Genomic DNA, 228,091 nt, shown 5'->3' on the forward strand with positions numbered 1-228,091 from the left:
GTTCGGCCAGTGAGCCGATGATGTCATTGGGCTGGCGCGGCGCTGTTGCTATCCTTGCCTGATGATGACCTCCTCGCCCGCGCCCACCGGCGCCATCGGCCTGGTCGGTTTTGACGGTGACGACACGCTGTGGAAGAGCGAAGACTATTACCGCAAGGCCGAGCAGGATTACCTCGACATCCTGTCGCGCTACATCGACGTGCACGACACCCAGACCGCACGCCACCTGCTCGAAGTCCAGCAGCGCAATCTCGGCGTGTTCCGCTACGGGGTGAAGGGCATGACCCTGTCGATGGTCGAGGCGGCCATCGAGATCACCCAGCAGATGATCACCGCGCGCGACCTGCAGCAGATCCTGGACATCGGCCATGACACCCTGCGCCACCCGGTCGAGCTGATCGACGGCGTGCGCGAGTCGGTGACCGAGATCGCGCGCGACTACCCGGTAGTGCTGATCACCAAGGGCGACCTGTTCCACCAGGAGGCCAAGATCAAGCTGGCCAACCTGCGTGATCTGTTCCCGCGCATCGAGATCGTGTCCGAGAAAGACCCGGAAACCTACGCGCGCGTGCTGGAAGAATTCGATCTGCCGATCGAGCGCTTCTGCATGGTCGGCAACTCGCTGCGCTCGGACATCGAACCGGTGATCACCTTGGGCGGCTGGGGCATCCACACCCCGTACGCGGTGACTTGGGCGCATGAAACCCAGCACGGTGTGGCCGACGACGAGCCGCGCATGGTCGACGCCCCGACCGCCTTCGACTGGCCGCAGGCCCTGCGCGCCATCGAAGCCAAGGCCGCGCGGGCCTGACCGGCATGCAGCGCTGCGGCGGTGGTGTCCCATGACCCTGCGCACGTGGCTGGTGCTGCTGGTGCTGATGCTGCCGTGGGCGGCATTGGCGCAGCAGACCGCGGAGAAGTCAGAAGCCTATGTGGTCGACACCGGCGATGCCTGGGTGGACGCCCAGCTGCAGGACATCAACCACTACGCCGAACGCTACCCGGACAGTTTCCTGGACGAGGTGGCGCGCTATGCCGGCGTGTCGCGTGGCTACATCGCCGCGCTGATGTACACCCACGGCTGGCAGGCCGGTGACATCTACTTCGCCTGTTTCTGGGCCCATGCCATCGAGCGCGGGTGCCGCGACAGCGTGCAGGCCTGGAGCCGCGCGGTACCGGAAGAGGGCCAGCCCAAGCGCTGGGAGGACGTGGTGGCCGCGCTGCCGGTCACGCCGACCAACCTGCATTGGCGCGCGCTGCGCCACGCCATCGTAGCCAGCCACGACCACTGGGACCGCCCGATCACGCTGGACGCCACCCTGCAGCGCCAGCTCGGCGACCGCGCCCAGCGCCAGCGTGCGGCGAGCAACCCCACGCCGCCGGCGCGCTAGTTTTCTGCGCACGCCCCCATGGGGTGCTCTCCCCGCAACGCCCCTTTGTTGCTGTGCAGATCGCGGTAACCCCCGCCCTCGGCGACAATGCGCGCTTGCTGCACCTTCCCCCGTGATCCGTTGCCGAGTACGTAATGAGCGCCGACCGTTTCGTTTCACCCGACGATATCCGCAGCCTGTTCGCCCAGGCCATGTCCACCATGTACCGCACCGAGGTGCCGCTGTACGGCACGCTGGTGGACCTGGTGGCCGAGATCAACGATGCCGTGCTCACCGCCAACCCGGCACTGGCCGAGCAGTTGGACCGCACCGACGAACGCAGCCGCCTGGACCAGGAGCGCCACGGCGCCATCCGCGTGGGCACTGCCGAGGAACTGGCCACGCTGGGTCGCCTGTTCGCGGTGATGGGCATGCACCCGGTGGGCTATTACGACCTGTCGGTGGCCGGTGTGCCGGTGCATTCCACCGCGTTCCGCCCGCGCACCGCCAAGGCGCTGGCGCACAACCCGTTCCGGGTGTTCACCTCGCTGCTGCGGCTGGAGCTGATCGAAGACGCCGCGCTGCGCGAGGAATCGGCGCGCATCCTGGCCCGGCGCCGCATCTTCACCGACGCCGCACTGGCCCTGATCGACCAGGCCGAGCGCGACGGTGGCCTCAGCCAGGATGATGCCCGCCGCTTCGTCATCGAATCGCTGGAGACGTTCCGCTGGCACGGCGATGCCACCGTGTCGCTGGCCACCTACCACGCGCTGCACGATGCGCACCGCCTGATTGCCGACGTGGTCAGCTTCCGTGGCCCGCACATCAACCACCTCACCCCGCGCACGCTGGACATCGACGCCGCCCAGGCCGCCATGCTCGCGCGCGGCATCGACGCCAAGGCCGTGGTTGAAGGCCCGCCGCCGCGCCACTGCCCGATCCTGCTGCGCCAGACCAGCTTCAAGGCGCTGCAGGAAACCGTGCACTTTCCGTCGGGCGAGGCGGCCGATGCCGGCACCCATACCGCGCGGTTCGGCGAGATCGAACAGCGTGGCCTGGCACTGACGCCCAAGGGCCGCGCGCTGTACGACCAGCTGCTGGCCCAGGCACGTGACAGTGGCGGCGCCGGCAGCACCGGGCAGGATTACCCGACCCGCCTGGCCGCCGCGTTCACCGCGTTCCCGGACGATCACGCCACCCTGCGCCGCGAGGGCCTGGGCTACTACCGCTACGCCCTCACCGACGCCGGCCGCGCCGATCCGGCCGCCATCGGCGACCTGCCGGCCGAGGCCCTGATCGCCGCCGGTCTGGCCAGCGCCGACCCGATCGTCTACGAGGATTTCCTGCCGGTCAGTGCCGCAGGGATCTTCCAGTCCAACCTGGGCGGCGAAGAACAGCGCGCGTATGCCGCCCACGCCAACCGTGGAGCATTCGAGCAGGCGCTGGGCATGCAGGTGGAAGACGAATTTGCGATCTACGAACGCCTGCAGGCCGAATCGCTGGCGACGTTGCGCAACGCGTAATACCCGGGTCCCGTGCGCCACGACCAACGGTCGTGGCCTACCGCCGGTGGATCACGCCTTCATCGTGCCCGTGTCCAGCCACCGCTGGTGCCACGACAACGCTTCGGGCAGCAGATGCGGGGTGTGCTTGCCGTAACTGTCGCGGCTGGCGCGCTCGAAATAATCGTTGAGCTGGTCGCGGAAATCCGGATGCGCGCAGTTGTCGATCACCACCCGCGCGCGCTTGCGCGGGGTCAGCCCGCGCAGGTCGGCCAGGCCCTGCTCGGTCACGATCACCGACACGTCGTGCTCGGTGTGGTCCACGTGGCTCACCATCGGCACGATCGCCGAGATGCTGCCGTTCTTGGCCGTGGACGGGCTCAGGAACGCCGACAGGAACCCGTTGCGCGCGAAGTCGCCCGAGCCGCCAATGCCGTTCATGATCCGCGTGCCCATCACATGGGTGGAATTGACGTTGCCGTACAGGTCCACCTCGATCATCCCGTTCATGCCGATGCAGCCCAGGCGGCGCACCAGTTCGGGATGGTTCGAGATTTCCTGCGTGCGCATGATAATGCGCTCGCGATAGAAATCGATGTTCGCCTTGAACGTTTCATTGGCCTGCGGGCTCAGTGCAAACCCGGTGCACGAGGCATAGCTCAGCACCCCGTCGCGCAGCAGGTCGAGCATGCCGTCCTGGATGACCTCGGTGAACGCGGCCAGGTCGCGGAAGCCGCTCCTGGCCAGCCCGGCCAGCACCGCGTTGGGAATGTTGCCCACGCCGCTCTGCAGCGGCAGCAGGTTGGCCGGCAGCCGGCCCTTGGCCACTTCGTGCTTCAGGAAATCGATCAGGTGTTCGGCGATCTGCTCGCTGGTGGTGTCGATCGGGCTGAACGGGCTGTTGCGGTCCGGGCCGTTGGTGCGCACCACCGCCACGATCTTGTCCGGGTCGCAGCGCAGCGAGGTTTCGCCGATGCGGTCGTTGGCGTGCACCAGCGGAATCGGCTTGCGGTGCGGCGGTAGCGCCGTGCCGTAGTAGATGTCGTGCATGCCGTCCACGCCGGCCGGCTGCCATTCGTTGACCTCGATGATCACCTTCTTGGCCAGGTCCAGCCAGGTCTTGTTGTTGCCCACCGAGGTGGACGGCACCAGCGAGCCGTCCTCGCGAATGGCAGACACTTCCACCACGGCGGTGTCGATGTCGCCATAGAACCCGAACCACACGTGCTGGGCCACGTGGCTGAGGTGGATGTCGATGTAATCCAGCTTGCCCTCGTTGATGCGGTTGCGTGCATCCGGGTCGCTCTGGAACGGCATGCGCATGGCGATGCCGTCGGCCTTGGCCAGGGCACCGTCCAGCTCCGGGGCGGTGGACGCGCCGGTCATCAGGCTGATCTGGAAAGGCAGCCCCTGGGCATGCACCGCCTCGATGCGCTGGGCCAGCGCCACCGGCACCGCCTTGGGATAACCTGAACCGGTAAAGCCGCTCATGGCGACGGTTTCACCCGGCTGGATCAGGGCGGCGGCAGCTTCAGCGGATACAACGCGGTCACGCAGACGCGCGTTGGCAATGCGATCGACAGACATGACGACAACGTTTCTGGGGGGATCTGCATTATCGGCGATCCACGCCGAACGGGGTGTGCGACCAAGGTGGGATGGCGCTTCGGGCTATCGGCACCCCCTGTTCAGTTTTGCAATGACTTCTGTACCCGCAAGTATTGTTTTGCAGTGCAGCGTGCAACTTTTCCGAGGACCCTAGAAGATCGACCTGCATCCCGACGTGGGGGAGGGAGCAGAGCCCGCTGGCAGTTCGCTGCAAGCGGGCTTTTTATTGCCTGAAATTCGGCAATGGCGCCCCGTAGAGCCGGGCTCTGCCCGGCTGCTCTGCGCTCTAACGTCATGCACGCCCGACCCAAGCCGGGCAGAGCCCGGCTCTACGCACCATCTCGCGCTGGCGGGGCAGGGGCTCCATGGCCGCGGACACGTCCAGCGCCCACAAACCCACCCGGTAGGGTCGGATCCCCATCGACCGCCGCCCCAGCCCATCGCCGCGGCGAACGCATGACCTCGGCCGAAGAAAGACCGACGGCAGGTATCGCCACCCTCCCGCTTCGCGCACCCGGCAATACGTAGGCACCCCCAGCGCCCTGCATAATCCCTGCATGCCGATTCCCGCCGACGCTGTCCCCGCCGCCCTCGTTCCCCTCGTCGACCGCGCCCTGGCGCGCCTGGCCCTGTCGCTGGGCGACAGCGGCACCTGGCCGCCGCCGGCCCAGGTTCTGGACCAGGTACGCCTGCTGGCCATCACCAGCGATTTCGCCATCGATACCCTGTGCCGCCAACCGGCGCTGCTGGCCCACCTCATCCAGCCCGGCTGCCCCCCGCTGGCGCGCCCCGAGCTGGACCCCCAGCACCCCAGTGACTGGCCGCAGCGCCTGCGCCGCTATCGCACCGCCGCCTCCACCCGGCTGATCTGGCGCGACCTGGCCGGGCTCGACGACGTGCCCGCCACCCTGGCCGGCGCCACCGCCCTGGCCGAAGACTGCCTGGGCATCGGCCTGGCCGCGCTCGAGCAGGAATTTGCCACCCGGCATGGCGTGGTCCGCGCCGCCGACGGCAGCGCCCAGCAACTGGTGGTGTTCGGGCTGGGCAAGCTCGGCGGCGGCGAACTCAATTTCAGCTCCGATGTCGACCTGGTCTACGCCTACCCGCAAGGCGGTGAATCCGACGGCGCGCGCCCGCTGGCCGCCGAGGAATACTTCGCCCGGCTCGGCCAGCGCCTGGCGCGGCTGCTGGACGAAACCACCGTGGACGGCTTCAGCCACCGCGTCGACCTGCGCCTGCGTCCGTTCGGCAGTGCCGGCCGGGTGGCGCTGTCGTTTGCCGGCATGGACCAGTACTTCCAGCGCGAAGGCCGCGACTGGGAACGCTACGCCTGGCTCAAGGCGCGCGCGGTGGCCGGCGACATCGCCGCCGGTGAAGCGTGGCTGCAGACGCTGCGCCCGTTCGTGTACCGCCGCTACCTCGATTTCACCGCACTCGATGGCCTGCGCGAGATGAAGGCGGCGATCACCGCCGAAGTCTCGCGCCGGGAAATGTTCGACGACATCAAACGTGGCCCCGGCGGCATCCGCGAAATCGAATTCCTGTGCCAGGCCCTGCAGCTGATCCGCGGCGGTCGCGAAGCCAGCCTGCGCGAACGCCGCCTGCTGCATGCGCTGCCCGCGCTGGTGGCGTGTGGGCAGATGGCTGTGCAGGACGGTGACGACCTGCTGCATGCCTACGGCTTTCTGCGCCGGCTGGAAAACCGCCTGCAGATGCTGCGCGATGCGCAGACCCACGCGCTGCCGACCGACCCCACCGACCGCCTGCGCATCGCCACCGGCCTGGGCTACCCCGACTGGGACGCGCTGGTGGCCGCGCTGGAGGTGCAACGCACCCGGGTCAGTACCGAGTTCGGCGCGCTGCTGGCCCCGCGCAAGGGCCAGGCCGCGCCCAATGCGCTGTCCAACTACTGGCGCGGCCTGCCCGACAACGGCAGCGCCGAGATCCTCGCCGAGGCCGGCTTCCACGACCCGCACAGCGCCGACCAGTCGCTGCGCGATTTCGCGCAGTCGCTTGGCGTGAAGTCGCTGTCCGACAGCGCCCGCGCGCGACTGGACCGCGTGCTGCCGGCGCTGCTGCACGCCGCCACCCGGTCGCCCCAGCCCGACGCCGCGCTCAAGCGCGTGCTCGGCCTGCTGCAGGCCATCCTGCGCCGCACCAGCTACCTGGCGCTGCTGGACGAACAACCCAGCGCGCTGGCGCGGCTGGTGGACGTATTGGCGCGCAGCGCGCTGCTGGCCGAACGGCTGGCGGCCTACCCATTGCTGCTGGATGAGTTGCTGGATGTCCGTGTGTCCGGGCCGATGCCCGACGCGGACGCGATGCAGGCCGAGTGCGATGCCGCGCTGGCCGTGGACGATCCCGAAGCCGCGCTGCGCCTGCTCAACGAAACCCGCCTGGCGCTCAGCTTCCGCATGGCGCTGGCCACCCTCGACGGCCGCCAGCGCGCCGTGGACAGCACCCGGCAGCTGGCCGAACTGGCCCAGGCGGTAGTGGTGACCGTGCATGCGCTGGCTGCCGCCGACATGCAGCAGGCGCACGGCGTGATCCCCGGCGGACGCTTTGCGATCATCGGCTACGGCAGCCTGGGCGGGCTGGAATTGGGCTTCGGCTCGGACCTGGACCTGGTGTTCCTGCACGACCACCCGGCCGACCAGGACAGTAGCGACGGCAAGCGCCCGCTCGACCCGGGCCGCTGGTATGCACGCTTGGCACAGAAGGTGATGGCCCTGCTGGGCGCGGTCACCGCCGCCGGCCGCCTGTACGACATCGACGTGCGCCTGCGCCCGGACGGTGGCAAGGGCGCGCTGGTGTCCTCGCTGGCCAGCTACACCGAGTACCAGCGCGAGCGTGCGTGGACCTGGGAACACCAGGCGCTGGTACGCGCACGTGGCATCGCCGGCGACGCCACCCTGCTGGCCGATTTCGAACGCGTGCGCGCGCAGACGCTCGCCCGGCCCCGCGATACCGACGTGCTCTACGCAGACGTCATAAAAATGCGCGCACGCATGCGCACCGAACTGGACCGCAGCGACGCCGCGCGGCTGGACCTGAAGCAGGGCGCCGGTGGCATCGTCGACCTGGAATTCCTGCTGCAGATCGGCGTCCTCGACAGCGCCGGCGCGCATCCGCAGGTGTTGGAACCGCGCGACACGCCCGGCCTGATCGACGCCCTGGCCACCATCGCCTGGTTGCCTGGCGGCACCCGCCAGGGCCTGCATGACGCGCACGCCGCACTGCTGGACGTCGGCCTGGCCTGCACCCTCGACCGCCGCCCGCGCCTGGCCGCGCCCACGCCCGCGCTGGAAGAAGCCCGCGCGGTCATCAGCGCCGCCTGCGAAGCAGCCGGCCTCCCGTTCCAGACCCCGCACCCCGCGTAGCGCCGGGCGCTGCCCGGCTTGCATCAGGCCGTCATGACACAAGCCACCGCGTAGAGCCGGGCTCTGCCCGGCTTGCATCAGGCGGTCACGATGTCTGACCGGAAAGCAGCCGGGCAGCGCCCGGCGCTACGCCGCGCGTGCCAAACGTGGCACGGCGACCGCCATCGCGTTGCATCTGGAATTCGCTCGGGACACCCGCCCCCGTAGAGCCGGGCTCTGCCCGGCTGCACTTCGCCCGGCACCCCGCAGCCACCGCGCAGCCCCCATGGGGTGGCTCTACCCCCGCAACACGCGCTGCACCAAGGCCCGGTCGCGTTCACCACGGCGCAGGATGGCGCGGCGTTGCAGCGCGTCGCGCAGCTGGGGGGCGTCGGCCGCCAGGCCATTGCGCTGCGCGATGTACAGCACCGTCTGCAGCGGCCAGGCGTAGAACGCGCTGTGCGCCACCACGTCATCGATCAGCGCCACCGGCACCGTACGCCAGGCCAACGCGCGCGTCAGCGCGGCATCGGCCAGGCGGTCGACCAGCTGCTGCGCCAGTGCATCGGCATCGTGGGTGCCGGCCCGCACGATCACGCCACTGTGGCCGGCAAAGCCGGGCATGCCGCCGGCCGTGGACATCACCGCCAGCAGCATGTCCGGGTTGGGCAACGCCGAAGTGGTGCCGTCGGCCCACGTCCTGCAGAACGCCATTGCCGTGGGGCAGTGCACGGTCAACGTTGCCGCCCAGCCCCCTGCCGCACGCAGCGGGTACAGCCCGGCGCTGGCCAGTTCGGTCTTCCCCTCACGCACCACCCAGTCCAGACCGCGCGTACGCACGTCGGCGTGGGTGGCAGCAACGGCGGCCATGCGTACGCGCACCTGGCGCTCCACGGCAATCTTGTAGGTGGCATCGGTTTCCATCGCTACAGCCTGTTGCACCCACGTGCGCACTGTCCAGCCAGTGCACGGCCGCCGCAGGGTTTACGCCGCGCGCGGCGCCATCTTCCACAGCAACGCGCGGAACGGCGCCAGCAGAAACACACCGATGGTGAGCTTCACCGCCAGGTCGCCCGCGGCCCAGCTCACCCACGGCAAGCTGGAGCCGGCAAAGGCGATGCTCCAGAAGATCGTCGTGTCCAGCGTGGCGCTGCAGGTGGTGGCCACCATCGGCGCGCGCCACCAGTGCCCGCGGCGCAGCCGGTCGAACACGGTGATGTCCAGCAGCTGCGCGGCAATGAAGGCCAGGCACGAGGCCACCGCGATGCGCGGCGTGGCGATCCAGATCGACAACACCACCGCCAGCGCGAACCCCGCCCAGGCCACCTTGCGCGCGGCCTGCGGCCCGAAGCGCCGATTGATCAGGTTGCTCACCAGGAACGCCACCGGGTAGCTGAAGGCGCCCCAGGTCAGCCAGTCGTTGATCGGGTACTGCACCAGCACGTTGCTGCCCAGCACCACCGCGCCCATGGCCAGCACCGCCAGCAACAGCGCGCGCGGGGTCAACGGGGCAAAGGTGATCGAAGGACGCACAGACATGGCGCACCGGGGGAAGTCAGGGAAGCGGCGGATTATCCGGGCTTGGGCGGCGCGGGGCCACCCCGGGCCGGTTCATCTAGAAGCGTTCGCTCATGCTGGTGGCCGTCGCGGTGGTCGTCGGCAGGAACGCCAGCGCCGCGCCGTTGGCGTTGGCAACGGTCCAGCCGGCACCGGCCGGGGTCGGTTTGAAGTCCAGCACGTCGCCCGCCTTCACGCCGGTGGCGGGGTTGTCGGCACGGGCCGGCCATTCCACCACCGCCAGCTCGTCCGGCGCCTGCGGGTTGCGCAGGTCCACGCGGTAAGCGCCATCGGGCTGCTGGGCCACGCGTTCCACGGTCAGGGGCGGCAGCGGCCCGGCCTTCTTCGCCGCGGCCCGGGCAGCGCGGTTGTGCGGCATCGAGGCGTCATGCAGTTCGCTGACCCCCAGCGCGCTCAACCACACCGGTGCGGTGATCACCGCCAGGCTCACCACCGAGGTGGCCAGCACGCTGCTGGTCACCGGCGAGGCGCGGCTCAGGTCCTGCGCCGACGCGGGCAGGGCGGGGGCCAGCAGTGCCACCGCCAGCACAGAAAGCGCGAATGTCTTTGTCATGCGGCAGCGCCTTACCAGCGCGTACTCGGCTGCGCCGCGTCCGGGTCGGTGGGCAGGAACGCCAGCGTGGTGCCCTGCGCATTGGCCACGTTCCAGCCGGCGCCGCCCTCGGTGGGGGTGAAGGCCAGCACGTCGCCCACGGCCACGGCGGTTACCGGGCTGTCGGCCTGGGCCGGCCACTGCAGCACGGCCAGGTCATCGGGCGCCTGCGGGTTCTGCAGGGCCAGCTGGATGCCGCCATCGGCGGTGTGCTCCACCTTTTCCACGGTCAGCGGCGGCAGCGGCTGGGCCTTCTTCGCCTCGGCGCGTGCGCGGCTGCGCCGGGCCGAACCGTCGCTGGCCTTGCTCACCCCGGCCGAGACCATCCAGATCGGCGCGGTGATCACCACCACGCTCACGATCGAGGTCACGATGACGCTGCTGGCCACCGGGTGCTTGTTCCCGGTCAACATCTGCGCCGAGGCAGGCACGCTGGTGGCGCACAACGCAACGGCCAGCAGCGGCGAAACGGTAAGGCGGGCAATCCGTGTCATCAGCGTTTCCTTGGGGGCATCCGTATAAGGCCGGCAGTATGCCTGCAATCGTGCTGCCCGCAGCTGACTCACGGCTTGGGCGCGGTAATGCCGTCCACCGCCACGTGCGCGATCGGCAGTTCCATCTGCAGCCCCTTCTGCTGCTGCACGAAGTCGAACACCGATTCCACCGTCACCACCGAGTAATTGCCCGAAATGCGCTCGCCCGCCGGGTGGTCGGTAACGGCCGCATTGGGCACGAAGAAGCGTGCGCCCAAGCGCTTGGCCACGCCGATGTGCAGCGTGCTGGGCCGGTACTTATGCTGCTTCAACCAGGCCTGCGCCTGGGTGCGGTTGACGATGAGCGTGCCATCTTCATTCTGCGCCAACGCCGCCGCCAGCACTTCCAGTATCCATTGGTTGGAGTTCTGGTATTCGGTACTGAACGGGTAGGCCACCACGCTGTAGCGTGTTTCGTGCAGGGCGCGTGCCTGGATGGCGGGTTGGGTCAGCATCGTTTTCAACGTCGCCCGCAGCGCCGGCGTGGGCACGCCGATGCGCAGGTCGGTATGCGCCGAGGTTTCACCGATGAAGGTAGCCACGCCTTCGCGGAACAGGTGCGAATCGGCGGTCTTGCACGGGTTGAGCAGGTGCACCGCGCGCCACTGGCCGTCGTCCCCGCGCAGCAGGAACGCCACGTGGCTGTGGCGCAACCCGTACTTGCTCAGGTCCTGGCCGCCGCGTGCCACCAGCACCACGTCCACACCGTCCAGCGCATCCAGTGCGTCGGTGGTTGCCAGCGCCACATCGAACATCGACGCCAGCGCGGCCGGCGTCGGGTAGCGCTCCACGCACTGCGGTTCGGCGTGGGCGAGCGCGGCAGTGCCCAGCAGCAGCCCACACAGCAGCGCCTGGCGCAGGCGCGTGATCATCGCAGGGCGGCGGTCTTCCATGAGGCGTGTTCTCCCACGGCACGGTGCCGCCGGCGCATCATACCGGCAGCAGACGCGCCTGCACTTCGGCGGCGATGCGCGTGGTCTCGCGCAGCGGTTCGATGCGCCCGTCGGTGTGCCAGTCCAGCCAGCGCGCTTGCAACCGCCCGCGTTCGCGCAGCGCCTGTTGGAACTGCGCCAGCCGCGCCTGCGCCTGGTCGGCCAGCGCCACCGCCACCGGCATGCGCGTGGCGCACGCCTCGGACAGCAGGTTCACCGAATCGGGCGACACCACCACGCGGTTGGCCCAACCCAGCAGCCCCGCATACGGATTGACGCCGTCGCCGCCGTCACCCCAGATCACATGCGGAACATCGGCGAAGGCACTGCGCAGCGCGCCCACCAGTGCCGGCGGCGTGCGCCGCGAGGTGGTGGCCAGCAGACTGCCGCCCTCGGCACGCAGCTGTGCGGCCAACTGCTGGAACACCTGCACCATGTGCGGCTCGTGCCACGGCGCGTGCGGGGTAGGGCCACCCACCAGCAACGCAGTACGCGGGCCGGGCAGTGCACCGAAGGCGGCAAACGCCGCGCGCCCGCACGCCAGCCAGTCATCGTTGACCGGGTTCAGGCTGCCCAGCAGGGTCAGGACGTTGCTGCCGCGCAGGCGGTCGTGTTCGGGCACCACCACCAGGTCCCAGTGCCGCGCGCTGATCCGCGGGTCCAGAATCTGCACCACCTTGGTGCCGCCCCGGCGCAGTTCGCGCAGCGCCCCGGCGGCTTGCCGGCCACAGCCGATGGCCAGCTGCGGGTGTTCGGCGGCCAGCTGTTGGAAGGCCTCGCCGAATCCGCGGGCGGCGCCCGGCAGCCAGCGCGGCGCCAGCCAGCGCCACGGCGCGCGCGGGGTCAGCACCAGCGGTTGATGCGCGCCCCGTTTCAGTGCCGACGCCAGCGCCACCGCCTGCCGCACATTGCCGGCACGGCCGTCAGTGATCGTCCAGGGCGGACTCCATCGTTTCACGTATGGCATTAATTCGTTTCAGTCAGGCTGGGTGTTGCAACTGTCACGACACTCTACACTGCCAGCCTTCGCCCCTCCCACGGTCACCCCGACCAGCCGGCAGGCGACACCCGGTTTCTCCCCCTTTTCTGGAGGCTTCATGTCCCACGTGCTCAACGATGCTGCGCTTGACCAGCTGTTCCGTACCGCCCGCACCCAGAACGCCTTCCTCGACACCCCCGTCGAAGACAGCCAGCTGCAGGCGCTGTACGAGCTGCTGAAGTGGGGCCCGACCGCGGCCAACGGCAGCCCGGCGCGCTTCGTGTTCGTGAAGAGCCCCGAAGCCAAGGCCAAGCTTGCCCCGGCCCTGTCTGAAGGCAACCACGACAAGACCCTGGCCGCGCCGGTCACGGTGATCGTCGCCTTCGACGAAGACTTCCACGAAAAGCTGCCCTACCTGTTCCCGCACACCGACGCCAAGGCGTGGTTCGACGGCCCGCGTGAAGCCCGTACCGAAGGCGCCTTCCGCAACGGCAGCCTGCAGGGCGCCTACCTGATCCTGGCCGCCCGCGCGCTGGGTCTGGATGCCGGCCCGATGTCCGGCTTCGACAATGCCAAGGTCGACGAAGCCTTCTTCAAGGGCACCGCGATCAAGTCGAATTTCCTGGTCAACTTGGGGTACGGTGATTCTTCGGGCCTGTTCCCGCGGCTGCCCCGCCTGAGCTTCGACGAAGCAGCACGCATCGCATAAGCGTTTCCGCCAGACCCCGGCCCGTCTGAGCGGACGGGCTGTTTGTCTCACCTTTGTACTTTTCCCTTCGCATTCGAGAGAGACCTGACATGACCATGACCCGCAAACTGCTGTTGCCGCTGGCCCTCACCCTGGCCATCGCCGCCTGCTCCAAGCCGGCCGACGAAGCTGCTGCCCCGGCCGCCGACGCTGCTCCGGCCGCTGCCGCCACCACCCCGGCTGCCGACGCCGCTGCTGCTCCGGCCGCCCCGGCTGCCGAGGCCATCCAGATCGCTTCGGGCACCTACAAGCTCGACCCGACCCACACCGACGTGCTGGCGCAGTGGAGCCACTTCGGCTTCTCGCACCCGACCGCGCACTTCGGCGCGGCCGAAGGCACCCTGGTGTATGACGCGGCCGACGTGACCAAGTCCACCGTGGAAGTGAAGCTGCCGCTGACCGGCCTCAACAGCTTCACCGCCAAGTTCGACGAGCACCTGAAGAGCGCCGACTTCTTCGACGCCGCCAAGTTCCCGGCGGCTTCGTTCAAGAGCACCAAGGTGGAAGCCAACGGCACCAACAAGCTCACCGTCACCGGCGACCTGACCATCAAGGACATCACCAAGCCGGTGACCCTGGATGTGACGATCAACGGCGGTGGCGAGCACCCGATGGCCAAGGTGCCGGCTGCCGGCTTCGACGCCACCACCACCATCAAGCGCAGCGATTTCGGCGTGGGCGCGTATGCCCCGAACGTCAGCGATGAAGTGAACATCCGCATCACCACCGAAGCCACCGGCGAAAAGCCGGCTGCCTGATCGGTTGCTGATGTAGAAACAGCAGAAAGCCCGCCGAAAGGCGGGCTTTTTGTTTGGGTGGTGCAGGGGGGGCGTGGCGCACCGTTGTTTGCGTGACGCCCGTTGATTGCGTGGCCCCTCCCTTGTCCGTGTCGTCCCCCGGGGTAGAGCCGACCGTTGGTCGGCTGCCGTTGCATTTACGTCGTGCACCGATTGCCGCGACAGCCGACCAACGGTCGGCTCTACCGGGGTGGGCCATCGCCGCATCGCCTACACTCCCCCGCTTCACGCACAACAGGAGCACACCCGTGCAAGACGCACAGTATTGGATGATGGAATTCTGGACCGGCCTGAGCCTGCTCGACCTGGTCGGCGGCAGCCTGATCGGCACACTGGTCGGCCTGGGCCTGGGCATCGCCACCTGGCTCGCCATGCATCGCCGCCGCTGGTTCGCCCGGCGCAACCGCTGGCACCATTACACCCTGGCGACCTACGTGGTGCTGCTGCCGCTGCTGTTCGCCTTCACCGGCCTGCAGCTGGGCTTTGCCGCCGGCGCGCAGCGCGCGCTGTACAAACAGATCGACCATTTCCAGCCGCACCTGCAGACCCTGGTGGCCAGCTGGATGGTGGATTTCGAACAGTCCCTCGACGATCCCGCCCTCGCCACGTTGATGCGCAGCGATGCGACCGTGCACGACGCCACCCGCCAGGTGGTGGACGCCTACCTGGCCGATCACCCGTTGCCCGGGGCCAGCTACCTGCAGGGCGAAGGCACGCTCACACGCTGGACCCGCAGCGGCATTCAACACGTGCGCAGCGCGTTGATGTCGCAATGGGTGGAAGACAGCGTGTCCAAGGAAGTGGCCGGCTACAGCGGCGTGGACAAGAAGGTCTTCCGCGAAGCGCTGGGCATGCGCATGAACGAGTTGCTGCACACCAAAGGCGTCATCCGCCTGCTCAAGGCGCAGCTCACCAGCATGATGCCCGGCCTCTATTTCGGCCTGCTGCTGCCGCTGCTGATCATCATGGCGCTGGTACTGATCGAGGTAGGCCTGGCCAAGCGTTATGGCTGGCGGCGTGTGGCGGCGAACGTAACTGACGCATCATCCAAGTCGGCGGCCATGAACGCTTGACCCAAGCGACGTAGCGCCGGGCTCTGCCCGGCTGCCTTTCGTTCCGGCGTCGTGGATGTCGGACACAAGCCGGGCAGAGCCCGGCTCTACGCGGTTGCTGTCGTTACCAACGCTTGACCCAAGCGACGTAGCGCCGGGCTCTGCCCGGCTGCCTTTCGTTCCGGTGTCATGGCTGCCGGACACAAGCCGGGCAGAGCCCGGCTCTACGCGGTTGCGGTGCCCCATGCCCGCGCGCGGCGTTGCGCTTACTCCGCCGCTACCGCTGCGGCCACCTTGCCCAGCCACGCGGTGGCAAAGTCGGTGGGCAGCCGGCGTGCCGGTGCGGTCAACCCGCCGTCGCGCAGGAAGGCGTGCGTGGCCTGGGCGAAATTCTGCCGGGCAATCAGCGCGGCCTGCTTCACCGTGGCCTGCTGCTTGCGCAGCTGCACGATCTGCAGGCTCGGCTTACCGGGCGCGGCAAACTTCTGGTACCGGCGCAGCTCATCGGCCACCAGGCCGATATCCGCGTTGGCCTGCACCAGCGCCGTCAGCGCCTGTGCCAGCGGCACCATCGCCGCGCGCAGCGGCGCCACGTTGCCGCCCACCGACGGCGCCAGCGCGGTCAGCGCGGCATCCAGGGCGGGGTCGGCGCGCTCGGCGCGGGCGATCAGGTCGGCCAGCGCCGAAGAAGAAACTGCTTGCATGGAAAAGCACCGGCCCAAAACGCGATTGTCGCATTCGCAGCCGGTGCCCGTCGCGGTCTGACTACCGCCAACCGCCTCGGCGGGGTTCCCGCCGTCCTTCCACCACGCGGCGCTGCAGGCAGGCCGCAGTAACGGGCTTCCACCCGCGGTAGCCGCCCGGGCCCCGCTCGCACCAACGACAGCCCGCTGTCGCTACCGTGGCCCGGCACCCGCACACAGCACCGGGGAGGCAGCGCGGCTCAATCCCCGTCGTGCTCGTCGGCGTGGGCCTTCCAGTAACCGGTCGAGCGGATCCAGTCCTTGGGCACGCCCAGGTGGCCTTCGATGTATTTGCGCATCATCCGCGCCCGGCGCGACTCGGTGGCGATCCAGTAGAACGTGTCGCCCTCGGGCTCCTCGAAATCGGTCAGCACGTCTTCCAGCAGCGTGCTGCTGGCCGCATCGAAGCCGTTGCGCTCCAGCCACGACACCCGGATGCGGTCATCCTCCGGCAGTTCCTGGCGGTCGCCCGACTCGGGAATCTCGATATACACATCGGCCTGCGCGCCTTCCGGCAGCGTCTCCAGCCAGCGGCCAATCGCCGGCAGCGCGGTCTCATCGCCAATCAGCACGTAGGTGTCGTAGTCCGGTGCGGTCATGTGCGAGCCGCGCGGGCCGCCCACCGCGATCGCGTCGCCCGGCTGCGCGTTGGCGGCCCAGCTCGACGCGACGCCGTGACCATGCATGACGAAATCCAGCGCCAGCTCACCGGCCTCGAGGTCCCACCAGCGCGGGGTGTAGTCGCGGGCGGGCGAGGGCTGCTGGCCTTCCGGGTAGCGCGGGCCTTCCGGGGTCATCAACGGCACCACGAACTGCCCCTCGGCATTGGGGAAGAACAGCTTCACGTGGTCGTCGGGCGAGGGCGAATCGAAGCCCTCCAGCGCCGGCCCGCCCACGATCACCCGGCGCATGCACGGGCTGATCTCTTCGGTGCGCAGCACCTGCAGCGGACGGAACTTCACGGTATGACGCAGCAGTTTGTTTTCATGCACAGCCATGGGGAACACCTGTAATCAAATGCGCCGCAGCGCGGCGTAGGGGGAAGACCTGGCTGGCCGGGGCTGGCTGGGTCGAATACGTGGAAGGGGGCAACGGCATGCTCAGCGTCCTTGCCCGCGGATATGGGTGGCGGCGTCACGCAGGGCCTGCGCCACGCTGCTGGCGTTGGTCTCGTTCCAGCGGCCGTGGCACAGGCCCAGCGCGGTTTTCAGCTCGCGCAGGGCATCGCGCACGCTGGGCGGCAGGTTGGCCTTGGTGATCGTGCGCGCGCTGTCGCGCACCCGGCGCAGCGCCGCGTCCACATCTTCGCGCTGCGCGGCCAACTCGGCCACCCCCAGCGCGCTCAGCTGGTAGCGCTTGCGCCCGCCGTCCTCGATGGCGCCCACCCAGCCGGCCGCCTCGAACTGCGCCAGCACCGGGTAGATCGAGCCCGCGCTGGGCGTGTATACCCGCACGAACATATCGCTGATCAGCTGGATCAACTCGTAGCCATGGCGCGGCTGCTCGCCCAGCAGCGCCAGCATCAGCAGGCGCAGGTCGCCGCGGCTGAGCGGGCGTGCGGTCAGCGGGCGGGCAGGGCGGTCGACGTCGCGCGGAGCGGTCATTTCGATATATCGAATGCGATGGCGGAACGATATATCGAAATCTCGTCCGCCGCCAGCAACGGCGCGCGCACGGCAGGCATGCGTTCAGGTGCATCCCGCCTGCGACGGTGCGTAGCTGTGGTGGAACAATTCGCCCCCTCGCCGGGACCCGGTGGACCTACCCGAGGCGCGCACCAGCGCCGCACTTGGCAGCGCCAACCGCCCGCAGCGCCCGCGCCAGCTGCATCGGCTTGTCCAGCGCTGTCCTTCTGACCTGCCGGCGTCATCGCGCCCGCCCATGCTTAACGCGCGCGTGGAACCGTGGCGGCGGGGCAAAACCGTGGCCCAGGCTGTCCCCAAGGACACCGTCCCATCGTCCATACGCACCCGTAGCGAAGTAAGCAAACCCTAGGGTGCGCTACACTTTGCGGCTAGAAATCTAAAACAGTCGCGCGCGTGCGTGCGGTCATGGGAGCGCAAATGAACTGGTTGAACGAGGTGCTGAACAACGACCCGAATCCTGTGGAAACCCAGGAATGGATCGAGTCGCTGAAGGCCGTAATTGATGTCGAGGGCCCCGAGCGCGCGCATCAACTGTTGGAAGGCATGGTTGAACTCACCCGTCGTTCGGGCGCGTACCTGCCGTTCTCTCCCACCACCGAATACGTGAACACCATCGCGCCGACCCTGGAGGCCAAGAGCCCGGGCAACGCCGAACTGGAATGGCGCATTCGTTCCATCATCCGCTGGAACGCGATGGCCACCGTGGTGCGCGCCAACCGCAAGCCGGGCGACCTGGGCGGCCACATCGCCTCCTTCGCCTCCGGTGCCACGCTGTATGACGTGGGCTTCAACCACTTCTGGCGCGCCCCCAGCGACAACCACCCCGGCGACCTGCTCTTCATCCAGGGCCACAGCGCCCCGGGCATCTATGCGCGTTCCTTCCTGGAAGGCCGCATCGACGAAGCCCAGCTGGACAAGTTCCGCATGGAAGTGGACGGCGGTGGCCTCTCCAGCTACCCGCACCCGTGGCTGATGCCCGATTACTGGCAGACCCCCACCGTGTCGATGGGCCTGGGCCCGCTGGCCGCCATCTACCAGGCGCAGTTCCTGCGTTACCTGGAAAACCGTGGCCTGATCGAGAAGTCCGACCGCAAGGTGTGGTGCTTCATCGGCGACGGCGAGAGCGACGAGCCGGAAACCCTGGGCGCGATCGCCCTGGCCGGCCGCGAAGGCTTGGACAACCTGATCTTCGTGGTCAACTGCAACCTGCAGCGCCTTGACGGCCCGGTGCGTGGCAACGGCAAGATCATCCAGGAACTGGAAGGCGTCTTCCGTGGCGGCGGCTGGAATGTCATCAAGCTGCTGTGGGGCGGTTACTGGGATGCCCTGCTGGCCAAGGACACCAATGGCGTCCTGCGCAAGCTGATGATGGAAACCGTCGACGGCGAATACCAGAACTGCAAGGCCTTCGGCGGCGCGTATACCCGCGAGCATTTCTTCGGCAAGTACCCGGAAACCGCTGCGATGGTCGCCGGTCTGTCCGACGACGATATCTGGCGCCTCAACCGTGGTGGCCACGACCCGCACAAGGTGTATGCCGCGTACCACGAAGCGGTGAACACCAAGGGCATGCCCACCGTGATCCTGGCCAAGACGGTCAAGGGCTACGGCATGGGCAGCGCGGGTGAAGCACTGAACCCGACCCACCAGACCAAGAAGCTGGACGACGACGCCGTTCGCCACTTCCGCGACCGCTTCAACATCCCGGTGACCGACGCCCAGCTGGCCGACGGCCAGGTGCCGTTCTACCACCCGGGCCCGGATTCGCCGGAAGTGAAGTACCTGCAGGAACGCCGCGCCGCCCTGGGGGGTTACCTGCCGCAGCGCCGTCGCAAGGCCGAAAAGAGCTTCGTGGCGCCCAAGCTGGAAAGCTACGAGCGCCTGCTCAAGAGCAGCGGCGAGCGCAGCTACTCCACCACCATGGCCTTCGTGCAGAGCCTGAACATCACCCTGCGCGACAAGGAACTGGGTCCGCACATCGTGCCGATCGTGGCCGACGAAGCCCGTACCTTCGGCATGGAAGGCCTGTTCCGCCAGATCGGCATCTACGCGCCGTTTGGCCAGAAGTACAAGCCGGTCGATGCCGACCAGCTCATGTTCTACCGCGAAGACCAGAGCGGCCAGGTGCTGCAGCAGGGCATCAGCGAGCCGGGCGCCATCGCCTCGTGGATGGCCGCCGGTACCAGCTACTCGGTCAGCAACGTGCCGATGCTGCCGTTCTACATCTACTACAGCATGTTCGGCTTCCAGCGCGTGGGCGACCTTGCCTGGCAGGCCGCCGACATGCGTACCCGTGGCTTCCTGCTGGGCGGCACCGCCGGCCGCACCACGCTGAACGGTGAAGGCCTGCAGCACGAAGATGGCTTCAGCCATATCGTGGCCGGTGGCATCCCCAACGTCCGCAGCTATGACCCGACCTTCGGCTTCGAAGTGACGGTGATCCTGCAGCACGGCACGAAGGCCATGATGGAAGATCAGATTGATGAGTACTACTACATCACCCTGATGAACGAAAACTACACCCACCCGGAAATGCCGGAAGGCGCGGCCGACGGCATCGTCAAGGGCATGTACCTGCTCACCGACGCCGGCAAGCCGAAGAAGGGCGAGCTGCGCGTGCAGCTGCTGGGTTCGGGCACCATCCTGCGCGAAGCCATTGCCGCGGCCGAGCTGCTGGACAAGGACTTCGGCGTGACCGCCGACATCTGGAGCTGCCCGAGCTTCAACGAACTGCGCCGCGACGGCTTCGACGTGGAGCGTTACAACCGCTTCCACCCGGAAGGCGAGCAGCGCAAGGCGTTCGTGACCGAGCTGCTGGAAGGCCGCCAGGGCCCGGCCATTGCCGCCACCGACTACGTGCGTGCGTACGCGGACCAGATCCGCTCGTTCGTGCCGATGTCGTACACGGTGCTGGGTACGGATGGCTTTGGTCGTTCGGATACGCGTGCGAACCTGCGTCGCTTCTTCGAGGTTGACCGGTACTACATCGCGCATGCCGCGATTGCGGCGCTGGCGAAGGAAGGGAAGATGACGGCTAAGGATGTGGCAAGGGCTATCAAGCAGTACAAGATTGATCCTGAGAAGGCCAATCCTGTCGGGGTTTGAGCTTAGGATTTAAGAGTAATTGCAACAAGGGGGCGAACAGTTCGCCCCCATTTTTTTGTGTGATGTGTAATTTCCATTAATCACAAAAACTCAACCTCAAGGAATTGGTTGCTGTGAGAATTCTTCAGTTTGCCGCAAAAAGAGTTCACAATAGATATGATTATGATATGGAGTTCAATGAGGAAATTACATTTCTCGTTGGAATTAACGGGAGTGGTAAAACAACTTCTCTCCGTTTACTGCAGGCAATGCTCGCTTTCGATCTAACGACGCTGCTTTCCATAAAATTCAGCGAATTGCGAGTGGTAATTAATTCTGAGTCTAAATTCTTCGATTACAGAATTATTAGCGACAAAAAGAACCTGGTCTTTGTTATGAATGGCGAAGACTTGGGGCATAGAGTGGCGAGGTTGGACGATGAAAAGCTCGCAATGTACTCGAAGGTTGAGCGAATCGAAGGTTATGTAGAGGATCAGCGCGTCGATCTAATCCAGCGCATGAATCAGACATTTCCTGCGTTTATGCGATTGGGGCGGCCTTTATTCCTCGGCCTGGAGCGGCGCGCGGCCAGACTGGATATTGAGCCATTCTACTTTGACGAAGATGTTGGAGTAACTAGCTATTCCTCTAAACGGTCATGGGCGAGCAAGGGCATCGTTGAGGGTTTGGATAGTTCTCAGTTTCTTATCGAACGAGCCTTTAGAAAGTACAGAAAGGCCAGTGACAGCATCGGTGCGCGACTTACAAATACGGTCGTCGGTTCGATGTTTGATTACATTGAGTTCAATCCTGATGAGCTACAGGGCGGGGATAGGAATGCTGCTGATTTTCGCTCCCTGTATGACCGTAGGCGTGAGATTGAGGCACTCGCGGCTCGTCTCGGAGGGAGCGCGGGTGCTGAAAAGCAGATAAGTGAGTTCTTCTCAAAGATGCAGGCTGTGCTCGAGCAATCTCGAGGTGCTGCAAGTATTGAATGGCTTATGAATCGGTCACAGATCAAGAGGATTCATAAGCTGCTTGAGGAGATGGAACGTCAGAAGACTCAAGCCGAGCGGTTTTACGTTCCGATTGAGAATTTTCTCGACGGAATTAACAGTTTTCTCAGGGACTCAAGGAAAGTCGCGTCCGTTGATTCTATTGGGAAGCTTAAGGTAACGCAGGAAGGGGTTGACCTCCCCCTCTCAAGCCTTTCCTCTGGCGAGAAACAGCTTCTAATTATGCTCGCCCACGCTTGGTTTGGTCGGGGTAGCAAGGGTGTGTTGATTGTCGATGAGCCGGAGCTCTCGCTGCATTTGAGGTGGCAGGAGCGATTGGTTGATGAAATTTCCAAGGGTGCAAAAAGTCAAATGATCTTTGCAACGCACTCTCCAGAAATCATTGGATTTAAGAAAAATAACTGCGTATACGTCGGGTGATCGATGAACAGGGACTTGTCTGTCGGCCTTCCGGTCAGGGGGCTTGCTGCTCGCTATGCCGAAGCAGCTCTTTATCACAATTATAATGATATAGATGTTTACATTGAGGACACCGCTGAGGGCTATAGAAAGCTCTACGCGATAGTCCTAGCTAGGCTATTTTCGGCAGATGGAATTGCCTTGGACAGGGTGTTTCCTTTAGGTAGCCGTGGGCAAGTTCTGAAAGCTGCGAGAAAGGATGATGGTTGCGGTAGGAAGTCACTCTTCATTGTTGATGGTGATCTGTATCTGCTCGGTGGCGAGTATGAGGATATCCCTGAATCAGTATTTGTATTGCCTAGATACTGCATCGAGAATTTTCTAATCGACTCATCTGCAATTCTCAGAGTGCTCTATGAAGATGCGCCGGAGATGGATATGGATGAGCTTAAGATTAAGTGTGATTTTGAGGGTTGGTTCAGTTCGAGCCGGGAGAATCTAAAGGAGCTTTTTGTTTGGTTTGCTGTCTCGCATTCGCTCGCGGCTGGAATTCAAACCGTATCGATGCGATATCAAGCGATATGCAAGAATGGAGATGGTGATGTCGATTCACTCAAGGTGCGCCTAGTAGTTGACGAAATATCTCGCGATCTTTCTGTTCGTTTTGGTCAGGAGGCGGTCTCATCTGCTCTGGAATCTGTTCGACAAAAGGTTGACGAATCCTCTTGTTTTATAACTAACTACGTCTCCGCTAAGGATTTTGTTCTGCCGCTTTTGCTGATTAGGGGGCGGGCAGTGTCTGGGAGTAAAGCTGCAAACCTAAACCTTAAAGTAAGAGTGGCTCGAGTTTGTTCTTTACATGGCTTGGACCCCATCGTAGAGCGAGTTAGAAGACTTGCTGCCGCGTAGTGCGAAAAATTTTCCTCATCATTAATACGGTCTTGGCGGAGATGAAACCCCCGTCAAGATCGGTCTTCGTCCTCCGTCGTGTGAGAGCTTTGACATCAAGGCGAGATTGCACGGTCAGTGGTGGTGGTTTAGCTGGCTACCACTCGCACTGCGACCGATGCCATTCCAGCAGGTCCGCGCCGACTGCGTGCCGCCTTTCGGCCGGCTCCGCCAATCTCAAGCCATCTAGGTTTCCGTACTCGGTCGCAAGTAGGGAGGGCGCGGCCTGCAAAAGCCTCGATTTCGGCTCCACGCTGATGAGGTATAGATCGAAGAGAGTATGAACATCCGCCCGTAGTAGAAGGCCGTTTGAAAGGACGTTGGTAGCTGCGCCTCGATACGGATGGACGTGAGCCGCCTCAAGCACATCCACAACGCTCGACCGGGTCATAGCGCACCGGCCGCTGTACGCCTGGAGTAGGGCGCTCCGGAACGCGCCCTGGCCCTGGCGTCGAACAATGGTGGCAATAACCTTCTGCCTCTGGTCCTCGGCATCATATGTGGAGAATGCGAGCGACTCTTCAGCAATCCTTCTCTCTAATTGAAGTTGATTTCGAGTCGTCCCTGACGTTGCCGTGTATGAAGAAGGAGCTGGTGCCCCCGATAGGAGCTTCAGCAACCGACCAGTGACCTCGGGGCCAACATTCGCTGCCGGCCGCAGTCCGGCGAGCCAGGGCTGTTGGAGTTGATCGAGTACATGGGAAATGTTCTGCATCCGGTACTCCCAGGCTTTTGGGGTACGGCCGTGCAGTTCTGCAAGCTCTCGATAGATCAGGGCCTTATTGAAAGACCGACCATTTGCGGAGCGCAACTGCATCAGTCGGTAGGCATCAACCGCAGCCGCCAGCTGATCTTGAGTCCATTCGTCCACTTCCGCCCCTCTTCGCGCCTATGCGAATCGCCGATTCGATAGGTCCAAAGTATGCCGGACGCGTGGCCACGTGCCGCAACCAGCCTGTCAGCTGCTGAGAACTAGCCTATGCGGGGGCCAAAAAGTGTCCACTCGACAAAGCTCATAGTCCTCCCCAAACGCCAACGCAGCCTCCCTGGCCGGCAAGTCCGAGTAGCACTCCAACAGGTACTGATCCATGCCCGCATCCGCATGGTCGATAGCGAAGAAGCCCAACATGGCTTCGTCGAACGCCTCAAGCCAATCCCCGTCAATCCTGGTCATCTGTGGTCCTCCCGATAGGCCAGAGAGGATGCCGCCACCCCGTCCCAAGGCCTGCGACTGAACCGGGCCGATTGCGTCGCACCGTAGACGCCGCCAACCAACCCCCACCAGATCAACAGGAACAAGCGATTTCCCATCCTCAGCACCAACGCGCATGGTGTTCATCGGAGCGTAGAAACTCTTCTAGTAGCAGAATGTTGGACGTCTATTTGTCGGGAGGGTGGCTAATACAACACCCTCGTGGAAATACGCCCGCCGGTTGCTACTAGACGGTTTCTAACCTCCCGACACCCTTGCCATCCCGGCAAGGGCAAGCCCTGCAGGAGGTCCAACATGTTGACGCCGTGGGAAGACGAACCCGATGACGCGCGCCCCAAGCGCAAACCCTACGCCCGCCCCGCACGCAGCTACCGCGTAGGCGCGCTGACGTACCCGGACCGCGAAGAGTGCGGTCCCACCGAAATTGTTCCCTACCTCAAGCTGCGCGGCCGCTGGCTGGACAAGCTCGGCTTCGACGTAGGCGCCCGCCTGAAGGTGGAGGCCACGCACGGCATCATCACCCTTACGGTGGTGGAGCGGCCCGTGCCGGTGGTCAAGAAGATCCCCCGCAAGTTGCAGCGCCGCACCGGCTGAGCGCCCGCGCCCACCCGCCGGGTGGGCCGTTGCACGGCCAGTGTCCGCCAGCCCCTGCGGGCGGCCTGGCCGCACAGCCGCAGTGCATGCCCCGTTTCGGCAGCGCTGTGCTGTGGCAGGCGCAAACGCCAGCACGTCACTGCACGCCCGGTGCAGTGTGGATGTACAACCAGTTTCATAACCCAGCAGTGGGAGGAACGCATGAGCAAGAGTGTCTTCATGCAGTTGGAAATGGCCGCTGGCCTGCGCGCCAGCTTTCAGCACGCGGCGGCGCGCGAACACCGTCCCGCCGCACAGGTGCTCCAGCGGTTGATGCGGGAGTATGTGGTGCGGCAATCGTGTGTGGATGCCGAGCAAGAGGCGGGCCCCTTCGACGCGGTCGAGCGGGTGGCAGGCGCGGTGGCCCTGGAGGGGGCGAGGGTGGCCAGGTGTGAGCCGGAGGCGGCGCCGTGCTTCGAAGGCGGCGACCGGGATCTGGAGGCAATGGTGGCCCGGCAGCTTGGGTGGCGGTGTTCGCCGTTTGGGGTGGGGTGAGCGGGCTTGCTATGGGGAAGAGCTAGGCTTTCATCAAAGGTGAGCGCTAATGATGGAAGCTCAGCTCCGCCCCTTCAGTGGGATCAACGTCGGAAACCAATGCTCGTTAAGGCATTCATCGCGTAAGGGGGGAATGCGCCCGCCGGGCGCATACTCGGTTTCTAGCCTCCCGGCACCCTTTCGCCTGCCTAGGCGAAAGCCACTGCCGTCTGGGGCGGACACCATGCGCAACGTCACCACTCGCCAAACCACTTGCAGCCGAGCATCCGCCAATGTCTCGCATTGTTGCAGCGCGACACCCACTGGAGACCAAGCCATGACCCCGCCCGCCGGGCGCCTCGCCTTGTCAGAAGTGGTCGATCCCTTCCGCCGCGCCCGGAACTGTGCCGGCCCATCTGGCGCGCCTCGTTCGATGTCTGTTGCCTGGCGTGGGGCCTGATCCCAGTAAAGGTGTGGGGAGCGGCTAGTCAAGCTGACACGGCAGGAGGGCGCGGGTTGAGGAAAGGACAGCCCACCGGTCAACAGGCGGCGGGCTGCGCCGGTTGCAGCCACCGCCGCAGCATGTCATCCAACGCCGCTGCAGGTTGATCAAGCGCCAACACGTGCACGCCGGTGCGGTTCTCCGCATGAAAGGCAGGTACCTCCAGCCAGGGCGCGTCACCCCCCGCAGGCACCAGAAGCAGGGAGCAGTCCGGGCGCTGGCCGTCCCATCGCAGCGCATCCTGGTAGAGGTGCGCCGAGCGCATGGCCTGCAGGATGTTGTGCCGGCCAGTGCGGTACTTCGCATCCAGCACCAGCATCCGCCGGGCGCCCGCGATCTCCGTGGTCACCAGGATGTCTGGCTTCAACTGCAGCGAGATACTCCGCAGCCCCTTGGATGCACCCTCGGCAGTCACGAGCGTTCGCTGCAGCGAGGCTTCCACGCGTGTATGCCCGGCGGCTCCCACGTAGCGAATCACGTCCACCGAAGTTTGCGTCCCGCGTGCCCATGCCAGGCCCGGGAACAGCGTGCGCAGGCTGTCCAGAATGCGCACGTAGCACCAGCGTTCGTAGATCTCCCAGGTGGGGCTGAGCCACAGTTGCTCGTCGCGATCCGGCCCGGCCACGCCCGGCCGCAGCGTTGCCCACCCCAGGCGATACGCGCGCGCGTACTCCGGATGCGCGGAGATCGCGGTCAACCCTGCCGCACCCACCTCGCGGCGGCTCACGTTTGCGTAGGGGGATAGCTTTGCCAGTGACTGCAGGCGGCTTGCCTGTGCCTCCAGATACTCAAGCTTGCGGCCAATGCGGCAGGCCAGCGGCGTGCGTGCGCCTTCTTCTTTGTCCACGGCGGCCAACTTCGCCAGGCCGCTGGCCACGTGTGCGCAGCGTAACCGTACCTGTGACAGCGTTGCCGCCAATGCGCGGTTGGCTGGGTTATCCAGGTTCTCAGCCGATTGAACGACCTCCAACAAGGGCGTACTGCCTGCGGCGGAAGGCTGCCTGCGCAGCAGCCCCGCCGTTTCGGCCCGTGCCATCAGCCGCCGGGCCGAGGTAGCGTCAATTCGCCTCACCCGCTGGAAGGGAACCTGCCTGCGCTCGTGTTGCAGCCGGGTCAGGGGGCGCGCGGCCACCTGCTGCAGCGCTTTGATGAGCCCTTCCGAGTGTCGGCGCAGCCGGGCGTACTGAAGAAACAACGTGGTCACATCGCCGACAACGCCGATGTTGCCCTGCGCGGCTTCCGAACCCAACAGCAGGGCGGGGTCGAACGCCTGGATCTGCGCCATCATCTGCTGGTAGAGCGCAGCGCCCATCTTGCGCGCATCCGGTGCCACATCCAGACGATAGCTCGCCAACGGCCGGCCGAGGCTGTCCACCACCTCGGCCGATACCTCACCGGCATAGAAGCCCGCCTGCCAGCGCAGTACAGGCCCCGCCGCGGTGGATACCGGCTCCACCGCGGCTTCGTCGATGTACAACGTGGCGCCGTCCGGCAGCACCTGGAACTCGTAGACGCCCGTTTCTCGGAAGCCACTGCAGCAATCGCCCGGGGACACCTCAAAGCGGGTACGCGCCTGGTCATGGCAGATAAGAACGATCATCGGCTCAGCGCCAGAACCGCGCGCTACCCTGCTCGTGCAGGTCCACGGTGAGCTCCTTCACCTTGGTGGCCGATGTGTCCAACTGGTGCGCGGCAAGAACGGTGCTTACCGCCGCGAATGCCTCACGCAGCCGCCGGGTGTCCTCGCCGCGCAGTTTGGGCAGCACCTTGGCATACACAGAGAGATCCAACGCTTGGCGGGCGGTGAGCTCGCCACCGTCCACACCGGCCTCCACATAGCCCAGTACATCCCCGATGGTGCGCCAGCCAAAGTGCAGCCGCACCGCGCGCAGGGGGGCCATCAGTTCGGCCAGCACTGTCTTTACCAAGGTCAGGTCATCCGGTGCCAACGTGGTGGTGGTCCAACCCGGATACTGTTCCACTTGGATGTCCCAGAACTCGATGACCGTGCTGCGGTCGAGCACTTTGTCGCTCAGGCCGTGGGTGGTCTCATCCATGTTCACGGTGCCGATGATGACCAGGTTGGCGGGGTAGGGCAGGCGGCCGGGTACATCGCCCACCTCATCGCCCAATGCGTGGAGCTCGATGTCATCGCCGGTTTCCATCGCCGACAGCAGCGGCGCCAGATACTGCTCGGGGTGCGACAGGTTCATCTCATCCAGCAGCACAACGTAGGGCCGGTCGGGATCGGCGCTGGCGCGCAGCAGGAACTCCAGAAAGCCAGTGCGCATGTACACATCGGTGTCGATGGGGTTCACATAGCCCAGCAGGCTGCTCGGGTCATGCCAGCCCGGTTGAACCGCCACTACATGCCAGCCCTTCTGGTCGCCAGGTTCCTCATCGGCATGAGCCCACAGCGCCTTGGCGTACCCCATGGCCAACAGGGTCTTGCCGGCACCGCTCAGGCCAGTGAGCACGGCAAAATGACGGCGCGGGTGGCGCCGGTTCCACACGCCGGTGTGCAGCTGGGTAATCAGGCTCGGATCAAATGCCAGGTCCTTGCCAAATGAGGCTTTGATGGCCTGCACCGACGGAAGCTGCGACCACAGGTCATCCACCTCGGTCACTACCGAGGTGCTGGCAGTGTCTGCCGCTTCCTTGGCCCGTGCGGGTAGCTCGCCGGGCTTCCAATGGATACGTGAGGCCCACTCCCGGCCCCGCGGCGTAAGGTGCAGCACTTTGGCTGCATCCAACTCTGCCAGCTCCATGCCTTTGATCCAGTTGATCAGCACGGTAGGGGCGAAATTGCTGGTCCAGCCCGGGTTGACCCGCTGCAGCCGGCTGATGGCCTGTTTCTGCGGCAACGGCGCTTGGTCGAGCGCGTGCAGCAGGTTGTCAAAACCGAGAATCTGGGTAAGCAGCCAGTCCGATACGTCTTCAGCCTCACCAGATTCCAGCAATGCCTCGCCCCGGGGGGTGAGATACAGGTCGTCGCCCGTAGAGCGAAGCGCGCCCCACTCGGCGATGAGCGCGTTGAGGTTGGTGCCCAAGGAGTTGGTTGCCAGCTTTGGGTTAACCGAGCGGATGTGCTCCAGGAAGTCGGCGCGCTTGCAGCCATCTTTTGCGAAAGCCAGCATGGCCACCACGCTGGGCACCGAGCCGTTGATGGCCAGCATGCCGCGCCGCCGGCGCTCGGCTGGAAGAGGGTTGAGCTTCAGCTCGCTGGGTGATTCGCCGGGCACCTCGGTGGCGGCGTCGCTTTTCTCTTGCACAAAATGCACGAATAGCGCCCACGCCAGGGTCATGCGCTCTTCGCGGCTGGTGATCGCCACGCCCGCTTCATCAAAGCGCTGCAACACGCGCTGGTGAAGCTCGGTGCGGTGATCCAGACCCGTGCTCAGCCCCATCGCCTTGCCCAGCGCCCGCAGCTTCTGGTAATGGGCCACCGTGGTGAAGTGCGCCGGCCACAGGGAGGCGAACACGCGATACATCTTCAGCCGGGGGCGTTTGGGGACCAGTGCAAGCACGCTGTCGTCAAGGCGCTCCCATGCGGCGCCAAACCAGGCGATGCGCTCATCCTCGCTGGCGGGGAGCTCGGCCTGCTTGAGGTCCCAGAGCATCTCGGCAATGGCGTTGCTGGCGATCACGGCCGATACGTCGATGTGGCCCTGGCCGGTGGCCGCGATCGTGCGCTCTTCCCACAGCTCCCGCTGAAACGCTGCGCTTACGAACGTATCGTGGTCGGCGGCCTCAACCCGCGCCAGCCACGTGGAGAGCCGCAAGATCCAGCCATCCAGGTGATGCCACTTGCGGTGCTGCTCAAGCGCGGCATGGCAGGCATCGGCCAGCCCGGTATTGCTCATAAGATCGATGGTCACTACGAAATCCCTTTGTTGATGTCGCGATCACTGGCCAAAGCCGATGCGTAACAGGATAGAGGCGCTTCAGGGGCGTATCCACCGTTTGATGCGCGGGCAATAGTGCACTGAATACTGCTGCGGATACGCCATCAACATGGCGGCCAGCACCCCATACCACCATCGTAGCGAGTGGTCATCCGCTACCGTGGGGTGCCACCTTACTCGCCCATTGCGCCGCGCCTCGATCATCTGAACGGCTGACTGTAGAGTGTTGTACCCACTTGGCTCACAGCAAGCACTGCTGCGCAGCTGCCACCTCCGTCAGCAGCCGCAGAGGGTCTTAAGCAGATCATGGGAAACCAACAGCGCGAGCAGGAGATCGGCAATCTGTTGGCTGAAATAGCCCGCCAGCACTACCGACAGCGCCTTGAGCATCAAATCCATCGGCATGGTCAGCCGCCTGCAATACTCAAACTCATGGCAGATGATTCGATGCAGGCGGACGCCATACCGTGCTTCGGCGGCCAGTACGCCCTTCACGCCTGCTACCACCCGCGCTCTGAACTCACGGTAGTCGCCCCACTCCATGGCGTGAACTGGCAGGGTGCCGTCGATCACGTTCCGCCAGGTTTCCTTCTTGCTTGACAGCTCATAACGAACGCGATCGAGGCCCTCCCACTCTCTCAAGAGACTGAGTGAAAGTTCAAACTCATTCTTCCCCATGTTCTCTTCGATGCTCATCGCAATCCTTGTTTAGTTGAACGAACGTGCTACGTCGCTACGCTTTCCGCCATCTGCGCGCCCAGAGGGCAGCCATACCCGGCCACTGCCGCGCGCAGGTCCGCAGCAATTTCCTCACGCAGGTGCGCCGGTGCTTCCACCTGTACATGGCGACCAAACCCCATCAGCCACCAGCGCAGCGATTGATCATCTTCTACCGTGGCGTGCAGCCTTATCTGGTCATCGCCCAGGGGCTGGATTACCTGATCGGCTGACAGCGGCGTGTCGCGCAGATGCTCGGCCGCAGCCGTATGGAAGCGCACCACCAGTGCGATCTGCCCCCGGCCCTGGAACGCGGTGGCCACCGTGGATGCGTACTGCTGAAACTCGAAGCCCTCCGGCGCGTTGGCTGGCTCGTCCAGCACCTGCGTGCGCGAGAGGCGGTGCAGCGCCAGGTGCCGCACATCGGGGTAGTGGCGCAACGTGCAGACCAGGTACTGCGCGGGGCCTCGCACGATCAGCCCGAGTGGGTGCATCACCATTTCCTTGGGCTCATCGGTCCCCTTGCTGCGGTACCAGCCGGTGAGGCGTCGCTGCAGCAGGAGCGCCCGGTGCACATCCACCTGCACGGCCATGGCCACCTCCGGCGCCTTGAGCGCCATGCCCGTCGGCAGAATGGCGGTGCGCCGATGCCATTCGCTCCAGCCGGTGGCGGCAACTTCGCCCCGCGCCATGTCGAACACGGGCATCAGTTCATTCATGGCAGTGGCAGGCAGCAGGCTGCGAAGGTGCGCTTGTGAGAGCAGCAGCGCCACGCTCTGCGAGGTAGACAGGCGGGGCGTGAAGGCAAAATTGGCGTCCTTGCTCCAGCTCCAGCCAAAGGGCTTGTCGCTCTCATCCACGACCAGCTGGAACCGCGAGGACAGATTCTGCAGGTCCCGCTCGATGGTGCGGCTGGTGGTGGTGAAGCCCAACTCAATGAGCGCCTGACGAATCTGTTTGGCGGTGATGCGGCGCGGAGCGCGTGGGATCAGGCGCAGCATCTCCCATTGGCGCATGAGGGTGTCACTGGAACGGTCTTTCATCCGTGCAGCCTTTGGCACTGCTGTCGCCTTGGGGGGCGCTGCAGTGCAGAGAGTGGGAACAGGGGAAGCGGGCCGGCTACCCGACCGCTGTCGGGTAGCCGGAATGCACACTCAGGCAGCCGCCGGCGCAGCTTGCTCCTGCAGCTGGGCCAGCACGCCATCCACGTCGCGCACGGTCTTCTCGGTGGAGAGCACTAGTGCGCCATCCTTGTCCAGGATCGGCGTATCCACCATGAGCTTGATCAACTGTGCGATCTTGACCGCCCGGAAGATCTTCTCGCGCGTCTCCAGCGGGTAGGTGCTGAAGTCCTGGCCATGCGCCGCGATGGCGGCGCGGATGTCCGCAACGCCACGGCGCAGGGGCATGCCGAGCTTGGAGAAGGTCTTGTTGGCCAGTGTGGTGATCACCTGCACGGCGGCCAGGCGCTCGGCGGCCAGTACGGCCTCATCGTAGTGCGTGCGCGCCACTTCTTTGTTGCGCTTGGCGGTGGACAGCGCGGCGTCGGCCTTGGCGCCGACCACCAGGCCGAAGATCGCCAACGCCGGGCCGGCTACCAGTCCGCCCAGCACCATGGTGCCGCCGGCCATGCCAAAGCCACCGGCAGACAGCGCGCCACCACCCAACCATGCCAGGGTGGCATTGGTGGCCGCCGCACCGCTCAGCGTGGAGATGGCGGTGCCGGTGCTGGCGCTGGCCAGCAGGAAGGTGCCGTTGTACGCGCCAAACGCCAGCGCTGCGCCGCTGCCGAGGCCTGCGCCAACGCCCAGGCCGGAATCCATCAACAGCTGGTAGTCGCGGCGCAGCCCATCGAGGGAGACGACGGAGAAATCACCGTCAACCAACTTCTCCAGCTCCGGTGAGCTCACGCTGTCCACGTTCTTCAACTTGCCGAAGGCCTCGACGAAGTCTTTGATGGCACCGTTGAACGAGCGCAATTTGCGCGCGCCGTAGTCCTCCAGCACGGCGTTGGTTTTCTTACGCTGGTCATCCAACAGCTTGGTGCCACGGCTGATCAGCTGGTTGGCATCTGCGTTGGCGACGTTGGCGTCCTTGTGGTCAGACACCGCCTTGCCACCTTTGTACAGGCCGTAAATCGCACTGGCGGCCATGGCCGCGCCGACAAACACTGGAATCATGTTCTGCTCCGTTTACTCAAGGATGATGGCGATGGTGCGGCTGGCTTCGGCATTGATGCTCATGGCGCGCTCCAGCAGGTCGGCATAGGTGTAAGGGTCCACGCCGAATCTATCGGCCAGCCAGCGCAGCTGGGCTTCCTCCACGCTGGAGACTTCGCCGTCGGCCAAGGCCAGCAGCATCAACTCATACAGCATCACTTTCGGTGAGGAGGGCTGCATGGACTCGGTGAGTGTGTCGTCCACCAGGGTGCCAAGCAGGTCGCAGGCCACGCGAGCGCGCTCGTCCGGATCGGCCTGGCGCAGCAGGGGCAACTGCTTGAGGCGCGCGAGCAGGTCTTTGGTTACGCCATCGGCGCGGTATACCTTCCCGCACTCGCGTGCGAAGTTGTCGAAGATGGCGCGCTCGTGCTCGGATTCGGCCAGGCTCACATTGCTCAGGTCGGTATCACCGGTGAGCTCGTCGTGGGCTTTGCCATCCCACAGCAGGGTGTTGTCGCTAACGCTCATGAGGCGAGCAACCTTGAGGAAGGTCGCCTGCTCGGCGTCGGGCAGCAAGTACAGGAACATCGTCTCTCCGGAGGGTCAAGATGAGGCGCTGAATCAGCAACGGCGGCCAGCGCGCGCAGGGATTGGCCGCCTGAATAAAGCTCTGGTACGGCTAGAGCCGAAGCGGTTGATCGCTGGCCATGAACATCTCGAACTCGCCCATGCAGCCAAATTCCAGCGTGGCACCGAGCAGCGTGGCGTAGCTGTTGATCGCCGTGGCGAAGGCATCCACCTCCAGTGCAGCCGCGCTGGCATCCAGTGCAAGGAGCAGGTCGGTTGTGGCTGCGCGCATAGCAGGCAGTTCGGCCACCATGAACATCGCCAGTGCCTCACGCTGCCGCTGGATTTCTTCACGGGCGGCTTGATGCAGCTCGATGGCCTGGTCCAGTGCTTCCTTGGCCAGGGCGGCGTTCTTGCCGGCCAGCATCGCTTCGCGATAGAACATCGAGGACAACGTGCAGCCGATCATGCCGCCGATGGCAGCGCCCAGCACGGGAATGGGAATGGCCACTTGGCCCAGTGCGGCCATCATGCCCGACGCCAGCATGCCAGCGCCTTTCTCGCCGATCTCCTCCATGAACTGCAGGCCGTCTATCTCGCTGTTGGCGTAGCGCTTGATGCTCACCCCCATCGTGATGCACACGTTGACCACCATCGCCGGGGCAGCGGTGCGCGATAGCGTCTGCAGGCCCTGGCTGCTGGATTGCTGCATCACCGAGGTGAGCGTGGCGCCCGCTGCTGTGGAGGCATAGCCCAGCCCAGCGGCCTTGGCGGTGCCGATGGCCACCGCACCTACGGCTGCCTTCATCTGCTGGCGCTCGGTGGCCACCAGGAAGGCATTGGTGGCCAGGCTGATGGCGGCACCGACCATGGCGCCGCCTTTGGCGCCCTCCATGCCGGCACGGTGGGTGGTATGGGCGATGTCACGCAGCGTGGCGATACGGGGGTGGGTGCGATAGAAGAGCGCATCCTCGCTGGTCAGGCCGGCATCCTTTAGGTTACCGGCCAGTTGATCGTAGTTGTCGGCATGCTCGCGCAGGCGAGCGGCCACCTCCGGCTTGCCCAGTGCATCCACCGCATCGGCGTTGGCGCGCAGCTTGGCCGCTTCCGAGCGGCAGGTGGCCTCTGCGCCGGCCATCTGCTCGGAGGGCAGCTCCAGCTTGATGCCACGGTAGCGGGCAAACTCGCCATCGGGCTTGGCAATCTTGTTCAGCAGCGCGTCGCAGTTCTTGGCAGCGACAAACTTCATCTGCCCCTCGCTGCCCATGACCACTTGACCATCAAGCACCTGTAGCCGGTCAACGACGGGGTGGTTGCGCTTGTACTCGGGGTGATCATCGCTACGCACGGTGCGTACCGGCGAGCCGTTGATGATCGCCTCGGCATTATCGCGGCTGGTGGCGGCCACTTCAGCGGCATAGCCGGCCTGGCTGGCCAGCACCTTGGCGGCATGATCGGCCGGCACGCTGTAACCGGCGATGGTCTTCAGGCCCAGGGCAAACGTCTCGCCGGTGACGGCATCACGGCCGGTGTAGCCTTTGATGTACTCGGCACCGGCAGCGCCATAGCGCTGAACCACTTCGAGGGTAGATGCCGCCACGGCGGCGTCTACTGCTTCCCTGGTAACAGGCGCTGCGGCCTGATCCTTTGCATTTTGTTCCATGTGCCGTGTCCTCCGTGGAGCGTGGCGTGTAGCGGGAGTTCCATCTTCATCGTGCATAGCGACAGTGGATGTCGCAGCGCGCCGTACGCCCTGACATCGGCAGGGCGGGCCATATCTTTAGGGTCACTATTGTCGAGGCAATCGATATGGGCGCCATGCGACATGGTTTGTCGGAGCACGCATCAGGATCAACGGCGAAGGATCAATTCTGGGCACGGACGCTCGACTCTCTCGACACGCTGGAAGGACGATCATGTTCAAAATTATTGGCGCAGTGGTGGTGTACGGATTCGCCGTGTATGGACTTGGGCAGTGGATGGCGGACAAGGCGGCCGTTGAGGACGGTCGGCTCTGAGTTGGCCTGTGTACTTGTGCAGAAGCGTTATTTGCCCAGCCGGCCGCAGCCGGCTGGGCCCCCCTCACCGCGTATGACACACCGGCGAGCAGGTGGCGCAGCCATCGCTGTTGGCATGGAAGCGCTTGGCTTCCCGCACGGCGGACTGGCAGGTGGTGTGCTCGCCCAGTGCCGTCTTGGAAATGACAGCGCTCAACCAGCGGCAATCCTGGCGGTGCACTTCATGTTCGCCCGTGCGCTGGGCGTGGTTGTTGACATAGCACTGAGCCATCTATGGCCTCTTTGCATCCGCGCGATGTTGCGCGCTATCGACTATCCGCATTTGGGCCAGAATGTGTTGCGACGCGTGTCAATGCCCGCGCATGGCAGCGAATAGGAATTTGATGAAAAGCAGGGAAGTGGGAGATGTGTCCCGCGAGGATTGCGCACGGAAAGCGAGTCGCCAGAAAATCGCAACGTCGATTGGCCCACCCCCAAGCGGAATGGCACGTGCAGAGCCGGGAATGCTGGCGCTCAGTGCAGTAGGAAGACTCTCATTTTGTTCAAATAATGAAGCATGTCTCGTAAATGAGTACACATGGCAAGGAGAAACATGGATGACCGCTGCTAGCCTTTCAGCACATCAATAAAAGCCAAGGATATGGCGTGGGACGCACCGTAATAGTTGTGGGCGATCGCACCAGCAGCGGCGGCACCGTACTCACCGGTTCGCCCTTCACCGACATCAACGGCATGGCCATCGCCCGCATAGGCGACAAAGCCTTCTGCCCCAAACACAACGGCCCATTTCCCATCATCACGGGTGACACCACGTTTCTCGTGGATGGCCAGCCCTTGGCGTGTGAGGGTGACTACATCGCCTGCGGTTGCCAGTTGGTGGCGGTGAAGCAGAGCACGGTAACTGTGGAGTCGGGCGGTAGTGCGGCGCCCAGTGCCCGCAGTACCGCGGGCGCTGCAGCGGTGCCGCCCGCGGGTGGGTTTGTCGCGGCGGGTACCAAGGCCATGCCAGCGCAACGCGCGCCGGTCAAGCAGGACATCCTGCTGCACTACCACTACGGCGACCTCGACCGCACCCCGGTGCGCGGTGTGGCCTACCAGGTGATGCTGCCCGACGACAGCATCCGCACCGGCCACCTGGACGACGAGGGCCGCGCGCGTATACCCGAGGTCACCGTGGGCCCGGTACAGATGGTGCAGGTGCTGTTCCAGCCTGACGAGCCCGACGAAGACAACGCCCCCATCCTGGCCGCACGCGCGCGGCTGAAGGCGGCCCTGGACGCCATCGTAGTGCAGACCCGCACTGACATGGCGCCGGAATGGCAGCAGTGGGACCAGGCCGGCAACGCCATACGCTGGGGCCTGCAGCGCGGCAACCAGGCGCTGGGCATGGGGCAGGGCACGTGGGACTACGTGGCCGGCACCGTGGAAACAGCGGTGGACATGGCCGTGCTCATGTACAAGGCCGACCGCGAGCTCAAAGAGTGGACCCGCCTGCTGCTCACCGGCGACCGCGACGGCCTGGACCGCAAGATCGCCGCCCTGCGCGCCACCGGCGGCAAGGTCATGGACGCCGCCAGTGAGGCCAAGGAGCTGTTCAATCTGCTGATCGAGGACCCCGGCATCACCGAGATGCTGCCGTCCTTCGGCGTGGCCTGGTGGGAGGCGGTACCGCCCGACGAGCAGGAACGTATCGAGGCCCGCTTCAGCTCACAGATCATGGTGGACGTGGTGGTGTCCATCCTGCTGGCCGCCGTCACCGTGGAATTGGGCGGCGCCGGCGGCTTTGGCTATGCTGCGGCCAAGGCGGGCAACACGGCCGCCGGCGTGGGCAAGAAGCTGCTGCACCTGATGGAAGAGGTGGAGGACGCGTTCAAGGGCCTGGCCAAGGTGCTGAAGACGCGCAAGCGACGTCAGGCCGATGGCAACCGCACGCCGGATGGTGGCAGGAAGATCGAGACCAAGCGGTTGCCGAAGCGGATGCCGCGGAAGAAGTTGCCTTGTTTTAGCCCGCAAAAGCTACCTGCCTCGAAGTACCCGGAGATGGACCGGCAGTTGAAGGGTCAGGAGCAGGGACTGAACGATATGAGCGTTGAGGAGTACCTTGAAGCCCGGAAGGCATTCGATCCGAAGAACCGAGACCGAACCGTCTCGGTGGATGCCCGTGCTGAGTACAGGGCCAGTATCTATGACAAGCAGTACCGGCTGCTACGCAGGCAGCGCGTGTCTCCATCTGAAGCTCGTGAAGCAGCGGAGAAGCACGCCGATGACACAATGAAGGTGATGAACGCACTGCATAATCCTGATCTGGTTGCAGGTGGCACGGATAGGATTGATGACTTCGGAGACGGAGAGGTGAACCAGACAATTGGCCGTCAGTGGAAGCTCAAGAAGAAGGGAGAAACCGCTCGCATTGAAGAGTTGGACGCGGCGGCTGCCAAGCTTCCTGCAAGCGAGCGCGGAATGACCAAGATGAATGGCGGATTGGAGCGCTGCAGATGATTAGCATGCTGGATGACGATTTCGAGTACTTCTATCAACGTGCCGGCTTCGGTCCGTGCTTGGATGCGGTGAGCCCCAGTCAACATCAGATTGAAAGCTACCGGCGAAAGCTCCCCTCAAAGCTGCTTTCCTACTGGGATACCTACGGGTTCGCAGGGTATGGACAAGGACTGTTTTGGATGACTGATCCCGATGAGTACGCGGAAGTACTCAACGCCTGGATCTATGGCACCAGGTTCTACCGGCAGGACGAGTATTCCGTGGTGGGACGAACGGCGTTCGGAAGGCTGATGGTCTGGGGGAAGCGAACTGGATTCAGCCTTAACATTCATTGCCCACTTGGCATGATCTTTCCACACGAAGACTCGATTGAAATGAGTGACGAGGAAGCGGACTTTCAGGTCGAAACCTGGTTGAGTGGTATGCAAAAGAGCATGCTCGATCTACCGGACGTAGATGAGCGGCCGCTGTTCGAGCGGTGCTTGAGTCTTCTGGGTCCACTGGGGCGCGAAGAAATGTATGGCTTCGTTCCCGCGTTGGCTATGGGAGGATCCAAGCGATTGGATCGGTTGCAGAGAGTCAATGCAGTTGAACATTTGATGTTCCTGGCGCAGCTGACTGAGCCAACGGTAATGCTGGATATCAACAAGGAGGCGGGGCGCCTTGGGCTTTGAAGCCGTTTCTGACGTAGGTAAGACCCTAAAGGTCACCCGATTTTGGATCCGAAGCCCGAACACTCACCAACGCCTTCCTGAGCTCGAAGCCATGCAAGATGAAGACGAAGATTTCGAAGGCAAGTACTGGTACGGCAAAGTCGACTACACCCTGCGCCGTAGCCGCTGGGAACGGGAGCGCGGCGCACCTGAGGAAGAAGGCTTGGTCGCCTTCCTCGCGTCGGGTTGCTCGATCGAGGACAGTACCGAACGACTCTACTATGAGCTGCTGGCGAGGCATCTGGACATGGCTCCCGACGGCGAATACCAACTGGGCGCGCCCGCCGAAGCCGCCGCGGCCATAGGCCCGGAGCTGGCAGCATGCATGTTGCGATTGTGCGAAGCCGAACCCATTGCCTTTGGCCCATTCCCCTTCGACTAATTGCCGCCCCCAAGCACCCACCCCCACACCCTGCTACCATTCCCCGGCATTCCAGCCAGCCAGCCCACGCACACATGCGGGACCGGCCGTCACACGTACGGCCCAGCGAGCCAGGACACCCTCCCGTGCCCATTCAAGGACGCTCGCATGTACCCTCGTTCCCTTCTCCGTTCGGCCGCGCTGGCCCTCGCCGTCACCCTGTCCCTTGGCACCCCCTCGGCATTCGCCGTGGGCAAGGCCACCCCGGCTGCCGAAACCGCAGCCGCCGTGCTGCGCAAGCCCGTTGCCCAGGGCCTGTATGAGCTGGCCTACAGCCCCACGGTAGACGTGGTGTACGTGGCCTCGTCCGGTGGCTTCGGCGATGCCGCTGGCCCGGCGCAGCTGTTGCTGCTGGACCCCAACACCCTCGACCTTGAAGCGCAGATCCCGCTGGAGCGTAAAGCCTTCGGCCTGGTGCTGGACGACGCCAACCACCGCCTGTACATCGGCAACACCGTGGACACCTCGGTCACCGTGGTGGATACCAACACCCACAAGGTGGTGGGCATCGTGCAGCTGATGGAAAAGAAGGTGGGCAAGGACGGCAAGGCCGCCTACACCCATGACCTGCGCGAGCTGGTGGTCGATGGCGCGGCCAACCGCCTGTATGTCACCGGCCACTCCAGCGACGGCAGCGTGCTGTTCGTGGTGGACACGCAGTCGCTGAAGGTGCTCAACACTATTCCGGGCCTGGGCAACGCCAAGGCACCGGGCCTGGCGCTGGATGCCAAGGGCAAGCGCGTGTACACCTCCAACCTGCTGGCCGAAGTGGTCACCGTGGGCACCGACAGCGGCAAGGTGGAGCAGCGCTTCAAGGTGAGCGCCGAGCAGCCGATGAACATCGCGCTGGAGCCGTCGGGCAAGCGCCTGTACGTCACCGACCAGGGCTCGGAGATGATCCGCAAGTACCAGGCCAGCAGCTCGGGCTTCACCTCCACCCACCCGGGCCAGCGCGTACTGGTGCTGGATCGCACCACCGGCAAGGAACTGGCCAGCATCCCCACCGACGCGGGTCCGCTGGGCATCCTGCTGGATGCCAAGCGCAAGCGCCTGTACGTAACCAATCGTGAGGCGGGCACAGTGACGTCGTACAACAGCGATACGTACAAGCCGCTCAGGACCTACTCGGTGCCCACGCACCCGAACAGCCTGGCGCTGGATGCGAAGAAGAACGTGCTGTACGTGACCGTCAAGAACGGCGACAACGAGGCCAAGGGTAGCCGCGAGTCGGTGGCGCGGATTCAGCTGGACTGATGCGGTGATGCCGTGCCCATCCGCAGGCGCGGGTGGGCACGGTTTTGGCGAGGATGGGTCCGCAAGTAGATACTGACCTTGCTCCAAGCAGAAACCCAATAAGCTTCGTAAAGCATGGGCGTCATTCGCGCGAGTTAACTTATAGCTGAATTTCTACCGAATGATGCCGCTAGATCAGATAAGCGAAAGGGAGTTTTGACCAAGATGGACCTTGATGCATGGAAGACGATCTTCACCGGTGCCACCGTCCTGGTGAGCCTTGTACTGGCCGCTTGGAGTATTCGTAAAGACATTCATGCACGAAAGGGACTGCTCAGGGACGACTTCCGTTTTGCGTTGGAGCTTCACAAGGCCAAGCGGGAGACTGCGTTCACGCCTATGCTCTCAGAGCGCGGGTACTGGGCTCTCATCGGTCGAACGGACATCCCGTATCGCGAAATTGAACATCTGGCATCGTTTTCCGAGCCGGCTCTCGCATTGAAATTCTATCCGGCTGCCCGAAAGCGACTGCATTTCGACGCTGCGCGGAAGGGGCTTGCGCTTCAGTTCAAAGGCTGGAGCAGGCACAAAATCTGGCGCAAGTTCGTTTCGATCGCCAGTTGGCTGGGCTACATCGTATTCTACGTGGCGGCAACGTCTCCGCTGCTTTTTCACGCCGCGAAGGAGCTCACCGGAAGTCAGATGTTCTCACTCGTGGCACTGACTATTCCCACGTTTCTCCCGCTTTCGATACTGTCTCTCCGTTCGGGAGTCAGCGTGACTCGCGCAGAACGCTTGATTGAGCTACAGGAAAGAACGCGCGTACTTCACTTGGAAGATGCCGCGACGGACGAATCAGTCGACCCCGCTGGCAGTTGCTTGCCCATTCGGCTCGACGTCGCTGCGCCCGTTGAGTCTGTTAGGGTCTCCATTCAATCCGTTCTCGGTGTCGCTGCGGTAGCGGCGTTGACGTTGCTGTATTTGCGCCCTCGTAGGTAGTCGAGATCGCATGCGGGGCATGTGAGAAAGAGCCCCGCGTCGGTCAGGCCTTCAGGCATGAGGCCTGTATGGTGATGGAAGTCGCGCTTGTCCCTGCGCTCCGCGCCCCTGAAATCACAGCGTCGTTGCGACACCTAGGTGCGGCCGCAATGACAATGCTCCGTTGCGCGATAATCAACGGTCGCGTCCATCGTAGACGCACCGCTACCGAGATCACGGATGTCCCCACCTTCCCCGCGCACCCTCACCGCGATGCCCGCCGAACTCCGCTCCCGTTTGCAGGCCGACCTCACCCGCCAACGCGCCGCCGGCAATCTGTGGCTGTTGATTGCCGTCTGCCTGGCCGTTGCGATCACCGCCTACTTCGGTTGGCTGGGTCTGCACCGCGCGCATGCTGCGCCCACCTGGGTGCCGATGATTCTGGCAGCGGTGATGGGGTTGGCGGGCATCGTCGCGGCGGCGCTGGTGCGGCAGCGTCGCCTGGTGTGGTTGCGCGAGGCACTGGCATCTTCCGAGGTGGCGGTGATGGAGGGTGCGCTGCAGTCCGCCGAGATCCTGCCGCAGCAGGCACGCTTCGCGCGGGCGCCACGCAGCTACGTGCTGGGCGACTACCGCCACGTGGTGCTGGAGGAATCGCCAAGCACCGACGCGCTCTCCGGCTTCGTACCGCAGCATGTCGTAGGCCCCGCACCGGGCACGCCGCTGCGCCTGGTATGGAGCGCGGCGCATCCCGGTCACCTGCTCCAGGTGGACTACCCCGGCATGACGGCGGTGGCCGATGCGCCCGCAGCGATGAATGCGCAGGATTGGCGCGACCTCCGCGCGCGCCCGATGGCGGCGCTGCGCGCAGCAGCATGGCTGGGCGCGGCCATGGTGGCCGGACTGGCCGCCATGGCGCTCCTGCTGCCAACCGTGAGCCGCGGTTTCAGCGTGTGGCTGTGGGTCGGTCTGCTGGTGCTCACAGTGTGGCTGTTGGGCACGTGGGTGCCTGCCCTCCGCATGTGGCTGCAGCGCGACACGGTGCGCCGCCACACGATTGCCGGGCCGGTGCAGGAGGTGATGCAGGCGCGTCGCAATGACGGCCGCCAGGGCGTGGAGCACGCACTGTTCGCGCGGCTGGGCGGGGAGTGGCATCTGCTGCAGACCGCCGGCAGTGCCAGCGGGCTGCAGGCAACCGTGGCGCCGGGTATGCCGCTCAGTGTCTCCTACGCGGTGCTTGGCGCGCGCCGCGTGCAACTGCGGCATTCCGCCTCCGCAGACTGAGGGACCCATCAACGGCCGTGCGCGGCAGCTTGGTTGGCCGCCGCGCACGTCACTGTCACTTGCGCACGTAGTACGCGCGTGCCTCGCCATGCACCACGCTCAACGCGTTGACCTTGCCCCACGCATCGCGGTGGAACTCGATCTGCAGTCCGTCGATATCCGGTGACACGAAGCGGTTGGGGGCAAGCGGCAGTACGTGCCCGTCCTGCGGCCGCCCGGCAACGCCCACGCGCACCTGTCCGTCGGCCACCTTCACCTGCAATGCCGGAATGTCGAAGATGTCGGCCAGGGCGCGGCGGTGTGCCATGGGCACGCTGCGGTCCTGCTCGAACACGCCGGCGTAGTCGGCATAGGCGGGTGCGCGCAGGTCCAGCGCGATAGGGCGGACGGGCGGGTTCACACCACGGCCCAGTGCGTCGGACAGGGCATTGCGGATCTCGGTGGTGAGCTCGGCGCCGTTCTCGCCATTGGTGAGGATGACCAGGCCGTCGCCGCTGTCCAGATAGCCTTCGATCCAGGCGCGGTAGCTGTCGTTGGAGCCGCCGTGGTGGAAGATGCGGGTGGCGCCGCTGCCGTCCAGGCGCGGGCCCAGGCCATGCCAGCTCGGCGATACCTTGGTCATCATGTCGATGGCGATCGGCTGCGGCAGGAAGCCGCCTGGCGCGCGATAGCTGTTGGTCAGCGCCGCCACCAAGGCGGCCAGGTCATTGGCGCTGGTCCACAGGCCTGACGCGCCGGCTTCGGGGAACGTCTGCCAGCCGCGCGGCAGGGCGGTGGGGGCGCCGTCGCCGTCGTGGGCCTTGGCGATGTTGTCGAGGGTGTCCGGCGGGGTGGTGAAGCGGCTGCGCTGCATGTGCAGCGGTGCGAACACCTGCGTGCGGGCCAGTGCGTCCAGCGGCTGGCCGCTGGCATCTTCAAGCACCTGCTGTTCCACCATCACCCCGCCGCCGGAATAGTCGCCGCGCTCGCCGGGGGCGTGGATCAGGCGCACCGGTGTGTTCTTCGCCGGGGCGATGCCGTCCAGCGTTTGCAGCAGCGTGGGCAGTGGTTCGCCCGGCAGGTAGTCGGCAAAGCCGTGCACGCCCAGCCCGGCGGTGTGCGACATCAGCATGCGCAGGCTCACCTGCGGGGTCGGGGTGGTGGGCGTCGCCGGTATCTTCCAGCTGCGCAGGTAGCGGCTGATGTCCTGGTCCAGCGCGAGGCTGCCATCGGCTACGAGCCGCAGCGTGGTGGCCGCGGTGATGACCTTGCTGACCGAGCCCACCGAGAACAACGTGTCCGCGTTCACGGCATCGCGGCTACCGGCCTGGCGCAGGCCGTAGCCGGCGCTGTGCACCAGCTTGCCATCACGCAGCACCGCAATGGCGACACCGGGCACGTGGTAGTGAGCCATGCGCGCCTGCAGCGACCAGCGCGGCAGCGGGTCGCTGGCGGGCACCACGCTGGGGCGCAGGCCGGCGGTCAGTGCGCCGTCGATGGCGGTGTCGTGGCGGTCGGCGGCGAAGGCGGGCAGGGCCAGCAGCAGTGAAAGCGTGGTGGCCAGCGCGCCGCGCAGCAGGATATGGCGGTGCGGCAGGACGGTGGCGGCAGGGGAAGCGCGACGGATCGAAACCATGCGGAACCTCGGGGTGGGGTGTGCGGGCAGGAAAACCGGTGCGGCGTTGCCAAACGCAGGCCGCAGCCGGCCGGTGATGGCCGGGCGGCCACCACGTGGGGGTGCTGTTGCAGGGACGGGTTACGCGCGGTGTGCGCGTGGGCTCAGCGGCGGCCGGTGACGGCGCCGCGCTGGATCAGGTAGTCGCGCACGCGGCTGTTGCGCGCCTGGTTCAATGGCGAGCGCCACTGCCCGGCGTCGGCCACCACGCCCAGGTTGACGTCGGCACCGTGGTTGACCAGGTAAGCCACGGTGTCCACGTCGCCGGAGCGGGCGGCGTTGATCAGCGGGGTCTCGTCGTAGGCGACGATGCGGTTGACGTCGGCGCCGGCGTCTACCAGCCGTTCCACCACGGGCAGGTGGCCGCGGCGGGCGGCGGCGATCAGCGGGTTGCCGTCGCCACGCGAGGCCAGGTCCGGCGCGGCACCCAGGGCGAGCAGCGCGTCTACCGTGGCCAGGTGCCCGTGGCGCGCGGCGGCGATGAGCGCGGTGCCGTCACCGGGGAGTTGGGTATCCACCGCGACGCCGGCCTGCACCAGCTGCCGGACCTGGGGGAGGTCGCCGTCTGCGGCGGCGTCGAGCAGGCGCTCGGCCTGTGCCGATGCGGTGCGTATGGCGGTGTCGCTGTTGGGCGCCACCATGGTTGGCGTGCCCAGGCGCGGGGTGGCCGCGACGGTGACGCCCACGTGGGTGGCCAGCGCGGCCAGGCACAGTGCGCTCCACCGCACCCGGGTACGCCAGCTCACCTGCCCACGCTGCAACTGCAGCAGCCCGTCCACGCGCTGCGTCAGCCCACTGCGGCTACCCGACATGCCCACGGCCAAGGCGGCGCGCTGCGGGCGTTGCTGCACCATGCCGGCGATACCGCGCAGCAGCGAATCTGCGTAGTCGCGGCCACTGCTGGAGCGGTGTGCGGCGCGGGCATCGCAGGCCATTTCGCGGGCCAGCTCCAGCCGGTTGCCCAGCATGCGCAGGCACGGGCTCCACCAATACACCGCAAGCAGAGTGCGCTGCAGGGCGGTTACCCAGAGATCACGGCGCTGCACGTGCGCGGCTTCATGCAGCAACAGGTCGCGCAGCGCCGGGGGCGACAGCGTGCGGGCCAGATGCGGTGGGACCAGGATGCGCGGCGCGAACAGGCCCACCACCATCGGGCCGGCCACTGCATCGGAAAGTGCGACGCAGCTGCCGCGCGGCAGTGCCGGGCCGAGCAGGGCGTCCAGTGCGGGGGCAGTACGCGCGGCACGGTGCAGCCGGCGGGCCTGCCAGATGCCCTGCGCCAGGCGCAGCAGTCCCCACAGCGTGCCGAGCAGCCAGATCATCGCCAATGCCTGCAGCGCGGTGGATACGTAAGCGGACAGTGTTGCAGTGGGTGACGCTGGCGCGGCCGGCACAGCCGAGGCCGGTAGTGGGGTCGACTGTGCTGCAGTGGGCAGGGCCACCGCAGCCTCAGCTACGGTGACCGCTTCGCGGGGCAGCAGCACCAGCAGCGGCGACACCGCAGCCAGTGCGAAGGCCCCGCACAGCAGCCACGAGCGTGCCTCGGCGCTGAGGCGCGCGCGCTGCACTACCAGCAGCACCAGGGCCAGCAACAGCGCGGCATGCCACAGGTGCTGCACGGCCACGGTCAGCAGGGTGTGGGTGGCGGATGCGCTCATGACGATTTCCCCGGGGTGGCCGCGTCGTCAACACGCTTCTGCAGGGCGGCCAGTTCGTCGGCGTCCATGTTGTGTTCGTCGATGAGGTGCTGGGCCAGCACGCTGGGCGAGTCGTTGAAGAACGACTTGAGCAGGTTTTCCAGGGCCTGGCGGCGGGCCTCGCTGCGGCTGATGGCGGCGCTGTAGATGAACGCGCGGCCTTCGCTGCGGTAGGTCACCAAGCCTTTCTTTTCCAGCACTTTGAACATGGTCAGCACGGTGGTGTAGGCCACCGGCTTCTTCTTCGACAGCGCGTCGGTTACCTCGCGCACGGAGGCTTCCTTGGTCTTCCATAGCACTTCCAGGATGCGGCGCTCGGAGTCGGTCAGGGTGGGCGAGCTGGGGCGGGCCATGGGCTGTCTACTGGTTTTTTAGTTGATGATCGGATCGTGCGCCCGCCGCGCTTGGCATGTCAACTATGTAATTAGTAATGGGGCACCTCATGCGCCATGCGTGGATGCCTGATGGCGCATGACGGCGGGTCGGCTGGGCGGGTTCGAAACGCGCGCGCTCAGGCGCTGGCTACGCACGTTGTCTTGCTGCTCGTGCAGGCCGTGCTACGGACGGCCGGAGATGCGGCGCACCCCTGCGAACGCGGCGCGGCGGGGCAACATTGGCATGCCCCGGCTGGCGCGGTACTGCGCAATGCCCTGCGCAGCGCGGCGCGCGAGGCGGGGTGTGCGCCCACGCCGTGCAGCAGCAACGTGCGGGCCAGACCGCCGCAGGCAACGCGTGGCAGGGCCAGCACGGCGGGGGCGGTGGCGCGGGGATAAAGCGGGCGAAGGTCCATCTGTCCCGGTCTCTTTGGGGTGGTACGTGCTGCAGCATGCGGCGTGCCTGTCTCATCGATTGAGACAGGCACTGCCGCTACCCCGGCCCACACGTTGGAAGGTCAGTGGCCCCGCTGCTTGGCGGCGCTCAGCGCCTGGTCCGCGCGCAGGAACACGGCGGTGGTGGATTCGCCGCGATCGGTGGACGCCGCGCCCAGCAGCAAGGGCGTGCCGAGTCGTTGCAGGGTGTCATCCGCGACCGCCTCAAAGGCGGCGACGGTGTCCGGGGCATGGGCGCTGCCCAGCACTGCGATGAACTCGCCGCTGCCGGTGACCCGGTTGAGGCTGTCGCCGCGGTCCAGCTGCAGGCACTGCTCCAGCGCGACGTCCAGTTGCTGCAGGTGGCGGTCCAGCGTGCGCTCCCCCAGCTGCTGTGCCAGCGTGGCCAGATCCTGCAGTTCCAGGATCACCACGGTGTAGGCGCTGGCCGGGTCGGGCGACGTTTCCTCCGCTGGCACGGCGTGGTCGAGGATGGCGGCCACCTGTTGGTCGCGTTCGCGGCTGCGGCTTTCCATCAGGGTCATGGTCAGCCGGGCCAGCGCCTGCAACGCATCGCGCTGCACGGCATTGAGTTCGCGCGGGGTGACGTCCACCACGCACACGCTGCCCACCGCCGCGCCCTGTTCGGTGACCAGGGGCATGCCGGCGTAGAAACGTGCGCCGATGTCGTTCAGGACGGGGTTGTCGGCGAAGCGCGCGTCCTGCGCCAGGTCGCCGATTTCCATCAACCGGTCGGGCTGGCGGATGGCGTGGTCGCATACGGCCACATTGCGCTCGGTCTGCATCCCGTCCAGCCCGGTGCGCGCCTTGAACCACTGGCGGTCACGGTCGATCAGGGTGACCAGCGCCATCGGTGTTCCGCATACGGCGGCCGCCACCTTGACGATGTCGTCGTAGGCCGGCTCGGGCAGGCTGCCCACGATATGCAGGGCGTCCAGGGCGCGTTGGCGGTCGGCTTCGGTGGCGGGCGCAGGCGAGGGTGGGGTCATGCACTGTCCTGATGGCGTCGTCGATATCGCAAGCGTAGAGCACGTCGGTGCGTGGAAGGGTTAACCCGGGGTGGATGCCCCGCGCTGCGGTTGATGCCCGATTCATCCCCTACCTGCCGCACGGTGCGCCCGGCTGTGCAGGCGGCGTAGAGAGTGCGGCGGATTTTTTCACAGGCCGTGCGGTGCCGCCTGCCTAGCATCGGCACTCTCTTTCCGCCCACACACGGAGTTTCCATGACTGCTTCCCGCGTTCGCCTGCACGTTGAAGATACCGGCGGTACCGGCCGCCCGGTGGTGTTGATCCACGGCTGGCCGCTGTCTGCCGAATCCTGGAAGGCGCAGGTGCCGGTGCTGAAGGACGCCGGCTACCGCGTGGTGGCCTACGACCGCCGTGGCTTCGGGCGCTCGGACAAGCCGTCCGATAGCTACGAGTACGACACGCTGGCCGACGATCTGGCCGGGGTGATCAACGACCTCGGCCTGCAGGATGTCACGCTGGTGGGCTTCTCGATGGGCGGCGGCGAAGTGGCGCGCTACATCGCCCGCCATGGCGAGCAGCGCTTGCACAGCGTGGTGTTCGCCTCGGCCGTGCCGCCCTACATGCTCAAGACCGATGACAACCCCGAAGGTCCGTTGACCCAGGCCAAGGCCGATGAGATGAAGCAGGGTCTGGAACGCGATCGCGATACGTTCTTCGACGGCTTCACCAAGGACTTCTTCAGCGCCAACGGGGAGCTCAAGGTCAGCGAGAAAGAGCGCCAGGAGGCCATCGCCTTGTGCAAGCAGTCCGACCAGACCGCCGCGCTGGGCTGCATGAAGGCCTTCGGCACCACCGACTTCCGCGAGGACCTGAAGAAGGTCACCGTGCCCACCTTGGTGCTGCACGGCGACAGCGATGGCACGGTGCCGTACGAGGGTTCAGGCAAGCGTACCCACGCGGCCATTGCCGGCAGCGAGGCGGTGGTGTTGAAGGACGCCCCGCACGGCTGCAACGCCAGCCACGCCGAACAGTTCAACGCGGCGTTGGTCGCGTTCCTGGCCAAGTAACGGTGCGGTAGCATCTGCCCATGCGCCAGACCCGCACCCCGCCGTGGAAGAAGCCCAACCCCAAGAGCGGGGCCTCGCGCCCGTTGTCACCGGCACAGAAAGAAGCCGCACGGCAACGGGCTGAAGAAAACGGCCGGGCGTATCCAAACCTGGTGGACAACATGTGGGCGGCAAAGCTGCCGCGCGGGGAGTAACGCGCCCCGCTCACGCGCCGTCGCCCGGAAACGGGCGGCGACGTCAGCGGCGAACCGCGAGCACGCCGTCCATGGCCAGGTCGGCCTTGAAACCGGCCTTCTCCAGGCGCTTGGCCACTTCACGCGGCACATCGCGGCCGCTGGTGAGTTTGTTCGGCGCGCCGGTGTAGTGGAACATGCGCCCGCCCTTGCGTATCACCCGCGCCAACTGGTCGTAGAACACCTGCGAATACAGCTCGCCGGCAATGCCGAAACGCGGTGGGTCGTGCAGGATGGCGTCGACCGAACTGGATTCGAGCGCTTCAATGGCCTGTGACACGTCGGCATGGGTCAGCGACAGGCGCCCGCCGCTGCTGGCCGCCTCCGGGTCGGGCGACCATGGGTTGAGCATGCGCAGCCACAGGACGTCCGGGTTCTTCTCGAACGACTGGATGCGGGTGACGCCCCCTTCCAGGCAGCACGCCGCGAAGTAGCCGAGCCCGCCGCAGGTATCGAGCACGGTCTTGCCGGCCGGGGCAATCAGCGCCACCTTGCGCCGCGCGTCTTCAAACGGCGACACCTGCGCGCTGGGCAGCATCTTGATGCCGTCGATCTCGAAAGTGGGAGCATCCCACTCGGTGGGCACCAGTTTGATCAGCGCCGAGCCGAAGCGCGACACCGCCAGGAATTCTTCGCCATCCCAGTAATACAGGGTGCGGTCTTTGGTTTTGCCCGGGTAGTCGTAGCGCTCGCCCTTCCACAGCCAGTGGTCGGCAGCCAGCGTGGCGGTGCCGGTGGACAGGCCGAGGTCGAGCGAGCCGGTCCATTCGTTCGCGCCGCTGTCGCGGGCGCGGGTGAGGGCTTCGGCAAGCGGGCGGGTCAGCAGGGGGCCGGTGTAATGGGGCACGGGAGTGGGGGCGCCGGGGCTGCGGGGCAGCGTGGCGTCAGGTCAGCCAGGGGAAGGCATCGTACCTGAGACCGCGGCCGGAGGCAGGCTGCGGCCGGGCAGGAGGCTCTATAGTACCGGCGGCATACCGCGCTGCAGGGCCTTACAGGGAATCGACGTGGTCACACCGTTGGAATACATCCGCCGTTTGTCGCGCTGGGCGCGCGCGCTGATGATGCTGGGCGTCGTGTTGGTTACCGGCTGCAGCGCGCCGCATGGCCCGCCGGCAGGCGCCTTGCAGGACGTGCAGTCCATCGAGATCCGCTACCAGTACAGCGGCTGGGGCCGGGTGGACGAAGTGCATCGGTTGGAACCGGGCGCTGGCCGACGCACCTTCCAGCGCAGCTCGCAGCTGGACAGCCAGGAAGACCCGGATGCGGTGGTGACCGATGCGATCCCGGCGCAACGCGTTGCCGAGCTGCTGTGGGCGGTTTCTGCTCCACCGTGGCCGCGCGAGCGCGGCGTGGACGCGGTGGCGCGCCGGGTGCGGCCAGCGCGGATACTGGAGCAGGTGCTGTCGTACTATTCGACGCCGGAACGCGGTTGCACCCCGCGCGCGTTCGAGGCCAGGGCGCATGCGCTGCTGCAGCGCGACTCCCTGAAGGGACAGCTGGGCCGTTACTACGCCAACGGCATCTGGACCGACGATGACCCCGCCATGCGAGTGGTCATCCGCTACGAGCACCGACCAACGCAGGTGCTGGCCTCCAACGAGCGCACGTTGCTGATGCTGCCGTGGGTGCTGGGTGACCCCGGCGCAGGCGATGCCGCCGTGACCACCTGGTCGGTGCCGGTCAGTCAGGCGCTGCGCCGGCTGCTGCCCGAATCCTCCAAGGCGTTTGAACGGCTGGGCCGGCGCGAGGACGGGAGCCTGGTGGAGCGGATCGCCGCCACCGCGCGGGTGGCCTGCAAGGTGCAGCATCGCTGAGGAAGGTGCGCGTCAGGTGCCGTAGCGCGACAGCGTTCCGCGGCTGAACAACCACTGGCAGCGTTGCTTGCGCATCGCACGCACCTTGCCGCGTTCAATCACCACATGCGCCTCGTTCAGCGCATCGCCCTGGACGCGTGCACCGGCCTTGAAACGGAACACGCCACTCTGGCCGTCCGGGGTCAACAGGGCTTCTTCGATCTGGGCAAGTTCGCCGGCACTGAACAGGGCCGCGCGCTGTTCGTCGTCGGGGGGTGCAGGTGACCGCGCAGTGTAACGTCGCCACCCCGATGAGGGGATGTCTGACCCTCCCCGACTCGTTTGATGACAGCAGCATGCGCGGCTTTCCCAGCCAGCGGCGCTGCGTGTCCTGATCGTTGCGGCGCGGGCGGACACGGACACTGCGTGCATGACCTGCGATCACCTCCCTTGGCAGCCTGGCAACGCGTACTTCTTCAGTGCACACCTGCACCGTGCCCACACCGGGTTGCTGGTGGAGCACGCACAGGCATTACGGCTGGCGTTCCGGGTGGCGCAGCAGGCACGGCCGTTCCGCATCGACGCCATCGTGGTGCTGCCCGACCATCTGCATGGCGTGTGGACGCTGCCGGCGGGCGACGATGACGGGCACCGGCGCTGGACACAGATCCAGGCCATCTTCGACCGTCACCTGCCGGGCAAGCCGCCGCGCGCGGTGCTACGTCGCGATCGTTCCGCGCGGCCGCTGTGGCACAGCAGCTTCCGTGAGCATCGCATCCTGGACGAGGACGACTTCCATCGGCACGTGGCCTATGTGCACCAGAACCCGGTAAAGCACGGCCACGTGCGCGATGCAATGGAGTGGCCGTACAGCTCCATCCATCGCACGGGGCGGCAGGAGGAGGCACCATGCTGAGGTAATGCCCGTTGGCGCCAGGATCAGCCGCAGCGTACCTTGAACACCGGCCCGGCCCCGATCAGCACCAGGGCCATGTAGTCGCTGTTCTTGTCCTTGCCCTTGAGCGTGGCGCCCGGGTTGAAGTGGAAGATGCCGAACCCGCCGTTGGGCCGGACCAGCGCCTTGTCGATCTGGTCGGCATCGTCCTTGAAGTAGCGGGCGATGTCCGCGCGCGAGGACACCTGCAGTGCGGTGGGGTCGCGCTGCCATTGCTCGTCGCGGTTGAAGCTGACGAAGTACTGGCCCTGCTGCTGCTCGATGCGGAACTCGGCGGGTTTGCGTGCGTGGGTGGCGTAGCAGCCCAGCAGGGGATCGGCAGAGAACACGCCCGCGCCGTTGTCGTGGTTGCCGCAGGCGCCAAGCAGCAGTACCGGGGCAAGCAGAAGCAGTGAAACGGCGGGGCGCATGGCGGTGACCTCCTACGGCGATAGGCGCAGTCTAGGCAACCTCGTCCAACGACGCCGTGTAGAGAGCCCAGCGTGTACGCCACTGGCATGCGCCAGGGTGTACGTTGGTGGCAGTCCAGACGAGCAGCGCCCGTGCCCCCGCACCCCCGTCCGCCACCGGCGACATCGTTCCAACCACGGCAACCCGCAGCCCGGCCCCCGTTAATGGGCGTGTGCAGCTTCCTCGGGCTACCGCTGGGCGCTGCGGCCTACTGGCTGGCAGACATGGGCGGGCAGGGGGCTGCGGGTGTGGGCAGCAGCATCACGGGCGCCATCGGCGTGCTGGCGGCGGCAGGCGTGGGGATGGTGGCCAGCATCGCCTCGCGCGAGCGCCAGGAGCGCTGGCCGTGGTTGGGCGTTTCCGGTGCCCTGGTCAGCAAGGCGCCGCTGCTGCTTTTCATCGTGGCCTTCATCGTGCATCACTGAGGGCTCTGCGCCCAGACGCTGCAGCCACCTAATGCACTTCCACGGGGATGTGGCTCTGGGTGTACGGTGGAGGCATTCCAGACGAGTAGCGCCTGTGCCCCAGGACACCCTTTCGCCCGCACCAGCATCCGTGCCCGCACCACCGCGTGCCACGCGCGCACCCCTGTTAGGGCTGTGCAGTTTCCTTGGCCTGCCCGTGGGCGGTGCGGCCGGCTGGCTGGCCGGCGTGGCCAATCACGGCGTCATTGCCGGGGCCGGGACCACCGGGGTCGCCATCGGCGTGCTCGCGGCGGCGGCCGTGGGGCTGGTAGCCAGCATGGCCTCGCGGGTGCGCCAGGAACGCTGGCCGTGGCTGGGGATCGTCGGTGCGGTGGTCAGCACGGCACCATTGGCGCTGTTCCTCGTGTCGATGCTGCTGCACCGCTGAAGGTTTCAGGCGGCCGGTAGCGCATCTACCCGATGTACTTCCACCGTGACGTGCACCAGTTCGTCGTGGATCGACAGTGCTTCGCGAATACGGTCGGCATCCAGTTCCGCGGCCGTGACCACGCTGGCGACCACGGCGAACTTGCCGCGTCCAACCTGCCACACATGCAGGTCGGCCAGGCGCGCCGGCCACGGGCCCTGTTCGATCACTTCCCGCACTTCGGCCACTACCGGCGCGTCCATCTGCGCGTCCAGCAGCACGCGCCCGGTGTCGCGCAGCAGGCCGACTGCCCACACGGTTACCAGTACCGCGCCCACCAGGCCCATCACCGGGTCCAGCCAGGCCGCGCCCCATACCTTGCCGGCGATCAGGGCGACGATGGCCAGTACGGACGTGGCCGCATCCGCAATCACGTGCAGGTAAGCAGAGCGCAAGTTGAGATCCTGCGCCGGGTGATCGTGATCGTGCGCGTGCGGATGTGAGTGACCATGACCATGTGCGTGGCCGTGATGATGTGCATGATCGTGCCCATGACCATGCCCATGACCATCGCGCAGCCACCAGGCACAGAGCAGGTTCACCGCCAGGCCCGCCACGGCGATCGCGATGGCCTGGTCGTAATGAATGGCGCTGGGCGCGAACAGCCGTTGCGCGGACTGCACCGCCATCAGCAGTGCAACACCCAGCAGCGCGATGGCGCTGGTGTAGCCGGCCAGGATCTCGATCTTCCACGTACCGAAGGCAAAGCGGCCGTCATGCGCGTAGCGGCGGGCACAGGCATAGGCGAATGCCACCAAGCCCAGTGCCAGCGCGTGTGAGCTCATGTGCCAGCCATCGGCCAGCACGGCCATGGAGTTGAACCACCAGCCGCCGACGATTTCCACCAGCATCATCACCGTGGTCAGCCACAACGCGCGGCGCGTGCTGCGTTCGGCCAGGGGGTTGCCATCGTCGAAGTGATGGGTGTGGCGGCGGGCGTGGGCGGCGGCGGCGAGGGTCATGGCGAGGTCATGTGAATATACCCCCATAGGGTATATTATTCGGCCCATGTCACATGTCCAACAACGCCGAAAGGCGCTGCTCGCCCGGGTCCGCCGCATGGCCGGCCAGGTGGCCGCGCTGCAGAGTTCTCTGCAGTCCGAGCAGGCCGACTGCACCGATGTGCTGATGCAGGCCTCAGCCGTACGCGGTGCCGCCCACGGCCTGCTGATGGCCTTGCTGGACGAGCACCTTCAAGAGCACGTGGTGAGCCCGACCGATCCGGTCGAGCGCGCCGCCGAGGCCCAGGTACTGGTCAAGCTGCTGCGCGCCTACGGGAAGTAAGCGCCCAGCAATTTTTGCAGCTGCTCGTGGTACGCCCGCGTGCAGTTTGTCCGAGGGGGAATGCGTGGGCGCGGCTTACCGTACCGAAATGGTGCCGGTAGCATTGCCGCATTGCTTCGGTACGCAACCTTCCATGCCCGTGGTTACAAAACGCGGCTGGTGAACAATGCAGCTCACCTGCGCGATATGACTCCCAGTGAATGGATTTGCGAAATACTTCGAGAAGTAGGTGCTGCATCGACCGTCGACCTGCACGCCTCCCTGCATTGACCCAGCTTGAGAGCTCTGGAAGCGAACGTTACCGGTGGAGAGGAAGTTTGTCCCGGCCAGGGCGCTACCAGTGGGGGCGTTTGCAACAACAAAATCCACTGAGCGAGGCGGCAGGTCTGTGGAGCGTTCCCCGTCGGGTAGTTCTTCGTCCTGACCATGCTCGATAACGCTATTGCAATGCCAACCGGTGGCCTCGCCCACGAAGATGGCCGTGCCTCCGATCGCCGGTTCAAGTCCATCCACGTCACAGAGCGCGCGGTGGTACGCCTGGGTCGCACTGCTCTGGTCCTCAAACGTGTAATGCAGATTCCCGTCCTCGCCGACCCGAAGCTTCTGCTGAACCGCCATGTGCCCACCGCCAAAGTCGGACCATTCCCTGGTTTGCAGCACGATGCGTTGCCCCGATGCATCGAAGGTGACTGAATCCTGTGGTGGTTGTTGTCCATCGGCGTGGGCGTGAAGCGGCAGAAGGGCGAGCAAAGCAATGGAGAATTTCATTCTTAACAACCTCATGAAGAATCAGGATCTCCATGTTGGGCTGAGTCAACAGCGTGGAATGTGCCCCGGTTCCATCAACGCGTTGTCCGCAAATCTTCAATTGCATGGCAACGTCCACGTCAATTGATACGTGCAATGAGCACGTGGCCCGCTCAATGCCGATGCCGCCGCCATGCGTTCCACACATGCGTGGCCGCCAGCAGCAGGCTGCCGGCGACGGTCATCGGCGTTTCGCTGTCGTGACTGGGCCACTCGGCGGCGCCGGCCAGCAACAGCAGCAGGCCCAGCGCGGCGCTGGTGACGGCGGCCGCAGGCAGGCGCTGCTGGCGGTGCGCGCGCCACAGGGCGAAGCCGGTCAGCGGGGCGGCGATGCCCACGAACAGCACGTGCACCCACTCGGCCTGTGCCCACACCCCGAACAAGGGCAGGGTGGCGGCCAGGATCGGCAGTGCCAGGCAGTGCAGCAGGCACAGGCTGGACAGGGCGATGGCGCCGGCATCGAGCAGGGTTGAGGAACGCTTCATGGGGGTGGGGCCCGGATCAGTGAATGTTATATAGTAACATTTCATTCCACTGCGAACCCTGTCCCTCCATGAACGCCACTGCTGCCTCCACCGATGCCCGCCTGCCGGTAACCGTCTTGTCCGGTTTCCTTGGCGCCGGCAAGACCACGCTGCTCAACCAGCTGCTGCGCAACCGCGAGGGACGGCGGGTGGCGGTGATCGTCAACGACATGAGCGAGATCAACATCGACGCGCAGCTGGTGCGCGATGGCGGCGCGGCACTGCGGCGTACCGAAGAGACCCTGGTGGAGTTCAGCAATGGCTGCATCTGCTGCACTCTGCGCGACGATCTGCTGCAGGAGGTCAAGCGGTTGGCCGCCGAAGGCCGCTACGACTACCTGCTGATCGAATCGACCGGTATCGCCGAACCGATGCCGGTGGCGGCCACGTTCTCGGTACGCGATGAGGACGGCTTCTGCCTCAACGACATCGCACGGTTGGATACGATGGTGACGGTGGTGGATGGGCAGCAGTTCCTGCACGACTTCGGCTCGACCGACCGGCTTGCCGACCGTGGCCAGGAGGCCGGTGCCGATGACGTGCGTGGGGTGGTGAACCTGCTGGCCGAGCAGATCGAGTTTGCCGACGTGATCGTGGTGAGCAAGTGCGACCTGATCACCGACGACACGCTGCAGTCGACCCTGGCCGTGCTGCGCGCGATGAACCGCGAGGCGCGACTGGTGTTGTCCGAGCACGGCAACGTGCCGCTGCACGAGGTGCTGGACACGCACCGCTTCGACTACATCAAGGCGCAGCTGGCACCGGGCTGGATGCAGGCGCTGCGTGGTGTGCATACGCCGGAGACCGAGGAGTACGGCATCAGCAGCTTCCTGTACCGGGCGCGCCGGCCGTTCCACCCGCAGCGCTTCGCGCAGCTGCTGCAGCAGGGGCTGGGGCCGGTGATTCGCAGCAAGGGGTTCTTCTGGCTGGCCAACCGCATGGACTGGGTGGGCGAGCTGTCCAGCGTGGGCGCGGCTACCCGCACCGAGGCTGCCGGTTTTTGGTACGCCTCGCGCCAGCGGGTGGAGGCCGGGCTGGAAGACACCCCGCCACTGCTGCCACCGCCGCAGGTGCCGTACACCGACGTGGGCTGGGTGCGCCAACAGGCCGCCTGCTGGACCGCGCCCATGCCGGGCATGGACGAGGTGGGCGATGCCGGCGAGTACCAGGCCATGCGCCGGATGTGGCACCCGTGGTGGGGCGATCGCCGCCAGGAGCTGGCGGTGATCGGGGTGGAGATGGACGAGCGCGCGGTGCGTGCCGAGTTCGACGCCTGCCTGCTTACCGATACCGAGATGCGCGCCGGGCCGATGCTGTGGCAGCTGCTTCCCGACGCGTTCCCGGCGTGGTCGCGGCACTGACGGCGACGCTTATACCGCCGTCAACGACCAGCCTTCGGCGCCCGCGTCCATGTAGTGGGTGAGCCCCACGGCGTCGAGCAGCGCCGGGTCGTGCGAGACGAGCATCAGCGTGCCTCGGAACTGGCTGAGCATCTGCTCTAGCGCGGCCAGGGAAGGCAGGTCGAGGTGGTTGCCGGGTTCGTCGAGCAGCAGCAACTGCGGCGGCGCGTGCGCGTACAGTACGGCAGCGAGCGCGGCTTTCAGGCGCTCGCCGCCGCTCAGCGTGGACAGCGGGCGCAGGCTGCGTTCGGCGTCCAGCCCGAGCAGCGCGAGCCGGGTGCGCGCATCGGCGTCGCCGGCGTCGGGGTGGGCATCGCGCAGCAGCGAGAGCGCCGTTGCCTGCGCGGGGAGCGACGACAGGGATTGGTCGAGCAGCGCGGTGCGTGCGGCCACCGCGCAGGTGCCGGCGACGGCCTCACACTGGCCGGCCAGCAGTCGCAGCAACGTGGATTTGCCGCTGCCGTTCGGGCCGCGCACGCCGATGCGTTGGCCGCGCTGCACCTGCACGGTGAGGCGCTGCCACGGTGGCGACACCCACGGCAGCTGGACGTCGGTGAGCTCGGCCACGCGCTGCGGCCCGGGCTCTACCTGGCGGGGGGCCAGCAGGGCAATCCCGGTGGCATCGTCCAGCTGCGCAGCGGCTTCGCGCACGCGGGCGTCCACCACCGCGCTGCGCTCCAGCTGCTGGGCCTGCCAGCGCCCGGCACTGTGTTCGCTGCGGTTCTTCATGCCGCCGAGCAGGATCGGCGCCTGGTTGGCCGTACGCGCGGTGCGCTGCGCGCGTGACTGGCGGTGCTCAAGCCGTTCGCGTTGTTCGCGCGCGGCATCCTGCTGCTGGCGCCGTTCGCGCTTGCGCAGGGCGAGCAGTTCGGTGGCGGCGCTGTGCTCGTCGTGCTTCTGCGCGGCATACAGGTCGTAGTTGCCGCCGTAGCTGCGCAGCCCGCCCGGCGACAGTTCCACAATGCGCTGCATCGCGCGCAGCACGTGGCGGTCGTGGCTGATCACGATCAGGCCGCCGCGCCAGTGCGCCAGCGCATCCAGCAGCCGCGCGCGATGGCGGGCATCGAGGTGGTTGCTGGGCTCGTCGAGGATCAGGCCGTCGGCCTGCGACAGCAGCGCACCCCCCAGGGCCACCTGCATGGCCTGGCCGCCGCTGAGCGAGGCGGCCGGTTGCGCCGGGTCCAGCGGCGGCAAGCCCAATTGCTGCCACTGTGCCTGCAGCTCTTCGCGGATGTTCCAGCGCTCGCCTACCGCGCTGAAATCGGCGGGATCGACACTGCCGGCCTCGATGCGCGCCAACGCATCCAGCAGTGGGGCCACGCCGGCCAGGGCGGCGATGCTGCCCGGCGGGGCACCACTGTGCTGGGCCAGCAGGTGCACGCGGCCGCTGCGCTGCACCTGGCCGGCGCTGGGCGCGCGCTGGCCGGCCAACACACGGGCCAGCACGCTCTTGCCCACGCCATTGCGCCCGACCAGGCCGGTCGGGGTGGTGTCGAAGTGGGTGCTGATATCGGAAAACAGGACCCGCCCATCGGGCAGGGTGCAGGTCACGCGGTCGAGCGTGAGGGAAAATGCGGTCATGCGACCTCCAGGGATGCCGTGGGTTCCCTTCACGCACGGGGCGGGAAGGACACAGGCCGTCAAACAGACGGCGGGGCATCACTGGCGCATGCGGGCATACCTCATTACACAGGCGACTGGCTGTCGCGCCGCCAGTATAGGTTTGCGCCGCGCCAAGGGAGTGAATGCACGCTGTTCAACAGCTCACGCCGGTGAGCCGGGCGCTGACGAAATCGATGAATACCCGTAGCTTGGGCAGCACGTGGCGGCCTGACGGCCACAGCAGGTGGAAGGTGCCGCAGGCGTGGATCTGCTCGGGCAGCACGCGCACCAGGCGGCCATCGGCCAGCGCATCGCGTACCGAGTGCTCGGGGATATAGGCGATGCCGCGCCCGGCCAGCGCGAAGGCCAGGCGCGCCTCGATGGTGTTGGCCACCATCGACACCGGCAGCTCCAACGGCGGTTCCCCGGACGCGCGTGGCAGCGGCCACGGCTCCAGCTTGCCGCTGCTGGGGAAGCGATAGTGCAGGCAGTCGTGCTGGAGCAGCTCGTGCGGGGCCTGGGGCGTGCCGCGCCGTGCCAGATACTCCGGCGAGGCCACCAGGTAGCGGGGGAACACGCCCAGCCGGCGCGCGCTGAGCCGCGAGTCGGACGGCTCACCCACGCGCAGCACCGCGTCGAAGCCTTCTTCGACCACATCGACCAGGCGGTCGTCGAAATCCAGCTCCAGGCGGATGCCGGGGTAGGTGGCCATGAACGCGGACAGGATCGGCAGCGACAGGTCACCCACCAGCGGCAGGCTGAGCCGCAGCACGCCACACGGGGCGGCGACCTGCTGGGCCAGTTCGGTGCGGCCGGCGTCCAGCTCGTCGAGGATGCGCCGGCAGCGCAGCAGGAAGCGCTCGCCCTCGGCGGTCAGGGTCACGCTGCGCGTGCTGCGATGGAACAGGCGCACGCCCAAGGCCTGCTCCAGGCGGGTGATGGTCTTGCCGGTGGCCGAAGCCGACACGCCGAGCAGGCGCCCGGTGTCGACGAAGCTGCGGGTGTCGGCCACGTGCACGAAGGTCTGCAGGTTGCCGATGTTGTCCAAAGCCGACATGGCCGAACTCATGGGGAAAGGCGCCACTCTAGCGGCCCCGCGCGGCGGTGGCGCGGGGCCGGTGGGATGCAGCGGTGCGTGCCACGCTGGCATCGGCTGCATCCCTTGCTGGTACGGGGTCTGCGCCGATTGCGGAATGCAGTGTCCGGAATGTCTGGACCGCTGACTGGGTGTTTGGCGCGCCGTCGAACGCCGAGCATGGCGCTCCCCCTGTTGCTGGAATACCGCCATGTGCTCCGTGCTTGATGCGCCCCTCCTTACCCCGCTGCGGCTGGCCGCCGTTGATGCCGTACTGCCCGCCGCCCCCGCCTGCCGCGGCGGGGCACGGGCATGAGCGGCACAGGCATGAGTGGCGAGGCCGGCACGTGTGCGCTTGCCGCGGAGCCCACGGCGGCCGAGCGGTTGCCGTTGTCCGGGTTGCTGGCGCTGGCCTGCGCCGGCTTCATCACCATCCTCACCGAAGCCTTGCCAGCCGGGCTGCTGTCGCCGATGAGTGCCGATCTGGGCGTCAGCCGCGCGTTGGTGGGGCAGTTGGTGACCATCTATGCGTTCGGCTCGCTGGTGGCGGCGTTGCCGATGACCGCCCTCACCCAGCGGCTGCCGCGGCGACCGCTGCTGTTGGCCGCGATTGCCGGGTTCGTGGTGGTCAACACGGTGACCGCACTGACGCACCATTACGCGGTGATGCTGGTGGCGCGCTTCGTCGCCGGCATCAGCGCGGGCCTGTTGTGGTCGTTGGTGGCCGGCTATGCCAGCCGCATGGTGGCGCCGCGGTTGCAGGGGCGCGCCATTGCGGTGGCAATGGTGGGGACGCCGCTGGCGTTGTCGCTGGGCATTCCCGCCGGTACGCTGCTTGGGCAGACCATCGGCTGGCGCTGGGCGTTCGCGCTGATGTCGCTGCTGAGCGTAGGCCTGCTGGTGTGGGCGCGGCTGGCCCTGCCCGCGCTGTCGGCTCCGGGCGCGGGCGCGCGGCAGACGCTGGGTGCGGTATGGCGGCTGCCGGGCATGCGCGCGGCGCTGTTGACCATGTTCCTGTTCGTGCTGGCGCACAACGTGCTGTACACCTACATCGAACCGTTTGCGGCGTTGTCCGGCGCGGTGGCCTGGCTGGACCGGCTGCTGCTGGTGTTCGGCGTGGCCGCACTGGTGGGGATCTGGATCACCGGGTTGTGGGTGGACCGCTGGCTGCGCGTGCTGGTGCTGGCCAGCACGGTCGGGTTCGTGCTGGCGGCGTTGGCCTTCGCGCTGTGGCCCGCATCGGCCTGGGTGCTGGTGCTGGGCACGGTGGTGTGGGGCATGGCGTTCGGCGGCGTGCCCACGTTGTTCCAGACCGCCGTGGCGCGCCGCGCCGGGGTGGCCGGCGACATCGCACAGTCGTTCGTGGTCACCGGCTGGAACCTGGCCATCGCCATTGCCGGGGTGGTGGGTGGGGTGATGCTGGAAACGTGGGGCGAGCGGTGGCTGCCGGGGGTGGTGCTGGTACTGCTGGTTGCCACGGTACTGCTAGTGCTGCGCCGGCCGGGCGCGTGGGCGCCCACGTCAGGGACGTAGCGCCTGGCTCTGCCCGGCTGCTTTGCCGCAGGAATGCCGAACTGCCGGGCAGAGCCCGGCACTACGTGTTCTGGCGACGCACCACGTGTTCTGGTCAGGCACCACGTGTTCTGGCCCCGTATGACACTTGGTTTAAGGTGGCAGCACGGATCAGGAGGGTTGCGTGCGCCACATCGTACTGCGTTGGATGGGACTGGGATTGCTGGGACTTGCCGCGGCCGTGCAGGCCGCGCCGGACCAGCGCATTGCGTTGACCATCGACGACCTGCCCTGGCAGCGGCTGGATGAGCGCGACGATCCGGAGCTGGCACAACGCCACGCGCAGCTGCTTGCCGCGCTGAAGGCGGCGCAGGTGCCGGTGGTGGGCTTCGTCAACGAGATCAAGCTGGAGCGCGATGGCCAGGTGCAGCCGGCGCGTGTGCAGATGCTGCGCGACTGGCGCGATGCGGGGTTCGAACTGGGCAACCACACCCGTGGCCATGTGGACCTGCATGCGATCGGGCTGGAGGCCTACGAGCAGGACATCCTGCGTGGCGAGCAGACCCTGCGCCCGTTGCTGGCCGAACGCGGGCAAGCTCCGCGCTGGTTCCGCCACCCGTACTTGCGTGCCGGGGAGACCCCGGAGCAACGCGCTGCGCTGGCTGCCTTCCTGGACCAGCACGGGTATCGCATCGCGCCGGTCACGGTGGACAACAGCGAGTGGATCTGGGCCTTCGCCTACGACCATGTGCGTGACACCGAGGCCGACCCGGTAGTGCGCGAGGCGCGGCTGCGCCAGCTGCGACGTGGGTATGTGCCCTACATGCTGAACAAGCTGGACTACTACGAAGACCAGTCGCGGCAGCTGCTGGGCCGGTTGCCGGCGCAGGTGTGGTTGATGCATGCCAATGCGCTCAACGCGGCCAGTATCGACGAACTGATCGCCGCTACCCGTCGCCGGGGCTACACGTTCATTACCCTGGAGCAGGCGCTGCAGGACCCGGCCTATGCACACGCCGATGGCTACAACGGCGCCGGCGGCATCAGCTGGATCCACCGCTGGGCGATGGCAGAGGGCAGGCCGCGCAGCTTCTACGCCGGCGAGCCCAAGGTGCCGCGCTGGGTGCTGGAGTTGGCGGGTATTGCGGACGAGTAGGGCAGGTCCCCGGAACACGTGGTGCCGGGCTCTGCCCGGCAGTTCCGCATTACCGCATAACGGCAGCCGGGCAGAGCCCGGCTCTACGTGTGGCGGTGGGCCCCCGGCGCGTGGCGACGCGTTTTACCGCCACGGCGCCCCACTGGTCATGCGGCGCGGCAGAGCCCGCCGCTACTCCACCGCGCTGTTCGGGTTCTGGAAGTTCTCGCGGGCCTTGCCGTACTGCTGCAGGCGCTGGTGGTGGAAGGCGATGAAGGCCTCCGGGGGCAGCGCACGCGAGAACAGCCAGCCTTGCCCGAACTCCACCTGGCGGGCTTGCAGGTAGGCCAGCTGGGCGGGTGTTTCGATGCCCTCGGCCACGGTGAACAGGCCCAGCGTCTTGGCCATGTCGATGATGTGCGAGGTGACCGGGCTGGTGGCGCTGTCGGTGCCGATGGCATCGATGAACGACTTGTCGATCTTCAAGGCATCCAGCGGCAGCTGCTGCAGGTACTGCAGGCTGGAATAACCCACGCCGAAATCGTCGATGGCCACGCAGTGGCCGGTACGCCGGGCGATGGCCAACGTGTTGCGCGCACGCTGGATGTCGATGAAGCCGCGCTCGGTGGCCTCCAGCCAGATCTGCTGCGGATGGATGCCGGTGCCGGCCAGTTTGGCCGCCAGCACCTTGAGCGCGCGGCCGCTGCTGACATCGGCGGCCGACAGGTTGATGGCGATATGCGCGCTGCGGTCCTGGACCAGCAGTTCGCGCATGTCATCAATGACGCGCTCGATCACCTGGTCGGTCAGTGCGTCGATCAGGCCGTGTTCCTCGGCCAGCGGAATGAATAGGTCCGGGCGCACGTGGCTGCCGTCGGGCCGGGTCCAGCGCACCAGCGATTCGGCACCCACGCAGATACCGGTGTCCAGCTCGATGATGGGCTGGTAGTGCATGTGGAATTCGCGCCGTCGCACCGCCGTGACCAGTTCCCCGCGCAGCGACAACCGCCGCCGCGACAGCCACACCACCGCGCCGATCGCGGCCAGCGCGCCCAGAACGCCCAGCGGGATGAACTGCCGGAACTGCTCGCGGAAACTGGCCAGCAGGTCGGTACGCGGGGCGGTGGCGATGGCCAGCCATTCCTGGTCCTGCGCGGTGGCATACAGGGTGTGGCTGTCCATGCCGCTGTGCGGGTTGCGCAGCAGGCGTTGCAGCAGGGGCTGGTCGAGCAGGTCCTGCTGGGCCATCAGGCGCCCGTCGGGGCTGGCCACGGCCAGGCGCACGTTGGGATCGGCGATGACGTCCACGAAGCGGGACGGGTCCATCAGGATGTCGTAGCGGCCCAGGTGCAGCGCGATCAGCGGCGACCCATCCCCGGCAATCGGTCGCACCCCCAGGGTGATGCCGGCGCCGTCGGCGGTGATGTGGTCTGGCGTCGGCTCGGGTACGTGGGCCTCCATCATGCCCCAGGAGGTGCACCGCAGCCGGCCGTCCTCGAAGTAGCCCACCTGTTCGGCAGAGTGCGTGCTCAGGGTGAGCGCCCGCATCAGGTGCAGGTGGTCGGCAGAGCACGGTTCCAGCGGGCTCTGGTTGAGCCGGCGCAGGGCCAGCATCCCGGCCTCGTAGGCGCGGTTGGCGCGCAGCAGGGTGCGCTCGGCGGTCAGCTGGAGGCGGGCAGCCTCCGCTTCGTTGGCGCGGCTCCAAGTGAAGTACACCAGCGCGGCGATCGGCACGAAGGCGCCGAGCAGGGCGAACAGCACGGTGGCGGCGATGATCCTGGCGCGGTTCAAGCAGACCTCGATGCCGTGGGTGGGAAGCAGCGTGCGGCGCTCACGAACTGGATCCCCTGTGGGCCGCCGCGCTATCTCACCACCTGTCGGCCGGATTTGGAACCGGGATCGTCCGGCAGGCCCGTCAGGGCACTCCCCGCCCGGCCGTCAGGCGCTGCCGGGGAAGGCAAAACCGACATCAGCGGGCCATCGCTGCACGCAACAGTGGCGCGGCGGCCAGCGGTCTTCTATGTTCAGAGCCTTCGCCCTGCTGGCCCCGCCCATGACCGATCCCGCCGTGCCGCCGGAACACCTCCGGCGCAGCCTGTCCAACCGCCACCTGCAGCTGATCGCCATCGGGGGTGCCATCGGCACCGGCCTGTTCATGGGCTCGGGCAAGACCATCAGCCTGGCCGGCCCCTCCATCGTGCTGGTCTACCTGATCATCGGCGCGATGCTGTTCTTCGTGATGCGCGCGATGGGCGAGCTGCTGCTGTCCAACCTGGAGTACAAGTCGTTCATCGACTTTTCCACCGACCTGCTCGGGCCGTGGGCCGGCTTCTTCTGCGGATGGACCTACTGGTTCTGCTGGATCATCACCGCCATCGCCGATGTGATCGCCATCGCCGCCTATGCGCAGTTCTGGTTTCCAGAACTGGCGCCCTGGATACCGGCGCTGCTGTGCGTGATCCTGCTGCTCAGCCTGAACCTGGTCACGGTGAAGCTGTTCGGTGAAATGGAGTTCTGGTTTGCGCTCATCAAGATCATCGCCATCTGCGCGCTGATCATCACCGGCTTCGGGCTGGTGGCGTGGGGCTTCACCTCGCCGTCGGGCCACCAGGCCTCGTTCGCCAACCTGTACAACGACGGCGGCATGTTCCCGATGGGCATGGCCGGGTTCTTCGCCGGCTTCCAGATCGCGGTGTTCGCCTTCGTCGGCATCGAACTGGTCGGCACCACCGCCGCTGAAACCGCCGATCCCGAGCGCAACCTGCCCAAGGCGATCAACTCCATCCCGGTGCGCATCATCGTGTTCTACGTGCTGGCGCTGATCGCGATCATGGCCGTCACCCCCTGGCGCGAGGTGGTGCCGGGCAAGAGCCCGTTCGTGGAGCTGTTCGTGCTCGCCGGCATTCCGGCCGCGGCCAGCCTGATCAACTTCGTGGTGCTCACCTCGGCCACCTCGTCGGCCAACAGCGGCATCTTTTCCACCAGCCGCATGATGTACGGGCTGGCCGAAGAGCGGCACGCCCCGAGCTTCTTCGCGCGGTTGTCGCGGGCGGCGGTACCGGCGCGGGGCCTGCTGTTCTCGTGCATCTGCCTGCTTCTGGGCACCATGTTGATCTACCTGATCCCCAACCTGGTTACCGCCTTTACCCTGGTCACCACGCTGGCGGCCGTACTGTTCATGTTCGTGTGGTCGCTGATCCTGTGTTCGTACATCGTGTACCGCCGCCGTCGCCCGCAGTTGCACGCGGCGTCCAGGTTCAAGATGCCGGGCGGCGTCTTCATGTGCGGGGTCTGCCTGGCGTTCTTCGTGTTCGTGCTGGTGCTGCTGACCCTGCAGCCGGACACCCTGTACGCGCTGGCGATCAGCCCGCTGTGGTTCCTGCTGCTGGGCCTGGGCTATGCGGCCAAGCGCCTGATCGGCGGCAGCCGCTGACGCTGGTACCGGGCCTGCCGTGGTGGCCGGCCCGGTATTCACCTTCGGTTCGCAGCCGGGGCCGGATGATCGCGCCGCACCCTACCGTGCCCCGATCCGAGCCCATGAAACCGACCCTGCCTGCCGCGTTGGCCCTGTTGTCGATGCTGCTGCCGTGGTCGGCGTCGGCGCGCACGGTGTACCGTTGCGTGCGGGACAACACCGTGAGCCTGGCCACCGCGCCCGAGCCGGGCTCGACGTGCACGCCGCAGCAGATCGATGACAGCGCCGTGCAGACCCCCAACCTGTGGGGCAACATGGGCATCTTCAGCGGCACCCTGTACGAACGCGAGCAGGAGGGCGCGCTGGTGTATTCCACGCGCAACCTGCCGGGCTCACGGGTGTTCCTGAAGTTCACCGTGGCCACCCCGCCCGGCGAGCCGGCGCACGAGGGGCTGGGCAAGGTGGGCACGCCACAGCTCAACCGCCATGCCAAACAGTTCAAGGCGGCCGCCAAGGCCACCGGGGTGGACGATGCCTGGCTGCGTGCGATTGCCCATGCCGAAAGCGGCTTCGATGCCGGTGCGATATCGCCCAAGGGCGCGCAGGGCGTGATGCAGCTGATGCCCGACACCGCCACCGAATGGGGCGTAGCCGACCCGCTGTCGGCCGAGCAGTCCATCAACGGGGGCGCGCGCTACATGAAGGCGCTGCTGAAGCGCTACAAGGGCGACCGCACCCTGGCGGCGGCCGCCTACAACGCCGGTATCGGCGCGGTGACCCGCTACAAGGGTGTGCCGCCGTACGCCGAAACCCTGGCGTACGTGGAAAAGGTCAGCGCGTTGTACCAGCGCTACCGCGAGGCGATGGGGTTCAAGGTGGAAACGCCGGCGCGTTGACCGCGGCGTGCCGGTGGTCTCACCGCCAGGCGCCGCGGCCGTAGATGGGCAGGGTCTCGCGGCGGCCGACCCGTTCCAGCGCGGCGCGCACATCGGGGCGTTTCAACAGTGCTTCCCAGCGTGCGTCGTTGTCCACGTCGGCGGGCATCGGCGGCAGCATGCGGAAGTTCTGCATCAGCTGCAGCAGGTCCTGGCGGCGCCGGGGCGACTGCAGTTCGGCGATGACCCAGCGGGCCGCCTCGTCGGTGCGCTGCTCTGCCAGCAGCACGTCCACGTACACGCTGCGGCCCTCGTCCTGGTTGGCCTGCAACCACTGGCGGGCCTGCGCCGACCGCGCGGTATCCCCCTGCGACCGGTACGCGCTGAAGCGGATCCACTGGCGCAGGTACTCACCGAACATCGGTGCCTCATCCAGCCCGTCCAGGGTCTGCAGGGCGCGGGCCGGTTTGGCGCTGGCCAGGTACCAGCTGGCCAGGTAGAGCCGCTGCAGCGGGTTCACCGTGTCGCCCTCGTTGGTGAGCGTACTGGCCAGCTCCAGCGTTGCCTCCGTCTGGTCGTCCTGGCCCAGCCGGTGCTGGGCCACGGCGCGGTGCAGCAGCACCCACGCCGCATAGGCACCACCGGGAAAGCTGCGCGGGGCGCCGGCCTCGGTCAGGCGCGCATGGAGCGGGTCCGTAGCGGTCAGCACCTGCGCGTGCTCGCCCAGCAACAGCAGGGTGTCGGTAAGCGCGGCGAGGTCGCTGGCCTCTGGCTGCAACAAGGCCGACACGCGCAGGGCATCGGCATGGCGACGCGCCGATTGCAGCGGATCGAAGCGCGGATCGCGGCGGTCGACCACGGCATCGAAACGCTTGTCGCTGCGCAGCGCAACCACTTCGATCGGCGCATCGATGCGCGCCACGGTGGCGGCCAGGCGCTGCTGTTGCCCGGCATCGGCCTGCAGCGTGGCCAGCGTCAACCACACGGCCGTCGGCTCCAGGCCATCGACCTTCCACTGTCGGTCGAACAGCGCCTCCAGCAGCGCGCGGTAATCATCTGGCTGCTCCTGCAGCGCATCGCCCAGCCGGTACACCAGCGGGGCATCGATGTCGGCCAGGAACCGGTCCGATGCACGCAGCGAGCGGGTGATCAGGTCGGCGCCCTGCACCGGTTGGTCCTGCAGCAGCTTCAGGCGACCCAGCACATACAGCGCACGTGCGTCATCGGGCGCCTGCTTCAGCGCGGCGTCCAGGTAGCGCTGCGCCTCCTGCGGCTGGCGCGCGTTGAAGGCCGTGCGCCCGGCACTGACCAGCCCTTCCAGGCGCTGTACGGCATCCAGGGTGGCCACGTCCGGATCGTTGAACACGCGCTCGAAGCCGATCAGCGCACCCACGCTGTCGCCCTGCTCGGCCAATGCGATGGTGTCGACCAAGCGCTGCGCGAGCGCGTGTTCAGACGGTGCGGCCACCGGCGTCGCGGCGAGTGCTGGTGCGCCGGAGATCGCCAGCAGCAGGGACAGGGCGAGGCGATGGTGCGGGCGGTGCATGGCGCATCCTTGCGTGGGGTCTGCGGCGATTGAACCTGTAACCGCGCAGCCGCACAAGCGCATGGGGTGTGCAGATGCGCAGGCAGCGTTTAAGGTCTACGCCGGACAAGCACAGGGACGGCAATGAAACGTTGGCAGGTCATGATCGGCGGAGTGGTGGCGATCACCGCTGCGGCACTCGCATGGACGTCTTTCGACATGCCTGCACGGGCGCCGGTTGAACAGGGCCCGGTACCCACGCCGCTGGCGTGGCAGGCGCAGATGGAGGTGCTCGCCGGTGATGGGGTGGGTGGACTGCGTGATGGTGCCGGTGCGCAGGCGCGCTTCGCCGATCCGTATGCGCTGGCGGTTGATGCGCACGGCGTTGCCTACATCGCCGATGCCGGCGACAACAACCGTATCCGCCGGGTGTATCCCGATGGGCGCGTGGATACGTTGGCCGGCACCGGAGAGGGCTGGCGCGACGGGCCCGGTGCGCAGGCGCAGTTCCATACCCCATCCGGCATCGCGCTGGATGCCGCGGGCAACGTGTACGTGGCCGACACCGGCAACCACCGCATCCGCCGGATCGGCGCCGATGGCGTGGTGAGGACGCTCGCTGGCGACGGGGTGGCGGGCTTTGCCGATGGCCCGGCCGCGCAGGCGCGGTTCGATGCGCCGATGGGCGTGGCCGTGGATGCCAGCGGCCGCGTGTACGTGGCCGATACCTACAACGACCGCATCCGGGTGATCGAGCCCGATGGCACGGTGCGCACGGCAGCAGGCGGTGAGCAGCCGGGCAACGTCGATGGGTTCGGTGCCGAGACGCGGCTGGATACGCCGGTGGCCCTGGCGCTGGACTCGCACGGCAACCTGTTGATCGCCGACCTGTACAACAACGCCATCCGGCGGCTGTCGCCGGACGGCATGCTGCGCACCCAGGTGGCCGACGGCAGCGTGATGAGCGGTCCGTTGTCGGTGGCCGTTACGCATGATGATGTGCTGTACGTGGGCGACATCAACGGCAAGGTGGTGCAGGTGTCCACACAGGGCCACCAGGTGGCGTTGGCCGGTGTTTCACCGCAGCCGCGCTTTGCGCGGCCCAGCGGGCTGGCGCTGGATGCGCAGGGCGCTGTCTACCTGGCCGATGCCGCGGCGTACCGCGTGCACCGCTTGCGTCCGCTGGACATCGGTGCGGTGCCGGCACCGGCATTGACCGGTCCCGCTGCCGACGCCCCGCTGCCGGTGACGCGCGGGCGCTGGCCGCTGGCTCCCCAGGACGGGTGGCATGAAGTGGTGGGCACGCTGGGTGAGGTACGCGGCAACTTCAGCGGCGAGAGCCGCCACCACCTGCACGGCGGCTTCGATATCCGCGGCGATGTCGGCCAGCGCGTGCTGGCCATCTCCGATGGCAAGGTCGACAGCGCCTTTGCCAGCTGGTCGGTCGGCGGGCAGGCCGAAGGCATGGCGCTGGGTCGGCTCAAGTACATCCACATGCAGGTGGGGCGCGATCCGCGTGGCCAGCCGTTCGACGCCCGCTGGCAGCAGGTGCTGGGGGTGGATGGCAAACTGGAACGGGTACGCGTGCGCCGTGGCACGCGCTTCCATGTGGGCGAGCCGCTGGGCAGCATCAACCGCATGGCGCACGTGCACCTGAGCGTGGGCGCCAGCGGGTTCGAGCGCAACGCGGTGGCGCTGGGCTTTGTCGGCTACGCCGATGCGTTCGCACCGCGCATCACCTCGGTCGAAGTCCTGGACGACCAGGACCTGCCGATCAAGGCCGTGGGCACTGCGCCGCTGGTGGTGCCACGGCAGGGCCCCGGCGTGCAGATCGTGGTGGAAGCCTGGGACCAGGTGGATCGCAACCTGCCGCGGCGTCGCCTGGGTGCCTACCAGGTGGGCTACCAGATCCTGGATGCGCAGGGCCAGCCGCTGGCCGGGTACGAGCAGCCGCGCTTCAACATCGTGTTCAACCGCATGCCGCCCCAGGACAGTGCCACCGTGGTGGCCTATGCACCGGACAGTGGCATCACTGTGCACGGCAGTGCGGTTACGCGCTTCCGCTACCTGGTAACCAACACGGTACGCGACGGGCGGGTGGAAACAGGGCGCTGGCGGCCCGACGCGCTGCCCGCCGGCGACTACGTGATCCGGGCCAGCGTGCGCGACTACAGCGGCAACGAGGGCGTCGGCGCGCGCGACCTTGAAATCACGCTGTTGTAGCGCGGCTCAGGCGCCGACGCGTTCGCGCTCGGCGTCCATGTCGGCCAGCGGCCGCACTTCGATGCTGCCGAAGCGCGACCACGGGAACTGCCGGGCGATGCGCAGTGCATCGTCGTGGTCGCGCGCGTTGATCAGGTTGAAGCCGGCCAGCAGTTCGTGGGTTTCAGCGAACGGCCCGTCGGTGATGCGCTCCTTGCCCTGGCGGGTGCGCAGGGTACGGGCGCTGTGCACCGGTTCCAGTTTCTGCGCCAGTACCAGGGTGCCGTCGGCCTGCAGGGCATCGGCGTGCTGCAGGCAGTCGTGCATCAGGCGGTCGTAGTCCTCGCCGGGCAGGGCCTGCAACAGGCCGTCGTCGATGTAGATCAGCAGCAGGAATTGCATGGCCGGCAGGCTCCGGGGCAGGGGCGGCCATGATGCCGCAGCCGGCGCATCCGTGCTGTTGCAGCGCGGCACGCGGTGCCTGTTCAGGCGGAACCGGACGGTGGCGGAAATTATTCTTGCCGACGTGTCGATTTCCGGCACCCGGCTGCGTTGTATCCCTTGAAGGGCCCACCAACCGGGCCCGCCCTGAGGGAAACACCGATGAAAGTGATGGTACTGGTCAAGGCGACCCCGGAGACCGAGGCCGGTGAGATGCCGACCGAGCAGGAAATCCGCGCCATGGGCGCCTACAACGAACAGCTGGTGCAGGCCGGGATCATGCTGGCCGGCGAGGGCCTGCACCCCACCTCACGCGCGCGCCGCGTGGCCTTCGGGGCGCAGCCGCCGCGGGTGATCGATGGCCCCTTCGCCGAGACCCGCGAACTGGTCTGCGGGTTCTGGCTGTGGCAGGTGCGCTCGCTGGACGAAGCCACCGAGTGGCTCAAGCGCGCCCCGTTCGGCCCGGGCAGCGTGGTCGAGCTGCGTCCGATCTTGAGCGCCGAGGATTTCGGCGAGGCCTTCACCCCCGAATTACAGGCGCATGAACAGCGTCTGCGCGAACAGATCGGCGCCGCCGACTGACCCCCGACTTCCCTGGAGCACTCCCATGAAACTGATCCCGTTCCTTGGCTTCAACGGCAAGACCCACGAGGCCATGGCCTTCTACGCGCAGGCGCTGGGCGGCAAGGTCACCTCGGAAATGAGGTACCGCGACATGCCGCCGATGGAGAACACCGACGGCTGCGGCGAGATGCCGCCGGAAACGCTGGACCACGTGGCGCACAGCCAGCTGGAAGTGGGCAGCGCGATCCTGATGGCTGCCGATGGCCCGTCCAGTGGCGGGGAAAACAGCACCACCATCAACATCGACGTGGACACCGTGGAAGAGGCCGAGCGCGTGTTCAAGGCGCTGGCCGACGGCGGTGAGGTCAAGATGCCGATCGGCGAAACGTTCTGGGCCCACCGCTGGGGCTTCCTGATCGACCGCTACGGCAAGCCGTGGATGGTCAACTGCATGAAACAACCCTGATTCCCACACCCCTAAGGATGGCACCGTGAGCGATTCCCCGCAGATGATCTTCGTCAACCTGCCCGTGCGCGACCTGGAGGCGTCCAGGACGTTCTTCGCCGCGCTGGGCTACACCTTCAACCCGGCCTACACCGACGCCAACGCGGCCTGCATGATCATCAGCGACAGCATCTTCGTGATGCTGCTGGTGGAGTCGTTCTTCCGCGGCTTCACCACCCAGCCGATCAGCGACGCGCGCCAGCAGACCGAGGTGATCACCTGCCTGTCGGCGACCAGCCGCGCGGCGGTCGACGCGCTGGTGGACAAGGCCCTGAAGGCCGGTGCCAGCGAGCCGATGCCCGCGCGCGACTACGGCTTCATGTACCAGCGCGGCTTCCAGGACCTGGATGGCCACCTGTGGGAGATCGCGCACATGGACGGTGAGCCCGGCTGACCAGGACGCCGACTGCCCGGCGGCGGGCTTGTACCGGCCTGCCGCCAGTGCTTTGATCGCCCGCATGGAAAACCCCCTGTCGCACCGCTTGGACACCCTCTGGCGCATGGAGTCGCCGGCCCTGATCGCACGCCTGGCGCGGATGCTGCGCGGCGACGTGGGGCGTGCCGAAGAACTGGCCCAGGACACCTGGCTGGCCGCGCTGGAGCGTTGGCCGACGCAGGGGGTTCCGGACAACCCGGGAGCGTGGCTGATGACCACCGCGCGCAATCGCGCCATCGACGTGTTGCGCCAGCACCAGCGCGTGGCTGGCCAGCATGCGCTGTGGGGCAGCGAACTGGAGCCGCAGCCATTGCCGCTGCCCGACGACAGCGATGCGCTGCAGGACGACATCGGCGATGACCTGTTGCGCCTGATGTTCGTGGCCTGCCACCCGGTGCTGTCGGCCGATGCGCGGGTGGCGCTGACCTTGCGGCTGCTCGGCGGGCTGACCACCGACGAGATCGCGCGGGCGTTCCTGCAGCCCGAACCGACCATCGCCCAGCGCATCGTGCGCGCCAAGCGCACCCTGGCCAACAAGCAGGTGGCCTTCGAAGTGCCACGCCAGGCGGCGTTGCCCGAGCGGCTGGGGTCGGTGCTGGAGGTGGTCTATCTGGTGTTCAACGAGGGCTACACGGCCAGCATGGGCGACGACTGGATGCGCCCGGCACTGTGCGACGAAGCACTGCGGCTGGGGCGGGTGCTGGCCAGCCGGCTGCCGGCGTGGCCGCAGGTGCACGGGCTGCTGGCGCTGATGGAACTGCAGGCCTCGCGCGCCGCGGCACGGGTGGATGCGCACGGCACCCCGATCCTGCTGCCCGAACAGGACCGCGCGCGCTGGGACTGGCTGCAGATCGCGCGCGGGCAGGCCGCGCTGGCCCAGGCCATGGCGCTGGGCGGCAGCGACGATCCCTATGTGCTGCAGGCGGCAATCGCCGATTGCCACGCCCGCGCGCGCCGCGTGCAGGACACCGACTGGGCGGCGATGGCGGCGCTGTACCAACGGCTGGCCGTGCAGCAGCCATCGCCGGTAATCGAATTGAACCGGGCGGTCGCGGTGTCGCGCGCGCAGGGCGCGGCCGCGGCATGGCCACTGGTGGAACAGCTGGCGCAGGACCCGCGCCTGGACGGCTATGCCCCGCTGGCGGCGGTGCAGGGCGACCTGCTGCTGCAACTGGGGCGCGTCGATGAAGCCCGCGCCGCGTTCCTGCGCGCCGCCAGCCTCACCGCCAACGCCCGCGAACAAGCCGTGCTGCGGGCACGGGCGCAGGCCGTTCCGATCGCGTAACGCCTGCGGCCACACCGTCGGACGGCTGTTGCGTTGCTGCGGCACACCGTCCGAAGGCTGTTGCGGTGCTGCGGCACACCGTCCGAAGGCTGTTGCGGTGCTGCGGCCACACCGTCGTAGAGCCGGGCTCTGCCCGGCTGCCGTTGCGTTGCGCGGTGCGGTGCGGCCAAGGCAGCGGGGCAGAGCCCCGCTCTACGCGGCGGTTGTTGCGGGCCGAGGCCGCGGGGAAGAGCCCCGCTCTACCCTACACTTGGGCTTTCGTGGTCCAAGCTGTGGAGAGAGCGATGAAGCGAGTAGTACTGAGCGTGCTGGCCCTGTCGGTGTCCAGCGCCCTGATGGCGGCAACGCCCAAATTCGATGGCGCGCGGATCTCCGCGGACGTCAAGGAACTGGCCTCCGATGCCTACGAGGGCCGCTCCCCGGCCACCGCGGGCGAGGAGAAGACCGTGGCCTACCTGAGCAAGCAGTTCGCGGCGGCCGGGCTGCAGCCGGGCGGCGACCTCAAGGACGGCAAGCGCCTGTGGACCCAGGCGGTGCCGCTGCTCAAGGGCGATATCGTCGGTACGCCGAACCTGTCGCTGAGCAGCAAGGGTACGCCGCAGACCTTGAGCCAGGGCAAGGAAATCGCCGTGCGCGCCGCGATGAACGGTGCCAGCGCCGTGGACATCAAGAACGCGCCGCTGGTCTTTCTCGGCTATGGCGTCAAGGCCGGCGAGCGCAACTGGGACGACTTCAAGGGCGTAGATCTGAAGGGCAAGATCGCCGTGGTGCTGATCAACGACCCGGACTTTGAAACCGGCCAGGGCGACTTCGACGGCAAGGGCATGACCTACTACGGCCGCTGGACCTACAAGTACGAAGAAGGCGCGCGCCAGGGCGCCCTCGGCGTGCTGATCGTGCACGAGACCGCACCGGCATCGTACGGCTGGGCCACGGTCGCAGGCTCCAACACCAACACCATGTTCGACGTGGTCCGTGACAACCCGGCCGACGCACACCCGCTGCTGGAAGGCTGGATCCAGCGCGACCTGGCGGTGGACCTGTTCAAGCGCGCCGGGCTGGATTTCGAGGCGCTCAAGCGCCAGGCGCAGACCCGCGATTTCAAGCCGGTGGAACTGAAGGGCGAAACCTTCTCGGCCACGTATGCCGTCAAGACCGAGGTGATCACCTCGCACAACGTGGCCGCGCGCCTGGAAGGCAGCCAACATCCCGACGAGACCGTGGTGTACAGCGCGCACTGGGACCACATCGGCGTGGGCAAACCCGACGCCAACGGCGACACCATCTTCAACGGCGCGCTCGACAACGCCAGCGGCACCGCCTCGCTGATCGAACTGGCGCGTGGGTTTGCCAAGGGCAAGCGCCCGGAGCGGTCGGTGCTGTTCCTGGCCGTCACCGCCGAGGAAAAGGGCCTGCTGGGCTCGGAGTACTACGCCAGCCACCCGCTGTATCCGCTGAGCAAGACCGTGGCGGTGATCAACATGGACGGCATGGCGCCGTTCGGGCCGTCGCGTGATTTCGGCATCTACGGGTCGGCAAAGCTGGAACTGCTGGACCAGCTCAAGGACGTGGCCAAGGGCTGGGACATCCGCTACACCCCGGACCCGAAGCCGGAGGCCGGCCTGTTCTTCCGCTCGGATCACTTCCCGTTCGCCAAGCGCGGCGTGCCGGCGGTGTCCTACTCGGCCGGCCAGGACTGGGTGAACGGTGGCGTGGCGGCCGGCAAGGCCGCTTCGGACGACTACACCGCCAAGCGCTACCACCAGCAGGGCGATGAGTGGCAGCCGGACTGGACCTTCGCCGGGGCCTCGCGCGACCTGGAGGTGCTGTACACGCTGGGCAACCAGCTGGCCAATTCCCGCGCCTGGCCGAACTGGAGTGCCGATTCCCAGTTCCGCGCCCCGCGTGACGCCAGCGCCGCCGAGCGCAGGTGATTCCATCGTCCCCACCGGCACACAGCCGGTGGGGACACTCCAGCGCAACGTGATCGGTGCTTCATCCCCCCATTCCCGGCTTTCGTCGCATGCCGCTTGTTCCCACCGGTGGCAGGGCTATGCTCGCCTCACTCCCTATGTGAAGACGCCGCCGTGTTCGCCAGCCTCGCACTGATCCTCCGCATCCTGTTGGCCTGGGCCGCCGCCATCGTCGTGGCGGGCTTTGTCTGGAGTGGCATTTTCAGCGGCATGGACGACGGCCCCGGGTGGGTCTTCGGGCTGCTGGCCATGTTCCTGGCGGTCACCGCCATCGGCAGCTGCATTACCCATATCCGGCGGGTCTGGCTGATCGCCGGGCGCCTGGACGGCACCACCCTGTCCAGCCGCCAGCGCCGCCAGATCGAACTGCCGATGGATGCCGGCCCGGCCTTCGCGCTGCTGGAAAAGGCCATCGCCGAACTGCCCCGCGTGGAAGACATCGAAAGCGCCGCCGGCAGCCTGCAGGTGCGTGCCTACGTGCGCCGCGTGGATCCCTACAACGGCCGGCCGCCCTCGCGCTGGAACCTGCCGGCGCGGCTGGCGATCCGCCGCAACAGCGTGCTTGCCACGGTCACCCCGGGGCAGGGCACCAGCAGCGTCACCCTGCTGTTCGAACCCGATGCCGGGGTCTGGGCCGACCTGCTGGCCGTGGATGAGGGCAGCAACTTCGAAAATGCCGAAGCGGTAACCCGGGCCATCACCCGGCGGGTGTCCGAGCAGCGCCGCGACGAGCAGGCCGCGGCCGAGCAGACCGCCACCGAGAAGGAACTGTCGGTGGCCAAGCTCAACCTGCTGCACGCCCAGGTGGAACCGCACTTCCTGTACAACACGCTGGCCAATGCGCAGGTGCTGACTCGCACCGACCCGCCGCGCGCCGACCAGATGCTGGGGCATCTGATCCAGTACCTGCGCAGCTCGCTGCCGAGCGTGGACGAGTCGATGTCCACCCTGGGCGTGGAACTGGAGCGCACCCAGGCGTACCTGGAGATTCTAAAGATCCGCATGGGTGCGCGGCTGGCGCTGCAGGTGGACGTGCCACCGATGCTGTTGGCGCTGCCGTTGCCGTCGATGGCGCTGCAGACGCTGGTGGAAAACGCGATCAAGCATGGCCTGGAGCCCAAGCCCGGCGGTGGCACGGTGTGGATCATCGCGCGTGCCTTCGACGACCATGTCACCCTTACCGTTGCCGACGACGGGCTGGGGTTCGGCCAGGGCACCAGCGGCACCGGCATCGGCCTGAAGAACCTGCGCGAACGCCTGCGTCTGACCTGCGGCGACCGCGCCGGGGTCGCCATCGTGTCCAACTTCCCCAGCGGCGTCGCCGCCACCATCACCCTGCCGCGCGATGCGCGCGAGGCCATCCATGCAGCTTGATGCCCTTATCGCCGAAGATGAAGACCTGCTGCGGCAGTCGCTGGTGGCGCAGCTGCAGCGGCTGTGGCCGGAGCTGCGGCTGGTGGCCGAATGCGAAGACGGTGCGTGTGCGCTGGAAAAGCTGGCCGAGCTGAAGCCGGACCTGGCCTTCCTGGACATCCGCATGCCCGGCATCACCGGCATCGACGTGGCGCGCGCGCTGCCCGAGATCAGCCCACGTACCCAGGTGGTGTTCGTCACCGCCTACGACCAGTACGCGATCGACGCCTTCGAACAGGGCGCGATGGACTATCTGCTCAAGCCTGTCAGCGATGAGCGCCTGCTGGCGACCCGTGAGCGCATCCTGGCGCGCATGCAGCAGGGCCGGCCGGACAACGCCATGCTGGAGCAGCTGCTTCAGCGCCTGGCGCAGGGCGGCAGCGCGCCCAGCAGTGCGCCGCCGCTGGCCTGGATCACCGCCAGCAACGGGCGCGACACGCAGCTGATCATGCTCGAAGACGTGCTGTACTTCCGTGCCGACAGCAAGTACACCACTGTGGTCACCGAGCAGGGCGAAAGCCTGCTGCGCACGCCGTTGCGCGAGCTGCTGGACGTGCTGGACCCGCAGCGTTTCCGCCAGGTCCATCGCTCCACCATCGTGAACATGAAAGCGGTGGCGGCGGTGACCCGTGACGATACCGGGCGCGGCCAGCTGCGCCTGAAACACCGGGCCGAAGTGCTCAATGTAAGTCAGCCGTTCATGAGCCTGTTCCGGGGCATGTAGCCGGAACAGGCCCTCATCTTCCTTGGAGTGATCATGCGTATTCTTCTGCCCCTGTGCGTCGCGGTGGTGCTGCTGGCCGGGTGCCAGCAATCCAGCAACACGTCGGTGACCCGCATCCGTGCCAACGGCGTGGATGCGCTGTACAGCAAGAGCAGCCTGGTGGACGGCGTGGCGCACTTCGAGTGCATCGCCAGCAGCAGTGGCACCTGCCACTACCTGCTGCTGGACCCGTCCTGCAGCAAGGGCACCCCGTGCGCGAAGCCACCGCTGCACCGGTTGGCGGTGGCCGTCGGCAAGACCGAGCAGATGGCGGGGCTGCCTGCCGGCTTCAACCAGTGCGTCAGCGAGCAGCCCAAAGAACAATGCCACCGTGAGTGATCACGGTGGCATTGTGGCTCCCCCCACTTTCCGGGTTGGTCAGTACGCGGGCTGCAGGTGCAGGTTGCTGCGGTTGTCCTGCTCGCCCACGTGGTTGAGTTGGCCGACCAGTTCGGTGTGCTGCTGCATCCGCCCGATCTCACGCATGATGCGGATGTCTTCGTGGCGAAGCTCGCGGCGCGCGGTGACGGCCTGCTTGTAGTCCAGTACCTCGGGATAGTGCTGGGCCATGTCCAGCGCCTCGGCCACGCATTCCACGCTGTCGGCGTCGGAGGTGATGCGGGCGCGGCTGTTGAAGGCCTTCATCCAGCGCTCGAAACCGGCGGTATGGTCGAACATGTTGGCCATGAACCAGATGACGAACAGGATGGAAATCCACGAGCCGAACACGATCACCACGCGGGTGAAGGTGATATGGAAATCGTCTTTCCACAGATAGTTGGAGATCAGGCCCAGGATCAGCAGCGACGCGGCCTGCCAGCCGACAATCGACGCCATCAGCCACTGGCCCTTGGCCTTGGCCAGCACCGCTACTTCCTCGCGGATCTGCTGTTCGCTCTTGTTACGCCAATGCGCGACCTGTTTTTCGAACGGGCTGCCATACAGCTCGTTGTCCTGCAACAGCAAACCCAAACCCTTGAACAAAGCGATCATGACGTGCTCCTTCTGGAACGTGCGGCAGCGCATTGGACGAACGTGAGGCGGATTCAGTTCTAGCACTTCCAGCGGGTCGTGCAATGGGGGAAATGCGAAGCCGTCGGGCAGATATTTCTGAATGCGGGTGGCCTGATGCGGTGCATCATCGCAATCGCAGCCTGCGACAAGATGTCGCAGGTAAAATCATGCTGCACCTGCACATCGAACGCCGACCCGGCGCTGGGACTCCCCGGGGGCGCCGGGATGGGCCAGAATCGGCCCCGACCGCGCAGACTGCCGTAGCCTTCGCCCGATTGGACCCCCTGAGATGCCGCCGTTGCTGCACCGTCTTTCCCAGCCCGTCACCGCGCCCATCCGGCGCTGGGTGCTGGGCGCATTCCCCCGCGGCCAGAGCGGCATCGAGTACGACCACCCGCGCGGCGACCCGGGCTGGTTCGGGCCGCACAGCGCCACCTGGCGCGTGCATTCGGAATTCCCCGGCATGCTCGCCGGCGGCCTGTGCGCGTTGATGCTGCAGACGCTGCACCCGCTGGCCCTGGCCGGGGTCTACGACCACTCCAACTTCCGCGACGACCTGGTCGGGCGGCTGCGGCGCACTACGGCCTTCGTGGCCGGCACCACGTATGCGCCCAGTGCCGAGGTGGACGCGCTGGTGGCCAAGGTGAAACGCATCCACGCGCAGATACGCGGGCACAGCGCCGACGGACGCGCGTATTCAGCCGATGATCCGGCCCTGCTCACCTGGGTCCACGTGACCGAGGCCTACGGTTTCCTGCAAGGGTGCCGGCGCTACTGCCGCGAGGTGCCCGGCGCGGTGGCCGACCAGTATTACCGCGAGTACAAGCGCGTTGCCGAGGCACTGGGCGCCACCCAGGTGCCCGCGTCCGAGGCGGAGGTGGACGCGTACTTCTCCCGGCAGTTGCCGCAGCTTCGGTTCGATGCGCGCTCGCGCGAAGTGCTGGGGGTGTTGTCGGGCATCCGCCTGCCGGTGCCGATGGCCGGATTGTCGCGTGAGCTGTTCCTGGGCGCGGGTGCGGCGTTGCTGCCGGACTGGGCCGAGGCGATGCTGGAACGCACGGGGATGCAGCGCGCACAGGCACGCACCTCCGCGCGCGTGTTGCGCGCGATGACGCCGCTGTTCCGGCGCGCGCTGCAGGACGGCTTGGCCCCGCGCGCCTGCGCACGGATGGGCCTGCCCGCCAGCGTGCTGGCCGAGTGGCCTTCCCCGTAGAGCCGACCGTTGGTCGGCTGCGCCATCGCCGCACGGCCCGGATTGGCGTGCGGGATGTGCGTGGGGTGTCGCGGAGGGCAGCCGACCAACGATCGGCTCTACCGGGCGTTCAACACCACGCCGATGCGCGCCGGCTGTTCACCGCGCCACCAGACGCGAAAACGGGCGCCGAAGCGCCCGTTCCCGGGTGTTACCGTCGCGCGGTGACACCGATCACCACACCTTGACCCGCTTGTCCGGGGCCAAGTACAGCTTCTGGCCTTCCTTGACCTCGAACGCCGGGTACCACGCGTCCAGGTTGCGCACGGTGAGCGCGCGGAACTGGCCCGGTGCGTGCACGTTGGTCAGCAGCGAGTTGCGCAGGGCCTGCTCGCGCGCCTTGCTGCGCCAGGCCTGGGCAAAGCCCAGGAAGAACCGCTGGTCCGGGCTGAAGCCTTCCAGGGTCTGCCCCGGCTTGCCCTGCAGCGACAGCTGGTAGGCGTCGTAGGCGGTGGCCAGGCCGGCCACGTCGGCGATGTTCTCGCCCAGGGTCAGGCGCCCGTTGACCGACACGCCCGGGAACGGCTGGTAGCTGCTGAACTGCGCTGCCAGCGCGTCACCGGCGGCGTTGAACTTCTTCAGGTCATCGGCCGTCCACCAGTTGTGCAGCTTGCCGGTTTCATCGAACTGCGCACCGGCATTGTCGAAGCCGTGGCTGATCTCGTGGCCGATCACCGCACCGATCGCGCCGTAGTTCACCGCGTCGTCGGCAGCGCCATCAAAGAACGGCGGCTGCAGGATCGCGGCCGGGAACACCAGGCGGTTTTCCAGCGGCACGTTCATCGCGTTGATGGTCTGCGGCAGCATCGCCCACTCGCCGTGGTCGACGGGCTTGCCCAGCTTGGCGATGTTGCGCTGGTACTCGAACTGTTCGGCGCGCTCGGCATTGCCCAGGGCGTCATCGCGCTTGATCTCCAGGCCGGTGTAGTCGCGCCACGTGTCCGGATAGCCCATGCCCACGGTCAGCCCGGCCACCTTGGCCTTGGCGTGCGCCTTGGTCTGCGGCGACATCCACGCCAGCGCGTCGATGCGCTTGGCGAAGGCGGCGATGATGTTCTTGGCCATCTCATCGGCACGGGCCTTGGTGGCCGGGTCGAAGTGGCGTTCCACATACAGCTTGCCGATGGCCTCGCCGACGGCGTGGTTGCTGTCATCCACCGCGCGCTTCCAGCGTTCGCTCTGCTGCGGGGTGCCGTTCAAGGTGGTGCCGTGGAAGGCGAAACGCGCATCGGCGAAGGTCTTGGGCAGGTACGGCGCGGCACGGTCCAGCGCGTGGAAGGCCAGGTAGTCCTTCCACACGTCCAGCGGCTCGGTGGCCACCAGGCGCGAGATGCCGGCCACGGCCTTGGGCTGCCACACGATGAAGTCCTGCTGCTCGCCCAGCTTGGCACCGGCCAGGAACGCGGCCCAGTCCATGCCCGGCGCCTTGGCGTTCAGGTCGGCCTGCTTCCAGGCGTTGGCGCCCTTGGCCACGTCATTGGTTTCTTCCTGGGTGGCGTGGGCCTGGGCGATCTTGGTCTCCAGCGCCAGGATGCGCTGCGCCTTGGCTGCCGGGTCGGCCACGCCAGCCAGCTGCAGCACCTGGGCGATGTAGGCCTGGTACTGCTTGCGCAGCTCGGCCATGCGGCCGCCCTGCAGGTAGAAGTCGCGGTCGGGCAAGCCCAGGCCACCCTGCACCAGGTACGGCGCATTGCGGTCCGGCTGCAGCAGGTCCACCGACACCCACACGCCGAACAGGCGGTCGGTGTAGAAGTTGGTCGCATTCAGCAGGTCGACGTCGGCGCGCAGGGTGCCGCCCAGGGTGGTGGCCAGCGCGGCCTTGTCGGCGATGCCGCCGATGGCGTCCAGTTCCGGCTTCACCGCGGCTACGCCACGCGACTCGATGCCGGCCTCGTCCATGAATGCGGCGTAGTAGTCCCCGATCAGCTTGGCTTCGCCGCTGGCCTTGGTGTCGGCAGCGGCGCCTTCGAGGATGGCGCGGGTGTCGGCCAGGGTCTTCTCGGCAATGACGTTGAAGCTGCCGTAGCTGGAGCGGTCGGCCGGGATCTCGGTGTTCTTCACCCAGGTGCCGTTGGCAAAGCCGAAGAAGTCGTCACCGGCGGCGACGCTGCGGTCCATGCCGGTGGCATCGAAGCCGAAACTGCCCAGCTGCGGCTTGGGCGCGGCCGGCGCGGCGGCGGGGCTGTCCGGCGCGGTGGCGACGGGGGTGGCCGGCTCACGGTCGCAGGCGCTCAGGCCCAGCGACAGGCTGGCGGCGATGGCAAGCATCAGGGTAGGGCGGCGCAGCTTGGACATGGACTTCTCAGGCAACGGGGAAACCTCAAGTCTAATCCCCCCGGGAGGGGGTTGGTTGCCGCTGCAACGGCCCCGGGCTGTGCCAAGCGTGGCCGTTGTACGCGCCGCGCGCGGCCGTGGCTCTTCCCGTGCTGCACGCGCTGGTGCATGCTGGCAGACAGGATTCGGGGCGCACCCGCGTGCAGGCACGGCGCGGCGACGCAGAGGTCAAGAATCCCGGGCTTCGGCCGCTCAGGTTTGGGGAAACCAGGAAGCGTTTACGCATGAAGTCAGCCCATCGCAGCGGGAGAGGTCGGCAATGCCCGCGTTGAACCGCGCCTTGGCACGGCCATTGCGTACGATCGTGTGGCTGGGCGTCAGCCTGGGCGTGCTGCTGGCCGTTGGCCTGGCAATGACGCTGGCCAACGATTACCAGCGCCGCCAGGAAGCCGCGCAGCGCCAGAGCGCAGCGCTGGCCACCGGCTCGCAGCGGCTGCTGCGGCTGGAACTGCGCAACCTGGAACGGGCCATGCTGGGCATCGCCGAGGACGGCGCCTTGCTGTTCGAACGGGTGCCTGCGCAGGCACCGGACCTGCTGGACGACGCCATCGGCGGGGTGCTGCAGCGGCATGCCGAGCTGGACAGCATCGTGGTGGTGGACCAGTACGGCCGCGCACTGACCAGCGGCAGCGGCGACCTGTACCTGCCGCTATGGGCCGTGGATACCAATCGCGGCAGCGACAGCCGGCTGTACCTGGGGCCGCCGCAGCAACGCAATGCGCAGCGCTGGGTGCTGCCGCTGGCGTTGCGCATGGGCGACGACCGCTGGCTGCTGAGCCGGCTGCACACCAGCGAGCTGCAGTCGATCATCGGTGGCATGGACACCGGCGACCAGGGCGTCATTTCGATCACCGATGCGCAGGGCTACGTGCTGGCGCGCAGCCCGGACACCGTGGGCCTCACCGGGCAACGCTTCGGGCTGGGCAAGCGCGAGATGCTGCGCCGCGATGCCGTGGCGCCGCTGGGCGTTGAAACCAGCGCCATCGACAACATCGAGCGGATTTCCACGCTCACCACCCTGGGCCAGTACCCCATCGCGGTGTACGCCGGGTTGGGCCGCGCCGACGTGCTGGCGCCCTGGTGGCCCTACGTGCAGGCGTCGGTGGCGCTGTACCTGCTGTACTGGGGCGTGTTCGCGCTGGTGTTTGTGAGCGTGCGCCGTGCAACCCGCAGCCAGGATGCGCTCACCGAGGAACTGCGCACCGGCCACGCCGAGCTGTTGATGGCGCACCAGGTGGGCAAGGTGTGCACCTGGTACGTGGACGAGGATGCCTCGCTGCTGCGCTGGTCGCCGCTGGCGCGGGAGATCTTCGGCATCGAGACCGAAAGCCTGCCGGTGGCGGCGTTCTTCGCGCGGGTGCACCGCGAGGACGCCGAGCGCATGCAGCTGGCGTTCGACAACGCCTTCGCCGGCAACGGCGTGCTGGACGAAATGTTCCGGGTGGTGCTGCCCGGCGGCACGGTGCGCTGGGTGTCGGCGCGCGGACAGCGGGTGGCGGTGGCGGACCGGCAGCGGCGCATGATCGGCGCGCTGACCGATGTAAGCGAACGCGTGCAGGCGCTGGCCCGCGTGCAGCAGGCCGAGCGCCAGTTCCGGCTGCTGTTCGATCGCAACCCGGCCCCGTTCTGGGTGTTCGACCCGGACACGCTGCGCTTCATGGAGGTCAACGAAGCGGCAGTGAAGCAGTACGGCTACAGCCGCGACGAGTTCCTGTCGATGAGCATCCTGGATATCCGCCCGCGCGAAGGCTGGGACGAGATCCGCAGCGCGATTTCGCGCGCCGCGATCGGCGATGCCCAGGACGCGCAGGTACGCGTGCACCGGCGCAAGGACGGCACCCTGTTCGAGGTACGCGCGCATCTGTCGCGGCTGGATTTCGACGGTCGCCAGGCCTGCCTGGTGTTGGCCGAGGACATCAGCGAGCGCCTGGCCTACGAGCGCGACCTGGCCTACCACGCCACCCACAACCCGGCCACCGGGCTGCTCAACACCCGAGCGCTGGCCGCACAGCTGGACGAGGAAGGCGGCGGCTACACCATCGCCTACGTGCAGTTCCGCGGGCTGCAGCTGGTGGCCGACACGCTGGGTCGCGAAGTGGGCGATGTGGTGCTGCAGGCCATGGCCAAGCGCCTGGGCGGGCTGGGCACGCGCTATGGCCTGCTTGCCTTCCAGCCGGCCGAAGATTTCATCTTCGCCATCCGCGACGACCATGAGCGCCAGACGGCGCTGGATACGCTGGTGCAGACCGTCTCGGAGCCGGTGCGCGGGCAGGACTGGCTGCACCAGTTCGAGCCACGGATCGGCGTGGCGGTAAAGTTCGACGGCGACAACGTGCCGGCCGAACAGCTGATCGGCATGGCCGCACAAGCCGCGCACGCCGCACGCGACGAGGGCAGTGTGATTGCCTGGTTCGACACCACGGTGAGTTCGCGGCTGGCCGAGCGGCTGCGCCTGGCCGGGCGCATCCACAGCGCGATCGACAGCGAATTCGAGCTGTACTACCAGCCGATCTGCCATGCCAGCGACGGTACGCCGGCCGCGCTGGAGGCGTTGCTGCGCTGGCCGCAGGCCGATGGCAGCTTCATTCCGCCGGGCGAGTTCATCCAGCTGTGCGAAGACACCGGGTTGATCCTGGCATTGGGTCGCTGGGTGATCCGGGCGGCGGCGCAGGCGCAGCGTCGGTTGGCCGATGCAGGCTGGCCGTTGCCGATCGCGGTGAACGTGTCGGCGGTGCAGTTCTTCAACAGCGATCTGGTGGCCGAGTTCGCGCGGGCCACGCAGGAATTCGGGCTGGAACGCGGCGCGTTGCAGGTGGAACTCACCGAGAGCAGCCTGATGCGCAAGCCGGCCCAGGCCAAGCAGACCATGCAGCGGCTGCACGAGCAGGGCGTGTGCATTTCGCTGGACGACTTCGGCACGGGGTATTCCAACATGTCCTACCTGCAGCACCTGCCGCTGGACATCCTGAAGATCGACCGCAGTTTCGTTTCCGATGTGGAAACCAATCCGCGCAATGCATCGATCTGCCGCGCGCTGTTGTCGCTGGGCCACAGCATGGGGCTGACGGTGATCGCCGAGGGCGTGGAAACGCCGGGCCAGCATCAGTGGCTGGCCGCGCACGGCTGCGACCAGGTGCAGGGCTACCTGCTGGGCCGCCCATCGCCGCTGGTCGAGGTGATCGCGCGGTTGGAAACCGCCGAGGCCACCTGATGCAAGGTAGCCGGGCTCTGCCCGGCTGCCAGCAAACGACGCGTATTTTCGGCCGCCGTCACCTCGTAGAGCCGGGCTCTGCCCGGCTGCTCTACACGCAAACGTCCGCAGTCACCCCAACGCCTCCACCAGGTAGTCGATGAAGCTGCGCACCTTCGGGGCCAGATGGTTGCGGCTGGTGTAGACGGCGAAAATGCCGATCGGGGCGATCTCCCAGTCGGGCAGCAGGCGTTCCAGGCGGCCGTCGGCCAGCGCGTCGGCGATCAGGAAGTCCGGCTGCAGGATGATGCCCATGCCGACCAATGCGGCTTCACGCAGCACGTCGCCGTTGTTGGCGCGCAGGCCGCCGTGCACCGGCACGGACACCTCGCCGCGCGGGCCGCGCAGCTGCCAGCTGTCGCCGCCACCCCAGTAGCTGTAGCCCAGGCATTCGTGGCCGGCCAGGTCTTCGGGCTGCTGCGGGCGGCCATGGGCGTCCAGGTAGGCGGGGGCGGCACACAGGGTGATGTGGGTGTCGGCCAGCTTGCGTGCGATCAGCGCGGGGTTCGGCTGGCGGGTGATGCGGATGGCCACGTCGTAGCCTTCTTCCACCATGTCCACCAGGCGGTCTGACAACGACAGGTCCAGCTGCACCTGCGGGTAGCGCGCGCGGTAACCGGCCAGCAGCGGCCCCAGCCGGGCGATGCCGTAGCTGACCGGGGCGTTGACCCGCAGCAGGCCCGACGGTTCCAGCGCCTGCGCCCCGATGCCTGCTTCCAGTGCGTCGAACTGGGCCAGCAGCTGCACGCATTGCGCGTAGTAGGCCGCGCCGGTGCTGGTGGGACTTACCCGCCGCGTGGTGCGGTTGAGCAGGCGCGTGGACAGGCGCTTTTCCAATGCGGCGATCTGCCGGGTGACCCCGGCGGTGGACATGTCCAGGGCCTGGGCAGCCGCGCTGAAGCCGTTGCGTTCCACCACCGCCACGAACACCCGCATCGCGTCGAGGGTATCCATTGTTTCAGATCCTGTAATAAACAGCGTCGTCTGATCGTATTTATCGCCAAGGGTGAGCGCAATAACCTGTCGTCATCCTAGTCCGCGAGGTGTCCCATGCCTACCACCGCTGTCCGCGTTTCCTCGCTCGCCCCCGTCGGCGCCACTCTGCTGCGCTGGAGCCTGGGCGTGCTGTTCCTGGTCCATGGCCTGACCAAGCTGCTGGTATTCACTCCGGCCGGCACCGCGGCGCACTTCCAGTCGCTGGGCCTGCCCGGCGCACTCGGTTACGTGGCCCTTGTGCTGGAACTGACCCTGGCCGCTGCGCTGTTGCTGGGCGTGTACGCGCGGTGGGTGGGACTGCTGGGCGTGCCGCTGCTGCTGGGCACCATCGTCAGCGTGCACGGTGCCAATGGTTTCAGCTTCGCCAATGCCGGCGGCGGCTGGGAATACCCGGCGTTCTGGGCGCTGGCGCTGCTGGTGCTGTTCTGCATCGGGGACGGCAAGTGGACGCTCGCCTCGCGCTGAGCACCGCACCGTCGTTGATCCTTCCTTGGAGCCTGTGATGTCCCGTCTGCCTTCGCTGTACATCTCCCATGGTTCGCCGATGACCGCGCTCCACCCCGGTCTGGTCGGCCAACGCCTCGCGGCGCTGGCCGCGCAGTTGCCGCGCCCGCGCGCCATTGTGATGGCCTCGGCGCACTGGCTGACCCACCAGCCGACAGTGGGCGCGCACGCGCAACCGCCCACCATCCACGATTTTGGCGGCTTCCCGCAGGCGCTGTTCGACCTGCAATACCCGGCCCCGGGCGACCCGGCCCTGGCCGGCGAGATCGCCGCGCGGCTGGCGGCGGCCGGGCTGCCGACCGCGCTCGACCGCAACCGCGGCCTCGACCACGGCGCCTGGGTGCCGCTGCGCTTCCTGTATCCGCAGGCCGACATTCCGGTGGTACCGCTGGCGATCCAGCCGCTGCTGGGGCCGGCCCACCAGTTCGCGCTGGGCCGCGCACTGGCACCGCTGCGCGAGCAGGGCGTGCTGGTGATCGGCTCGGGCAGCATCACCCACAACCTGCACGACTGGGGCCATTACCAGGACGGCAAGGAAGCGCCGTACGTGCGGCCCTTCATCGGCTGGGTCGAACAGCGCCTGCAGGAGGACGACACCGCCGCGCTGCTCGACTACCGTGCCCGCGCGCCGCACGCAGCGCAGGCGCACCCGACCGACGAGCACCTGCAGCCGCTGCATGTGGCCATGGGCGCTGCCGGGAGTGACACGCTGGGTGCGCAGCGCATCGATGCGGGTATCGATGCGGGATTCCTGGCGATGGACATCTACCGCTTCGATGGGCACGCCACGCGTTGAGGCGCGTGGCGGGGGCTCAGTCGCAGCGATACACGTTGCCGCTCAAGGTCACATTGGTCTGTGCCTGGCTGCCCTGGCGACCGGTGACGCCGGCGCGGTCGGTCAGCAGGTACACCACGTTGCCGCCCATCGCGGCCGCGCGGTTCTTCAGGTCATTGCGTGCGCCCGACTCCAGGTTCTTGTTGGACGTATAGGCACCGGTGAGGAAATTGCCCTGGCTGCCGGTGACGTCGCCGAGGAACTGGCAGCCGACGGGCTCGTTGTGGGTAACCCGAACCTGCGCCGCATGGCGGGTGACGGGAGTGGAGGCACAGCCGGCCAGCAGGCCGGCGAACATCATGGCCATTGCGAGCGTGGTGCGGATGGAACCTGGCTTCATCGGACTAGGGGGTGAGCGGGAAGAGCGGGCACGATACCCACCGTGCAGGCATCAGGAGGCAGTGACGTCATTCGATGACGCCCAATCACTGGATTCAGCGTGTGGTCGGTCACCGCGTTGCGGCCTGGCGGCCAAACAGCTGTGTTACGTTCGTGCCCTGAAGTCGCACTTCTTTCACCAATCGAATGCATACCATTGAAGTCGTCCTGGCGATGCTGGTGGCCGTAGTCGCCAGCGGCTATCTGGTCCGGGTGTTGCCGCTGTCGTTGCCGCTGCCGTTGGTGCAGATCGGCCTGGGCGCGGTCATCGCCGGGGTGTTCAACCGTGGCCACGCGCTGGAACCGGAGATGTTCTTCCTGCTGTTCCTGCCGCCGCTGCTGTTTCTGGACGGCTGGCGTATTCCCAAGCAGGGCCTGTTCCGCGACAAGGGCGTGATCCTGGAGCTAGCGTTCGGCCTGGTGGTGTTCACCGTGATCGGCGCCGGCTTCCTGATCCACTGGATGATTCCGGTGATGCCGTTGGCGGTGGCCTTCGCGCTGGCGGCGATCATCTCGCCCACCGACCCGGTGGCGGTGGGATCGATCGCATCGCGTGCGCCCATTCCCAAGCGGCTGATGCACATCCTGGAAGGCGAGTCGCTGTTGAACGATGCGTCCGGCCTGGTCTGCTTCCGCTTTGCCGTGGCCGCGGTGATGACCGGCAGCTTCTCGCTGGCCACCGCATCGCTCACCTTCCTGTGGGTGGCGCTGGCCGGCGTGGCGATCGGCGCGGCCGTTACCCTGGGCGTGTCCACCTTCCAGCGCTGGCTGTGGCGGCGCTTTGGCGAGGAGCCCGGTGCAGCGCTGCTGGTCAACCTGCTGATTCCGTTCGCCGCCTACCTGCTGGCCGAAGAGGCCAACGCGTCGGGCATTCTGGCGGCGGTGGCAGCGGGCATCACCATGAGCTACGTCGAGCTCACCGGCCGGGTGTCGGGCAGCATGCGCGTGCAGCGCGCGGCCGTGTGGGGAATGCTGCAGTTCAGCTTCAACGGCATCATGTTCGTGCTGCTGGGCGAGCAGTTGCCGGGCATCGTCGAACGCGCCATCACCACCGTCAGCGAGAGCGGCCACCACAGCGCGTGGTGGCTGCTGGTGTACGTGGTGGTGATCAACCTGGCGCTGGTGCTGCTGCGCCTGGCCTGGGTGTGGCTGTCGCTGCGCTGGAGCGTGCTGCGGGCGCGCCACCGCGGTGAAGCGCGGCCGGGTACGTCGTGGCGGATCGTGGTGGCCACCTCGGTGGCCGGTGTGCGCGGTGCGATCACCCTGGCCGGCGTGCTCACCCTGCCGTTGTTCCTGCCCGATGGCAGCGCCTTCCCGGCGCGCGACCTGGTGATCTTCCTGGCCGCGGCGGTGATCCTGGTGTCGCTTGTCGGTGCCAGCGTGGCATTGCCGCGGTTGTTGAAGGGGCTGGAACTGCCGGCCGATTCGGGCGAGCGCAAGGCCGAGGATCTGGCCCGGCGGCTGGCGTCCAAGGCGGCGCTGGCCGGGGTGGAGCGCATGCGCCAGCAGCTGGTGCAGAACCAGACCACCGAGAACGTGCAGCTCTACAACGACGCCGCCTCACGGGTGAGCCTGCTGTACCAGCGCAATCTTGAGAAGGACGACGGCCCGGATGCGGATCCGGAAAAGGTGCAGCGCATGGAGCAGGGCTACCGCCAGCTGCGCGGCGCCGGGCTCACCGCCGAGCGCGAGGAGCTGTTCCGGTTGACCCGGCGCGGCACCATCTCCGACGAGGTCTCGCGCAAGCTGATCCGCAACCTGGACCTGCTGGAAACCCGCCAACGCGATTGAAACCGGGGCACGTCCACCGGGTAGAGCCACCCCATGGGTGGCTGTCGCAATGCCCGATGTCTGGCGCGCGCCTTGCCCGGGAAACAGCCACCCATGGGGTGGCTCTACCCCCCGGGGGCGGCCGTTACGGGCCGGCCATCAACGCGGCTTACGCGTCGGCTTTCTGGTCCAGGTAATACGCCACCACGGTGCCCTTGATCTTGATGGTCATCGGGTTGCCACGGCGGTCACGGGCCTTGCCGGCCTGCACGCGGATCCAGCCTTCGCTGACCGAATACTCTTCAACGTTGTCGCGCTCGACGTCGTTGAAACGGATGCCCACCCCGCGCTCCAGGGCGGCCGCATCGTGGAAGGGGCTGGTCGGGTTGATCGCCAGGTGATCGGGAGGGGTATCGCTCATGGTCATTCAGTTGTGACGGCCACCACGGCCATCTTCCAGGCGCACAGGATAAACCGCGGCGCGGCCCACGCCGAATTTCGCTTCCTGCCAACGCCGCTGCACGGCAGAATGCCCGCCTGCCTCAAGGAACTACCGGTCATGCCTGACAACAGCGATTATTTCGACTTCGAAGAAGACGAGCGCGATTTCGACGAAGACGACTTCGAGGCGCGGATCTGGAACCTGTTCGTGCTGATCAACCCCGGCGATGACGAGCTGGCGCTGCAGCAGTTCAACCGCTGGCGCGAGGCGCTGCTGGAAAGCGGCGAGGAGATCGATGAGGAGGCCGACTGGCTGCCGCCGTTGATGGCCGCCATTGCCTGGCAGTCCGGGTTCGAAGTGGACCGCGAGGATCCCGATGCGCTGGTGTCGGCGATCAACGAGCTGGCGGCACGCTGGAACCTGCAGCTGGACTGGGGTGGCGACCTGGACGATGAGGATTTCGCCGCCGCCACCGATGCCCCGGCGCTGATGGCCACCGCGCACGACCGCCTGCGCGAGCACAACTACGCGCTGTGGAGCGTGGATACGGGCAATGGCGGCCTGGCCGGCTGGATGGCGCTCAACCGCGACGATGACGCCATGCTGGCGCTGTGCTCGCTGCTGGGCGTGGAAGTGCGGCCGGGTTCGGACCCGTTCTGATGCGTGCTGCGGGTTGACCGGTGCGGCCCCGCGGCTTGCGTAGCAAGGCGCGGGGCGCAACGCGCGTACTCAATACCTGCCTAAGGCAGGTATTGAGTACGCGCGTTGGCGATGACGGCTTTGACCAGTACGCGGTCGGTGTGCCGCGAGATGGCCTGTGCGCCCAGCGCGATGGCCTGCAGGCGCAGCGGGGCGGGGATGTCGTAATGCGCGCCGCTGGGGCGGTTCTGGAACGCCCGTCGCGGAATCCCGAGCTGCGCCGCCATGGCGTGCAGCTCGGGCAGGGTGTCGGCCATCAGATGCGCCCAGCGCTCGCCGCGCCAGGGGTGGACCGCATCGTCGATATAGACCGTCACCGGGTGGCCGTGGCTCAGGCCTGCGGCTTGTCGTCGCTGGCGGCCGGGGGGGCGTCGGCGGCGGCATCGGTGCCGGTTTCGTCTGCCACCGGGGCGTCGTCGCTGGCGTCGGCAGTGGTTTCAGCGGTTTCGGCGTCGTCGCCTTCTTCGCCTTCCACACCTTCAAACTCGGACACCAGCTGGGCCAGGTAGTCGTCGGCGGTCTTGCCTTCGTCGGCGGCCAGGTCGTCGATCAGCTGCTGCAGCTGGGTCGAGTATTCCAGGTTGACCTTGCGGCCTTCCTTTTCCTGCACGTTGGACAGGTGCTTGAGCATGGCCAGCATCGGGATCGGGTTGTCGGCGTTGCCCATGGTCTGGCCGCCGATGGCCAGCAGCCATTCGGTGCCCTGCAGGCCGATGGCGGCCACCACCTGGCCCTCTTCGTTGGTCAGCACGGCGTGGTTCTGCACCTGCTGCTGGGCGTTGAGGCGGTTGATCGGGCGCTTGGGCTGCAGCTTCTTGCGCTTGTCGCGCTTGGCCTTGGACTGCTTGGACATGGTGGGATCTATCTGTACGTGGAAAGCGGCCATTGTAATGGGGGTTGGCCGCAGACGTCGGCCCTTCCGGTCATGCCCATATCGAACGCTGCCCACGCGCGTGCAGTCGGCTGGGGCGCGACCCTACCCGGGCGTGGCGCGTGCATCGTCTGGGCGTGCAGGCATCAACCGAACGTGGCGCGCACCGACCGTCCGTGCGGCCCTCCGACCGGCCCGCACGGCTGACCAACCCCCGGCAAACCCCCGGTCAGGGCGTCGCCGCCGGGGCCTGTGCGGCGTGGATGTCGGCGTCGCCGGTGGTGGGCGACAACGCCACCTCCTGCCCGGCACCGGCCAGCGCTGCCGCTTCGGCTGCCTTGGTCATCACCACGATGCTGATGCGGCGGTTGATCGGGTTGTCCGGCTGGGCCTTGTCGAACAGCACCGACGAGGACAGGCCGACCACGCGGGTCACCTTCTCTTCGGTCATGCCACCGTCCAGCAACGCGCGCCGGGCGGCGTTGGCGCGGTCGGCGCTGAGCTCCCAGTTGCTGTAGCCGTGCACCGCGTTGTAGGCGGTGGTGTCGGTGTGGCCGGTGATGCTGATCCGGTTCGGCACGTGGTTGATGAACTGCGACAACTCGCGCAGGATCTCGCGCGTGTACGGCTTGAGCGCGGCACTGCCCATGTCGAACATCGGGCGGTTCTGCTTGTCCACGATCTGGATGCGCAGGCCTTCCGGGGTCAGGTCCAGCAGGAGCTGGTCCTTGAACGGCTCCAGCGCCTGGCTCTTGCTGATGGCCTCTTCCAGCTCCCGCTTCAGCGCTTCCAGCTGCTGCTGTTCGCGCTCACGTTCGGTCTGCGGGATCGGCTTGGCGGTCTGCTGGGCCTGGAACGGGTCGTTGCTGTTGCCCCGCGAGATGTCGGTGGCGCCGCCCAGTTTGATCATCGAGGTGCTGGCCCCGCCCGGGCCGGCCATGCCGGGCGCCGGGGTGGAACTCTGCCCGACCAGCGGGCTGGGGTTGCGGAAGTACTCGGAGATGGCCGCGCGCTCGGGCTTGGTGGTGGCGGCCATCAGCCACAGCACCAGGAAGAACGCCATCATCGCGGTGACGAAGTCGGCGTAGGCCACTTTCCAGGCGCCGCCATGGTGGGCAGCGTGGCCGGCCTTCCTGACCCGGCGGACGATGACGGTGGGTTTGTTCTCGGCCATGGGGGTGCCTTACTTGACCGTCTTCAGGTGCTGCTCGAAGGCGCTGAAGCCCGGGCGCACGTTCGAGGGCAGGGTCTTGCGGGCGAATTCCAGCGCGATCTTCGGGTTGTAGCCGCGCAGGCAGGCCAGCAGCGCGGTCTTCACCGACTCATAGATGCGGCTGTCCTGCTCGGCGCGCGCTTCCACGGCCGCGGCCAGCGGGCTGACGAAGCCGTAGGCCAGCAGGATGCCCAGGAAGGTACCGACCAGCGCGCCGGCGACGTGCGCGCCCACTTCGGTGATTTCGCCACCGATCGAGCCCATGGTGATCACGATGCCCAGCACCGCGGCCACGATGCCAAAGCCGGGCAGGCCGTCGGACACCTTGTTGAGCACCGCCGAGGGCTGCATCGCTTCGGCATGGTGCTTTTCCAGCTCCAGCTCCAGCAGCGGCTCCAGTTCGTGCGGCTCGATGTTGCTGCCGATCATCAGGCGCAGGCAGTCGGTGATGAAGTCCACCAGATGGTGGTCGGCCTGCACCTTGGGGTAGTTGGCGAAGATGCTGCTTTCGGCCGGGCGCTCCACATGGTCTTCCAGCGCCATGAAGCCTTCGCGGCGGGCCTTGTTGAGCAGTTCGTAGAGCAGGCTCAGGACGTCGATGTAGTCCTGCTGCTTGTAGGCCGGGCCCTTGAACACGCCCACGGTGGCCTTCAGGGTCTGCTTGACGGTCTTGAACGGGGTGCCGACCAGGAACGCGCCCAGTGCCGCGCCGCCGATGATGACCAGCTCATAGGGCTGCCACAGGGCGCCCAGCTTGCCGTGCGCGCCGACGTAGCCGCCGAGCACGCTGATGATGACAATGAGGAATCCAACGATGATGAGCATGGGGCCGGCGCGGAGTAGGGGATACCTCCATGTCGGCCCCGCCCCCGGTTTTCTGAAGGGGGGCGTTCGCTCAATGTCACACTTTTACGGATTCAGCCGGCCGGTTGCGCCTCGGCCCCGCCGCGCTGCAGCGGATCCGGATAGGCCTGTCCGTTCGGGGTGAACGACAGCGAGACCGAGTTCAGGCAGTGGCGCTCGTGGGTCGGCGGCGGGCCATCGGGGAACACATGGCCGAGATGGCTGTCACACCGCGCGCAGACGATCTCGGTGCGGATCATGCCGTGGCTGATGTCGCGGATCTCGCGCACGTGGGCCGGATCGAACGGGGCGAAGAAGCTGGGCCAGCCGGTGCCGGAGTCGAACTTGGTGCTGGAGCGGAACAGCGGCAGACCGCACAGGCGGCAGCCGTAGACGCCGTCCTGCTTGTTGTCCAGGAACACGCCGCAGAACGGCGCTTCGGTGCCGTGCTGGAGCAGCACGCGGCGTTCGTCGGCGCTGAGGCCGGCCACCAGGGCGTCGCGCTGGGCGTCGCTGGGGGGAGAGAGATCGAAGGCGGTCATTGGCGGTTCCTCGCGGGGATAGGTTCAAGATTGGGCCGGGATGGCGGGCTTCAAGCCAGCGCCCCGGTGGCCCGGGTGCGTTCATGGTGCTGATACCCGCGTGGGTGCAAGGTGCAGTATCGATCACCGCCGGAGCCTGCCATGTCCCGCCACGTCCGCTTCGCCACCGCGCTGGGCCTGATGCTGTTGCCGGCCATCGGCATGGCCCAGATCGGCCCCCCGCCCAGTCCCACCGCGACCCGCCCGGTGGTGGTGGCCCCGCCGGCGCCGCTGCCTACCCCCGTGCGCCCTGCACCGGTGGAGAGCCTGTCCGGGCAGATGGCCCCGGTGAAGTCCAACAGCCAGGTCCAGCAGCAACTGCGCAGCCATCCCATCCAGGCGCGCGACACCGGCCCGGCGCAACCGATCCAGGGACCCACCCTGCAACCCAAGGTGTATGACCGCCACGGACGGATCATTCCCGGCGCCAAACAGGTCGGACCCAACCGGGTGCTCGATACCCGCACCGGCAAGTATTACGACGCCCTTCCCAGCGGCGATGGGCAGCAGATCCGACCGTAAGCAGTGCTGGCGGACGCAGTGCATGAACCGTGCACAAACCAAGCCGCACAGTCAGCTGCATCAACGCGACATCTCACCGCTTTTTCGCCTGTGTTTAACCGTTTTCGCGCGACCCTTCACGTGCGCCGGAACGCGGCGTATTCCGAAGGGTTTTCCAGAAGAGTGCAATCATGACCAACCAGCAGAACCAGAAAGGCGGCAAGATGCCGCAGGAACAGCAGGGCAGTCAGCAACAGCACCAGAAGGCCGGACAGCAGAACCAGCAACAGTGGGACCAGCAGAACCAGAAGGGCAAGCAGCCGGACCAGCGTCACCCCGATTCCAAACAACAGCGCTGACGCGCGGGATTGCATGACCAAGGCGGTGCGCGCAAGCGCGCCGCCTTCTGCGTTGAGGGCCGCGGTTCAATCCGGGATCGGCAGGGTCAGCGTTTCCTTCACCTCTTCCATCACGATGTAGCTCTTGGATTCGCGCACGTGCGGCAGGGTCAGCAGGGTGCTGCCGAGCAGCTTGCGGTAGGACGCCATCTCGCTGATGCGCGCCTTGAGCAGGTAGTCGAAATCGCCCGACACCAGGTGGCACTCCAGCACGTTGGGCAGCTTCAATGCCGCGCGGCGGAACTCCTCGAAGATGTCGCCGGATTTGTAGGCCAGGCTGATCTCCACGAACACCAGCAGGCTGGCCTTGAGGTAGTGCGGGTCGAGCTTGGCGTAGTAGCCGGTGATGGCCCCATCGCGTTCCAGCCGCCGCACCCGTTCGGTGCAGGGCGTGGTCGACAGGCCCACCCGTTCGCCCAGTTCGGTGAAGGAAATGCGGCCTTCGTCCTGCAGGATGCGCAGGATCTTGCGGTCGATCTTGTCCAGTTCGCGGGGGCGCACGGCCATCGGCGTCATCCAGGCATGGGGGTTGGCGCGACAATATCCTGTCATCGCTCCTAAAAACAGGGCAAAAGCTTGGTTTGGCCGGAATATACTTCCGTAATTATGGTCCCGGCACGCTCCAGTGCAGGGAATGATCGGGTCGGAGAAGCTACATGCGCGTTCTAGTCCTTGGCAGCGGCGTCATCGGCACCACCAGTGCCTGGTACCTGCGGCAGGCCGGGTTTGAAGTCACGGTCGTGGACCGTCAGCCCGGTCCGGCGCTGGAAACCAGTTTCGCCAACGCCGGCCAGCTGTCGTTCGGCTACACCTCGCCGTGGGCCGCGCCGGGCGTGCCGCTCAAGGCGGTCAAGTGGCTGTTCTCCGAACACGCCCCGCTGGCCATCCGCCCCGGCCTGGACTGGCGCCAGTACGCCTGGCTGGCGCAGATGCTGCGCAACTGCACCCATGAGCGCTACGCGATCAACAAGGCGCGCATGGTGCGCATGTCCGAGTACAGCCGCGACTGCCTGAACGAGCTGCGCCGCGAGACCGGCATCGCGTTCGAAGGCCGCGACCTCGGCACCACCCAGCTGTTCCGCACCCAGCAGCAGCTGGACGCCTCGGCGCAGGACATCGAAGTGCTGGCCCAGTACGGGGTGCCCTACAAGGTGCTGGATCGCGACGGCATCATTGCCCACGAACCGGCCCTGGCCGGGGTGGCCGACAAGCTGGTCGGCGCGCTGTGGTTGCCGCGCGACCAGACCGGCGACTGCCAGCTGTTCACCCGGCGCCTGGCGCAGATGTGCGTGGACGCCGGCGTCGAGTTCCGCTTCGACCAGGACATCGCCGGCCTGCAGACCGACGGCGACCGCATCACCGGCGTGCGCATCGACGGCAAGCTGGAAACGGCCGACCGCTATGTGGTCGCGCTGGGCAGCTATTCGCCGTCGCTGGTGGACCCGCTTGGCCTGCGCCTGCCGGTCTACCCGCTCAAGGGCTACTCGCTGACCCTGCCGATCACCCATCCGGCCATGGCCCCCACCTCGACCATCCTGGACGAGAGCTACAAGGTGGCGGTGACCCGCTTCGATGACCGTATCCGCGTGGGCGGGATGGCTGAAGTGGGCGGGTTCGACCTGTCGCTGTCGCCGCGCCGCCGCGCCACCCTGGAAAAAGTGGTGGGCGATCTGTACCCGGACGGCGGCGACCTGTCGCGCGCCGAGTTCTGGACCGGCCTGCGCCCGGCCACGCCCGATGGCACCCCGGTGATCGGCGCCACCCCGTACCGCAACCTGTTCCTCAACACCGGCCACGGCACGCTGGGGTGGACCATGGCCTGCGGTTCGGGCCGTTACCTGGCCGACCTGATGAGCGCGCGCCAGCCGCAGATCAGTACCGAAGGCCTGGATATCTTCCGCTACGGCCACACGGCCGCATCCGTTGTTCATAGTGAGCCCAAAGCATGCGCCCAGCCCGCGCGTTGATTGACCTGGACGCGTTGCGCGCCAATTTCCAGCTTGCCCGTGAACTGGGCGGCGGTCGCAAGACCCTGGCGGCCATCAAGGCCGATGCCTACGGCCACGGCGCGGTTGCCTGCGCGCGCGCGCTGCAGGGCCAGGCCGACGCGTTCGGCGTGGCCTGCATCGAAGAGGCGCTGGAACTGCGCCAGGCCGGCATCACCACGCCGATCGTGCTGCTGGAAGGCTTCTTCGACGCCAACGAACTGCCGCTGATCGTGCAGCACGACCTGTGGTTCGCCGTGGGCGCGCCGTGGCAGGTGGAGGCGGTGCTGGCCTTCCAGACCACCGCCCGGCTGAAGATCTGGTTGAAGCTGGACAGCGGCATGCACCGCCTGGGCCTGTCGCCGGCCGACTTCCGCGCCGCGCACGCCCGCCTGAGCGCGCTGCCGCAGGTGGCACCGATGGTGCTGATGAGCCACATGGCCCGGGCCGACGAGCTGGACAGCCAGCGCACGCGCGAGCAGGCCGACCTGTTCGCCGCCACCATCGATGGCCTGGCCGGTGAGACCAGCCTGTGCAATTCGCCGGCCCTGCTGGGCTGGCCGGACGTGCGCAGCGATTGGGTGCGTCCGGGGCTGATGCTGTACGGCGCCAACCCGCTGCCCACCCAGTCGGCGCTGACGGAGCGGTTGCGGCCGGTCATGACCATGCAGTCGAAGGTCTTCGCGGTGCGTGAGATCGGCACCGGCGAACCGGTCGGCTATGGCGCGCGGTTCGTCGCGCAGCGCCCCACCCGGGTGGGTGTGGTGGCCCTGGGCTATGCCGACGGCTACCCGCAGTTCGCCCCGAATGGCACCCCGGTGCAGATCGACGGGCAGCCCGGCACGCTGATCGGTCGGGTGTCGATGGACATGCTCACCGTGGACCTGACCGACCTGCCCGACGCCGGGGTCGGCAGCACGGTGACCCTGTGGGGTGAGTCACCGCGGCTGGATGTGCTGGCGCCGCTATGCGGGGTCAGCGCCTATCAGCTGCCGTGCGCGGTCAAGCGGGTGCCGCACCAGCACCTGGGCGGCTAAGAGGGGGCCACGCCCGGCGTGGCGCCACCATCATCGGCTGGCGGTGGTGTCGCTGCGCAGGTCGCGGCGCACCCAGTCATCCACCAGCCGCTTCTCATAGCGCAGCGGGTCGGTATCGCGCTGCAGGCCGATATTGTGCAGGTAGCCGCTGTCGGACAGCTTGCGCTCGCCCTGCGCCAGCACCTGGCCCTGGGCATCGGTCAGGGTGAAGGTCAGCGCGATGCGCGGCGGGTAGATGTCGCGCAGGATGCGGATATCGTTGCCGCGCGGCCCGTGCCACGGCTCGTAGTCACCGGCGCGCTTGATGTCGGTCAGGGTCACATCCAGCGTCTGGCCCGGCTGCAGCTGCTTGGCGGCGCTGGTCTGGACGTAGGTGGCCAGCTGCTGGACCCAGTTGCCACGCTGGGCTTCGAAGCGGTTGGTGCTTTGCCGGATCTCGGTGAACTGGGCCGGGTCGGTCCACGACACCTTGACCGGGCCATCGCCGCTCAGGGCGCGGGGCGCCTGGGGGTCGGTCACGGTACGAGGGCCCGCGGCGTTCGCGCTGCCGATCACCAACAAGCAGGTCAACAGACCGGCCACCAACGGTTTGCGGTTCATGACGACTCCTCGATCACGATCACAGACGGGATCAGGGTTTCAGTGTGATCCTGATCACCCGGTGGGACAATCGGCAATTGCGTCAGCCGCAGGAGCGGTTGCCGCCAATTCACCTAGGTCTTCGCTCACGTCAACCCCGACCCATGGCGCTTGACGCTACGAATACGCTCTCTGGAAGATGCTGTGTCTCTCTGTTTCGCCAGTTGCCCCCTTGACGCCCTTGCCCAGCCTGCCCACTTCCACTCTTGAACGCCCCCCTTTCATGACCGCTGCGTCCCATGCCGGGAAGTATGGCAGCGTGCTGGAGCAGATGAACGCCGGCTTCTGCGTGATCGAGGTGCTGTTCGAGGACAGCAGGGCGGTGGACTACCGCTTTCTCGAGGTGAACGACGCTTTCGAGCGCAACACCGGCCTGGTCAACGCGCGCGGGCAGCGCATGACCGCGCTGCGGCCGGACCACGAGCCGGACTGGTTCCGCATCTACGGCCAGGTGGCCGTGACCGGCCAATCCCAGCAGTTTGAACTGGAAGCCCGTGCGCTGGGCCGCTGGTACTCGGTGGAAGCGGTGCGGGTGGGCGAACCCGGCGACCACCAGGTGGCCGTGGTGTTCTTCGATATCAGCAACCGCAAGCAGATCGAAGTGGAACTGGCCGAAAGTGAAGCGCGCTTCAGTGCGCTCGCCGATGGCCTGCCCATGCCGGTGTGGGTGCTGGACGAAGCGGGCCATGCGCGCTTCGTCAACAGCGCTTTCAGCGAGTTTTTCGGCGGCGACGAACAGCGCGTGCCCGAGAACGTCTGGCGCGGCCTGGTCCATCCCGATGATGCGTCCGTATTCGATTACGAGCTGCAGGAAGCACTGAAGGCGCAGCGGTCGATGCATGCGCTGGTGCGTGGCCTGCGTGCCGATGGCCAATGGCGCTGGCTGGAAATGAATGCCCGCCCGCGGTTCTCGCGCATGGGCCACTTCATCGGCCTGGCCGGCAGCAGCCCGGACGTGACCGAGCGCCGCGAAATTGAAATGGCGCGCGAAGAGCTGCTGCAGTCCGAGCGGGCCGCGCGCAGTGCCGCTGAGAACATGGCGCGGCTCAAGGACGAGTTCCTGGCCACGCTGTCGCACGAACTGCGCACCCCGCTGACCACCATCCTGGGCTGGAGCGAACTGCTGCTGCAGCGCGTGGACGCCACCAGTCCGCTGTACAAGGGCCTGGGCGTGATCGCCAACAGTGCCATGGCGCAGAAGCGCCTGATCTCGGACATGCTCGACCTGAGCAGCATGCTGCTGGGCAAGGTGCAGCTGGAAGTGGAAGTGCTGGACCTGCGCGCACAGCTGACCGAAGCCATGCGGGCGCAGGAACTGGTGGCTGAAGGCAAGGCACTGAACATGACCCTGGCGCTGCCTGACGAGCCCACGCTGGTGCTGGGCGACGCCACCCGGCTGCAGCAGGTGCTGTGGAACCTGCTGTCCAACGCGATCAAGTTCACGCCGGCTGAAGGCACCGTGGCTGTCACCCTGGCCAACGACGGCGGCCACTGGTCGATCAGCGTGGCCGACACCGGCGACGGCATCGCTCCCGAATTCCTGCGCCACCTGTTCAGCCGCTTCCGCCAGGCCGATGGCACCACCACCCGCCGCCATGGCGGTCTGGGGCTGGGCCTGGCCATCGCGCAGCAGCTGGTGGAACTGCATGGCGGCACCGTGGCGGCCACCAGCGATGGTCCCGGCCACGGCGCCACCTTCACCGTGCGCCTGCCCCGTTACCAGCAGCAGGCCGACGGTCGCCCGCTGCGCGAGGTGTTCAGTGGCCCGATCGGGGAACAGGTGATCGAGCCTTTCCCGCTCAAGGGCCTGCGCCTGCTGGCCGTGGAAGACCAGCCCGAAGTGCTGGAGTACCTGCGCCGGCTGTTGGAGGAGCAGGGCGCCGAAGTCACGGCAGCCGCATCGGCGGGCGAGGCGCTGGCCCTGCTGGACCGCGGCGGGCATGAAGGCATCGACGTGCTGCTGACCGACATCGGCATGCCCGGCATGGACGGTTACGGCCTGGTACGGACACTGCGCGAGGACATCGGCGTGGAAGCGCAGGTGCTGCCTGCCGTGGCGGTGACCGCGCTGGCCCGTGCCGACGACCGCAAGCGGGCACTGGCCTCCGGCTTCCAGGAGCACGTGGCCAAGCCGTATTCGGTGGCCCAGCTGGTGTCGGCCGTGCGCAGCGTACTGGCCGAGCAGCGCCGGTAATCCCGCACCCGTCCCCCACAGGAGTCACCATGTCCCGTTACGCCCCGACCATCCATACCGATCCGGCCCGGATCGCGGCGCTGGAAGCCCTGCTGCCGCAGCTGCGCGGCCAGGCGCCCGTCGAGATCATCCTGGACGACGGCACCCGCGTGCTGGGCACAGTCACGGTGCAGCCCACCCTGCAGCAGTACCGCGATGCCGAGGAGAACGAGGGCAGCAATGGCCAGCTGCGGCTCGACGACCTGGATACCCCGGTGCAGCAGCACCTGGTCTGGCTCGACCGGATCGCCAGCATCCGCCAGTTGCCGCCGGTCGAGTAATCGCCGCGCCGGGCATTCCCTTGAACCGATCGCCAAGCGCGCGGTAGCGCCCGCACGGCAGCGGAAAACGCAGGGCCGGCACTGAACCTCAGCGCCTGCCCCCTACCCCTCAGTGCACGAACACCTCGGGTTCGGCCTCGAAACGGCGTGCGTAGGCGCGTTCGTCGGCCACCCGCGAGACCTCGTCGTCGGCCATGTCCGGCGCGCCATACACCGCGTACGCCACCGTGCCGTCGGCCTGCTTGCCAACCTGGTGCAGGCGGTAGCGCGAGTGACCGCCGCCGGTATCCTGCGGGTAATGCACCGGGGGCTGGGCGCCCTCGATGTCCATCTCGCTGTTGTCGACTACGCCACCGACAAACAATGCACGCATGAGCCATCTCCATCGCAAGTGAGCCTCCACCCTGACGGTTTGGATGTTGCGGGGGCATCAACATGGCGTTGAATAAACGCAAATCGGCCCCGGCCGGAGCCGATCCGGGCGAACCGGTAGAATGGCCATCTCTTTTCAAGATGTGCCCCCTCTCGATGGCTGCCCAGCACGACGCTCCCCTGGAAACCCTGTTCCTGCCGTTCGCCAGTGGCGTGCTGTCCTGGCCCGCCGGCCCGGTATTGTTCCTGCGCGCCCGCGATGGTTGGCCGCTGCGCGAGCACGCCCAGCCGGCCCAGCTGGTCTGCGAGCAGAGCTTCCGGCCGTTCGCCGATGCACTGGAAGCCAGCGGCTGGACCGTGCGCGACGAGCAGCAGCTGGCCGCCGACAGCACCCGCTACGCGGTGGTGCTGGTGCTGCCGCCGCGCCAGCGCGAGGAAGCCAAGGCGCTGTTCGCCCGTGCCGTGGCCCTGGCTGCCCCGGGCGGGGTGGTGGTGGCCTGCCAGCACAACAACGAAGGCGCGCGCTCCGGCGAAGGCGACCTGCAGCAGCTGACCGGCCTCGGCGGCAAGCTCACCAAGAACCACTGCCGCGCCTACTGGACCGCGCCGTTGAACGGCCAGCACGATGAAGCCCTGGCGCAGCGCTGGGCGAAGCTGGACGCGCCGCGCGCCATTCTGGGCGGGCGCTTCCAGAGCCGCCCGGGCATCTTCGCCTGGGACCGCATCGACCCGGCCTCGGCGCTGCTGGTGGAGCAGCTGCCGGCCGACCTGGCCGGGCGCGGTGCCGACCTGGGCGCCGGTTTCGGCTACCTGTCGGCCGAAGTGCTGGCGCGCTGCCCCGGCGTTACCGGGCTGGACCTGTATGAGGCCGAGGGCCGCGCGCTGGCGCTGGCCCGCACCAACCTGGACGCGCTCGGCACGCCGGCCGCACTGGCTTACCACTGGCAGGACGTGACCGCCGGGATCGAGGCGCAGTACGACTTCATCGTGACCAACCCGCCGTTCCACACCCCCTCGCGTGCCGACCGCCCTGACATCGGCCAGCGCTTCATCGCCGTGGCCGCGCAGGCGCTGCGTCCGGGCGGCCGCATGTGGCTGGTGGCCAACCGTCACCTGCCGTACGAGCAGATCCTCAACGAGAGCTTCGGCCAGATCCGCGTGGCCGCCGAGCGCGACGGCTTCAAGCTGATCCAGGCCACCAAGGCCAGCAAGACCGCCACGCCGGTCCGGGCGCCCCGGGAACGTGAGCCGTCGTGGGGCCGCGGAGGCCGCGCGTGAAGCTGGTCAAGCTTCTGGCCAACCTGGGCTATGGCAGCCGCAAGCAGGTGCAGGGAATGTTCCGCGAAGGCCTGATCACCGATGCCGACGGGGAAGTGCTGTACGCCGATGACGTGGTCGCGCACGAGGCGATCCGGGTCGAGGGCGAACCGCTGGACCCGCCGCATGGCCTGACCCTGATGCTGCACAAGCCGCGCGAGTACACCTGTTCGACCAAGGACAAGGGCCGCTTGATCTACGACCTGCTGCCGCCGCGTTTCCGCGAGCGTTCGCCGCTGCTGTCGTCGGTGGGCCGGCTGGACCGCGACACCAGCGGCATGCTGCTGATGACCGACGACGGCGCGCTGCTGCACCGCATCGTGTCGCCCAAGTCGCGCCTGGACAAGGCCTATGAGGTCACCCTGGCCGAAGACCTGCGCGGCGATGAAACCGCGCGCTTCGCCAGCGGCACGCTGCTGCTGGAATCGGATGACAAGCCGCTGCTGCCGGCCGAGCTGCACGTGCAGTCGCCGCGCCAGGCGCAGCTGGTGCTGCACGAGGGTCGCTACCACCAGGCGCGGCGCATGTTCGCGGCGGTGGGCAACCACGTCGCGGCGCTGCACCGCAGCCGCATCGGCGGGCTGACCCTGGGGGGGCTCGGTGAGGGCGAGTGGCGCATTCTCGATGCCGCCGATCTTGAAACGCTCTTCAACGTGCCATGACCGCAATTGCCGCGCTGCCGTTCCTGCCCGACGCCGTCATCTTCGACATGGACGGCCTGATGATCGACAGCGAGCGGGTGTCGATCGCCTGCTGGACGCAGGCGGCGCACGAACTGCAGTTGCCGCTCGCCGATGGGTTCTGGCTGCGCTTCGTCGGCCTGGGCGACCGCGACTGCGAGCGCCTGTTGCTGCAGCACATCGATGCGGGGCAGGTGGCCGCATTGTTCGCGCGCTGCCATGACCTGTACGAAGCGCGCACGCAGGAAGGCCTGCCGCTGCGTCCGGGCATCCTGGACCTGCTGCAGCTGCTGCACGAGCACGGCATTCCCCGCGCGGTGGCGACCTCCACCCGGCAGCCGCGCGCGTCGCGCAAGCTGGCCGCGGCGGGCCTGCTGCCGTTCTTCGAGGTGGTGGTGACCAGCAGCGACGTGGCCCACCCCAAGCCGGCGCCGGACATCTACCTGCTGGCCGCGCAGAAGCTGGGCAAGGATCCGGCGCGCTGCCTGGCGCTGGAAGACTCACCGGCCGGCATCCGTGCCGCGGTCGGCGCGGGCATGACCGCGATCCAGGTACCCGACCTGGTGCACCCCGACGACGACCTGCGCGCGCTGGGCCACCGCATCGTCGACTCGCTGGCAGACGCGCATACCCTGCTGCTCCCGCACCTGCGCTAAACCGGATTCGATCAGGCGCACGGCGTCGCCGGCCAGGGTCATGCCCCTCCGAGGGGCGCATCGCGTGGCCCCCGATAGGGTCGGTTCCCCACCGACACTGGGCGCGCACATCCGCGCACAAAAAAACCCGGCGCGAGGGCCGGGTTTTTCGGTCATAGCATCAACCGTGCATCACACCCGGCCGAATACCAGCGCTGCGTTGGTGCCGCCGAAGCCGAAGCTGTTGGACATCACCGTGTTCAACTGCGCAGCCTGGCTTTCGCGCACAATCGGGAAGCCTTCCACCAGCGGGTCCAGCTCGCCGATGTTGGCCGAGCCGGCGATGAAGCCGTCGCGCATCATCAGCAGGCAGTAGATCGCTTCGTGCACGCTGGCTGCGCCCAGCGAATGGCCCGACAGCGCCTTGGTCGACGACAGCGGCGGCACGTCCTGGCCGAACACTTCGCGCACGGCCTTCAGCTCGGTCACATCGCCCAGCGGGGTAGAGGTGCCGTGCGTGTTGAGGTAGTCGATCGGGCCGGTCAGGTTGGCCATGGCCATGTTCATGCAACGCACCGCGCCTTCACCGGACGGGGCGACCATGTCGGCACCGTCGGAGGTGACGCCGTAGCCCACCAGTTCGGCATAGATGCGCGCGCCACGTGCCACGGCGTGGTCGTAATCTTCCAGCACCAGCATGCCGCCGCCACCGGCGATGACGAAGCCGTCGCGGTCCTTGTCGTACGGGCGCGAGGCGCTGGCCGGGGTCTCGTTGAAGCGGGTGGACAACGCGCCCATGGCGTCGAACATCACGCTCATCGACCAGTGCAGGTCTTCACCGCCGCCGGCGAACATCACGTCCTGTGCGCCATGGCGGATCAGGTCGGCCGCCGCGCCGATGCAGTGTGCCGAGGTGGCGCAGGCCGCCGACAGCGAGTAGCTCAGGCCCTTGATCTGGAAGGCGGTGGCCAGGCAGGCCGACACGGTGGAGCACATCGTGCGCGGCACCATGTACGGGCCGACCTTGCGCACGCCACGGGCGCGCAGGATGTCGGCCGACTCGACCTGCCACTGGCTGGAACCGCCGCCGGAACCGGCAATCAGGCCGGTACGCGGGTTGGCGACCTGCGCCTGGTCCAGGCCGGCATCGGTGATCGCATCGCGCATGGCGATGTAGGCGTACGCCGAGGCATCGCTCATGAAGCGCTTCACCTTGCGGTCGATCTGCGCGTCCAGGTCCAGTTCGATGTTGCCACCGACGTGGCTGCGCAGGCCGGCTTCGGCATGGTCGGGCAGGTGGCGGATGCCGGCGCGGCCTTCACGCAGTGCGCTGGAGACGGTGTCCAGATCGTTGCCCAGGCACGAGGTGATGCCCATTCCGGTAATGACGACGCGACGCATCAGAAGTTCTCGGTGGAAGTGAACAGACCTACGCGGAGGTCTTTGGCGGAGTAGATTTCGCGGCCGTCCACGAGCATGCGGGCGTCGGCCTGGGCCATCACCAGCTTGCGGTTGATGACGCGGGTGATGTCGATTTCGTAGCTGACCAGCTTGGCGTCGGGCAGTACCTGGCCGGTGAACTTCACTTCGCCGCAGCCCAGGGCGCGGCCACGGCCGGGCGCGCCCAGCCAGGTGAGGTAGAAGCCGGTGAGCTGCCACATGGCATCCAGGCCGAGGCAGCCAGGCATGACGGGGTCGCCGATGAAGTGGCAGCCGAAGAACCACAGGTCCGGGCGGATATCCAGTTCGGCGCGTACCAGTCCCTTGCCGTGGGGGCCGCCGTCGTCGCGGATGTCGGTGATGCGATCGAACATCAGCATCGGATCGTTGGGCAGGCGACCGCTGCCCGGGCCGAACAGTTCACCGCGGGCGCTGGCCAGCAGTTGTTCGCGCGAGAACGCGTGGAGACGAGTCATGGAAAGCGCAATCCTGAAGAAGCCATCGGGTAAAGCCGGCCATGGGCAGGCTGTGTTGCTGGAACCAAGTGCGCAAGAGTGCAGAGGAAAAGTGATTCAATCAAACGTTTTAACCGTACGCCGGCGTAGTGTTTTCAGCTTGAAAAACGCATGTTGTTGTTATGAAAAGACCATACTCAGGCGTGTGGCTGTAATCTTGTTCATCTACGCATCTGCTTCCAGGTCCGAGTCTTCCCGCCGTGTCTGTTCTGCGCAAAATCATCCATGTGGACATGGACGCGTTCTACGCGTCGGTGGAGCAGCGCGACGATCCGTCGCTGCGCGGCAAGCCGGTGGTGGTGGCGTGGAAGGGGGCACGTTCGGTGGTGTGTGCTGCGTCGTACGAGGCACGGGTGTTCGGGATCCGGTCGGCGATGCCGGCGTTGCGTGCGGAGCGGTTGTGTCCGGACGCGGTGTTCGTGCCGCCGGATTTTGTGCGCTACAAGGCGGTCTCGCGGCAGGTGCGGGAGATTTTCCTGCGGCATACGGATCTGGTGGAGCCGTTGTCGTTGGATGAGGCGTATCTGGATGTGACGATGCACAAGGGGGGGATGACGGTGGCGACGGAGATCGCGGCGATCATCCGTGGGGAGATTCGTGAGGAGACGTCGTTGACGGCGTCGGCGGGGATCGCGCCGAACAAGTTTCTGGCGAAAATCGCATCGGACTGGCGCAAGCCGGACGGTCAGTTCGTGGTGCCGCCGCATCGGGTGGAGCAGTTTCTGACGCCGCTGCCGGTGAACCGGGTGCCGGGGGTGGGGAAGGTGATGGCGGGGAAGCTGGCAGAGTTGGGGATCGTGACGGTGGGCGATTTGCGGTCCTTGCCGCTGGAAGTGTTGGAGGCGCGGTTCGGGACGTTTGGTGCGCGGTTGTTCAATCGGGCGCGCGGGATCGATGAGCGGGCGGTGGAGCCGGACCAGCCGGTGCAGTCGATTTCGTCGGAAGATACGTTCGCGGAAGATCTGCCGTTGGAGGCGTTGGAGGCGGCGATCGTGGAGTTGGCGGGGAAGACGTGGCGGGCGACGCGGAAGACGGAGCGGGTGGGGCACACGGTGGTGCTGAAGTTGAAGACGTCGCAGTTCCGGATCATTACGCGGAGTTTTACGCCGGAGTCGCCGCCGGAATCGGGCGAGGAGTTGCGCGATATCGCGCTGGCGTTGCGGGCGCGGGTGGATCTGCCGGCGGAGACGCGGTATCGGTTGGTGGGGGTGGGGTTGGGTGGGTTTCGCGAGCGCGAGGCGGTGAGTCAGCCTGGGCTGTTTGATCATTTGGAGGGTGGGTGAGTTTTGCTGTCTGCTGACAGCTAACTTCAACAGCCGGCGTGCTGGCGCTGAGGGGCTGGGTGGTGCGGGTGGGTTGGCGGGACACGCCGTAAATCCATCCCTGGAGGCTCGTGGGCGCCTTGCTCGTTTGTGCAGTCCTGCACAAACGGCAAGGCCGGGGTTGGGCGTCCTGCCTAACCCGTCCGGCGCATGCGCCGGACCCATGGCGCCCAACGGTCCCGCCAACCCACCCGCACCACCCCCGACACTCGGTCGGCGCGTGGGGGCGGGCAACGGCAACATTCGCTCAATTCTCATCGTGCACGTGATGCTTGTCGTGCTCGGGATTTTCCGCTCGGTGGGGTCGCATCCCGATCGACTGCCGATACTCTCTCAACGTTCTGTTGTGGCATCAAACTAAACAACGCGGTTATTTTTCTTTGACGCGTTACATCGATTTTTCTGCTGCTACGTGCGGCATCACGGCCACTCCACTTCGCACGGATGTCCAACGAACCTACGCCATGCATATCGTGCTCGGAATGCACTGCCCGGTAGGGTCGCATCCCGATCGAATGCCGATGCGCTGTCAACGTTCTGTTGTGGCATGAAAAAACCAACGCCGCGCTTTTTCTCTAACGCGTTACATCGCTTTTCTTTGTCGCATGTCACACCATCACGGCCACTGCATTTCCCCCTTTGCAACCTTCGCACTGATCTCCAACGAACCCACGCCTTGCAGGGTCGGGTAGCGCTTTTTCATCGCGGCGATCAAGGCGTCCGCATTCTTGCTGCGCGCGGTTTCTTCATCAAAGGCGCGGATGTAATCGGCGGTGAAGGTGAGGGCGGTGGCGTCCAGTGCGGCACCGCGGGCGTAGTGGCCGGGGATGACGCGGGTGGGCTTGAGGGCCGCGAGGGTGGTGAGGGTGGTCAGCCAGTCGGTGTGCGATTGGGGGCTTTGGGTGTCGGCCATCCAGACGTGTTCGCCGGCGACGATGGGGATGCCGCCGACGAGGGTGCGCAGGCTGGGGATCCAGACGACGGTGCGGTCCGGGGTGGGGCCATCGAGGCCGAGGATGCGCAGCGGTTGGCCTTCGAGGGTGAGGGTGTCGCCGTCGAGGACCTGGGGGATGACGATGCGGCTGGGTTTATCGGCGCCCATCTGTGGGCCCCAGTATGCGAGTTTGCCGGCCTGGGTGGCGGTGATGTGGGCGACGGTGGGGGCGGTGGCGACGATGCGGGCGTGGGGGAAGGCGTCCTGCAGGGTGGCCAGGCCGAAGTAATAATCGGGGTCGCCGTGGCTGACGTAAATGGTGGTCAGCTGCTTGCCGGAGGCGCGGATGCGCTGCACCAGCTGGGCGGCATCGGACGCGGCGAACTGGGCGTCGATCAGTATCGCGTCGCGGCGGCCGGTAACCAGGGTGGAGGCGACAGAGAACAGTGCTTTGTCGCCGGGGTGGTAGGGCTGCACCTGCAGCGCGTGTGCTTCGGCGGTGGCCGCGGTGGCCGCGGCGGCGTGGCTGATGGCCGGTGCGGTCACGGCGAGCGCGGTACCCAGCGTCAACGCCAGGGCCAGGGTGGTGCGGGAGACGTTCGGCATATCAAGAATTCCTGTGCAGAGCGGCCCCGGCATCACACCGGGGCCGAACGACCCCGGCATGACACCGGGACCAGACGGCCCCGGCAGGACACCGGAGCCGGTAGAGCCGACCGTTGGTCGGCTGCTTCACATCGGCGGCCGGGTCAGTACGAAACCGTGGCAATCTGCCGCACGTACTGCGGCGCTTCAATCTCGCTGACGAATGCGTCCGCGTAGTCGGGGTAGCTGATCCGGCTGTGGCCGTCATCGCCCACCAGGAAATTCTTCGCCTGGGTGCGGAAGCCACCGCGCTGCGGGCCGGGGCCGATCTCGGCGGCGGGGGAATAGAAGGTCCAGTCCAGGTCGTCGACGGCCTGCAGCTGCTTCAGCGTCTCGCGCGCGGCCAGGGCAACCGGCTTGTAGGCATCCGGGAAGCCCTCGGTATCCACCAGCTGCACGCCGGGGGCAACTTCCAGGCTGCCGGCGCCGCCGACCATGATGAAGCGCGGCACGCCGGCCTGGCGCGCGGCCTTGACCAGCGCGGCGCTGGTGGTGATCACGGTGCTGGGCGCATCGCCCGGACGCGGGCCGAAGGCGCTGGCCAGCACGTCGTGGCCGGCGATCACGGCGGCCAGGGCGTCGGTGTCGTCCAGCGCGGCGACGGCAAGCTGGGCGCCGTCCAGTTCGGCCGGCAGGTCGGTTTCGCGGCGCACGATGGCGGTGACCTGATGGCCGCGGGCGAGGGCCTGGCGGGCGATTTCACGACCGATGTTGCCGGTGGCACCAACGAGGGCGATTTTCATGGGGGCAGATCCGTTGAGGAAGGAACGCCAGCGTATGCGTCTGGAATCGAACGAAAAACCGCGTATAACGGGCTAATTTGTTGCGTGGATCGATCAGATGGACCGGATGACGGCGATGAACGTGTTCGTGGAGGTGGTCGAGCGCGGCAGCCTGACCGCGGCGGCCGAGGCGCTGGAGATGTCGCGGGCGATGGTGACCCGCTACCTGGCCGAGGTGGAGCGCTGGCTGGGCGCGCGGTTGCTGCACCGGACCACGCGCCGGATCAGCCTGACCGGCCCGGGCGAGGCGGCGCTGCTGCGGTTCAGGCAGATCCTGGCCATCGGCGATGAACTGCACGGCGAACTGGCCACCGACAACCCCGAACCGCACGGGCTGATCCGGGTCACGGCGAGCGTGTCGTTCGGGCAGATCCACCTGGCCGCCGCAGTGGCCGACTTCGTGAAGCGGTATCCGCTGACGCGGGTGGAACTGCTGCTGGTGGACCGCGTGGTCAACCTGGTCGAAGAACGCGTGGATATCGCGGTGCGCATCTCGCGTGCGATCGACCCGGCGCTGATCGCGCGGCGGTTGGCCCCTTGCCGCTCGGTGTTGTGCGCGGCGCCGTCGTACCTGGCCGAACGCGGCGCGCCGACCACGGCCGACGCACTGGCCGCGCACAACTGCCTGACCCACCACTACGTGGGCAGGAGCGTGTGGCACCTGCAGCGCGATGGCCGCGCGATTGCGGTGGCGGTGGGCGGCAACATCAGCGCCAATGAAGCATCGTTGTTGCTGGAGGCGGTACGCGCCGGCGCGGGCATCGCGATGCTGCCGACCTACCAGATCGCGCCGCTGCTGCGCAGTGGCGCGTTGATTGAGGTGCTGCCCGATTACCAGGTGGAAGAGCTGGGCATCCACGCGGTGTATGCGTCACGCCGGCAGCTGCCGACGATCATGCGCAGCTTCCTGGATTTCCTGGTGGATCGTTTTGCCAGCCCGGAGTTCCTGGCGCAGCTGTAAACACGGCCCAGGGATACCGCGTCCAGCTACCCGATGCCGGTAGAGCCGACCGTTGGTCGGCTGCTCTTGAACCAGCAACCGCGCATCAGCACGCCGTGCACCCGCAACCGCAGCGGGCGCGTGCAGCCGACCAACGGTCGGCTCTACCGGGGCGTGCATCGGCATCACACACGCACCTCCGTACAATGGCGCTTCCCTGCTGTGGAAGTGAGCATTGCCTTGTCGTATCCGTATCCGTTGGTGGTGTTCGATCTGGATGGCACGCTGGTGGACAGCGCGGCCGATATTGCCGAGGCGTTGAACCGCACGCTGCAGGACTGGCAGTTGCCCCGGGTACCGGAGGCCACGGTACTGACCTGGATCGGCGATGGCGTGCGGCGGCTTGTCGAACAGGCGTTTGGCGCGGCCGGCAGTGATATCGATCTGGACACGGTCATGCCCGGTTTCATGCGGCACTACGAGGCCTGCCTGTTGCGCAGTCCGCGCCTGTTCGATGGTGTGACCGAAACGTTGGCTGCCTTGCGCGAACGCGCGGTGACGCTCGCGATCTGCACGAACAAGCCGTCCGCGCTGGTGGCGCCGTTGCTGCAGCACTTCGGGCTGCAGGATCAGTTTGCGCTGGTGCTGGGCGGCGATTCGCTGCCGGAACGCAAGCCCAGTGGTGCGCCGTTGCGGCATATCGCCGCGCACTTCGAGGTGGCCGTCGAGGCCGCCTTGATGGTGGGCGATTCGATTACGGATTACCGGGCCGCGGTGGACGCGGGCATGCCGGTGGCGCTGGTGCGCTATGGCTATCCACGTGGGCTGGATCTGGACAACGTCGAGGCGGTGGCCGTGGTGGATGATCTGCGGGAATTGCTGGTGCTGTAACCGGCGGCGGTTGACACGTGTGCCGACCAACGGTCGGCACCTGCCAGGTTCAATGATTGTGCCGACCAGCGGTCGGCACCTACCGAGGGTGGGACGGCGGCAGTGCCGCCGTCCAGATCGCTTATTTCGGCTGGTAACGCACGCTCAGGCGGTACTCGCGGCCGGGCTGGTTGTACCAGGCCACCGTTTCGTAGTCGCGGTCGAACACGTTGCTGACCCGGCCGAGCACCGACCAGTCGCGGCTCAGCGCGTATTCCAGGCGCAGGTCGAGCGTGCCGTAACCGGCCAGACGCACGGTGTTGGCGGCGTTGTCGTAGCGCTTGCCGGCGCCGTTGGCGGTCAGGCCGGCGCGGAAGCCACCGAAGCTGCGGTCGATATCCAGGCGGGCGGTGTTCTGCGCGCGGCGCGCCAGCCAGTTGTCGAACTGCGCGCTGCCTTCGGTGCGGTTGCGCGGATCGGTGTGGCTGAGCTGGGCGTTCACATCGAAGCCGGCCAGCGTGATCGCACCGGTCAACTCGGCACCGCGGATGCGCGCCTTCTCCACCTGCGACATCATGAAGGTGGTGGCATCGTAGGTGATCAGGTCATCGATGCGGGTTTCATACACGTCCAGGCCCCAGCGCCAGCCGTCGCCCTGCTGGGCGATACCGACGTTGGTGCTCTTCGACTTTTCCGGGTCCAGGCCCGGCACGCCGCTCCACGGGTCGTACAGATCGCTGAAGGTGGGTGCCTTGAACGCGGTGCCGTAGCTGGCGTTGAGGCGGAACCCGCGGCCCAGCTCCAGGCCCCAGCCGAGGCTGCCGGTGGTGTGGTTGCCGAACTGCTCGTTGTCGTCGTTGCGCACGCTGGCCTGCAGGTGGTGCGCGCCGAAGCGGCCCTGGTACTGCACGAACACGCCGGTATTGTCGCGGCTGTCGACCCGGTAGCCGGCACTGCTGCCGTCCAGGTTGTCCTGGCTCCAGTCCACGCCGGCGCTGAGCAGCTGGCCCTCGGCGATGCCCACGTCGGCCTGCACCGAGGCACTGTCGCGATGGGTCTGCGCGGCACCCAGCCAGGTGCTGCCGTTGTAGTTGTCCGATTCGTTGTCGGCACGCCCGACGTTGGCGGTCAGGGTGAAGCGCTCGCTCGGGGTGTAATGCACCTTGCCGCCCAGCACCTGCTGCAGGGTTTCCGAATAGTTGTAGTAACCGTCGTAGTGGTTTTCGCCTTCGGCACGCAGCGCGGTCCCTTCCACGCTCAGCGCATCGGTCAGCGCGTAGCCACCGCGCAGGCTCATGGACAGGTTGCGGTAGCCGTCTCGGTCGGGCTCGTCGGCGCCGCAGCCGGCGAAGGTGGCCGCATCGCCCCGGCAGGAATTGATGCCGTCGGTGTGCTGGTAGGCGATGTCGGTGCCGAACCAGCCACGCGCGCCACTGCCGCCGAAGCCGCCGCTGGCCTCGCGCAGGCCGTTGCTGCCGCCGCCCACCTGGAAGTGCGGGGCGAAGGTGCCGGCGTTGCGGCGGGTGAAGATCTGGATCACGCCACCGATCGCATCGGCGCCGTACAGGCTGGACTGCGGGCCGCGCACGATTTCAATGCGCTCGATCTGCGCCAGCGGCAGGTCCTGGATCATGGCCAGGCCAAGGTCGCCGGTGTTGATGCGCACGCCGTCCACCAGTACCAGGGTGTGGGCCGAGTTGGTGCCGCGCAGGAACAGCGAACTCTGCTTGCCCAGGCCGCCGCTGTTGTTGAGGTTGATGCCGGCGCGACCGCGCAGCAGGTCCTGCAGCGACGGGGCCTGGCTGCGCTCGATCTCGGCGCGGTCGATCACCTGCGCCGGCGAGATGCTGTCCTGCAGGGCGATCGGGGTGCGGGTGGCGGTGACCAGTACCTGGTCCAGCGCGGTCGCCTCGTCCTGGGCCGACGCCAGCAGAGGCAGGGCCGACAACACGGCCAGGGAAAGGACTTGGATCTGCAGCTTCATCGATGACTCCATGCACCGCGCACGCCCGCGCGGCAAGGGGTGGGGATGATCGCGCTGCAGGGATGGATCGACGGTGGGCGAACGCGCACGGCGCCGCTTGCCGCCGCCATGCCCGCCGCATCGCAACCAGTCGTCTCCCAGGCCGGTCTCCGGGCTTGCGGGCCGATGGCCAGGGCCATCGCACCCGGCGCCTTCCCATGCGCAAGCACAGTGGCGTAATGCCGGGTGTTTCCACGCTTACCGTTGCGGGGGCAGCGCCGGAGTGGCAGGCAGGGGGCTGCTGCGTCACCGGCTTCCCGTTTCAACCTGCCGGCATGCGCCGCAGGTCACCTGGAAGTGCGCGCAGTGTAGAGCAAAGGCCCGCCTGCGGCAGCCGACGCACCGGGGCGGCGGGAGCGAGCGGTTAGAATGCCGCTCGTTTCACGATGTGATGCCCATGAACCCATCGAGGTTGCAGCACCGTTCCGCTCCGTCCACCGCGCAGGTTGCGGCGTGATCCTGGACCTGATCCGCCACGCCAGCACCGGCCGTGACGGCCACCTGGACGGGCGCAGTGATCCCGCGTTGGAAGACGGAAGCACCGAGGCCCTGTGCGCACGCTATGGGGGGCGGCAATGGCAACGGGTGGTGAGCTCCCCGCGCCAGCGTGCGCTGGCCACGGCCGATGCGCTGGCAGTGCCGCACGGGGTGGAGGTGGTGGCCGACGAGGAGTGGGCCGAACTCGACTTCGGCGATTGGGACGGCCAGGCATTGCATGACCTGCCGATGCAGGAGCTGTCGGCGTTCCACCTGGACCCGCACGCCAACCCACCGCCGCACGGCGAAAGCTGGGGCCACTTCGAGCGCCGCATCGCCCGTGGCCTGCACCGCTTGCTGGACGACCCCGATCCCCCGCCCACCCTGATCGTCAGCCATGGCGGGCCGTTGCGGATGGTGCTGTCGCAGGTGTGCGGCCTGCCGATGGCGATGTGCTGGGCACTGCGCATCGACCACGGCACCCGCCTGCAGCTGCGCGTGGAGCGCGAGGACGACCGCCTGTGGGGCGAACTGCTGGAACTGCAGCAGCCTTGATCGCGCGCGGCTCGCACCTGCGTAGAGCCGGGCTCTGCCCGGCTGGCGGCGGATGTGGTGGTGCACGCACGTAGAGCCGGGCTCTGCCCGGCTGGCGGCGGATGTGATGGTGCATGCACGTAGAGCCGGGCTCTGCCCGGCTGGCACTGGACGTGGGTTGCTGCGTTAGAGCAGCCGGGCAGAGCCCGGCTCTACAACAGCTGCTTGCGCGGTGAACAATGGGCGCATGGCGATGCGCTGATCAACGCGGCGCCTCTGTATCCGGAGGCGCGGCAGAGCCCGGCTCTACGCGGTTTCGTCGTCCGGTTCGAACGGCGGTGCGTCGTCGGCTTCATCATCGCGACGTTCGGCGGTGCGGTCGTAGACCGGGCCGGATGCTGGCGGTGCCTTTTTCAGGGGCTTGTCGGCGATGATGGCCTCGTACTCGGCCACCAGTTCGGTGCGGCGTGCTTCGGGCAGTTCCTGCCAATGGCAGTCCTGCAGCGCGCCTTCGAGCGAGTAGAGCAGGTTGAGGCTGGGCTTGAACCCGGCGCGGCGTACCTTCACGAACGCGCCGACCGCGCCGATCGCGGTCAGCTCTTCGGGCGTGCGCAACCCGACCTGACGCAGCCAGGCCGCGCTCTTGGGACCGATGTTGCGCAGCTTGGTGCTCATCCCAGGGCCTCGACGAACACCGCGGCGATCGCCTCCAGGCCGGCCTGGTCATCGGCGTCGAAACGCGCCAGCGAGGGGCTGTCCAGGTCGAACACGCCGATCAGGGTGTCGCCCTGGACCAGCGGCACCACCAGTTCCGAGCGCGACGCCGAATCGCAGGCGATGTGGCCGGGGAAGGCATCCACGTCTTCAATGCGCTGGGTCACGCGCTGGCTGGCCGCCGCGCCGCACACGCCCTTGTCCAGCGGGATGCGCACGCAGGCCGGCAGTCCCTGGAACGGGCCGACCACCAGCTCGGTACCGTCGAAGAAGTAGAAGCCGACCCAGTTCAGGTGCGGCAGGGCGTGGTAGACCAGGGCCGACAGGTTGGCCGCATTGGCAATGCGGTCGCGCTCGCCGTGTACCAGAGCGCGGGCCTGGGCCAGCAGCTGGCCGTACTGTTCCGGCTTGCTGCCGGTAAGCGTGGAAGTATCGAACATGCCCGGAGTCTAGCAAGCAGCAGGCCGCGCCGGGACCGCCGATAATGCACCGCTCCTTCCCGATTCCCGCCGTGATGACCGCCTACCCGCTTCCCGCCCTGTATGTCACCGGCACCGATACCGGCATCGGCAAGACCTTCAGCAGCTGCGTGCTGCTGCACGCGCTGCGCCAGCGCGGTGGCACGGCGGTGGGGATGAAGCCGGTGGCCAGCGGCTGCGAGCGCACCGCGCACGGCTGGCGCAACGAGGACGCCACCGCGCTGCTGGCCGCCAGCCAGCCGGTGCCGGCCTACGCCGACCTCAACCCGTATGCGCTGCCCCTGCCGCTGGCGCCGGAGCTGGCCGCCGCCGATGCCGGCGTGCAGCTGGCGCTGGGCCCGATCGAGGCGGCCTTGGGGCGGCTGCGCGCACAGGCCGACACGGTGGTGGTGGAGGGCGTGGGCGGCTGGCTGGCCCCGCTGTCGGCCACGCTGGACCAGGCCGACCTGGTCCACGCGCTGCGGCTGCCGGTGGTGATGGTGGTGGGGCTGCGGCTTGGCTGCCTCAACCATGCGCGGCTCACCGCAGCGGCGATCGCGGCCAGCGGGGCCCCCTGCATCGGCTGGATCGGCAACGAAGTCGACCCGCAGATGGCGCGCATCGACGACAACATGACCCTGCTGCGCGACCGCCTGGCGATGCCGTGCCTGGGCCGGCTGCCCTTCGCGCCCGGGGCCGATCCGGCCGGGCTGGCCGGGTGCCTGCAGCTGTAACCGCAGGCCAGCGCTCAGGCGTCGCGCAGGGCGCAGGCCAGCTGGCCCAGCGTGGCGATGGCGTCCACGTACGCCGCGTCCAGTTCCTGGCAGCACGACAACCGCAGGCAATGCCGGTAGCGCGCCCCGCGTGAGTACACCTGGCCGGGCATGAACACCACGCCGCGCGCCAAGGCCTGCTCGAACAACGCGCCGGTGTCGATGCCGGCCGGCAGCTCCACCCACAGCAGGAAGCCGCCGGTGGGCTGGGTGGCCAACGTGCCGGCCGGGAAGTGCTGGGCGATCAACGCGCGCACGCGCCGTACCTGGTCGCTGTACAGGCGGCGCAGCGTGCGCAGGTGGTGCTCGTAGCTGCCCGCTTCCAGGAACGCGCCCACGGCCTCGCCGAGCAGGCGCGGTTCGGCACCGGTGGACTGGAACTTGAGCAGCTGGATGTCGGCGGCAAACCGCCCCGCGTCCAGCCAGCCGATGCGGTAGTCCGGCGCCAGCGTCTTGGAGAAGCTGCTGCACACCATCACCCAGCCGTCTTCATCGAAGGACTTCAGCAGCGGCGCCAGCGGCTCCTGGAACTGCAGCTCGGCGTACACCGCGTCTTCGATGAGGGGAATGCGGTAGTGGTTGACCAATGCGGCCAGGCGCCGCTTTTCGGCCACCGGCATGGTGCAGCCGAGCGGGTTGTGCACGGTGGGCATGGCCACGATCGCCCGCAGCGCGCCACGTTCCAGCTGCGCGGCCACGGCATCCACGTCCAGGCCGCGGCGCGGGTCGGTGGGCAGCTCGATCGCCTTCAGGCCCAGGTTGCTGAGCAGCGGGTACAGGTTGAAGTAGGACGGCGCCTCGATGCCCACCGCGTCCCCGGGCCGGGTGACCGCGCGCAGGGCAAGCTGCAGTGCTTCCATGGCGCCGTGGGTAAGGACCAGGCGCTCGGTACTGGTGTGCAGGCCCAGCCGTGGCCCGCGCCGCACGATCTGTTCCAGCAGCCGGGTGGCCGCATTCGGGCGCGCATAGGTTTCCACCATGCCGGCGCGGCGCAGCACCTGCGCGGTACTGCGCGCCAATTTGTCGCCCGGATAGAAGCGACGCCCGCGCGGGCCGGCGAAGGCCAGGTCGACGATGCCCGGTTGCTGCTGCGCGGCCAGCACCCGCGCCATCATCAGCTGTTGGGCCTGGGTGGTGGCCAGCGACGGTGCCTGGCGCAGCGAGCGGGTCGGCTCGGCCAGGCGCGGGCTGACCACGAAGCCGGCCTTGGGTCGCGGTACCACCAGCCCGGCATCTTCGAGCTGGCGGTAAGCGGCAATGACGGTGTTGAGGCTGAGCTGGCGCTGCGCCGCCAGGCCACGCAGCGAGGGCAGGCGGGTGCCCACCGGCAGCCGGCCGCTGTGGATGGCATCGGCCATTTCATCGGCCAGGGATTGGTAAAGGTTGGCTGCCATGGGGAGAGTCCGCCGCAATCTGTAACCGTACGGATGGCCGAAAGCTGGCTCTGTATCCGCTGCTGCGCGCAGCCTAGCATGGTCCCTCCCGCGCAGTGCGACCCGCCTCTGCGCCTCCCGGACTTCCCTCGTGCACGGCGGTGGTTTGTTGCGCCGTGCACTTTTTTCGACCCGTCCGGGTAGAGCCGACCGTTGGTCGGCTGCACGTATCCCGGCACCCAATGGCAGCCGACCAACGGTCGGCTCTACCCGGGGGCATTTTTCAGCGCGCCGACAGTGTGGACACCAACCGCGGCTTCTCTCGGTACAGCGCCGGGTACTGGCGCTTGAGCGCCTCCACCTTCGGCAGGTCGTTGATGCGGATATACAGCGACTCCGGATGCAGGGTGAGGTAGTTCTGGTGGTAGCCCTCGGCCGGATAGAACCGCTTGCCGCCCTCGACCGTGGTCACCACCGGCCCGGCAAACGCCTTGGCCCGCTGGAGCTGGGCGATGTAGGCCTGGGTCGCATCGCGCTGCCCGGCATCGTCAGCAAATACCGCCGAGCGATACTGCGTGCCGCGATCCGGCCCCTGGCGGTTGAGCTGGGTGGGGTCGTGGGCCACGGAAAAGAACACCTGCATCAGCTGCCCGTAGCTCACCTTCGACGGATCGTAGGTGACCTGCACCGCTTCAGCGTGGCCGGTGCGACCGCTGCCCACCCGCGTGTAGCTGGCATCGCCCGCGCTGCCGCCGATGTAGCCGGACACCGCGTTGTCCACGCCGTTGATGTGCTGGAACACGCCCTGTACGCCCCAGAAGCAGCCGCCGGCAAACACCACCTGTGCGCGCTTGATGCCGGGCGGCTTGAAGTCGGCCGTGCCGGTGGGCGCAGGCAGCGTCACCAGCGCCTGCGCCTGCGACGTGGCCGCCTGCGCCGGGCGGTCCAGGCTGACGACGGCGGCGATGGTCATCGCCGCGATCACCGCCGCGATGCTGCCGGCCATCAGTTTGTCCATTGCGATCTTCATCGAAGGCCTCCAGGGCTCAACCGAACGTAAAGGCATAGGCATGCACGCCCGGATCGAGGAACTCGATCTCGAAGGTGCGTTCACGAACATCGCCGCGCTGGCGGATCAACTGGTACAGCCGGTGTTCGCCGACCTGGCCGCTGCCATCGGCCGATACATCACCGCCGGCCGCTGCGCCCGGCGGCTGGCCGTCGATGCGCACGCGGTAGCGCACCGGCGTGCCATCCACGGCCGGGGCCAGCACCAGGTGCAGGTCGCGGGCGTGGAAGCGGAAGGCGATCCGGCCACCGGCCGCGTCCAGGTGTGCGTCTTCGTTGCCCACCGTCCAGCGCCCGCCCAGCGCCCACTGGTTCAAGCGCAGCGTGGCCGGCACGGTGTAGTCGGTGGCTCGCTCGGGCTGCTGCCCGCCGGGCGAGGCGAAGCTCTGCGCGCGCGCATGGCCCAGGTAGGTTTCCGGCGATTTCAGGTTGCGCATGTCGGCCTGCTGCTCGATGCCATCGCGCGGCGCCGCGGCCGCCATGGCCATCGCCTGCGCCGGTTCGTCGGGCAGGGTGTTGCCGGCCTCGCGCAGCAGCTGGCGGATGATCTGCTCGGACTGCGCGTAATTGCCTTCACCGAAGTGATGGGCACGGATGCGGCCTTGCGCATCGATGAAGTAGTGCGCGGGCCAGTAGCGGTTGTTGAAGCCGCGCCAGATGGCGAAGTCGTTGTCGATGGCCACCGGGTAGGTGACCTTCAGGTCCTTCACCGCACGCTGCACATTGCCCAGGCTGCGCTCGAAGGCGAACTCCGGCGCGTGCACGCCGATCACCACCAGGCCGTGGTCGCGGTAGCGCTCGGCCCACTCGCGCACGTACGGCATGGCGCGCAGGCAGTTGATGCACGAGTAGGTCCAGAAATCGACCAGCACCACCTTGCCGCGCAACGACTCGGCGCTCAGCGGCGGGCTGTTGAGCCAGCCGGTGGCGCCGGCCAGCGAGGGCAGGGTGCCTTCCACCGGCAAGGGGGCACCGGCCGGCGCGTTGGCGGCCATCATCATTGAAGCGCCTGCGGCCGGTTCCTGCCCCGGCAACACGTCCAGCAGGCCCTGCTCCAGCTTGGCCGTGCTCACCGTGGACAGGCGGGTCAGCACGCCGGTGTCCCAGCCCATGCCGATCGCCACCACCGCCAGCAGCGCGGCCACGCCGAGTGCGCGGCGGATCCACTCGCCCACGCCCAGGCGCTGCTTGAGCGCGGCAAACACGCGCCCGCCGATCCAGATCGCCAGCGCCAGCGACGTGGCGGCGCCGAGCGCATAGGCCAGCAGCAGCCCGCTGGTGCCGACGCTGGCGCCATTGAGCGCCGCGCCGGTGAGGATCAGCCCCAGGATCGGCCCGGCGCACGGTGCCCAGAGCAGGCCGGTGGCAATGCCGATCAGCAGCGAAGTGCCCACCCCGCCGCGCCCGGCGTCACTGGCCGCATCGGCCGAGGCACTGAGCCGCGCGCCCAGCCGCTGGAACGGCGACAGCAGGCGGTTGGCCAGCGACGGCCACAGCAGCGCCAGCGCGAACACCGCCATCACCACCAGCGCGATCCAGCGCCCGATCTGGTTGGCCTGGGCCACCCACTGGCTGCCCACCGCGGCCAGGCTGGCCACCACCGCGAACATCAGTGTCATGCCCACCAGCAGCGGCAGGCCGCTGCGCAGGAAGGGGCGGTCCGAGCGGGCGAACACGAACGGCAGCACCGGCAGGATGCACGGGCTGAGGATGGTCAATACGCCGCCAAGGTAGGCCAGGACAAGCAGGAACATGGTCAGATCCTTCCAGGATGCAGGGGGAGCGGCGCTCAGGCCGCGGTGAAGCGCATCGCCACACCGTTCATGCAGTAGCGCAGGCCGGTGGGGCGTGGACCGTCATCGAACACATGGCCCAGGTGGCCACCGCAGCGTCGGCAATGCGCCTCGATGCGGATCATGCCCAGCGTGGTGTCGCGGTCTTCTTCGACCGCGCCGTGCAGGGGCGCCCAGAAACTGGGCCAGCCGGTGCCGCTGTCGAACTTGGTGGACGAGGAGAACAGTGGCAGCGCGCAGCCGGCGCAGCTGAAGGTGCCGCGCCGGTGCTCCTTGTTGAGGGGGCTGCTGTAGGGCCGTTCGGTGCTCTGGCGGCGCAGGACGGCATAGGCGGCCGGGCTGAGCTGTTCACGCCACTGCGCGTCGGTGCGCATCACCTCGAAACGCCGCGTGGGGGCCGCCGGTGCGGCCGGTGCCGGGCCGCTGCACGCGGTCAGGCCGAACAGGCCGGCGGCGGCCGTCATGGCGCCCATGCCGAGCAGATTGCGACGGGTGTAACGCATGGCCGATCTCCTGGGAGGGAAACGATGCGGCCATGCTGCGCCCGGGCCGGTCAACGAATCCTCACGCGCGGTTAAATTTTCCGTGACACATCCGGGGCCCGAACGGCCGACAATGCAGCCTGTTCCCCTACCGGCCCGCCCGCACCGATGAGCAGCGCCAAGCGTGTCCTGATCGTCGAAGACGACGTCCACATCGCCAACCTGCTGCGCATGCACCTGCGCGACGAAGGCTATGAGGTCACCCACGCCGCCACCGGCGACGAGGGCCTGGCCCTGCTCGAGGCGCAGCCGTGGAGCGCGCTGGTGCTGGACCTGATGCTGCCCGGCGTGGACGGGCTGGAGATCTGCAAGCGTGCCCGCGCCATGGCGCGCTACACGCCGATCATCATCACCAGTGCGCGGGCCAGCGAAGTGCATCGCATCCTGGGCCTGGAACTGGGCGCCGACGACTACCTGGCCAAGCCCTTCTCGATGCTGGAACTGGTGGCGCGGGTGAAGGCGCTGCTGCGGCGGGTGGAAGCCATGGCGCAGAACGCGCGCATCGACGCCGGTGAAACCGAGGTCGCCGGGCTGCGCATCGACCCGGTCGCCCGCACCGCGCAGGTGGAAGGCCGGCCACTGGAACTGACCCCGCGCGAGTTCGACCTGCTGTATTTCTTCGCCCGGCACCCGGGCCAGGTGTATTCGCGCATGGACCTGCTCAACCAGGTCTGGGGCTACCAGCACGACGGCTACGAGCACACGGTGAACACCCACATCAACCGGCTGCGCAACAAGATCGAGCGCGACCCGGCCACGCCGCAGCGCATCCAGACGGTGTGGGGACGGGGCTACAAGCTGGTCGACACCGATGGGGACGCGGCATGATCCGCCTGACCCTGTCCCAACGCCTGTCGGTGGTGTTCTGCGCGTTGCTGCTGGCCTGCTGCGGCGCGCTGCTGTGGATCCAGATGCGCAGCACCGCCATGCACGAACAGGAAACCGTGCAGCGGCTGTCGCGCGGGCTGGCCGAGCACATCGCCCGCAGCGGCGAACTGATGGACGCGCGCGGCATGCGCGGCGGCGAAGTGCGCGCGCTGTTCGGCAAGCTGATGGCGGTCAACCCCAGCGTCGAGGTCTACCTGCTCGACGATGAAGGCCGCATCCTGGGCCACGACGCGCCCGACGGCCACCTCAAGCGCGACCGCGTGGACCTGGCCCCGGTGCGCGCGCTGCTGCACGACGAGCCGCTGCCGATCCTCGGCGACGACCCCCGCAGCGCCACCGGCCGCAAGGTCTTCAATGCCGCGCCGTTGTGGGTGCAGGGACGCCAGGCTGGCTACATCTACGTGGTGCTGGTGGGCGAGCAGCGCGAGGCGCTGGCGGCCAACATCGCCGCCAACGCGACCCTGCGTACCACGCTGTGGTCGCTGGCCATCGTGGCGGTGGTCGGGCTGCTGGCCGGCGTGGTCGCGTTCCGCTGGGTGACCCGTCCCCTGCGCCAGCTGACCCGGCGCATCCAGGCCTTCGACGTGGACGCAGCCGGCGCCGGCACGCCGCTGCCACCCACCCCGCTGCGCGCCGGCGAGCGCGACGAGCTGGCCATCCTGCAGCACAGCTTCGGGCACATGGGCCAGCGCCTGGGCGAACAGTGGCAGCAGCTGCGCGAGCAGGACCTGCAGCGCCGCGAGCTGGTGGCCAACATCTCCCATGACCTGCGCACGCCGTTGTCGTCGCTGCATGGCTACCTGGAAACGCTGGCCTTGAAGGACGCCACGCTGGGTGCCGACGAACGCCAGCGCTACCTCGGCATCGCGCTGGCGCAGAGCCGCAAGGTGGGCGCGCTGGCACAGGCGCTGTTCGAACTGGCGCGGCTGGAGCATGGCGGGGTCAGCCTGGACCTGCAGGCGTTCTCGCTGCCCGACCTGGTCCAGGACGTGTTCCAGAAGTTCGAGCTGGCCGCGCAGGCACGCCGGCAGACGCTCACCGCCGATATTCCGCCGGGGTTGCCTGCGGTCGTGGCCGACCTGGGGCTGATCGAGCGGGTACTGACCAACCTGCTGGACAACGCGATCCGGCACACGCCCGAGGGCGGCCGCATCGAGGTGGTGCTGCGCGCGCAGGACGGCGAGGTGCAGGTGGCCATCGCCGACACCGGCCCGGGCATCGCGCCCGAGCGCCGCGCGTCGTTGTTCAGCACGCCGCCGGCACTGGGCAGTGCACGCCCGGACAGCGGCGGGTTGGGCTTGCTGATCGTGCACCGCATCCTGCAGCTGCACCATCGGCAGATCCGCCTGATGGACAGCCGCAAGGGCGCGTTGTTCGTGTTCACGCTGCCCATCGCGGCCGGCAATGCGGCCCACGCGTAGAGCGGGGCTCTGCCCCGCTGCCCTTCGTTGCGGTGGTGTGCTTGCCGGGCAGAGCCCGGCACTACGTGGTCGGGTCGATTCGTCCGTCCGTTGCCGGACAGAGCCCGGCATTACGGGGCCATTTGGGCGACCGGACATCAGGACGCTGCGCAAAAAAAGACCCGACAGAGGGAGGGTTCTGTCGGGTCTGGGATTGCGTGGGGGGAGGGACCCACGCAAATTCGATGCGGGTGTGGCTCAGCGCCTGGCGGCGCCCGCCTTGGTAGTGGCGTCCGCGAACGGACCCCGGACCAGCTCGCTGAAGGCCTCCGAAGCCTTCAGCCCCAGCCCGACCACTTCCTGGTGGGCATGGGTCCAACGGGCGAGGTTGTCGCGGGCCAGCTGCGCGCCCTTGGGCAGCAGGGTGCCCGGTTCCTGTGACTGCGCGATTTCACCGAAGAACCCGCTGGTGGCGGTGATGTTCTTCTCCAGCGTCTTCAACTGCACGCCGAACATGCTTTCGGCATTTTCCAGTGCGAGCCGATTGGCACGCGTGGCCGTGGCGGCCAGCTGGCGGGTGTAGTCGCTGAAGGAATCGGTGAACGCGGACGCCATGGGAGCGGCTCGAGAACGTTGATGCAATGCAGCATACGCCGAAAATATTGCATTGCAACATGTTGTTGCCACTTGTGGTCCGGTTTCAGCTGAACCGCTTGCCGATCAATGGGTTGCGTGGGTTGGGGACCGCGATGACTGGCGGGCAGCCGACCAACGGTCGGCGCTACCGCGCTGTGCACCCGCGCGCCGCCGGGTCAGCCGCGGTAGCGGCAGCCGGAGGTACAGGTTTCGTGGACGGTCACTTCGCTCAGCTGCGGCAGGGCCGGCTTGAGTTCGTCCCAGATCCAGATCGCCAGGCGCTCGCTGGTCGGATTCTCCAGGCCCGGGATGTCGTTGAGGTAGTGGTGGTCCAGGCGATCGTAGATCGGCTGGAAGGCGGCTTTGACGTCGCCGAAGTCCATGATCCAGCCGGTCTGCTCGCCCGGCTCGCCTTCCACTTTCAGTTCCACCCGGAACGAGTGCCCGTGCAGGCGCGCGCACTTGTGGCCCGGCGGCACGTTGGGCAGGCGGTGGGCCGCTTCGAGGGTAAAGACTTTGAAGATTTCCATGCCGCCATTGTAGCGGTCGGCCCTGGCCGGCGTGGGGCGGGACATGGATGCAGATGCAACGAAATCTATCCATCCGGATGAAGAGATGTTAGTTTCTCTTATATCCGTATGAAGAGATGTTATTGGCCGGTTCATCGCCAGGCATGGACTACTGCGGAACTTGTCGTCCACCACCCCACTGAAGTTCATGCCCAAGCACACCCTTCTTGTAGCAGCGTTGTCTGCTGCTCTGGCCACGCCTTTGCCCGCGTTTGCCGATACCGCCACCGATGCCGCCGCCGCCGGCGACAGCAAGACCCTTGCCGCCGTGCGCGTCACCGGCTCCAACATCAAGCGCACCGACACCGAGTCGGCCAATCCGGTGCAGGTGATCGACCGCCAACAGCTGGAGGAGACCGGTAAGGCCACCGTCGCCGACCTGCTGCGCTCGATCTCGGCCAACACCGGCAACGCCAACAACGAGACCACCAACAACGGCTGGGCGTCCGGTTCGGCCGGCATCGGCCTGCGCGGCCTGTCCCAGAAGAACACGCTGGTCCTGCTCAACGGGCGCCGCCTGGCCAACTACGGCTTTCCGGCTGGGGGCCTGTCGGACACCTTCGTCAACCTCAACGCGCTGCCGCTTGTGGCCGTGGAACGCATCGAAGTGCTCAAGGACGGCGCCTCGGCGGTGTACGGGTCGGATGCGGTGGCGGGTGTGGTCAACATCATCACCCGGCAGAATTTCCAGGGCGCCGAACTCGGTGGCAGCCTCGGCACTGCCGACCAGGGCGGGCTGGACGAGCAGAACCTGAAGTTCATCGGCGGCATCGGTGATCTCGACGCGGACGGCTACAACATCCTGGTCAGCCTGGAAGGCTACAACCGCGAACGCCTGGACCAGGACCAGCGCGACCTCACCAAGTCCGGCATCTACACCGACAAGCCCGGCGGCCGCTGGAACGGCTGGTCGGCCAAGGGGGCGCGCTACCTCATCAACGGCACCTCGGTGCCGATGCTCGACGCCAACGGCAATTGCCCGGAGGGCACCACCCTGGTGGCCAGCGCGCCGATCGATGGCCTGGCCGGCAACACCTGCGGCTTCAACCAGGCGCCGTACACCACGCTGATTCCGTCCACCAAGCGCTACCAGGCCTACGTCAACGGCACCTTCCGGGTGAACGACAGCGTCGAGGCGTTCGGTGAAGTGCTCTACAGCGACATCAAGGGCGTGTCCTGGTTCGGCAGCAGCCCGTTCTTCACCCTGGAAAGCGGCCGTTTCGCGCTCAACGCCGATACCGGGCTGGCCGAACCGGTGTCGTCCAACCTGCCGGCGAGCAGTCCGTACAACCCGTACGGCCGCGCGGTGCCGATCGAGTACACCTTCTTCAACCTTGGCCCGACCATCAAGACCAACCGGTCGCAGGCCTACCGCGGCCTGGTCGGGCTGCGCGGCAGCCTGCAGAACTGGGACTGGGAAGTGGGCGCGTTCGGCGCACGCAGCAGCGAGCGCGAAACGGTGTCCGGCGGCTTCGCCAACCGTTACGCGCTGGCCACCGCGCTGGCCAACGGCAGCTACAACCTGCTCAACCCCGCGGCGACAGCGCCGGAGGTGCTCAACGCGATCAACATCAGCACGCTGCGCCCGGCCGAGTCGGTGCTCCAGGGCGTGGACGCGAAGATTTCCGGCGCGCTTGGCCACACCTGGGCCGGTGAGATCGGGTTCGCCGCCGGTGCCGAGTGGCGCCGCGAGAAGCTTGATTCCAACAACCCGTGGCAGATCGATGCCGGCCTGCAGATCCGCCCGGCCATCGCCGAAGTACACGGCGAGCGCAAGGTGACGGCGGCCTATGCCGAAGTCAACGTGCCGCTGGCCGAGCGCCTGGAGCTGCAGGCGGCCGCGCGCGCCGACCACTACAGCGACTTCGGCGATGCGTTCTCGCCGAAGCTGAGCCTGCGCTGGCAGCCGTGGGACATCCTGCTGGTGCGCGCCGCCGCCTCCAAGGGCTTCCGCGCGCCGTCGCTGTCGGAGAACTCCAACAGCACCAGCATCGCCTACGGCAGCGTGATCGATCCGCGTGACCCGGACGTGCCGGGTTCGCGGCAGAACCCGACCTTCTTCACCGTGGGCAACAACGACCTCAAGCCCGAGCGCACCAAGAGCTTCAATGCCGGCATCGTGCTTTCGCCGTGGTCCAACACCAGCCTGAGCGTGGATTACTACCGCATCGAGCTGGAAAACCTGGTCGGCACCAACAACACCCAGACCCTGGTCACCGACAACGTGCCCGGCGCGGTGCTGCGCGATGAGCGCGGCAAGCTGCTGGCGGTGTACAACCGTTACCAGAACCTGAGCGAGCTGAAGACCTCCGGCATCGACGTGGAACTGCGCCAGCGCTTCCCGACCGAACGGGCTGGCGACTTCGCGCTCAGCAGCGCCTTCACCCACGTGCGCAACTACAGCCGCCCGACCGTGGTCGGTGGTCCGCTGGTCGACTACGCCGGCAGCAACCTCGGCGCGACCCTGCCCAAGAACAAGGCCACCACCACCTTCGACTGGAGTTACGGCGATTTCCGCACCGCGCTGACCTGGTACTACACCAGCGGCTACGACCAGAAGGCCAGCGCCGCGGCCACCGCCGTTCAGGACCGCGTGGATGCGTACAGCCAGTTCGATCTGTACCTGGCCTACACCGGCGTGGAGAAGCTGACCCTGTACGCCAAGATCCAGAACCTGGCCGACGAGGAACCGCCGTACGACGCGTCCTTCCCGGGCATCCGCGCACCGTACGACTTCAGCCAGTACGACCTGCGCGGGCGCTACTTCACGGTGGGCTTCGACTACCGCTTCTGAACCTGCGGGCCGGTCGCCTTCGCGCCGGCCCGGCACTTGGCTGCACCGGAGCGTGCGCATCCAACGGGGCCGGCGGAGAGGCCGGCCCGCTTCATGGGGAACTGCTGTGTCTTTGCATCGTGTCGTATCACGTCCCATCACCTGGCTGGTGGGCGCGTTGTGGTTGCTGGCCGCGCCAGCGTTCGCGCAGAGCGCGTACTTCTTCCCGCAGGGCGGCGAGTTCGATCCGTCCATTCCCACCCCGCAGCAGTTCCTCGGTTACGAGATCGGCAGCCGCTACACGCGGCACGATCAGCTGGTGGCCTACTTCAACGAACTGGCCAAACACTCGGACAAGATCAAGGTCGAACAGATCGGCAGCAGCTACGAGGGCCGGCCGCTGCTGATCGCCACGGTAACCTCGGCGCAGAACCAGCAGCAGCTGGAAACGCTGCGCCGCCAGCACCTCACCCTGGCCGATCCGGCGCAGCCGCTGACCGCGGCCGGCAACAGCCCGGTGGTGGTGTGGCTGGGCTACAGCGTGCACGGCAATGAAACCTCCAGCGGCGAAGCCGCGCTGCTCACCGCCTACTACCTGGTGGCCAGCCGCAGCGCCGAAACCGCGCAGTGGCTGCAGCAGGCGGTGGTGCTGTTCGATCCGGCGCAGAATCCGGACGGGCGCGACCGCGCGGCCAGCTGGCACAACGCGTATGCGTCCTCGCCGGCCTCGGCCGACCCGGCCGACAAGGAACATGTCGAACCGTTCCCGCAGGGCCGCACCAATCACTACTTCACCGACCTCAACCGCGACTGGCTGGCGCTGACCCAGCAGGACACGCGGCCGAAGATCGCCTACTTCCACCGCTGGTATCCCAACGTCCAGATCGACTTCCACGAGATGGGCAAGGACAGCACCTACTACTTCGAGCCGTCGCCGGCGAGCATGCACAGCCCGCTGTTGCCGGCCTCCTCCTACGCATTCAACAAGACACTGGCCAAGTACCACGCCCAGGCGCTGGATGCGCTGGGGTCGCTGTACTACACCGGCGAAAACTTCGACAACTTCTCGCCGGTGTACGGTTCCACCTACCCGGACTTCCACGGCGCGGTCGGCGTTACTGTCGAACAGGCCAGTTCGCGCGGTCGCGTGCAGGAATCGGTGAACGGCCCGTTGACCTTCCCCTTCACCATCCGCAACCAGGTGGCCACCGGGCTGGGCACCCTCCGCGGCGCGGTAACCGAGCGCGATGGCCTGCTGAAGCTGCAGAAGGACTTCTTCCAGTCGGCGCTGAAGCAGGCCGGCCAGCAGCCGGTGAAGGCATTCGTGTTCGGCGACGCGCACGATCCCGGGCTGACCGCCAAACTGCTGGACCTGCTGCTGCAGCACCAGATCACCGTGGAAGCATTGAGCACCGCCGTGACCGTGGATGGCCAGCGGTTCGAGCCCGGCAGCGCCTATGTGGTGCCCACCGCGCAGCCGCAGTTCCGGCTGGTCCATTCGATCTTCGCCGACACGCCGCCGATCAAGGGTGACGTGTTCTACGGCAGCACCTCCTATGCGATCGCACCGGCCTACGGCGTGGCGTTTGCCGGCAGCCGCAGCCGCATCGGCGGTGGCGCGCGCGTGACCGCGGTCGCCCCGGCCCAGGGTGGCGTGGTGGGCGGGCAGGCCGGCTACGCCTATGTGCTGGACTGGCGCGACTACAACGCCAGCCGTGCACTGTATGCACTGCAGGCACGCGGGCTGCAGACCCGCGCCGCCTTCCAGCCGTTCACCGCTGCCACCGCCGACGGCGAGCAGGCGTTCGCGCGCGGCAGCGTAGTAATTCCGGTGGCGGGGCAACCGCTGGCCGGTGCGGCGCTGCTGGCGGCCGTGGATGATGCGGCGCGCAGCAGCGGCGTGCGCGTGCAGGCACTGGCCAGTGGCCAGAGCCGCAGCGGCATCGACCTGGGCAGTGACAGCGTCAAGGCGCTGCGCAAACCGGCCGTGGCGCTGGTGATGGGCGAAGGCGTGAGTGCCACCGAGATCGGCTCGGCCTGGTTCGTGCTGGACCAGCAGGTGCAGCTGCCGGCCAGCAAGCTCGATCCTGCCCAGCTGGGCAAGGTCTCGCTGGACCGCTACACCACCATCGTGCTGGCCGGCGGCACCTACACCGACGTGGACGCTGTTGCGGTGGCTGCGTTGAAGCGCTGGATCAACGCAGGGGGGTCACTGGTGACCTACGGCACCGCCGCGCGCTGGGCGATCGAACAGAAGCTGGCCGACGAAGTTCTGGGCGAGGACGAGAAGGAACCTGACGCAGCGCGGCGTGCCTTCGGCGACCAGCGCGACATCGCCGCCATCGAACGGGTGAGCGGCAACATCCTCAGTGCCGACGTGGACACCAGCCACCCGCTCGGCTTCGGCCTGCCGCGCACGCAGCTGGCGATCAACAAGGAAAACGGCATCCGCTTCAAGCCCAGCCGCAATCCGTTCTCCACCGTGGTGCGGGTGGATGAAACGCCGCGCGTCAACGGCTACCTGTCCGAGACCAACCGCAACCGCGTCGCGGGTGCAGCCTGGCTGCTGGTATCGCCGCAGGGGCAGGGCAACGTGGTGCTGTTCGCCGACGACCCGGCCCACCGCAAGTACTGGCATGGCACCGAGCGCCTGCTGTTGAACGCCATCTTCTTCGGCAACCAGCTCAACCCGACCAAACAACGCAGCTGACGGTAGAGCCGACCGATGGTCGGCTATCGCCATGCCCGAACGGAGAGCAGCCGACCAACGGTCGGCTCTACGCCGCAGCCATCTGCTCGCGCCGGCGATCGCCATGCCCCCCGAGGTAGAGCCGACCGTTGGTCCGCTATCGCCCTGCCCGAACGGAGAGCAGCCGACCAACGGTCGGCTCTCCGCTGCAGGCATCCGCTCGCGCCGGGGATCGCGATGCCTCCGAGGTAGAGCCGACCGTTGGTCGGCTATCGCAATGTCCGAACGGAGAGCAGCCGACCAACGGTCGGCTCTACGCCGCAGGCATCCGCTCGCGCCGGCGATCGCAATGCCTCCGAGGTAGAACCGACCGTTGGTCGGCTATCGCCCTGTCCGAACGAAGAGCAGCCGACCAACGGTCGGCTCTACGCGCCAGGCATCCGCTCGCGCCGGCGATCGCCACACCCCCCGAGGTACAGCCGACCGTTGGTCGGCTATCGCCATGCCCGAACGGAGAGCAGCCGACCAACGGTCGGCTCTACGCCGCAGCCATCTGCTCGCGCCGGCGATCGCAATGCCCCCGAGGTAGAGCCGACCGTTGGTCGGCTATCGCAATGCCCGAACGGAGAGCAGCCGACCAATGGTCGGCTCTACGCCGCAGGCATCCGCTCGCGCCGGCGATTGCCACGCTTCCCAGGTAGAGCCGACCGTTGGTCGGCTATCGCCATGCCCGAACGGAGAGCAGCCGACCAACGGTCGGCTCTACGCTGCAGCCATCTGCTCGCGTCGGCGATCGCAATGCCCCCGAGGTAGAGCCGACCGTTGGTCGGCTATCGCCATGCCCGAACGGAGAGCAGCCGACCAACGGTCGGTGCTACGTCATCCTCCGGGGCAGAGTGGTGGGTGCTCAGGGTGCATGGCACACTCGGCACCCAATGCACCTTCGTTCGAGCGCGTTGATGAATGCCTTGGTGTCCTGTCTTCTGGCTGTCGTCGTGGCCATCGTATCCGTGCCGGCGTCAGCCAGCCCTGCGTCCAGCACTTTCGGTCGTGGCGACGCGGTCCGGATCGTGGCCGACATGCGCCGTGTGGTGGCCGACAACGGCGTGGAGCGGCTTGAGAAAGTCCGCATCGGCGGCATCGACCAATGGGTCTCAATCCGCGGCAACGACCGGCGCAACCCGGTCCTGCTGATGCTGCACGGCGGACCGGGCTGGGTCGCCATGCCCACCAGCTGGTACTTCCAGCGTGGGTGGGAGGAGTACTTCACGGTGGTGCAGTGGGACCAGCGCGGGGCAGGCAAGACCTACGGTGCCAACGACCCCAAGGTCATCGCGCCGACCATGACCCGCCCGCGCATGGTGGCCGACGCCGAGGAGATGGTGGCCTGGCTGCGCACCGAACTCGGCAAGGACAGGATCTTCGTTCTCGGGCATTCCTGGGGCAGCTATCTTGGCCTGGAACTGGCGCAGCGGCGGCCCGAGTGGCTGCACGCCTACATTGGCATCGGGCAGATCACCAATGGGCCGGAAAGCGAGCGGCGTGGCTGGGCCTGGACGCTGGAACAGGCCCGTCGGGACGGCAATGCCGAGGCCGAGGCCGAGCTGTTGGCATTGGCGCCGTATGCATCGGGCCACGCGCCGGTGGCCCTCGCGGATCTGTTCAAGCAGCGCAAGTGGCTCAACTACTACGGTGGCATGGTCCACAACCGCAAGGGCGGTGATGCCGAGGCCGCTGCAATCACACTGTCACCCGAATACACCGACGCGGACGTCGCCGGTGTGTGGAAAGCCAACGATTTTTCGACGCAGAAGCTGCTGTCGGAGGTGTTGACCGTGGACATGGGAGCGGTGCGCCAGCTGCGCACGCCGGTGTTCCTGTTGCTGGGCCGGCATGACCACAATGTGTCCTCGGCGCTGGGCGCGACGTGGTTCCAGGCCCTGCAGGCACCGCGCAAGGAACTGGTCTGGTTCGAGCAGTCCGCGCACGAGGTGATGATCGAGGAGCCGGGCAAGACATTGCTCACGCTGGTGCGCGACGTGCGACCGATCGCCGAGCGTGCCGGCGACGTTCCGCCGTGATCGCCGCTACCAGCGCCTGAACGAAAAAGGCGACGCAGATGCGTCGCCTTTTTCTGTTTCACCGGTCCGCGAACGGATCAGCTGGCGCGAGCACCGCCGCCGCTCTGACCACGGCCACCACCGCCGCCATTGCTACCGCCACGGCGCTGGCCCTGCGGCTGGCCGCCACGCGGCGCGCCGCGACCGGCGCCATCACGCTGGCCGCCACCGGTCTTCTTCGGACCGGCATGGGCGTGGCGCGGGGCCTCGGCGTGCGGACGACGCGCGTGCTTGCGCGGCGAGCGATCGCCACCCGGCAGTTCGGCCTTGCCCGGCGCGCTGTTGCCCCAGCGGATCGGGGTCTGCGGCTCGAAGCCCGGCACGTCGCGGATGTCCATGTCCTTGTCGAGCAGGCGCACGATCTGGCGCAGCAGCTTGGCTTCGTCCTGGGCCACCAGCGAGATCGCCTGGCCGGTCGAGCCGTTACGGCCGGTACGGCCGATGCGGTGCACGTAATCCTCGGCCACCATCGGCAGGTCATAGTTGATGACCTTCGGCAGCTCGTTGATGTCGATGCCGCGCGCGGCGATGTCGGTGGCCACCAGCACGGTCACGCGGCCGGCCTTGAAGTCGCCCAGTGCACGCAGGCGCTGGCCCTGGCTCTTGTTGCCGTGGATCGCCGCGGTCTTGATGCCGGACTTTTCCAGGAACGTGGCCAGCTTGTCGCAGCCGTGCTTGGTACGGCCGAACACCAGGGTCTGCTCACGGCTGTCCTGGGCCAGCAGGTGCAGCAGCAGTTCGCGCTTGCGCGCGCCATCCACCGGATGCACGCGGTGGGTGATGGTTTCGGCCACGGTGTTCTTCGGGGTCACCTGGATCTGCGCCGGGTCGCGCATGAACTCCAGGGCCAGCTGCTTGATGCTCTCTTCGAAGGTTGCCGAGAACAGCAGGGTCTGGCGGTTCTGGCGCGGCAGCTTGGCCAGGATCTTCTTGATCGACGGCAGGAAGCCCATGTCCAGCATGCGGTCGGCTTCGTCCAGCACCAGGATCTCGATGCCCGACAGGTCGACGCTGCGACGCTCCAGGTGGTCGATCAGGCGGCCCGGGCAGGCCACCAGCAGGTCTACGCCACGGCGCAGCACGTCGAACTGGTTGCCCATGCCGACGCCGCCGTAGATGCAGGCGCTCGGGATGCGCAGGTACTTGCTGTAACCGCGCAGGCTGTCATGCACCTGGGTGGCCAGTTCGCGGGTCGGGGCCAGCACCAGCGCACGCGGCTTGCGCGGACCGCTGACGGCCTGCGGGTTGGTACCCAGGTGCTGCAGCAGCGGCAGGCCGAACGCGGCGGTCTTGCCGGTGCCGGTCTGCGCGCCGGCCAGCAGGTCGCGGCCTTCCAGGGCCAGCGGGATCGCCTGTTCCTGGATCGGGGTCGGGTTTTCGTAGCCCTGCTCGGTCAACGCGCGCAGCAGGAACGGGGCAAGGCCCAAGGATTCAAAAGACATCGGGTGGAAGCTCCAAAGACAAAGTAACGCCAGGCCGAATGGCCGGACGCGAGGCAGATCAAAAGTGATCGGCTGACTCGGAGCGTTCCCGTAAACCGCGCTGCGAGAATTGGGTGCAGCCGGCGCGGTGCGCAGACTGGAATGCATGACGAATGGCGTCGGAGTGGGGGCGGGCGACGGATCGATGATCCATATCGCCGGCGATCCCGAAGGGAAACGGACGGCCGCTGCAGACCCGAATAGTCTAGCGGATGTTTGAGATCCGTACCAAATTGGCCTGTTCAGGTTGGGAGGGGGCGGGCTGCGCCCGGGGCTGCAACGGCCAAATCAACGGCAACGGCAACGGCGCGGGTGTGCGGGGGAGGCGGGGTGGGTCCGGTTGCAGGGGACGCTGCAAGTACGTCCCTGTAAGCTCGGTCGCGCCATCCATGGCGCTCACGCCCCTGCAACCGGACCCACCCCGCCGCCTCCTGACATGGCGTGGGCGTTGCGTTTGGGGCCGAGGCAGAAGCAGACGTAAAGGCAAAGGCAAAGGCAAAGGCAAAGGCAAAGGGATAGGGATAGGGATAGGGAGATTCGCGGGAGAGGCAGGTGGGCGGAGGATGTTGGTTGGGTGGGCGCGTGACGTGCGGTAGGGTGGGATGTCGCGTTGCAGCTTGGTGGTGCGACAATTTTGGTTACACTCGAAACCTATTTTTCGCGATCCCGGATACCCACCCATGAAGCTTGGTTCTTTGAAGGAAGGCGGCCGCGACGGCACCCTGATCGTGGTCTCGCGCGACCTGCGCCACGGCGCACGCGCCACCGGCATCGCCGCCACCCTGCAGCAGGCGCTGGAAGACTGGAGCCACCTGGCGCCGCGCCTGAACGCTTTGTATGAGTCGCTCAACGACGGCAGCGCCGACGGCGTCTTCGACATCGACCTGCAGGCGCTGGCCGCGCCACTGCCGCGGTCCTACGAGTTCGTGGACGGCAGCGCCTACCTGCCGCACGTCGAGCGCGTCCGCCGCGCCCGTGGCGCCGAGGTGCCGGAGAGCTTCTACACCGACCCGCTGATGTACCAGGCCACCAGCGCCGGCTTCTATGGCCCGCGTGATGCGGTGAAGGTGGTCAGCGAGGAGTACGGCATCGACCTGGAGGCGGAGATCGTGGTGATCACCGACGACGTGCCGATGGCTGTCACCGCCGAACAGGCCGCCGGCCATATCCAGCTGGTGGGCCTGGTCAACGACGTGTCGCTGCGCAATCTCATTCCAGGTGAGCTGGCCAAGGGCTTCGGCTTCCTTCAGTCCAAGCCGCGCTCGGCGCTGTCGCCGGTGTTCGTCACCCCCGACGAGCTGGGCGACGCCTGGCAGGACAGCAAGGTGCACCTGCCGCTGCTGACCCATATCAATGGCCAGTGGTTCGGCGCCCCGGAAGCGGGCGTGGACATGCAGTTCAACTTTGCCCAGCTGGTCGCGCATGCCGCCAGGACCCGCCCGCTGGGTGCCGGCGCGATCGTCGGCTCGGGCACCATCGCCAATGAGGACACCAGCAAGGGCGCCTCCTGCTTTGCCGAGCTGCGCACGGTGGAAACCCTGCGCGATGGCAAGCCGAGCACGCCGTTCATGTCCTTCGGCGACGTGGTCCGCATCGAAATGCTGGACGCGACCGGTGAGAGCATCTTCGGCGCCATCGAACAGCGCATCGAACAGGCCGCCAAGCCCTGAACGCTACCGCGGCCACCGACGAGAGCGCGATCGAGCTGTTCAGCTACTGGCGGTCCAGCGCGGCCTACCGCGTGCGGATCGGGCTGAACCTCAAGCAGCTGGCGCACCGGATCACCCCTGTGCACCTGGTCCGCGATGGCGGCCAGCAGCACAGCGAGGCCTATGCGGCGCTCAACCCGCAGGAGCTGGTGCCCACGCTGCGCCATGACGGGCAGGTGCTGCACCAGTCGATGGCGATCCTGGAGTACCTGGACGAGGTGTTCCCGCTGCCGGCGCTGCTGCCCGACGATGCGCCCGGGCGGGCGCGGGTGCGCGCGCTGGCGCAACTGGTGGCCTGCGACATCCACCCGCTCAACAACCTGCGGGCGATGCAGTTCTTCAGCGACACCTGGAGCGTGCCGCAGCCTGAGCGCGACGACTGGACCCGGCACTGGATGCGGGTCGGGTTTGAAGCGATGGAGCGGCTGCTGGTCGAATCGGTGGAGACCGGCAGGTTCTGCCATGGCGACAGCCCGACCCTGGCCGACTGCTGCCTGGTGCCGCAGCTGTACAACGCGCGCCGCTTCAACGTGGACCTGGCGGCGTACCCGACGCTGGTCCGGATCGACGCGGCCTGCCTGGCGCTGCCGGCCTTCGACGCGGCCCGCCCGGAAAACCAGATCGACGCAGGGTGAGCCGGTCCGCATCGACCGATGGTCGATGCGGCGTGGTGCATGCCCCCACCAACGGTGGGGGCCTACCAATGTCTGGAAACGGTTGGGTCGGTGCGGCAACACCGGTGATCGGAACCGGTAGGCATCGACCGTTGGTCGATGCGCCGCATCACCCGCCCATCAGAACCCGTGGGTGATCGCGGCCGGTGTGCTGTTGGCCGAGAAATCCGCGTACGGATCATGCTCGCCGCTGCCGCCTTCGGAGAGGCGGAACTTCAGCGCCAGCCCATCGCGCGAGTCGGCCGCGCGCAGCGCTTCCTCCTGCTCGATGATGCCGTTCTTGGCCATCCGGAACAGGCACTGGTCGAAGCTTTCCATGCCTTCTTCCAGCGAGGCTTCCATCGCCGCCTTGATCTCGTGCACCTGGCCGCGGCGCAGCAGGTCGCGGATCATCGGGGTGTTGATCAACACCTCGGTGGCCGGCAGGCGGCGCCCGTCCTTGCCCTTCACCAGGCGCTGGGACACCACCGCACGCAGGTTCAGCGACAGGTTCATCAGCACGTTGCGGTGCGCGCTTTCCGGGAAGAAGTTGAGGATGCGCTCGATGGTCTGGTCGGCGTTGTTGGAGTGCAGCGTGGCCAGGCACAGGTGCCCGGTCTCGGCGAAGGCGATGGCCGCCTCCATCGTTTCGGCATCCAGGATTTCGCCGATCAGGATCACGTCCGGCGCTTCACGCATCGCGTTCTTCAGTGCGTTGTGGAAGGCGTGCGTATCCAGCCCCACCTCGCGCTGGTTGACGATGGACATCTTGTGCTTGTGCAGGTACTCGATCGGGTCCTCGATGGTGAGGATGTGACCGGTGGTGGTGCTGTTGCGGTGGTCGATCATCGACGCCAGCGAGGTGGACTTGCCCGAGCCGGTCGAGCCCACCACCAGCACCAGCCCGCGCGGGGTCATGATGACGTCCTTGAGCACCTGCGGCAGGTTGAGCTCTTCGATGCTGGGGATCTTGCTGCGGATCGCACGGATCACCATGCCGACCTCGCCGCGCTGCTTGAACACGTTGACGCGGAAACGCCCGGCCTCGGCCAGGGCGATGGCCATGTTCAGTTCCAGCTCGCGCTCGAACTCGGGCACCTGGCCCTCGTCCATCAGCGAGTAGGCGATCTTCTTGACCATGCCCGGGGGCAAGCCGGTGTTCCCCAACGGGTACAGCTTGCCCTCGATCTTGATGTAGACCGGGGCGCCGGTGGTCAAGAACATGTCCGACGCGTTCTTTTCGGTCATCAGCTTCAGGAAATAGCCGATATCCATGCGAAATGTTTCCCCAACAATCGACCGCGTGCCATTGCAAGCACGCCGCAGGCTTCCGACAATGGCCGCGCTCCTACTTCTGGCGACGGCACCCCCAATGAATAGCTTCGCACAAATACGACGTATCCCGTCGGTGGTCATGATTGTTTGCGTGATGGCGTGCACATTCGCGCTCGCAGGCGCCGCCCAGGCCCAGGACGGCGCCCTGGAACTGATGCAGGCCCGGCAGGCGGTGGACAAGGCCACCCAGGCCGATGCCGACCAGTACGCCCCGGACCTGATCGCCGTGGCCCGCCAAGGCCTGGAACAGGCCCAGCGCGCCGCCGGCGACCGCCGCGAGCGCAAGAACGCCCCGGCTCTGGCCGTGCGCGCCACCGTGGATGCCGACCTGGCCCGCGCCCGCAGCGAAGAAGCCACCGCCACCGCCCAGCTGCAGCTGCGTCGCAATGAAGTGACCCAGCTGCAACGCCAGCTCGCCACCGGGGAGAACCGTTGATGACCGTCGCGCCGAAGAAGTCCCGCACGCTGCGCGCGTCCACCCTGGTGCTGGCCGCCGGCCTGGCCCTGCCGCTGCTGGCCCAGGCTGCCGAAGATCCGGCCGTGGCCCAGCTGACCCAGCGCCTGATGGCCATCCAGGCCAATCCCGACGCCTCGCAGCTGGCCGCTTTTGAACGCCTGCAGGCCCAGCAGGCCGTGGCCGACCTGGCCAAGGCCAAGCGACGCGACCTGGACCAGGCCCGTTACCTGGCCGAGCGCCGGGTGGAGATTGCCGAAACCAGCGTGCGTGCGGCACTGGCCCAGCGTGAGGTGGACCAGCTCGAACGCACCCGCAGCGAACTGCTGATCGAAGCCAGCCGCCGCGACGCCCAGCGCGCCCGGCAGGAAACCGAGCAGCTGCGCGTACAGGCGCAGATCCAGGCCGAGGAAACCGAGCGCCTGCGCCAGGCGGCCGAACAGGAGGCCCTGGCCCGCCAGGACGCCGAGACCGCGCTCACCAGCGTGGCCGGCAAGCAGACCGCCCGGCTGAGCGCGGCGCAGCAGAACGCGCTCAAGCTGGCCCGCGAGGAAGCCGAGCTGGTCTCGGGCAACAAGCTGCCGGGGTCGAAGGTCGACAGCCGCGGCGAAGTGTTCACCTTCAATGGCGATGCCTTCGCGGCTGGCAAGGGCACCCTGTCCGGCGGCGCCAAGGGCCAGGCCAAGGCACTGGCCGAGTACCTGAACATCGGCAAGAAGGGCCGGGTCCGGATCGAGGCCTACGACGCCGCCGCCGGGGTGGGCGACCAGCGCGCCCAAGCCCTGCGCGACGCCCTGGTGGCCGCCGGCGTCAGCGCCAGCCGCCTGCAGGTGGCGGGCAAGAAGGCCGCGGCGACCAAGGCGCGTTCGGCCGAGGTGATCATCGCGCCCTGAGGCGGCTCTGCGGGGTCGCCGCGGGTCGCTGGCAACGGTCGGTCATGACCGTTGGTCATGACGCAACCTGCTGTTTTTGTTTAATTTTCGTTGAAGTGCGCGTTCAGCCTGAACCCCGGCTGGAGCGCATCGAAAATTTCAGATGAAACGCTTGAAGACCCCTTCGGGCAGGCGTAGGGTCAGTTGTCCGGGGCGCCTTCCGCGACCCGGACGATTGGAGGGCCGGGCCGATGAACCGAGGGCACGAACCACAGCAGTCTGCAGTCCGGGCAGTCCCGGTTGCGCATGCGGGTTCGGTCGCGGTCATCGCCAGGTGCTCCGCCCAAGAGCAACGCCCCGTGCCGTCAGGCCGGGGCGTTCTTGTTTCTGCCGTACAGCGATAGGAGGTTCATCATGTTTGAAGGTCAGCCCCAGAGCGAGATCGACGCACGCCGCAAGCGTGATCCGGAATTCAAGGCACTTTACGAACGGCACCAGAAGTTGAACAAAAAGTGCATGGATGCCCAACTCGGTGTACTGCCGATAGACGATCTCACCTTGGGCCAGATGAAGCGTGAGAAGCTGCTGGCCAAGCAGAAGCTGGAACGGATGTACGACTCCCCCATGCATTGATGTAAGGTTTTGACCCAACGCCGCGGGCGGCGTCCGTCACCTCGTCGACGGGCGCCGCTCGCGTCGCTCCGCTGTCGCAGCCGGCATCACCCCGCCGCCTACAGCCCGGCATCGGCCTTTGATCGCCACAACCTGACTTTCCGCGTCAACCGTCGGATAATCACCGGTCCGGCCGCATTGCGGCGCGAACGATGTGATCCGATGGCAATCCACTCCTCCGTACTCGACCTTATTGGGCACACCCCGATCGTCAAGGCCCAGCGCCTGGACACCGGTGTCTGCGAGCTCTACCTGAAGCTGGAGAGCGCCAATCCCGGAGGATCGATCAAGGACCGCATCGGCCTGTCGATGATCGAGGCCGCTGAGAAGCGCGGCGAGCTCGCTCCGGGCGCCACCCTGGTGGAGGGCACCGCTGGCAACACCGGCCTGGGCCTGGCCCTGGTAGCCCAGCAGAAGGGCTACAAGCTGATCCTGGTCGTCCCCGACAAGATGAGCCGCGAAAAGATCTTCAACCTGAAGGCGATGGGTGCCGAAGTGCGCCTGACCCGCTCGGACGTGGCCAAGGGCCACCCGGAGTACTACCAGGACATGGCCAAGCGCGTGGCCGAGGAAACCCCCGGCGCGTACTTCATCAACCAGTTCGGCAACCCGGACAACCCGGCCGCCCATGAGTTCGGCACCGGCCCGGAGATCCTGGAACAGATGGACGGCGACCTGGACGCGATCGTGTTCGGCTGCGGCAGCTCGGGCACCATGACCGGCCTGTCCCGCGCATTCGCCAGCGCCTCGCCGAAGACCGAGCTGGTGCTGGCCGATCCGGTCGGCTCGATCCTGGCCGAGTACATCAACGACGGCGTGCTCAACGACAAGTCGGGCAGCTGGCTGGTGGAAGGCATCGGCGAAGACTTCCTGCCCTCCATTGCCGATTTCAGCCGCGTCACCAAGGCCTATGCCATCACCGACGCGGAGAGCTTCCACACCGCGCGCGAGCTGCTGGGCAAGGAAGGCATCCTCGGCGGGTCCTCCACCGGCACCCTGCTGGCGGCGGCGCTGAAGTACTGCAAGGAGCAGACCACCCCGAAGAAGGTGCTGGTGCTGGTCTGCGACACCGGCAACAAGTACCTGTCCAAGATGTACAACGACTACTGGATGCTGGACAACGGCTTCCTGGAGCGCCCGCAGAGCGGCGACCTGCGCGACCTGATCCTGCGCCCGTACGGCCAGCGCGACACTGTCGTGATCGGCCCGAACGACCTGCTCACCACCGCCTACCAGCGCATGAAGCTGTATGACGTGTCGCAGCTGCCGGTGATGGACGGCGACCAGCTGGTCGGCATCGTCGATGAAAGCGACGTGCTGCTGCACGTGTATGGCGATGAAGCCCGCTTCCGCGACCCGGTGGCCACGGCCATGGTCAGCAAGCTGGACCGGCTGGATGTGAAATCCCCGATCGAGGCGCTGCTGCCGGTGTTCGACCGTGGCCAGGTGGCCATCGTCATGGACGGCGGCACCTTCCTGGGTCTGATCACCCGCATCGACCTGCTGAACTACCTGCGCCGCCGCGTTCAGTAAGCGCCCGGCCCCGGCCGCCGCTGCTCTGAATCCGCGTTTATCCGCGTCAACGGCCGATTAAGCCGCCGCTGATAGACTTCCGCTCCTTTTGCGGGAGCCCCCACCGGGGCTCTCCTTGCTGGGAAACAACATGTCCGACCACGCTTCCTCCGGGCACGGCAACCGTGCGCTTGCCCTGGCTACCCTGGCCATCCACGGCGGACAGTCGCCGGATCCGAGCACCGGCGCAGTGATGCCGCCGATCTACGCGACCTCCACCTACGCCCAGTCCAGCCCCGGTGAACACCAGGGCTTCGAGTACTCGCGTACCCACAACCCGACCCGCTTCGCCTACGAGCGTTGCGTGGCCTCCCTGGAAGGCGGCAGCCGCGGCTTCGCGTTCGCCTCGGGCATGGCCGCCAGCTCCACCGTGATGGAGCTGCTGGACGCCGGCAGCCACGTGGTGGCGATGGATGACATCTACGGCGGCACCTTCCGCCTGTTCGAGCGCGTGCGTAAGCGCACCGCAAACCTGCAGTTCAGCTTCGTCGACCTGACCGATCTGGCCGCGTTCGAGGCCTCGATCACCGCGCAGACCAAGATGGTCTGGATCGAAACCCCGACCAACCCGATGCTGAAGATCGTGGACATCGCCGCGGTGAGTGCCATCGCCAAGCGCCACGGCCTGATCGTGGTGGTGGACAACACCTTCGCCTCGCCGATGCTGCAGCGCCCGCTGGAACTGGGCGCGGACCTGGTCCTGCACTCGGCCACCAAGTACCTCAACGGGCACTCGGACATGGTCGGCGGCTTGGTGGTGGTGGGCGACAACGCCGAGCTGGCCGAGCAGATGGCCTTCCTGCAGAACTCCATCGGGGGCGTGCAGGGCCCGTTCGACAGCTTCCTGGCCCTGCGTGGCCTGAAGACCCTGCCGCTGCGCATGAAGGCCCATTGCGCCAACGCGCTGGCCCTGGCGCAGTGGCTGGAAACGCACCCGGCGGTAAAAAAAGTGATCTACCCGGGCCTGACCAGCCACCCGCAGCATGAGCTGGCCACGCGCCAGATGAACGGCTACGGCGGCATTGTCTCGATCGTCCTCAAGGGCGGTTTCGCGGCGGCCAAGCGCTTCTGCGAGAAGACCGAGCTGTTCACCCTGGCCGAGTCGCTCGGCGGCGTGGAAAGCCTGGTCAACCACCCGGCGGTGATGACCCACGCCTCGATCCCGGTGGAACGCCGCGCCCAGCTGGGCATCAGCGATGCGCTGGTGCGGCTGAGCGTGGGGGTGGAAGAGCTGGGGGATCTGCAGGTGGATCTGGAAGGTGCGCTTTCGTGAGCACGCCCCGCCCCTGGCCTGCAGCCGGATCGCCGTGATGGCGGCACCTGTGCCGACAGGCAGTCGCTGGTTGCGGCTGTCGGCATGGCTGCGCAGCCAGGGTCTGGTGCGGGCCTTGTATCGCCCGCTGCCGCGGGCGTGGCGCGAAAAGGTGTCCTCGGCGATGGCCGGCAGTGTGGTGGAGCAACTGCGCTTCGCCCGCACGCCGGCCTGGTCGCAGCCCATCCAGCGGCCGGCCGCGCCGACGGTCCGTCCATCCGAACCCGGTGCGCCCGGGTTGAACGTGTTCGGCCATTTTTCGGGCGAGTTCGGTCTGGCCGAAGTGGCGCGTGCTTATGCGCGCGCCCTGACAGGCAACGGCGTGCCCGTCACACTGGTGGACATCGGTGCCCCGGGCAACGGCGCCGATCCACACCTGGCCCGCTACCACGACGCGTCCGCCCCGCACGCCGTCAACCTAGTCTGTACCAATCCGGATGATTTTTCCGAGGTGCTCGACCGCATCGGCCCAGCGCGCCTGCAGGGCAAGCCGCTGCTGGCCAGCTGGTTCTGGGAGCTGGAGGCTATTCCCGAGGCATGGCGGCCGGCTATCGCGCGCGTGGATGGCATCGTGGTGGCAACGCAGTTCATCCAGGATGCGTTTGCCCGCGCGTGCAGCACGCCGTTGTTCCACGTACCGGTACCGATGCACGCAGCGGTGGACAGCGGCCTGCGACGCAGCGACTTTGGACTGGAAGAGGCGCCTTTCCTGTTCCTGTACAGTTTCGACTTCAATTCGTGGATGCAGCGCAAGAATCCCGGTGCGGTGATTGCGGCCTTCCGGACGGCGTTTCCGCCCGGCGATCGTTCGGTGCGCCTGCTGCTCAAGACCAGCCACGGGCACCGGCATCCAGAGCACCTGCAGACGCTGCTGTCCCTTGCCGGCGCCGACGACCGCGTGCAGGTGCGTGACGACCTGATCGCCCCTGCGCATGTGGCCGCGCTGCAGCGGTGCTGCGACGCCTTTGTATCCCTGCATCGCAGCGAAGGACTGGGGTTGGGGATGGCCGAGTGCATGGCCATCGGCAAGCCGGTGATCGCCACGGCGTGGTCGGGCAACCTGGACTTCATGACGGCGCAGAACAGCCTGCTGGTTGATGCGCAGCTGGTGCCGGTGCAGCCTGGCGACTACCCGGGTGATCCCCGCGCGCGCTGGGCCGACGCCGATATCGATCAGGCCGCCCTTGCCATGCGCCGCGTCCGCGGCGAGCCGGCCTTGGCCGGGGCGCTGGGCGCGCAGGCACGTACGGATATCCATCAGACCTTGTCATCGGCTGCGTGCGCATCGGGCCTGCGCAGCGCCATCACCCACCTGCTTGAACGCACTTCCTTGCCGGGCGACCGGCATTCCCAACAAAGGGTGTCATGAAAGAACTTCTACGTGCGGTGTGGGCTTACCGCCACTTCATCCTCTCATCGATCAAGAACGACCTGCGGTCGCGCTTCATCCGAAGCAAACTGGGCGGGTTGTGGATGATCATCCACCCACTGGCCCAGGTGCTTATTTTTGCGCTGATCCTGTCCGAAGTGCTGGCTGCCAAGCTGCCCGGCATCGACAACAAGTATGCGTACGCGATCTTCCTGATGGCCGGGCAGCTGTGCTGGACGCTGTTCTCTGAAACGCTGCAGAAGTGCACCAATCTATTCATCGATAATGGCAACCTGATGAAGAAGATGGCGTTCCCGCGGCTGTGCCTGCCGTTGATCGCGGCCGGCCAGATGCTGGTCACCAACCTGCTGCTGATGGTGGCCATCTTCGGAGTTTTCGCCGCGTTGGGCCATCTGCCGGACGCGCAGGCCCTGTGGCTGCCGCCGCTGATGCTGCTGACGCTGCTGTTGTCCATGTCGGTGGGCATCCTGCTTGGCTCACTCAACGTGTTCATGCGCGACATCGGGCAGGTGGTGCCGGTGGTCCTGCAGGCGTTGTTCTGGCTCACCCCGGTGGTTTACAGCATCAATATCCTGCCCGAGCGTGTGCAGCAGTTCTTCAAGCTCAATCCGTTGTACCCGCTGGTGGCCAGTTATCAGAACGTGCTTGTGTTCGGCAAGCCGCCGATGCTGCGTGAGCTGGCGGTGCTGACCCTCTTTACCCTGGCCGCTGCGTTGGTGGCGATGATCGTGTTCCGGCGGGCCTCGCCTGAGATGGTGGATGCACTATGAGCGGCGAACTGACACTTTCCGGCGTTGGCAAGTCCTACCGGACCTGGGGCAGCGAATGGAAGCGGGTGGCGTCGTGGTTTGGCATTCCCGCCCGTCCCACTGATGAGCATTGGGTGCTCCAGGACATCGACCTGCACGTCGGGCCGGGCGAGGCCATTGGCCTCATCGGTCAGAACGGCGCAGGCAAGAGCACCCTGCTCAAGATCGTGACCGGCACCGTGCGGCCCACCGTCGGCCAGGTGGGCCGGCGCGGGCGCATTGCCGCCATCCTTGAACTGGGCATGGGTTTCAATCCCGAGCTGACCGGTCGCCAGAACGCCACCCATGCCGCCGGCCTGATGGGCTACGAGATGAGCCAGGTGCTGGAGGCGATGCCGGCGATCGAAGCGTTTGCCGAGATCGGCGACTACTTCGACCAGCCCGTCCGCACCTACTCCAGCGGCATGCAGATGCGCGTGGCCTTCAGCGTGGCCACTGCCTTCAAGCCGGACATACTCATTGTCGACGAAGCGTTGTCGGTGGGCGACTCCTATTTCCAGCACAAGAGCTTCGACCGCATCCGAGCGTTCCGAGAGCAGGGGACGTCGATCCTGTTCGTCTCCCACGGCATGTCCGAAGTGAAGACGCTGTGCGATCGCGTGATCCTGCTCGACGCTGGCCGCGTGCTCAAGGATGGGTCGCCCGACGAAGTGGTGGACTACTACAACGCGCTGGTGGCGAAGAAGGAAAATGCCTCGCTCAACATCGAGCAGCATCGCGAAGCGGACGGCTGGATGCTGACGCGCAGTGGCACGCGCGAAGTGACCTGCAATTCACTGGCATTGCTGGATGCGCAGGGCAACCCGATCCAAGTCGCCACGGTGGGGCAGAAGGTGGAGCTTCGCCTGGTTGCCGGCGTGCACGCGCCGGTGGACCGGCTGGTGCTGGGCTACATGGTCCGCGACAAGTATGGGCACGTGGTCTGGGGCACCAATACCTGGCATACCAAACAGGTGGAGCATGGGCTGGTAGCCGGCGAGACGGTGGTGTTCTCGCTTCCGTTCACCTGCACGCTCGGCCCGGGTTCCTACTCGGTCTCGCCGGCGCTGGTGAGCGGGGACAACCATCTTGAGAACAACTACGAATGGGTCGACAACCTGCTGGTTTTCGACGTGGTGAATGTTGATCGGGACGTGTTCATTGGTACGACCTGGCTCGATGGCGATTTCGTCATCGAACGGGGTGCCGCCCAGCATGTGCCTGCGAAGGGGGGCATCGCATGAAGGACGGCATCATCTCCTATGCGCAGAATTTTGAGGACGTGATCCTCTGGCGCGCACTGGGTCACGTGCCGGCAGGCAACTACGTGGACATCGGTGCGCAGAGCGCCTACGAGGACTCGGTCAGCCGCGCCTTCCATGAGCAGGGCTGGAAGGGCGTGCACGTGGAGCCCATGCCGTTCTATGCGGACCAGCTTCGCAAGGAGCGGCCGGGTGACGTGGTGATGCAGGTGATGGTGGGTGCCGAAGAAGGGATCGGTGCCCTGTTTGCGATGTCCGGCACCGGCTTGAGCACCTCACGCGAAGACCTTGCCGAGGGCTATGAGCGCGACGGCCGTGACGTCACCCGCGTCGTGGTGCCGGTGGTCACGCTCGATCAGGTCCTGGCGATCGTCGAAGGCGATGTTCATTGGTTGAAGATCGACGTCGAAGGTGCCGAAAAGCAGGTCTTGGAGGGCTGGCATGGCTCCTTGCGCCCGTGGGTGCTGGTGATCGAAAGCACGCGCCCCATGAGCCAGGAACAGAACTACGAGGAGTGGGACGCGCTGGTGGTCGAGAGGGGCTACCGGTTCGTGTATTTCGACGGCCTCAACCGCTTCTACGTCAGTGACGCCCACCCGGAGCTGGCCGATGCCTTCCACGTCGGGCCGAACGTGTTCGACCGCTTCCAACTGGCCGGCACCGCCACATCCACCTTCGCCGCCAAGTTGAACCTCGATGCCGCCGTCGCCCACGACGAAGCGGCACGCAGGGGAGAAGACCTGGCGCGGATATCCGCCGAGCTGGCGCAGACCAAGGACGAGTTGTCGAGCACCCAACAGGCCAATACGGAGTTCGAGCTGCGCCTGCTGCAGCAGCGGCTGGAGGCCAGCGAGCGTCAGAAGGCGCTGCTGGCAGACCAGGCATGGGCCATGAGCCATGCTGGCCGCCTGCAGGAAGAGTTGGTGCAGACCAAGGCCGCCGCGGCCGAGGCAGTGGCGGCGGCCATCGCACAGGTCTCCGACGAGCGCGACCTTGCGCTGTCCCAGGTGGCCAAGCTGCATGGCGATCTCACGATCATCCATAACAGCACCTCGTGGATTGTCACGGCACCCCTGCGGGTGCTGTCGCGCATGCTGCGCGCCGTCGCCAAGGCGCCGGTCAGCCTGGCGCGGCACGGGGTGCACGCGTTCAAGCCGGCAGTGAAACGGGTCGTCTTCGGCGTCCTTCGCCGTGCGTCGCGCTCGCCGCGGCTCAGGCGTACCGCAGGCAACGTGCTGGCGTCGATGCCGGCGCTGGATGCGCGCCTGCGCGCCTGGCATGGTGCCGCCCTGGGCAGGCCGGCGGTGATCCACCCGGGCCCGCAGGCGATTGCGGCGGTGGATTCAACGGCCCTCCGGCAACTGCTCGCTGAGCCGTTGCCGGCGGATGTTTCGGCCCAGGCAAGGCAGCGTTTGCTGCGCCTGCGCCATGCAGTGGTAGGAGCGAAGGCCTAAGTGCGCATCGTAATCGACCTTCAGGGGGCGCAGTCCGGCAGCCGCTTCCGTGGTATCGGCCGCTATTCGTTGTCGCTGGCGTTGGCCATGGTGCGCAATGCGGGCAGCCACGAGATCCATGTCGTGCTCAATGGCCGCTTCGAGGACAGCATCGAGCCGATCATCAAGGCGTTCGGTGACACGCTTCCGGCGGACCGTTTCCACATCTGGCTGCCTGTGCGCACGGCCGGACTGGTCGGTGACGATGGGGTGGATGATCGCCTGCGTGAAGCCTTCCTGCAGGCGTTGAAGCCGGACATCGTGCATGTGTCCAGTCTGTTTGAAGGGCTGGGCGAGCCTGCCATCACCAGCATCGGCGTTGGCAGCACCCCGATGCGCACGGCGGTGACCCTGTTCGATCTGATTCCGCTGATCTACCGCAAGCGTTACCTGGACAACCCGGTGATGGCGCGCTGGTATCACGGCAAGATCGCGCAGATGCGGCGGGCCGACCTGCTGCTGGGCATCTCCGCCTCGGCCGCGCAGGAGGCAGTGGACCATCTCGGCTTCGATGCCGACGGCGTGGTCAATATTTCTTCGGCCATCGACGAGGGCTTCCAGCGCCTGGGTGCCGATGCCCTGGACGAGGCGGCTGTCCGTGGCAGGTACGCGCTGACGCGTCCCTTTGTGATGTACACCGGCGGCATCGACCATCGCAAGAACATTGAAGGGCTGATCCGCGCCTATGCGAAATTGCCCAAGAACGTGCGATCGGCGCATCAGCTGGCCATCGTGTGCTCCGTGCACGAAGAGCCGCGACGCCTGCTGACCGCCCTCATGCGCGACTGTGGATTGCGCGAGGACGAAGTGGTGCTCACCGGGTTCGTGCCGGAGGAGGACCTGGTGGCGCTGTACAACATCGCGCGGCTGTTCGTGTTCCCGTCCTGGCATGAAGGATTTGGCCTGCCCGCGCTGGAGGCGATGCAGTGTGGTGCCCCGGTGATCGGTGCGGCCACGTCCAGCCTGCCGGAGGTCATCGGCCTGGAAGAGGCCCTGTTCGACCCCTATGACGATCTGGCCATCATGCAGAAGATGGCGCAGGGCCTGACTGACGAGGCCTTCCGCGCGCGGCTGCTCGCGCACGCGCCGGTGCAGGCGCTGAAGTTCTCCTGGGATGCCAGCGCCATCAAGGCCATCGCGGCCATGGAGGCATGCTGTGAGCGTCCGCTGGCGGCCCCGCGGCCCCGCTTGGCCTACGTTTCGCCGATGCCGCCGGAGCGCAGCGGGATCGCCGACTACAGTGCCGAGCTGGTGCCCGAGCTGGCGCGCTTCTATGAGATCGATGTGATCCTCACCCAGCCCGGGATCGACGACCATGCCGTGGAGGGCACGGCGCGGGTGCGCGATCTGGCGTGGTTCCAGGCGCACGGCGCCGGCTATGACCGGGTGATCTACCATTTCGGCAACTCGATGTACCACGCCCACATGGTGGAGATGCTGGAGCGGGTGCCGGGCGTGGTGGTGCTGCACGATTTCTTCCTCAGTGGCCTGTTCGCCTACCGCGAACTGGCCATGGGAATGCGTGGCACGTGGAACGAGGCGTTGTACCGCTCGCATGGTTACGTGCCCATGCCGGCCAAGGCCGACCGCCAGCACGAACAGCTCATGCAGGACTATCCGTGCAATTTCACGGTGCTGTCTGCGGCGCAGGGCGTGGTTGTCCATTCTGCCGTTTCGCGGCGGATGGCCCAGCAGTACTACCCGTGCGGTGATACGGCGTCGTGGCGTGAGGTTCCCCTCATGCGTGCGCCGGCGTTCCCCGGCACGGCCGAGCGCCGTGCTGCACGCGCAGCGCTGGGCCTGCCTGAAAACGCCTTCGTGGTCTGCAGCTTCGGCTTCATGGCGCCATCCAAGCAGAACGCACGCCTTGTCGACGCGTGGCTGGCGTCACCGCTGGCCAAGGACGAGCGGTGCCACCTGGTCTTCGTCGGCCAGGCCGATCCGAACGACTACGGCCATGCGCTTGAGCGCAGCATCCAGTCCAGTCCGGCAGGCAAGCGTATCCACATCACCGGGTTCGCCGAGCGGGACGATTTCCGCCGCTACCTGATGGCCGGCGACGTTGCCGTGCAGCTGCGGACCTTCTCGCGAGGCGAGACGTCGGCTGCGGTCCTGGACGCGATGAACCATGGGCTGGCCACGGTGGTGAATGCCAACGGCGCCATGGCCGACCTGCCGGACCATGTCGTCATCAAGTTGCCCGATGCGTTCGACGATGCGTCGCTGCAGGATGCACTGGTCACGCTCTACCGCGATGACGCGCTGCGCGCGCGCCTGTCCGCCGACGCCCGGGCGTTCATGCTCGACGTCCACGGGCCGCGTCGATGCGCAGAGGCGTACCACCAGGCCATCGAAGCGTTCCATGTCGCTGCCGAGGGGTCACCGCAGGCGTTGGTTACCTCGCTCGGTCGTTACCTGGCCCACGGCGGCGGGATGGTGGATGAAGCCGCGCTTGGCCAGGCCATGGCCTGGAGTTTCCCGGCGGCGTCGACCTGCCCCCAGGCATTGGTGGATATCGATGCGCTGAGTGCGGCCGGCAACGAGAACGCGCTGGAGCGACTGCGCGTGCTGCTGCTGGCGCCGCCACCAGGCTGGCGGATCGAGCCGGTGACCTGCCGCGGTGACGGCGTCTACCACTACGCGCGCAAGGCAACGCTGGCGTTGCTAGGCTGTCCTGACGACATGCTGGCCGATGATCCCGTGGATGCAGCACCGGGTGACCTGCTGCTCGGCATGCCCGGTGCGCAGGCGGTGGACAGCGTGGCGCGCCAGCATCTGCGCTGGATCGGCGTGCAGGAGGCGAACTGGGATGACTGGGCACCGAGGATGCACGCTGGATAACGTGCTCGACCACCGTATCGCGACGGCAACCGGGCCGGCGCTGCTACAGCGGACACTGGCAGGGCGGGCCGGTGCTGCAGGCTGTGATGGGCGTGTCGCGGGGAATGTGAAGACCCGTGGCAGAATATCCCGCTTCAGCCTACTGCCAGGCTCGCTGGGGGTCCGGGCGCGCGGCTTCGCTGCGCAGCCACCTGGTGCGTAGAGAACGTCGCTCCCGTTTGCTGCCGGATCTGCAGCAGGGACCGACCTGCCAAAACCGTATCAATCATTGAAGAAGAAAACACATCATGAAGAAGGCAATCATCACGGGTATCACGGGTCAGGACGGTGCTTACCTGACCGAACTGCTGCTTGAGAAGGGCTACGAGGTCCATGGCACGTACCGTCGCACCAGCTCGGTGAACTTCTGGCGCCTGGACGAAGTGGGCGTGCTCAACCACCCGAATCTGCATCTGGTCGAGTACGACCTCACCGACCTGGGCACCACCATCTCGATGGTGCAGAAGATCCAGCCGGACGAGATCTACAACCTGGCCGCGCAGAGCTTCGTGGGCGTGAGCTTCGAACAGCCCACCACCACCGCACAGATCACCGGCGTCGGCGCGCTCCACCTGCTGGAAGCGATCCGCCTGATCAATCCGAAGATCCGCTTCTATCAGGCGTCGACCTCGGAAATGTTCGGCAAGGTGCAGGCCATCCCGCAGATCGAAGAAACGCCGTTCTACCCGCGCAGCCCGTATGGCGTGGCCAAGCTCTACGCGCACTGGATCACGGTGAACTACCGCGAGAGCTACGACATCTTCGGTTCCAGCGGCATCCTGTTCAACCACGAAAGCCCGCTGCGCGGCCGTGAGTTCGTGACCCGCAAGATCACCGACTCGGTGGCCAAGATCAAGCTCGGCCAGCTGGACTGCCTGGAGCTGGGCAACCTGGATGCCAAGCGCGACTGGGGCTTTGCCAAGGAATACGTGGAAGGCATGTGGCGCATGCTGCAGGTCGACCAGCCCGATACCTTCGTGCTGGCAACCAACCGCACCGAGACCGTGCGCGACTTCGTGCAGATGGCCTTCAAGGGCGCGGGCATCGACGTCGAGTTCCGTGGCAAGGACCAGGACGAAACCGCGGTCGATACGGCCACCGGAAAGACGGTGATGCGCATCAATGCGAAGTTCCACCGCCCGGCAGAAGTCGACCTGCTGATCGGCAATCCGGAGAAGGCCGCGCGCGTGCTGGGCTGGAAGCCGACGACCACCCTGGAACAGCTGTGCCAGATGATGGTTGAGGCGGACCTGAAGAGGAACGAACGTGGTTTCTCCTTCTGAGACCCCCGGTAAGCGTGTCCTGATCACGGGGGCGTCCGGCTTCACCGGACGCTACGTGATCGAGCGGCTGCAGGCCGATGGGTACGAGGTGGTGACCCTGGGGTCGCACGCGGGCCCGTCGGCCACCGCGTCGGTGGATCTGCTCGATCGCGCCGCGCTGCAGGTCGCCCTTGAGGCGCTGCAGCCGGCCTATGTCATCCACCTGGCGGCGATCTCATTTGTCGCCCATGGGGATGCCGATGAAATCTACCGGGTCAACATCGTAGGCACGCGCAACCTGCTCGAGGCCCTTGCTGGGTTGCCGACGCCGCCGGCGCATGTGCTGCTGGCCAGCAGCGCGAACGTGTATGGCAACGTGGGCGGTGTGCTCGGCGAAGACGCGCCGTTGTCGCCGCAGAATGACTATGCCGTCAGCAAGATGGCGATGGAGGCGATGGCGTCGCTGTGGAAGGACCGGCTGCCGATCACCGTGGTCAGGCCGTTCAACTACACCGGGGTAGGGCAGTCCGAACGGTTCCTGATTCCCAAGATCGTGGGGCATTTCAAGCGTCGCGCGCCGGTGATCGAGCTGGGCAACATCGACGTGTCGCGCGATTTCTACGACGTACGCTGGGTTGCCGAGTTGTACGCGCGGTTGCTCGCCACGCCCGGCGTTGGCGAGGTGTACAACGTCTGCTCCGGCGTGGAGTGGTCGCTGCAGCAGGTGATCGACACGCTCAACGCACTCGCCGGCTACACCATCGAGGTGCGGGTGAACCCCGCCTTTGTGCGCGGCAACGAAGTCAAATCGCTGCGCGGCTCCAACGACAAGGTGTTGGCCAAGGTCGGTGAGATGCCCGCGTTCGACTTCGCCTCCACCCTATCCTGGATGTACGGAAGCACCCCGTGAGCCAATCTCCATTGAACGTTGCCCCCGCCCAACAACGCGGTTGGCCGGACGCCCTCCTGCGGGCCGGGCAGTTCCTGTGCGATGACCGCCGCCGCACCCTGCTGGCGGCGTTCCTGCTGGCGATCAATTTCGCCCTGCTGGTGGTGTTTCTCTTCGTCAGCTACAAGGGCATCTTCCACTCCGATTCGGCGGTCCGTGTACTGCTGGCGCAGGAGATGCACGACACCGGCCGGTTCTTCCCGGCGGGCTGGAACTACGTCAACAAGGATCTGATGATCCTGTTCGCCCAGCTCGGCGTGTGGCCGCTTCAGTTCTTCTATGAAGGCAGTTACACGCTTTATGCGGTGACCGGCGTTGCCGTGGCCGTGCTGATCCTGGGCAGTGTCTGGTGGTTTACCGGGCTGCTCGGGGGCAGTACCTGGCAGCGTGTGCTGGCGTTGGCCGTGCTCGCCGGCGGGGTCTCGGCGGGCATCGAGGAAGACATCTTCGGCCAGGCGGCGTACGGCATCCTGCTGATGCTCAGCTGCCTGATCACGGTGCTGACCTGGAAGTCGATGACGGCCCTGCCTCAGCGACGTCCGGTGTGGTGGGCACTGTTGTTCGTCGTGGTTGCCCTGTGCACGTGGAGCAATCCGCAGCGCGCCGCGGCCACCTACCTGCTGCCGTTGTACTGCGGCCTGGCCGCCTACCTGTGGGGCGGGGACTGGAAGCCGCGCCTGCGGGCATCTGTGCCGGTAGTGGCTGCCACGGTGCTCGGGTTCGTCATCGGCGCCGGCCTCAGCGTATGGACGCTGACGCAGGTCAACAACAATGCGGGCGTGGGCGCAGCCCATTGGCTCGATTTCAACGCGATGGCCACCAACATCGTGCATACCGCCCACGGCCTGGTGGCCCTGCTGGGCGGCGTGCCGGCCGGTGGCGGCAATGTCATCAGCGCACCGGGCATCTACGCGGCGCTGCGGCTGCTTGCCGCGGTGATCCTGCTGGTGCTGATGGGGCGCAAGGTCGTTGCGCTGTGCCGAAGTGCCAGCCCGCAGGCACGCTTCGTGGGCGGGATGGTGGCGGGTCTGGCCGCGTGCTTCCTGTTCCTGCATGTCACCACCACCGTGGCCGACATGAACGACCCGGTCAGCGTGGCCCGCTATCTGGCTCCGGCGACCACGCTGGCGCTGCTGCTGGTGATCTGCTCCCCGCTCCAGAGCGCGTCCCGCCTGGGGGCACTGCTTGTGGTCGGACTCAGCCTGCTGTTGGCCACCAACAGCGTGGTCCGTTTCAACCCGGGCTCGATGATCCACCCCGCTTGGCAGAACCCGCAGCGTGATGCGCTGGTGGCCGAACTGAAGGCCATGGGGCTGCAGTATGGGTATGCCACCTATTGGAATGCCGGTGCGCTCACCGTCCTCAGCGGCGGCGACGTCAAGATCCGGCAGGTCGAGGTGTTCAACGGTCTGCCGGTTCCGATGCGCCACCTTTCGTCGGACCATTGGTACGAGCCGGAAGCCTGGCAGGGCGAGACGTTCCTGCTGCTGACCGACACAGAAGTGGCGTCGATCAACTGGGGCACGCTGACCCACTACGCCGGCCAGCCGATCCGGCAGGCCAGGATCGGTGACAAGCAGGTGTTCGTGTTCAAGCAGAACCTGGCCCTGGATGTTCCCGGCTGGAGTGCGGTGCTGCGCAAGCCGCTGCGGATCAACGCCGGGCCGGACGGGTCGAAAACGGTCGGGCGCTGGGTCGACTTGACCCAGTCGCTGAAGGCCATGCCCGGCGAGTCCGGCTACCTTCAGTTCGGGCCCTACGTGTTGCTTGGCCGCGGACGCTACAGCGTCACGTTCGATGTCGCCGGCCAGGCCGATCCTGCACAGCAGGTGGTGGCGGTCGTGGATGTGGTCGCCGAAGGCGGGGCGCAGGTGATGGGCGTGGCGGAGGTGCGCGGCGACGGCACCGCCCAACACACCATCGAGTTCACCCTGGACAAGCCCGTGGCCACCCTGGAGATGCGCGTGGTTGCCAACGGCACCGGCGAGGTCACCTACAAGGGCGTGACACTGTCCGCGCGTTGATCGCGCACCCCTCGCCAGCGCCCGTCGGGGCGCCGGCGAAGGGTGTCTCACCGGGCCGAAAGCGTGAGCCCTCTGTACGCCACCTCGCCACTGCCCGTTGCCATGACCCGTAGTTCAAGGTCGGTGACCGGCTGATTCAGGCGGAACTGGATCGTATGCGTGGTCCGGCCGTCCGCGCGAACCTCCGCGGACCCCAGAATGCCGGTGCCGCCGGCAACCGATGCATCCACAACGGCCACCACCTGTCCCGTCGGCTCGCTGCTGCCGGTGACGTCATAGGTCACTTGGTAGGTGCCGCGACGCAGCGGCCGGTACGGGCCGTACTGAAGGAAGCCGGACTCGCCCACCCGTGTCCGCAGCGCGCCTTCCGCATCGACCCATCGGCCGACCATTTTCGCGCTGTCAGGCGCGGCCGACAGGTGGTACGGCGCGTTCAGTGCATTGCTCCAGTTGGGCAGGTCCCGCGCGATGTTGTGCTTGAAGACGTACAGGTGCAGGTTGCCGACGCGCGATTCGCGGATCGGCGCCCCGGCATGCCGGGTCATGGCACTCCAGTCCATCGCGGCCATGTCGGTGTCATTGAGCAGCAGGAAGGTCTCGCCCTGCCACGCCTCCGGCTCGTACCAGCGATCGGATGACAGGTGGCGCATGGGCAGCGGCAGGCCACTGGAAATGATGATCTGGCGAATCCGGATCTCGCTGCCGCTGAGGACGGTCAGCGATCCGGCGTTCCAGTAGTTGGCATAGCCGTAGCGCAGCCCCAGGGTCTTCAGCTCGGCGACCAGCGCGTCGCGTTGTGGATTCTGCCAGCCCGGATTGATCATCGACCCGGGATTGAAGGACACCACACTGCTGGTGGCCAGCAGCAGGCTCATGCCCACCACCAGCAGCGACCGCAGCGGCGCGGCGGCATCCAGCGGCGAGCAGACCACGGCCATCACCCCGAGGACGACCATCGGCGTCAGGTAACGTGCCGCGCTGACCGGGTCGTTGATGTCGGGAATGGTGGTGGTGGCCTGCAGGAACAGGAAGCACAGCGAGAGTCCCGCCAGCAGCCCGCCCACGAAACGCACGCGATCGCCGGGGCCCGCACACATCACCATGATCCTCCGGCCGATCATCACCAGCAGCACCAGGGCCGCCAGAAGCCTCACCGCGGCGTACAGTCCGGCCGCGGTGGTCACGCTGCCACCGCCGACCGGCACGCCGCCCAGCAGGCCCATCAGCGCATGCCCGGTATGCACCACGTTCGCGGCCATCCCGTCAAAGCTCAGCCAGCGTGCGGCCCCCGCACCGGCATTGTTGTTCACCCGGGTCAGCGTCAGCACGCTCAGAACCGCGCCTGCGGCGAAGCCGCCCAGGGCCGCCACGACAACCGGCACGCAGCGCTGCAGGCGTCGCTTCCACTCTCCGCCCCAGGCATAGGCGGCCAGCCCACAGAACAGCGGCAGCAGGTAGGACGCGGCCGACCGCTGCGGATTGCTCCAGGTGATCAGGGTCACCAGCCCGAAGAGCAGGGCGCACCACAGAACGCGCCGCGCCATCGCGGTGCTCATGACCTTCCAGGCCAGCACCGTGACCAGGCAGGTGAACATCACCACCGCACCGTAGGCGGCCTGTCCGAACACATCCTCCGCGACGCCGCCCGAGATGCCGCCGGCCAGCACCGCCACGGCCAGCACCCGCTGCCAGGGTCTGCCGTCCAGCAGCCCGGTGAACCAGCCGGCGCTGGCCAGAATGAGCAGGGCCACCACGCTGCTGGAGATCGCATAGAGCGTGTAGCTGTTGTCGAAGAAGAACAGCAGGGGAAAGATGCCCAGCTGGCCGAACAGGACCATCAGGTCCTTGTTGACATAGTTCCAGCCCGGCGGGAAGAAACGCGCCGTATCGTGCATTTCCTGTGCGAGCAGGTTCTTGACGGACGAATCGGAGTGGAAGATCCCCTTGTAGCTGACGAACAGGTAAGTGATCAGCAGGACCACATTGATCACCAGCAGCACTGACGCCACTGCGGTGCGCCCGCGCTCACGGGTCAGGAAGCCGGTCACACCGGCGCGCCAGCGCTTTTCCCCGCGCACGTGCGGTACCGCAGTCGAGTGCATCGATGCTCTGCTCACAGGTCGATTCCGCAGGAAGAACCACGTTTGGTCTCTACCGGGTCTCACCCAACCCGGGCATCATCTGGCAGTGCTGTTCTTGCTCAGGTTGCTCAGGTTGCTCTGTGTCGCTGCGCTTCCCCGCGCGGCGCTGTAGCACGATGCCGCCGTCAGCCTCCCGTGGCTGACGCGCGCTCAGGCATCGTTCGCCCTCAGGCGCGGCACTCCATTACGCAATGCGTGTAGGGAACGTAGATCATGTCGTGGCGAACGGTGACTTTGACGTCCTGGAAGGCCTTCTCCGCCAAGGCGCGGTAGGCATCCGGTGTGCGGATGTTCTGGCCGCGGTCGCGCAGGATCAGGTTGCGTGCCAGGGAGGACTGGTCGTCCACCAAGGTGCCATCCATGGTGACCAGATGGCCACCGGGCTTGAGCTTGCTGCGCGCCGACTGCATCAACTTCACCACGATATCGTCGTCCAGGTGGTGCAGGATGCCGACGGCCAGGACCACGTCGGCCAGTTCGTCGCCGTCCTGTGGCTGGTAGTCGGCAATGTCCATGCAGTGGAACGTGGCGCGGTTGCCGAAGCGGCGGTTGGCCGATTCGATGTAAAGCGGGGACAGGTCGAAGCCGTGGTAGCCGGCTCCCTTTGGCAGGTGGGGGACGATCTCACCGGTCCCGCACCCGATATCCAGGATGGTCGCGTTGGGCCCCGGCCGCGCATGGTCGTTGAGCAGGCGCTTGCGCGCCTTCTGTGCGCCCAGGATGTTCTGCAGCAGGTCGTAGGCCCACGGGGCCGAGAGAATTGCGTGAAGGCCGGTCGTCTTCTGGGCCATGGCTAACCTCTCGAGGTACGGGGTGGCGGGAGGCCGGAGTGACCCTCCTGACTGCTGATAGTCCTGCACTTGCAGCTGGCCACGCAAGTGCGACTGCGGCATGCCGGACCGATGCACGCCCACCAGATGCAGAAAACCCCGCCGAAGCGGGGTCTTGGGAGACTGCCAACTACCCGCGCGCGTGCTCAGGCCCGGCCGTAGCTGTCCTCGAAGCGGACGATGTCGTCTTCCCCCAGATAGCTGCCCGACTGCACTTCGATCAGCTCCAACGGCAGCTTGCCCGGGTTCTTCAGGCGATGGGTAACGCCCAGCGGGATGTAGGTGCTCTGGTTTTCGGTCAGCAGGATGACCTCCTCGCCACGGGTCACCTCGGCAGTGCCGCTGACCACGATCCAGTGTTCGGCCCGGTGGTGGTGCATCTGCAGGCTGAGCGTGGCGCCCGGCTTGACGGTGATGCGCTTGACCTGGAACCGGGCGCCGTTATCGATCGAGTCGTAGGCGCCCCACGGGCGGTAAACCTTGCGGTGCGCGGCTGCTTCGCTGCGGCCGTCGCGCTTGATCCGGGCCACGATTTCCTTGACGTCCTGCACGCGGTCCTTGTGGCCCACGAACACCGCATCATCGGTTTCCACCACCACCACGTCATCCAGCCCGACCATGGCGATCAGGCGGCTGCCGTAGGCATAGCTGTTGCGGCAATCGACCGCGATCACGTCGCCGTGGCAGGCATTGCCCGAGGCATCCTTGTCCGACACTTCCCACAGCGCCGACCAGGAGCCCACGTCGTTCCAGCCGGCATCCAGCGGCACCACGGCCGCATCGGCGGTCTTTTCCATCACTGCGTAATCGATGGAATCGTTCGGGCTGGCGGCGAAGGCGTCGGCATCCAGGCGGATGAAGTCGCTGTCGCGCGACGCCTTGTCCAGCGCGGCACGGCTGGCGGCCAGGATGGCCGGCTGCAGGGCTTCAAGCTCGGCCAGGTAACGCGAGGCCTTGAACAGGAACATGCCGCTGTTCCAGAAGTACTCGCCGGACCGCACGTACTGTTCGGCGGTTTCCAGGTTCGGCTTCTCGACGAAGCGCTCGACCGCGCGCACGCCCTCACCAGCTGCGGCCTTGATGTAGCCGTAGCCGGTTTCCGGTGCGGTCGGCACGATGCCGAAGGTGACCAGCTTGCCCGTCTGCGCCGCGGCCGCGGCCTGCTTGACCGCCTCGTGGAACGCCTTTTCATCGCGCACCACGTGGTCCGACGGCAACACCAGCAGCAGCGCGTCATCGCCGTTGGCCATTGCCTGCAGCGCGGCAATGGCGATCGCCGGTGCGGTGTTGCGGCCGATCGGTTCGAGGATCAGCGCCTGCGGCGTGACATTGCACTCGCGCAGCTGCTCGGCGGCCATGAAACGGTGTTCCTGGTTGGCCACCACGATCGGTGCGGCACCGGCGACCTGCGCAACGCGCTTCCACGTGGCCTGGAGCATGGTGTCCTCCCCGACCAGCGGCAGGAACTGCTTCGGATAGGCCTCGCGCGAGACGGGCCACAGGCGGGTGCCGGAACCACCGGAGAGGATGACGGGAACGATGGGCAACATGGATGCGTCCTGGATCAGTGTTGGGCCGCGCTGCCGCCGATCAGGGCGGTCAGCTCGTCGGTACGGGTGCGCAGCAGGGCGGCGTCCCCGCGGGTCTCCACGTTCAAGCGGAGCAGGGGTTCGGTATTGGAGCTACGCAGGTTGAAGCGCCAGTTCTTGAATTCGGCGCTGACCCCGTCGGTGTTGTCCAGGGTCGGCTGCTCGCTGGCGTAATGCGCCATCACGCGGGCAACGGTGGCCTTGGCATCGTCGACGCGGAAGTTGATCTCGCCGCTGCACGGGAATGCCTGCATGCGGTCGGCAACCAGATCACCCAGCGACGTGCCGGTCTGCGACACCAGCTCGGCGATCAGCAACCACGGGATCATGCCCGAATCGCAGTAGGCGAACTCCCGGAAGTAATGGTGCGCGCTCATCTCGCCGCCGTAGATGGCGTCTTCGGCCCGCATGCGCTCCTTGATGAACGCATGGCCGGTCTTGCTCATGATCGGCACGCCACCGGCCTGCTGCACCATCTCCACGGTGTTCCAGGTCAGACGCGGGTCGTGGATGATCTTGCCGCCCGGGTGGCGCTTGAGCAGCGCGGTGGCCAGCAGACCCACCAGGTAATAACCCTCGATGAAGTCGCCCTTCGCGTCGAAGAAGAAACAGCGGTCGAAATCGCCGTCCCAGGCAATGCCGAAATCGGCACCATGCTCGCGCACGGCGGTGGCGGTCGCGGCGCGGTTTTCCGGCAGCAGCGGGTTGGGGATGCCGTTGGGGAAGCTGCCGTCGGGCTCATGCTGGATGCGGATGAACTCGAAGGGCAGTTGTGGCGCAAGCTGGTCGATCACCAGGCCGGCGCCACCGTTGCCGGCGTTGACCACGATCTTCAGCGGCTTCAGGACGCTGCGGTCCACATAGCCCAGCAGGTGCTCGATGTAGGCGCTTTTGTCGGTGTCCTGGCGCAACTGACCGTTGCCGCCTTCCGGCAGCGCGGTGTCGGCGGCGGCGTAGTCACGCACGTCGAACAACCCGGTGTCGCCGCTGATTGGGCGCGCTTGCTCACGCACCAGCTTCATGCCGTTGTAGTCCATCGGGTTGTGGCTGGCGGTCACCATCACGCCGCCGGCGGCCTGCCGGTGGAAGGTCTGGAAATAGACTTCCTCGGTGCCGCACAGCCCGATGTCGATGATGTCGCGGCCCGAGGCACGGAAACCCTCGGCCAGCGCCTGGTGCAGCTCGGGGCTGCTCAGGCGGATGTCGTAGCCCAATACCACTGGGCCCGGACCCAGCAGCGTGGCGGTTCCTGCACCAATGCGTTTGGCCAGCGGCGGGTTGAGTTCTTCGGGCACCCGGCCACGGATGTCATAGGCCTTGAAGCAGGGAAGCGTCATCAAAGAAGTCCTTTTTGGGGTGGCCGTCGATTATAGCGACAGGCCCCGTGAGGGCGCGTCAGCCTGCCCGGCCCCCGTACTCGCCTGTATTCAGCTTGCGTGATGCCTGCGCCCCGGCCCCGGAAGGGCGGGGCCGGCAGGCCGTTACACCTGCCCCTGACCAGGTCAGGCCAGCGCAGCGTGCAGCGCCTTGTCGGCGTGCTGCAGGATCGTGTCCATCTGCTGTTCCACGCCCACCCACAGCGGCAGGCGCACCAGACGCGCGCTGATGTCGTCGGTAACCGGCATCGCCGAACCGCAGCGTCCATGTTCCAGCCCGGCCGGCGACGAATGCAGCGGGATGTAATGGAAAACACTCTGCACACCGCGCTGCTTCAGCTCGGCGATGAAGCGGGTGCGTACCTCCAGCGAGGGAAGCAGCAGGTAGTACATGTGCGCATTGTGCGTGCAGTTGGCCGGTACGCTGGGACGCTGCACGGTGCCTGCGCGCTCATGCGCCTCGGCCCAGGCGTGGTATCGGTCCCAGATGGCCAGGCGCTGGTCGGTGATTTGCCGGGCCGCATCCATCTGCGCGGTCAGGAACGCAGCGGTGATCTCACCGGGCAGGAACGAGGAACCCACGTCCACCCAGGTGTACTTGTCGACCTGGCCGCGGAAGAAGCGGCTGCGGTTGGTGCCTTTCTCGCGGATGATCTCGGCGCGTTCGGCGTAGGTGCTGTCGCGGCAGAGCAGCGCGCCGCCTTCGCCGGAAATGATGTTCTTGGTTTCATGGAAGCTGAGCGCGCCCAGCTCGCCGATGGTGCCCAGCGGGCGTCCCTTGTAGGTGGACATGATGGCCTGCGCCGCGTCTTCCACCACCACCAGCCCATGCCGCGCGGCGATGTCCATGATCGTGTCCATCTCACAGGCCACGCCCGCGTAATGCACCACGCAGATGGCCTTGGTGCGCGGGGTGATCGCCGCCTCGACCAGCTGTTCGTCGAGGTTCAACGTGTCGGCACGGACGTCGACGAACACCGGAATGGCGCCACGCAGCGCGAACGCATTGGCCGTCGAAACGAAGGTATACGACGGCATGATGACCTCGTCGCCTTCCTCCAGATCCAGCAGCAGCGCCGCCATTTCCAGGGCCGAGGTGCAGCTGTGGGTCAGCAGGGCGCGGGCGGCGCCGGTGTTCTGCTCAAGCCATGCGTGGCAGCGTTTGGTGAACGGGCCGTCGCCGGACAGATGGCCGTTGGCATGTGCCTGGGCAATGTGCTCCAGTTCGCTACCCGTCATGAATGGTTTGTTGAATGGAATCACGATGGCTCTCAGGGTAGGTGTCGGGGCGGGTCAGGCGACGGATCGGGACAGGACGACCACGCCCAGCATGATAATCAGCGTGCCGGCGATCTTGTAGGCGTCCAGCTGTTCGCGGAAGAGCACCGCGGCGAACAGGGCGACGATGAAGAAATTGATCGCCATGTACGGGTAGGCACGGCTGAGCGGCATGCGGCTCAAGGCAGCCATCCAGCACAGGGATGCGCCGAAGGCGGCCACGAAGGCCGAGATCACCCACGGCTTCAGCAGCAGCTGCAGCAGGTTGAGGGGCTGGATCGGGCTGGCCAGAAGATGGCCGTGCAGTCCCACCTGCCACTTCAGGACAAGTTGTCCGTAAGCAGTCAGCAGGATGGTCATGCCGATGAATACATAGCTCATGCAGAAAGGCGCCTGGAAAATAAGGGCGACAGGCAGGCCCCGGTGTTGGGACGTGCCTGCGGAAAGAGGGGCATCATGGGCGGCGCAACGCGCTTGATCGCGCCAGCCTGCGGTCCAGATGGTAGGTGTCCAGTGCAGCGTACAGCCGGAGGCCGGCCTTGGCCCATTGCCGCTGTACGCCGTAGTTCCAGACCTGGGTCGAGATGATCAGGCGCTGCAGCGACTGTTGCGCGTAGTGGTGCGCCAGGTGGCCGAGCAGGCGCCCATAGTGGCCGCGGCGCTCGAAATCGGGGTGGACCGCATTGAGCACGATGTCGACGGTGTCGCCATGCCGGTCACAGGTGGCGAACCCGGCAATGGCACCGCCGTCGGTGACCACCCAGGTGGCGGCGCGGTCGGGGGTGTCGTCCAGCCGGCTCTGGGCCCACTCGACGTAGCCGGCGTGCACCTTGTCCTGGGGCAACAGGGGGTTGGCGGCGTAGTGGGCGCGGTAGCCCTGGAAACTGGCCGCGGCGATCAGGGCGATCGCTTCACGGTCGGCCGCCGTGGCGACACGGACATTGGGGGCCAACGCGCCCGATCCGGCGTCCAATGGCATACCGTGGTAGACCAGCGTGTCGGCATGGATGACGAATTCGCCCTGCTGCTGCAGCGCGGTGGCGATGTCCGAGCGTCCTGCGGCGGTGCGCAGGATGATCAGGTCGGCCGCCGAGCGTGCGACCGCCGCCACGATGGTGGATAGGGCGGTGTCCTCGTCGAACGCAGCGCGCTCGACCAGGATGCCGAAACGGGCCGAATCCAGGGCGGCCGGTACAAGGCCGGAGACGGCATTCATGCCGCGTCCTTCCAGGTGTCCTGCCAGACAATGAAAGCCGGCCGCTGCTTGGTCTCGTAATGGATGCGGCCCAGATAAAGCCCGACCACGCCCAGGCTGGCCATGATGAAGCTGCCCACCAGCCAGACCGAGGCGAGAATGCTGGTGAAGCCGGCCACCTGGATGTCACCGGCCAGGTAGCGGAGCATCGCGAACAGCGCGATGCACACGCCCACTGTGGCCAGTGCGAACGCAAGGGACATGACCAGCCGCAGCGGCTTGTCCGAGAAGGACAGCACGATCCGGGTGGCCATCTGGATCAGCTTGCGCAGGCTGTAGCCGCTCTGGCCTTCGGTACGCCGTCCGTGCGACACCGGGATGGCGCGCGTACGGAAACCGGTCCAACGTGCCATCAGTGGCAGGAACCGGTCCATCTCGGGCATGCCGTTCATCGCATCCACGACTTTCCGGCTGTACGCCCCGAAGTTGGCCGTCGAGGCGTCATAGCGGGTATCGGTGAGCCAGCCGAGCGTGCGGTAGAACAGGCGCGAACCAGAGCGCTTGAGCCAACTGTCCTGGCGTTCGACGCGCTGGCCGAGCACGATCTCGTGTTCGCCATCCAGGCCCGCCAGCAGCGCGGGAATCTCTTCCGGAACGTCCTGCAGATCGCAGTCCATGACCACCACCGTCGCCCCCCGCGCGCGGGACAACCCGGCGCTGATGGCGGCGTGCTGGCCGAAATTGCGCGACAGCCTGAGCCCCCGCACGGCGGCCGATCGCGAACTGATCTCGCAGATGCGGCGCCACGCGTTGTCCGGGCTGTCATCGTCCACCAGAATCAGCTCGTGGGTCAGGCCCGCACCGGACAGGCTGGCGCCTACCCGGTCGGCAAGATCCTCCAGACAACTGGCGCACCCGTACACAGGCACGACCACCGACACGTCGGGGGGCGTGCCTGGAAGGCCACTCACCGCGGTTTCATCGCAGCCGATCACGGCAGGCACCTATCTGGAGGAAGCGGACAGTGTGGATCAAAGCGCCGCTTCCAGCTCCGGCAGCAACGTGAACAGGTCACCCACCAGGCCGATGTCGGCGATCTCGAAGATCGGCGAATCCGGGTCCTTGTTGATGGCCACGATGGTGCCGGCATCCTTGATCCCGGTCAGGTGCTGGATGGCGCCGCTGATGCCGACGGCCACGTACAGCTCCGGGGAGATGATCTTGCCGGTCTGGCCCACCTGCAGGTCGCTGGGCACGTAGCCGGCGTCCACGGCGGCGCGCGAGGCACCCACGGCGGCGCCGAGCTTGTCGGCCAGCTGGAAGATCACCTTGAAGTTCTCTTCCGAACCCACGCCACGGCCGCCGGACACCACGCGCTTGGCGCTCTGCAGGTCCGGGCGGTCAGTGGCACCGGCGGCCAGGCCGATGAAGCGGGTGTGCGACGGCAGGGTCGCCTCCACGCTCGCCGCCTCAACCGCGGCGCTGCCGCCCTTGGCCGCTTCCGGCCAGGACGCGGCACGCACGGTGGCCACGACGATCTGGTCGGCAGGGACCTCCACGGTGATGATCGCGTTGCCGGCGTAGATCGGTCGCTTGAAGCTGTGGCTGCCTTCGACGGTCATCAGGTCGGACACCTGGTTGACGCCCAGCAGGGCGGCCACGCACGGCATCAGGTCCTTGCCGAAGGTGGTCGAGGGGCCGAACACGTGGGTGTAGCCGGTGGCCAGCTTGGCGATCTGCGGGGCCAGCACCTGGGCCAGCGCCTGCGCGTTGGCCGGGTTGGCCACGGTCAGTACCTTGGCCACGCCCGCCAGCTGCGCGGCCTCGGCAGCCACGGCGGCCGGGTCGGCGGCCAGCACCAGCACGTCGATGCTGGCGCCGCTGATGGCGGCGGCGGCGCTGACGGTCTTGGCGGTGGCGGCGTTGAGCTTGCCGTCATGGTGTTCGGCAACAACGAGGATCTTGGTCATTACAGCAACCCCTTCTGCTTGAGTGCGGCGACCAGTTCGGCCGCGTCCTTGACCATCACGCCCTTGCTGCGCTTGACCGGCGCGGCGTACTGGGTGGTCTTGAAGGTATCGGCGGCGTCCACGCCGAGGTCGGCCAGCTGCAGGGTCTCCAACGGCTTGGCCTTGGCCTTCATGATGTCGGGCAGCTTGATGAAGCGCGGCTCGTTCAGGCGCAGGTCGGTGGTGACCACGGCCGGCAGATCCACTTCCAGGGTTTCCAGCCCGGCGTCGACTTCACGGGTGACCGTGGCCTTGCCGTCGGCAATGTCCAGCTTGCTGGCGAAGGTCGCCTGCGGGCGGCCCCACAGCGTGGCCAGCATCTGGCCGGTCTGGTTGGCGTCGTCGTCAATGGCCTGCTTGCCCAGGATCACCAGGTCCGGCTGCTCCTTCTCGACCAGCTTGAGCAGGGTGCGCGCGGCGGTGAGCGGCTGGATGGCCTGGTCGGTGACCACGTGGATGGCGCGGTTGGCGCCCATGGCCAGGCCGTTGCGCAGGTGCGCCTGGGCGTCGGCGGGGGCGATGGTGGCGACCACGACCTCGGTGGCGATGCCCTTGTCGCGCAGGCGCAGGGCTTCTTCCAGCGCGATTTCGTCAAAGGGGTTGGGCGACAGCTTGACGCCGTCGGTGACCACGCCGGAACCGTCCGGCTTGACCTGAATGCGGACGTTGTAGTCCACCACGCGCTTGTACGCGACGAGGATTTTCATCTGGTGCGGAATCCTTGAATAACGGGGAACGTCCGGCCCTGGCGACAGCAACCGGTTCGGGGGTGGGACCGCGATTCTAACTGGCTGGAGGTGACCATGCGAATGCGTATGGTTATGCTGCATTGCCGCACGCCTGCGCGCGCGGCACCGCCGCGTTCACCTGCGGCAGGCAGTCGTGAAGACAGGCGCGATGTATCCTGTTCCGCTGTTTCGGAGGTTCGTGAATGCGACGCCCAGACCAATATCAAACAGGAGAACAGGTAGTGCCCACATGGCTTGTCACCGGCGGTGCCGGATTCATTGGCGGTAACTTTGTCCTCGAAGCGGTCGCCAAGGGCGTGCGGGTAATCAACCTGGATGCACTGACCTACGCGGGCAACCTGAAGACCCTGTCCCCGGTGGAGGGCAACCCGGACCACCTGTTCGTGCATGGCGACATCGGCGACCACGCGCTGGTGGCCCGCCTGCTGGCCGTACACCAGCCCGATGCGGTGGTGAACTTCGCTGCCGAGAGCCACGTCGACCGCTCCATCGACGGTCCCGGTGCGTTCATCCAGACCAACGTGGTCGGTACCCTGGCCCTGCTGGAAGCGGTGCGCGACTACTGGAAGGCGCTGTCGGCCGACAAGGGCGCCGCGTTCCGCTTCCTGCATGTGTCCACCGACGAGGTGTACGGCACGCTGGGCGAGACCGGCAAGTTCAGCGAAACCACCCCGTTCGCGCCCAACTCGCCATACTCGGCGTCCAAGGCCGCCTCGGACCACCTGGTGCGCGCGTTCCACCACACCTACGGGCTGCCGGTGCTGACCACCAACTGCTCCAACAACTACGGTCCGTACCACTTCCCGGAGAAGCTGATCCCGCTGGTGATCGCCAAGGCGCTGGCCGGCGAGCCGCTGCCGGTGTACGGCGATGGCAGGCAGGTGCGCGACTGGCTGTTCGTGTCCGACCACTGCGAGGCGATCCGCACCGTGCTGGCCAAGGGCCAGGTTGGCGAGACCTACAACGTCGGCGGCAACGCGGAGAAGGAAAACATCGAAGTGGTGCACGCGATCTGCGCGCTGCTCGATGCCCGCCGCCCGCGTGAAGATGGCCAGCCGCGCAGCAGCCAGATCACCCACGTGGCCGACCGCCCGGGGCATGACCGCCGCTACGCGATCGACGCCAGCAAGTTGAAGGACCAGCTGGGCTGGGAGCCCAAGTACACCTTCGACCAGGGCATCGGCTTCACTGTCGACTGGTATCTGGACAACCAGGAATGGGTGAACGGCGTGCTTGACGGCAGCTACCGCCTGCAGCGCATCGGCACCGCCGCTTGAGTGGCACTGCCCCACAGACTGAGGAACACCGCATGACTCAACGCAAGGGCATCATCCTGGCGGGCGGCTCGGGCACGCGCCTGTACCCGATCACCAAAGGCGTCAGCAAGCAGCTGCTGCCGGTGTACGACAAGCCGATGATCTACTACCCGCTCAGCGTGCTGATGCTGGCGGGTATCCGCGATGTACTGATCATCAACACGCCGCACGAGCAGGCGCTGTTCCAGGCGCTGCTGGGCGATGGTTCGCAGTGGGGCATGAACATCCAGTACGCCGTGCAGCCGAGCCCGGACGGGCTGGCGCAGGCCTACCTGATCGGCCGCGACTTCGTCGACGGCAAGCCGAGCTGCCTGGTGCTGGGCGACAACATCTTCCACGGCCATGGGCTGAGCCAGCTGCTGCGCAGCGCGGACGAGCGCGCGTCGGGTGCCACCGTGTTCGGCTACTGGGTGAACGATCCCGAGCGCTATGGCGTGGCCGAATTCGATGCGGCCGGCAAGGTCATCGATCTCGTCGAGAAGCCTGCGCAACCGCGCTCCAACTATGCGGTGACCGGCCTGTATTTCTACGATGGCCATGCCAGCGATTACGCCGCCGAACTGAAGCCGTCGCCCCGCGGCGAGCTGGAAATCACCGACCTCAACCAGCGCTACCTGCGCGAGGGCAGCCTGCACCTGGAAGCCCTGGGGCGCGGGTACGCCTGGCTGGATACCGGTACCCACCAGTCGCTGCTGGAAGCCTCCAATTTCATCGAAACCATCCAGACCCGCCAGGGCCTGCAGGTCTGCTGTCCGGAGGAAATCGCCTTCGGTCGGGGCTGGATCGATGCCGCGCAGCTGGAAGCACTGGCGGCGCCGCTGATCAAGAACGGTTACGGCCAGTACCTGCACAAGCTGGTGCAGCGCGGTGTTGTGCCGTGAAAGTAATCCAGACTTCGCTGCCGGGCCTGGTCCTGCTTGAACCGGTGGTGTTCGGCGATGCCCGTGGGTTCTTCTTCGAAACCTGGAACGCCGAGCGCTACGCGGCGCAGGGCCTGCCCAGCAGCTTCGTGCAGAGCAACGTGTCCTCGTCCAGCAAGGGCGTGCTGCGCGGCTTGCATTACCAGTGGCCGCGGCCACAGGGAAAACTGGTGACGGTTCTGCAGGGCGAGGTCTACGACGTCGCCGTGGACATCCGTCGTGGTTCGCCCACGTTCGGTCGATGGGAGGCGTTCATCCTGAGCGGGGAAAACCGCCGCCAGCTGTGGATTCCGCCGGGCTTCGCGCACGGGTTCGCGGTCCTGTCCGACGATGCGCTGTTCAATTACCTGTGCACCGATGTGTACGTCAAGGAAGCCGACGCCAGCGTGCGCTGGAATGATGCCGACATTGCGGTGGACTGGCCGATCAGTGCGCCGACGCTTTCATCCAAGGATGAGCAGGCGCCGTTCCTGCAGGACATCCCCGCCGAGCGGCTGCCGGTCTACCTGCCGTGAACGTGCTGCTGTTCGGTGGCAATGGCCAGGTTGGCCAGGCGTTGCTGCGGACGCTGGCACCGCTGGGCACGCTGATGGCGACCACCCGCAGCGGTGCATTGCCCGATGGCAGCCCCTGCGAGGTAGCCGACTTCGACGATCCGGCGTCGTTGCCTGCCTTGCTGGACCGGATCGCGCCGGACGTGGTGGTCAACGCCGCGGCGTATACCGCGGTGGACCGCGCCGAAGCAGATCCTGATGCGGCCTGGCGTGCGAACGCCGAGGCGCCCGGCGTGATCGCCCGCTGGTGCGCGGCAGCCGGCGTGCCGCTGCTGCACTATTCCACCGACTACGTGTTCGACGGCACGGCCACGCGCCCGTACCGCGAAGACGATCCCACCGCGCCCTTGGGCGTGTACGGCGCCAGCAAGCTTGCCGGCGAGCAGGCGATCCGCGCGGCCGGTGGCCGCCACCTTATCTTCCGAACGGCATGGGTGTATGCCGCGCACGGTGGCAACTTCCTGCGCACGATGCTGCGCGTTGGCGCCGAGCGCGACGTGCTGCGCGTGGTAGCCGATCAGATCGGCACGCCCACGCCGGCCGCACTCATTGCCGATGTCAGCGCGCAGATCCTGCACCAGCGCCTCACGCTGTCGGGGACGTATCACCTGACCGCAACGGGTGCCACCAGTTGGCACGGGTTCGCCGAGGCCATTTTCGCCGAGGCCGTGGCGCGGGGCATCCTGCCGCGTGCACCGCGGGTAGAGGCGATCACCACGGCCGAGTATCCAACCGCCGCCCGCCGGCCTGCGTACTCGTGCCTGGACGTGCGCCGGCTGCAGTCCGACGCCGGGTTGCAGCTGCCTGCCTGGCAGGACGGTCTGGCCAGCGTGATGGACGCCGTTCGCGGTCACTGAACGTGCCGCGGCGCGGCAGGGGAACGGCAGGCCCACCCGCTACAATGCCCGCTTACATCAACGAGGTGAGGGCGTAGATGAGCAAGTCCCCAGATACGGCCGGCCGGCGCAGCAAGCGCTACGCCAGCGCCGCCGAGGCGCTGCACGGCGTGGTTGCCGATGGCCAGACGCTGGCGGTGGGCGGTTTCGGCCTGTGCGGCATCCCCGAGGCGCTGATCGCCGCGCTGCGCGACAGCGCGGTCAAGGGCCTGACGGTGATCTCCAACAATGCCGGCGTGGATGGCTTCGGCCTGGGCCAGCTGCTGGAAACCCGCCAGATCCAGAAGATGATTTCGTCGTACGTGGGCGAGAACAAGGAATTCGAACGGCAGTTCCTGGCCGGTGAGCTGGAGCTGGAGTTCAACCCGCAGGGCACCCTGGCCGAGCGCCTGCGCGCCGGCGGTGCCGGCATTCCGGCCTTCTTCACTGCCACCGGCTACGGCACGGTGGTGGCCGAAGGCAAGGAAACCCGCGAATTCGACGGCAAGCACTTCGTGCTGGAAACCGCGCTGCGCGCCGACGTGGCCCTGGTCAAGGCGTGGAAGGCCGACGAGGCCGGCAACCTGGTGTTCCGCAAGACCGCGCGCAACTTCAACCCGGCCTGCGCGATGGCCGGCAAGGTCTGCATCGTCGAGGTCGAAGAAGTGGTGCCGCTGGGCAGCATCGACCCCGACCAGGTGCACCTGCCGGGCATCTACGTGCACCGCATCGTGCACAACCCCACGCCTGAAAAGCGTATCGAACAGCGCACCGTCCGCGCGGAGGGCAACTGAGATGGCTTGGACCCGCGATGAAATGGCCGCGCGCGCAGCGCGTGAGCTCACCGATGGTGCGTACGTCAACCTGGGCATCGGCCTGCCGACGCTGGTGGCCAACCATATCCCCGAGGGCGTGGATGTGTGGCTGCAGTCGGAGAACGGCCTGCTGGGTATCGGCCCGTTCCCGACCGATGCCGAGGTCGATGCCGACCTGATCAACGCCGGCAAGCAGACCGTTACCGCGCGCGCCGGCGCCAGCTACTTCGGCAGCCACGACAGCTTCGCGATGATCCGCGGCGGCCACATCAACCTGGCCATCCTGGGCGCGATGCAGGTAACCGCCAGCGGTGATCTGGCCAACTGGATGGTGCCGGGCAAGATGGTCAAGGGCATGGGCGGGGCGATGGACCTGGTGGCCGGCGTGCAGCGCGTGGTGGTGCTGATGGAGCACACCGCCAAGAACGGCGAGCACAAGATCCTGTCCGAATGCACGCTGCCGCTGACCGGCGTGGGCGTGGTCGACCGCATCATCACCGACCTGGCCGTGTTCGATGTGACCGACACCGGCCTGGTGCTGGTTGAAGCCGCGCCGGGCGTGGGCATCGACGAGCTGAAGGAAAAGACCGGCGTGGCCTTCGGCCAGGCCTGACCCGGCGTGCCGGGGTGCCCGTGCAAGCGGGCGCTCCGGCCACCCACGAGGACCGCATGGACCTGCATCTGCGCGACGCCGACGTACGCTGGCACCGCCACTGGCTGGGGGCTGCCGATGCCGATGCCCTGCAGCGCACCTTGCGCGAGCAGGTGCCGTGGGAGGTGCACCGCATCCGCATGTTGGGGCGCCAGGTGGACTCGCCGCGGCTGAGTTGCTGGATGGGCGACCCGGCGGCCCGTTACCGCTATTCGGGCACCGACTTCGTGCCGGCGCCGTGGCACCCGGTGCTGCTGCCGCTGCGCGAGCGACTCGCGGCGTTCTGCGGGGCGTCCTTCAACAGCGTGCTGCTCAATCGCTACCGCGACGGTGACGACGGCATGGGCTGGCACAGCGACAACGAACCCGAGCTGGGACCGGCACCGCTGATCGCCTCACTGAGTCTGGGCGCCGAACGCCGCTTCGCGCTGCGCCGTCGCGACGACCATGCCAAAAAAGCCGAGGTCGTGCTCGGCCACGGCGACCTGCTGCTGATGGGCGGCGCCACCCAGCGCCATTACCAGCACGCACTGCCGAAAAGCACCCGGCCGCTGGCCGAGCGCATCAACCTTACTTTCCGCTGGATTGACGCAGCCGCGTCGGCGTGACCTGCGCCTGTTGGTAATCGGCCTGGCCGCTCACCAGCGTCCAGCCCACCACCTCGGACGTGGTCGCCTGCAGGCCCTGTTCGAACGCGCGGGCGACATCGGCGGTGGCGGTACTGGGCACCGGCTGCTCCTGGCGGAAGGTGCGGTCGGCGACCACGCGCTGGTCCACCACGTGGATCAGCTTGGCGTTCACTTCGATCAGCGCCGTCGGGGTGGCCTGGCCGCGGTAATCGGCCTCGAAGCGCCGCACGTCCAGGGCCAGCTTGTAGTCGGCGCGGATGCCGGTGGTGGCGCGGGCCACTCCGTTGATGCGGCCGGAATCCTCGAAGCCGCGCACCAGTGCATCGTCGAGCATGTCGGTGGCCGGCTGCGCCCAGCTCACGCCCTTGTACACCTCCAGTTCGGAGGGGGAAGGGCGCACGTTGATGCGCGGGCTGTCGACCACGCGTGCCGCGCTGGGCTTGACCAGCACCAGCTGCCAGTCGACCTTGGGCCAGCCGGGGTCGGCCTGGATGCGCACGATCGGCGAATAGATGGTGACTGCGCTGCGTTCGTTGCTGCCCAGCAGCGAACAGCCGCCCAGCAGGGCGAGCATCGCCGCCGGCAACAGGATCCGGGTGAGAGTCGGGCGGCTCATTTGGGTTCGAACTCCTTGGGCGCGTCACGGCCCAGCAGATAGCGTGCCGGGTTGTTGTCGAGGCGGTCGCTGACCCGGCGCAGGTCGCGGATCAGCCCGCGCAGCTCGGTCAGGGTCGGGCCAAGCTGGGCCAGGCCATCGTTGGCGAAGCTGTTGATCGCCGCGCGGTTCTCGCCGAGGATCGAATCGGCATTGCCGGCGGCCGAATCCAGCTTGCTCAGGGTAGTTTCCAGCTTGTCCAGGATCGGCGGCAGCTGCTGGACCAGGTTCGTGTCCAGGCGCTGGATGGTGCCGTTGGTGCTCTTGAGGGTGACATCCAGGCTGCGCGCGGCGTCACGCGCGCTGAGCAGCAGCGCCTGGGTGCCCTGGTCGCGGTCGGCCAGGCCGCCGCTGATGGTTTCCAGGTTGGCCAGGGTGGCGTTGATGCTGGCCACGTTGCGGTCGCTCAGCACCTGGTCCATGCGCTCGACGATGCGGTTGGCCACGTCGGTGATGTTCTGCAATGCCGACGGTGTGGTCGGAATGATCGGCGCCGGGTCCTTGTTGACCGCGGTCAGTGCGGCGGCCTGCGGGGTGCCGCCGCTGAGCTGGATGATCGACGGGCCGGTCAGGCTGGTGATGGCCAGCTTGGCGCGGGTGTCGGTCTTGATCGGGGTGTTGGAGTTCAGGCGGATGCGCGCCACCACCTGGCGCGGGTCGTCCGGCACCAGGTTCAGTTCGGTGATCGAGCCGACCGCGATGCCGTTGTACTGCACCGGGCTGCCTACCGTCAGGCCGGTGACGGCTTCGCGGAAGACCACCCGGTATTCGGTCCAGGTGCGGTCGGAGGAGTACTTGGCCGCCCACAGGCCGAAGGCCAGCAGCGCCAGCCCCACCACCAGGGTGAAGGCGCCGATCAGGACGTAATTGGCTTTGGTTTCCATGGCTTACTCGATCTCGTTCTTTGCGCTTCGCGCCGCGCGGGCGCGGGGTCCGTGGAAATACTCCTGGATCCACGGGTGGTCCAGCTGTTCGATCTCGTGCAGCGGGGCATTGGCGATGACCTTCTTGTCAGCCAGCACCGCCACCCGGTCACAGATGGCATACAGCGTGTCCAGATCGTGTGTGATCAGGAAGACGGTCAGGCCCAGCGCTTCCTGCAGGGTCTTGATGAGCCGGTCGAAGGCGGCCGCGCCGATCGGGTCCAGCCCGGCGGTGGGCTCGTCCAGGAACAGCAGCGGCGGATCCAGCGCCAGCGCACGGGCCAGGCCGGCGCGCTTGCGCATGCCGCCGGACAACTGCGAGGGCAGCTTGTTGATCGCATCGGCCGGCAGCCCGGCCAGCTTCACCTTGAGCAGGGCCAGTTCGTAGTGCCAGCGCTCGGGCAGTTCGCGGTGGTGTTCTTTCAGTGGCACCTGCACGTTCTCGCCCACGGTCAGCGACGAGAAAAGCGCGCCGTCCTGGAACAGCACGCCGGTATTGCGTTCGATGTGCAGGCGGCTGGCGGGGTCGCTGGAGCGTGCATCCACGCCCAGCACCTCGATCTGGCCATCGTCGGGTTCGCGCAGGCCGAGGATGCTGCGCATCAGCACCGACTTGCCGGTACCCGAACCGCCCACCACGCCCAGGATTTCGCCGCGGCGCACGTCCAGGTCGACGCCGTCGTGCACCAGCTGCGCACCGAAACGGTTGACCAGCCCGCGCACGCGGATCACCAGGTCGAGATCGGCGCTGTCGGGTACGCTGCGGTCTGCGGCAGGGGCGGTGTCGGTGGTCATGCGGTTACCAGCCCATCTTCATGAACCACAGCGCGGCGAACGCGTCGAGGATGATCACCAGCGAAATGGCCTGGACCACGCTGGAGGTGGTGCGCTCACCGACCGACTGTGCGGTGCCTTCCACCTTCAGGCCTTCCAGGCAGCCGATCAGGCCGATCACCAGCGCGAACACCGGCGCCTTGGACAGGCCCACCAGCATGTTGCGCACTTCCATGGTCTCGTACATGCGTGCGATGTACATCTGCGGCGGGATGCCAAGGTCGAACGCGCCCACGGTGACGCCCCCGGCGAGGCCGGCCATCATCGCGATGAAGGTCAGCAGCGGCAGGGTGATCAGCAGTGCGACCAGGCGCGGCAGTACCAGCAGGTCGATCGGATCCAGGCCGAGGGTTTTCATCGCATCGATTTCCTCGCGGGCCTTCATCGCGCCGATCTGCGCGGTGAAGGCGCTGGCGGTGCGGCCGGCCAGCACGATGGCGGTGAGCAGCACGGCGAATTCGCGCAGGAAGGCGATGCTGACCAGTTCGACCACGTAAATTTCCGCGCCGAAGTCGCGCAGGATGGTCGAGCCGAGGAAGGCGATGACGGCGCCCACGAGGTAGGACAGCAGGGCCACCAGCGGCACGGCATCCAGCCCGACCTGTTCCATCTGGGCGACGGTGGCGGTGAGCCGGAAACGGCGCGGTTCCTTGATCAGGCGCGCGCCCTTGACCAGGTTCTCGCCGAGGAAGCTGGCCAGTGCCACGATGTTGTGGCCCATGCCGTGCACGCTGACGCCGAGGCGTTCCAGCGCGGCCAGGACGCCGAAGTCGCGCTTGGGCCTTGGGCGGTCGTCGGCCACTTCTTCGATGGTGCACACCAGCGCGCGGTGTTCTTCGCGGAAGGCCAGGGCGTCCTCGCCCAGGTCGGCACGCCGCGCCACGCGCAGGACCTGCAGCACGCCGGCGGAGTCGAGCACGGTGATGCCGCTGGCGTCGATGCCGGTGAGCGTGTCAGGAATGCCGCGCAGCACTTCGGCCGCGGCCAGCGCGGTATGCAGGGTCCAGTGGCCGGACAACCGGACCAGGCCGGGGTCCTGCGCATCCTGTTCGAGATGGGGGGCGTGTGTGTGCGTCATGGGCGTCCTGCCGCGCAGCATACCTTGTCCGTGTAGACGGCAAGTGTGTGGCAGGCAACATGAATGTTCAGCCGGGCAGGCTTCGGGTAATACTACGAAACATGTCCGCCGAGACCGCCACCATCGTTACCCCCCAGGCCACCTACGCGCAGCGCGTGGCATTCGTATCGGAAATGGCCGGGCGCCTGCACAGCTATGGCACCACGGCGCAGCGGCTGGAGGCGGCGGTGGTCGCGCTGGCGCAGCGGCTGGACCTGGATTGCGAGCCGTGGTCGAACCCGACCGGGCTGATCCTGAGTTTCAGCGACCCGACCAAGGCGATCGGTTCGTCGGACATCACGCGGGTGATCCGGCTGGCGCCGGGCGAAAACGACCTGCATAAACTGAGCATCGCCGACCAGATCACCGATGCGGTGGCCAACGGCACGATGAGCATCGCGCAGGGTCATACGGCGCTGCGGCAGTTGGACAAGGACCCGGGCCGGCGCGGCAAAATCCGGATGATCCTGTCCTACAGTCTGGGTGCGGCGGGCGTGGCCGGCTTGTGGAAGCTGCCGTGGCTGGATATCGCGACGGCGGGGATGATCGGGTTGTTGATCGGGCTGATGACGCTGTACACCGACCGCCGGCCGGCCAGCCGGGAGGCAAGCGAGGCGTTGGCGGCACTGCTGGCCGGTACGGTGGCGGCGCTGGTAGCGTCGTTCCTGGGGCCGTTGAATCTCAATACGGTGATCATCGCGTCGCTGGTGGTGATGCTGCCGGGGATGTCATTGACCAATGCGGTGAACGAGCTGGCGAGCCAGCACTGGGTTTCGGGGACGGCGCGGTTTGCCGGCGCGATCACGACGATTCTGAAACTGACGGTGGGCGCGGTGATCGCGGTGACGCTGTCGGGGATCATCGGGCTGGACCCGCAGGTGCGGGCGTCGCGGCCGCAGGCCGACTGGGTGGAATGGAGCGCGCTGCTGGTGGCGGCGTTCGCGTTCGCGATGCTGTTCAAGGCCAATCGCCGCGATTATCCGTGGGTGATGGCGGCTTCTGTTGCCGGGTATGCGATTTCGAAATTCGCCGGGCAGGCATGGGGGTTGCCGGCGGGTATTTTCATGTCGGCAATGGTGATGACGGCGGCGGGCAATCTGTTCGGTCGGTGGGTGCAGCGGCCGGGCGCGATCATCCGGTTGCCGGGGATCATCATGCTGGTGCCGGGCAGTACGAGTCTGCGCGGGGTGCTGACGCTGGTGCAGCAGCAGGATATGAGCGCAGGCCAGACGGTGCTGATGACGGTGCTCAATGTGGTGATGGCGCTGGTGGCCGGGCTGCTGTTCGGCAACCTGCTGGTGCCGGCGCGGAAGAATCTCTGAGCGTTCGGGCCCAGATCCAGATCCAAATCCAAATCAAGTCCAAGTGCAGGCCCAAGTCCAAGGCCAAGGCCAAGGCCTTTGGTCCTCCTGCAGCGTGCTGGGCCGGGCTGTGTGGGTGCGCGGGACACGCCGCAAGTACGTCCGTGTAGGCTCCGCCACCGCATCCATGCGGTGGAGGGTCCCGCGAACCCACACATCCCGACCCTCGACAGTTTGCTGGTGGCCATGACCAAGCAAAGGCGGAAACTGCTTCGGCCGATAACTGCTTTTCGCTTTTTCGTTGGGTACCGACCCATTGTCAGAGGGCGGGTACGGGTGGGTTGGCGGGACCGTTGGGCGCCATGGGTCCGGCGCATGCGCCGGACGGGTTGGGCAGGACGCCCAACCCCGGTCTTGCCGTTTGTGCAGGGACTGCACAAACGAGCAAGGCGCCCACGAGCCCCCATGGATGGGTTTACGGCGTGTCCCGCCAATCCACCCGTACCCGACCAGCCAGGGAAAGCACGCACACGGCGTTGCAGCTGTTGCTCTGGCATTTGGCGTACTCCGCAGAACCGCCAGCGACATAAGAAAGCAGACACAAAAAACGCCGGCTTTCGCCGGCGTTTTGAGATTCGGTTTCTGATGAAACCAGAATCGATTACTTCTTGATCAGGAACTCTTCGACCTTCTTGCCCTTGGTCGTCAGCGCGGCCAGCCAGCGCGGCTGCTTGCCGCGGCCGGTCCAGGTTTCCTTCGGGTTGGCCGGGTTGCGGTACTTCGGGGCAACCTTGCCCAGCTTGCGCACGGCCTTCTTGGCCGGGGCCTTGGTGGCCTTCGCTGCACGGCCGCGGGCCGGGGCCACGCCGCCGAACACTTCTTCGATCGAATACCCGTGCGCCTTCGCCAGCTTGGTCAGCTGCGCGCGCACCTTGGTCACCGCCGGGCGCTTGGCCACGATGGTCTGCTGCTTCTTCGCGTTCTTGATCAGGGCGCCCAGCTCTTTGGCGGACAGGCCACTCAGGTCAATGCTCATCAACTACTCCGGAATCTATTTAAGGACGGGGTGGGCCAGTCCTTGGCGTCGGCGACAGCATACATATCCCGTCGGGTGATGCACAGAGTTAACCGGGAGATTCAATCGTATGGCGCAAAAGAAAAGCCGGGATATTCCACCCGGCTTTCTTCCATCCCCTGTTTCGGTCAGCCCGCCAGACGGGCCAGCAGCGTCTCGCGGTCCAGGCTCTCGGCCTCGCTCGCACTGCGCGACCGGTACTCGTAGGTCCCGGCCGCCAGGCCGCGCTCGGACACCACCACCCGGTGCGGCACACCGATCAACTCCATATCGGCAAACATCTGGCCCGGGCGCAGGCCGCGGTCGTCCAGCGCCGCGTCCAGCCCGGCCGCCTGCAACTGTGCCAGCAGCTCGGCCGCCGCGGTGGCCACCGCCTCGTCCTGCTTCGGGTTGATCACGCAGACCACCACCTGCCACGGCGCCATCGCCGCCGGCCAGATAATCCCGGCCTCGTCGTGGTTCTGCTCGATCGCCGCAGCCACGATGCGCGAAATGCCGATGCCGTAGCAGCCCATCGCCATTACCGCCGCCTTGCCGTTTTCATCCAGCACCGTGGCCTTCAGCGCCTGCGCATACTGGCGACCCAGCTGGAACACATGACCCACTTCGATGCCGCGCGCGATCTTCAGCTCGCCACCGTCGGTCGCGCGGTCGCCGGCCTTGGCATTGCGGATGTCGGCCACGTCCGGCTCGGGCAGGTCGCGGCCCCAGTTGACCCCGGCGAAATGGAAACCCGCCTCATTGGCGCCGATCACGAAGTCGGCCATCGCCGCCACGTCGCGGTCGGCCACGATGCGGATCGGCTTGACCGGGTTGAGCGGGCCCAGGAAGCCCGGCTCGCTGCCCAGGTGCGCGGTGATTTCCGCTTCGCCGGCCATGCGGTGGCCCTGCAGGCCCTCCACCTTGCCCAGCTTGATCTCATTGACCTCGTGATCGCCCCGCACCAGCGCCAGCACGAACCCGGCTTCGGTCATCAGCGCGATCGACTTCACGGTGCGCTCCAGGCCCAGGCCCAGCAGCTCGGCCACCGCCTCGCAGGTCTTCTGGGTCGGCGTGTCCACCTTGCGCATCGCTTCGCTTGCCGCAGCGCGGGCGCCCGGGGCGGCGGCCACGGCCGCTTCCATGTTGGCCGCGTAGTCCGAGCCGGTGGAGAACACCAGCGCGTCTTCGCCGGAGTCGGCGATCACGTGGAATTCCTGCGAGGCGTCGCCGCCGATCGCGCCCGAATCGGCCTGCACCATGCGGAAATCCAGGCCCAGGCGGGTGAAGATACGGCTGTAGGCCGCCTTCATGTTCTCGTACTCGCGCACCAGGCAGTCATCGTGCAGGTGGAAGGAGTAGGCGTCCTTCATCAGGAACTCGCGCGCGCGCATCACGCCGAAGCGCGGGCGGATCTCGTCGCGGAACTTGGTCTGGATCTGGAAGAAGTTGACCGGCAGCTGCTTGTAGCTGGACAGCTCCTGGCGGGCGAAATCGGCCGCGGCTTCTTCGGCGGTCGGGCTGTAGCAGAACACCTGGTCCTTGCGGTCCTTGATCTTCAGCAGCTGCGGGCCGAACTTTTCCCAGCGCCCGGTGGTTTCCCACAGTTCCTTGGGCTGGATGGTCGGAATCTGGAATTCCACCGCACCGGCGCGCTCCATTTCCTCGCGCACGATGCGCTCGACCTTGCGCAGCACGCGCAGGCCCAGCGGCGACCAGGTATACAACCCCGAGGCCAGCTTGCGGATCATGCCCGCGCGCAGCATCAAGCGGTGGCTGGTGAGCTCCGCGTCACTGGGGGTTTCCTTGGTGGTGTGCAGGTGGAACTGGGAAAGGCGCATCGTCGGCTTCGCTGAACGGCAGAAGCCGATATTCTGCCAGCCCGGCCGCCGCCCTGCCCATCACGGCCCTGGCGGCGGGTGCAACGGTCGGCTGCCGGCGGCAACCGGCCCGGCCGTCAGGTGCCGGTGGCCGGCTTGCAATAGGCCTGGATCGCGGCCTCGGCCAAGGTCTTCTGGGCCGCGCGCTGCGGATCGGTCAAGGCGGTGTCGGCCTTGCCGTCGCCATCGGTGTCCTGCATCACCACACCCTGGCCATTGAGCAGGGTGAGGTTGCCGCGTGCGGTGGTGCACGCGCTGGACTCTGCCGGGGCGGCGGCGGCCGTGGCGGCTGGCCGGGTGGCCGGCGCGGCAGTCTCCACTTTGCGTGCTTCGTATTTCTGGCCGGTCGGGGCTTTTTCCGAATACTGGGTGACGCCATTGGCGTCCTTCCACTTGTAGACGGTACCGGCGTGGGCCGAGGCGCTGGCGAGCAGCAGCAGGCAGCACAGCGAGGGCAGGGCACGCATGGCAACTCCGGGCATCAGGGCAAGGCGCCGATTGCAGCACCCCGGCCCGGTGCTGGCAAGCCGCCGGCGACCGGCGGGCCGGTGGGTACCGGCAACGGTCGCCACGGCCCCGTGGCGACCGGGCTGCCCCAAAGGCCACCACACCCACTAAACTGGCCGGTATGGATCAGATGAAACCCCCGCCGCGCTCCCGCAGCATCTACCTGCTGCCCAACCTGTTCACCACCGCAGGCCTGTTCGCCGGCTTCTACGCGATCATCGCCGCGGCCAATGGCGACTTCGTCAACGCGGCCATCGCCGTGTTCGTGGCCGCGGTCATGGACGGCCTGGACGGCCGCGTGGCCCGGTTGACCGGGACCAGCAGTGAATTCGGCGTGCAGTACGACTCGCTGGCCGACCTGGTCAGCTTCGGCATGGCCCCGGCGCTGGTGATGTACCACTGGTCGCTGTCGTGGCTGAAATTCGACGACCCGGTCTGGGGCCGGGTCGGCTGGGCAGTGGCATTCCTGTATGCGGCCTGCGCCGCGCTGCGGCTGGCCCGCTTCAACACCCAGGTCACCGTGGTCGACAAGCGCTGGTTCGTCGGCCTGGCCAGCCCGGCCGCCGCCGGCCTGATGATGTCCTTCGTCTGGGCCTTCGCCGATGGCAACCTCGGCTGGGACGGCAACCAGCTGCGGTATGTCTCGCTGGGCGTGACCCTGGTGGCGGCATTGCTGATGGTCAGCCGGATCCGCTTCTGGAGCTTCAAGGGCAGCGGCGAACGCGGCCCGCGCGCTGACCGCGTGCCGTTCCTGGCCCTGGCGCTGGTGCCCATTGCCATCGCCATCATGGTCATCGACCTGCCGCGGGTGCTGTTTGCCGTCGGCATCGTGTACGCCCTGTCCGGGCCGTGCTGCTGGTTGTGGCAGCGCGCCCGCAAGACGGCCGAGCCCCGCGCGTGAGCGCGTCCGGCCTGCCGCCGCTGTGGTCCCCGGCGCAGCAGTCGTGGCTGCAGGCGATGGGCTACACCGTGTTCGTGGACGGGCAGATCGAGGAGGTCGCCGCCGCACCGATCACGCTGAGCGTTGCCGCCAGTGCCGCGCCGGCCGAGCGTGCCGCAGCGCAGCCAGCGCCCGCATCGACAGGGGACGCCCCTGCGCATGCCGCGCCACGGCCGCGGCGCAGCGCACCGACCAGCATCGATGCACCACCGGCCGCTGGCAGCAGCACCGCCGGCGATACCCCGGCAGCGCCGCGCGAACGCGCCAGCGGTAGCGGCCGCCGCCCGGCAGTGCGCATGCCTGACCGCCTGCAGATCGCCTTGCTGCGCGCGTCCGGCTGCAATCCCGCCGAGCCGGAGACGCAGGCGTTGATGGCCGGCTGGAACCTGGACGACCTGCGCGGCAATGCCGCCGCCAAGCGTGCGCTGTGGCCGCACCTGCGGGCCCTGCGCAAGCGGGGCCGGCCGTGAGCGCGGTCAGTTCGCCCCGCCCGATGGCGTTGCGCGCGCTGCGTGAAAGCGATATCGACGCCCTGATGCCGATCGAACTGCGCGGTTACCCCTTCCCGTGGACGCGCGGCATTTTCGTGGACTGCCTGCGTGCGGGGTATCCGGCGCTGGCGCTGGAGGATGACGGCGTGCTGGTGGGCTACGGCGTGCTCAGCATCGCCGCCGACGAAGCCCACGTATTGAATGTCTGCGTGGATCCCCAGAGCCAGTCGCGCGGCCTGGGCCGGTTTCTGTTCCGCGCGCTGGTCCAGCTGGCACGCGACCACGGCGCCCAGCGCGTCTTCCTGGAAGTGCGCCCGTCCAACACGCCGGCGTTGGCGCTGTACCACAGCGAAGGCTTCAACGAGATCGGCCGCCGCCCGCGCTACTATCCGGCCCGCGAGGGCCGCGAGGACGCCCTGGTGATGGCGATGGAGCTGGTGGACGACGACATTCAGAGCATGCCGCCGCTGTAACGGCGCGACCCGACCATAACGGCGCAAGGCAGCCGACCAACGGTCGGCTCTACCGACCGTCGTAGAGCCGACCGTTGGTCGGCTGCCCGCATCGTCCGAAGGTAGAGCCGACCGTTGGTCGGCTGCCCGCATCGTCCGAAGGTAGAGCCGACCGTTGATCGGCTGCACGCAACGCCGGACCGGGGCCACGCACGCCCGGCGCCCCCCTCACGCCACCCGCAACACCGCCGCGCCCGCAACGATCAACCCCGCCGCGATCCAGCGCACCCGCGTCACCCGCTCGTGCAGGACCAACGCCGAGATCAGGATACCGAACAGGATCGAGGTTTCGCGCAGCGCCGAGATCATCGCCACCGGCGCGACAGTCATGGCCCACAGCGCCAGCCCATACGAGGTCAGCGTGCCGATCCCGCCGACCACGCCGAAGCCCCAGTTGCCGCGGGCATAGGCCCACAGCCGGGGCGCGCGCGCGCACAGCGCCCACACCGGCAGCGGCAACCCGGACAACAGAAACAGCCACAGCGTGTAGCTGAGCGCCGCGCCGGACTGGCGCGCGCCCCACGCATCGACCAGCGTGTAGGTGGCAATCACCCCGGCATTGAGCAACGGCAGCCACAGGTGCTGGCGTGCGCCGCCGCGTGCCATGCACAGGATGCCGGCACAGATCAGCGCGATACCGCCCCACGCAACCGCAGGCAGGCGTTCGCCCAGGAACAGCGCGCCCACCAGTGCCACCAGGATCGGTGCGCAGCCGCGCATCAGCGGGTAGGACGCGCTCATGTCGGTCACCCGGTAAGTGCGCGCGACCAGGACGTAGTAGAGGACCTGCAAGACCGTGGAGGCGGCCAGCCATGGCCAGCTGCGTGGCGATGGCGCGGGGACGAACGGCAGCACGACGGCCGCGATCAGCGCCGCCGAGCCGGTGACCAGAATCGTGGTCAGCAGCGTATCGCTGCCGCGTTTGACGATCGCATTCCAGCTGGCATGCAGCAGGGCGGCGAACAGCACGGTACAGAAAATGGAGAGGGACATCGTGTCGGCAGGCAAGCCTTCCATGGACGAACACCCATCATGCCGTGGTAGAGCCACCCCATGGGTGGCTGCACGCACCACGCGTTAGGTACCGACCGTTGGTCGGTACCTCCAGCAGACACCGAAGCGTTACAACTTCGCGCGTTGTTCGACCAGACCCGCCAGCTGCGCGGTCCACTCCACCAGGCGCACGCGCTCCTGCTCGACCACCGCAGCCGGCACCTTGTCGGTGAACTTGGCCAGCTTGGTCTGGCTCTTCTCCTTCTCCGACTCCACCCGGGCAATTTCCTTGTCCAGGCGGGCGCGCTCGGCACCCAGGTCGACCAGGCCTTCCAACGGCACCAGCAGCTTCAGCTCACCGACGATGGCGGCCGCCGACGGCGGGGTATCGGCCGCGTCGGCCAGCCAGTCGATGCGCGCCAGCTTCAGCAGGAACGACAGCGAGGCAGTGAAGCGCGCCACGCGGGTGCGGTCGTCGGCGGTGCCACCCTGCAGCAGCAACGTGACCTGCTTGGCCGGCGGCACGTTCAATTCGCTGCGCACGCGGCGCAGCGCGTTGACCATGCCCTTGAGCCATTCCACGTCGGCTTCGGCACGGGCGAAATCGCCCGCGAATTCTTCCGCCGTCGGGTACGGACGCAGCGACAGGGTCTCTTCGACCAGGCCCAGGCGCGGGGCCACCTGGCGCCACAGCTGCTCGGTGACAAACGGGATCAGCGGGTGCAGCAGGCGCAGCAGCGCTTCCAGCACGTACAGCAGGGTGTGGCGGGTGCTGGCCGCGTCGTCGGCGTTGTCACCGTTGAGCGCCGGCTTGGTCAGTTCCAGGAACCAGTCGCAGAACTCGTTCCACGCAAACTCGTACAGGCACTGCGCCAGCAGGTCGAACCGGTAGTTGGCGTAGTGGGTCTGTGCCTCGGCCGACACCGCCGCCAGGCGCGCCAGGATCCAGCGCTCGGCATCGGTGCGCGGCTGCGGCACGCCGGTGACGCTGCTGCCCTCGGTGTTCATGAGGGTGAAGCGGCTGGCGTTCCACAGCTTGTTGCAGAAGTTCTTGTAGCCCTCGGCGCGGCTCATGTCGAACTTGATGTCGCGGCCGTGCGTGGCCAGCGCGGCGATGGTGAAGCGCAGCGCGTCGGCACCGTGGGCAATGATGCCGTCGGGGAATTCCTTGCGCGTGGCCTTCTCGATCTTCGGCGCATCCTTGGGCTTCATCAGCCCGGTGGTGCGCTTGGCAACCAGGTCTTCCAGCGAGATGCCGTCGATGATGTCCAGCGGGTCGAGCACGTTGCCCTTGGACTTGGACATCTTCTGACCCTGCGCGTCGCGGATCAGGCCGGTCATGTAGATGTCCTTGAACGGAATCTTCCCGGTGAAGCTGTCGGTGGCCATGATCATGCGGGCCACCCAGAAGAAGATGATGTCAAAGCCGGTGACCAGCACCGCCGACGGCAGGTAGCGCTCGAACCCGCGCTCGGCCATCGCCTGTTCGTTCGGCCAGCCCAGCGTGGAGAACGGCCACAGCTGCGAGGAGAACCAGGTTTCCAGCACGTCGCTGTCCTGGTGCAGGGCGACGTCGGCGCCGAGGTTGTTGCGCGCGCGCGCATCGGCCTCGTCGCGGCCGACGTAACAGGTGCCCGCGTCGTCGAACCATGCCGGGATGCGGTGGCCCCACCACAGCTGGCGGCTGATGCACCAGTCCTGGATGTTTTCCATCCAGTGGCGGTAGGTGTTGATCCAGTTGGCCGGGACGAACTGGATGCTGCCGTTCTCCACCAGTTCCAGGCCGCGCTTGGCCAGCACGTCCATCTTCACGAACCACTGGTCGGTGAGGTAGGGCTCGATCACCTGCTGGGTGCGGTCGCCGCGCGGCACCTGCAGTTTGTGCGGCTTGGTTTCGACCAGGATGCCCAGGTCTTCCAGCTCGGCCAGGATCACCTTGCGCGCTTGGTAACGGTCCAGTCCGCGGTATTTCTCCGGGGCGTTGTCGTTGATCGCGGCCACCGGGGTGAACAGGTTGACCATCGGCAGGTTGTGGCGCACGCCCACCTGGTAATCGTTGAAGTCGTGCGCGGGGGTGACCTTGACCACGCCGGTACCGAACTCGCGGTCCACGTAGTCATCGGCGATCACCGGGATTTCGCGGTCGGTCAGCGGCAGCTTGACCATCTTGCCGATCAGGTGCGCGTAGCGTTCATCTTCGGGGTGCACCATCACCGCGGTGTCGCCCAGCATGGTTTCCGGCCGGGTGGTGGCCACGGTCAGCGTGCCGCTGCCATCGGCCAGCGGGTAGCTGATCGACCACAGGAAGCCGTCTTCTTCCACGCTCTCCACTTCCAGGTCGGAAATGGCGGTCTTCAGCACCGGGTCCCAGTTGACCAGGCGCTGGCCGCGGTAGATCAGGCCCTGTTCGTGCCAGCGCACGAAGGCTTCCACCACCGCCTCGGAGGGCTGCGGGTCCATTGTGAAGGTGCTGCGCGACCAGTCGCTGGAGGTGCCCAGGCGGCGCATCTGGCGCTCGATGGTGTCACCGGACTGCGCCTTCCATTCCCACACCTTCTCGATGAAGCCCTCGCGGCCCAGCGAATCGCGGGTCTCGCCCTTGCCTTCCAGCGCCAGGTTGCGGCTGACCACCATCTCGGTGGCGATGCCGGCGTGGTCGGTACCCACCTGCCACAGCGTGTCGTAGCCGCGCATGCGGTGGTAGCGCACCAGCGCGTCCATCAGGGTCTGCTGGAAGGCATGGCCCATGTGCAGCGTGCCGGTCACGTTCGGCGGCGGCAGCAGCACAGTGTACGGCTCGCCCTTGCCGGACGGCTTGAAATGGCCGGCCTTCTCCCACGCGTCGTAGAGTGCGGTTTCGAAGGTTTTGGGGTCGTAGCTGGAGGCGAGTTGGGTCATGCGGGAACCAGGATCGAAGACGGGAGGTGGGGGTGCCGGAACATCAGCGCCCGAGGGCGCGCTGGATCTTCTGGTCGGTATGGAACTGCGAAACCGCGTAGGCGGCCCAGATCGCGGCCGGGAGCCAGCCAATGAGCGTGATCTGCAGGATCAGGCAGAGAATGCCTGCGAACGGGCGGCCAATGGTGAAGAAGGCGAACCAGGGAAAGATCAGGGCGATCAACAGGCGCATCAAGGGTCTCCGGGTTCGGTGGCGGCGCCGCGGCGGCGGCCGCGCGGGTTACATGTCGTACTTGTTCAGGTCAAAGCCCAGCGCCTTGTACTGGCGCCAGCGCTCGCGCAGCGGTTCGCGCGCTTCGGGGTCGGCCGGCACCACTTCCAGCACCCGGTCGCACTCGGCCAGGTACGGGTCGTCGCGCAGGTTGATCACCAGCGGACGCGCCGGGGCCGGCGTGCCGGGCACGGAGATCAGCACCAGCGCCTCTTCCTCGTCCATGTCCTCACCGGCGATCTGGTGCGGGATATAGGCCTCGGCGTCGAATGCCCACAGCAGCTCGTCCAGCTCCTCGGCCTGGGCCTGGTCGCGTGCCAGTACCAGGGTGAACAGCCCGGCGTCGTTGGCCTTGCGGGCCAGCTCGCAGACCAGGCGCAGCGGCTCGGTCAGGAAGCGGGGCTTGGCGATCAGGTAGAAATCAGCACGGGACATGGGCAGGCCAGGAGCGAAAGGGAAGGCCCGGCAGCAGGCCGGGCGGGACCGGGGCGGCGCTCAGGCCACCCCGATCGGGCGGGGCATCAGGCGCGGGCAACCTGGTCCAGCAGCCACTGGCTGAGCAGGCCAACCGGACGACCGGTGGCCATGCCGCGCTTGCCTTCGTCGCTGGCCACGCCGGCGATGTCCAGGTGGGCCCAGCGCTGGCCTTCGGCGAAGCGCGACAGGAAGCAGCCGGCGGTGATCGCGCCGGCCCAGCGGCCGCCGATGTTGTAGACGTCGGCAAAGCTGGAATCCAGCATCGGCTGGTACTCGTCCCACAGCGGCAGGCGCCAGGCGCGGTCGAACACGTGTTCGCCGGCGGCCAGCAGTTCATTGGCCAGGTCGTCGTGCTTGGTCATCAGGCCGGCGGTCTGGTGGCCCAGCGCGACCATGCAGGCACCGGTGAGGGTGGCCACGTCGACCAGCGCAGCCGGCTCGAAGCGCTGCGCGTAGGTAAGGGCGTCGCACAGGATCAGGCGGCCTTCGGCGTCGGTGTTGCCCACTTCGATGGTCTTGCCCGACATCGAGGTGATCACGTCCGACGGACGGTAGGCATTGCCGTCGATGGCGTTTTCCACCGCCGGCACCACCACCACCAGGTTCAACGGCAGCCGGGCGGTGACCGCCGCGACGAAGGTGCCGATGACGTTGGCGCCACCGCACATGTCGTACTTCATCTCTTCGATGCCGCCCTGGGTCTTCAGGTTGACGCCACCGGTGTCGAAAGTGATGCCCTTGCCGACCAGCACGTACGGCTTGGCGTCGCCGCCGTTGCTCCACTTCAGTACCACCAGGCGCGGGCGGTTGGCCGAGCCGCGGGCCACGGCCAGCAGCGAGCCCATGCCAAGCGCTTCCATCTGGTGCTCGTCCAGGATCTCCGCCTCGGCACCGGCGTGGGCCTGGGCGAAGGCGACCGAGGACTCGGCCAGGTAGGCCGGGGTGCACAGGTTCGGTGGCAGGTTGCCGAGCTCGCGGGCGTACTGCACGCCGGCGGCGATGGCCTGGCCCTGGGCCAGGGCCTGGGCGTCGGTACCGGCGATGGCCAGCTGGGTCAGGCCGGGCTCTTCGGCCTTCTTCTTGCCCAGGGTGGCGCTGTAGCGGTAGGCGGCGTGGTCGGCGGTGATGATGGCCTGGCGGATGTTCCAGGCGGCATCGCGGCCCTTGACCTCCAGTTCGGTCAGGGTGAACAGCGCGTGGTGGTTGACCCCGCTCTTCAGGGCGCGGCTGGCATCGCCCACGGCCTTGAGGTACTGCGGCACGCCGAATTTGGCCGGTTCACCCAGCCCCACCACCAGCACGCGCGGGGCGGTGACGCCCGGCAGGTCGTGCAGCAGCGTGGTGTTGCCGGTCTTGCCGCCCACGTCGCCGCGGGCCACCAGGGCCGTCAGGCGACCGCCGGAAGCGGTGTCAAGGGCCTGTGCCGCCGGGCTCAGGGTCTGGTCGGCGTAGGCGCCGACGATGACGCAATCGAACGCGGCCGAGGCCGGCGTTGCGTGGTTCAGGGTGAATTCCAGGGCCATTGATCAGATTCCGTTGGCAAATCCGTACAATCGCGAGCTGTTTACGTCCCGTCAGTAGACTGGGCAGCACCGCGAACGAATCCGAGAGTTTAAACCACCGCCCCATGTCGAAGCTCGATCGCTATCTCCTGCGTGATTTCGTCCAGAGTTTCCTGGCCACTTTGATCGTGCTGCTGGTGGTAAGCGTCGGTGGTGTCCTGGTGGACATCCTCGGCAATATCGCCGACGGCCGCGTACCGGCCCGCCTGCTGTTCTCGCAGCTGGGCCTGCAGTTCATCGTCTACATGCCGCTGATCCTGCCGTTGGCGTTGATGCTGGGCCTGCTGCTGGCCACCGCCCGGCTCTACCGGGACTCGGAAATGGCGGTGCTGACCGCCATCGGGGTGGGGCCCAAACGGCTGCTGCGCCCGGTGCTGATGCTGGTGGTGCCGGTGGTGGGCCTGATCGCCCTGTGCTCGCTGTGGCTGGGCCCCTGGGCCGATCGCACCAGCGAGACCATGATCGTGGAAGCCAACCGCAGCGTGGCCATGGCCGGGCTGGAGTCGGGCAAGTTCACCAATCTGCCCAACAACGGCGGGGTGGTCTACCTGTCCTCGCTGTCGCCGGACGGCACCCGGCTGGGCAAGGTGTTCCTGCAGCGGCAGAAGGACGACCGTATCGAGGTGGTGTCGGCCGACCACGGCCGCATGTTCTTCGAGGGCGAGCGCCAGCGCTACCTGGAGCTGGACGACGGCCACCAGGTGGAAGGGCCGGCCAACGGTGCGCTGGACTACAAGCTGATGACCTTCGCGCGCAACGACGTGGCCATGCCCGACGGCGCCGATACCCGCCAGAAGGACGACCCCGAACTGCTGCCGACCACCCAGCTGCTGGGCGACGCGCGGCCGGCGGCGCAGGCGCAGCTGCATTCGCGCATCACCCCGCCGCTGATCGCGCTGGCGTTCGCGCTGATGACGCTGCCGCTGGCGCGCAGTTCACCGCGCCAGCAGCGCTACGGGCGCATGATGCTGGCGTTCCTGGCCTACCTGGTGGGCATGAACCTGATGTTCATCGGCACGCGCTGGATCGCCGATGGCAAATTGTCCGGCAGTGTCGGTCTGTGGTGGCTGAGCCTGCCGCTGCTGGCGCTGGCGATCTGGATGTACCTGCGTGACGGCAAGCTGTCGCGCCCGCGGAGGACCGCATGAAGTTTCGCCCGATGCGGTTTGATCTCTATCTCGGCCGGTCGGTCTTCGGCACGGTGCTGCTGACCTGGGCGGTGCTGCTGGGCCTGGACGTGGTGATGGCCTTCTCCGGTGAATTCAAGGACGTGGGCAAGGGCGGTTACACAATCGGCCATGCGGCCGCGTGGGTGCTGTACACGGTGCCGCGCCGGGCCTACACGTTCTTCCCGACGGCGGCGGTGATCGGTTCGCTGATGGGGCTGGGGCAGCTGGCGGCCACCTCCGAGCTGACCGCGCTGCGCGCGCTGGGCCTGTCACGCAAGCGCCTGAGCGCGTCGGTGGCGATCGCGCTGTCGCTGCTGACGGCGGTGATGGTGTTGACCGGCGAGACGCTGGCGCCGTGGGCGCAGAGCCGGGCCGACGACATCCGGATGAGCGCCAAGTGGGGCAACGACATGGCGGTGGCCCGCTATTCGGGCGTGTGGGCACGCGAGGGCGATACGTTCCTCAACGCGGGCGCGGGCGACGAGCAGCTGCTGCCGGGCGGTGGGACCAAGCTGGTGCTGCGCGATGTGCGGCTGTACAAGATCGGCGACGACGGCAAGCTGGCGTCGTTGACCTACGCGGGCACGGCCGAGCACGGCGATACGGGCTGGGTGTTGAACAAGGTGCGCCGGGATACGTTCGGGGAGCGCTCGGCGACGCGTGAGACGGTGGAATCGGAACCGTGGAATTCGAAGCTGGATGCGGCGGCGCTGGCCAGCGGCATCTCCAAGCCGCGCAATCTGCGCGCGTCGGACCTGCGCACGAGTATCGAGTACCGCAAGCGCAATGGGCTGGATGCGCGCGATTACGAGGATATCTACTGGAGCCGGTGGTTCTACCCGGTGAACGTGCTGGCGTTGTGCCTGGCGGCGGTGCCGTTTGCGTTCGGTTCGCTGCGCAGCGGCGGAATGGGCAAGCGGCTGTTCCTGGGCATCCTGTTCGCGCTGGGCTTCTGGCTGCTGCAGTTGTTCTTCGGGCGGATGGCCGGTGCGTTGAAGTTCGATTACCGCATTGCCTACGCACTGCCGCCGATCGTGATGCTGGCGGTGTCGGGGATGCTGTTCCGGCGCAAGTCGGGGTAACGCGGCGGCGTTGTGGGGGCTCGCTTTTCTGGGCTACCTGAGGGTGGCTGTCTGGCCCGCTCTGGAAGGTGATTCGGGTGCGGCCAGAAGGGTGCCGCCCCAGCCGGCCGCTGGCCGGCTCCACGGAACATGTCAGGCGGTATCGGGAGCCGGGCAGCGGCCGGCGCTACCGGTTCAACGCTTCGGCAGGCGTCGCATGCGCGTGCCGCTGGCGCGGTCGTGCCAGGTCAGGCGCTGGCGGTCGACCAGCGACCACCACAGGCCGAGCCCACCGAGTAGCACCGAGACGGTGCCGACCGCGTAGCGCAGCCACAGCTGCCGGCGGCTGGGGGCGGCGCCGTCGGCCGTGACGACCTGCAGGCGCCACGGGCGCATGCCCAGCGTCTGGCCGCCACGGCGCCAGCTGAGCGTGGCGTACAGGCCGGTGATGATCCAGCAGCACAGCCACAGCAGCCACTGCAGCGCGCTGAAAGGGGCGATGTTGTCGCGCTCGGCGTGGCCGGAGAGGGTGTAGCCCACGGTGAACAGTGTGCCGGCCAGCATCCACAACGCCAGCGCGGGGAACAGGTCGTACAGCAGCGCCAGCAGGCGCCACAGCAGCAGACTGGCGGGGCGATCGGTGGCGGCAGCGGGAGCGGTGGTGGTGGCCATGGGCCGAGCATACCTGCGCCAGGGCGCCGGTTCGATGGCCGGGCTGCGTCCGGCTCCGTATGCTGACCGCATGTCCGAAACCTCCACACCCGCACTGCGCCGCCAGCTGGTGCAGCACCTGCCGCCCCTGCGCGACGACGACAACGCGCTGATCCAGCGCTTCCTCGATGCGATCTGGGCCGAGCAGGGCCTGGCGCAGGCCAGCCTGGACAGCTATCGACGCGACCTGGAGGGCGTGGCGCGCTGGCGCGATGGCGCCGCCGGCGGGTTGGCGGCGATCGACCGGGCCGGCCTGTTCGACTATCTGGCCTGGCGCGCACGGCACGGCTGGTCGCCGCGCAGCAACGCGCGCCTGCTGTCGGCGCTGCGCGCGTTCTTCGCCGATGCCCTGCGCCGCGGGCAGCGCAGCGAGGACCCCAGCGTGCTGCTGGATCCGCCGCGATTGCCTCGGCTGCTGCCCAAGGCGCTGGCCGAAAGCCAGATCGAGGCACTGCTGGATGCGCCGGACATCGACACGCCGATCGGCCTGCGCGACCGGGCGATGCTGGAGCTGATGTACGCCGCCGGCCTGCGCGTGAGCGAGCTGGTGCAGCTGCCGGCCAATGCGGTCAACCTGCGCCAGGGCGTGCTGCGGGTGACCGGCAAGGGCAGCAAGGAACGGCTGGTGCCGTTGGGCGAGGAGTCCCAGCATTGGCTGGAACGCTACCTCGCGCAGTCGCGGCCGCTGCTGGCCGGCAAGCGCGCGGTGCCGGCCGGGGCCGACGGCTCGGTGCCGATGTTCCTGGAACCATCGCTGCACCCGCTCAGCCGCCAGCAGTTCTGGGTGCTGGTGAAGAAGTACGCGGCGCTGGCCGGGATCGATCCGGTGCGGATCAGTCCGCACGGGCTGCGCCACAGCTTCGCCACCCACCTGCTCAACCACGGCGCGGACCTGCGGGCGCTGCAGATGCTGCTGGGCCACAGCTCGCTGTCCACCACCCAGATCTACACGCTGGTGGCGCGTGAGCACCTGCAGAAGCTGCACGCCAGGCACCATCCGCGCGGGTAATGCCGCCGTGCGTTACTGCGACATACCCCGCAACTTCTCGGTGAACGTTTTGAGCACCCTGGCCTGGACGTTGAAGCTGCTGTCGGCAGGCGTGTGCATTGCCAGCAGATTCAGGATCGGCTGGTAGGCCAGCCACGCCGGAGGACTGCGTTGCGCTTGATAGGAGGCAAGCTGGTCGACTTCGCGGTGGAAGGTGGCGAAGTCATTCAACTCGCCCGCCCAGAACGCGGTGACCAATGCCTCTTTGCCCCGTACAACACGATGCATGGGCGACATCATTGCGTGCAGCGCATCGACGGTGCTGCTGCTTGCGTTGAAAGGCTGCCGGTTACTGACCCGGCTCAGCAATCCATCAAATGTCTCGCCCTTGTTCCAGGGCCCGTTCGTCTCCAGCAAGCGATTCCGGTACTCGGTGAGCCGCGCTGCACTGATTTGAAACTGACAAGGTGAGATCCGCCACGTCCAGTACTGTTTGGTCAGCGCATTCTCCCGATTCCTGACGGCGCTGAAGGCGTCCACCAGCCGCGAGCCGCTGTGGTTGCCGATCGCCAATGCAACCTTGGCCGAGGTGGATCCCAGTACATGGGCCTTGAAAAGCAGGGGAAGCGAGGAAACTGCGCTCATGCGGGTTACCACTCAGGCAGAAGGCAGTCAGCATCCTTCACGTCGCAGCACGGGTGCTTTCAGAAATCGCTCATCGGCCAATCTTTCCCTGCGTATCCGCGGTCGACGGGGTGCGCGATGCACAGACACCCCGTCAGGCGTCTGATCCCCGGTTGGCCGGGGCGTCAGGCAGGGTCATCCGGGTAGCCTGCGTTTTCGCGACGGCGTGATCAACCATCACAGGCAGTGAGAACAGCTTGGCGGCGCTCGCGATCAGCGCTCCAATCGCGCCTGCGCCCCTGCTGGGCGGGGCGGCGCCCACGATTTCGACCGGCCTCGTCTTCAGAACGCTGAGTGTGTGGGTGCGCAGACGACTCGCCAGGACCGGGCGGGTTACCGTGGCGCGGTTGATTTGATCGGGTCCTCGCCCGGCACCTGTGGCGTCGGTGGCCGCCTCTGTTGCCGGTCCAGCGTCGTGTCTGGCGTTCCACTCGGCTATCTGTCGATCTTCACGTTCAAAGCGTGCGTCGAAGAACTGCTGCTCTTCTGGCGTGTAGTCTGCATCGGCCCATTCGTCGCTGTCGTACCCACTCCCTTCCATGACATGCCCGCCGCTTCCGGCGTTGCACTCGGCTATCTGTCGATCTTCGCGTTCGAAGCGAGCGTCGAAGAACTGCTGCTCTTCTGGCGTGTAGTCTGCATCGGCCCATTCGTCGCTGTCGTACCCACTCCCGTCCATGACATGCCCGCTGCTTCCGGCGTTCCACTCGGCTATCTGTCGATCTTCGCGTTCGAAGCGAGCGTCGAAGAACTGCTGCTCTTCTGGCGTGTAGTCTGCATCGGCCCATTCGTCGCTGTCGTACCCACTCCCGTCCATGACAGGCACGGCGCTCACCGCCGTTGCCTCCAGTGACCCGTTGTAGACGGCATGCAGCTGCGCGGCCACCTCGTGGGCAGCGTCCAGGTGCGCCGGGTCCGTCTGCGCCAGAATGCCTTTGGGATGCAGCTCACTTCGAAGTGCGGGGTAGGGGGTGCCGGCAGCGTGTGGCGGACGCTGTGCCTGAAGACGCTGTGGATGCAGCTCACTACGGCGTGGCGTCAGGGCGCTGTGCTGCGCGCGCGCGCCAGCGTCGGGCGGGGGTGTGGCTGCCCGGCTGCGGACGACCATCTTGGCCACCGGTGACAATACGCCTGCGGTTGTTCCGCTTCTGGGCGCCTCATGGCGCGCGAACTTGACCGGCGAGGGTAGCGTGGGCGCCAAGTGCGGCTGCGGGGAAAGGACCGTTGGTGATGGAATTGGCACGCGGACAGACCCGTTCAGTCGCAGCTCCCATTGCGCGCACAGAGATGCCACCCTGCCAGGCTCGACCAGCCCGGCCCCCGTATACGCGGCAGGGGACGGGCGCGCGTCGCTGTTGGCGACGCTGGCCAGTGGCAGCAAGGCCGGCTGCGGGGACCGGGCACCGTCGCCTGCGGCACGCGCGGGATGGATCCGGCCGACGGATGCCACCTGAGCAGTGGGGGGAAGGGCGGGATTGAACATGCGCGGGCCGGTAAGAGAGAGCCTGAAGACGCCGACGGTGCCATGCTTGCGTTCGTTCGGCTTTCAGAATCCGCGCATGACACGTGAGGCGAGGGCGGCCGAGGCGGGGCGGTGTGCGAGAATCAGCACCACCCACTTGTTTCCGGAACGCTCGATGCTCCGTGTTGCCCTTGCCACCCTCTTCGGCGCCCTCAGCCTGACTGCCTGTGCGCAGCAACCGTCCGCGCCTGCCCCCGGCAAGGCCGCCCGTCCCGCCACGGCTGCCGCTGCGCCTGCGCCTGCCGCCGGCAGTGCCGACGAACGCGTGCGCAACGCGCTGAAGCAGCTGGACCCGAAGTTCGCGCCGGATTACATAGGCGCCGCGCCGTTCCCGGGCTTCCGTGAAGTGCTGGTGGGGGGGCAGGTGCTGTACGTGTCCGACGACGGTCGCTACCTGATGCAGTCCCAGCCGTACGACATCCAGAACAAGGCACCGGTCAGCAGCGCCGGCCTGCTGGCCTACCGGCAGAAGTTGCTGGCGAAGGTGCCGCAGGCCGAACGCATCGTGTTCGCCGCGCCCAATGCCAAGTACACCGTCAGCGTGTTCACCGATATCGAGTGTGGGTACTGCCGCAAGCTGCACCAGGACATCGCCGAGCTCAACCGCAACGGCATCACCGTGGAATACCTCGCGTTCCCGCGCATGGGGCTGGGCAGCCAGGATTACACCGACATGATTTCGGTGTGGTGCGCGGCCGATCGCAAGCAGGCCCTCACCGCGGCCAAGACCGGCCAGCCGGTGGCGCCGAAAAACTGCACCAATCCGGTGGCCATGCAGTACACGCTGGGCCAGCAGATGGGCGTGAACGGTACCCCGGCGATCTTCGCCGCCGATGGCACCCAGCTGGGCGGCTACGTGCCGCCGGCACAGCTGAAGGCCGCGCTGGAGCGCATCACGGCCGGCGGCAGCCGCTGAAACCAGAACGCCCCGGCAGTGCCGGGGCGTTTTTTTGTGGGTAGAGCCGGGCTCTGCCCGGCTGAACGTTTGCAGTTGCGCGGTCATCGATCAGCGGGGCAGAGCCCCGCTCTACGTGGTTGGCGATCAGCGGGGCAGAGCCCCGCTCTACGGGTCAGTTCAACCCGTCACTGATGGCCTTGGTCAGGGTGCCCTGCGGGTCATCGCCGCTGAACTCCCAGAAGAACGCGCCGCCCAGTCCCTGGGCCTTCACGTAGCCCATCTTCTCGGTGACCATCGCCGGGGTATCCACGCTCCAGAAGGTGGTGCCGTTGGAGATCCACGTGGCCTTGGCGACGGTGTCGGTGTAGACCGGCCAGGTCAGGTTCTTGAGCACCTTCCAGTCTTCGATGCCGGCTTCATACGTTCCCGGTGCCGCGCCGCCGGCGCTCTTGTACAGCCCGTTGTTGCCACTGGCCACGCCGGTCCAGCCGCGCCCGTAGTAGCCGATGCCCAGGTTCAACTTGGACGCCGGCACGCCACGGCTCAGGAACGCCTCCATCGCATCGTTGCTGTTGTAGAGCTTCTGGTCGCCGGTGGACGGGTCGGCCGGGGAGTCGAACAGCGCCGAGTGGTGGTTGGTCTGCGGATCCCACGCACCGTGGAAGTCGTAGGTCATCACGTTGATGAAGTCCAGGTACGGGTGGTACGCCGCCGGGTCGGTCACGCGGATCTTGTCGATCCCCGCGCCCACCGCCACCGTCAGCAGCAGCCCGGGCCGCACCGCATCCAGCTGGCGGCGGAACTCGGCCAGCAGCGCGGTGTAGTTGGCGTTGTCGGCCGGGGTGCCGCAGCTCAGCCCGCACGCCACCGGGTATTCCCAGTCGATGTCGATGCCGTCGAACACGCCCGCCGCCGCGCCCACGCCACCGGCGCCGTCGGTCACCGGCAGGTTGCCCTTGATATAGGCATCCACGCACGAGGCCACGAAGGCCTGGCGGTTGGCCGGCTGCGCCGCGCTGGAGAAGCCGCGCGACCAGGTCCAGCCACCCAGCGAGATCAGCACCTTCACGTTCGGGTGCTTGGCCTTGAGCTGCTTGAGCTGGTTCCAATTGCCGCGCAACGGCTGGTCCCAGGTGTCGGCGCTGCCGCTGACGCTCTCGCCGGCACCGAAGGCCTTGGTGTAGTCGGCGAACGCATCCCCGCCGACGCCGGTGTTCGGGTCGGAGGCCTGGGTCACGCCCACTTCGCAGCGGTTGTTGCGCACGTTGCCGAAGGCGTAGTTGATGTGGGTCAGCTTGGCCGCCGAACCGCTGGTGTCGATGTTCTTGACCCGGTAGTTGCGCCCGTAGATGCCCCACTGGGTGAAGTAGCCGATCACCCGCTTGGTGCCGCCGCCCCCGCCGCCGGCCGCGGTGGTCACGCTGATCGAGCCGCTCTGCGCCGAGGCATTGCCGGCGTTGTCGCGGGCACGCACGGTGTAGCTGTAGGCCGTGCTGGCGGTGAGCCCGCCGTCGGTGTACTGGGTGGCGCTGGGTGAGCCGACCAGGCTGCCGTTGCGGTACACGTCGTAGCCGGCCACGCCGCTGCCGCCGCTGTTGTCGGTGGCCGCGCTCCAGGCCAGGTTGACCGTGGTGGCGGTTTTGGAGGGTGAGGCCAGGCCGCCGGGCACGCTGGGCGGGGTGGTGTCGTTGCTGGAGGCGGTGACGGTCACGCTGACCGTGGCCGAGGAAGTAACCGCGTTGTTGTTGTCGGTGGCCACCGCCTTGAAGGTGTGGCTGCCGGCCGATGCATTGGCCCAGGTCACGCTGTACGGCGCGCTGGTGTCGATGCCCAGCGAGGTACCGCCACGGAAGAACTCCACCTTGCTGACACTGCCGTCGCTGTCGGCGGCGTTGGCGCTGACGGTGATGCTGCTGCCGGCGGTGAAGCTGGCCCCGGCGGTGGGGGCGGTCAGGCTGACGGTGGGCGGCTGGTTGCTGCCGCTGCCGTCGCAGGCGCCCAGGTTGGTGTAGTAGGGCGCACCGGCCGGGTGGTCGGGCGGGGCATTCCAGATGTCCTGGTTGGCCCGGTACAGCACGCCCCCTTTCTGCAGGGTGGTACCGGAGAGGTAGATCACTGCGGCGTTCCATTCCGGCGCGCCGGTACAGTTGGCGGCCAGCGCCAGACTGGGCGTGGCGGCCGCCGCCAGGGCCAGGGCAAGCAGCCAGCGTTTGTGGCGGGCGGCCGGCTGGGGGGATATCGATGTCACCGCACTGCGCATCATCGGGTCAGGCATGGTCTTACTCCGATCTAGTGATGGGCGCGGGCCGCCGGGTGGGGCGGCCCGCGTGCAGCAGGTCCGAGCGCCGGGGAGAGGCCGGCAACAACAGTGGGGGCGGACGAGGGCCTGACCGGAAGGCAGGTCGGGCAGGCGAGGACAACGTTGTCATGCATTCGTCCGGCAATCCGTGAGCCAGCGCAAGGTTCGGCCGTGAAGACGGCGCGGCCGTGCCGACGGGCCGCCAAGCCGCGGCGGCCGACTTCGGTACAATGGTGGGCCCCGTTCCCAACCACGGTTCCCCGGACATGATGGTCCTCGAGGGCGCATCCGCCCTTTCGCCGTTCCGCCGCGAACGTCTTGAATCCCGCCTGCAGTCCCTGGCCGCCGATCTGCGCATCACCGGTGCCTGGCATGTCTACTTCATCCAGACCGAGGGCGATGCGGCCCCGGACCCGGCGATCCTGAGCCGGATCCTGGAAGCGCAGCCGGCACTGGCCGGGCAGGAAGCGGGGGCGGTGTCTCGCTTCGTGGTCCCGCGCCTGGGCACCTTGTCGCCGTGGTCGAGCAAGGCCACCGAACTGGTGCGCGGCGCCGGGCAGCCGATCCGCCGGGTGGAGCGTGGCCTGCGCATCGACCTGGCCGGGTGGCCGGCCGATGCCGCCGCCCAGGCGGCGGTGGCGCGCGCGCTGCACGACCCGATGACCCAGTCGGTGCTGGACCAGGCCGACCAGGCCCAGGCGCTGTTCAGCGCGCCGGCCCGGGGTGAGCTGGAACGCATCGCGCTGGAGGACCTGGAAGCGGCCAACCGCCGCCTCGGCCTGGCCATGGCCCAGGACGAGATCGACTACCTGCGCCAGCGCTTCGGCGAACTGGGCCGCAAGCCGTCGGACGTGGAACTGATGATGTTCGCGCAGGCCAATTCCGAGCACTGCCGCCACAAGATCTTCAACGCCAGCTGGACCATCGACGGCGCCGATCAGCCGCAGTCGCTGTTCCGCATGATCAAGAACACCCACCAGCAGACCCCGCAGCACACGTTGAGCGCCTACAGCGACAACGCCGCGGTGGTCGCTGGCCTGCCCGCATCGCGCTACCGCCCGGATCCAGCCAGTGGCCAGTACCGCAGCGAAGCGGTGGTCGATTCGGCGTTCTGCATCAAGGTGGAAACCCACAACCATCCCACCGCGATCGCCCCGTTCCCGGGCGCGTCGACCGGTGCCGGCGGTGAAATCCGCGACGAAGGCGCCACCGGCCGCGGCGGCAAGCCGAAGGCCGGCCTGACCGGTTTCTCGGTCTCGCACCTGCGCATCCCGACCCTGCCGCAGCCGTGGGAGGCGCCGCGCGCGCTGAACCCGCGCATGGCCCCGGCGCTGGACATCATGCTGGACGGCCCGCTGGGCGGCGCCGCCTTCAACAACGAGTTCGGCCGCCCCAACCTGCTGGGTTACTTCCGCAGCTTCGAGCTGCCCGAAGGGCAGGGCCTGACCCGCGCCTACGATAAGCCGATCATGCTCGCCGGCGGCCTGGGCGCCATCGACCAGAACCAGGTCGAGAAGCTGACCCTGCAGCCGGGCGATGCGGTGATCGTGCTGGGCGGCCCGGCCATGCTGATCGGCCTGGGCGGCGGTGCCGCCAGTTCGGTGGCCTCCGGTGAAAGTGCCGAAGACCTCGACTTTGCCAGCGTGCAGCGCGACAACCCGGAAATGGAGCGTCGCTGCCAGGAAGTGATCGACCGCTGCGTGGCGCTTGGCCTGGACAACCCGATCCGCTGGTTCCATGACGTCGGCGCCGGCGGCCTGTCCAACGCCATTCCCGAGCTGCTGCACGACTCCGGCGTGGGCGGTGTGATCGACCTGGGCAAGGTGCCCGCCGATGACCCGTCGTTGTCGCCGATGCAGTTGTGGTGCAACGAATCGCAGGAACGCTACGTGCTGGGCGTGCCGCAGGCGCGGCTGGCCGAGTTCGCCGCGATCTGCGCGCGCGAACGCTGCCCGTTCGCCGCCGTGGGCGTGGCCACCGCCGAGGAACGCCTGGTGGTGGCCTACGGCGCCACCGTGGACAACATCCCGGCCGATGCACCGATCGACCTGCCGATGGACGTGCTGTTCGGCAAGGCGCCGAAGATGCACCGCGACACCGCCCACCCGCCCGCACCGCGCTGGCCGGCGCTGAAGACCGCCGGGCTGGACCTGCATGAAGCGGGCCTGCGCGTGCTGGCGCACCCGTCGGTGGCGTCCAAGAACTTCCTGGTCACCATCGGCGACCGCAGTGTGGGCGGCTTGACCGCGCGCGAGCAGATGATCGGCCCGTGGCAGTTGCCGCTGGCCAACGTGGCCATCACCCTGGCCGGGTTCGACACCGTGGCCGGTGAAGCGATGGCCATCGGCGAGCGCACCCCGCTGGCCCTGCTCGATGCCGCCGCGTCGGCCCGCATGGCCGTGGGCGAGGCGATCACCAACCTGTGCGCCGCCCCGGTGGATGCACTGGAGACGGTGAAGCTGTCGGCCAACTGGATGGCCGCCGCCGGCCACAACGGCGAAGACGCGCTGCTGTACGACGCGGTGCGCGCGGTGGGCATGGAACTGTGCCCGCAGCTGGACCTGAGCATCCCGGTCGGCAAGGACTCGCTGTCGATGCAGGCGCAGTGGCACGCCGATGGCCAGGCGCACAAGTCGGTGTCGCCGGTATCGCTGGTGATCTCCGCGTTCGCCCCGGTGGCCGATGCCAACGCCCAGCTCACCCCGCTGCTGGACCGCGACACCGACAGCGAGCTGTGGCTGATCGGCCTGGGCGCCGGCAAGCAGCGCCTGGGCGGCTCCATCCTGGCCCAGGTGCATGCCGACCACAGCGACCTGCCCGCGTTTGCCGGCGCCGTGCCGGACCTGGACGATGCGCAGCGCCTGCGCGCGTTCTTTGAACTGATCCGCGATGCGCGCCAGGCCGGCCTGCTGCTGGCTTACCACGACCGCAGCGATGGCGGTGCCTTCGCCGCGCTCTGCGAAATGGCGTTCGCCTCGCGCCTGGGTCTGGACATCACCCTGGATGCCTGGGGCGATGATCCGTTCCGCAGCCTCTTCAATGAAGAGCTGGGTGCGGTGGTGCAGATCGCCAAGGAAGACCGCGCCGCGTTTGCCGACCTGGTCGAGCGCCACGCGCTGACCGAGTGCGCCCAACGCATCGCGCGCCCGACCACCGCGCCGGTGGTGCGGGTGTCGCTGCAGGGCGAGAGCCTGGTCGAGTGGCGCTGGGAAGCGCTGTTCGATGCCTGGTGGTCGGTGACCCACGCCATGCAGAAGCTGCGCGACAACCCCGACAACGCCGACCAGGAGCGTGCGGTCGCGCGCAACTTCAACGCGCCGGGCCTGAAGCCGAAGCTCACCTTCGATATCAATGAAGACGTGGCGATGCCGTTCATCAGCACCGGCGCGCGCCCGCGCGTGGCGGTGCTGCGCGAGCAGGGCGTCAACGGCCAGATTGAAATGGCGAACATCTTCGAACGTGCCGGCTTCACTTCGTTCGACGTGCACATGAGCGACCTGATCGAAGGGCGCGTTGCGCTGTCCGATTTCACCGGGCTGGTCGCCTGCGGCGGCTTCAGCTACGGCGACGTGCTCGGGGCCGGCCGCGGTTGGGCCACCTCGGTGCTGGAACGCAGCGCACTGCGCGATGCCTTCGCCGCGTTCTTCGCGCGCGACGACAGCTTCGCCCTGGGCGTGTGCAACGGCTGCCAGATGATGAGCCAGCTCAAGGACATCATCCCCGGTGCCGAGCACTGGCCGCAGTTCCGCCGCAACCGCAGCGAGCAGTTCGAAGCGCGCACCGCCCTGCTGGAAGTGGTGGAGTCGCCGTCGATCCTGCTGCGTGGCATGGCCGGCTCGCGCCTGCCGGTCGCGGTGGCGCATGGCGAAGGCCAGGCGGTGTTCGCCACGGCCGTGGACCAGGCGGCCGCACGCGTCTCGCTGCGTTACGTGGATGGCGATGGCAACGTGGCCACCCAGTACCCGCTCAACCCGAATGGTTCGCCGGACGGCATTACAGGCCTGACCACCAGCGACGGTCGCGTCACCATCATGATGCCGCACCCCGAACGCACGCCGCGCGCGCTCAACCTGAGCTGGCGTCCGAGCGAGTGGCAGGGCGATTCGCCGTGGTTGCGGATGTTCCGCAACGCACGCGTATGGTGTGGCTGATACTGCGCACGTCACTGTTGCTGAAGTGGTGAAAATCGCGTGAAGAAACCGCCGGCCCGTCCGGCGGTTTTCTTTTGTGTGGCGTGGAAAATGATCGGCAGCAATGAGTTACATCGCGTTACAACGTGAAAACGCGTTATAGCGATTACTCACATCAAACTAACGAAATCAGCATGTTTCGCGTCGGTTTTGTGACGCAGATCGCTGTCGGAAGTTTTTCTACGTCAAAGTCTTGACGTTGCTGAAACTGTACGTTAACACTGCATCCTCATTTCGAAAGCGTTCAGTTCTGCAGTAACCGCATGGATGGCGAGTCGGCTGTACGTCTGTAGCAAGCCATTCGGCGCAACGCAGTAAATCAAGCGAGTACACGCCCCCAGGGGACGTTGGACCACATGGTCCGGCGTTGGCGTCGCTTTGCCTAAAACCAGCCCACTCAGGAGTCGCATCGATGAATCGGATTTATCGCAAGGTCTGGAACAAAGCACTGGGGCAAATGGTTGTCGCCTCGGAATTGGCCACCGGCCAGTCTGCCGGCGTGGTCATCGACCAGCGACGATCCACCGACACGCGCGCCACGTCGGTGCTGTCGGCTGCCATCGCGTTGACACTCGGGTTGGGCATGGCTGGGCTGGCGCCGGCTGCCCTGGCGCAGTCGGTGGAAGTGGGCGGCAATGCCAACTGCGTTGTGCTCAACAGCAAGATCCTGGACAGCTGCGTGGTCGATGGCAGCGCCAGCGCCACCGGCAGCAACGCGGTGGCCATCGGCAGCAACAGCACCGCCTCGGCCAGCAACAGCGTTGCGCTCGGTGCAGGCTCCAAGGCCAACCGCGCCAACACGGTATCGGTGGGTGATGCGGGCAAGGAGCGCCAGGTCACCAACGTGGCTGCCGGTACCGCCGCTACTGATGCGGTGAACAAGGCCCAGCTGGACAAGGTTGCGGTTGCTGCCGAAGGCGCGACCCGCTATTTCAAGGCCGATGGTGTTGGCAACGACAGCGATGCGGCCACGATCGACGGTGACGGCGCGCTTGCCGCCGGTGCCGGTGCCACCGCCGAGGGCGACGGCGCCACCGCCGTGGGGCAGGGCAGCCAGGCGCTGGCCAATGCCACCACGGCCACCGGCAGCCAGGCCATTGCGGCCGGCCTGGGCGCCAGCGCCTTCGGCCAGAACACGCTGGCCTTCGGCGACGCCAGCACGGCAGTGGGGCAGAGCGCCGCTGCTTTCGGCCTCGGTGACGTCGCGCTCGGTGCACACGCACTGGCCGCCAGCGAGAACGGTGCAGCCACCGCGATTGGCGGCCTGGCCGAAGCCAGCGCCGACGGTGCCACCGCGATCGGCGGCGGCGCATTGGCCATCGGCGCGGGCAGCACCTCGCTCGGCCGTGGCGCGGGCAGTGCTGGCGAGGCCTCGGTGGCGGTCGGCGCGTTCAGCGTGGCCGTGGCCGATTTCAGCGCCGCGCTCGGGTCCAACTCCGCGGCCGTGGCCGTGGGCAGCGTGGCGCTGGGCGCCGGCTCCTACGCCGATCGCATCGACACCGTATCGGTGGGCAACGGCGAAACCGGCCTGCGCCGCCAGATCACCAACGTGGCCGATGGCAGCGAAGCCAACGATGCAGTGAACAAGTCCCAGCTGGATGCCGTGGGCGCCGTGGCGGCCACCACCAGCAAGTATTTCCAGGCCACCGGCAGTGACGACAGCGATGCTGGCGCCTATGCCGAGGGCGACAACGCCACCGCGATCGGTGAAGCGTCCAACGCACTCGGCAGTGGCGCTACCGCGCTCGGCAGTGGCGCCACCGCGGTGGCACAGAACGCCACGGCGGTGGGCTTCAATGCCGTGGCCACCGGCCAGAACAGCGCCGCCTTCGGCAACAACGCGCAGGCCAACGGCCCGGGCAGCGTGGCGGTCGGTGGCGCGGCGGTGGATGCCGATGGCAACCCGCTGATCACCAACGGCGGCGTGCCGGTCGATACCGGCGCCACCAGCGCTGGCGTCGGCGGTACCGCCGTGGGTGCCAGTGCGGAAGCGGCGGGCTTTGCCTCCTCGTCCTACGGTGTCGGCGCGTACGCCGGCGGCGCGCAGTCGTCGGCCTTCGGCGCGGTGTCCAACGCCATTGGTGACTACTCCACCGCCGTCGGCACGCAGAGCGTGGCCACCGGCAACAGCAGCACCGCCATCGGCGGGCCGGCCGACCTGCTGCCGGGTCTGGGCTTCTTCGTGCAGACCCAGGCCAGCGGTGAAGCGGCGACCGCCGTGGGCGCCGGCGCGATCGCCAGCGGCGATTACGCCACCGCCAACGGCACCCTGACCGAAGCGTCGGGCACCGAAGCCACCGCCGTGGGCTACTTCGCTTACGCACCGGGTGAAGGCGCTACCGCGCTGGGCGCGGAAACCTGGGCCAGCGGCGAACTCAGCACCGCAGTCGGTTTCTATGCCACCGCACGCGGCGCCAACAGCGTTGCGCTGGGGGCCAATTCCACCGCCACCCGCGCCAACACCGTCTCGGTCGGCGATGTCGGCAACGAACGTCAGATCACCCATGTGGCCGCCGGTACTGAGGCTACCGACGCGGTCAACAAGGCGCAGCTGGATGGCGTGGCCCAGGTGGCCAACGTCACCGCCAGCCGCTTCAAGGCAAATGGTTCCGATGACAGCGACGTGGGGGCGTTTGCCGAAGGCGACGGCGCGCTGGCCGCAGGCGAGGCCAGCAATGCGCTGGGCGCCGGTGCGGCCGCACTCGGCAACGGGGCCAACGCGCTGGGCGATGACACCGTGGCCGTGGGCCGCAACGTCAGCGCCAATGGCAACGGCAGTGTCGCCATCGGCGGCCTCGGCCAGGCCTATGACGAATTCAACCAGCCGCTGGTCGATGCCGACGGCAACGCCGTCAAGGTAGGCACCACCGCAGCGCAGGATGCGGTTGCGGTCGGCGCGGGCGCACTGGCCACCGGCGCCACCAGCAACGCGTTCGGCAGCGGCGCGCAGGCCACCGGCAGCAACAGCCTGGCGGCCGGCTACAAGGCGCGCGCCACCGGCGACTACAGCGTGGCGCAGGGCGACAACGCCTTCGCCAGCGGCGAGGAAACCACCGCCACCGGCGCCTACGCATGGGCCACCGAAGACGGTGCCACCGCGTTCGGTGCCAGTGCCTGGGCCACCGCGGCCAACGGCACCGCGGTGGGTCAGTCGGCGTGGGCCAGCGGCAGCGGCTCCACCTCGATCGGCTACAACAGCTGGGCGCGCGGCAGCAGCGCCACCGCGCTGGGTCGCGGTGCGTTCGGCTACGGCGACAACAGCGTCGCGGTCGGCTTCCAGGCGCTGGGCAACAGCATCAACACCATCGCCATCGGCACCAACGTGGTGGCCGGCGGTGAAAGCGCCATCGGCATCGGCGCCGGCAGCAACGCCAGTGCGTCCAATGCGGTGGCACTCGGCGCCGGTTCGGTCGCCGACCGTGCGTACACCGTATCGGTGGGCAGCAGCACCCGCCAGCGCCAGGTCACCAACGTCGCCGCCGGTACCCAGGGCACCGATGCGGTGAACCTGGACCAGCTCACCGACGCCACCGCGCAGTTCCAGGCCAGCGGTGACGGCGTGGCGGTAGCCGGGGGCGAGGAAAGCGTGGCCGCCGGTTCCAACGCGGCCACCGATGGCGACTACGCCACCGCCGTGGGCTCGGCCAGCTTCGCCGCTGGCAGCGGCGCCACCGCGCTGGGCAGCGGCGCGTTCGCATTGGCCGACAACGCCAGTGCGGTGGGCTTCAATGCACTGGCCAGCGGTGCCAACGCGATCGCCGTGGGCGCCAATGCGCAGGCCAGCGGCGAATACGCCACCGCCACGGGCGCCGAAAGCGAAGCTTCCGGCGAGCAGAGCACTGCCACCGGCGCGGCCAGCGTCGCGTCCGGTGCGGGCAGCTTTGCCGGCGGTGCGTTGTCCGACGCGGCCGGCGAAGAGTCGGTGGCGCTGGGCTACTACAGCAGCGCCAGTGGCCAGGGCGCGACCGCCGTGGGCGCCGAGAGCGTGGTCAGCGGCACCTTGTCGGCCGGCTACGGCTTCGGTGCCGAAGCCACCGCCGGTTACACCACCGCCATCGGCGGGCTGGCCGTGGCCAGTGCCTTCAACGCCACCGCATTGGGCAGCTTCGCCCAGGCCACCGGGTCCAACAGCGTCGCCGTGGGTGGTGATGCCGAGGCGTCCGGGGCGTACAGCACCGCCACCGGTCAGGGCAGCCTGGCCACCGGTACCAACAGCGTGGCCGTGGGCGGTTCGCTGTTCGGTCTGCTGGCCACCGAAGCGTCGGGCAACTACTCCACCGCCGTGGGCGGCGGGGCATGGTCGCCGGGCGTGAACAGCACCGCGCTCGGCAACGCGGCCACCTCCAGTGGTGAGAACAGCGTGGCCCTCGGTGCCGATTCCATCGCCGACCGCGACGACAGTGTGTCGGTCGGCAGTGCCGATGCGCAGCGCCAGATCACCAACGTCGCTGCCGGTACCGAAGGCACCGATGCGGTCAACCTCGACCAGTTGAACGCGGTGGCTGCCGCAGGCGAAGCCACCAGCAAGTACTTCCAGGCCAGTGGCAGCGACAACAGCGATGCCGGTGCGTACGTGGAAGGCGACGATGCCCTGGCCGCCGGTGAAGCGGCCAATGCGATCGGCGACGGTGCCACCGCACTGGGTGCCGGTGCCAATGCGCTGGCCGCCAGCGCCACGGCAGTGGGCACCAATGCGCTGGCCAGCGCCGACGGTGCCGCCGCACTGGGCAGCAACGCGCAGGCCACGGGCGAGAACAGCGTGGCGCTGGGCAGCAACGCCAGCGCCAGCGAGATCGGTGCCAGCGCAATTGGCGGTGGGGCCATTGCCAGCGGCGCCTATGCCACCGCCAACGGCTTCGAGTCGTCGGCCAGTGGCCAGCAGGCCACCGCGACCGGCTTCCGTAGCATCGCCTCGGACGCGGGCGCATCGGCCTTCGGCAGTTACAGCGAAGCCACCGGGCGCCTGTCCAACGCATTGGGCTACGGCGCGATCGCGTCCAACGCCCTGGCCACGGCCGTGGGTACGTCGGCCACGGCCTCGGGGACCAGTTCGGTGGCGCTGGGTGAATCCAGCGAAGCGACCGGCGATGAAAGCGTGGCCATCGGTGGCTCGACCTTCTTCGGCCTGCTGCCGGCCCGTGCCAGCGGCACCGGTGCGGCGGCGTTCGGGGCCGGTGCCTGGGCAACCGACGACTACGCCACCGCGATCGGCTGGAATTCGTGGGCCGATGCGGCCAACAGCACCGCGCTCGGCGCCAACGCCATTGCCGAAGGCGTCAACAGTGTCGCGCTGGGCGCCGGTTCGTCGGCCGAGCGTGACAACACGGTCTCGGTCGGCACGGCCACCGCGCAGCGGCAGATCACCAACGTGGCCGACGGTACCGAAGGCACCGATGCGGTCAACGTCAATCAGTTGAGCGCCGTGGCCGAGGTGGCCGAGCAGACCAACCGCCAGTTCAAGGCGTCCGGCAGCGGCAACGGCGATGACGTGGGGGCCTATGTCGATGGCGCCTACGCCACCGCCGCCGGTGAAGCCGCCAATGCGTACGGCACTGGCGCATCGGCCTACGGCAGCGGCGCGCTGGCCTCCGGTCGCAATGCGTCGGCGTCGGGCTTCAACGCCTCGGCCACCGCCGATTCGGCCACGGCCATCGGTGGCGCGCTGTACTACGAAGATGCCAACGGCAACGTGCTCCTGGACAAGGCCACCAGTGCCAGCGGCACCGGCGCCACCGCGCTCGGCGCCGGTGCGCAGGCCACCGGGGTGTTCAGCACCGCCAGCGGTGCCGGGTCCACCTCGGCCGGGTTGCAGTCGGCGGCATTCGGCTACAGCGCCGAAGCGGGCAGCGACTACAGCACCGCAGTGGGCGCGTTCAGCGCGGCCAGCGGGGTGCGGACCACCGCGCTCGGCTACGGCGCCGAGGCCAGCGGCGACTACGCCTCGGCACTGGGCTGGGGCAGCACCGCGTCCGGTGCCTACGCCAACGCCATCGGCTACGCCTCGCAGGCCAGCGGTGCCAACAGCGTCGCCGCCGGTTCCAATGCCTGGGCCACCGCGGCGCAGACCACCGCGGTTGGCCAGCTGGCGTGGGCCACCTCGGCCGGCTCCACCGCGATCGGCCAGGACAGCTACGCCTACAGCGGCATCAATGCCACAGCGGTGGGCAAGAGTTCTTCGGCCAGTGGCGCGGGCAGCGTCGCGCTGGGTGCCGGTGCACGCACCAGCGAAGCCAATGTGGTCTCGGTCGGTGGCGGCAACGGCACCACCGGTCCGGCCACGCGCCGCATCACCAACGTCGGTGCGGCGGTGAACGCCAACGACGCGGTGAACAAGGCCCAGCTGGACAGCGTGGCGGCGACCGCCGATGCCGTCGGCAAGCACTTCAAGGCCAGCGGCACCGGCGTTGCCACCGCCAGCGGCAGCGATGCACTCGCCGCCGGTTCGGGCGCTGCCGCCAGTGGCAACCGCAGCAGCGCGCTGGGTGCGGCATCGGTGGCCTCGGCCACGGGTGCCACGGCCATCGGTGCCGATGCATCGGCACGCGGTGACAACAGCACCGTGATCGGCCGCTCGGCCTCCACCAACGCCACTAACGGCGTGGCCATCGGCAACGGTGCCTTCGCCAGCAACGGCGCCGGCAGCATCGCCATCGGCGCGGGTGCCGGGGTATCCGGCGCCGGTTCGGTGGCACTGGGCGCAGGCGCACGTGCGGTCGAAGCCAACGTGGTTTCGGTGGGCGGTGGCAACGGCACCGACGGTCCGGCCACGCGCCGCATCGTCAACGTCGCCGCCGGCCGCATCGCCGCCGGTAGCACCGATGCAGTGACCGGTGGCCAGCTCAACACCACCAACCAGCGCGTGGGCGCTGTGGAAACCCGCGTGGGCGACATCGACGAGCGCATCGGCTCGGTGGAAACCGTGACCGCCAACGCGCTCAGCTACGACGACGCCAGCCGCGACAAGGTCACCTTGTCCGGCGTGCAGGGTACGGTGCTGGACAACGTCGGCAGCGGGTCGATCGCCTCCGGCAGCCGTCAGGCCATCAACGGTGGTCAGCTGTTCCAGTCGCTGTCCGATGCCGCCAGCTTCCTCGGCGGTGGTGCCAGCGTGGGCATGCAGGGCGTGTTCGTGGCCCCCAACTATGTGATCCAGGGGACGACGTACAACAACGTGGGTGATGCCTTGGGTGCGCTGGACCGCAAGGTCAGCGACCTCGACCAGCGGGTGGCCGGCAGCAGCACGGCACGCGCACGCAGCGCAGCGGCACCCTCGGCCGATGTGGCCAGTGCGTCGCTGGCCACGGCCGATGAGCGCGTGGCCACCGCCAGCGTGCAGGGCGCGCCGATGGCCGCCAGTGCGGGCAGCCCGCAGGTAGTCAACGCACCGGCCGCCGCCGCACCGACCGCGGTCAATGCGGTGGTCATGGGCGAGGGCGCCGTGGCCAGCGGGGCCTCGGCCACCGCGATCGGCCAGGGGGCCACCGCAACGGCGGCCAACTCGGTCGCGCTGGGCCAGGGCTCGGTTGCCGATCGTGCCGACACGGTGTCGGTCGGCAGCGTCGGCAACGAACGCCAGGTCGCCAACGTCGCCGCTGGTACGCAGGCCACCGATGCGGTCAACAAGGGTCAGCTGGACGGCGGCATCGCAACGGCCAACAGCTACACCGACCAGCGCTTCGGCGCGATGGCCGACAGCTTCGACATCTACAAGGGCGAAATCGATCAGCGCCTGCGCCATCAGGACCGTCGCATCGACCGCCAGGGCGCGATGAGCGCGGCGATGCTCAACATGGCCACCAGCGCCGCCGGCGTGCGCACCCAGAACCGGGTGGGCGTGGGCGTGGGCTACCAGGGCGGGGAGTCGGCGTTGTCGCTGGGCTACCAGCGTGCGCTCAGCGAACGCGCCACGGTGACCATCGGCGGTGCCTTCAGCAGCGATGACAGCTCGGTGGGCGTGGGTGCCGGCTTCGGCTGGTAAGCAGACGTGGCAAGGCGTGGCCTGGTTGGGCCACGCCGCAAGCAATGCAAGGCCTGAGGGGGCGGGTCACGGGAACCCTGGCCAGGGCCGGCCAGGGAACTCGCATGGAATGTTGGCCTGAACAGTCGTTTGATCATGACCTTGAAGAGGATTTCAACGTGACCAGTAAGCAGAACCTTCGCATCAACGTGCTGGCAGCCGCGCTGCTGTCGATCTCGGCCGGTTCGGCGTTCGCCGCCAGCCCGCGTACCGAGGAACCCAAGCGCCCGGCCACTGCCGCGCAGCAGAGCAGCAACGGCATCATCGTCAAGTACCGCGCCGGCAGCGCTGCTGCGTCGGACCGTTCGGCCAAGCTGGCCGTGGTCAACTCGGCGCTGTCGCGCGCGACGCTCAACGGTGGCACTGCGCGCGCTGGCGCGCTCAACCCGCAGGTGGTGCGCAAGCTCGGCGTGGGCGCCGACCTGATCCGCCTGCAGAGCCGCCTGGGCGATGCCGAACTGCAGAAGGTGCTGGCCGAACTGAAGGCCGACCCGACCGTGGAATATGCCGTGGTCAATGCGCGCATGCAGCGCGCCGACCTGCGCGCCAAGCCGACCGAAACCAAGCAGCTGGTGCCCAACGACCCGTACTACGCGCAGTACCAGTGGCACTTCGGCAACGCCACCGGCGGCATCAACGCGCCGTCGGCGTGGGACGTGTCGCAGGGCGAGGGCGTGGTGGTGGCGGTGATCGATACCGGCATCCTGCCCAACCATGAAGACTTCAGCGGCAACCTGCTGGAAGGCTACGACTTCATCAGCGACGCCGAAACCTCGCGCCGTCCGACCGACGCCCGCGTCCCGGGTGCGCTGGATTACGGCGACTGGGTGGAGAACGACAACGAGTGCTACACCGGCTCGCTCGCCGAAGACAGCTCCTGGCACGGCACCCACGTGGCCGGCACGGTCGCCGAAGCCACCAACAACGGCGTCGGCATGGCGGGCGTCGCGTACAAGGCCAAGGTGTTGCCGGTGCGCGTGCTTGGCAAGTGCGGCGGCAGCCTGGCCGACATCGCCGATGCCATCACCTGGGCCTCCGGCGGCACCGTGGCGGGCATTCCGGCCAACGCCAACCCGGCTGAAATCATCAACATGAGCCTGGGCGGCAGTGGCGCCTGCGACCCGGTCTACCAGGCCGCGATCAACGGTGCGGTGTCGCGTGGCACGCTGGTGGTGGTGGCCGCAGGCAACGCCGGCGGCAACGTCGCCAACGCGCGTCCGGCCAACTGCAACAATGTGGTTGCGGTGGGCGCCACGCGCATCACCGGCGGCATTACCTACTACTCCAACTACGGTGCGGCGGTGGATCTGTCGGCCCCGGGTGGCGGTGGCAGCGTCGATGGCAATCCGGGCGGCTACATCTGGCAGGCCATCTCCAGCAGCACCACCTCGCCGGAACTGGGCACCTCCGATTACGGCGGCAAGGGCGGCACCTCGATGTCGTCGCCGCACGTGGCGGCGGTGGCCGCCCTGGTACAGAGCGCACGCATCGCCAACAACCGCGACGCGTTCACCCCGGCCCAGCTGGAAACCCTGCTCAAGGAAACCGCGCGCAAGTTCCCGGTGACCATCCCGGCGGCCACCCCGATCGGCACCGGCATTGTCGACGCCAAGGCCGCGCTGGCCAAGGCGCTCGAGGAAGAGTGCACCGAGAACTGCGGTCCCACCGCGATCCCGCTGACCAACAAGGTCGCCGTGGGCGGCCTGAGCGGTGCCGGTGGCAGCGAAGTGCTGTACAGCTTCGACGCGCAGGCCGGCAAGGTGCTGAGCCTGCTCACCTACGGCGGCAGCGGCAACGTGTCGGTGTACGTCAGCCAGGGCAAGGAGCCGACCGCGACGGTGTTCGACGCCAAGTCGACCCGCCCGGGCAACAGTGAAACCGTGCGGTTCACCGCGCCGGTGGCGGGCACGTACTACATCAAGCTGGTCGGCGAGTCCGCGTTCAGCGGCGTCAGCGTCATCGCCAACCAGTAACGGGTGTGTGGTTGTTGGGGAGCCGGTCTTGTGACCGGCTCCCCATTTTTTTTGGGTGATCATCCGTCGGGTAGAGCCACCCCATGGGGGCTGCCGCGCTGATCGTGCACCACGCGCAGCCACCCACGGGGTGGCGCTACCCCCGTGTGGATGCGTTGTCTTTCCCTGGTCGTGTCTGTCGCCATTTACCCGGGCATACGGCGGTCCTGCGGGCTGCGTCGATTTCACATCGCACCGGCACGTAAAGCGACCCGCTGAACTGCTAAAGTCACACGGTCGCCAGGAGAGCTTCGTGAACGCGGTTGCCCACGATCCCACTGCAGAAACCACTGCGGAAACCCGCATCGTCGACGCCTTGCTGCGCAACGGGCGCCTGAAGGAAGGCGATCTGGCGCGCGCGCGTCCGCTGCACCGTGAGTCCGGCGGCAGCCTGCTGCAGTTGCTGGTGCGGCTGGGCCTGGTGTCCGAGCGCGACCACGCCCAGGCCAGCGCCGAGGTGCTGGGCCTGGCGCTGCTCGACGCACGTACTGTGCCGGAAGTGGCGCCCGAATCGCTGCTCGATGCACTGCCGTTGTCGCTGCGCTTCCTCAAGCAGTTCCACGTCTGTCCGCTGGCCCTGCACGATGGCGTGCTGGACCTGTGGCTCAGCGACCCGCAGGACCCCTATGCTGCCGATGCCGTGCGTCTGGCGATGGGCGTACCGGTGCGGCTGCATGTCGGGCTGCGCTCGGAAATCGATGACCTGATCGAGCGCTGGTACGGCCAGGGTCGCAGTGCGATGGGCGCGATCGTGGAAACCGCCGATGGCGAAGGCAGCGCGGTCGACGACATCGAACACCTGCGCGACCTTGCCTCCGAAGCGCCGGTCATCCGCCTGGTCAACCTGGTGATCCAGCGCGCCTTCGAACTGCGCGCCTCGGACATCCACATCGAACCGTTCGAAAACCGGCTCAAGGTGCGTTACCGCGTCGACGGCGTGCTGATCGAAGGCGAAAGCCCGCCGGCCAACCTCACCGCCGCGGTGATCAGCCGCGTCAAGATCATGGCCCGGCTCAACATCGCCGAACGTCGCCTGCCGCAGGACGGTCGCATCATGCTGCGCGTGCAGGGCAAGGAGCTGGACCTGCGCGTGAGCACGGTGCCCACCGCGCACGGCGAGAGCGTGGTGATGCGCCTGCTCGATCGCGATACCGTCGTCTTCGATTTCCACCGGCTCGGCTTCACCGATGCGTTCCTGCCCCAGTTCCGCAAGGTGCTCGAGCAGCCGCACGGCATCCTGCTGGTCACCGGCCCGACCGGCTCGGGCAAGACTACGACGCTGTATACCGCGCTCAGCCAGCTCAATACCGCCGACGTCAAGATCATCACCGTGGAAGACCCGGTGGAGTACCAGATCGAAGGCATCAACCAGATCCAGGCCAAGCCGCAGATCGGGCTCGACTTCGCCCACGCGCTGCGCAGCATCGTGCGTCAGGACCCGGACATCATCATGATCGGCGAAATGCGCGACCTGGAAACGGCACGCATCGCCATCCAGTCCGCACTCACCGGCCACCTGGTGCTGTCCACGCTGCACACCAACAACGCCGCCGGCGGCATCACCCGCCTGCTCGACATGGGCGTGGAAGATTACCTGCTCACCTCCACCATCAACGGCATCCTGGCCCAGCGCCTGGTACGCCGGCTCGAACCGCAGCACGCCGTGCGCTACCTCGCCTCGCCGGAGGAGATCGAGAAGTTCGGCCTGCGCCGCCTGCAGCCGCAGGGCGATATTTTCCTGTACCGCGCACAGCCCTCGGCGATCGCACCCACCGGCTACCTGGGCCGCACCACCATCATGGAATTCCTGGTGATGAACGACGAGCTGCGGCGTGCGGTGATGCGTCGCGCCGGCATGGGCGAGATCGAGCAGATCGCGCGCGCGGCCGGCATGCGCACGATGTACGAGGATGGCCTGGCCAAAGCGTTGCTGGGCCACACCACGCTGGAGGAAATCCTGCGCGTGACAGAGGAATCCTGATGCGCCTCCACCCCACCTGGCTGGCGGGCCGCTGAGCATGGCGCTGTACCGCTACAAGGCGCTCAATGCGCACGGCGAACTGTTCGACGGGCAGATGGAGGCCGCGAGCGAGGCCGACGTGGTCACCCGCCTGCAGGACCAGGGCCACCTGCCCATGGAAGCGCGCCTGGCCAGCGAGGGCGTGGCCACGGCCACCTCGTGGGCCGCGCTGCTGCGCCGCAAGCCGTTCGACGGTGCCGCGCTGGTGCAGTTTACCCAGCAGCTGTCCACTCTGCTGGGCGCCGGCCAGCCGTTGGACCGCGCGCTGACCATCCTGCTGGAACTGCCCGAGGATGAGCGCAGCCGCCGCGCCATCACCGACATCCGCGACGTGGTGCGCGGCGGTGCGCCGCTGTCCACCGCGCTGGAACGCCAGCATGGGCTGTTCTCGCGGCTGTACATCAACATGGTGCGTGCCGGCGAGGCCGGCGGCAGCCTGCACGACACGCTGCAACGCCTGTCGGAATACCTCGAACGCAGCGCCGAGCTCAAGGGCAGGGTGATCAACGCGTTGATCTACCCGGCGATCCTGCTGGCGGTGGTCGGCGGCGCGCTGCTGTTCCTGCTGGGCTACGTGGTGCCGCAGTTCGCGCTCATGTACGAAAGCCTGGACGTGGCCCTGCCGTGGTTCACCCAGTGGGTGCTGGCCGCCGGGCTGGTGGTGCGCGACGGCTGGCTGGCGATGATCGTGGTGCCGGCGCTGGCGTTGCTGGTGATCGAGCGCAAGCTGCGCCAGCCCGCGTTCCGCCTGGCGATGGACGGCTGGCTGCTGCAGCGCAAGGGCATCGGTCCGCTGCTGGGCAAGCTGGAAACCGCGCGGCTGGCACGTACCCTGGGCACTCTGCTGCGTAACGGCGTGCCATTGCTGGCCGGGCTGGGCATCGCACGCAACGTGCTGGGCAACCGCGCCCTGGCCGCCGACGTGGATGCGGCAAGCGACGACGTCAAGAACGGCAACGGCCTGTCGGTGTCGCTGGCACGCGGCAAACGCTTCCCGCGCCTTGCCCTGCAGATGATCCAGGTGGGCGAGGAATCGGGCGCACTGGACACCATGCTGCTCAAGACCGCCGACACCTTCGAGCAGGAAAGCGCACGCGCCATCGACCGCCTGCTGTCGGCGATGGTACCGGTGATCACCCTGGTGCTGGCGTCGGTGGTCGGACTGGTGATCGTCGCCGTGCTGGTGCCGCTGTATGACCTGACCAATGCCATCGGCTGACGATGGCCATTTCGCATTCCCCTGACCCCTGCAAGGAGCCTGCCGCATGCAACGCCGCCTGATCCGCTTCACCTCGCCGCGCCGCCAGGCCGGCATGAGCCTGTTGGAAATCATCATCGTGATCGTGCTGATCGGCGCGGTGCTGACGCTGGTGGGCAGCCGCGTGCTGGGCGGTGCCGATCGCGGCAAGGCCAACATCGCCAAATCGCAGGTCCAGACCGTGGCCGGCAAGGTCGAAAACTACCAGCTGGATACCGGCAAGCTGCCGGCCAAGCTTGACGACCTGGTCACCCAGCCCGGCGGCACCAGCGGCTGGCTGGGCCCGTATGCCAAGCCGGCCGAACTCAACGACCCGTGGGGCCACCCGCTGGAATACCGCGCCCCCGGCGAAGGCCAGCCGTTCGACCTGATCAGCCTGGGCAAGGACGGGAAAGTGGGCGGCAGCAGCTACGACGCCGACATCAAGTACGAGTAAGCCCGCTTGCCGGTCGTCGCCCTGCCATGCACGCGCTTGCCCCGCCGCCCGCCGCGTTCCCTGCGCCGGGTGTCCGGGCTGTCGTTGTTGGAAATGCTGCTGGTGGTGGCGCTGATCGCCATCATCGGGGCGGTGACCGCCACCGCGATGAACGGCGGCATCGACGGCATGCGGCTGCGCAACGCCGGCAAGGAACTGGCCAGCCAGCTGCGCTACACGCGCACCCAGGCCATCGCCACCGGTGAGCGCCAGCGCTTCCTGATCGACCCCCAGACACGCACCTGGCAGGCGGCCAACGGTCGCCACGGCAACGTGCCGCCCAGCCTGGACGTGCGCTTCCGCGGCGCGCGCGAAGTGGCCACCGCCACCGGGCAGGGGGCCATCGCGTTCTATCCCGACGGCGCTTCCAGCGGCGGCAGCATCGACCTGCAGGTGCGCGAAGCGGTCTGGCACATCGACGTGGGCTGGATCACCGGGGACGTGCGCTCGGGCCCACAGCGGGATCGTCCATGAAGCATCAGCGCGGCTATTCGTTGCTGGAGGTGATCGTGGCGTTCGCCGTGCTGGCGCTGGCGCTGACCCTGCTGCTGGGCAGCCTGTCCGGCGCCTCGCGGCAGATCAAGCAGGCGGACCTGCGCAGCCGCGCGGTGCTGCATGCGCAATCGCTGCTGGCGGTCACCGGTGTGGTCGAGCCGCTGCAGGACGGCGAGCGCAGTGGCGAATGGGAAGACGGCCGCTACCGCTGGACATTGGAGGTTGCGCCGTACCAGGAGCCGCGCACCGATGCGTTGCCAGTGGCCGACACCGTGGCCGGCCCCCGTCTGGCGCAGCTGACCCTGCAGGTGTCCTGGGGCGACACCGACGCCGATCGCATGCAATGGCGCAGCCTGCGCCTGCTGCCCGCCAGCCCGGGTACGCCACGATGAGCCGTGCGCACCGCGGCTTCACCCTGATCGAAGTGCTGCTGGCCACCGCGTTGCTGGTCGGCGGGCTGGCGCTGGCCTTCGCCACCGTGCGCTCGGCACTGGCGATCAGCCAGCGCGGCGAACAGATGGCCGCGCACAACGAGCGCATGCGCGCGGTGGAAGGCTTCCTGCGTCGGCGCCTGTCGATGGCCATGTTGACCGCCACCACGCCACCGGACCCCACCCGCGAACCGGAGTACTTCCTGGGCGAGCCGCAGCACATGGTGTTCGTGTCCGATCTGCCCGGCTACCTCGGCCGCGGTGGCCCTTACGTGCACGAACTGCAGGTGCGGGGCAGCGGCGACGCGCAGCGCCTGGACCTGGCGCTGACCCTGGTGCAGAACGGCGAGCGCATCGAGGAAACCCCGCCGCGCCCGCCCGAGGCGCTGGCTGATGCGCTGCGTGCAGTGAGCTTCCGCTACCGCGGCATCGACCCGCGCAACGGGCAGCTGGGGGACTGGCAGGACCGCTGGGAAGACACCCGCCGCCTGCCGAGCCTGGTCTCCATCAGTGTCACTCCGCGCCAGGGCCCGGCGTGGCCGCCGATGGTGGTGGCGTTGGCGCAGCAGCCACGCGGGGTACGGCCATGAGGCGCGCGCGCGGTGCCGCGCTGGTGCTGGTGCTCTGGCTGATCGCGCTGCTCACCGCGGTGGTTGGCGCGTTCGCGCTGAGTGCCCGCATCGAGCACATGCAGCAGCGCGTGATCAACGACGATGCCATCGGCCAGGAACATGCGCGTGCCGGGTTGGAGTACGCGCTGTACCGGCTGCAGCCCAGCGCGACCCGGCCGCCGTGGGTGGCCGACGGGCGGCGCTATCGCTGGGAGTTCGACCAGCGCCGCATCGACCTGCGCGTCGTCGACGAGAACGGCAAGATCAACCTGAACCTGGCCGACGCCACGTTGCTGCGTGCGTTCCTCGTGGCGATGGACGTTGCGCCCGAACGTGCCGGCCCGCTGGCGGGCGCGATCGTCGACTGGCGCGATGCCGACAGCCTCAAACAGCCCGGCGGCGGTGCCGAACGCCCCGACTACATTGCTGCCGGGCTGCCGTATGGCCCGCGCAACAACCGCTTCGAGACGCTGGGTGAGCTGCAGCGCGTGCTCGGCATGGACGCGACGTTGTATGAACAGCTGGAGCCGATGCTGACCCTGTACAGTCGGCAGTCGCGTCCGGACCCGCGTTTCGCGGCCGGTCCGGTGTTGACGGCATTGGGGCTGGATGCGCCGCGCCTGCTTGCCGAGCGCGAGCGGGCCCAAGCCGGTGAAGATGCAAAAGTGGGCGGTGCGGCGCTTGCCAGTGGCAGCGGCACCTATAGTATCGAGAGCCGCGCAACGGATGAGCGCGGCAAAGTGTCGGTTCTGCGGGGCGTGGTGCGGACGGGGACCGCAGGCACGCCGGGAACGACTTACACGGTCCTTCGATGGGAACAGGGAATGGCAGCACGATGACGGCATGGCGGGACACTCTGGTGCGGGCGCAGGGGCAGATGGCGCCGGGCGTGGTCAACGGCCTGCGCTGGTGGCGGCGTTCGTTGCTGGCGTGGCTGCCCGAGCGCTGGCAATGGGCGCTGGGCTGGTCACGGTCACGCCTGTTGCTGCAGCAGCAGGGCGAGCAGCTGCACGTGCTGCGCGATGGCGGATCGCACACCGAACAGGTGCTGGAATTGCCCTGGCCCCAGACCCCGGCTGCACTGGAACAGCGCCTGGACGCACGCCTGCGCACGTTGCCGCGGCATTGGCTGCTGCCGGCCACGGCCGCGCTGCGCCGTCCGCTGCGCCTGCCTGCGGCGGCCGCCAGCCGCCTGCGGGATGTGGTGGGGTTCGAGATCGACCGGCAGACCCCGTTTGAACCGGCGCAGGTCAGCTTCGATGTGCGCGAGCTGGGCGCGCTCGATGATGGCCAGCTGCAGGTGGAACTGGTGGTGATGCCGCGCCAGGCGCTGGAACAGTGGGCGCAGCAGGTGGGCCCGTGGGCGCAGGGGCTGGCCGGTGTGGATATTGCCGACGCCGCTGGCCAGCCGCTGGGGGTGAACCTGCTGCCGCTGGACCAGCGGCACGCCCAGCGCGATCCGATGCGCCGCTGGAACCTGCTGATGGGGCTGGCGGCGCTGGTGCTGCTGGCCCTGGCCGGCCAGCAGATCCTGGACAACCGCCAGGCCGCCGCCGATGCGCTGGGCGAGCAGGTCAACGCGGCGGCACGCGATGCACGCCAGGTTGCCGCCGAGCGCCAGCACCTGCAGACGCTGGTGGAAGGTGCGGCATTCCTCGAACAGAAGCGCATGGCCCATGCCAGTACCGTGGAGCTGTGGAACGAGCTGACCCGGCTGCTGCCCGATGGCACCTATCTGGAAAAGCTGTCGGTGGAAGGCGATTCCCTGCAGTTGATCGGGCTGAGCCGCGAGGCGTCGCAACTGGTGCCGCTGCTGCAGGACTCACCGCTGTGGCGCAAGGTGAACCTGACCGGCGTGCTGCAGGCCGATGGTGGGGCGGCAGGCCGCGACCGCTTCACCCTCACCGCCGAACTGCAGCCGTTGCCCGGTGCCACCCCCGCAGCGCCCGCCGCCGTCCCTGCCGCGGAGGGTGCCGATGGCAATGCCGACCACACGCCGTGACCGCTGGCTGGCGCTGGCGTTGCTGCTGGCGGTGATCGCGCTGGTCTACCTGGTGCTGGTGCATCCGTTGTTCACCCGGCCGCTGCTGGACATCAACGCCGATATCACCGACCTGCAGGAGCGCGATCAGCGCGTGCAGGCCCAGCTGCAGCAGCGCGGCGCGGTCGCGCGTGGTCTGCAGCAGGCACAGGCGGCCCTGGCGGGGCGGCCCGGTTTCCTGCGGGAAGCCACCGCAGAGTCGGCCGCCGCAGCGTTGTCCGCGCGCCTGCAGGATGCCGTGGCATCGGCCAGCCCGGGCAACCGCAGCTGCGCCATCAGCAACCGCTCGCCGCTGCAGGACACCAGTGCCGACGCGGTGTTCCCCAAAGTGGCCCTGCAGGTGCGGCTGCGCTGCGGCATTCCGGAAATGGCGGCCGTGCTGTACACGCTGGAAACCGGCAGCCCGCGCCTTTTCGTCAACAACCTCAACCTGCTCGCGCAGCGGTTCCAGCAGTCGCCGAATGAAACCGGCACCGGGCTGGACGTGTCCTTCGAACTGGTGGGGTACCTGCAGCCCGGCGGCGCGTCGGACCCGGGCGCGCCGGCGCCGACCGGTGCCGCGATGCCCGCCGACAGCACCGGCCTGACCCCGGCCGGACCCGTGCCCGCCGATGCCCAGGCAGCTGCCAACGCCCAGGCAGCCGCCAACGCCCAGACAGACGCCAACGCGGCGGCGTATGCAGCGCAGGCTGCCGAGGATGCGGCCGCGAGCGCGACCAGTGCCGCCGCTGCGGCTGCCGATGCCGTCGACGCTGCGGAGGCCGACCATGAAAATTGAGCTGACCTCCCTGCGCAGCTGGTGGCTGGCCACCGCGGTGGCGTGGGCCGCCGCGATCTGGATCGCCAGCCTGTTCGGGCTCGGCAGCCGCCTCCCGGCCGCCGCCGAAGGCGACCGCACCGCGTCTCCGCTGCCGGTGCTGCCCGCCGCCGCGCCGGAGCGCATTGCCACGGCCGACGCCTACGCCCAGATCGGCGCCCGTCCGTTGTTCGCCGAAGACCGCCGGCCACGCCCGTACCTGCTCGGCGGCAGCGAACCGGGGGCGTCCAGCGCGGTCAGCCTGACCGGCGTGCTGCTCACCTCTGAATTCAGCATGGCCATCCTCACCACCGACCAGAAGCAGTCGCTGCGCCTGCGCCTCAACGGCGAACCGGTCAACGGCTGGCAGCTGCTGGCACTGGAACCCCGCAGCGCCACGGTCAGTGGCCCCGGCGGTACCCAGGTGCTGGAACTGACTGTGTTCAACGGGCAGGGCGGCGAACCGCCCACGGTGCTGGGCAACCCGGTCAATGGTGCGGTGCCGCCGGCCGGCGCGGGGGTCATGCCGTTGCCGCCTCCGCCGCCCCCGGGCCAGGCGGCGCGACCGGTGCAGGTCGCCACCCCGTCCGCACCGGCACCGGCACCGCCGGCACCCGCCGCCCCCAGCACCCCGGCCCAAGGCCCCAGTGATGCACAGATGCAGGCCATCCGTGCGCGCATCCAGGCGCGCCGCCAGCAACTGCAGCAACAACAACAATCGCAGCGACCGCCCGCGGGCGGCTCCGGCCAGAACCCTTAGAGTGACAGCATGACACTGCGCCTTTTCTCACCGCGTCTCTTCTCCCTGTCCCTGCTTGCCAGCGTGCTGGTCGGCTGCGCCACGGTGCCCGCACCGGAAGTGCGCCGCAACGCCGTGCTCGGCAGCCACCAGGTGGTCGCCGGTGACGGGTCCCGCGACGGCGTGAATGCCGAACCGCTGGAAGCAACCGGCGCACCGCAGCCGGTGATCCGCCGTGGCACCGGCACCATGATCAACCGCAGCGCGGCCGCCGCGGCGGCACCGTCGTTGTCGCAGGCCGGCAACGGCACCGCCACCTTCAACTTCGAAGGCGAATCGGTGCACGCGGTGGTCAAGGCGATCCTGGGCGACATGCTCGGCCAGAACTACGTCATCGCCCCGGGCGTGCAGGGCACCGTTACCCTGGCCACGCCCAAGCCGGTGTCCTCGGCGCAGGCGCTGAACCTGCTGGAGATGGTGCTGGGCTGGAACAATGCCCGCATGGTCTACAGCGGGGGCCGCTACAACATCGTGGCGGCCGACCAGGCGCTGGCCGGCACCGTCGCACCCAGCACCGCCCCGGCGGCCAGTGCGCGCGGCTTCGAGGTGCGGGTGATCCCGCTGCAGTACATCTCGGCCACCGAAATGAAGAAGGTGCTCGAGCCGTACGCGCGCCCCAATGCCATCGTCAACGTCGACAGCGGCCGCAACGTCATCACCCTGGGCGGAACGCGGGCCGAGCTGGAAAACTACCTGCGCACGGTGGAAATCTTCGACGTCGACTGGCTGTCGGGCATGTCGGTGGGCGTGTTCCCGATCCAGACAGGCAAGGCCGAACAGGTCGCCGCCGACCTGGAGAAGGTCTTCGGCGAGGAAAGCAAGACGCCGAGCGCCGGCATGTTCCGCTTCCTGCCGCTGGAGAATGCCAATGCCGTGCTGGTGATCACTCCGCAGGCCCGCTATCTGGACCAGATCCAGCAGTGGCTGGAGCGCATCGACACCGCCGGTGGCAGTGCACGGTTGTTCTCCTACGAACTGCGCTACGTCAAGGCCAAGGACCTGGCCGAGCGCCTGGCCGAAGCCTTCGCCAACGAGAACAGCCGTGGCGGCCGCGGCAGCAGCGGCTCGCTCGCGCCGGGCGCCACCCAGATGGACCTGGGCGGCCGCGACAGCACCTCCAACACCACCGCCCTCAACACCGGGTCCGGCAGCGGCAGTGGCCGCGGCGGGCTGGGCGAAGGCACCATGAGCCTGCCGCAGCGGCAGAGCGGCAACGCCAGTTTCAGCCTGGAAGTGCAGGGCGACACCGTGGGCATCTCGGCGGTGGAAGAAACCAATACGCTGCTGGTGCGTTCCACCCCGCAGGCCTGGCGGTCGATCCGCGAGGTGATTGAAAAGCTGGACGTGATGCCGATGCAGGTGCACATCGAAGCGCAGGTGGCCGAAGTGTCGCTGACCGGCGACCTCAGCTACGGCGTCAACTGGTTCTTCGAACAGGCCGTGGCCACCGGCAAGACCGAAAGCGGCATCGACCTGCCCAGCGCGCTGGGGCGTTCGATCTGGGGCAGCATTTCCGGCGCGGTGGGCGATGGCGGGGTGGGCTGGACCTTCCTCGGCAAGAACGCGGCCGCGGTGGTGACGGCGCTGGACAAGGTCAGCAACCTGCGCCTGCTGCAGACCCCGTCGCTGTTCGTGCGCAACAACGCCGAAGCCACGCTCAACGTGGGCACCCAGATCCCGATCAACTCGGTGTCGGTCAATACCGGCACCGGGGGCGACAACACCTACAGCCAGGTCCAGTACCTGGACACCGGCGTGATCCTCAAGGTGCGCCCGCGCATCACCCGCGATGGCGTGGTGTTCCTGGACATCGTGCAGGAAGTCAGCTCGGCCGGTGCCATTCCAGCCGGCTGCGACCCGACCAAGACCACCTGCAACCCGCCGATCAACACGCGCAAGATTTCCACCGAAGCGGCCGTGCAGAGCGGGGACACCATCATGCTGGCGGGGTTGATCACCAACTCCGACGAAGATGGCTCCAACGGCGTCCCGGGTCTGAGCAAGATTCCGGTGCTGGGCGCCCTGTTCGGCAGGAAGACCCAGAACACCGGTCGTTCGGAAGTGATCGTGCTGCTGACCCCGACCATCGTCCGCAACGCGCAGGAATCGCGCAACCTCACCGACGAGTACAGCAACCGCTTCCGTGCCATGGAACCGTTCCCGAACCACCAGAAGCCGAACAACTGAGCTACGCTGCGGCCACGCGTGCCGCAGACAGGGGGACCGATGGGGACGATCGTGCTGCTGCCGATCGGGGTCGATGACACCGCCCTGGACCTGTGCCTGGGCGCACTGGACGCCGGCACGCCGGCCGACACCGCGGTATGGCTGGCCGACGACGGCCAGGCCGGCCCGCGCGTGCAGCCGGTGATCGAGCACTGGCTGGCCCACACCCGGCTGCGGGCCGAATACACCCGGCGCGCCCGCAGCATCGGCGAGGTGGCGCACCTGGATGAGATGTTGCGTGCCTGTGCGGGCGCCGACGTGGTGGTGCTGGCGCCCGATGCCATTCCTGCACCGTGCTGGCTGCAGCAGCTGGATGCCTGTTTCGCGCGCGATCCATCTATCGGCTCGGCCACGCCGTGGTGCAACGCCGGCGAAACCGCGGCCTGGCCACGGCTGGGCGAGATCGACCCGGTGCCGGCCGACCTCACCGCCATGGCCCAGGCCTGCGCCGGGTTGCCGCCAATGCATCCCGAACTGCCCTCGGCCGTCACCCACGCGGTGCTGCTGCGGGGCAATGCGCGGCGCAAGGCCGGTGGGCTGGACATGCACAGTTACGGCTCGTGGAATGCCGCGCTGGTCGACCTGAGCCTGCGCATGGCCGGGCTGGGCTGGCGCAATGCACTGTGCGAAACCGCCTTCGTGGCGCGTGCGGGCGAAGCCACGGCCTTCGAGGGCGACATGGATGCGCTGGGCACGCGCTGGCCGGGATGGCAGCCCCGCCTGGCTGCGTTCCTGATGGCCGACCCGCTGCGCAGCACCCGCCAAACGCTGCAGCAGCTGCACCGGCAGGCGATAATGCCGCGTTCGCAGGGCGACCTGTTTGCCCCGCCGCCTGCATCCCTTCCGGAGCCACCCGCTTGAGCATTGCCATCGCCGCGATCGTTGTCAGCTACCAGAGCGCGAGCACGCTGGATGCCTGTCTGGCCCGGCTGCGCGGGGCCGACGGCGTGGTCGAGATCCGGGTGGTCGACAACGGCTCCACCGATGCCACCCTGGATATCGTGCAACGCCACGCCACCGCGGATCCGCGCGTGCGTTTCATCGCCAACCCGGACAACCCCGGTTTCGCGGCCGCCAACAACCAGGGCGTGGCCGACAGTCGCGCACCGTGGCTGGCCTTCATCAACCCGGACCTGCTGGTAGAGCCGGGCACTCTGGCCGCGCTGTGCGAACGCGGCATGGCCATCGGCGACTGCCTGCTGGGCATCGAGCAGGTGGACGAGCAGGGCCAGCCCGACCCGGCCGTGCGCCGTCGCGACCCCGACTTCGGGGCCATGCTGCGCTCGCCGGGGCAGGGCGCCAGGCTGGCAATCCCGGTCGATCACAGCCTGCCGCTGCAACCGGTGCCGGCGTTGTCGGGGGCCTTGCTGCTGATGCCGCGCGCCCTGTTCGACCGCATCGGCGGCTGGGACGCCGGTTACCGGCTGCACGCCGAAGACCTCGACCTGTGCCGTCGCGTGCGCCAGGCCGGGGCGCTGGTGGCGATTGCAAACGACCTGCAGGCCGTACACGTGCGCGGGGTGTCCAGCCGCTCGCGTCCATTCTTCGTGGAATGGCACAAGCACCGTGGCCTGTGGCGCTACTTCCGCAAGTTCGAAGCCGGCCAGCGCAGCCTGCCGGTGCAGGGCGCGGTGTTCGCCGCGATCTGGGCCCACGCGGTGGTGCAGATTCCACGGTTGCTGCGCGCCCGGTAGGTACCCGCCGTTGGTGGGTACCTCCACGCGGGCGCATAATCGCCGCATGATCATCCAGTCCCTGCTCGACACCGACCTGTACAAATTCACCATGATGCAGGCGGTGCTGCATCAGCATCCCGGCGCCCAGGTCCAGTACCGGTTCAAGTGCCGCACGCCCGGCATCGACCTGGCCAGCTACATCGACCAGATCAACGAAGAGATCGACCACCTGTGCCAGCTTCGCTTCAGTGCCGAAGAGCTGGAGTACATGCGTGGGCTGCGCTTCGTCAAACCGGACTTCGCCGATTTCCTCGGCCTGTTCCACCTGGACCGCAAGTACATCCAGCTGCGACCGTCGGCCAGCGTGCCCGGCGAGATCGAACTGGACATCACCGGCCCCTGGCTGCACACCATCCTGTTTGAAGTTCCCTTGCTGGCCATCATCAACGAGGTCTGGTTCCGCAACACCACCACCGCCGATTTCGCCGAAGGCGAGCGCCGCCTGCAGGCCAAGACCGCACTGCTGCGCGACACCCCCGGCTTCGAGCTGTGCCGCATCGCCGACTACGGCAGCCGCCGCCGCTATTCGCGCCAATGGCATGCGCGCATGCTGCCGATGATGCGCGACGCGCTGGGGGCGCAGTTTGTCGGTACCAGCAACGTGCACTTCGCCCGCCTGTACGGCATGACCCCGCACGGCACCATGGCCCACGAGTACCTGCAGGCCTTCCAGGCGCTGGGGCCCCGGCTACGCGATTCGCAGGTGGCCGCGCTGGAATCGTGGGCGCGCGAGTACCGTGGCGATCTGGGCATCGCGTTGTCGGATGTGGTCGGGCTGGATGCGTTCCTGCGCGATTTCGACATGTACTTCTGCAAGCTGTTCGATGGCGTGCGCCACGATTCCGGCGATCCCTTCGCCTGGGGCGACCGCATGCTCGCGCACTTCAAGGACCGCCGCGTGGATCCGCGCAGCAAGGTGCTGGTCTTCAGCGATGGCTTGAACATCGAGAAGGTGATGCAGCTGTTCGACTACTTCCGTGGGCGCTGCCAGGTCGCGTTCGGCGTGGGCACGCACCTCACCAACGACCTGGGGCCGACCCCGCTCAACATCGTCATCAAGATGGTCCGCTGCAACGGCCAGCCGGTGGCCAAGCTCAGCGATTCACCGGGCAAGAGCATGTGCGACGACCCTGGCTACCTGGCCTACCTGCGCCAGGTATTCGAGCTGCCGCCGCTTCAGGGGTAGTCGATGCGCACCAGGTAGGCGCCGCGCAACGCCGCGCCACCTTCCATCCGGTAGCGGCTGGAGAACGACAAGGCGTCGGTGCTCAGTGCGCCGGCGGCCACCGTCAGTACATCAGTGCGCTGCCGCGCATCGCGCAGCGGCACCGTCGCGGCATTCTGCAGCGAGGTCACCGCCAGGCGCGCGCCCTGCGCGGCCAGCGGGCAGCCGCTGAAGGTGATTTCCTGGCGCTCGGCCCGCACCGCGGGCGCGCAGCCGGGGTCGACGATGCGTCCGCTGAAGCGCGCAATGCCACCGTCGGCCAGTGCCGGGGCACTGACGCACGACAACAGCACCGACATTACGAATAACAGGCCTCTCATGGCACGTTCTCTGGCTCTGGGTATCCCTGTTAACGACCGGCGTTGACGGGGCTGAAGCACGGACAGAAAGAACTGTGATGGGGCGCAAAGAAAAAGCGGCTTTCAGAAGCGGGAAAGGCGGAACACGCACCGAGTGTCGCGCAGGGGGCATGCGTGTCGCGTCAATATGCTGGCGTGGCGGATCAAAGTTTTGACGCCAAAGTGTGCTTTGCATCACATTTATAGTTACACTTGCGTCACGGTTACCCGGGTTGATGGGTAAACGAGACAGGTGTGACGCAAGGATGGGTCCCCCCGGGGAACGCCCCGCAGTGCTCCTTGCTCCTCCTCTACGCAGTTCCACATTCAGTAGGGTTAGGTAGAAGCAATGCGCAAAATGAATCTTTTCGCGGTCCTGCTGCTGGCAGCAGCTCCCGTAGCTGCCCACGCGGCCGATGGCACGATCAACTTCACCGGCAAGATCACCGACAAGACCTGCACGATCTCCACCCCGGGTGGCAAGGACTTCGCCGTCAACCTGCCGACCGTGTCCAAGAACACGCTGGCTGTGGCCGGTGCCGTTGCGGGCCGTACCCCGTTTGCCATCAACCTGACCAAGTGCAGCGCCGGCAACGTCGCCACGTACTTCGAGCCGGGTGCGACCGTTGACTTCAACAGTGGCCGCCTGAACAACCAGGCCGCTGCCAACGCCGCCGGCAACGTGCAGCTGCAGCTGCTGGGCGCCAACAACCAGTTCCTGCCGATCAAGGCTGCCGGTACCAACCAGGCCCAGGACAACTCGCAGTGGGTGACCGTTGCCGCCGACGGCAGTGCGAACCTGAACTACGCCGCCGAGTACTACGCCACGGCCGCCACCACGCCGGGCGAAGTCGCCAGCAGCGTCAAGTACACGATCATCTACAACTGATCATTGCCGTACTCCGCACGGGCCTGCGTTCGCGCCGGCCCGTGCGTCCTGGCCTTGGCCGCATCCCTCGAGCGTAGTTCTTCCGATGAAAGCCCTCTTTCCCCGGGCGCTGCTGCTGGCAGCGTCGACGCTACTGTTTTGCCAGGACGCCTCGGCCGGTGTGGTGGTCAACGGCACCCGGATCATCTATCCGGCGCAGGCGCGCGAAGTCACCGTGCAGGTGGACAACGTCGGCGACGCCCCGGCGCTGGTGCAGGCATGGATCGACAGCGGCGATGCCGACCAGACGGCCGATACCAGTGATGCACCGTTCGTGCTGACGCCGCCGATCAGCCGTGTGGAACCCGGCCGCAGCCAGGCGCTGCGCGTGATCTTTTCCGGAGCCGCGCTGCCGACTGACCAGGAATCGGTGTTCTGGATGAACGTGCTGGATGTACCGCCGTCGCCGCAGAACACCGACGGTGGCGAGCAGAACTACCTGCAGGTCGCGTTTCGCTCGCGCCTGAAACTTTTTTACCGCCCGCAGGGCCTGCGGGGCGTCGCCAATGACGCACCGACAACCCTGCGCTGGACCCGTGACGGCGATCGCCTGCGCGTGGAAAACCCCAGTCCCTTCCACGTGACGCTGGCCGAGGTGCATGCCGTGACCGGCAGCAGCCAACGCACCGTGGAAGCGCAGGGAAAGATGGTCGGACCCCGGCAGAGCCTCGAGTTTTCGGCGCCGGGTGTGATCGAACAGGTCCGCTTCATCACCATCAACGACTACGGCGGTCGCGTCGAACACACGGTCGGCCTGGGTAGCACCGGGGGCTGAGCGCACCGCAGGGACCACGGGCCATCGATGGCCGCCACCGCCGCCGTGCGGCGAACTGAAGGAATGTCAGTGTGATCGGAAACAGATTGACATTGTCGATCCATCAGGCGCTTTGCCTGC

Annotated in this window: 203 protein-coding genes, 1 pseudogene and 1 riboswitch (2 of these 205 only partly in view); of the genes and pseudogenes, 115 read left to right on the forward strand and 89 right to left on the reverse strand. The window is 67.4% G+C overall.

Going from position 1 to position 228,091, the window contains the following annotated elements; genetic code table 11:
* The 4 genes from GQ674_RS00435 to GQ674_RS00450 form a co-directional block, all read left to right on the forward strand.
* Positions 1–13: the 3' end of a hypothetical protein gene (locus tag GQ674_RS00435; RefSeq protein ID WP_159495556.1), read on the forward strand. 401 nt of this gene lie to the left of the window's left edge; 13 of the gene's 414 nt are visible here — the last part of the coding sequence; its start codon lies off the left edge, out of view; its stop codon occupies positions 11–13.
* Between the two features lie 48 nt (positions 14–61).
* Positions 62–811, forward strand: a complete 750-nt coding sequence (locus GQ674_RS00440) for an HAD family hydrolase (protein ID WP_159495557.1) — start codon at positions 62–64, stop codon at positions 809–811.
* A gap of 31 nt (positions 812–842) precedes the next feature.
* Entirely contained in the window at positions 843–1,391 is a 549-nt protein-coding gene (locus GQ674_RS00445; RefSeq protein WP_159495558.1) for a hypothetical protein, read from the forward strand.
* Between the two features lie 134 nt (positions 1,392–1,525).
* Positions 1,526–2,893 carry a VOC family protein gene (locus GQ674_RS00450; RefSeq protein ID WP_159495559.1) on the forward strand — a complete coding sequence of 456 codons (1,368 nt, stop codon included), beginning with the start codon at positions 1,526–1,528 and terminating at the stop codon, positions 2,891–2,893.
* 51 nt (positions 2,894–2,944) lie between these two features.
* Here the strand turns inward: GQ674_RS00450 and GQ674_RS00455 are convergent, their stop codons facing one another.
* Complete coding sequence (locus GQ674_RS00455) at positions 2,945–4,459, reverse strand: acetyl-CoA hydrolase/transferase family protein (protein ID WP_159495560.1); 1,515 nt, start codon at positions 4,457–4,459, stop codon at positions 2,945–2,947.
* Positions 4,460–5,037: 578 nt separating this feature from the next.
* Between GQ674_RS00455 and glnE the strand changes: the two genes are divergently transcribed.
* Positions 5,038–7,860: a bifunctional [glutamate--ammonia ligase]-adenylyl-L-tyrosine phosphorylase/[glutamate--ammonia-ligase] adenylyltransferase gene (gene glnE / locus GQ674_RS00460; protein WP_159495561.1), complete on the forward strand. Its 2,823-nt coding sequence runs from the start codon at positions 5,038–5,040 to the stop codon at positions 7,858–7,860.
* Between the two features lie 276 nt (positions 7,861–8,136).
* Here the strand turns inward: glnE and GQ674_RS00465 are convergent, their stop codons facing one another.
* From GQ674_RS00465 to GQ674_RS00490, 6 genes are all read right to left on the reverse strand, one after another.
* A complete protein-coding gene (locus GQ674_RS00465) occupies positions 8,137–8,763 on the reverse strand; it encodes a hypothetical protein (RefSeq protein ID WP_159495562.1) in 627 nt (208 codons plus the stop codon).
* A gap of 60 nt (positions 8,764–8,823) precedes the next feature.
* Entirely contained in the window at positions 8,824–9,378 is a 555-nt protein-coding gene (locus GQ674_RS00470; RefSeq protein WP_038690846.1) for a queuosine precursor transporter, read from the reverse strand.
* A 76-nt stretch (positions 9,379–9,454) separates the two neighbouring features.
* A complete protein-coding gene (locus GQ674_RS00475) occupies positions 9,455–9,970 on the reverse strand; it encodes a hypothetical protein (protein WP_159495563.1) in 516 nt (171 codons plus the stop codon).
* A gap of 11 nt (positions 9,971–9,981) precedes the next feature.
* Positions 9,982–10,503 carry a hypothetical protein gene (locus tag GQ674_RS00480; protein ID WP_236546156.1) on the reverse strand — a complete coding sequence of 174 codons (522 nt, stop codon included), beginning with the start codon at positions 10,501–10,503 and terminating at the stop codon, positions 9,982–9,984.
* Between the two features lie 68 nt (positions 10,504–10,571).
* Positions 10,572–11,435, reverse strand: a complete 864-nt coding sequence (locus GQ674_RS00485; protein WP_159495564.1) for a DUF2145 domain-containing protein — start codon at positions 11,433–11,435, stop codon at positions 10,572–10,574.
* 37 nt (positions 11,436–11,472) lie between these two features.
* The gene (locus GQ674_RS00490; RefSeq protein WP_159495565.1) at positions 11,473–12,441 is read right to left on the reverse strand and encodes a mitochondrial fission ELM1 family protein; all 969 of its coding nucleotides are present in this window, start codon (positions 12,439–12,441) and stop codon (positions 11,473–11,475) included.
* Between the two features lie 130 nt (positions 12,442–12,571).
* Between GQ674_RS00490 and GQ674_RS00495 the strand changes: the two genes are divergently transcribed.
* From GQ674_RS00495 to GQ674_RS00505, 3 genes are all read left to right on the forward strand, one after another.
* Complete coding sequence (locus GQ674_RS00495) at positions 12,572–13,162, forward strand: malonic semialdehyde reductase (RefSeq protein ID WP_128098185.1); 591 nt, start codon at positions 12,572–12,574, stop codon at positions 13,160–13,162.
* An 89-nt stretch (positions 13,163–13,251) separates the two neighbouring features.
* Complete coding sequence (locus GQ674_RS00500) at positions 13,252–13,959, forward strand: YceI family protein (RefSeq protein ID WP_159495566.1); 708 nt, start codon at positions 13,252–13,254, stop codon at positions 13,957–13,959.
* A 287-nt stretch (positions 13,960–14,246) separates the two neighbouring features.
* A complete protein-coding gene (locus tag GQ674_RS00505; protein WP_159495567.1) occupies positions 14,247–15,071 on the forward strand; it encodes a hypothetical protein in 825 nt (274 codons plus the stop codon).
* 245 nt (positions 15,072–15,316) lie between these two features.
* On the opposite strand, the gene GQ674_RS00510 is transcribed toward GQ674_RS00505, so the two are convergent.
* From GQ674_RS00510 to GQ674_RS00520, 3 genes are all read right to left on the reverse strand, one after another.
* Positions 15,317–15,754, reverse strand: coding sequence for a hypothetical protein (locus tag GQ674_RS00510; RefSeq protein WP_159495568.1), 438 nt, complete (start codon positions 15,752–15,754; stop codon positions 15,317–15,319).
* 239 nt (positions 15,755–15,993) lie between these two features.
* Complete coding sequence (locus GQ674_RS00515; protein ID WP_159495569.1) at positions 15,994–16,791, reverse strand: siderophore-interacting protein; 798 nt, start codon at positions 16,789–16,791, stop codon at positions 15,994–15,996.
* A gap of 102 nt (positions 16,792–16,893) precedes the next feature.
* The gene (locus GQ674_RS00520; protein ID WP_159495570.1) at positions 16,894–17,397 is read right to left on the reverse strand and encodes a PadR family transcriptional regulator; all 504 of its coding nucleotides are present in this window, start codon (positions 17,395–17,397) and stop codon (positions 16,894–16,896) included.
* 459 nt (positions 17,398–17,856) lie between these two features.
* Between GQ674_RS00520 and aceE the strand changes: the two genes are divergently transcribed.
* From aceE to GQ674_RS00535, 3 genes are all read left to right on the forward strand, one after another.
* Entirely contained in the window at positions 17,857–20,544 is a 2,688-nt protein-coding gene (gene aceE / locus GQ674_RS00525; protein WP_159495571.1) for a pyruvate dehydrogenase (acetyl-transferring), homodimeric type, read from the forward strand.
* A gap of 113 nt (positions 20,545–20,657) precedes the next feature.
* The gene (locus tag GQ674_RS00530) at positions 20,658–21,959 is read left to right on the forward strand and encodes an AAA family ATPase (RefSeq protein WP_159495572.1); all 1,302 of its coding nucleotides are present in this window, start codon (positions 20,658–20,660) and stop codon (positions 21,957–21,959) included.
* A 3-nt stretch (positions 21,960–21,962) separates the two neighbouring features.
* On the forward strand, positions 21,963–22,847 hold the full coding sequence (locus GQ674_RS00535; protein WP_159495573.1) for a DUF4435 domain-containing protein: 885 nt from the start codon (positions 21,963–21,965) through the stop codon (positions 22,845–22,847).
* A gap of 997 nt (positions 22,848–23,844) precedes the next feature.
* Here the strand turns inward: GQ674_RS00535 and GQ674_RS21550 are convergent.
* Positions 23,845–24,060, reverse strand: a complete 216-nt coding sequence (locus tag GQ674_RS21550) for a hypothetical protein (protein ID WP_236546157.1) — start codon at positions 24,058–24,060, stop codon at positions 23,845–23,847.
* A gap of 333 nt (positions 24,061–24,393) precedes the next feature.
* Here GQ674_RS21550 and GQ674_RS00545 point away from each other — a divergent pair, with 333 nt between their 5' ends.
* Both GQ674_RS00545 and GQ674_RS00550 read left to right on the forward strand, forming a co-directional pair.
* Positions 24,394–24,693: a SymE family type I addiction module toxin gene (locus GQ674_RS00545; RefSeq protein WP_137191215.1), complete on the forward strand. Its 300-nt coding sequence runs from the start codon at positions 24,394–24,396 to the stop codon at positions 24,691–24,693.
* A gap of 201 nt (positions 24,694–24,894) precedes the next feature.
* Positions 24,895–25,227, forward strand: coding sequence for a hypothetical protein (locus tag GQ674_RS00550; protein ID WP_159495574.1), 333 nt, complete (start codon positions 24,895–24,897; stop codon positions 25,225–25,227).
* Between the two features lie 518 nt (positions 25,228–25,745).
* Here GQ674_RS00550 and GQ674_RS00555 read toward each other — a convergent pair.
* The 8 genes from GQ674_RS00555 to GQ674_RS00590 form a co-directional block, all read right to left on the reverse strand.
* Positions 25,746–27,308 carry a DUF2357 domain-containing protein gene (locus tag GQ674_RS00555; RefSeq protein ID WP_137191213.1) on the reverse strand — a complete coding sequence of 521 codons (1,563 nt, stop codon included), beginning with the start codon at positions 27,306–27,308 and terminating at the stop codon, positions 25,746–25,748.
* A 4-nt stretch (positions 27,309–27,312) separates the two neighbouring features.
* Entirely contained in the window at positions 27,313–29,586 is a 2,274-nt protein-coding gene (locus tag GQ674_RS00560; protein ID WP_159495575.1) for a restriction endonuclease, read from the reverse strand.
* Positions 29,587–29,889: 303 nt separating this feature from the next.
* The gene (locus tag GQ674_RS00565; RefSeq protein WP_159495576.1) at positions 29,890–30,309 is read right to left on the reverse strand and encodes a hypothetical protein; all 420 of its coding nucleotides are present in this window, start codon (positions 30,307–30,309) and stop codon (positions 29,890–29,892) included.
* Positions 30,310–30,338: 29 nt separating this feature from the next.
* On the reverse strand, positions 30,339–31,373 hold the full coding sequence (locus GQ674_RS00570) for a WYL domain-containing protein (RefSeq protein WP_159495577.1): 1,035 nt from the start codon (positions 31,371–31,373) through the stop codon (positions 30,339–30,341).
* 111 nt (positions 31,374–31,484) lie between these two features.
* Positions 31,485–32,510 (reverse strand): hypothetical protein, encoded by a 1,026-nt coding sequence (locus GQ674_RS00575; RefSeq protein ID WP_051598908.1) that lies wholly within the window; start codon positions 32,508–32,510, stop codon positions 31,485–31,487.
* 12 nt (positions 32,511–32,522) lie between these two features.
* Positions 32,523–33,077, reverse strand: a complete 555-nt coding sequence (locus GQ674_RS00580; protein WP_038690813.1) for a hypothetical protein — start codon at positions 33,075–33,077, stop codon at positions 32,523–32,525.
* A gap of 91 nt (positions 33,078–33,168) precedes the next feature.
* Complete coding sequence (locus GQ674_RS00585) at positions 33,169–34,656, reverse strand: hypothetical protein (RefSeq protein WP_201290199.1); 1,488 nt, start codon at positions 34,654–34,656, stop codon at positions 33,169–33,171.
* 482 nt (positions 34,657–35,138) lie between these two features.
* Positions 35,139–35,345, reverse strand: coding sequence for a hypothetical protein (locus GQ674_RS00590; RefSeq protein WP_137191207.1), 207 nt, complete (start codon positions 35,343–35,345; stop codon positions 35,139–35,141).
* Positions 35,346–35,719: 374 nt separating this feature from the next.
* On the opposite strand from GQ674_RS00590, the gene GQ674_RS00595 reads away from it, so the two are divergent.
* The 6 genes from GQ674_RS00595 (at position 35,720) to GQ674_RS00620 (ending at position 42,202) form a co-directional block, all read left to right on the forward strand.
* Positions 35,720–37,573, forward strand: coding sequence for a PAAR domain-containing protein (locus GQ674_RS00595; RefSeq protein WP_159495579.1), 1,854 nt, complete (start codon positions 35,720–35,722; stop codon positions 37,571–37,573).
* The gene (locus GQ674_RS00600) at positions 37,570–38,247 is read left to right on the forward strand and encodes a GAD-like domain-containing protein (protein ID WP_159495580.1); all 678 of its coding nucleotides are present in this window, start codon (positions 37,570–37,572) and stop codon (positions 38,245–38,247) included. The genes GQ674_RS00595 and GQ674_RS00600 overlap by 4 nt, the downstream gene beginning before the upstream one ends.
* Positions 38,237–38,668 carry a hypothetical protein gene (locus GQ674_RS00605; RefSeq protein ID WP_159495581.1) on the forward strand — a complete coding sequence of 144 codons (432 nt, stop codon included), beginning with the start codon at positions 38,237–38,239 and terminating at the stop codon, positions 38,666–38,668. Before GQ674_RS00600 ends, GQ674_RS00605 begins: the two co-directional genes overlap by 11 nt.
* 147 nt (positions 38,669–38,815) lie before the next feature.
* The gene (locus tag GQ674_RS00610; RefSeq protein ID WP_159495582.1) at positions 38,816–39,961 is read left to right on the forward strand and encodes a YncE family protein; all 1,146 of its coding nucleotides are present in this window, start codon (positions 38,816–38,818) and stop codon (positions 39,959–39,961) included.
* Between the two features lie 204 nt (positions 39,962–40,165).
* Positions 40,166–40,939, forward strand: coding sequence for a hypothetical protein (locus GQ674_RS00615; protein ID WP_159495583.1), 774 nt, complete (start codon positions 40,166–40,168; stop codon positions 40,937–40,939).
* A 219-nt stretch (positions 40,940–41,158) separates the two neighbouring features.
* Positions 41,159–42,202: a hypothetical protein gene (locus GQ674_RS00620; protein ID WP_159495584.1), complete on the forward strand. Its 1,044-nt coding sequence runs from the start codon at positions 41,159–41,161 to the stop codon at positions 42,200–42,202.
* A gap of 55 nt (positions 42,203–42,257) precedes the next feature.
* On the opposite strand, the gene GQ674_RS00625 is transcribed toward GQ674_RS00620, so the two are convergent.
* From GQ674_RS00625 to GQ674_RS00640, 4 genes are all read right to left on the reverse strand, one after another.
* The gene (locus GQ674_RS00625; RefSeq protein WP_159495585.1) at positions 42,258–43,817 is read right to left on the reverse strand and encodes a serine hydrolase domain-containing protein; all 1,560 of its coding nucleotides are present in this window, start codon (positions 43,815–43,817) and stop codon (positions 42,258–42,260) included.
* Positions 43,818–43,960: 143 nt separating this feature from the next.
* Entirely contained in the window at positions 43,961–45,514 is a 1,554-nt protein-coding gene (locus GQ674_RS00630) for a M56 family metallopeptidase (protein ID WP_159495586.1), read from the reverse strand.
* Complete coding sequence (locus tag GQ674_RS00635; RefSeq protein ID WP_159495587.1) at positions 45,511–45,906, reverse strand: BlaI/MecI/CopY family transcriptional regulator; 396 nt, start codon at positions 45,904–45,906, stop codon at positions 45,511–45,513. Before GQ674_RS00635 ends, GQ674_RS00630 begins: the two co-directional genes overlap by 4 nt.
* A 539-nt stretch (positions 45,907–46,445) precedes the next feature.
* On the reverse strand, positions 46,446–47,372 hold the full coding sequence (locus tag GQ674_RS00640) for a GAF domain-containing protein (protein WP_159495588.1): 927 nt from the start codon (positions 47,370–47,372) through the stop codon (positions 46,446–46,448).
* A 234-nt stretch (positions 47,373–47,606) separates the two neighbouring features.
* On the opposite strand from GQ674_RS00640, the gene GQ674_RS00645 reads away from it, so the two are divergent.
* The gene (locus GQ674_RS00645) at positions 47,607–48,419 is read left to right on the forward strand and encodes an alpha/beta hydrolase (RefSeq protein WP_159495589.1); all 813 of its coding nucleotides are present in this window, start codon (positions 47,607–47,609) and stop codon (positions 48,417–48,419) included.
* Positions 48,420–48,439: 20 nt separating this feature from the next.
* Entirely contained in the window at positions 48,440–48,613 is a 174-nt protein-coding gene (locus GQ674_RS21480; RefSeq protein WP_201290200.1) for a hypothetical protein, read from the forward strand.
* 43 nt (positions 48,614–48,656) lie between these two features.
* On the opposite strand, the gene GQ674_RS00650 is transcribed toward GQ674_RS21480, so the two are convergent.
* A complete protein-coding gene (locus GQ674_RS00650) occupies positions 48,657–49,499 on the reverse strand; it encodes an MnmC family methyltransferase (RefSeq protein ID WP_201290201.1) in 843 nt (280 codons plus the stop codon).
* 157 nt (positions 49,500–49,656) lie between these two features.
* Between GQ674_RS00650 and GQ674_RS00655 the strand changes: the two genes are divergently transcribed.
* Entirely contained in the window at positions 49,657–50,466 is an 810-nt protein-coding gene (locus GQ674_RS00655) for a hypothetical protein (RefSeq protein ID WP_159495590.1), read from the forward strand.
* Between the two features lie 12 nt (positions 50,467–50,478).
* Here GQ674_RS00655 and GQ674_RS00660 read toward each other — a convergent pair whose 3' ends face one another.
* On the reverse strand, positions 50,479–50,652 hold the full coding sequence (locus tag GQ674_RS00660; RefSeq protein ID WP_159495591.1) for a hypothetical protein: 174 nt from the start codon (positions 50,650–50,652) through the stop codon (positions 50,479–50,481).
* A gap of 223 nt (positions 50,653–50,875) precedes the next feature.
* Here GQ674_RS00660 and GQ674_RS00665 point away from each other — a divergent pair, with 223 nt between their 5' ends.
* On the forward strand, positions 50,876–51,361 hold the full coding sequence (locus tag GQ674_RS00665) for a transposase (protein WP_159495592.1): 486 nt from the start codon (positions 50,876–50,878) through the stop codon (positions 51,359–51,361).
* 23 nt (positions 51,362–51,384) lie between these two features.
* Here the strand turns inward: GQ674_RS00665 and GQ674_RS00670 are convergent, their stop codons facing one another.
* Positions 51,385–51,810: a hypothetical protein gene (locus GQ674_RS00670; RefSeq protein WP_159495593.1), complete on the reverse strand. Its 426-nt coding sequence runs from the start codon at positions 51,808–51,810 to the stop codon at positions 51,385–51,387.
* A gap of 204 nt (positions 51,811–52,014) precedes the next feature.
* Here GQ674_RS00670 and GQ674_RS00675 point away from each other — a divergent pair, with 204 nt between their 5' ends.
* Both GQ674_RS00675 and GQ674_RS00680 read left to right on the forward strand, forming a co-directional pair.
* Positions 52,015–52,275 carry a hypothetical protein gene (locus GQ674_RS00675; protein ID WP_236546158.1) on the forward strand — a complete coding sequence of 87 codons (261 nt, stop codon included), beginning with the start codon at positions 52,015–52,017 and terminating at the stop codon, positions 52,273–52,275.
* Positions 52,276–52,405: 130 nt separating this feature from the next.
* Positions 52,406–52,702 (forward strand): hypothetical protein, encoded by a 297-nt coding sequence (locus tag GQ674_RS00680; protein WP_159495594.1) that lies wholly within the window; start codon positions 52,406–52,408, stop codon positions 52,700–52,702.
* Positions 52,703–52,707: 5 nt separating this feature from the next.
* Here the strand turns inward: GQ674_RS00680 and dmeF are convergent, their stop codons facing one another.
* Complete coding sequence (gene dmeF, locus GQ674_RS00685) at positions 52,708–53,703, reverse strand: CDF family Co(II)/Ni(II) efflux transporter DmeF (protein ID WP_159495595.1); 996 nt, start codon at positions 53,701–53,703, stop codon at positions 52,708–52,710.
* Between the two features lie 46 nt (positions 53,704–53,749).
* Between dmeF and GQ674_RS00690 the strand changes: the two genes are divergently transcribed.
* Complete coding sequence (locus GQ674_RS00690; RefSeq protein WP_159495596.1) at positions 53,750–54,025, forward strand: metal/formaldehyde-sensitive transcriptional repressor; 276 nt, start codon at positions 53,750–53,752, stop codon at positions 54,023–54,025.
* Positions 54,026–54,100: 75 nt separating this feature from the next.
* Here the strand turns inward: GQ674_RS00690 and GQ674_RS00695 are convergent, their stop codons facing one another.
* The gene (locus tag GQ674_RS00695; RefSeq protein ID WP_159495597.1) at positions 54,101–54,793 is read right to left on the reverse strand and encodes a hypothetical protein; all 693 of its coding nucleotides are present in this window, start codon (positions 54,791–54,793) and stop codon (positions 54,101–54,103) included.
* 152 nt (positions 54,794–54,945) lie between these two features.
* Complete coding sequence (locus GQ674_RS00700) at positions 54,946–55,317, reverse strand: MerC domain-containing protein (protein WP_159495598.1); 372 nt, start codon at positions 55,315–55,317, stop codon at positions 54,946–54,948.
* A 68-nt stretch (positions 55,318–55,385) separates the two neighbouring features.
* Here GQ674_RS00700 and GQ674_RS00705 point away from each other — a divergent pair, with 68 nt between their 5' ends.
* Positions 55,386–56,717, forward strand: a complete 1,332-nt coding sequence (locus GQ674_RS00705; protein ID WP_159495599.1) for a GTP-binding protein — start codon at positions 55,386–55,388, stop codon at positions 56,715–56,717.
* Positions 56,718–56,726: 9 nt separating this feature from the next.
* On the opposite strand, the gene GQ674_RS00710 is transcribed toward GQ674_RS00705, so the two are convergent.
* Complete coding sequence (locus GQ674_RS00710; RefSeq protein ID WP_159495600.1) at positions 56,727–58,337, reverse strand: ABC-F family ATP-binding cassette domain-containing protein; 1,611 nt, start codon at positions 58,335–58,337, stop codon at positions 56,727–56,729.
* A gap of 175 nt (positions 58,338–58,512) precedes the next feature.
* Entirely contained in the window at positions 58,513–59,415 is a 903-nt protein-coding gene (locus GQ674_RS00715) for a LysR family transcriptional regulator (RefSeq protein WP_159495601.1), read from the reverse strand.
* A 345-nt stretch (positions 59,416–59,760) separates the two neighbouring features.
* On the opposite strand from GQ674_RS00715, the gene GQ674_RS00720 reads away from it, so the two are divergent.
* The gene (locus GQ674_RS00720; RefSeq protein WP_159499139.1) at positions 59,761–60,966 is read left to right on the forward strand and encodes an MFS transporter; all 1,206 of its coding nucleotides are present in this window, start codon (positions 59,761–59,763) and stop codon (positions 60,964–60,966) included.
* 178 nt (positions 60,967–61,144) lie between these two features.
* Complete coding sequence (locus GQ674_RS00725; RefSeq protein WP_159499141.1) at positions 61,145–62,101, forward strand: polysaccharide deacetylase family protein; 957 nt, start codon at positions 61,145–61,147, stop codon at positions 62,099–62,101.
* A gap of 171 nt (positions 62,102–62,272) precedes the next feature.
* Here the strand turns inward: GQ674_RS00725 and GQ674_RS00730 are convergent, their stop codons facing one another.
* Positions 62,273–63,871: an EAL domain-containing protein gene (locus GQ674_RS00730; protein WP_159495602.1), complete on the reverse strand. Its 1,599-nt coding sequence runs from the start codon at positions 63,869–63,871 to the stop codon at positions 62,273–62,275.
* Positions 63,872–64,133: 262 nt separating this feature from the next.
* On the opposite strand from GQ674_RS00730, the gene cycA reads away from it, so the two are divergent.
* Positions 64,134–65,513, forward strand: coding sequence for a D-serine/D-alanine/glycine transporter (gene cycA, locus GQ674_RS00735; protein WP_159495603.1), 1,380 nt, complete (start codon positions 64,134–64,136; stop codon positions 65,511–65,513).
* A 104-nt stretch (positions 65,514–65,617) separates the two neighbouring features.
* The gene (locus tag GQ674_RS00740) at positions 65,618–66,391 is read left to right on the forward strand and encodes a lytic transglycosylase domain-containing protein (protein WP_159495604.1); all 774 of its coding nucleotides are present in this window, start codon (positions 65,618–65,620) and stop codon (positions 66,389–66,391) included.
* A 19-nt stretch (positions 66,392–66,410) separates the two neighbouring features.
* Here the strand turns inward: GQ674_RS00740 and GQ674_RS00745 are convergent, their stop codons facing one another.
* A complete protein-coding gene (locus GQ674_RS00745) occupies positions 66,411–67,916 on the reverse strand; it encodes a tetratricopeptide repeat protein (protein WP_159495605.1) in 1,506 nt (501 codons plus the stop codon).
* A gap of 123 nt (positions 67,917–68,039) precedes the next feature.
* Here GQ674_RS00745 and GQ674_RS00750 point away from each other — a divergent pair, with 123 nt between their 5' ends.
* Entirely contained in the window at positions 68,040–70,118 is a 2,079-nt protein-coding gene (locus tag GQ674_RS00750) for an NHL repeat-containing protein (RefSeq protein ID WP_159495606.1), read from the forward strand.
* A 6-nt stretch (positions 70,119–70,124) separates the two neighbouring features.
* Here the strand turns inward: GQ674_RS00750 and GQ674_RS00755 are convergent, their stop codons facing one another.
* Positions 70,125–70,499: a YciI family protein gene (locus tag GQ674_RS00755; protein ID WP_159495607.1), complete on the reverse strand. Its 375-nt coding sequence runs from the start codon at positions 70,497–70,499 to the stop codon at positions 70,125–70,127.
* A gap of 201 nt (positions 70,500–70,700) precedes the next feature.
* Between GQ674_RS00755 and GQ674_RS00760 the strand changes: the two genes are divergently transcribed.
* The 8 genes from GQ674_RS00760 to GQ674_RS00795 all read left to right on the forward strand — a co-directional run bounded on the left by GQ674_RS00760 (position 70,701) and on the right by GQ674_RS00795 (position 77,816).
* Positions 70,701–71,120 (forward strand): YciI family protein, encoded by a 420-nt coding sequence (locus GQ674_RS00760; RefSeq protein WP_159495608.1) that lies wholly within the window; start codon positions 70,701–70,703, stop codon positions 71,118–71,120.
* A 25-nt stretch (positions 71,121–71,145) separates the two neighbouring features.
* Positions 71,146–71,568, forward strand: coding sequence for a VOC family protein (locus GQ674_RS00765; RefSeq protein WP_159495609.1), 423 nt, complete (start codon positions 71,146–71,148; stop codon positions 71,566–71,568).
* A 43-nt stretch (positions 71,569–71,611) separates the two neighbouring features.
* Positions 71,612–72,001 carry a VOC family protein gene (locus tag GQ674_RS00770; protein WP_159499143.1) on the forward strand — a complete coding sequence of 130 codons (390 nt, stop codon included), beginning with the start codon at positions 71,612–71,614 and terminating at the stop codon, positions 71,999–72,001.
* A gap of 64 nt (positions 72,002–72,065) precedes the next feature.
* The gene (locus GQ674_RS00775; RefSeq protein WP_159495610.1) at positions 72,066–73,328 is read left to right on the forward strand and encodes a sigma-70 family RNA polymerase sigma factor; all 1,263 of its coding nucleotides are present in this window, start codon (positions 72,066–72,068) and stop codon (positions 73,326–73,328) included.
* Positions 73,329–73,612: 284 nt separating this feature from the next.
* Positions 73,613–75,262: a M28 family metallopeptidase gene (locus tag GQ674_RS00780; RefSeq protein WP_159495611.1), complete on the forward strand. Its 1,650-nt coding sequence runs from the start codon at positions 73,613–73,615 to the stop codon at positions 75,260–75,262.
* A 153-nt stretch (positions 75,263–75,415) separates the two neighbouring features.
* Positions 75,416–76,675 carry a histidine kinase gene (locus tag GQ674_RS00785; protein WP_159495612.1) on the forward strand — a complete coding sequence of 420 codons (1,260 nt, stop codon included), beginning with the start codon at positions 75,416–75,418 and terminating at the stop codon, positions 76,673–76,675.
* Entirely contained in the window at positions 76,665–77,438 is a 774-nt protein-coding gene (locus tag GQ674_RS00790; RefSeq protein ID WP_159495613.1) for a LytTR family DNA-binding domain-containing protein, read from the forward strand. Before GQ674_RS00785 ends, GQ674_RS00790 begins: the two co-directional genes overlap by 11 nt.
* Before the next feature lie 33 nt (positions 77,439–77,471).
* Entirely contained in the window at positions 77,472–77,816 is a 345-nt protein-coding gene (locus GQ674_RS00795; protein WP_159495614.1) for a hypothetical protein, read from the forward strand.
* 39 nt (positions 77,817–77,855) lie between these two features.
* On the opposite strand, the gene GQ674_RS00800 is transcribed toward GQ674_RS00795, so the two are convergent.
* Positions 77,856–78,470 (reverse strand): hypothetical protein, encoded by a 615-nt coding sequence (locus GQ674_RS00800; RefSeq protein WP_181393860.1) that lies wholly within the window; start codon positions 78,468–78,470, stop codon positions 77,856–77,858.
* Between the two features lie 310 nt (positions 78,471–78,780).
* Between GQ674_RS00800 and GQ674_RS00805 the strand changes: the two genes are divergently transcribed.
* Positions 78,781–79,704 carry an oxygenase MpaB family protein gene (locus GQ674_RS00805; protein WP_159495615.1) on the forward strand — a complete coding sequence of 308 codons (924 nt, stop codon included), beginning with the start codon at positions 78,781–78,783 and terminating at the stop codon, positions 79,702–79,704.
* 213 nt (positions 79,705–79,917) lie between these two features.
* Here the strand turns inward: GQ674_RS00805 and GQ674_RS00810 are convergent, their stop codons facing one another.
* Positions 79,918–82,038: a M13 family metallopeptidase gene (locus GQ674_RS00810; RefSeq protein ID WP_159495616.1), complete on the reverse strand. Its 2,121-nt coding sequence runs from the start codon at positions 82,036–82,038 to the stop codon at positions 79,918–79,920.
* A gap of 298 nt (positions 82,039–82,336) precedes the next feature.
* Here GQ674_RS00810 and GQ674_RS00815 point away from each other — a divergent pair, with 298 nt between their 5' ends.
* On the forward strand, positions 82,337–85,288 hold the full coding sequence (locus GQ674_RS00815; protein ID WP_159495617.1) for an EAL domain-containing protein: 2,952 nt from the start codon (positions 82,337–82,339) through the stop codon (positions 85,286–85,288).
* Positions 85,289–85,399: 111 nt separating this feature from the next.
* On the opposite strand, the gene GQ674_RS00820 is transcribed toward GQ674_RS00815, so the two are convergent.
* A complete protein-coding gene (locus GQ674_RS00820; protein ID WP_159495618.1) occupies positions 85,400–86,281 on the reverse strand; it encodes a LysR family transcriptional regulator in 882 nt (293 codons plus the stop codon).
* A gap of 96 nt (positions 86,282–86,377) precedes the next feature.
* Between GQ674_RS00820 and GQ674_RS00825 the strand changes: the two genes are divergently transcribed.
* Both GQ674_RS00825 and GQ674_RS00830 read left to right on the forward strand, forming a co-directional pair.
* Positions 86,378–86,788 (forward strand): DoxX family protein, encoded by a 411-nt coding sequence (locus GQ674_RS00825; protein WP_159495619.1) that lies wholly within the window; start codon positions 86,378–86,380, stop codon positions 86,786–86,788.
* Positions 86,789–86,825: 37 nt separating this feature from the next.
* A complete protein-coding gene (locus tag GQ674_RS00830; RefSeq protein ID WP_159495620.1) occupies positions 86,826–87,623 on the forward strand; it encodes a class III extradiol ring-cleavage dioxygenase in 798 nt (265 codons plus the stop codon).
* Positions 87,624–87,639: 16 nt separating this feature from the next.
* On the opposite strand, the gene GQ674_RS00835 is transcribed toward GQ674_RS00830, so the two are convergent.
* The gene (locus GQ674_RS00835; protein ID WP_159495621.1) at positions 87,640–88,002 is read right to left on the reverse strand and encodes a DUF4156 domain-containing protein; all 363 of its coding nucleotides are present in this window, start codon (positions 88,000–88,002) and stop codon (positions 87,640–87,642) included.
* Between the two features lie 185 nt (positions 88,003–88,187).
* Here GQ674_RS00835 and GQ674_RS00840 point away from each other — a divergent pair, with 185 nt between their 5' ends.
* The gene (locus GQ674_RS00840) at positions 88,188–89,831 is read left to right on the forward strand and encodes a Na+/H+ antiporter (RefSeq protein WP_159495622.1); all 1,644 of its coding nucleotides are present in this window, start codon (positions 88,188–88,190) and stop codon (positions 89,829–89,831) included.
* A gap of 148 nt (positions 89,832–89,979) precedes the next feature.
* Here the strand turns inward: GQ674_RS00840 and GQ674_RS00845 are convergent, their stop codons facing one another.
* On the reverse strand, positions 89,980–90,231 hold the full coding sequence (locus GQ674_RS00845; RefSeq protein WP_128097447.1) for a DUF3297 family protein: 252 nt from the start codon (positions 90,229–90,231) through the stop codon (positions 89,980–89,982).
* Positions 90,232–90,369: 138 nt separating this feature from the next.
* On the opposite strand from GQ674_RS00845, the gene GQ674_RS00850 reads away from it, so the two are divergent.
* A complete protein-coding gene (locus GQ674_RS00850; protein ID WP_038692549.1) occupies positions 90,370–90,912 on the forward strand; it encodes a hypothetical protein in 543 nt (180 codons plus the stop codon).
* Between the two features lie 80 nt (positions 90,913–90,992).
* Here GQ674_RS00850 and GQ674_RS00855 read toward each other — a convergent pair whose 3' ends face one another.
* The 5 genes from GQ674_RS00855 to msrB (GQ674_RS00875) form a co-directional block, all read right to left on the reverse strand.
* Positions 90,993–91,268 (reverse strand): DUF4031 domain-containing protein, encoded by a 276-nt coding sequence (locus GQ674_RS00855; protein ID WP_159495623.1) that lies wholly within the window; start codon positions 91,266–91,268, stop codon positions 90,993–90,995.
* 14 nt (positions 91,269–91,282) lie between these two features.
* Positions 91,283–91,804: a hypothetical protein gene (locus tag GQ674_RS00860; RefSeq protein WP_159495624.1), complete on the reverse strand. Its 522-nt coding sequence runs from the start codon at positions 91,802–91,804 to the stop codon at positions 91,283–91,285.
* 247 nt (positions 91,805–92,051) lie between these two features.
* Positions 92,052–92,996, reverse strand: a complete 945-nt coding sequence (gene motB, locus GQ674_RS00865) for a flagellar motor protein MotB (RefSeq protein WP_159495625.1) — start codon at positions 92,994–92,996, stop codon at positions 92,052–92,054.
* Positions 92,997–93,005: 9 nt separating this feature from the next.
* The gene (motA, locus tag GQ674_RS00870; protein WP_128097451.1) at positions 93,006–93,860 is read right to left on the reverse strand and encodes a flagellar motor stator protein MotA; all 855 of its coding nucleotides are present in this window, start codon (positions 93,858–93,860) and stop codon (positions 93,006–93,008) included.
* A gap of 92 nt (positions 93,861–93,952) precedes the next feature.
* Positions 93,953–94,420, reverse strand: coding sequence for a peptide-methionine (R)-S-oxide reductase MsrB (gene msrB / locus GQ674_RS00875; RefSeq protein ID WP_128097452.1), 468 nt, complete (start codon positions 94,418–94,420; stop codon positions 93,953–93,955).
* Between the two features lie 141 nt (positions 94,421–94,561).
* Between msrB (GQ674_RS00875) and GQ674_RS00880 the strand changes: the two genes are divergently transcribed.
* A complete protein-coding gene (locus GQ674_RS00880; protein WP_159495626.1) occupies positions 94,562–94,981 on the forward strand; it encodes a classical arabinogalactan protein 4 in 420 nt (139 codons plus the stop codon).
* Between the two features lie 170 nt (positions 94,982–95,151).
* The gene (locus tag GQ674_RS00885) at positions 95,152–95,319 is read left to right on the forward strand and encodes a lana protein (protein WP_128097454.1); all 168 of its coding nucleotides are present in this window, start codon (positions 95,152–95,154) and stop codon (positions 95,317–95,319) included.
* Between the two features lie 66 nt (positions 95,320–95,385).
* On the opposite strand, the gene GQ674_RS00890 is transcribed toward GQ674_RS00885, so the two are convergent.
* Positions 95,386–95,865 (reverse strand): Lrp/AsnC ligand binding domain-containing protein, encoded by a 480-nt coding sequence (locus GQ674_RS00890; protein ID WP_038690714.1) that lies wholly within the window; start codon positions 95,863–95,865, stop codon positions 95,386–95,388.
* 149 nt (positions 95,866–96,014) lie between these two features.
* Between GQ674_RS00890 and GQ674_RS00895 the strand changes: the two genes are divergently transcribed.
* Both GQ674_RS00895 and alr read left to right on the forward strand, forming a co-directional pair.
* The gene (locus GQ674_RS00895; RefSeq protein WP_159495627.1) at positions 96,015–97,325 is read left to right on the forward strand and encodes a D-amino acid dehydrogenase; all 1,311 of its coding nucleotides are present in this window, start codon (positions 96,015–96,017) and stop codon (positions 97,323–97,325) included.
* On the forward strand, positions 97,304–98,380 hold the full coding sequence (alr, locus tag GQ674_RS00900) for an alanine racemase (RefSeq protein WP_159495628.1): 1,077 nt from the start codon (positions 97,304–97,306) through the stop codon (positions 98,378–98,380). The genes GQ674_RS00895 and alr overlap by 22 nt, the downstream gene beginning before the upstream one ends.
* A 30-nt stretch (positions 98,381–98,410) precedes the next feature.
* On the opposite strand, the gene GQ674_RS00905 is transcribed toward alr, so the two are convergent.
* Entirely contained in the window at positions 98,411–98,980 is a 570-nt protein-coding gene (locus GQ674_RS00905) for a DUF3016 domain-containing protein (RefSeq protein ID WP_159495629.1), read from the reverse strand.
* A 262-nt stretch (positions 98,981–99,242) separates the two neighbouring features.
* On the opposite strand from GQ674_RS00905, the gene GQ674_RS00910 reads away from it, so the two are divergent.
* Positions 99,243–101,213 (forward strand): ATP-binding protein, encoded by a 1,971-nt coding sequence (locus tag GQ674_RS00910; RefSeq protein ID WP_236546159.1) that lies wholly within the window; start codon positions 99,243–99,245, stop codon positions 101,211–101,213.
* 29 nt (positions 101,214–101,242) lie between these two features.
* Complete coding sequence (locus tag GQ674_RS00915; protein WP_159495631.1) at positions 101,243–101,533, forward strand: DUF3247 family protein; 291 nt, start codon at positions 101,243–101,245, stop codon at positions 101,531–101,533.
* A 109-nt stretch (positions 101,534–101,642) separates the two neighbouring features.
* Here the strand turns inward: GQ674_RS00915 and GQ674_RS00920 are convergent, their stop codons facing one another.
* Positions 101,643–101,906, reverse strand: a complete 264-nt coding sequence (locus GQ674_RS00920; protein ID WP_038690707.1) for a hypothetical protein — start codon at positions 101,904–101,906, stop codon at positions 101,643–101,645.
* Between the two features lie 155 nt (positions 101,907–102,061).
* On the opposite strand from GQ674_RS00920, the gene GQ674_RS00925 reads away from it, so the two are divergent.
* The 3 genes from GQ674_RS00925 to GQ674_RS00935 are packed head-to-tail and all read left to right on the forward strand — an operon-like array spanning position 102,062 to position 104,558.
* Positions 102,062–103,183: a class I SAM-dependent methyltransferase gene (locus GQ674_RS00925; RefSeq protein WP_128097460.1), complete on the forward strand. Its 1,122-nt coding sequence runs from the start codon at positions 102,062–102,064 to the stop codon at positions 103,181–103,183.
* Positions 103,180–103,884, forward strand: coding sequence for a pseudouridine synthase (locus tag GQ674_RS00930; protein ID WP_159495632.1), 705 nt, complete (start codon positions 103,180–103,182; stop codon positions 103,882–103,884). Before GQ674_RS00925 ends, GQ674_RS00930 begins: the two co-directional genes overlap by 4 nt.
* The gene (locus GQ674_RS00935; protein WP_159495633.1) at positions 103,881–104,558 is read left to right on the forward strand and encodes an HAD family phosphatase; all 678 of its coding nucleotides are present in this window, start codon (positions 103,881–103,883) and stop codon (positions 104,556–104,558) included. The genes GQ674_RS00930 and GQ674_RS00935 overlap by 4 nt, the downstream gene beginning before the upstream one ends.
* A 171-nt stretch (positions 104,559–104,729) precedes the next feature.
* Here GQ674_RS00935 and fabB read toward each other — a convergent pair whose 3' ends face one another.
* Positions 104,730–105,938, reverse strand: a complete 1,209-nt coding sequence (gene fabB / locus GQ674_RS00940; RefSeq protein ID WP_159495634.1) for a beta-ketoacyl-ACP synthase I — start codon at positions 105,936–105,938, stop codon at positions 104,730–104,732.
* Positions 105,938–106,453: a 3-hydroxyacyl-[acyl-carrier-protein] dehydratase FabA gene (gene fabA / locus GQ674_RS00945; RefSeq protein ID WP_159495635.1), complete on the reverse strand. Its 516-nt coding sequence runs from the start codon at positions 106,451–106,453 to the stop codon at positions 105,938–105,940. The genes fabB and fabA overlap by 1 nt, the downstream gene beginning before the upstream one ends.
* 239 nt (positions 106,454–106,692) lie before the next feature.
* Here fabA and dinB point away from each other — a divergent pair, with 239 nt between their 5' ends.
* On the forward strand, positions 106,693–107,775 hold the full coding sequence (dinB, locus tag GQ674_RS00950; RefSeq protein ID WP_159495636.1) for a DNA polymerase IV: 1,083 nt from the start codon (positions 106,693–106,695) through the stop codon (positions 107,773–107,775).
* A gap of 655 nt (positions 107,776–108,430) precedes the next feature.
* Here the strand turns inward: dinB and GQ674_RS00955 are convergent.
* Positions 108,431–109,354, reverse strand: a complete 924-nt coding sequence (locus GQ674_RS00955) for an MBL fold metallo-hydrolase (RefSeq protein ID WP_159495637.1) — start codon at positions 109,352–109,354, stop codon at positions 108,431–108,433.
* A gap of 143 nt (positions 109,355–109,497) precedes the next feature.
* Entirely contained in the window at positions 109,498–110,136 is a 639-nt protein-coding gene (locus GQ674_RS00960) for an NAD(P)H-binding protein (protein ID WP_159495638.1), read from the reverse strand.
* Positions 110,137–110,233: 97 nt separating this feature from the next.
* Here GQ674_RS00960 and GQ674_RS00965 point away from each other — a divergent pair, with 97 nt between their 5' ends.
* Together GQ674_RS00965 and gph are read left to right on the forward strand one after the other, a co-directional pair.
* Complete coding sequence (locus GQ674_RS00965) at positions 110,234–111,136, forward strand: LysR family transcriptional regulator (RefSeq protein ID WP_159495639.1); 903 nt, start codon at positions 110,234–110,236, stop codon at positions 111,134–111,136.
* A gap of 219 nt (positions 111,137–111,355) precedes the next feature.
* The gene (gene gph, locus GQ674_RS00970) at positions 111,356–112,006 is read left to right on the forward strand and encodes a phosphoglycolate phosphatase (protein ID WP_159499145.1); all 651 of its coding nucleotides are present in this window, start codon (positions 111,356–111,358) and stop codon (positions 112,004–112,006) included.
* Between the two features lie 121 nt (positions 112,007–112,127).
* Here gph and btuB read toward each other — a convergent pair whose 3' ends face one another.
* A complete protein-coding gene (btuB, locus tag GQ674_RS00975) occupies positions 112,128–113,969 on the reverse strand; it encodes a TonB-dependent vitamin B12 receptor (protein ID WP_159495640.1) in 1,842 nt (613 codons plus the stop codon).
* Between the two features lie 122 nt (positions 113,970–114,091).
* A riboswitch (cobalamin riboswitch) is annotated at positions 114,092–114,318 on the reverse strand.
* A 143-nt stretch (positions 114,319–114,461) separates the two neighbouring features.
* Here btuB and GQ674_RS00980 point away from each other — a divergent pair.
* Entirely contained in the window at positions 114,462–115,040 is a 579-nt protein-coding gene (locus GQ674_RS00980; protein WP_159495641.1) for a histidine phosphatase family protein, read from the forward strand.
* Between the two features lie 285 nt (positions 115,041–115,325).
* Here GQ674_RS00980 and GQ674_RS00985 read toward each other — a convergent pair whose 3' ends face one another.
* Together GQ674_RS00985 and GQ674_RS00990 are read right to left on the reverse strand one after the other, a co-directional pair.
* The gene (locus GQ674_RS00985; protein ID WP_159495642.1) at positions 115,326–115,694 is read right to left on the reverse strand and encodes a TfoX/Sxy family protein; all 369 of its coding nucleotides are present in this window, start codon (positions 115,692–115,694) and stop codon (positions 115,326–115,328) included.
* Positions 115,691–116,173 carry a GAF domain-containing protein gene (locus tag GQ674_RS00990; RefSeq protein WP_159495643.1) on the reverse strand — a complete coding sequence of 161 codons (483 nt, stop codon included), beginning with the start codon at positions 116,171–116,173 and terminating at the stop codon, positions 115,691–115,693. The genes GQ674_RS00985 and GQ674_RS00990 overlap by 4 nt, the downstream gene beginning before the upstream one ends.
* 74 nt (positions 116,174–116,247) lie before the next feature.
* Between GQ674_RS00990 and bioD the strand changes: the two genes are divergently transcribed.
* A complete protein-coding gene (bioD, locus tag GQ674_RS00995; RefSeq protein WP_159499147.1) occupies positions 116,248–116,925 on the forward strand; it encodes a dethiobiotin synthase in 678 nt (225 codons plus the stop codon).
* Between the two features lie 14 nt (positions 116,926–116,939).
* Here bioD and GQ674_RS01000 read toward each other — a convergent pair whose 3' ends face one another.
* From GQ674_RS01000 to msrB (GQ674_RS01015), 4 genes are all read right to left on the reverse strand, one after another.
* Positions 116,940–118,358 (reverse strand): PLP-dependent aminotransferase family protein, encoded by a 1,419-nt coding sequence (locus tag GQ674_RS01000; protein ID WP_159495644.1) that lies wholly within the window; start codon positions 118,356–118,358, stop codon positions 116,940–116,942.
* 262 nt (positions 118,359–118,620) lie between these two features.
* Positions 118,621–119,367 carry a peptide-methionine (S)-S-oxide reductase MsrA gene (msrA, locus tag GQ674_RS01005; RefSeq protein WP_159495645.1) on the reverse strand — a complete coding sequence of 249 codons (747 nt, stop codon included), beginning with the start codon at positions 119,365–119,367 and terminating at the stop codon, positions 118,621–118,623.
* Between the two features lie 16 nt (positions 119,368–119,383).
* On the reverse strand, positions 119,384–121,159 hold the full coding sequence (locus GQ674_RS01010) for a cytochrome c biogenesis protein DipZ (protein WP_159495646.1): 1,776 nt from the start codon (positions 121,157–121,159) through the stop codon (positions 119,384–119,386).
* A 35-nt stretch (positions 121,160–121,194) separates the two neighbouring features.
* Positions 121,195–121,701 (reverse strand): peptide-methionine (R)-S-oxide reductase MsrB, encoded by a 507-nt coding sequence (gene msrB / locus GQ674_RS01015; protein WP_159495647.1) that lies wholly within the window; start codon positions 121,699–121,701, stop codon positions 121,195–121,197.
* 147 nt (positions 121,702–121,848) lie between these two features.
* Here msrB (GQ674_RS01015) and GQ674_RS01020 point away from each other — a divergent pair, with 147 nt between their 5' ends.
* Together GQ674_RS01020 and GQ674_RS01025 are read left to right on the forward strand one after the other, a co-directional pair.
* Positions 121,849–122,568: a response regulator transcription factor gene (locus GQ674_RS01020; protein WP_159495648.1), complete on the forward strand. Its 720-nt coding sequence runs from the start codon at positions 121,849–121,851 to the stop codon at positions 122,566–122,568.
* Positions 122,565–124,049 (forward strand): HAMP domain-containing sensor histidine kinase, encoded by a 1,485-nt coding sequence (locus GQ674_RS01025; protein ID WP_159495649.1) that lies wholly within the window; start codon positions 122,565–122,567, stop codon positions 124,047–124,049. Before GQ674_RS01020 ends, GQ674_RS01025 begins: the two co-directional genes overlap by 4 nt.
* A gap of 237 nt (positions 124,050–124,286) precedes the next feature.
* Here GQ674_RS01025 and GQ674_RS01030 read toward each other — a convergent pair whose 3' ends face one another.
* Together GQ674_RS01030 and queD are read right to left on the reverse strand one after the other, a co-directional pair.
* Positions 124,287–124,643: a phasin family protein gene (locus GQ674_RS01030; protein WP_128095931.1), complete on the reverse strand. Its 357-nt coding sequence runs from the start codon at positions 124,641–124,643 to the stop codon at positions 124,287–124,289.
* 197 nt (positions 124,644–124,840) lie between these two features.
* Entirely contained in the window at positions 124,841–125,194 is a 354-nt protein-coding gene (gene queD, locus GQ674_RS01035) for a 6-carboxytetrahydropterin synthase QueD (protein WP_128095932.1), read from the reverse strand.
* A gap of 187 nt (positions 125,195–125,381) precedes the next feature.
* On the opposite strand from queD, the gene GQ674_RS01040 reads away from it, so the two are divergent.
* The 3 genes from GQ674_RS01040 (at position 125,382) to GQ674_RS01050 (ending at position 132,776) form a co-directional block, all read left to right on the forward strand.
* Positions 125,382–128,027, forward strand: coding sequence for a TonB-dependent receptor (locus GQ674_RS01040; protein ID WP_159499149.1), 2,646 nt, complete (start codon positions 125,382–125,384; stop codon positions 128,025–128,027).
* 148 nt (positions 128,028–128,175) lie between these two features.
* Positions 128,176–130,716 (forward strand): M14 family zinc carboxypeptidase, encoded by a 2,541-nt coding sequence (locus GQ674_RS01045; protein ID WP_236546271.1) that lies wholly within the window; start codon positions 128,176–128,178, stop codon positions 130,714–130,716.
* Positions 130,717–131,690: 974 nt separating this feature from the next.
* The gene (locus GQ674_RS01050) at positions 131,691–132,776 is read left to right on the forward strand and encodes an alpha/beta hydrolase (RefSeq protein WP_236546161.1); all 1,086 of its coding nucleotides are present in this window, start codon (positions 131,691–131,693) and stop codon (positions 132,774–132,776) included.
* 77 nt (positions 132,777–132,853) lie between these two features.
* Here the strand turns inward: GQ674_RS01050 and GQ674_RS01055 are convergent, their stop codons facing one another.
* On the reverse strand, positions 132,854–134,257 hold the full coding sequence (locus GQ674_RS01055) for a DEAD/DEAH box helicase (protein ID WP_159495651.1): 1,404 nt from the start codon (positions 134,255–134,257) through the stop codon (positions 132,854–132,856).
* Positions 134,258–134,976: 719 nt separating this feature from the next.
* On the opposite strand from GQ674_RS01055, the gene GQ674_RS01060 reads away from it, so the two are divergent.
* Positions 134,977–135,966 (forward strand): fumarylacetoacetate hydrolase family protein, encoded by a 990-nt coding sequence (locus GQ674_RS01060; protein ID WP_159495652.1) that lies wholly within the window; start codon positions 134,977–134,979, stop codon positions 135,964–135,966.
* 29 nt (positions 135,967–135,995) lie between these two features.
* Positions 135,996–136,640 carry a maleylacetoacetate isomerase gene (gene maiA, locus GQ674_RS01065; RefSeq protein WP_201290248.1) on the forward strand — a complete coding sequence of 215 codons (645 nt, stop codon included), beginning with the start codon at positions 135,996–135,998 and terminating at the stop codon, positions 136,638–136,640.
* 159 nt (positions 136,641–136,799) lie between these two features.
* Here the strand turns inward: maiA and GQ674_RS01070 are convergent, their stop codons facing one another.
* Positions 136,800–137,933, reverse strand: coding sequence for a PilT/PilU family type 4a pilus ATPase (locus GQ674_RS01070; RefSeq protein WP_159495653.1), 1,134 nt, complete (start codon positions 137,931–137,933; stop codon positions 136,800–136,802).
* Positions 137,934–138,087: 154 nt separating this feature from the next.
* Here GQ674_RS01070 and GQ674_RS01075 point away from each other — a divergent pair, with 154 nt between their 5' ends.
* From GQ674_RS01075 to GQ674_RS01135, 13 genes are all read left to right on the forward strand, one after another.
* The gene (locus tag GQ674_RS01075) at positions 138,088–138,429 is read left to right on the forward strand and encodes a DUF4398 domain-containing protein (protein WP_051598900.1); all 342 of its coding nucleotides are present in this window, start codon (positions 138,088–138,090) and stop codon (positions 138,427–138,429) included.
* Positions 138,429–139,340: a hypothetical protein gene (locus tag GQ674_RS01080; protein WP_201290202.1), complete on the forward strand. Its 912-nt coding sequence runs from the start codon at positions 138,429–138,431 to the stop codon at positions 139,338–139,340. Before GQ674_RS01075 ends, GQ674_RS01080 begins: the two co-directional genes overlap by 1 nt.
* 393 nt (positions 139,341–139,733) lie before the next feature.
* The gene (locus tag GQ674_RS01085; protein ID WP_038690653.1) at positions 139,734–139,952 is read left to right on the forward strand and encodes a YdcH family protein; all 219 of its coding nucleotides are present in this window, start codon (positions 139,734–139,736) and stop codon (positions 139,950–139,952) included.
* 201 nt (positions 139,953–140,153) lie between these two features.
* Complete coding sequence (locus tag GQ674_RS01090) at positions 140,154–141,524, forward strand: pyridoxal-phosphate dependent enzyme (protein WP_128095524.1); 1,371 nt, start codon at positions 140,154–140,156, stop codon at positions 141,522–141,524.
* A 130-nt stretch (positions 141,525–141,654) separates the two neighbouring features.
* Entirely contained in the window at positions 141,655–142,836 is a 1,182-nt protein-coding gene (locus GQ674_RS01095; RefSeq protein WP_159495654.1) for a cystathionine gamma-synthase, read from the forward strand.
* A 37-nt stretch (positions 142,837–142,873) separates the two neighbouring features.
* Positions 142,874–144,244, forward strand: coding sequence for a glycosyltransferase (locus GQ674_RS01100; protein ID WP_159495655.1), 1,371 nt, complete (start codon positions 142,874–142,876; stop codon positions 144,242–144,244).
* The gene (locus GQ674_RS01105) at positions 144,241–145,035 is read left to right on the forward strand and encodes an ABC transporter permease (protein WP_159495656.1); all 795 of its coding nucleotides are present in this window, start codon (positions 144,241–144,243) and stop codon (positions 145,033–145,035) included. Before GQ674_RS01100 ends, GQ674_RS01105 begins: the two co-directional genes overlap by 4 nt.
* A complete protein-coding gene (locus GQ674_RS01110; RefSeq protein WP_159495657.1) occupies positions 145,032–146,297 on the forward strand; it encodes an ABC transporter ATP-binding protein in 1,266 nt (421 codons plus the stop codon). Before GQ674_RS01105 ends, GQ674_RS01110 begins: the two co-directional genes overlap by 4 nt.
* Entirely contained in the window at positions 146,294–147,769 is a 1,476-nt protein-coding gene (locus GQ674_RS01115) for an FkbM family methyltransferase (protein ID WP_159495658.1), read from the forward strand. The genes GQ674_RS01110 and GQ674_RS01115 overlap by 4 nt, the downstream gene beginning before the upstream one ends.
* Positions 147,770–150,649 (forward strand): glycosyltransferase, encoded by a 2,880-nt coding sequence (locus GQ674_RS01120; RefSeq protein WP_159495659.1) that lies wholly within the window; start codon positions 147,770–147,772, stop codon positions 150,647–150,649. It abuts the gene before it with no gap.
* Positions 150,650–150,936: 287 nt separating this feature from the next.
* A complete protein-coding gene (gmd, locus tag GQ674_RS01125) occupies positions 150,937–151,971 on the forward strand; it encodes a GDP-mannose 4,6-dehydratase (RefSeq protein WP_159495660.1) in 1,035 nt (344 codons plus the stop codon).
* Positions 151,955–152,860 (forward strand): NAD-dependent epimerase/dehydratase family protein, encoded by a 906-nt coding sequence (locus GQ674_RS01130; protein ID WP_159495661.1) that lies wholly within the window; start codon positions 151,955–151,957, stop codon positions 152,858–152,860. Before gmd ends, GQ674_RS01130 begins: the two co-directional genes overlap by 17 nt.
* On the forward strand, positions 152,857–154,923 hold the full coding sequence (locus GQ674_RS01135; RefSeq protein WP_159495662.1) for a hypothetical protein: 2,067 nt from the start codon (positions 152,857–152,859) through the stop codon (positions 154,921–154,923). The genes GQ674_RS01130 and GQ674_RS01135 overlap by 4 nt, the downstream gene beginning before the upstream one ends.
* Before the next feature lie 47 nt (positions 154,924–154,970).
* Here the strand turns inward: GQ674_RS01135 and GQ674_RS01140 are convergent, their stop codons facing one another.
* The 10 genes from GQ674_RS01140 to GQ674_RS01185 form a co-directional block, all read right to left on the reverse strand.
* Positions 154,971–157,025: a hypothetical protein gene (locus GQ674_RS01140; RefSeq protein ID WP_159495663.1), complete on the reverse strand. Its 2,055-nt coding sequence runs from the start codon at positions 157,023–157,025 to the stop codon at positions 154,971–154,973.
* A 206-nt stretch (positions 157,026–157,231) separates the two neighbouring features.
* Positions 157,232–157,855 (reverse strand): class I SAM-dependent methyltransferase, encoded by a 624-nt coding sequence (locus GQ674_RS01145; RefSeq protein ID WP_159495664.1) that lies wholly within the window; start codon positions 157,853–157,855, stop codon positions 157,232–157,234.
* Positions 157,856–158,040: 185 nt separating this feature from the next.
* Complete coding sequence (locus GQ674_RS01150) at positions 158,041–159,444, reverse strand: mannose-1-phosphate guanylyltransferase/mannose-6-phosphate isomerase (RefSeq protein WP_159495665.1); 1,404 nt, start codon at positions 159,442–159,444, stop codon at positions 158,041–158,043.
* Between the two features lie 14 nt (positions 159,445–159,458).
* Positions 159,459–160,820, reverse strand: coding sequence for a phosphomannomutase (locus GQ674_RS01155; RefSeq protein WP_159495666.1), 1,362 nt, complete (start codon positions 160,818–160,820; stop codon positions 159,459–159,461).
* A 165-nt stretch (positions 160,821–160,985) separates the two neighbouring features.
* Entirely contained in the window at positions 160,986–162,098 is a 1,113-nt protein-coding gene (gene rffA, locus GQ674_RS01160) for a dTDP-4-amino-4,6-dideoxygalactose transaminase (RefSeq protein ID WP_236546162.1), read from the reverse strand.
* 54 nt (positions 162,099–162,152) lie between these two features.
* A complete protein-coding gene (locus GQ674_RS01165; protein ID WP_236546163.1) occupies positions 162,153–162,497 on the reverse strand; it encodes an EamA family transporter in 345 nt (114 codons plus the stop codon).
* Positions 162,498–162,591: 94 nt separating this feature from the next.
* Positions 162,592–163,353 (reverse strand): GNAT family N-acetyltransferase, encoded by a 762-nt coding sequence (locus GQ674_RS01170; RefSeq protein ID WP_159495668.1) that lies wholly within the window; start codon positions 163,351–163,353, stop codon positions 162,592–162,594.
* On the reverse strand, positions 163,350–164,303 hold the full coding sequence (locus GQ674_RS01175) for a glycosyltransferase family 2 protein (protein WP_236546164.1): 954 nt from the start codon (positions 164,301–164,303) through the stop codon (positions 163,350–163,352). The genes GQ674_RS01170 and GQ674_RS01175 overlap by 4 nt, the downstream gene beginning before the upstream one ends.
* 60 nt (positions 164,304–164,363) lie before the next feature.
* Complete coding sequence (locus GQ674_RS01180) at positions 164,364–165,302, reverse strand: electron transfer flavoprotein subunit alpha/FixB family protein (RefSeq protein WP_159495669.1); 939 nt, start codon at positions 165,300–165,302, stop codon at positions 164,364–164,366.
* Positions 165,302–166,048 carry an electron transfer flavoprotein subunit beta/FixA family protein gene (locus GQ674_RS01185; RefSeq protein ID WP_121042567.1) on the reverse strand — a complete coding sequence of 249 codons (747 nt, stop codon included), beginning with the start codon at positions 166,046–166,048 and terminating at the stop codon, positions 165,302–165,304. The genes GQ674_RS01180 and GQ674_RS01185 overlap by 1 nt, the downstream gene beginning before the upstream one ends.
* 263 nt (positions 166,049–166,311) lie before the next feature.
* Between GQ674_RS01185 and rfbB the strand changes: the two genes are divergently transcribed.
* The 7 genes from rfbB to GQ674_RS01220 all read left to right on the forward strand — a co-directional run bounded on the left by rfbB (position 166,312) and on the right by GQ674_RS01220 (position 171,830).
* The gene (gene rfbB, locus GQ674_RS01190; protein ID WP_159495670.1) at positions 166,312–167,367 is read left to right on the forward strand and encodes a dTDP-glucose 4,6-dehydratase; all 1,056 of its coding nucleotides are present in this window, start codon (positions 166,312–166,314) and stop codon (positions 167,365–167,367) included.
* 32 nt (positions 167,368–167,399) lie between these two features.
* Positions 167,400–168,287 (forward strand): glucose-1-phosphate thymidylyltransferase RfbA, encoded by an 888-nt coding sequence (rfbA, locus tag GQ674_RS01195; protein ID WP_159495671.1) that lies wholly within the window; start codon positions 167,400–167,402, stop codon positions 168,285–168,287.
* Entirely contained in the window at positions 168,284–168,841 is a 558-nt protein-coding gene (gene rfbC, locus GQ674_RS01200) for a dTDP-4-dehydrorhamnose 3,5-epimerase (protein ID WP_159495672.1), read from the forward strand. Before rfbA ends, rfbC begins: the two co-directional genes overlap by 4 nt.
* Positions 168,838–169,737 (forward strand): dTDP-4-dehydrorhamnose reductase, encoded by a 900-nt coding sequence (gene rfbD / locus GQ674_RS01205; protein WP_159495673.1) that lies wholly within the window; start codon positions 168,838–168,840, stop codon positions 169,735–169,737. The genes rfbC and rfbD overlap by 4 nt, the downstream gene beginning before the upstream one ends.
* A 77-nt stretch (positions 169,738–169,814) precedes the next feature.
* Positions 169,815–170,549: a CoA transferase subunit A gene (locus GQ674_RS01210; RefSeq protein ID WP_137191108.1), complete on the forward strand. Its 735-nt coding sequence runs from the start codon at positions 169,815–169,817 to the stop codon at positions 170,547–170,549.
* A gap of 1 nt (position 170,550) precedes the next feature.
* Entirely contained in the window at positions 170,551–171,183 is a 633-nt protein-coding gene (locus GQ674_RS01215) for a CoA transferase subunit B (RefSeq protein ID WP_159495674.1), read from the forward strand.
* Positions 171,184–171,239: 56 nt separating this feature from the next.
* Positions 171,240–171,830 (forward strand): alpha-ketoglutarate-dependent dioxygenase AlkB, encoded by a 591-nt coding sequence (locus GQ674_RS01220; protein ID WP_159495675.1) that lies wholly within the window; start codon positions 171,240–171,242, stop codon positions 171,828–171,830.
* On the opposite strand, the gene GQ674_RS01225 is transcribed toward GQ674_RS01220, so the two are convergent.
* Genes GQ674_RS01225 through GQ674_RS01240 form a run of 4 tightly spaced genes read right to left on the reverse strand, consistent with a single transcriptional unit; the run spans position 171,793 to position 175,341 of the window.
* Complete coding sequence (locus GQ674_RS01225; protein WP_128096516.1) at positions 171,793–172,467, reverse strand: ABC-type transport auxiliary lipoprotein family protein; 675 nt, start codon at positions 172,465–172,467, stop codon at positions 171,793–171,795. The two genes, GQ674_RS01220 and GQ674_RS01225, sit on opposite strands and share 38 nt — an antisense overlap.
* Positions 172,464–173,390, reverse strand: coding sequence for an MlaD family protein (locus tag GQ674_RS01230; protein ID WP_159495676.1), 927 nt, complete (start codon positions 173,388–173,390; stop codon positions 172,464–172,466). The genes GQ674_RS01225 and GQ674_RS01230 overlap by 4 nt, the downstream gene beginning before the upstream one ends.
* Before the next feature lie 3 nt (positions 173,391–173,393).
* A complete protein-coding gene (locus tag GQ674_RS01235) occupies positions 173,394–174,224 on the reverse strand; it encodes an ABC transporter ATP-binding protein (RefSeq protein WP_159495677.1) in 831 nt (276 codons plus the stop codon).
* A 4-nt stretch (positions 174,225–174,228) separates the two neighbouring features.
* Positions 174,229–175,341: an ABC transporter permease gene (locus GQ674_RS01240; RefSeq protein ID WP_128096518.1), complete on the reverse strand. Its 1,113-nt coding sequence runs from the start codon at positions 175,339–175,341 to the stop codon at positions 174,229–174,231.
* 101 nt (positions 175,342–175,442) lie between these two features.
* On the opposite strand from GQ674_RS01240, the gene GQ674_RS01245 reads away from it, so the two are divergent.
* Positions 175,443–176,702: a threonine/serine exporter family protein gene (locus GQ674_RS01245; RefSeq protein WP_159499160.1), complete on the forward strand. Its 1,260-nt coding sequence runs from the start codon at positions 175,443–175,445 to the stop codon at positions 176,700–176,702.
* Positions 176,703–177,345: 643 nt separating this feature from the next.
* Here the strand turns inward: GQ674_RS01245 and GQ674_RS01250 are convergent.
* The 3 genes and pseudogenes from GQ674_RS01250 to GQ674_RS01260 all read right to left on the reverse strand — a co-directional run.
* Positions 177,346–177,717, reverse strand: a pseudogene (locus GQ674_RS01250) (H-NS histone family protein); the annotation flags it as partial.
* Between the two features lie 167 nt (positions 177,718–177,884).
* Positions 177,885–179,576 carry a proline--tRNA ligase gene (locus GQ674_RS01255; protein ID WP_159495678.1) on the reverse strand — a complete coding sequence of 564 codons (1,692 nt, stop codon included), beginning with the start codon at positions 179,574–179,576 and terminating at the stop codon, positions 177,885–177,887.
* 116 nt (positions 179,577–179,692) lie between these two features.
* The gene (locus tag GQ674_RS01260) at positions 179,693–180,082 is read right to left on the reverse strand and encodes a DUF4124 domain-containing protein (protein WP_159495679.1); all 390 of its coding nucleotides are present in this window, start codon (positions 180,080–180,082) and stop codon (positions 179,693–179,695) included.
* 161 nt (positions 180,083–180,243) lie between these two features.
* Here GQ674_RS01260 and pssA point away from each other — a divergent pair, with 161 nt between their 5' ends.
* Genes pssA through rimI form a run of 3 tightly spaced genes read left to right on the forward strand, consistent with a single transcriptional unit; the run spans position 180,244 to position 182,026 of the window.
* Positions 180,244–181,023, forward strand: a complete 780-nt coding sequence (gene pssA, locus GQ674_RS01265; RefSeq protein WP_128096975.1) for a CDP-diacylglycerol--serine O-phosphatidyltransferase — start codon at positions 180,244–180,246, stop codon at positions 181,021–181,023.
* On the forward strand, positions 181,020–181,532 hold the full coding sequence (locus GQ674_RS01270) for a hypothetical protein (protein ID WP_159495680.1): 513 nt from the start codon (positions 181,020–181,022) through the stop codon (positions 181,530–181,532). The genes pssA and GQ674_RS01270 overlap by 4 nt, the downstream gene beginning before the upstream one ends.
* The gene (rimI, locus tag GQ674_RS01275; RefSeq protein ID WP_159495681.1) at positions 181,529–182,026 is read left to right on the forward strand and encodes a ribosomal protein S18-alanine N-acetyltransferase; all 498 of its coding nucleotides are present in this window, start codon (positions 181,529–181,531) and stop codon (positions 182,024–182,026) included. The genes GQ674_RS01270 and rimI overlap by 4 nt, the downstream gene beginning before the upstream one ends.
* 207 nt (positions 182,027–182,233) lie before the next feature.
* Here rimI and GQ674_RS01280 read toward each other — a convergent pair whose 3' ends face one another.
* From GQ674_RS01280 to GQ674_RS01300, 5 genes are all read right to left on the reverse strand, one after another.
* On the reverse strand, positions 182,234–183,058 hold the full coding sequence (locus GQ674_RS01280) for a DMT family transporter (protein ID WP_159499162.1): 825 nt from the start codon (positions 183,056–183,058) through the stop codon (positions 182,234–182,236).
* 129 nt (positions 183,059–183,187) lie between these two features.
* Positions 183,188–185,956: a valine--tRNA ligase gene (locus tag GQ674_RS01285; protein ID WP_159495682.1), complete on the reverse strand. Its 2,769-nt coding sequence runs from the start codon at positions 185,954–185,956 to the stop codon at positions 183,188–183,190.
* Positions 185,957–185,999: 43 nt separating this feature from the next.
* A complete protein-coding gene (locus GQ674_RS01290) occupies positions 186,000–186,188 on the reverse strand; it encodes a YqaE/Pmp3 family membrane protein (RefSeq protein WP_038690586.1) in 189 nt (62 codons plus the stop codon).
* A 48-nt stretch (positions 186,189–186,236) separates the two neighbouring features.
* On the reverse strand, positions 186,237–186,662 hold the full coding sequence (locus GQ674_RS01295; protein ID WP_159495683.1) for a DNA polymerase III subunit chi: 426 nt from the start codon (positions 186,660–186,662) through the stop codon (positions 186,237–186,239).
* 86 nt (positions 186,663–186,748) lie between these two features.
* On the reverse strand, positions 186,749–188,227 hold the full coding sequence (locus GQ674_RS01300) for a leucyl aminopeptidase (protein WP_159495684.1): 1,479 nt from the start codon (positions 188,225–188,227) through the stop codon (positions 186,749–186,751).
* Positions 188,228–188,331: 104 nt separating this feature from the next.
* On the opposite strand from GQ674_RS01300, the gene lptF reads away from it, so the two are divergent.
* Together lptF and lptG are read left to right on the forward strand one after the other, a co-directional pair.
* A complete protein-coding gene (gene lptF, locus GQ674_RS01305; RefSeq protein ID WP_128096916.1) occupies positions 188,332–189,414 on the forward strand; it encodes an LPS export ABC transporter permease LptF in 1,083 nt (360 codons plus the stop codon).
* Entirely contained in the window at positions 189,411–190,517 is a 1,107-nt protein-coding gene (lptG, locus tag GQ674_RS01310; RefSeq protein WP_159495685.1) for an LPS export ABC transporter permease LptG, read from the forward strand. Before lptF ends, lptG begins: the two co-directional genes overlap by 4 nt.
* Positions 190,518–190,691: 174 nt before the next feature.
* On the opposite strand, the gene GQ674_RS01315 is transcribed toward lptG, so the two are convergent.
* Positions 190,692–191,168 carry an RDD family protein gene (locus GQ674_RS01315; protein ID WP_159495686.1) on the reverse strand — a complete coding sequence of 159 codons (477 nt, stop codon included), beginning with the start codon at positions 191,166–191,168 and terminating at the stop codon, positions 190,692–190,694.
* Between the two features lie 70 nt (positions 191,169–191,238).
* On the opposite strand from GQ674_RS01315, the gene xerD reads away from it, so the two are divergent.
* A complete protein-coding gene (gene xerD, locus GQ674_RS01320) occupies positions 191,239–192,216 on the forward strand; it encodes a site-specific tyrosine recombinase XerD (protein ID WP_159499164.1) in 978 nt (325 codons plus the stop codon).
* A gap of 12 nt (positions 192,217–192,228) precedes the next feature.
* On the opposite strand, the gene GQ674_RS01325 is transcribed toward xerD, so the two are convergent.
* Positions 192,229–192,840 carry a hypothetical protein gene (locus GQ674_RS01325; protein WP_159495687.1) on the reverse strand — a complete coding sequence of 204 codons (612 nt, stop codon included), beginning with the start codon at positions 192,838–192,840 and terminating at the stop codon, positions 192,229–192,231.
* Positions 192,841–192,973: 133 nt separating this feature from the next.
* Positions 192,974–193,987 carry a hypothetical protein gene (locus GQ674_RS01330; RefSeq protein WP_159495688.1) on the reverse strand — a complete coding sequence of 338 codons (1,014 nt, stop codon included), beginning with the start codon at positions 193,985–193,987 and terminating at the stop codon, positions 192,974–192,976.
* 529 nt (positions 193,988–194,516) lie between these two features.
* Between GQ674_RS01330 and GQ674_RS01335 the strand changes: the two genes are divergently transcribed.
* Complete coding sequence (locus tag GQ674_RS01335) at positions 194,517–195,317, forward strand: thioredoxin fold domain-containing protein (RefSeq protein WP_159495689.1); 801 nt, start codon at positions 194,517–194,519, stop codon at positions 195,315–195,317.
* A 154-nt stretch (positions 195,318–195,471) separates the two neighbouring features.
* On the opposite strand, the gene GQ674_RS01340 is transcribed toward GQ674_RS01335, so the two are convergent.
* Complete coding sequence (locus GQ674_RS01340; protein ID WP_159495690.1) at positions 195,472–197,574, reverse strand: glycosyl hydrolase family 18 protein; 2,103 nt, start codon at positions 197,572–197,574, stop codon at positions 195,472–195,474.
* A gap of 290 nt (positions 197,575–197,864) precedes the next feature.
* On the opposite strand from GQ674_RS01340, the gene purL reads away from it, so the two are divergent.
* The 17 genes from purL to pncB all read left to right on the forward strand — a co-directional run bounded on the left by purL (position 197,865) and on the right by pncB (position 225,891).
* Positions 197,865–201,749 (forward strand): phosphoribosylformylglycinamidine synthase, encoded by a 3,885-nt coding sequence (gene purL, locus GQ674_RS01345; RefSeq protein ID WP_159495691.1) that lies wholly within the window; start codon positions 197,865–197,867, stop codon positions 201,747–201,749.
* Between the two features lie 451 nt (positions 201,750–202,200).
* A complete protein-coding gene (locus GQ674_RS01350) occupies positions 202,201–209,766 on the forward strand; it encodes an ESPR-type extended signal peptide-containing protein (protein WP_159495692.1) in 7,566 nt (2,521 codons plus the stop codon).
* A gap of 158 nt (positions 209,767–209,924) precedes the next feature.
* Positions 209,925–211,778 (forward strand): S8 family peptidase, encoded by a 1,854-nt coding sequence (locus GQ674_RS01355; protein WP_159495693.1) that lies wholly within the window; start codon positions 209,925–209,927, stop codon positions 211,776–211,778.
* A gap of 292 nt (positions 211,779–212,070) precedes the next feature.
* Positions 212,071–213,798 carry a type II secretion system ATPase GspE gene (gene gspE, locus GQ674_RS01360; protein WP_159495694.1) on the forward strand — a complete coding sequence of 576 codons (1,728 nt, stop codon included), beginning with the start codon at positions 212,071–212,073 and terminating at the stop codon, positions 213,796–213,798.
* 37 nt (positions 213,799–213,835) lie between these two features.
* On the forward strand, positions 213,836–215,056 hold the full coding sequence (locus GQ674_RS01365) for a type II secretion system F family protein (protein WP_159495695.1): 1,221 nt from the start codon (positions 213,836–213,838) through the stop codon (positions 215,054–215,056).
* A 46-nt stretch (positions 215,057–215,102) separates the two neighbouring features.
* Positions 215,103–215,531: a type II secretion system major pseudopilin GspG gene (gene gspG / locus GQ674_RS01370; protein ID WP_038690559.1), complete on the forward strand. Its 429-nt coding sequence runs from the start codon at positions 215,103–215,105 to the stop codon at positions 215,529–215,531.
* A gap of 93 nt (positions 215,532–215,624) precedes the next feature.
* Positions 215,625–216,044 carry a GspH/FimT family pseudopilin gene (locus tag GQ674_RS01375; protein ID WP_159499166.1) on the forward strand — a complete coding sequence of 140 codons (420 nt, stop codon included), beginning with the start codon at positions 215,625–215,627 and terminating at the stop codon, positions 216,042–216,044.
* Entirely contained in the window at positions 216,041–216,457 is a 417-nt protein-coding gene (locus GQ674_RS01380) for a prepilin-type N-terminal cleavage/methylation domain-containing protein (protein ID WP_159495696.1), read from the forward strand. Before GQ674_RS01375 ends, GQ674_RS01380 begins: the two co-directional genes overlap by 4 nt.
* Positions 216,454–217,086, forward strand: coding sequence for a type II secretion system protein J (locus GQ674_RS01385; protein WP_159495697.1), 633 nt, complete (start codon positions 216,454–216,456; stop codon positions 217,084–217,086). Before GQ674_RS01380 ends, GQ674_RS01385 begins: the two co-directional genes overlap by 4 nt.
* Entirely contained in the window at positions 217,083–217,946 is an 864-nt protein-coding gene (locus GQ674_RS01390; protein WP_159495698.1) for a type II secretion system protein GspK, read from the forward strand. The genes GQ674_RS01385 and GQ674_RS01390 overlap by 4 nt, the downstream gene beginning before the upstream one ends.
* The gene (locus tag GQ674_RS01395; protein WP_159495699.1) at positions 217,943–219,109 is read left to right on the forward strand and encodes a PilN domain-containing protein; all 1,167 of its coding nucleotides are present in this window, start codon (positions 217,943–217,945) and stop codon (positions 219,107–219,109) included. The genes GQ674_RS01390 and GQ674_RS01395 overlap by 4 nt, the downstream gene beginning before the upstream one ends.
* Positions 219,084–219,926, forward strand: coding sequence for a type II secretion system protein GspM (gspM, locus tag GQ674_RS01400; RefSeq protein WP_201290204.1), 843 nt, complete (start codon positions 219,084–219,086; stop codon positions 219,924–219,926). Before GQ674_RS01395 ends, gspM begins: the two co-directional genes overlap by 26 nt.
* Positions 219,916–220,704: a general secretion pathway protein GspN gene (locus GQ674_RS01405; protein ID WP_159495700.1), complete on the forward strand. Its 789-nt coding sequence runs from the start codon at positions 219,916–219,918 to the stop codon at positions 220,702–220,704. Before gspM ends, GQ674_RS01405 begins: the two co-directional genes overlap by 11 nt.
* Positions 220,705–220,713: 9 nt before the next feature.
* The gene (gene gspD / locus GQ674_RS01410; RefSeq protein ID WP_159495701.1) at positions 220,714–222,930 is read left to right on the forward strand and encodes a type II secretion system secretin GspD; all 2,217 of its coding nucleotides are present in this window, start codon (positions 220,714–220,716) and stop codon (positions 222,928–222,930) included.
* 39 nt (positions 222,931–222,969) lie between these two features.
* Entirely contained in the window at positions 222,970–223,830 is an 861-nt protein-coding gene (locus GQ674_RS01415; protein WP_159495702.1) for a glycosyltransferase, read from the forward strand.
* Complete coding sequence (locus GQ674_RS01420; protein WP_159495703.1) at positions 223,827–224,663, forward strand: glycosyltransferase family 2 protein; 837 nt, start codon at positions 223,827–223,829, stop codon at positions 224,661–224,663. Before GQ674_RS01415 ends, GQ674_RS01420 begins: the two co-directional genes overlap by 4 nt.
* Positions 224,664–224,709: 46 nt before the next feature.
* The gene (gene pncB / locus GQ674_RS01425; RefSeq protein ID WP_159495704.1) at positions 224,710–225,891 is read left to right on the forward strand and encodes a nicotinate phosphoribosyltransferase; all 1,182 of its coding nucleotides are present in this window, start codon (positions 224,710–224,712) and stop codon (positions 225,889–225,891) included.
* Here the strand turns inward: pncB and GQ674_RS01430 are convergent.
* Entirely contained in the window at positions 225,882–226,250 is a 369-nt protein-coding gene (locus tag GQ674_RS01430) for a hypothetical protein (protein ID WP_159495705.1), read from the reverse strand. The two genes, pncB and GQ674_RS01430, sit on opposite strands and share 10 nt — an antisense overlap.
* 367 nt (positions 226,251–226,617) lie before the next feature.
* Here GQ674_RS01430 and GQ674_RS01435 point away from each other — a divergent pair, with 367 nt between their 5' ends.
* The 3 genes from GQ674_RS01435 to GQ674_RS01445 all read left to right on the forward strand — a co-directional run.
* Positions 226,618–227,157 carry a fimbrial protein gene (locus GQ674_RS01435; RefSeq protein ID WP_128096668.1) on the forward strand — a complete coding sequence of 180 codons (540 nt, stop codon included), beginning with the start codon at positions 226,618–226,620 and terminating at the stop codon, positions 227,155–227,157.
* Positions 227,158–227,242: 85 nt separating this feature from the next.
* Positions 227,243–227,971 (forward strand): molecular chaperone, encoded by a 729-nt coding sequence (locus tag GQ674_RS01440; protein WP_159495706.1) that lies wholly within the window; start codon positions 227,243–227,245, stop codon positions 227,969–227,971.
* A 92-nt stretch (positions 227,972–228,063) separates the two neighbouring features.
* Positions 228,064–228,091 carry the beginning of a fimbria/pilus outer membrane usher protein gene (locus GQ674_RS01445; RefSeq protein ID WP_159499168.1) on the forward strand. 2,537 nt of this gene lie beyond the right edge of the window, so the window shows 28 of its 2,565 coding nt (coding positions 1–28); it begins with the start codon at positions 228,064–228,066; its stop codon lies off the right edge, out of view.

This window comes from Stenotrophomonas sp. 364 (assembly GCF_009832905.1).
Taxonomy (GTDB): domain Bacteria; phylum Pseudomonadota; class Gammaproteobacteria; order Xanthomonadales; family Xanthomonadaceae; genus Stenotrophomonas; species Stenotrophomonas maltophilia_AP.

What these genes read in the sequence shown, in the direction of transcription:
- GQ674_RS01115 (WP_159495658.1), top strand. Translation starts at nt 146,294, where the DNA reads ATGAAGGACGGCATCATCTCCTATGCGCAGAATTTTGAGGACGTGATC.
- msrB (WP_128097452.1), bottom strand. Translation starts at nt 94,420, where the DNA reads ATGACCGCCTTCGATCTCTCTCCCCCCAGCGACGCCCAGCGCGACGCC.
- GQ674_RS00475 (WP_159495563.1), bottom strand. Translation starts at nt 9,970, where the DNA reads ATGACAAAGACATTCGCGCTTTCTGTGCTGGCGGTGGCACTGCTGGCC.
- GQ674_RS00805 (WP_159495615.1), top strand. Translation starts at nt 78,781, where the DNA reads ATGCCGCCGTTGCTGCACCGTCTTTCCCAGCCCGTCACCGCGCCCATC.
- GQ674_RS01435 (WP_128096668.1), top strand. Translation starts at nt 226,618, where the DNA reads ATGCGCAAAATGAATCTTTTCGCGGTCCTGCTGCTGGCAGCAGCTCCC.
- bioD (WP_159499147.1), top strand. Translation starts at nt 116,248, where the DNA reads ATGACCGCCTACCCGCTTCCCGCCCTGTATGTCACCGGCACCGATACC.
- GQ674_RS01030 (WP_128095931.1), bottom strand. Translation starts at nt 124,643, where the DNA reads ATGGCGTCCGCGTTCACCGATTCCTTCAGCGACTACACCCGCCAGCTG.
- GQ674_RS00820 (WP_159495618.1), bottom strand. Translation starts at nt 86,281, where the DNA reads ATGGATACCCTCGACGCGATGCGGGTGTTCGTGGCGGTGGTGGAACGC.
- GQ674_RS01330 (WP_159495688.1), bottom strand. Translation starts at nt 193,987, where the DNA reads ATGGTCGTCCGCAGCCGGGCAGCCACACCCCCGCCCGACGCTGGCGCG.
- fabA (WP_159495635.1), bottom strand. Translation starts at nt 106,453, where the DNA reads ATGACTCGTCTCCACGCGTTCTCGCGCGAACAACTGCTGGCCAGCGCC.
- GQ674_RS00575 (WP_051598908.1), bottom strand. Translation starts at nt 32,510, where the DNA reads ATGATTCCAGTGTTTGTCGGCGCGGCCATGGCCGCCAGTGCGATTTAC.
- GQ674_RS00780 (WP_159495611.1), top strand. Translation starts at nt 73,613, where the DNA reads ATGAAGCGAGTAGTACTGAGCGTGCTGGCCCTGTCGGTGTCCAGCGCC.
- GQ674_RS00465 (WP_159495562.1), bottom strand. Translation starts at nt 8,763, where the DNA reads ATGGAAACCGATGCCACCTACAAGATTGCCGTGGAGCGCCAGGTGCGC.
- GQ674_RS01155 (WP_159495666.1), bottom strand. Translation starts at nt 160,820, where the DNA reads ATGACGCTTCCCTGCTTCAAGGCCTATGACATCCGTGGCCGGGTGCCC.
- GQ674_RS00500 (WP_159495566.1), top strand. Translation starts at nt 13,252, where the DNA reads ATGACCATGACCCGCAAACTGCTGTTGCCGCTGGCCCTCACCCTGGCC.
- GQ674_RS00480 (WP_236546156.1), bottom strand. Translation starts at nt 10,503, where the DNA reads ATGACACGGATTGCCCGCCTTACCGTTTCGCCGCTGCTGGCCGTTGCG.
- GQ674_RS00915 (WP_159495631.1), top strand. Translation starts at nt 101,243, where the DNA reads ATGTCCCGTTACGCCCCGACCATCCATACCGATCCGGCCCGGATCGCG.
- GQ674_RS00810 (WP_159495616.1), bottom strand. Translation starts at nt 82,038, where the DNA reads ATGTCCAAGCTGCGCCGCCCTACCCTGATGCTTGCCATCGCCGCCAGC.
- GQ674_RS00795 (WP_159495614.1), top strand. Translation starts at nt 77,472, where the DNA reads ATGCGTATTCTTCTGCCCCTGTGCGTCGCGGTGGTGCTGCTGGCCGGG.
- GQ674_RS00715 (WP_159495601.1), bottom strand. Translation starts at nt 59,415, where the DNA reads ATGTCGGCTTTGGACAACATCGGCAACCTGCAGACCTTCGTGCACGTG.
- lptF (WP_128096916.1), top strand. Translation starts at nt 188,332, where the DNA reads ATGTCGAAGCTCGATCGCTATCTCCTGCGTGATTTCGTCCAGAGTTTC.
- GQ674_RS01025 (WP_159495649.1), top strand. Translation starts at nt 122,565, where the DNA reads ATGATCCGCCTGACCCTGTCCCAACGCCTGTCGGTGGTGTTCTGCGCG.
- GQ674_RS00890 (WP_038690714.1), bottom strand. Translation starts at nt 95,865, where the DNA reads ATGGCCGTGCGCCCCCGCGAACTGGACAAGATCGACCGCAAGATCCTG.
- GQ674_RS00920 (WP_038690707.1), bottom strand. Translation starts at nt 101,906, where the DNA reads ATGCGTGCATTGTTTGTCGGTGGCGTAGTCGACAACAGCGAGATGGAC.
- aceE (WP_159495571.1), top strand. Translation starts at nt 17,857, where the DNA reads ATGAACTGGTTGAACGAGGTGCTGAACAACGACCCGAATCCTGTGGAA.
- msrA (WP_159495645.1), bottom strand. Translation starts at nt 119,367, where the DNA reads ATGAAGATCGCAATGGACAAACTGATGGCCGGCAGCATCGCGGCGGTG.
- GQ674_RS01375 (WP_159499166.1), top strand. Translation starts at nt 215,625, where the DNA reads ATGCTGCTGGTGGTGGCGCTGATCGCCATCATCGGGGCGGTGACCGCC.
- GQ674_RS00710 (WP_159495600.1), bottom strand. Translation starts at nt 58,337, where the DNA reads ATGACCGCATTTTCCCTCACGCTCGACCGCGTGACCTGCACCCTGCCC.
- GQ674_RS01230 (WP_159495676.1), bottom strand. Translation starts at nt 173,390, where the DNA reads ATGGAAACCAAAGCCAATTACGTCCTGATCGGCGCCTTCACCCTGGTG.
- GQ674_RS01440 (WP_159495706.1), top strand. Translation starts at nt 227,243, where the DNA reads ATGAAAGCCCTCTTTCCCCGGGCGCTGCTGCTGGCAGCGTCGACGCTA.
- GQ674_RS01020 (WP_159495648.1), top strand. Translation starts at nt 121,849, where the DNA reads ATGAGCAGCGCCAAGCGTGTCCTGATCGTCGAAGACGACGTCCACATC.
- GQ674_RS00625 (WP_159495585.1), bottom strand. Translation starts at nt 43,817, where the DNA reads ATGGTTTCGATCCGTCGCGCTTCCCCTGCCGCCACCGTCCTGCCGCAC.
- GQ674_RS00860 (WP_159495624.1), bottom strand. Translation starts at nt 91,804, where the DNA reads ATGTCCAAGCAGTCCAAGGCCAAGCGCGACAAGCGCAAGAAGCTGCAG.
- GQ674_RS00640 (WP_159495588.1), bottom strand. Translation starts at nt 47,372, where the DNA reads ATGACCCCACCCTCGCCTGCGCCCGCCACCGAAGCCGACCGCCAACGC.
- GQ674_RS01285 (WP_159495682.1), bottom strand. Translation starts at nt 185,956, where the DNA reads ATGACCCAACTCGCCTCCAGCTACGACCCCAAAACCTTCGAAACCGCA.
- GQ674_RS00750 (WP_159495606.1), top strand. Translation starts at nt 68,040, where the DNA reads ATGAAACGTTGGCAGGTCATGATCGGCGGAGTGGTGGCGATCACCGCT.
- GQ674_RS00705 (WP_159495599.1), top strand. Translation starts at nt 55,386, where the DNA reads ATGAACGCCACTGCTGCCTCCACCGATGCCCGCCTGCCGGTAACCGTC.
- GQ674_RS00965 (WP_159495639.1), top strand. Translation starts at nt 110,234, where the DNA reads ATGGACCGGATGACGGCGATGAACGTGTTCGTGGAGGTGGTCGAGCGC.
- GQ674_RS01315 (WP_159495686.1), bottom strand. Translation starts at nt 191,168, where the DNA reads ATGGCCACCACCACCGCTCCCGCTGCCGCCACCGATCGCCCCGCCAGT.
- GQ674_RS01405 (WP_159495700.1), top strand. Translation starts at nt 219,916, where the DNA reads ATGAAAATTGAGCTGACCTCCCTGCGCAGCTGGTGGCTGGCCACCGCG.
- GQ674_RS00565 (WP_159495576.1), bottom strand. Translation starts at nt 30,309, where the DNA reads ATGAGCATCGAAGAGAACATGGGGAAGAATGAGTTTGAACTTTCACTC.
- GQ674_RS00840 (WP_159495622.1), top strand. Translation starts at nt 88,188, where the DNA reads ATGCATACCATTGAAGTCGTCCTGGCGATGCTGGTGGCCGTAGTCGCC.
- GQ674_RS00695 (WP_159495597.1), bottom strand. Translation starts at nt 54,793, where the DNA reads ATGAAATTCTCCATTGCTTTGCTCGCCCTTCTGCCGCTTCACGCCCAC.
- GQ674_RS00845 (WP_128097447.1), bottom strand. Translation starts at nt 90,231, where the DNA reads ATGAGCGATACCCCTCCCGATCACCTGGCGATCAACCCGACCAGCCCC.
- dmeF (WP_159495595.1), bottom strand. Translation starts at nt 53,703, where the DNA reads ATGACCCTCGCCGCCGCCGCCCACGCCCGCCGCCACACCCATCACTTC.
- GQ674_RS01365 (WP_159495695.1), top strand. Translation starts at nt 213,836, where the DNA reads ATGGCGCTGTACCGCTACAAGGCGCTCAATGCGCACGGCGAACTGTTC.
- GQ674_RS00670 (WP_159495593.1), bottom strand. Translation starts at nt 51,810, where the DNA reads ATGCGCCCCGCCGTTTCACTGCTTCTGCTTGCCCCGGTACTGCTGCTT.
- GQ674_RS00755 (WP_159495607.1), bottom strand. Translation starts at nt 70,499, where the DNA reads ATGCAATTCCTGCTGCTGATCTACATCGACGACGGCCTGTTGCAGGCC.
- GQ674_RS00790 (WP_159495613.1), top strand. Translation starts at nt 76,665, where the DNA reads ATGCAGCTTGATGCCCTTATCGCCGAAGATGAAGACCTGCTGCGGCAG.
- GQ674_RS01150 (WP_159495665.1), bottom strand. Translation starts at nt 159,444, where the DNA reads ATGTTGCCCATCGTTCCCGTCATCCTCTCCGGTGGTTCCGGCACCCGC.
- GQ674_RS00515 (WP_159495569.1), bottom strand. Translation starts at nt 16,791, where the DNA reads ATGGCTGTGCATGAAAACAAACTGCTGCGTCATACCGTGAAGTTCCGT.
- GQ674_RS00800 (WP_181393860.1), bottom strand. Translation starts at nt 78,470, where the DNA reads ATGATCGCTTTGTTCAAGGGTTTGGGTTTGCTGTTGCAGGACAACGAG.
- GQ674_RS00935 (WP_159495633.1), top strand. Translation starts at nt 103,881, where the DNA reads ATGACCGCAATTGCCGCGCTGCCGTTCCTGCCCGACGCCGTCATCTTC.
- GQ674_RS01210 (WP_137191108.1), top strand. Translation starts at nt 169,815, where the DNA reads ATGAGCAAGTCCCCAGATACGGCCGGCCGGCGCAGCAAGCGCTACGCC.
- pssA (WP_128096975.1), top strand. Translation starts at nt 180,244, where the DNA reads ATGGATCAGATGAAACCCCCGCCGCGCTCCCGCAGCATCTACCTGCTG.
- GQ674_RS01245 (WP_159499160.1), top strand. Translation starts at nt 175,443, where the DNA reads ATGTCCGCCGAGACCGCCACCATCGTTACCCCCCAGGCCACCTACGCG.
- GQ674_RS21480 (WP_201290200.1), top strand. Translation starts at nt 48,440, where the DNA reads ATGCGCCAGACCCGCACCCCGCCGTGGAAGAAGCCCAACCCCAAGAGC.
- GQ674_RS00895 (WP_159495627.1), top strand. Translation starts at nt 96,015, where the DNA reads ATGCGCGTTCTAGTCCTTGGCAGCGGCGTCATCGGCACCACCAGTGCC.
- GQ674_RS01390 (WP_159495698.1), top strand. Translation starts at nt 217,083, where the DNA reads ATGAGGCGCGCGCGCGGTGCCGCGCTGGTGCTGGTGCTCTGGCTGATC.
- gspG (WP_038690559.1), top strand. Translation starts at nt 215,103, where the DNA reads ATGCAACGCCGCCTGATCCGCTTCACCTCGCCGCGCCGCCAGGCCGGC.
- GQ674_RS01140 (WP_159495663.1), bottom strand. Translation starts at nt 157,025, where the DNA reads ATGCACTCGACTGCGGTACCGCACGTGCGCGGGGAAAAGCGCTGGCGC.
- GQ674_RS01100 (WP_159495655.1), top strand. Translation starts at nt 142,874, where the DNA reads ATGGCGGCACCTGTGCCGACAGGCAGTCGCTGGTTGCGGCTGTCGGCA.
- GQ674_RS00440 (WP_159495557.1), top strand. Translation starts at nt 62, where the DNA reads ATGATGACCTCCTCGCCCGCGCCCACCGGCGCCATCGGCCTGGTCGGT.
- pncB (WP_159495704.1), top strand. Translation starts at nt 224,710, where the DNA reads ATGATCATCCAGTCCCTGCTCGACACCGACCTGTACAAATTCACCATG.
- GQ674_RS00485 (WP_159495564.1), bottom strand. Translation starts at nt 11,435, where the DNA reads ATGGAAGACCGCCGCCCTGCGATGATCACGCGCCTGCGCCAGGCGCTG.
- GQ674_RS01225 (WP_128096516.1), bottom strand. Translation starts at nt 172,467, where the DNA reads ATGAGCCGCCCGACTCTCACCCGGATCCTGTTGCCGGCGGCGATGCTC.
- GQ674_RS01215 (WP_159495674.1), top strand. Translation starts at nt 170,551, where the DNA reads ATGGCTTGGACCCGCGATGAAATGGCCGCGCGCGCAGCGCGTGAGCTC.
- GQ674_RS00645 (WP_159495589.1), top strand. Translation starts at nt 47,607, where the DNA reads ATGACTGCTTCCCGCGTTCGCCTGCACGTTGAAGATACCGGCGGTACC.
- GQ674_RS01165 (WP_236546163.1), bottom strand. Translation starts at nt 162,497, where the DNA reads ATGACCATCCTGCTGACTGCTTACGGACAACTTGTCCTGAAGTGGCAG.
- GQ674_RS01075 (WP_051598900.1), top strand. Translation starts at nt 138,088, where the DNA reads ATGGCGTGCACATTCGCGCTCGCAGGCGCCGCCCAGGCCCAGGACGGC.
- GQ674_RS00600 (WP_159495580.1), top strand. Translation starts at nt 37,570, where the DNA reads ATGATTAGCATGCTGGATGACGATTTCGAGTACTTCTATCAACGTGCC.
- GQ674_RS00620 (WP_159495584.1), top strand. Translation starts at nt 41,159, where the DNA reads ATGTCCCCACCTTCCCCGCGCACCCTCACCGCGATGCCCGCCGAACTC.
- GQ674_RS01395 (WP_159495699.1), top strand. Translation starts at nt 217,943, where the DNA reads ATGACGGCATGGCGGGACACTCTGGTGCGGGCGCAGGGGCAGATGGCG.
- GQ674_RS01185 (WP_121042567.1), bottom strand. Translation starts at nt 166,048, where the DNA reads ATGAAAATCCTCGTCGCGTACAAGCGCGTGGTGGACTACAACGTCCGC.
- GQ674_RS00535 (WP_159495573.1), top strand. Translation starts at nt 21,963, where the DNA reads ATGAACAGGGACTTGTCTGTCGGCCTTCCGGTCAGGGGGCTTGCTGCT.
- GQ674_RS00520 (WP_159495570.1), bottom strand. Translation starts at nt 17,397, where the DNA reads ATGACCGCTCCGCGCGACGTCGACCGCCCTGCCCGCCCGCTGACCGCA.
- GQ674_RS00700 (WP_159495598.1), bottom strand. Translation starts at nt 55,317, where the DNA reads ATGAAGCGTTCCTCAACCCTGCTCGATGCCGGCGCCATCGCCCTGTCC.
- GQ674_RS01255 (WP_159495678.1), bottom strand. Translation starts at nt 179,576, where the DNA reads ATGCGCCTTTCCCAGTTCCACCTGCACACCACCAAGGAAACCCCCAGT.
- GQ674_RS00490 (WP_159495565.1), bottom strand. Translation starts at nt 12,441, where the DNA reads ATGCCATACGTGAAACGATGGAGTCCGCCCTGGACGATCACTGACGGC.
- GQ674_RS21550 (WP_236546157.1), bottom strand. Translation starts at nt 24,060, where the DNA reads ATGACCAGGATTGACGGGGATTGGCTTGAGGCGTTCGACGAAGCCATG.
- GQ674_RS01385 (WP_159495697.1), top strand. Translation starts at nt 216,454, where the DNA reads ATGAGCCGTGCGCACCGCGGCTTCACCCTGATCGAAGTGCTGCTGGCC.
- GQ674_RS00835 (WP_159495621.1), bottom strand. Translation starts at nt 88,002, where the DNA reads ATGAAGCCAGGTTCCATCCGCACCACGCTCGCAATGGCCATGATGTTC.
- GQ674_RS01290 (WP_038690586.1), bottom strand. Translation starts at nt 186,188, where the DNA reads ATGCGCCTGTTGATCGCCCTGATCTTTCCCTGGTTCGCCTTCTTCACC.
- GQ674_RS00675 (WP_236546158.1), top strand. Translation starts at nt 52,015, where the DNA reads ATGGGCGTGTGCAGCTTCCTCGGGCTACCGCTGGGCGCTGCGGCCTAC.
- GQ674_RS00665 (WP_159495592.1), top strand. Translation starts at nt 50,876, where the DNA reads ATGACCTGCGATCACCTCCCTTGGCAGCCTGGCAACGCGTACTTCTTC.
- GQ674_RS01170 (WP_159495668.1), bottom strand. Translation starts at nt 163,353, where the DNA reads ATGAATGCCGTCTCCGGCCTTGTACCGGCCGCCCTGGATTCGGCCCGT.
- GQ674_RS00455 (WP_159495560.1), bottom strand. Translation starts at nt 4,459, where the DNA reads ATGTCTGTCGATCGCATTGCCAACGCGCGTCTGCGTGACCGCGTTGTA.
- GQ674_RS01280 (WP_159499162.1), bottom strand. Translation starts at nt 183,058, where the DNA reads ATGTCCCTCTCCATTTTCTGTACCGTGCTGTTCGCCGCCCTGCTGCAT.
- GQ674_RS00825 (WP_159495619.1), top strand. Translation starts at nt 86,378, where the DNA reads ATGCCTACCACCGCTGTCCGCGTTTCCTCGCTCGCCCCCGTCGGCGCC.
- GQ674_RS01220 (WP_159495675.1), top strand. Translation starts at nt 171,240, where the DNA reads ATGGACCTGCATCTGCGCGACGCCGACGTACGCTGGCACCGCCACTGG.
- GQ674_RS00545 (WP_137191215.1), top strand. Translation starts at nt 24,394, where the DNA reads ATGTTGACGCCGTGGGAAGACGAACCCGATGACGCGCGCCCCAAGCGC.
- GQ674_RS01300 (WP_159495684.1), bottom strand. Translation starts at nt 188,227, where the DNA reads ATGGCCCTGGAATTCACCCTGAACCACGCAACGCCGGCCTCGGCCGCG.
- GQ674_RS01110 (WP_159495657.1), top strand. Translation starts at nt 145,032, where the DNA reads ATGAGCGGCGAACTGACACTTTCCGGCGTTGGCAAGTCCTACCGGACC.
- gmd (WP_159495660.1), top strand. Translation starts at nt 150,937, where the DNA reads ATGAAGAAGGCAATCATCACGGGTATCACGGGTCAGGACGGTGCTTAC.
- GQ674_RS00745 (WP_159495605.1), bottom strand. Translation starts at nt 67,916, where the DNA reads ATGCACCGCCCGCACCATCGCCTCGCCCTGTCCCTGCTGCTGGCGATC.
- GQ674_RS00610 (WP_159495582.1), top strand. Translation starts at nt 38,816, where the DNA reads ATGTACCCTCGTTCCCTTCTCCGTTCGGCCGCGCTGGCCCTCGCCGTC.
- GQ674_RS00495 (WP_128098185.1), top strand. Translation starts at nt 12,572, where the DNA reads ATGTCCCACGTGCTCAACGATGCTGCGCTTGACCAGCTGTTCCGTACC.
- GQ674_RS01240 (WP_128096518.1), bottom strand. Translation starts at nt 175,341, where the DNA reads ATGACGCACACACACGCCCCCCATCTCGAACAGGATGCGCAGGACCCC.
- GQ674_RS00815 (WP_159495617.1), top strand. Translation starts at nt 82,337, where the DNA reads ATGCCCGCGTTGAACCGCGCCTTGGCACGGCCATTGCGTACGATCGTG.
- GQ674_RS00690 (WP_159495596.1), top strand. Translation starts at nt 53,750, where the DNA reads ATGTCACATGTCCAACAACGCCGAAAGGCGCTGCTCGCCCGGGTCCGC.
- GQ674_RS01095 (WP_159495654.1), top strand. Translation starts at nt 141,655, where the DNA reads ATGTCCGACCACGCTTCCTCCGGGCACGGCAACCGTGCGCTTGCCCTG.
- GQ674_RS00775 (WP_159495610.1), top strand. Translation starts at nt 72,066, where the DNA reads ATGGAAAACCCCCTGTCGCACCGCTTGGACACCCTCTGGCGCATGGAG.
- GQ674_RS00850 (WP_038692549.1), top strand. Translation starts at nt 90,370, where the DNA reads ATGCCTGACAACAGCGATTATTTCGACTTCGAAGAAGACGAGCGCGAT.
- GQ674_RS00760 (WP_159495608.1), top strand. Translation starts at nt 70,701, where the DNA reads ATGAAAGTGATGGTACTGGTCAAGGCGACCCCGGAGACCGAGGCCGGT.
- GQ674_RS00925 (WP_128097460.1), top strand. Translation starts at nt 102,062, where the DNA reads ATGGCTGCCCAGCACGACGCTCCCCTGGAAACCCTGTTCCTGCCGTTC.
- purL (WP_159495691.1), top strand. Translation starts at nt 197,865, where the DNA reads ATGATGGTCCTCGAGGGCGCATCCGCCCTTTCGCCGTTCCGCCGCGAA.
- GQ674_RS00555 (WP_137191213.1), bottom strand. Translation starts at nt 27,308, where the DNA reads ATGATCGTTCTTATCTGCCATGACCAGGCGCGTACCCGCTTTGAGGTG.
- GQ674_RS00770 (WP_159499143.1), top strand. Translation starts at nt 71,612, where the DNA reads ATGATCTTCGTCAACCTGCCCGTGCGCGACCTGGAGGCGTCCAGGACG.
- GQ674_RS00450 (WP_159495559.1), top strand. Translation starts at nt 1,526, where the DNA reads ATGAGCGCCGACCGTTTCGTTTCACCCGACGATATCCGCAGCCTGTTC.
- GQ674_RS00985 (WP_159495642.1), bottom strand. Translation starts at nt 115,694, where the DNA reads ATGAGCACCAAGCTGCGCAACATCGGTCCCAAGAGCGCGGCCTGGCTG.
- GQ674_RS01080 (WP_201290202.1), top strand. Translation starts at nt 138,429, where the DNA reads ATGACCGTCGCGCCGAAGAAGTCCCGCACGCTGCGCGCGTCCACCCTG.
- GQ674_RS01085 (WP_038690653.1), top strand. Translation starts at nt 139,734, where the DNA reads ATGTTTGAAGGTCAGCCCCAGAGCGAGATCGACGCACGCCGCAAGCGT.
- GQ674_RS00630 (WP_159495586.1), bottom strand. Translation starts at nt 45,514, where the DNA reads ATGAGCGCATCCGCCACCCACACCCTGCTGACCGTGGCCGTGCAGCAC.
- rffA (WP_236546162.1), bottom strand. Translation starts at nt 162,098, where the DNA reads ATGACGGGTAGCGAACTGGAGCACATTGCCCAGGCACATGCCAACGGC.
- GQ674_RS01040 (WP_159499149.1), top strand. Translation starts at nt 125,382, where the DNA reads ATGCCCAAGCACACCCTTCTTGTAGCAGCGTTGTCTGCTGCTCTGGCC.
- GQ674_RS01090 (WP_128095524.1), top strand. Translation starts at nt 140,154, where the DNA reads ATGGCAATCCACTCCTCCGTACTCGACCTTATTGGGCACACCCCGATC.
- GQ674_RS00905 (WP_159495629.1), bottom strand. Translation starts at nt 98,980, where the DNA reads ATGAACCGCAAACCGTTGGTGGCCGGTCTGTTGACCTGCTTGTTGGTG.
- GQ674_RS01070 (WP_159495653.1), bottom strand. Translation starts at nt 137,933, where the DNA reads ATGGATATCGGCTATTTCCTGAAGCTGATGACCGAAAAGAACGCGTCG.
- GQ674_RS00470 (WP_038690846.1), bottom strand. Translation starts at nt 9,378, where the DNA reads ATGTCTGTGCGTCCTTCGATCACCTTTGCCCCGTTGACCCCGCGCGCG.
- GQ674_RS00720 (WP_159499139.1), top strand. Translation starts at nt 59,761, where the DNA reads ATGAGTGGCGAGGCCGGCACGTGTGCGCTTGCCGCGGAGCCCACGGCG.
- GQ674_RS00885 (WP_128097454.1), top strand. Translation starts at nt 95,152, where the DNA reads ATGACCAACCAGCAGAACCAGAAAGGCGGCAAGATGCCGCAGGAACAG.
- GQ674_RS01105 (WP_159495656.1), top strand. Translation starts at nt 144,241, where the DNA reads ATGAAAGAACTTCTACGTGCGGTGTGGGCTTACCGCCACTTCATCCTC.
- GQ674_RS01145 (WP_159495664.1), bottom strand. Translation starts at nt 157,855, where the DNA reads ATGGCCCAGAAGACGACCGGCCTTCACGCAATTCTCTCGGCCCCGTGG.
- fabB (WP_159495634.1), bottom strand. Translation starts at nt 105,938, where the DNA reads ATGCGTCGCGTCGTCATTACCGGAATGGGCATCACCTCGTGCCTGGGC.
- GQ674_RS01335 (WP_159495689.1), top strand. Translation starts at nt 194,517, where the DNA reads ATGCTCCGTGTTGCCCTTGCCACCCTCTTCGGCGCCCTCAGCCTGACT.
- GQ674_RS00910 (WP_236546159.1), top strand. Translation starts at nt 99,243, where the DNA reads ATGACCGCTGCGTCCCATGCCGGGAAGTATGGCAGCGTGCTGGAGCAG.
- GQ674_RS00590 (WP_137191207.1), bottom strand. Translation starts at nt 35,345, where the DNA reads ATGGCTCAGTGCTATGTCAACAACCACGCCCAGCGCACGGGCGAACAT.
- gspM (WP_201290204.1), top strand. Translation starts at nt 219,084, where the DNA reads ATGGCAATGCCGACCACACGCCGTGACCGCTGGCTGGCGCTGGCGTTG.
- GQ674_RS01415 (WP_159495702.1), top strand. Translation starts at nt 222,970, where the DNA reads ATGGGGACGATCGTGCTGCTGCCGATCGGGGTCGATGACACCGCCCTG.
- msrB (WP_159495647.1), bottom strand. Translation starts at nt 121,701, where the DNA reads ATGCGTTACACCCGTCGCAATCTGCTCGGCATGGGCGCCATGACGGCC.
- xerD (WP_159499164.1), top strand. Translation starts at nt 191,239, where the DNA reads ATGTCCGAAACCTCCACACCCGCACTGCGCCGCCAGCTGGTGCAGCAC.
- glnE (WP_159495561.1), top strand. Translation starts at nt 5,038, where the DNA reads ATGCCGATTCCCGCCGACGCTGTCCCCGCCGCCCTCGTTCCCCTCGTC.
- GQ674_RS00550 (WP_159495574.1), top strand. Translation starts at nt 24,895, where the DNA reads ATGAGCAAGAGTGTCTTCATGCAGTTGGAAATGGCCGCTGGCCTGCGC.
- GQ674_RS01430 (WP_159495705.1), bottom strand. Translation starts at nt 226,250, where the DNA reads ATGAGAGGCCTGTTATTCGTAATGTCGGTGCTGTTGTCGTGCGTCAGT.
- GQ674_RS01055 (WP_159495651.1), bottom strand. Translation starts at nt 134,257, where the DNA reads ATGTCTTTTGAATCCTTGGGCCTTGCCCCGTTCCTGCTGCGCGCGTTG.
- GQ674_RS01350 (WP_159495692.1), top strand. Translation starts at nt 202,201, where the DNA reads ATGAATCGGATTTATCGCAAGGTCTGGAACAAAGCACTGGGGCAAATG.
- btuB (WP_159495640.1), bottom strand. Translation starts at nt 113,969, where the DNA reads ATGAAGCTGCAGATCCAAGTCCTTTCCCTGGCCGTGTTGTCGGCCCTG.
- GQ674_RS01380 (WP_159495696.1), top strand. Translation starts at nt 216,041, where the DNA reads ATGAAGCATCAGCGCGGCTATTCGTTGCTGGAGGTGATCGTGGCGTTC.
- motB (WP_159495625.1), bottom strand. Translation starts at nt 92,996, where the DNA reads ATGGCCGAGAACAAACCCACCGTCATCGTCCGCCGGGTCAGGAAGGCC.
- GQ674_RS01010 (WP_159495646.1), bottom strand. Translation starts at nt 121,159, where the DNA reads ATGTTCCTGCTTGTCCTGGCCTACCTTGGCGGCGTATTGACCATCCTC.
- GQ674_RS01180 (WP_159495669.1), bottom strand. Translation starts at nt 165,302, where the DNA reads ATGACCAAGATCCTCGTTGTTGCCGAACACCATGACGGCAAGCTCAAC.
- GQ674_RS01295 (WP_159495683.1), bottom strand. Translation starts at nt 186,662, where the DNA reads ATGTCCCGTGCTGATTTCTACCTGATCGCCAAGCCCCGCTTCCTGACC.
- GQ674_RS01260 (WP_159495679.1), bottom strand. Translation starts at nt 180,082, where the DNA reads ATGCGTGCCCTGCCCTCGCTGTGCTGCCTGCTGCTGCTCGCCAGCGCC.
- GQ674_RS00445 (WP_159495558.1), top strand. Translation starts at nt 843, where the DNA reads ATGACCCTGCGCACGTGGCTGGTGCTGCTGGTGCTGATGCTGCCGTGG.
- GQ674_RS00960 (WP_159495638.1), bottom strand. Translation starts at nt 110,136, where the DNA reads ATGAAAATCGCCCTCGTTGGTGCCACCGGCAACATCGGTCGTGAAATC.
- GQ674_RS01340 (WP_159495690.1), bottom strand. Translation starts at nt 197,574, where the DNA reads ATGCCTGACCCGATGATGCGCAGTGCGGTGACATCGATATCCCCCCAG.
- GQ674_RS00955 (WP_159495637.1), bottom strand. Translation starts at nt 109,354, where the DNA reads ATGCCGAACGTCTCCCGCACCACCCTGGCCCTGGCGTTGACGCTGGGT.
- alr (WP_159495628.1), top strand. Translation starts at nt 97,304, where the DNA reads ATGCGCCCAGCCCGCGCGTTGATTGACCTGGACGCGTTGCGCGCCAAT.
- GQ674_RS01235 (WP_159495677.1), bottom strand. Translation starts at nt 174,224, where the DNA reads ATGACCACCGACACCGCCCCTGCCGCAGACCGCAGCGTACCCGACAGC.
- gspD (WP_159495701.1), top strand. Translation starts at nt 220,714, where the DNA reads ATGACACTGCGCCTTTTCTCACCGCGTCTCTTCTCCCTGTCCCTGCTT.
- queD (WP_128095932.1), bottom strand. Translation starts at nt 125,194, where the DNA reads ATGGAAATCTTCAAAGTCTTTACCCTCGAAGCGGCCCACCGCCTGCCC.
- GQ674_RS00570 (WP_159495577.1), bottom strand. Translation starts at nt 31,373, where the DNA reads ATGAAAGACCGTTCCAGTGACACCCTCATGCGCCAATGGGAGATGCTG.
- rfbA (WP_159495671.1), top strand. Translation starts at nt 167,400, where the DNA reads ATGACTCAACGCAAGGGCATCATCCTGGCGGGCGGCTCGGGCACGCGC.
- GQ674_RS00615 (WP_159495583.1), top strand. Translation starts at nt 40,166, where the DNA reads ATGGACCTTGATGCATGGAAGACGATCTTCACCGGTGCCACCGTCCTG.
- lptG (WP_159495685.1), top strand. Translation starts at nt 189,411, where the DNA reads ATGAAGTTTCGCCCGATGCGGTTTGATCTCTATCTCGGCCGGTCGGTC.
- motA (WP_128097451.1), bottom strand. Translation starts at nt 93,860, where the DNA reads ATGCTCATCATCGTTGGATTCCTCATTGTCATCATCAGCGTGCTCGGC.
- GQ674_RS01060 (WP_159495652.1), top strand. Translation starts at nt 134,977, where the DNA reads ATGAAGCTTGGTTCTTTGAAGGAAGGCGGCCGCGACGGCACCCTGATC.
- GQ674_RS00990 (WP_159495643.1), bottom strand. Translation starts at nt 116,173, where the DNA reads ATGTTCGATACTTCCACGCTTACCGGCAGCAAGCCGGAACAGTACGGC.
- GQ674_RS00580 (WP_038690813.1), bottom strand. Translation starts at nt 33,077, where the DNA reads ATGTTCCTGTACTTGCTGCCCGACGCCGAGCAGGCGACCTTCCTCAAG.
- GQ674_RS00765 (WP_159495609.1), top strand. Translation starts at nt 71,146, where the DNA reads ATGAAACTGATCCCGTTCCTTGGCTTCAACGGCAAGACCCACGAGGCC.
- GQ674_RS01000 (WP_159495644.1), bottom strand. Translation starts at nt 118,358, where the DNA reads ATGGCAGCCAACCTTTACCAATCCCTGGCCGATGAAATGGCCGATGCC.
- GQ674_RS01325 (WP_159495687.1), bottom strand. Translation starts at nt 192,840, where the DNA reads ATGAGCGCAGTTTCCTCGCTTCCCCTGCTTTTCAAGGCCCATGTACTG.
- GQ674_RS00830 (WP_159495620.1), top strand. Translation starts at nt 86,826, where the DNA reads ATGTCCCGTCTGCCTTCGCTGTACATCTCCCATGGTTCGCCGATGACC.
- GQ674_RS00635 (WP_159495587.1), bottom strand. Translation starts at nt 45,906, where the DNA reads ATGGCCCGCCCCAGCTCGCCCACCCTGACCGACTCCGAGCGCCGCATC.
- GQ674_RS00880 (WP_159495626.1), top strand. Translation starts at nt 94,562, where the DNA reads ATGTCCCGCCACGTCCGCTTCGCCACCGCGCTGGGCCTGATGCTGTTG.
- cycA (WP_159495603.1), top strand. Translation starts at nt 64,134, where the DNA reads ATGACCGATCCCGCCGTGCCGCCGGAACACCTCCGGCGCAGCCTGTCC.
- GQ674_RS00510 (WP_159495568.1), bottom strand. Translation starts at nt 15,754, where the DNA reads ATGCAAGCAGTTTCTTCTTCGGCGCTGGCCGACCTGATCGCCCGCGCC.
- GQ674_RS00740 (WP_159495604.1), top strand. Translation starts at nt 65,618, where the DNA reads ATGAAACCGACCCTGCCTGCCGCGTTGGCCCTGTTGTCGATGCTGCTG.